Below are 222,416 nucleotides of genomic sequence, written 5' to 3'. Positions count from 1 at the left end.
AGCCCTTCAAGGCCGCATTCGCGCCGGGCGGTGCGATGTACAACTTCGTGTTCAACTTCGCCATCCCGCACCTCGATCAACTGGTGATCAAGACCGCGCCGATCGTGACCGCGCCTACCGCAATGCCGGCGGTGTTCAAGCTCGACCCGATCTCCGCCACCGGCACCGCGATCTTCCTGTCGGCACTGATCTCGATGTGGGTCTTGAAGATCAACTTCAAAACTGGTCTTACCACTTTCAAAGAGACCTTCTGGGAACTGCGCTGGCCGATCCTGTCGATTGGCATGGTGCTGGCCTTCGCCTTCGTCACCAACTACTCGGGCATGTCCTCGACCATGGCGCTGGTCCTGGCCGGCACCGGCGCGGCGTTCCCGTTCTTCTCGCCGTTCCTGGGTTGGCTGGGCGTGTTCCTGACCGGCTCCGACACGTCGTCCAACGCCCTGTTCAGCTCGCTGCAGGCCACCACCGCGCACCAGATCGGCGTCAGCGACACCTTGCTGGTCGCCGCCAACACCAGCGGCGGCGTGACCGGCAAGATGATCTCGCCGCAGTCGATCGCCGTGGCCTGCGCCGCCACCGGCCTGGTCGGCAAGGAGTCGGACCTGTTCCGCTTCACCGTCAAGCACAGCCTGTTCTTCGCTACCATCGTCGGCCTGATCACCCTGGTCCAGGCCTATTGGCTGACCGGTATGCTGGTTCATCACTAAAGTGACAGGGGCCGGGCGCCCTCATGCGCCCGGCAGCTCCCTCAACCCACGCTGCGAGAATCCATGATCATTTCCGCCTCCACCGACTATCGCGCCGCGGCCCAGCGCAAGCTGCCCCCCTTCCTGTTCCACTACGCCGACGGCGGCGCCTACGCCGAGCACACCCTGCGCCACAACGTCTCGGACCTGGCCAGCATCGCCCTGCGCCAGCGGGTCCTGAGAAACATGTCGGAGCTGAGCCTTCAGACCCGGCTGTTCGACGAAACCCTGAGCATGCCCGTGGCCCTGGCCCCGGTCGGCCTCACCGGCATGTACGCGCGCCGTGGCGAAGTGCAAGCGGCGCGCGCGGCGGCGGCGCACGGCATTCCCTTCACCCTGTCCACGGTGTCGGTCTGCCCGATCGAGGAAGTGGCGCCGGCCATCGACCGGCCCATGTGGTTCCAGCTATATGTCCTCAAGGACCGCGGCTTCATGCGCAACGCCCTGGAGCGCGCCAAGGCCGCCGGGGTGAAGACGCTGGTGTTCACCGTCGACATGCCCGTGCCCGGCGCCCGCTACCGCGACGCCCATTCCGGCATGAGTGGCGCCAACGGCCCGATGCGTCGCGTGCTGCAAGCCATGACCCACCCTGAATGGGCCTGGGACGTCGGCGTGATGGGACGCCCGCACGACCTGGGCAACATTTCCACCTATCGCGGCAACCCGACCGGCCTTGCCGACTACATCGGCTGGCTGGGCAACAATTTCGACCCGTCGATTTCCTGGAAGGACCTGGAGTGGATCCGCGAATTCTGGGACGGCCCGATGATCATCAAGGGCATCCTCGACGCCGATGACGCCCGTGACGCCGTGAGGTTCGGCGCCGACGGCATCGTCGTCTCCAACCACGGCGGCCGCCAGCTCGACGGCGTGCTGTCCAGCGCCCGCGCCCTGCCGGCCATTGCCGACGCGGTCAAGGGTGACTTGAAGATCCTCGCCGACTCGGGCATCCGCAGCGGCCTGGACGTGGTGCGCATGATCGCCCTGGGCGCCGACACGGTGCTGATCGGCCGCGCCTTCCTCTGGGCCCTGGCCGTGCATGGCCAGGCTGGGGTGAAGAACCTGCTGGAGCTGTTCGAGAAAGAAATGCGCGTGGCCATGGTACTGACCGGCGCCAAGTCGATCGGCGAGATCAGCCGCGATTCGCTGGTACGCGAGCTGGGCGCCTGAGCCCTTACGAAACAAACGCCTGATAGTCCGGGGCACGTCGCGCGCCAGACGCGCCGGCCCCGCGAGGAGATTGCATGAGCCTGCCTGCTGCGTTCCTGCGTGATGCCGAGCGCCTGATCCCTGCCGAACGCCGTTTCGACGACCCGACTTCGACCCTGGCCTTCGGCACCGACGCCAGTTTCTACCGGCTGATCCCCAAGCTGGTGGTGCGCGTCGAATCCGAGGACGAGGTGGTCGAGCTGATCCGCCTGGCCCAGCGCGAGCGCGTGCCGGTAACCTTCCGTGCCGCTGGCACCAGCCTTTCCGGCCAGGCCATCAGCGATTCGGTGCTGATCGTGCTGGGCGACAACTGGAACGGCCGCGAGATTCGCAACCAGGGCGAACAGATCCGCCTGCAGCCCGGGGTCATCGGTGCCCAGGCCAATGCCTGGCTGGCCCCCTATGGGCGCAAGATCGGGCCAGATCCGGCGTCGATCAATGCCTGCAAGATCGGCGGCATCGTCGCCAACAATGCCAGCGGCATGTGCTGCGGCACCGCGCAGAACACCTACCACACCCTTGCCGGCCTGCGCCTGGTGCTGGCCGACGGCACTCGCCTGGACAGCGAGGATCCGGCCAGCGTCGCCGCCTTCGAACAAAGCCACGCCGCGCTGCTCGACGAACTTGCCCGCCTTGGCCGTGAGACCCGCGCCAACACCGAACTGGCCGACCGTATCCGCCACAAGTACCGGTTGAAGAACACCACCGGCCTCTCGCTCAACGCACTGGTGGACTACGACCAGCCGCTGGACATCCTTCAGCATCTGCTGGTCGGCTCCGAAGGCACCCTGGGCTTCATCAGCGCAGTCACCTACGACACCGTGCCCGACCACCCGCACAAGGCCAGCGCCCTGCTGGTGTTCCCCAGTGTCGAAAGCTGCTGCCGAGCGGTGACCGTGCTCAAGCGCCAGCCCGTGTCGGCGGTCGAGCTGCTCGACCGCCGCAGCCTGCGCTCGGTGCAGGAGATGCCAGGCATGCCGGCCTGGGTGAAGGGCCTGTCAGACAACGCCTGCGCCCTGCTGATCGAGTCCCGCGCCGCCAGCCAGAGCCTGCTGCACGAACAACTGGCGCAGGTGATGGGGTCCATCGCCGAGTTCCCGCTCGAGCAGAAGGTCGAGTTCAGCGAAGATCCGGCGGTGTACAACCTGCTGTGGAAGATTCGCAAGGACACCTTCCCCGCTGTCGGCGCCGTGCGCCAGACCGGCACCACAGTGATCATCGAAGACGTAACCTTCCCGGTCGAACAACTGGCCGAAGGCGTCAACCGCCTGATCCAGCTGTTCGACAAGCATCACTACGACGAGGCGATCATTTTCGGCCACGCGCTGGAAGGCAACCTGCACTTCGTTTTCACCCAGGGCTTCAACAGCGCCGAAGAAGTTGCGCGTTACCAGGCCTTCATGGAGGACGTTGCGCAACTGGTGGCGGTGGAATTCGGCGGTTCGCTCAAGGCCGAGCACGGCACCGGACGCAACATGGCGCCCTTCGTCGAGCTGGAATGGGGCAAGGACGCCTACCAATTGATGTGGGCACTCAAGCGCTTGCTCGACCCCAACGGCATCCTCAACCCGGATGTGGTGCTCAGCAGCGATCCAGACATCCACCTGAAAAACCTCAAGCCACTGCCGGCGGCCGACGAGATCGTCGACAAATGCATCGAGTGCGGCTTCTGCGAGCCGGTGTGCCCGTCCAAAGGGCTGACCCTCAGCCCGCGCCAGCGCATCGTCATGTGGCGCGATATCCAGGCCAGGCGCCGTGCCGGTCTCGACACCCGCGAGCTGCTGCAGACCTATCAATACCAGGGCCTCGACACCTGTGCCGCGACCGGCCTGTGCGCCCAGCGCTGCCCGGTGGGGATCAACACCGGCGAGCTGGTGAAAAAGCTTCGCGGCGAGGCCGCCGGCCATCTGAAGACCGCCGACTGGCTGGCCGAGCACTTCCACTCGGCCCTCAGCGGCGCACGCCTGACCCTCGCCGCAGCCAACGGCGCCCGCAAGCTGCTCGGCGCCCCGCGCCTGGGACGCCTCAGCAGCGGCCTGCGCAAGGTCAGCAACGGTCGCCTGCCGCAGTGGACACCGGCCATGCCGCAACCGCTCAAACCGATCGACTTCGGCCCGGCAAGCCACGATGCACGACCTCGGGTGGTTTACCTCGCGGCCTGCGTGTCGCGCGTCATGGGCCCGGCCTATGGCGATCGCGAGCAGCGCTCGTTGCTGGACAAGACCCGGGCCCTGCTGGAAAAGGCCGGCTACCAGGTGATCTTCCCCGACAACGCCGACAACCTCTGCTGCGGCCAGCCATTCGCTTCCAAGGGCTATGCCGAGCAGGCCGAGCACAAACGCCAGGAACTGATCGCCGCCCTGCTGCATGCGAGCCGCGGCGGCCTCGACCCGATCTACTGCGACACCAGCCCCTGCACCTTGCGCCTGGTACAGGACCTGGGGGAAACCCGACTGGATCTTTACGACCCGGTACGCTTCATCCGCACGCATCTGCTCGACAAGCTGGAGTTCACCCCGCAGGAGGAACCTGTGGCCGTGCATGTCACCTGCAGCACCCAGCACCTGGGCGAAAGCCAGGCGCTGATCGACCTCGCGCGGCGTTGCAGCAAGCAGGTGGTGATTCCCGAGGGCATCCATTGCTGCGGGTTCGCTGGCGACAAGGGCTTCACCACGCCGGAGCTCAATGCCCACTCCCTGCGCAGCCTGAAAGATGCCGTGCAGTACTGCAGCGAAGGGATTTCCACCAGCCGGACCTGCGAGATCGGGCTTTCGAGCCATAGTGGTATCGACTATCACGGGTTGGTCTATCTGGTGGACCGGGTGACGCGCGCACGAGCTATCTGAGGTCAGCCCAATCCCTGTGGGAGCGACGGTTCGCCGCTGCGACTTGTCCCGCGAACACGGGCGTAGCCCGTGCCAGGCAGCGCGGTGTCGTTTTCGCGGGTAAACCCGCTCCTGCAATGGGAGCGGCTACCCAGGCTATTGCCCAACAGCCCGCAACCATTTGTTACAAGTAAATGCTAATCTGCAGCCCCCTCCCTCCGCTGCCGTTGGCCCCTGATGTCTGAGTCCGCACCGTTGCTGTTGCGTCACCACCGTCCTTTCATCGCCTTCTGGCTTGCGCGGGTCTTCACCGCCAGCGGCTTCCAGATGCTCACCGTGGCCATCGGCTGGCACCTCTACCAGCTCACCGGCAACGTCCTGGACCTGGGCCTGGTCGGCCTGGTCGAGTTTGCCCCCCGGGTGCTGTTCATGCTGCACACCGGGCATGTGGCAGACCGCTACGACCGGCGCAAGGTCGCCGCCCTGTGCCAGTGCCTGCAAGGGCTCATTGCCCTGGCCCTGGCGCTGGGCAGTGCCACCGACAGCGTCACCCGCGAACTGATCTTCGTGCTGGCGTTCCTGCTCGGTGCCACCCGCTCCTTCGAGATGCCCGCAACCCAGGCACTGCTGCCCAACGTGGTGCCGCCGAGGCTGTTCCCGCGCGCCGTCGCTGCGTCGGCGTCGGCGACCCAGGCAGCGACCATCGTCGCCCCGGCGGTCGGCGGCCTGCTGTACGCCTTCGGCAGCATCTGGGTGTATGGCCCGACCGTATTGCTGTACGCCATCGCCTGCCTGCTGATGCTCACCCTCGATTCGCGCCAGCAAACACCTCAACGCGGCCGTGCCAGCCTGGAGTCGCTGCTGGCCGGCATCCGCTTCATCCGCAGTCGCCCAGACATCCTCGGCGCCATCTCGCTGGACCTGTTCGCCGTGCTGCTGGGCGGTGCCACGGCGCTGCTGCCGGTGTTCGCCAAGGATATCCTGCTCACCGGCGCCTGGGGCCTGGGCCTGCTGCGCTCGGCCCCGGCGGTGGGCGCCTTGTTGATGTCGCTGTGGCTGGCGCGCTTCCCGGTGGAGCGCAAGGTCGGCCGGACCATGTTCACCGCCGTGGGTGTGTTCGGCGTGGCGACCATCGCCTTCGGCCTGTCGACCTCGTTCTGGTTCTCGCTGGCGGTGCTGGTGGTACTGGGCGCGGCAGACATGATCAGCATGGTCATCCGTAGTGCTTTCGTGCAGCTGGAGACACCGGATGAAATGCGCGGCCGGGTCAGCGCGGTGAACGGGCTGTTCATCGGCGCCTCGAATCAGCTCGGCGAGTTCGAATCCGGGGTCACTGCGCACTGGTTTGGCACAGTTCCGGCGGTGGTGCTGGGTGGCGTGGGCACGCTGGTGGTCACTGGCGTGTGGATGAAGCTGTTCCCGACCCTGGCCAACCGCGACCGCATGCACAATCCGCAATAGTCTTCATGGGGCTGCCTGGCAGCCCTTTCGCGGCACCAGGCCGCGCCGACAGCGGGCGCCACGCCACAAAGACCAACAGCCATAGGCCCCCGCCCCCCATGCTGGTATGATGCGCGGCTTTTTTCCGCCCCCACAAAACCACGGCAACCGGTACGGTCTGTGCTTTGCTGATGGGGTCGAATACATTCACGGCGCCGCGGCGCCATGGGAGCAGGCATGCTGGAAAGGCTGTTTCAACTAAAAGCACACAACACCAACGTGCGCACCGAGATCCTCGCGGGCGTCACCACCTTCCTGGCGATGGCCTACATCCTGTTCGTCAACCCGAGCATCCTCGGCGAAACCGGCATGGACAAGGGCGCGATCTTCGTCGCCACCTGCCTGGCCGCGGCCATCGGCTCGGTCACCATGGGCCTGATCGCCAATTACCCGATCGCCCTCGCTCCGGGCATGGGCCTGAACGCCTTCTTCACCTACACCGTGGTCCTGCACATGGGCCACACCTGGCAGGTGGCACTGGGCGCGGTATTCCTCTCGGCAGTGCTGTTCTTCCTGCTGTCGATCTTCCGTATCCGCGAGTGGATCGTGAACAGCATCCCGCTGCCGCTGCGCTCGGCGATCGCTGCGGGCATCGGCCTGTTCCTGGCGCTGATCGCCCTGCACAACGCTGGCATCGTCGTCGATAACCCGGCCACCCTGGTGGGCCTGGGCGACCTCAAGCAGCCTGCACCGATCCTTGCCACCCTCGGTTTCTTCCTCATCGTCGGCCTCGAGTCGCTGAAAGTGCGCGGCGCTGTGCTGATCGGCATCCTCGCCGTGACCGTGGTGTCGATCCTGGTGGGGGCCAGCCAGTTCGGCGGCATCGTTTCCATGCCGCCGTCGCTGGCCCCGACCTTCCTGCAACTGGACATCAAGGGCGCACTGGACGTCGGGCTGATCAGCGTGATCTTCGCCTTCCTGTTCGTCGACCTGTTCGACAACTCCGGCACCCTGATCGGCGTGGCCAAGCGCGCCGGGCTGATGGGCAAGGACGGCCACATGCCGAAAATGGGCCGTGCGCTGATCGCTGACAGCACCGCAGCCATGGCCGGCTCGCTGCTGGGCACCTCGACCACCACCAGCTATATCGAATCGGCCGCAGGCGTGAGTGCCGGCGGACGCACCGGCCTGACCGCCATCGTGGTGGCCGTGCTGTTCCTGCTGGCCCTGTTCTTCGCGCCCCTGGCCGGTAGCGTGCCGGCCTACGCCACCGCGCCGGCACTGCTGTTCGTTGCCGTGCTGATGGCCTCGGGCCTGGCCGAGATCAACTGGGACGACGTCACCGAGGCCGCGCCGGTGGTGGTCACCGCCCTGGCCATGCCGTTGACCTATTCGATCGCCAACGGCATCGCCTTCGGCTTCATCGCCTGGACCGCCATCAAGCTGATCTCCGGTCGTCACCGCGACCTGAACCCGGCCCTGGTGATCCTGTCCATTCTGTTCGTCATCAAGCTGGGCTGGTTCAACGCATGAGTGCCGTCTTCGACCCTTCGCAATACACGACCCAACTGCAGGCCAAGGTCGAGCGCCTGCGCGAGCTGCTGGCGCCCTTCGATGCACCGCAACCTGCAGTGTTCGAGTCGCCGCGCGAGCACTATCGCCTGCGCGCAGAGTTCCGCCTGTGGCGCGAAGAGGGTCAACGCCACTACGCGATGTTCGCCCCGGGCGAAAAGCACAAGGCAATTCTGATCGACGACTTCCCTATCGCCAGCCAGCGCATCAATGACCTGATGCCCCGCCTGAAGGCCGCCTGGCAGGGCAACGAAGACCTGAGCAATCGTCTGTTCCAGGTCGAGTTCCTGACCACACTGGCTGGCGATGCCATGGTCACCCTGTGCTATCACCGCCCGCTCGACCAGGCCTGGGAAGCCGCCGCGCAGCAACTGGCCGCGCAACTGGGCGTCAGCGTGATCGGTCGCTCCAAGGGCAAGCGCGTGGTGATCGGTCGTGACTATGCCGTGGAGAAACTCGATATCGCCGGCCGCACCTTCAGCTACCGCCAGCCTGAAGGCGCCTTCACCCAGCCCAACGGCGCGGTGAACCAGAAGATGCTCGGCTGGGCCTGCGAGGCGATGGGCGAGCGCAGCGACGACCTGCTGGAGCTGTACTGCGGCAACGGCAACTTCACCCTGCCCCTGGCCACCCGCGCGCGCCAGGTGCTGGCCACCGAGATCAGCAAGACCTCGGTCAACGCCGCCCTGCACAACCTCGACGAAAACGGCATCGACAACGTACGCCTGGTGCGCCTGTCGGCCGAGGAACTGACCGAGGCGCTGAATGAGGTTCGCCCATTCCGTCGTCTGGAAGGCATCGACCTGAAAAGCTACGACTTCGGCACCGTTTTCGTCGACCCACCGCGCGCCGGCATGGACCCGGACACCTGCGAGCTGACCCGACGTTTCGAGCGCATCCTGTACATCTCCTGCAACCCCGAGACGCTGGCGCAGAACATCGCCCAACTGCACGATAGCCACCGTATCGAACGCTGCGCGCTGTTCGACCAGTTCCCCTACACCCATCACATGGAAAGCGGGGTCCTGCTGGTCAGGCGCTGATCCGCGCACTGCGGGGTCGAGCAGACCCCGCCGCACGCACCCAAGGAGCGATGTGCCGATGGACCAATTGAGCGCCATGCAGACCTTCCGCCGAGTCGTCGACCTCGGCAGTTTCAGCGCCGCCGCCCATCAGGCGGGCGTGTCTCACACCGTGCTGTCGCGCCAGGTGAAGAACCTCGAGCGCGAACTCGGCACGCAACTGCTCAACCGCACCACCCGCAGCCTGCAACCCACCGAAGCGGGCATGCTGTTCTACCGCCACTGTGTGTTGATTCTCGAACAGATGCAGGCCATGAACCTGGAGCTGTCCGAGCACCAGCAACAGCCCACTGGCACATTGCGCCTGAGCGTTGCCACCGCCTTCGGAGAGCTCGAATTGGGCCACTGGCTGCCGGATTTCGCGGCACGGTACGAGCACCTGCAGATCGAGCTCAGTTGCACCGATCGCTTCGTCGACCTGATCGAGGAGGAAGTGGATGTCTGCCTGCGGATCACCGACCACCTGCCCGACTCCAGCCTGGTCGCACGCCTGCTGGCGCCCAGCCCGGTCATGCTGGTGGCCGCACCGGGCTACCTCGAACGCCAAGGCATACCCACCACGCCCGACGCACTGAAGGACCATCCGCTACTTGGCTACAGCCGCCTCACCCATCCCCAGCGCCTGCAGCTCAGCGGTCCGCAAGGTGCCCAGCAGGACGTGCTGATGCCCAGGCGGCTGAGCGCCAACTCGCCGATGGCCCTGCGTGCAGCCGCCATCGGTGGCTTGGGTATCGCCAGCTTCGACCGTTTCATCGTGCATGACGCCTTGCGCGACGGGCGCCTGGTGCCGGTGCTGGCCGATTGGCGATTGCCGGGGCGCAGCCTGTATGCCGTCTACCCGCAGAGCCGATATCTGGCACCGAAGGTACGCGCACTGCTCGACTACGTGCAGCACTACTACGGAACGCCGCGCTGGGAAGATTGATTGGTGCAACAAAAGCACAAGTCATGGCTAAATTGTGCCGTATCTGTGCTTAGAACATCTGGTTAACCTTCGCTCACTCACATTGATCGGCGAAGGAGCCTCTCCATGAAAGCACTGCACACCCTGATTGCCGGCCTCGCCCTGGGCACCCTCGCCCTTACCGCGCAGGCCGTCGAAACCAAACTGGTCTCTGTCCCGAACAGCGCCGAACTCAAATGGCAGGACGTGCCGAACACCAAGGGCGCGGTCAGCTACGCCAACGTCGAAGGCGACATCTTTGGCGAGGGCCCGTACTCGGCCTACGTGAAGTTCAAGAAGGGCGTCGACAACGGCCTGCACCAGCACACCGAGACCCTGCCGACCGTAGTACTCGACGGGACCTTCTATGCCGTGATCGATGGCAAGCGCACCGAATTCCCGGCAGGTTCGTACTACAAGCTGCCCGCCGACCTGGTTCACGAGAGCGGCTGCACCGCTGCAGCAGATTGCCTGCTGTTCCAGTACCAGGCTGACAAGTTCGACCTGAAGCCGGTCAAGAAGTAACACCCCGTTGTAACCGCACCGCTCCTGTTTTGGGCGTAGCGCCTGGCGCTACGCCCATTTTTGTTGAGTAGCGCCCTTCAGAAATCGAAGAACACCGTCTCCCCTTCCCCCTGGAGGCGAATGTCGAACCGATAGGCTGTCTTGCCATCCACCTCACAGCGCTTGGCGACCAGTGTCTCGCGCCGCTGCGGCTGCTCGATCAGGTTGAGCACCGGGCACTTGCCGTTGGCCTCGGCCTCGTCATCGAAATACAAGCGGGTATGCAGGTGGATGTTGATCCCCCGGGCGAACAGGCTGATGTTGATGTGCGGTGCCATCGGCACCCCGGCGGCATTGTTCACCACACCTGGCTTGACCGTGTGCAGGGTCCACTCACCCGCATCGAAGGTGGTGGCGGTCCGGCCGAAGCTGTTGAAGGCGTTCTCCAGGTTGAACACGTCCTGGTACTGGCCGTTGGCATCGGCCTGCCACACCTCGAGGAAGGAATCGCGCACTAGATGGCCATTGCCATCGTACACCTGGCCGATCAGCAGGATGTGCTCGCCCGGGGCCTGCGGACGAGCCAGACGGTTCCAGATTTCCTGATCGCGGGTCGGATTACCAGCCGCTTCCAGGGCCAGGCCGATGTGCACATAGGGGCCGGCAGTCTGCGAGGGGGTTTCCGGCAGCAGTTCGATAGGCATGACGGATCTCCTCAGCGATTCTCGAAGTGGGTCTGGCGCTGGCCACGCAGCACGATGTCGAAGCGGTAGGCCAGGCAGTCCATCGGGTTGGCGTGGCTCATGTCGAGCCGAGCAATCAGGCGCTGCACCGCGTCCGGGTTGGCGATCGACTTGACGATCGGACACATCGGAATCAGCGGGTCACCTTCGAAATACAGTTGGGTGATCAGCTTGGTGGCAATCGAAGGGCCGCTGATGGAGAAGTGGATGTGCGCCGGACGCCAATCGTTGGGGCCGTTGCGCCAAGGATAGGGGCCGGGCTTGATGGTGCGGAAGCTGTAGTAGCCGTCACGGTCGGTCAGGCAGCGACCGACGCCACCGAAGTTCGGATCGAGCGGGGCCAGGTAGCGGTCGTTCTTGTGGCGGTAGCGACCACCAGCGTTGGCCTGCCACATCTCCACCAGAGTGTTGGGCACCGGCTTGCCGTACTGGTCGACGACCCGCCCGGCGATGATGATGCGTTCACCAATCGGCAGGCCACCATTGTTGAAGTTCAGCAACAGGTCATGGTCGTGCTCGCCGAAGCGCAGGTGGGAAAAATCCGGGCCGGTGCTTTCGCTGACCGACTGCGCAATGCTCACCAGCGCCTGGCGCGGCGAGCGGGCGATGGATGTCTTGTAATCAGGCGTGAAGGCCTTGGGGTGCCAGTTGCGATCACGGATCACGAAGCGGCTGGTGTCCTGGGCGGGCATGCCGTTTTCCTCTCTTGGAATTGTTCGAACCACCTGTGCGTGGCAGGCGGACGTGCAGTTTCCGGCAGGTCGCGCAGGGCGAAAACTGAAAACATGCGCGCCAGACATAACCATTTGGTTATGCAACTTTTCACCAGACCTCCCGATCTGAAGCGCTGGACTATTCTGGATGGACTGCGGTGCTGGCTGCGCAGAGCCCCACGGCCCTTCAGCCAGGCACGACCCTCACAGCGGAGAACTTCTATGGACTGGCGAAAAGGCCGACGCAGCGACAATGTAGTGGATGCACGCGGCGAAGGCGGTGGCGGTGGGATGCGCTTCGGCGGTGGCAAGGGCCTGGGGCTGGGTGCCGTGCTGCTGATCGTCGGCATCGGCTGGCTCACCGGCCAGGATCCGCTGCAGATCCTCGGCCAGCTCGCCGGCCAGATGGAGCAGCAGCAGGCAGCGCCCAGCGGCGCTGGCGGCAAGGCTCCACCGGCCAATGACCAACAGGCCGAGTTCGTCGCCTCGATCCTCGGCGACACCGAGGATACCTGGAAAGCCCTGTTCGCCCAGGCCGGAAAGCAGTACCGCGATCCCAAGCTGGTGCTGTTCAGCGGCCAGGTCAACTCCGCCTGCGGCTTCGCCTCCTCGGCGGTCGGCCCCTTCTATTGCCCGGCTGACCAGCGGGTGTACCTGGACATGTCGTTCTTCCGTGAAATGGAAACCCGCTTCGCCGCCGCCGGCGACTTCGCCCAGGCCTACGTGATCGCCCACGAGATTGGTCACCACGTGCAGACCCTGCTCGGCGTCTCGGCCAAGGTCGATGCCGCGCGCCGCAGCGGCCAGCGCCTGGAAGGCGACAATGGCCTGCTGGTACGCCAGGAACTGCAGGCCGACTGCCTGGCTGGTGTCTGGGCCTACCAGGCGCAGAAACGCCTCAACTGGCTGGAGCCCGGCGATGTCGAAGAGGCGCTCAACGCCGCCAACGCCATCGGCGACGACCGCCTGCAGCAACAGGGTCAGGGACGCGTGGTGCCCGACTCCTTCACCCATGGCACCTCGGCGCAGCGGTTACGCTGGTTCAAGGCTGGCTTTGCCAGCGGCGACCTGAACCGCTGCGACACCTTCAGCGCACGCAATCTGTAACGCCCCCCTGCAACGGGCGTTGCAGAGCCCCTCCAGAACGCAATACGACCAATGGGTCATTTTTCTGCTGAAAAACGTTTCAGCGACAGCCGATTCGGCCGATAACCCCATGGACCCATCAGCTGGCCCCTATAAGAACAACGCCCGGCGACGTGAGATTTTGCAAGACACATTTTCTGGAGAGCGTGCATGAACAGATGGTTTGCCGACAAGAGCGTGAACCTCAAACTCGGTCTGGGCTTCGGCCTGGTCCTGGTATTGACCAGCCTGCTGGCCCTGGCCAGTTGGACCAGCCTGGGCAGCCTCATCAATCGCAGCAACTGGATGAGCGACATTACCCGCCTCAACACTGACCTGACCAACCTGCGCGTGGCGCGTCTGCAATACATGCTGACCGACGGCGACGACACCGCGGCAGCCAACGTGCTGACCAAGCTGGATATCTTCAACAAACAGCAGCAGCACCTGGTAACCACCTTCAAGAGCCCGGAAAACGTCAAGCTGCTGCGCGAGCTGGGCGGTATCATCGACCAGTACCGCGTATCGCTGGACAAGATGCGTGCCGCCTACAAGACCACCCTTGGCGCCCGCGACAGCATGAACCAGAACGGCACCAAGGCCGTGGAAGCCGTCGCCGCCATCGGCAACGATGTGCTGACCCGCGAGGAAAGCGATGCCAGCCGCCTGCAACAGTACCTGACCGTCAGCAAGGCTCGCCAACAGCTGACCCAGGTACGCCTGGACGTGCGCAACTACATCTCAGATCCGAGCAACGCCAACGAACAGGCCGCCCTGCGCCAGCTCGACCTGGCCCTGACCGAAATCGACGGCCTCAAGCGCCAGTTGCCGAACGACGGCACGCGTATCCAGGCATTCGACGTCGCCGTGCGGACCTATGGTGATTCGGTGCGTCAGTTCCGCGATGCCATCTCGCAGATCGCCCTGGCACGCCAGGAGATGACCACCCAGGGTGGCGATATCGTCAAGATCAGTGACGCCCTGTACAAGATCCAGCTCGAACGCCGTGACATCGAAAGTGCCGAGGCCCGCGCCCTGCAGATCGGCGCGACGCTGCTGGCCCTGCTCATCGGCGTACTCGCCGCCGTGATCATCACCCGCCAGATCACTCGCCCGCTGCGCGAGACCCTCGCCGTGGTGGAGAAGATCGCCGGTGGCGACCTGACCCACAACCTGCAAGTCACTCGCCGCGACGAGCTGGGCGTGCTCCAGCAAGGCATTGCGCGCATGGGTACGACCCTGCGTGACCTCATCAGCGGCATCCGTGACGGTGTTACCCAGATCGCCAGTGCGGCCGAGGAGCTGTCGGCGGTGACCGAGCAGACCAGCGCCGGTGCCAACAGCCAGAAGGTCGAGACCGACCAGGTCGCTACCGCCATGCACGAAATGGCTGCCACCGTGCAGGAAGTCGCGCGCAACGCCGAACAGGCGTCGCTTGCAGCGACCAACGCCGACGGCGAAGCCCGTGCCGGTGACAAAGTGGTGGGCGAGGCGATCAACCAGATCGAGCGCCTGGCCGCCGAGGTCAACCGCTCCACCGAAGCGATGAACCTGCTGCAACAGGAAAGCCAGAAGATCGGCAGTGTCATGGACGTGATCAAGTCAGTGGCCGAGCAGACCAACCTGTTGGCGCTCAACGCCGCCATCGAAGCGGCTCGCGCCGGTGAGGCGGGACGTGGGTTCGCCGTGGTCGCCGACGAAGTGCGTGGCCTGGCGCAGCGCACGCAGAAGTCCACCGAAGAGATCGAAGAGCTGGTCGCCAGCCTGCAGAACGGCACACAGCAGGTGGCCAACGCCATGCTCGGCAGCCGCACCCTGACCGACAGCAGCGTGGAACTGGCACGCAAGGCCGGCGCGTCGCTGGAGAACATCACCAGCACCGTATCGGGCATCCAGTCGATGAACCAGCAGATCGCCGCCGCCGCAGAGCAGCAGAGTGCCGTGGCCGAAGAGATCAGCCGCAGCATACTCAGCGTACGCGATGTGTCCGAACAGACCGCCGCTGCGAGCGACGAGACGGCGGCCTCCAGCGTCGAGCTGGCGCGGCTGGGTGGGCAGTTGCAAACCCTGGTCAGCCATTTCCGCGTTTGAAGAACCTCCCACAGGTTCCCCACTGCCGTTGAGCGCGGTGGGGTGCCTGTGGAAGCGGGCTTGCACGGTATTACTTGACGATCAACCCAACCCCGCGCCCGCGCGGATCGGAAGCGGTCTCGAGCTTCTCGCCGGTGACCCGGATCGCCTGGATATCGCCCATTTCCCAGCCTTGATCCTCAAGCACGTAGCCCATTTTTTTCAGATCCTCTGCCACCTGCCCTTCGAGCGGTGCATAGCTGTCGAAATAGATGGTGTCCTTGGGCAGCAGCTGGTGGTGCACACGCTGGGCGGCCACGGCTTTTTCCAGCGGCATGCCATAGTCGTACAGGTTGTTCATCACCTGGAAGATCGAGGTGAAGATCCGCGAACCACCCGGCGTACCGACCACCAGGGTCAGCTTGCCGTCGCGGGTGACCAGGCTTGGGCTCATGGACGAGAGCATACGCTTGCCCGGCTCGATGGCATTGGCATCACCACCCACCACGCCAAAGGCGTTGGCCGCTCCAGGCTTGGCGCTGAAATCGTCCATCTCGTCGTTGAGCAGGAAGCCCGCACCTTTGACCACCACGCCGCTGCCATAGTCGAGGTTCAGGGTGTAGGTGTTGCTCACCGCGTTACCCTGCTTGTCGACGATGGAGAAGTGCGTGGTCTGGTGCGGCTCCAGGCCCGGCTTGACCTGGTCGGTGGCGGAGATCGCTTTGGGGTTGACCTGCGCCGCGCGCTTGGCCAGGTAGTCCTTGGCCACCAGCTCCTTGACCGGCACCTTGGTGAAGGCCGGGTCGCCCAGGTAGTCGGCGCGGTCGGCGAACACGCGTTTCTCGATCTCGGCCAGCAGGTGGATGTACTTCGCCGAGTTGTGCTCGACACCCTTGAAGTCGGCCGCACGGTCTTCCTTGATGCCCAACAGCTGAGCCAGGGCGACGCCACCAGAGCTTGGCGGTGGCGCGGTGTAGACCACATTGCCGCGCCAGTCGATGGCGATCGGGTCGCGCCACACGGCCTTGTAGTCCTTCAGGTCTTCCTTGGTGATCAGGCCCTTGTCGGCCTGCATCTGCGCCACCAGCAAGTCGGCGGTCTTGCCCTGGTAGAACTCGCTGACGCCCTTGTCGGCGATGCGTTCCAGGGTCTTGGCCAGCTCGGGCTGCTTGAACAGCTCGCCGACCTTCATGCTGCCGAAGTAGTCGTTGAAGTTGGTGGCGGTCTTGAACAGGCCCTGGGCATCGTCGCGATACTGGTACTGCTTCTGCGCGATCTTGAAGCCATTCTGCGCGTAACCGATGGCCGGGGTGAGCAGCTCGCTCCACTTGAGCTTGCCGAACTTCTGGTGCGCCTCCCACAGGCCCATCACCGTGCCAGGCACGCCAGCAGCGCGTACGCCGACCAGGCTGAGGTTCTCGATGACCTCGCCCTTGTCGTCCAGGTACATGTTGCGCGTGGCGGCCTTGGGCGCGACTTCACGGTAGTCGAGGAAGTACGGCTTGCCGTCGACGAACAGGGTCATGAAGCCACCGCCGCCGATGTTGCCGGCTTCAGGGTAGGTGACCGCCAGAGTGAACGCAGTGGCGACCGCGGCATCCACCGCGTTGCCGCCTTTCTTGAGAATGTCGGCGGCTACCTGTGCGCCATATTGATCGGGCGCCGCCACCGCGCCACCTTCGAGTGTCACGGCATAGGCGGAAGAACAGCTCAGGATCGCGGCCCCGAGGGCCAGGGACTGGAACATGACGATACGCATGACACTTCCTTGGTGTTGTTTTTGTCGAGCACTCATTTAAGGCTCAACCGTTGCGACTAAGCAAACGGCACACAGGAAAGGAGGCGTCTTTGGGCAAATCTGTCGCGTTCAGGTAACTCAGCAGGCGTACATCGATAGCTTGCGCTGGATGAAATCGAGGAAGCACTGGATGCGCAGCGCCAGTTGGGTGTTGCGGTAGTAGACCGCGTGGATCGGCTGGCGATAGCCGTTGTTGGCCTCGGCCAGCACCACCTGCAGCCGACCGGCACGAATGTCTTCGTGGGTCATGAAATGTGACAGGCTGACGATGCCTTCACCGGCCAGTGCCAGCTGGCGCAAGGTCTCGCCGCTGGAGGCGAGGATCGCCGGACGGATCGCCCAGCGGTCCCCCTGGGCATGGCGCAACGGCCACTGATTGAGCGTCTCGGGTGCGCTGAACCCCAGCAGGCAGTGCGTGCTGAGTTCTTCGACCTTCTGCGGTGTACCGCGCCGGGCCAGGTAATCCGGGCTGGCGAGCACCTGCACGGGGCTGCACCCCAGCGAGCGCGCGTGCAGGCTGGAATCGGCCAGCTCACCGATGCGAATGGCCACGTCGGTGCTCTGTTCGAGCAGGTCGATGATCAGGTCGTCGGTATTGAGCTCGAGTTCGATGCCGGGGTACTGGCGGCGAAACTCGCCGATCCACGGCAGGATGGCATGCAGCATGAACGGCGCGGCGGCGTTGATCCGCAGACGCCCGGACGGGGTCTGGCGGTTCATCGACAGGCGCTCTTCCATGTCGTCCATCTGTTCGAGGATGACCCGCGAACGCTCGAGGAAGAAACGCCCTTCTTCGGTCAGGTCCATGCGCCGGGTGGTGCGATTGACCAGCGTGGTCCCAAGCTTGCCCTCCAGGCGCGACAGGGTGCGACTGACCGCCGACGGGGTCTGGCCCATCTGCTCGGCGGCGGCGGAGATCGAACCGCAGTCGATGACGGCGACGAATACCTGGAGTTCTTCGGATCGGGTTTTCACGCGGTGGCCTTGGGCTTGGGGTAGTGCTGATTGATAGCTGCTGGGCGGTCACGGCGCAAGTGTGGCCGCCTCGTCACTCAGCCTTGCCGAACACCTTGCTCAGGTGCGCTTCGTACGCCGCCAGCGCTGCCGGTACATCCGGGCGCTTCATCACATCCACCGCCAGGAAGGTCGGCAGGCCGGTCATGCCAAGGAACTGATTCGCCTTGTGGAACGGGAAATACACCGCATCCACACCCTTGCCTTCAAAGAAGTCGGTCGGATCGTCGAAAGCCTGCTGCGGCGCGTTCCAGGTCAACGAGAGCATGTACTGCTTGCCCTGGATCAGCCCGCCACTGCCGTACTTCTGCGAGGCATCGGAACGGGTGCGACCATCGCTGGCATACAGGCTGCCGTGGCCTTCGGTGAAGACCTCATCGACGTACTTCTTCACGGTCCAGGGCGCGCCCATCCACCAACCCGGCATCTGGTAGATGACCACGTCCGCCCAGAGGAATTTCTGCACCTCTTCCTTGACGTCATAGCCACCGTCGATGAAGGTCTGCTGCACGTCGAAACCGGCGCGGTCCAGATAGGCCAGCGCGGCCTCGTGCAGGGTGCGGTTCAGGCGGCCGTCGGAATGAGCGAACTGTTTGCCGCCGTTGAGTAGAAGAATCTTTTTCATGGGGAGCCTCGTAGGTCTGGGTCGGTCCGAGGCAATGACGCCTGCCGACCGAGTCAAAAGTGATGGCGGCAGACTAGGCAGTCGCAGGCGCAGGAAAAAGCCGGCTGGCGGCAAAATACATTTGCCTTAAAGTCACGAATAGACATCAGATTATTGCAATACAATCTGCTCACTTTCCCCCGCACAGGCCATCGCCATGAGTGAGCAGTTCGCTTTCATCCTCAAAGCCAAGACCCGTCCTGATAAGGCCGAAGCCTTCGAAACCCTGTTCCGCGCCTATGTCGAACCGAGCCGCCAGGAGCCCGGCTGCATCGAGTACCACATGCTGCGCGACAAGGAAGACCCGAGCCTGTTCGTGTTCTACGAGGTCTGGGCCGACAAGGCCGCCCTCGACGTGCACTCGGCCCTGCCGCACATGGCCGCGTTCTTCGAGAAGCGCATGGACTACCTGGAGCGCGACTTCGATATCCAGATGATCGAGATGCTCAGCGCTTCCTCCGCTAGCCGTTGATCAGCAGGTGCCCGCCGAGCAGCGCCAGGCCCACGAAGAAGCAGCGCCTGAACTGTGCCGCGCTGATGCGCTGGCGCAGCCAGGTGCCGGCGAACATGCCCAGCAAGGCGGGGGCCAGCATCAGCAATGACGCACCCAGGGCCGGGCCGTCGAGCGCGTCCTGCCCGGCCAGGCCCAGCGCCAGCGCAAGGGTCGAGACCGTGAACGACAGGCCCATCGCCTGGACCAGCGCGTCACGATCCAGGCCCAGCCCCTGCAGGTAGGGCACCCCCGGTATCACGAACACCCCGGTTGCCGCCGTCACCACACCAGTCAGCAGGCCGCACAGCGGCCCCAGCCAGCACTCCCACTGTGGCTGGACGCGCAAGCCCGGCCCCACCAGCCCGTAAAGGGCATATATCAACAGCGCACCACCGAGCGCATGCGCCGCCCAGGGGCCGCTGTCGATGCCAAGCCACAGGCTGCCCAGCAGCGTACCGGCGACGATCATCACCAGCATGCTGCCCAGGCGCTTGAGCAGCCCGCGCAAGTGCCCGCCCGAGGCCAGTTGCCACAGGTTGGTAAGGGTCGAGGGCACGATCAGCAGTGCCGCTGCCTGCGCCGGAGGCATAGCCAGCCCCAGCATGCCCATGGCGATGGTCGGCATCCCCAGGCCGATCACGCCCTTGACCGCACCGGCCATGGCAAAGGTGATGATCACCAGCAGTGACAATGCCGGCCCCATGTTCTGATACAACGCGATAAAGGTATTCATGGCGCTATCCTGGGCTGCCGCGAGCACAGTGAAAATCTGCCATATACTCAGCCAGACTCTTGCCAGGACAGAGGCACATGCATTTCGACCTGATCGACCTCAGCCTTTTCCGTCATACCCTCGAATGCGGCAACATCACCGCCGGTGCCCGTCGCAGCCATCTTTCGCTGCCTGCGGCCAGTGCGCGCATCCGTGCCATGGAAGCCTCGCTGGGCATCCCCTTGCTCGAGCGCAACCTCCGAGGGGTACAGCCAACGCCAGCGGGCCAGGCGTTGTTACAGCATGCGCGGCTGATTGCCCAGCAGGTCGAGCGGCTGCAATACGACCTCGGCCAGTACGCCCAGGGCCAACAGGGGCAGGTGCGCCTGCTGTGCAATACCGCGGCGCTGACCGAGTACCTGCCGGAGTTGCTGGCTGCATACCTGGTGGAGTACCCGGGCGTCAGCGTCGATGTGCAGGAGCAGCCGAGCCTGCGCATCGTGCAGGCGATCACCCAGGGGACTGCGGACCTGGGCATCATTTCCACCGCGGCACCGAGCGAGCACCTGCAGGTGCGGCCGTTTCGCGAAGACCCGCTGGTGCTGATCATGCCCCTGGCGCATCCGCTGGCTGGACACCCGGCGCCCCGTTTCGTCGACAGCCTGGTGCATGGCCATGTGGGGCTGGGTGCGGACAGCGCACTGGCCTTGCACCTCGAAGAACAAGCTCTGCGCCTCGGGCGGCGCATGCAGGTACGGGTGCGGGCCGAAGGTTTTGACGGTGTGATCCGCATGGTGGCCGGGGGCGCTGGGGTCGGCGTGGTGCCGTTGGCCTCGGTGAGACGCTGGGAGGGTGCGCTGCCCTTGCGCTGGGTGGCGCTGGAGGAAGATTGGGCCAATCGTCGGCTGCAGCTGTGTGCACGGGATTTTGCCGGATTGCCGGGGTATGCGGCGGCGCTGGTCGAGCGGCTTGGGCTTGGGGATTGAGTTAGCCTGTGGGAGCGGCGGTTCGTCGCCCCGACTTGTCCCGCGAATAAGATAACGCGCTGCATGGCACCGGCTACGCCCGTGTTCGGGGGACCAGCCCGCTCCCACAGGGATTGGGCTGGTCTTTAGATTTTGAGCAAGACAGTTGCCCCTACAAGAGCTCCGCAACTTCTGAATACTGCGGTATTAATTGTGGGAGCGGGCTTGTCCCGCGATCACCGGCGAAGCCGGTGCCATGCAGCGCGTTGTCTTATTCGCGGGACAAGTCGGAGCGCCGAGCCCTCGCTCCCACAGGGGGAGCGGTTCTCCGTTGCGACTTGCCCGCGAAGAGGCCGGTACTGACTCAGCACACCTCGATCAGAACAACTTCACCGTATAACTCAGGATCAACCGGTTCTCATCGATGTCGGTCCGGTAGTTGGACCGCGCCATGACATTGCGCACCCGCACTCCCAGCCCGGCCAGCGGCCCGCTCTGCACCACATACGCCAGGTCCAGATCGCGCTCCCGGTCACGCCCTTCGAAGCCAAGCCGGGTGTCCACATCCCCGCCCTTCACATAGCGCAGGGTCGAGGTCAGGCCGGGAATGCCCAGGGCCACGAAGTTGTAGTCATGGCGCACCTGCCACGAACGTTCCCCTGGCGCCGAGAACTCGTAGGTCGGCAGCGTGTTGCCCATCGGGTTGGTGTTGGCCCCGACCTGGATGAAGCCATCCTTGCCGCCGATCTGCTGGTAGCCCACATAGAAGGTATGCCCGCCGGTCTTGGCCGAGAACAGGCTGAACAAGGCATGGTTGTCGTAGTCACCGGCAATCTTGCGGCCGTCCTCGCGGGCATCGAAGTACCCGGCATTGACACCCAGCGTCCAGTCGCCCACCGGCTCGGCGTGCTTGAAGCTGTAGAACCGCTGCTGGTAGATATCCTCCAGTTGCGCCTGCCACACCCCGACGCTGGTGCGGTTGTCGTTGAAGGCATAGTCGGCGCCGACGTAGTTGAAGCGGTCGCTGGTGAAGCGCGCCAGCCGCGACGGGTTGATCGGGTCGTTGACCAGCGCGTACATCTTCTGGCTGTTGGACGAGTCGCGCAGGCTGGTGGAGCGGAACTGGCCGGCGTTCAAGGTCAACCCGGCGATCTCGCGGGACTCGAGCATCGCCCCCTGGTACGTCGGCGGCAGCAGGCGCAGGTCGCTGAACAACAGCACTGGCAGGTTGGGCATCAGCTCACCGACCTTGAGCTCGGTCTGCGACACCTTGAACTTGATCGCCGCACCCAGGCGGCTGTATTCGTCCGCCGACTTGCCGCTGGCAAGGCTCGGCAGCAGCCCCGACTTCGAATGCTCCGGGCTGCTGTCGAGCTTGAAACCGAGCAGCCCGGTCACATCGAGGCCGACGCCCACCGTCCCCTGGGTATAGCCGGAGCTGGCATTGAGGATGAAACCCTGCGCCCACTCCTGGGTACGCGACTGGGTGCTGGCGCCCTTGATATCCGCATAGTCGCGGCTGAAGAAGTAATTGCGCGCCTGCAAGGTGGCGCGGGCGCCTTCGATGAAACCGCTGTCTTCGGCAGAAGCATCGAGGCACAGCGCCGCGGCGACACAGCCACCGGCCAGTCGGGTAGCCGATGAAAAACGTTGAGAAATCTGTACGTACATGGGGAGCGACTCCTGGATTCGGGCAACAGCGATCCACCGCGGCAGCCTGAAGGCCGCCGACGTGCGGATGGCGTGATGAAGGGATCAGGCGGGCGCCAGGGCCCGCCAAGCTACCGTTGCGAAAAGCGGTCGACCGCTAGCGGTTGACCAGCTTCGCGGGCAGCGCGATCACCAGGAAGCAGCTCAGGATCAGGCAGCCGGCGAACACCCACAATGCCGCATGGGAGGTGCCGGTGAGATCGGTCACGATGCCCATCAGCGAGTTGCTCACCAGGCCCGCGATATTGGCCAGCGAACAGGCCAGGGCGAAACCGGTGGCCGCGGCAGTGCCCTTGAGGAAGGTCGCCGGCAGGCTGAAGAACACCGGCACCGCGCCGATGATCGCCGCCGATGCGATGGCGAACAGCGCCACGGTCATCACCAGGTTCTGGCTGAACAAGGTGCTGCTGGCCATGGCGATGGCGCCGATGATGAACGGCACGATGATGTGCCAGCGACGCTCGCGATGACGGTCGGAACTGGCGCCGATCATCAGCATCCCGAGCAGCGCCGCCAGGCTCGGAATCGCAGTGAGCAAGCCGATGTGGAAGGTGTCGCTGACGCCTGCATCGCGGATGAAGGTCGGCATCCAGAACCCCATGGCATAGGCACTGAGCAGGATCGAGAAATCGATGCCACCGAGCATCCACACCTTCAGGTTGAAGAAGCCATCGCGGAAGCTGTGCTTGCTGCCCTTGCCTTCGGCATCGTCCGCAGCCAGGTCACTGGCCAGTTGCGCCTTGTCATCGTCCGACAGCCATTTGGCCTGCTGGAAATTGTTCGGCAGGGCCCAGAAGGTCAGGATGCCGAGCAACACGCTGGGGATCGCCTCGAGCAGGAACAGCCACTGCCAGCCATGCAGGCCGTGGACCTGGTCGAAGTGGCCCATGATCCAGCCAGAGATCGGCCCGCCGATCACGCTCGACAGCGGCAAGCCGATCATGAACAGCGCGATGATGCGCCCACGCCGGTAGGTCGGATACCACATGGTCAGGTAGTACAGCACGCCCGGGAGGAAGCCCGCCTCGGCGGCCCCGAGCAGAAAGCGCAGGATGTAGAACTGGGTGGTGGTGGACACGAACATGGTGCAGGCCGACAGCAGGCCCCAGGTGATCATGATCCGTGCGATCCAGAGCTTGGCACCGACGCGCTCCAGGATCAGGTTGCTCGGCACCTCGAAGATGATGTAGCCGACGAAGAACAGCCCGGCACCCAGGCCATAGGCTGCGGTGCTGAACTGCAGGTCTTCGAGCATCTGCAGCTTGGCGAAGCCGACGTTGATGCGGTCCAGATAGGCCGCGAGATAGCAGAAGCACAGGAAAGGAATGAGCCTCCATGTGATCTTGCGGTAGAGCGCTTGTGTGCCATGGTCGGTTGCACTGTGGACCGCGGTTGCATTCGCAATTGGCATTTCTTGTCTCCTGGCGGCGACTTTGTGGTTGTTTTTAGGCCAGCAGTTTTCGACGCTCCAAGAGCGCCGCACACTACAGGCGGCTGTCCAGGGCAGCGTCACAAGACCCCGAGTGCTCCTGCGGGGCGACCGTCCGCACAGCGGACGGCGATGGAACGGGCGTTCCTGCACCGTTCCTCGATTGTTATGGGTACAAAGCGTCCGGCTCAGTCGGCCAGGCGCGTCAGTTGCTCCATGGCCTCCTGGCGGCTGACGACATCGCCGTACTTGCTGTCGATGTCGAACAGGTTCGCTTCGTGCGGATCGTTGTGGCGATCGCCGACGCACTCGCGCACCACGATGGTCCGGAACCCGTGCTGCAGCGCATCCACCGCACTGGCGCGGATACAGCCGCTGGTGGAGCAGCCGGCCAGCACCACGGTGTCGATCCCTTGTGCATGCAACAGCGGTGCAAGGCTGGTGCCGAAGAAGGCGCTCGCATACTGCTTGCTCAGCACCACTTCATCCGCCTGCGGCATCACCGCCTCGCAGAAGGCGGCCAGTGGGTTGCCCTCGACCATGTCCTTCATCACTGGCGCCTTGCGCACCCACACGCCACCATCGGCAAAGTGCGGGGGCTGGTAGCGGATATTGGTGTGGACCACCAGAGTACCGCAGTCCCGCGCCAGCGCCAGCAGGCCGCTGGCCTGCTCGACGGCCGACACCACACCGGGGGCGTAGAGCGGCGCACCGGGGGTGGTGTAACCCTGCATGAAGTCGATCATCAGCAGGGCCGCCTTGCGCCCGAAGCCGATGCGCTGGCCCCACACGCCCTGATAGTTGTCATGGGCGCTCTGTGCGTCGCTCATGTTCGTCTCCCGTTTTCAGTAGGCGCCCGACAGCAGGGCACCGGCCCCCGGAACCACAGGCTCCAGGTCCAGCGCCTTGAGCATGGCGTAGGTGGTGGCGATGGCTGCGGTGACCACCGGCTTGCCGGTCTGTGCCTCGACCTTGGCCACGGCGGGTAGCGACTGCATCTGCACGCAGGCCGACAGCACCACCACATCGACGCCTTCCAGGTTCATGCCGGCGACGATGCCCGGCAGGTTGGCCGGATCATGGCGCGCCACGGCGAGGTTGTCGGGGATCTCCAGCGCACGCCAATCCTGAACCTCGAAGCCCTCTTCACGGATGTAGTTCACCACCAGCTCGGTCAGCGGCTTCATGTAGGGCGCAACGATGGCGATGCGCTTGGCCTTCATGACGTGCAGCGCCTCGACCAAGGCACCTGCACTGGTGATCACCGGCGCCAGCGCGTCGTTGTCGGCGGTGGCTTTCTGCAGGCGCTTCTCCGACTGGCGGTGATAGCCCAGCCCCATGGCCATGATCGCCACCAGGCACGCGTAACCCAGCACATCGACCTTGGCGTCGGACAACTCCACCGCGCAGCGATCGGACTCGGCATCCATCGCCGCCAGTTCTTCCTTCTTCACCTGCTTCATGCGCATGCGGCTGGAGTGGAAGGTGAAGCGCTCGGGACGGATCGCCTGGCGCGCGGTGAGCATCGCCGGGATCTCGGTTTCCATGGTGGTGTTCGAACTCGGCACGATCTGGCCGATGCGGTACAGCTTGGTCATGTCTCGTGCTCCTTCAGACGAGGGAATGGTCGAGGAAATCGCCGAAGGCGGCAAAGAAGCCTTCGAGGTCGTCCCAGGGAATCATGTGGCCGGCGTTGTCGACCTGAACCACCTGGATGTCCGGCTTGAGTTCGCGGATCTCGGCGATGTCCTGTGCCTGGATCACACCGCCACGCCCGGCCACCATCAGCAGCGCCGGCTGGCGCACGGCAGGCAGGTCCTGATGGATATCCACATCATGGAAATCGTTGAAAGCCCGCACGATCGCCGGCTCGTGGCAGGTGTGCAGCCATTCGGCGCGCAGGGCCAGTTGCTCGTCGCTCCAGGTAGCGCAGAAGGCACGCATGTCCTCACCGGTCATGCCGATCGTGGCCTGGCGGATCGAATCGACGTACCACGGCAGCTTGCTGGGATACTCGCGCCGGCCCGGGCCGGACACTGGCGGATCGATCAGCACCAGGCGCTGCAGGCCCGGCGCGCCCTGGGCGGCAGCGCGGATGGCGAAGCGCGCGCCCATCGAATGACCGACCAGGTGATAGCTGCCAAGCCCCAGCGCTGCGGCGAAGGCCGGAATGTCTGCGGCGCAGGCGTCGGTGCCGTAGTCCAGGCCTGGGCCGCTGGAGGACAAGCCACGCCCGCGCACATCCAGCACATAGGTGTCGAAGTGCTGGCCGAGGCGCTCGGCGACGAATCCCCAGGTGATCGCCGGGCTGGTGATCCCCGGCACCAGGATCAGCGCCGGCCCCTTGCCGCCGTAGCGCAGGTAGTGCTGGCGGATGCCGTTGGCGCTGACGTTGCCGCCGGCGACGAAGCTGCTCATGCCGCCTCCCCGCTTTTCAGTTCCTGGCCGTACAGGTCGTAGCCATAGACCCACGCCGGGTCTTCCTGGGTGTAGAGGAAGGTGTTGGCGTTGGACACCGACTGCACCCGCGAGGCGCGCTCCTTGCGGTTGGCCTCGTAGAGGGCGAAGGCGGTGCGGTGGTCGGACAGCCCGGTCTCCTGCAGGCAGCGAGTCAGCATCGCCGCGTCCTCGATGGCCATGCAGGCGCCCTGCGCCATGTGCGGTTTCATCGGATGGCAGGCATCGCCCAGCAGCACCAGGCGGCCACGGCTCCACAGCGGCAACGGGTTGCGGTTGCGCAGCGGCCACTTGGTGATGGACTCGGTAGCGTCGATCAGCTTGTGCACCGTCGAGTGATAGCCCTCGAAGGCGGCGCGCATCTCTTCCTGGCTGCTGTCCACGAACGGGCCCTGGAAGTCCCAGGCCTCGTGCGGTACGCCGGTGACGAAGTAGTACTCGTCGCGTTTGCCGGTGGTGTAGTAGACCATCATGTGACGATCGTCGGTCCACCACTTCACGCAGTCCTCGAACACGTCCGCGTGCTGTTTGAGCTTGTCGCCGCGAATCAACGCACGGTGGGCGACCCAACCGCTGTAGATCGGCGCTTCGACGCCCAGCAGTTCCTCGCGGATCTTCGAGTGGATGCCGTCGGCACCGATGACGATATCGGCCACGGTATGGGTGCCGTCGGCGAAGTCCAGGCGCACCTGGTCACCCTCGTCGACGATCTTTTCCAGGCGCTTGCCGAAATGCACGGTGCCCGGCTTGATCGCTTCGATCTGCAGGGCGTGCAGGTCGCCACGGTGGATGGTGATGTACGAGGCGCCGTACTCGCGGCGAGCGAACTCGCCCAGCGGGATGCGCGACAGGTAGTCGCCGGTCTTGCCGTCGCGGCTGAACCAGAAGTCCGGGTGCGAGCTCATCAGCTCCAGCTTCTGCTCGAGGCCCATGCGACGGAAGATCTTCATCACGTTGGGGCCGATGTGGATGCCCGCACCGAGGCGGGTGAACTCCGGCGCCTGCTCGAACACCTCGACGTCGAACCCGGCCTGCTGCAGCAACGAGGCGGCGGCCGCCCCACCCAGACCCGCACCGACGATTACGATTTTCTGCCTACCCCGCATGGGTATGTCTCCTCTTGTTCTGATGTGTTGCCAGCGGTTCGGCCGCTCGACGATTTAGAGTGTATACGCTCTATTTTTTTAATTGGAAGAGGCAGCGCAAAATATTTTATCGGCCCCGGATCAATGGCGATAACGCGGCAATTGTTACCGCAAACATTGGAATATGTGTGGATAGGTAACGTTTGATCGCGCCGCTTGCGCTTATCGACGGGATGCGCTTTCATCTGAGCAAATATGGCGTACACACTATTGTTTTGCACCGAGATGACGCGCCCGGCACCGCCGTGGTGCAGCCGCTCGACCCTTGAGTCCTGACCAGGAGAACCCCCATGCCGGTGAGCAATGCAGAGCTGACCCAGATGTTCGAACACGTGCTGAAACTGTCCCGGGTAGACGAAACCCAGAGCGTCGCCGTGCTCAAGAGCCACTATTCCGATCCGCGTACGGTCAACGCCGCGATGGAGGCGGCGCAGCGCCTGAAAGCCAAGGTCTATGCGGTGGAGCTGCCGTCGTTCAACCATCCCACCGCCATGGGCAACGACATGACCGCCTACTGCGGCGACACCGCGCTGACCGGCAACATCGCCGCCCAGCGGGCGCTGGAGGCGGCCGACCTGATCGTCGACACCATGATGCTGCTGCACTCCCCCGAGCAGGAGCAGATCCTCAAGACCGGCACGCGCATCCTGCTGGCGGTCGAACCCCCGGAAGTACTGGCGCGCATGCTGCCCACCGAGGACGACAAACGTCGCGTGCTGGCCGCCGAGACCCTGCTCAAGCAAGCGCGCAGCATGCACGTGCGCTCCAAGGCCGGCAGCGACTTCCACGCCCCGCTCGGCCAGTATCCGGCGGTCACCGAATACGGCTACGCCGACGAGCCAGGGCGCTGGGACCACTGGCCCAGTGGCTTCCTGTTCACCTGGCCGAACGAGGACAGCGCCGAAGGCACGCTGGTGCTGGATGTCGGCGATATCATCCTGCCGTTCAAGAACTACTGCCGCGAGCGCATCACCCTGGAAATCGAGAAAGGCTTCATCACCGGTATCCACGGCGGCTTCGAGGCCGAGTACCTGCGCGACTACATGAAGTACTTCAACGACCCCGAGGTGTACGGCATCTCCCACATCGGCTGGGGCCTGCAACCCCGCGCACAGTGGACCGCCATGGGCCTACACGACCGCAACGACGGCATGTGCATGGACGCCCGCGCCTTCTACGGCAACTTCCTGTTCTCCACCGGCCCCAACACCGAGGTCGGCGGCAAGCGCAAGACTCCGTGCCACCTGGATATACCGCTGCGCAACTGCGATATCTACCTGGACGACCAGCCCGTGGTGCTGGCCGGCGAGGTGGTCGCGCCCGAGGAGTCCAAGGCCCGATAGCGGGTATACTGGCCCGGCGCTCCGCTTTCGGGGGCCGGCCAGCCAACCCACACAGCCCAAGCCATCACATGCCGAAGAAAACCACCCCCGTTGCCAACCCGCTCGACACCACGCCGTATGACGTCACCGAACAGATCGGCCACCTGCTGCGCAAGGCGTACCAGCGGCATACGGCGATCTTCCAGCAGCAAGCGTGCGATCCGCAGCTCACCTCGATCCAGTTCGTCACCCTGTGCGCCCTGCGCGACCACGGGCCCAGCTCCCAGGCCGAGCTGATCAAGGCCACCGCCGTGGACCAGGCGACCATCCGTGGCATCGTCGAGCGCCTCAAGGCGCGCGAACTGGTGCAACTGTCGCCAGACCCGGACGACCGGCGCAAGGTCATCGTCGAGCTCACCGAAAGCGGCTCGGCGCTGCTCGATGCGATGATTCCCTGCGCACGGCAGATCAGCGAGCTGAGTATGGGCAGCCTCAATGCCGGGGAGCGGGTGGCGATCCTGTTCCTGCTGCGCAAGATGATCGACAGCGACGAGGCGGCGGGCTGATCGCGCCCTTCAACAAAACCCTCACCGTCGTTACCGGCCCTATCGCGGGGCAAGCCCGCTCCCACAGGTTAATCACTGCCCTCGAGAACGGTGGGGTACCTGTGGGAGCGGGCTTGCCCCGCGATTGCGTCTGACCTGCCCACCACCGTCGCTGACGCCCCCCTGCAACCCGCCTGGCCTGCTTCTTGCCTACTCATTTCATGTAGTGAGCACTTACCGAAAAAGCGCACCGTTTGAGTCCTTTGGTAGCGCCCCAGAGATGAGCGAGCCATGCAAGAAGACATCGCCCTGCGGATAAACGGTCAGACCGTCACGGTCGCCGCTGAACCCGACACCCCCCTGTTGTTGGTGCTGCGCAACGACCTGTGCCTGAACGGCCCGAAATACGGCTGCGGCCTGGGCGAGTGCGGCGCCTGTACGGTGATCATCGACGGGGTGGCCGCGCGCTCCTGCGTGATCCCGCTGGCCGGCGCTGAAAACCGCGAGGTCACCACACTCGAAGGCCTCGGCAACAAGGCCGCGCCGCACCCGGTGCAGCAGGCGTTCATCGACGAGCAGGCAGCCCAGTGCGGCTACTGCATGAACGGCATGATCATGACCGCCAAGGCCCTGCTCGACCGCATCCCCAATCCCACCGACGAACAGATCCGCAACGAACTGTCCGGCAACCTCTGCCGCTGCGGCACCCACGTCGAAATCCTGCGCGCGGTGCGCCGCGCCGCCGGCCGCCAGGCCTGAGATCCGGAGAACCCCATGAACCACTCGCAACAGGTGCCTTCACGCGAGCAATTGCTGGCCAGCAACGGTGTGCTGCTGATCGTCGACGAAATCACCCCGCCCTCGGGGCCGGTTGCCAAGGGTGTGACACCCCAGGTCAAGGACCGCGAACTGGCACTGTTCATCGCCGTGAGCGACGACGGCCTGGTGTATGCCTTCAATGGCCACGTCGACCTGGGCACCGGCATCCGCACCTCGCTGGCACAGATCGTCGCCGAGGAACTGGACCTGCGCATGGACCAGGTGCACATGGTGCTCGGCGACACCGAGCGTGCGCCGAACCAGGGCGCGACCATCGCCAGCGCCACACTGCAGATCTCCGCCGTGCCGCTGCGCAAGGCAGCAGCCACCGCGCGACGCTTCCTGCTGCAGCAGGCTGCCCTTGAGCTGGATTGCACAGCCGATGCGTTGCGAATCGAAGAAGGCGCGGTGATCGCCGAAGACGGCCGTCGCCTACCCTTCGCCGACCTGGTGCGCGGGCACAACCAGCAGTTGCGCATCGCCGAAGACGCGCCGCTCAAGGCCGTCGAGGACTACCGCCTGGTCGGACGCAGTACCGCGCGGGTGGACATCCCCGGCAAGGCCACCGGCGAGCTGACCTACGTGCACGACATGCGCCTGCCCGACATGCTCCATGGCCGGGTGATACGCCCACCTTATGCCGGCCACGATAGCGGCGACTTCGTCGGCAACAGCCTGCTGGCGGTGGATGAAAGCTCCATCGCCCATGTGCCTGGCGTGGTCGCCGTGGTGGTGATCCGCGACTTCGTCGGCGTGGTGGCCGAACGTGAGGAACAGGCGATCCGCGCCGCCCACGACCTCAAGCTGAGCTGGAAACCGTTCACCGGCAAGCTGCCCGATCTCAGCGACGTCGCCCAGGCCATCCGCGACAACCCCAGGGTGCAGCGCACCGTGCTGGACAAGGGCGAGGTCGACGCGGGCATCGCCAACGCCAGCCAGCGTCTGAGCCGCAGCTACCTGTGGCCCTACCAGTTGCATGGCTCGATCGGCCCATCCTGCGCCCTGGCCGACTTCACCGAAGGCCAGATCCGCGTCTGGTCCGGCACCCAGAATCCACACCTGCTGCGCGCCGACCTCGCCTGGTTGCTGGAATGCCCCGAAGCACGCATCGAGATCATCCGCATGGAGGCGGCGGGCTGCTACGGCCGCAACTGCGCCGACGACGTGTGCGCCGATGCGGTGCTGCTGTCGCGCGCGGTCGGACGCCCGGTGCGGGTACAGCTGACCCGCGAGCAGGAGCATGTCTGGGAGCCCAAGGGCACCGCGCAACTGATGGAGATCGACGGCGGCCTGAACGCCGACGGCACGGTCGCCGCCTATGACTTCCAGACCAGCTACCCCTCCAACGGCGCCCCCACCCTCGCCCTGCTGCTGACCGGCGCGGTGGAGCCGGTGCCGGCGCTGTTCGAAATGGGCGACCGCACCTCGATTCCGCCCTACGACTACGAACACATGCGCGTCACCATCAATGACATGACGCCGCTGGTGCGTGCGTCGTGGATGCGCGGCGTGTCGGCGATGCCCAACAGCTTTGCCCACGAGTCATATATCGACGAGCTGGCCTTCGCGGCGGGGGTCGACCCGGTCGAGTACCGCCTGCGCCACCTGTCCGATCCGCGCGCCATCGACCTGGTCAAGGCCACCGCCGAGCGCGCCCAGTGGCAGACGCACACCCAGCCCATGCAGACGCCCGCCGAAGGCGATGTGTTGCGTGGTCGCGGTTTTGCCTATGCGCGCTACATCCACAGCAAGTTCCCGGGTTTCGGCGCGGCCTGGGCGGCCTGGGTCGCCGATGTGGCGGTGGACCGACGTACCGGCGAGGTGGCCGTCACGCGGGTGGTGATCGGCCATGACGCGGGCATGATGGTCAACCCTGAGGGCGTGCGCCACCAGATCCACGGCAACGTGATCCAGTCCACCAGCCGCGTGCTCAAGGAACAGGTGCACTTCGAGGAATCGACGGTGGCCAGCAAGGAATGGGGCGGCTACCCGATCCTCACCTTCCCGGAGCTGCCAGCCATCGACGTGATGATGCTGCCGCGCCAGCACGAACCACCGATGGGCAGCGGCGAATCGGCCTCGGTGCCGAGCGCGGCGGCCATCGCCAACGCGATCTTCGACGCCACCGGCATACGCTTTCGCGAGCTGCCGATCACTGCCGAACGGGTGCGCGCCGCGCTTGGCGGCAACGGCGAGGATTCGTCTGCGCCAGCACAGCCCGCGTCGAAACGCTCGAAGTGGTGGTTCGGCTCGATCGCCGGCGTGTTCGGTGCCGCCCTGGGCATGCTCGCGACCGCCCTGCCCTTTCGCGCGGAAATCGCGCCGGTGACGCCTCCGGCGGCCGGCAGCTGGTCAGCGGCAATGCTCGAACGTGGGCGCCAGGTGGCGGCGGCCGGCGATTGCGCGGTGTGCCACACGGTCAGCGGCGGCAAGGTCAATGCCGGCGGCCTGGCGATGCAAACGCCGTTCGGCACGCTGTACAGCACCAACATCACGCCCGATCCGGAAACCGGCATCGGCCGTTGGTCGTTCGCCGCCTTCGAGCGCGCCATGCGCGAGGGCATCAGCCGCGACGGCCGACATCTGTACCCGGCCTTTCCCTACACCTCGTTTCGCAACATCACCGACGGTGACATGCAGGCGCTGTACGCCTACCTGATGTCGCAGACACCGGTGCGCCAGGAGGCGCCCGCCAACGACATGCGTTTCCCGTTCAACCAGCGCCCGCTGATGGCCGGCTGGAACGCACTGTTCCTCAAGCGCGGCGAGTACCAGCCCGACCCGCAGCGCAGTGCGCAGTGGAACCGCGGCGCCTACCTGGTCGATGGCCTCGGGCACTGCACCGCCTGTCACTCGCCGCGCAACCTGATGGGCGCGGAAAAAGCCGGCAAAAGCTACCTGGCCGGGGGCATGGTCGATGGCTGGGAAGCGCCAGCGCTCAACGGCCTGGGCAAGTCGTCCACGCCCTGGAGCGAGAGCGAGCTGTTCACTTATCTGCGCACCGGTTTCTCCGACAGGCACGGTGTCGCCGCCGGGCCCATGGGGCCGGTGGTCAGCGAGCTGGCAACCTTGCCGGAGAACGACGTGCGGGCCATTGCCCACTACCTGACTTCACTGGACGGCGCGCCGCAGCCAGTCGCGACCCCGGCTGCGCCCCAGGTCGATACGCAGCTGTCCATCAGCAACGGCGAGCGGGTGTTCAAGGGTGCGTGCATGGCCTGCCACAGCGATGGTCTGGGCCCGAAGCTGTTCGGTGTCAGCCCGTCGATGGCGGTCAACAGCAACGTGCACAGCGATGTGCCGGACAACCTGCTGCGCGTGATCCTGCACGGGATTCCGACGCCTGCGACCCGCGACCTGGGCTATATGCCCGGCTTCAGGGATAGCCTCTCGGACCGCCAGGTGGCGGATCTGGCCGCCTACCTGCGCCAGCGTTTCGCCGCAGACAAACCGGCCTGGCAAGGGCTGACGGCGAAGAGCGCGCAAGTGCGTGCCAACCCCGGCAGCCACTGAGGCTAGCGGCGCAGACCGCGCAGGGCGAGATCGCTGATGAAGTCCAGCCAGTCGGCCTTGGCCTGCTTGTCGGCAAGGTCCACGGCGAGGAACGAGCTGAGCGTATGGCGGTTGGAGTTATAGAAATAGCAGAGCGAGGCAATCATCAGGTAGGCGTGGGTGATGTCGATATCGTCGCGGAACAGGCCCTTGGCCTGCCCAGCCTCGATGATCGGCCGCAGCACGCCGACCGCCTCGCCGGACAGCGCCTGCAGGTTCTGCGACTTGCGCGCGTGCTGGCCCTGGTGAAGGTTTTCGGTGGCCAGGATGGTGACGAACTCGGGATGGCGCACGTAGTAATCCCAGATGAACGCCACCAGTTGGCGCAGCGCGAGCTCGGGGTCGGACAGGTCCAGGCGCAGCTTGGCTTCGGCCTGGTTGAAGCTGGCGTAGATATGCTCCAGCACGCTGATGAACAGCTTTTCCTTGTTGCCGAAGTAGTAATAGATCATCCGGTCGTTGGACTTGGCCAGCGTGGAGATCTGCTCGACGCGCCCGCCGGTGAAGCCCTCCTTGCTGAAGACCTTCACCGCGGCCTTGAGGATGTTGTCCTTGGTGCGGTCGGCCTGCTGGGCGCGAACGCCGGTTTTGCGAGTCTGCATGTCGGTCCCTGTGGGGCTGGCCAGATAGCCAACACTGCCACAGACATGGGGTGTGGCGCCAACGATTGGAACGGGGTAACGGAACATGCAGCATCTCGACCGGCAAGTGATCGACAAGGCGCTGGCATGGGCTTGTGCCGGCGACACGGTATGGCTGTGCACGGTGCTCTCCACCTACGGCTCGGCACCCCGTGCACCGGGAGCGATGCTGGTCTGCCGTGGCGGGCTGGAGTATGTCGGATCATTGTCGGGAGGCTGTGTGGAGGAGGAGTTTCTCGACAGCCTCACACAGGGAGCATTCGGCTGTGCCGCACAGGTGGTGCGCTATGGCGACGGACAGGCGCAAAGCCGGCGCTTGCGCCTGCCGTGCGGGGGCGTGCTGGTGGTGCTGGTCGAGCGGCGCGAGGCCAGTGCGGCCTGGCTGGAGCACTTGCAGGCGTTGCGCGGCGCATTGCTTGGCCAGCGCCGGGTGACGCGCAGGGTGGGGCTGATGGATGGCACCTTTGGCCTGGAAAGCGATAGCAGCGTTGCCGTGCGCCTGAGCGAGGATGCCGTACATATCGCCATCGGCCCGGCCCTGCGCCTGCTGCTGGCGGGGCTGTCGCCCGTGGCCGAGGCCTGCGCCGATATCGCCCGTACGCTGGGCTGCGAAGTGATCGCCTGCGATCCGCGCGAGGAGATGGCCCATGTGCATCTGGAGGGTGCTCAACTGCACCGCGTGCTGCCCTCGGAGTTCATTGCCGAAGGTGGCTGCCATGCCGCCACCGCGGTGGTGGCGCTGACCCACGATCCGAAGATCGATGACCTGGCGCTGATGGAGGCCGTGCACACCCCGGCGTTCTACATCGGCGCCATGGGCTCGGTGACCACCTCCGCACGCCGCGCCGAACGCCTGCAGCGCATCGGCGGCTTGTCAGCACAGCAGATCGAACGCCTGCACATGCCGATCGGCCTGGACCTGGGCAGCAAGTCGCCAGCGGAAATCGCCCTGGCGGTGATGGCGGATGTGCTGCGGGTGTATCGCGGCAAGGCGCGGGATGCGTTGTAGCCGCGATGGCCGGTTCAATAGGCGATAGCCAACTCGCGTAGCGCCGCTGAAGCCAGAAAACCGGAGCGCGAGGCATATCGGCTATCGCGCTTCACCTTCTCGTCGATGCGCTGCAACAGGTTCTCTGGCAGCGTCGCATTGAAACGCACCGCCTTGCCCAGGTAGGGCGTTACATCAAAATCCACTACCGCCCAGATACCACCGGCGAAATCCGGATTGACCACGTGCACGTCGATCTCCTGCGCTTGGGGTAAAGGCTCGCCATCAGCGACAAGGCCTTCAAAATGCAGCGCCAGTGCCTCTTGGACATTATCCAGCGCCTGGGCAGCGGTGACGCCGGCGGAAAAACACCCAGGGACATCGGGTACGGTCACGCCGTAGTCGGAATCTTTGTCCTTGTGCAAAACAACTGGAAATTTCATCGACTCACTCCATGGGTCTGCAAGATGTGCAGCGAAGCTGTCTACTCACTTGAGACCTGCCTGTTTCAAAATGCTGTGCACGGTTCCCTTTGGAAGATTGGCCTTGGGATGGGGAACGGTGACCCGTCCTCGCTTCCAGGGATGCCGAAACTGATGATGGCTTCCCTTGACTTGCTCTTCATACCAACCATCTGCCTCGATGACCTGGATTACATCCCGACTGCGCATCCATCCTTCCGGTGGCAGCTGATGTGTATGGTACACATCTATTTAACTTAAACCAGTCTGTAATACACACTACCCACACAACCCCTGACGAGCGATGGCAGGCTCTCTGAGGTGAAGGCTTTATCTGGTTCACATGTAGGACAGATGCACCTTGCCGCCCGCCAATCTCTTTCCCCACAATCCCCTCCACGCCGCACCACGACAGGGAACTCACCGTGCCATCCATCTATCAGCTCAAACCCCGCTTCCAGGCTCTGCTGCGCCCATCGGTTCAGCGTCTCTACGATCGCGGCGTCACTGCCAACCAGGTCACCGTCGCCGCAGCGTTGGTGTCGGTGCTGCTGGGGCTGCTGCTCACCTGGCTGCCCCACGTCACCTGGCTGTTCATCCTCATCCCGGTGTGGATGCTGCTGCGCATGGCGCTCAATGCCGTCGATGGCATGCTGGCCCGCGAGTTCGGCCAGCAATCGACCCTCGGCGCCTACCTCAACGAGCTGTGCGACGTGATCGCCGACGCGGCGCTGTACCTGCCCTTCGCGTTGCTGGTCGGGGTGTCGCCGACACTGGTGGTGCTGGTGGTGTTGCTTGCCGTCATCAGTGAATACGCCGGGGTGATGGGCCCGCTGGCCGGTGCTTCGCGGCGTTACGACGGGCCGATGGGCAAGAGCGACCGGGCCTTTGCATTCGGCGTACTGGGGACCGGCGTGGCCTTCGGCGTGCTGAATCCGACGTGGATCAACGGCCTGCTGCTGGTCATCCTGCTGCTCTCGCTCTATACCCTCTACAACCGGGTACGCCACGGGCTGGCCGAAACCCGCTGACCCCACCGCCGCAGGACAAGGACTTTCACCATGCGCCAAGCGCAATCGCTGCACTTCTCGACCCACGACGGCGTCGAGCTGCACTACCGGCACTGGCCGGCCACCCGCAACGAGCACCAGCCGCGCCGGGCACTGGTGATGTTCCATCGCGGGCACGAGCACGGCGGGCGCATGGCGCACCTGGCCGACGAACTGGACCTGCCCGGTTACGACATCTTCGCCTGGGACGCCCGTGGCCATGGCCTCTCGCCAGGGGCCCGGGGCGATAGCCCGAGCTTCGCCACCAGCGTGCGCGACGTGCAGACCTTCATCGAACATATCCAGGCCCGGCACGGTATCGCCGAGCCCGATATGGCAGTGCTGGCGCAGAGCGTCGGCGCAGTGCTGATCGCCACCTGGGCCCACGACTACGCGCCCAAGGTGCGCTGCCTGGTGCTGGCCTCGCCGGCGTTCAAGGTCAAGCTCTACGTGCCCTTCGCCCGCCCCGGCCTGAAACTGCTCAAGGCCCTGCGCGGCAACTTCTTCGTCAACAGCTATGTCAAGCCGCGCCTGCTCACCCATGACCCGGAACGGGTGATGTCGTACACCGCAGACCCGCTGATCAGCCGACCGATCTCGGTGACCGTGCTGCTGGGCCTGTACGAGGCTGCCGACCGTGTGGTGGCCGATGCCCAGGCCATCCAGGTGCCGACTCAGTTGCTGGTGTCCGGCGCAGACTTCGTAGTGGAACGCGGCCCGCAGGAGCGCTTCTTCGAGCGCCTGGGCAGCCCGCGCAAGGAGATGCACATCCTGCCCGGTTTCTTCCACGACACCCTCGGCGAACGCGACCGCACCCACGCCCTGGCGCGGATCGAGCGCTTCATCGCCCACTGTTTCGACGCACCGCTGCCAGCACCGTCGCTGCTCGATGCAGACAAGGTCGGCGCCAGCTGCGCCGAGGCCGAGTGCCTGGCCGCACCGCTGCCACGCAACTCGCCGCTCGACCTCTACTGGCGCAGCTACCGCGCCAGCCTGCGCCTGGGCAAGGGGCTGTCCGAAGGGGTGAAGCTGGGTTTCGACACTGGCTTCGACTCCGGCAGCACCCTGGACTACGTGTACCGCAACCAGGCGACCGGCAAGGGCAAACTGGGCGAGCTGATCGATCGCAACTACCTCGACGCCATTGGCTGGCGTGGCATCCGCCAACGCAAGGTGCATGTCGAGGAACTGCTGCGCCTGGCCATCGCTCGCCTGCGCGAACAGGCACGACCTGTGCACATCGTCGATATCGCCGCCGGCCACGGCCGCTACATCCTCGAAGCGCTGCAGGAGCAATTGCCGGACTCGATCCTGCTGCGCGACTACAGCGAGCTGAACGTGCAGCAGGGCAGCGCGTTGATCAACGAAAAGGGCCTGGGCGAGATCGCCCGTTTCGTCCAGGGCGATGCCTTCGACCGCCAGAGCCTGGCAAGCCTCGACCCGCGCCCCACCCTGGCGGTGGTGTCCGGGCTCTATGAACTGTTCGCCAGCAACCAACTGGTGGGCGACTCCCTGGCCGGGCTGGCCGATGCCGTGGAAGACGGCGGCTACCTGGTCTACACCGGCCAGCCCTGGCACCCACAGCTGGAGATGATCGCCCGCGCCCTGACCAGCCACCGCGGCGGCGACGCCTGGGTCATGCGCCGGCGCAGCCAGGCCGAGATGGACCAGTTGGTGGAGGCGGCAGGTTTTCGCAAGATCGCCCAGCGCATCGACGAGTGGGGCATCTTCAGCGTCAGCCTGGCCCAGCGGGTTCGCTGATGACACGCGAAGCCGGACTGATCCGGCGCGGCGTGCTGTGGCTGATGCTGCTCGGGCCGTTCTTCTTCCTCAGCTACGGCCTGGCCAACAGCTACACCGCCGGGCGCGACGATGTCGGCAGCCTGGTATTCGGCTGGGAGCAGCATATGCCGCTGTGGCCGTGGACGATCATCCCGTACTGGTCGATCGACCTGCTGTACGGTTTGTCATTCCTGCTGCCGCTCACTCGCCGCGAGATGGACCGCCATGCCCTGGCGCTGCTGACCGCACAGGTGGTCAGCGTGACCTGCTTCCTGCTCTGGCCGCTGCGCTTCACCTTCGAGCGACCGGAACTGGCAGGTGTGTTCGGCTGGCTGTTCGATGTGCTGATGGGCTTCGACAAGCCGTACAACCAGGCCCCGTCGCTGCATATCGCGCTGCTGGTGATCATCTGGACGATGTTCGCCCGGCATACCCACAAGCCGCTCTGGCGCTGGGCTGTGCACGGCTGGATGGCGTTGATCGGGCTGTCGGTGCTGACCACCTGGCAGCACCACTTCATCGACCTGCCCAGCGGCGCGCTGGTGGGGTTGTTGTGCCTGTGGCTATGGCCGCACCAGGGCGCATTGCCGCTGCGCGAGGCGCGCCTGACGCGTGAGCCGAAACGCTGGCGGCTTGGCTTGCGCTATGGCATCGGCGCCCTGTTGTGTGCAGGGCTGGCCTTCAAGCTCGGTGGTGTATGGCTGTGCTTGTTATGGCCGGCACTGGCGTTGCTGGTGGTGGCGCTGAACTATGTGCTGTTCGGTGCTGGCGGATTCCAGAAGGGAGCGGATGGACGACTGTCGAATGCCGCGACCTGGCTGCTGGCGCCCTATCTGGTTGGCGCCTGGGTCAACTCACGGGCCTGGACCTGGCGACATCCGCAGGCAGATGAAATATGCGACGGGGTGTATCTGGGGCGGATTCCCGGATTGGGAGAGGCAGGTGATTTTGCTGCGGTGGTGGATTTGTGTGCGGAGCTACCCTGCCCATGGCCAGCCACAGCGCCTGTTGCTCCTGTAGGAGCGGGCTTGCCCGCGAATGGGCCAGAACAGACAACCTACTTCAGCCTGCCCACCCTGGACCTCATACCCCCGAGCCCCGCCCTGCTGCTCCAGGCTGCCAAAGCCATCGAACGCCTGCGCCCTCAAGGCCCGCTTCTGGTCTGCTGCGCCCTGGGCTATTCACGCAGCGCCAGCGCCGTAGCCGCCTGGCTGATCCACACCGGCCGCTGCGCCGACATCGACGCCGCCGAAGCCCTCATCCGCCAGGCCCGCCCGGGCGTGGTGCTGCATACGGGCCACCGCCAGGCCCTACTGCAACTCGGAGTCCAGCCATGAACCTGTACCTGGTCGCGACCCTGCTCGGCCGTGGCCGGCAACTGGAACGCCTGTCCGATGCACTGACCCTGCTGGCCATCGCCTACGGCCTGGCACCGCTGCTCGGCCTGCATCTGCACCCGCTGGCCAGCGTGCTGTGCATCCTGCTGCTGATCCTCGGCGTTGCCCACAAGTACTGGGCCATTCGCGTGGCCCTGGACGCCGAGCTCTTCGCACGCCTGGCCGCCAGCCCGCAACGTGCCGACGATACCCGCGCCCTGGACCGCGCCCTGTTCGACCTCAACCTCAAGGCCAAGGCCGACGATCCACGCGACTGGCCAACCCGCAGCCAGGCCGCCCTCGCCCTGCTGCGCCGCCAGAGCCTGTGCCTGGGCCTGCAGCTACTGCTGACCTTGGCTACCCTGCTGACACTGCCCTTCACCGGATGACCCTGCACCATGCTCGCCGCCTTGACCGCCTTCGCCATCACCTCCGCCGCGCGCCTGATCACCGGCGCTCGGGCCCTCTGGCTCGGCTGCACGCCACAACCGGTGCAGCGCCTGTACTTCGCCAACCACAGCAGCCACGGCGATTTCGTCCTGCTCTGGGCCTCGCTGCCCGAACCCTTGCGGCGCCGCACGCGGCCCGTGGCCGGCGCCGACTACTGGAACACGCCAGGCCTGCGCAACTTCGTCATCCACAATGTCTTCAATGGCATCCTGATCGACCGTCAGCGCAGCGAAGGCCAGGACAATCCGCTGCAACCGGTACTCGATGCGCTGGCCCAGGGTGACTCGCTGATCTTCTTCCCCGAAGGCACACGCAATCTTGGCGACGATCCACTGCTGCCTTTCAAGAGCGGCCTGTTCCACCTCGCATCCGCCCAGCCTGACATCGAGGTGGTGCCGGTCTGGATCGCCAACCTCAACCGGGTGATGCCCAAGGGCCGCGCCCTGCCGTTGCCGCTGCTGTGCACGCTGAGTTTCGGCGAGCCATTGCAGGTGCTGCCTGACGAAACCAAGCAGGCGTTTCTCGAGCGGGCCCGTCAGGCCCTGCTGAACCTGGCCCCGAAGGAAGCCTGAGATGGATCACAACACCCTGTCCCTGTTCGCCGGCATCGGCGCCCTGCTGCTCCTGGCCAGTGTCATCGGCCGCCTGCTCAAGTGGCGCGCAGGTTCCGCGCCGCACGCGGTGATCGACAACCTCAACGCACGCATCAACGCCTGGTGGGTGATGGTGCTGGTGATTGGCCTGGCCTTCGTGTTCGGCAAGTACGGCGTGATCGTGCTGTTCTATTGCGTGTCGTTCTATGCCCTGCGCGAGTTCATGACCCTCACCCCGACCCGGCGCAGCGACTACCCGGCGCTGGTGGCGGCGTTCTACGTAGCGTTGCCGGTGCAGTACCTGCTGATCGCCATGGACTGGTACGGGATGTTCAGCATATTCATTCCGGTGTACCTGTTCTTGCTGCTGCCGATCCTGGCCAGCTTCGGCGGCGATACCACACGCTTCCTGGAACGCGCCTCGAAGGTGCAGTGGGGCCTGATGATCGCGGTGTACTGCGTGTCGTCGGTGCCCGCGCTGATGACCCTGGACATCCCCGGCTACGAGGGCCGCAACCTGCTGCTGATCGCCTGGCTGATCCTGGTGGTGCAGATCAGCGACGTGCTGCAGTACGTGTGCGGCAAGCTGTTCGGCAAGCGCAAGGTGGCGCCCAACCTGTCGCCGTCCAAAACCGTCGAAGGCCTGGCCGGCGGGGTGGCGTTGGCCACGCTGGTCGGCGCCCTGCTGTGCTGGATCACCCCGTTCAACTTCTGGCAGGCGGCGCTGATGGCATTGACGGTCAACGCCATGGGGTTCTTTGGCGGGCTGGTGATGTCGGCCATCAAGCGCGATCGCGGGGTGAAGGACTGGGGGCACATGATCGAAGGACATGGCGGCATGCTCGACCGCATGGATTCGGTGTGCTTCGCCGCGCCGGTGTTCTTCCACTTCGTGCGCTATTGGTGGGCGTGACCGCCATAGCGCGACCAGGCAGATAGGCGTCGAATCCAGGCAACTGCATGTCACGCCAACGCCCTAAGGTGACGGGTCACTCAGCCCGTCATCAGGAGCCTTGCCATGTCCGACTTCATCACCGTCCTGCGCGAAACCTGTCCGACCCCGGTGGTAGATGCGACCAAGTGGAAACGCATCGGCGGCGACCCGCACACCGTCAACCTCAACGCCTACCTGTCGGCCGATGGCAGCAAGATCATGGGCACCTGGATCTGCACGCCAGGCAAGTTCGAGGTCAACTATGAGAAGTGGGAGTTCTGCCACTTCCTCGAGGGCTACTGCATCATCACCCCCGAAGGCGAAGAACCCAAGCACCTCAAGGGCGGCGATGTGTTCGTCATCGAGCCCGGCATGAAAGGCACCTGGGAAGTGGTCGAGACCGTACGCAAGTACTTCGTCTTCGCCTGACTGCATCTGATGTAGCGGGCGTGCAGCCGGGCCGGCAGGCTCAGCGCAGCGCCCGGTCCACCAGCACCTGAAGGCGGCCACGGGAGCACTGCTCGACCCGCGCCTCGACGCCATATACCTGCGCCAGCAACTGCGGTTCGAGCACCTCGGCCGGGGTGCCGCAGGCCACCACCCGGCCCTTCTCCAGCATCACCAGGCAATCGGCATGGCTGGCCGCCAGGTTGATGTCGTGCAGCACCGCGACCGCCAACAGCCGATGGCGAACCACCCGCTCACGCACTGCATCCATCACCCGCAGTTGGTAGTGCAGGTCCAGGGCGCTGGTTGGCTCGTCGAGCAACAGCACCTGTGGATTGCGCGCCAGCAACTGGGCCAGGGCCACCAGTTGGCGCTGGCCGCCGGACAGGCTGTCCAAGCCTTGCTCGGCCAGGTGCTCGATGCCCAACTGGCGCAGCGCATCGAAGGCCGTCGCCAACAGGTCATCGGCAGCCCCCACGCGCAGCGCAGCGACGATGCTCTCCAGCACCCCGAGCGCCAGCCCCGGCGGCAGTTGCTGTGGCATGTAGGCCAGGCGCCGGGCGCGTTCGGCGAAACTCAGGCGGGTAACGTCCTCATCGCCCAGGTGCACAGCGCCCTGCATCCGCTCCAGCCCGGCCAGGGCCCGCAGCAGGGTGGACTTGCCCGCCCCGTTGGGCCCGACCAGCGCCACCAGGCTGCCCGTCGGCAGCGGCGGCAGGCTCAGGTGCTGGATGATCCGGCGCGCGCCATAGGTGACCGACAGCCCTTCGATACGCAAGCTCACAACCTTCTCCCCCGCCGGAACACCAGCACCACGAACACCGGTACGCCCACCAGGGCGGTGACGATCCCCACCGGCACGATCACCCCTGGCAGGATCAGCTTGCTGGCGATCGACGACAGCGACAGCAGCAATGCCCCGACCAGTGCACTCGCCGGCAGCAGGAAGCGCTGGTCCTCGCCCACCAGCAGGCGGGCGATGTGCGGGCCGACCAGGCCGATAAACCCGATGGTGCCGACAAAGGCCACGGCGGTCGCCGACAGCAGGCTGATGCGCAGCAGCGAGGCGACGCGCAGACGCCGGGTGTCCACGCCGAAGCTGCGGGCGCGATCTTCGCCCATGCGCAGCAGAGTCATGGCCGGGGCGGCGCGCAGCGAGAACGGCAGCACCAGCGCCAGCACCGCAGCAAGAATGCCCAGCTTCTGCCAGTTGGCCCGCGCCAGGCTGCCGAGGGTCCAGAACACCAGTTGCTGCAGCACATCCTCGGTGGCCAGCAACTGCAGCAACGACACCAATGCGTTGCAACTGAACACCAGGGCGATACCGAACAGCACCAGGCTCTCGACCCCGGCACCGCGCAGCCGCGACATGGCCTGCAGCAACAGCACCGACAGGCAGGCGAAGACGAACGCCATCACCGTCACCTGGGCGCTCGGCGCCAGCCAGGCCACCGACAGCGGATAGGCGATGGCCAGCGACGCGCCCAGCGCGGCGGCAGAGGACACCCCCAGGGTGAAAGGGCTGGCCAGCGGGTTGTCGAGGATCGCCTGCATCTCGGCGCCAGCCAGCGCCAACGCGGCCCCGACCAGCACCGCCATCAGCGCGTAGGGCAGGCGCACGTTCCAGATGATCACCCGTTCGGTGGCGCTGAGTGCGTTCGGATCGAACACCCCATGCAGCAGCTGTCCAAGCCCCATGCCAGAGGCGCCGCTGGCCAGGTCGCCGAGCACCGCCAGCGCCAGCAGCACGGCCAGCCCGCCGACCAGCCCGGCACGCCGCCAGAGCAGGCGCCGATACCGCCAGGCCGCCAGCGCGGCGCCGTCCAGAGCCTGGGCGGTCACTTGGCGTCGATCCAGTAGTGGCCGTCCAGGCCGACCTTCAGCAGGTGGTTGATGTCGGCCATGGTCGCTTGCGGATCCAGATCCTTGAAGCGCTCGGGGTGAATCCAGCGGGCCATGACTTCGATGGCGAGGATGTTGAACGGTGAGTTGTAGAAGTCATGCCACAGACCGTGGGCCTGGCCATCGCGGATCGGGCGCAGCGGCGCGAATTCGGGGCGCGCGATGATCCTGGCCAGGCTCTGGCGCGCGGTATCGGCACTCACGCCGGCGCCGAGCAGCACGCCGGGGGCACGGTTGCCGGTGGCGATGTAGACGTCCGGATCAGCCTTGAGCACGTATTCGACGCTGACGTCGCCCAGCGCGCCGGGCACCACGTCAGCAGCGATATTGTGCCCACCGACCGCCTCGACCACACTGCCCAGGCCGCTCTTGCCGGTGGTGTGCCCCGGCGCCTGCCAGACGCCCGCCAGCAGTTCGAGGAAGACCTTCGGCCGCTCGCTGTCCTTGAGCCCCGCCACCTGGTCGGTGACGTGCTTGAGGTGGCTGTCGTAGAGGTCCAGGTATTCCTGCGCCTGCTGCTCACGACCCAGCAAGGTGCCCAGGGCTTCGAGGCTGACGCGGGTGTTCTTGATCGGGTGCACACGGAAGTCGATGAACAGTACCGGGATGCCGGCCTGTTCCAGCAGGTCGGCGACCGGGCTGTGCTGGGTCGGGCCTTCGCCGGCGATACTGAAGATCGCCAGGTCCGGTTTCAGTGCCAGGATCTGCTCGGCGCTGACGCTCTGCTCCGAGGCCTGGCCGATCAGCGGCAGCTTGGCCACCTGGGGATAAAGCTTGGCGTAGACGTCGTAGGTATGCGGGTCGAGCAGGCGCATGTCGTTCTGCCAACCGACCACGCGCTGGAACGGGTTGTCGCGATCCAGCAGGGCCAGGGCGAAGAACAGCCGGCCCTCGCCGAGGACGATGCGCTGGGGCGCGTGATCGACTTCCACCTTGCGCCCGAGCACGTCGGTGACCTGGGCGGCGCTGGCGGTCTGGAGAGTGCCGAGGCCTGCGACCAGCAGCATGAGCAGCGGCAGCAGGCGCCGCGCGGAACGGAGAACGGAGAACATCGGAGGGCTCCTGGCGACAGCGGATGCGTGACAGAGAATCGGTCTCATTCAAGACCGGGCATTCTAGTCAGGGGGCTGCCCTTGCCAGTGTCCGGGAATGTAGTGGGATGTCAGTGAATCGTCATGGGTTACTGTTCATTACATGGGATAGCGGTGAGTTCTTCGCGGGCAAGCCCGCTACCACAGTTCAACCAAGCATCGCCCTGAGCACCCGGCAATCCGCCGCATGCCAGTCCGCCAGCTCCGGCCAGGGGTTGTCGGGCAGGTTTACCAGGACCGTCCTGGCCCCCGCCGCACGTCCGCAATCCAGGTCGAAGCGGTAGTCGCCCACCATCACCAGCTCCGACGGTGCCACGCCCCAGGCCCGGGCGATCTGCAACAGGCCATCCGGGTCGGGCTTGGGCGCCGCCTCGTCACGTCCCAGAATGTGTTCGACCGGGAAGCAGTCGGCCAGACCAATGGCCTCCAGCGTGACATGCGCCAGCTCCCGCGCGTTGCGGGTGAGGATCGCCAGCCGGCAGCCACGCGCCGACAGCTCGCGTACCAGCTCGACTGCACCGGTCGCGGCCTTCGAGGCGATCGCCAGGTCGCGCTCGTGCTCCAGCAGCCAGGCGTGCTTGGCCGTGGCCTCCTCGTGGGGCAACGCGGCGAGGTGGGTGAGGATGTCATCCTCGGGCGGAATCTCCAGCGCCTCGCGGATCGCGGCAAAGTCGTGCACCGCCACGGTGAGGGTGCCGTCCATGTCGAACACCCAGTTGCGCACTTCGTGCAGGCTCATGCCCAGTCCTTGCGATGGCGGATCAGGCCTTCCTGGGTGGACGAGGCCACCAGTTGCCCGGCGCGGTTGAAGATGCTGCCGCGGGTGAAACCGCGGGCGTTGCCGGCCCATGGGCTGTCGGTGGCGTACAGCAGCCAGTCGTCGGCACGCAGGTCGCGGTGGAACCACAGCGCATGGTCGAGGCTGGCGATCTGCATATCCTTCTGCCACACCGATTTGCCGTGGGGCAGCAACGAGGTGGTCAGCAGCCCGAAATCCGAGGCGTAGGCCAACACGTACTTGTGCAGCGCCGGGATGTCCGGAAGGTTGCCGTCGGCGCGGAACCAGGCGTACTTCACCGGGTCGCCCGGCTTGGGGTCGAACGGATCACGCTCGGTCACCGGGCGGATCTCGATGGGCTTGGCGCACAGCACCTTGTCGCGGATACGCTCGGGCAGCTTGTCAGCCATCACGCGGGCCAGTTCGACTTCGCTGGGCAGGTTCTCGGGGCCGACCACATCGGGCATCTGCACCTGGTGCTCGAAACCGCCCTCGTCGTACTGGAACGACGCGCTGCAGGTAAAGATCGGGTTGCCCTTCTGGATCGCCGTGACCCGGCGGGTGCTGAAACTGCCGCCGTCGCGCACCCGATCGACCGAATAGACGACCGGCATGCTGGCATCGCCAGGGCGCAGGAAATAGCCGTGCAGGGAATGGACATGGCGCGCGTCCTCGACCGTCTGGCTGGCCGCCGACAACGACTGGCCCAGCACCTGGCCGCCATACAACTGACGAAAGCCCAGGTCCTGGCTACGGCCACGGAACAGGTTCTCTTCGATGGATTCGAGGCTCAACAGGTCGACCAGGTCGTCCAACACATGGCTCATCGGGGGCTACTCCTGACAGGTGTCACGGCAATTCGGGCATTGGCGCAAATCATACAGAATTTGTCATCGCCTCCGTGCATGGCGCCCCATTCAGGCATGCAGGGTTCGCTCCCAGCGCGGCCGGTCGATGCGATACAGCACGTGCGGACGCAGCGGGTGCCCCTCGGGCAGCCGCGGGTGTTCGAAGCTGCCTGCCTCGTCCTGAACCATGCCGATCGCCTGCATCACCTTCTGCGAGGGCACATTGCTCTGGGTGGTGAACGACACCACTTCTTCCAGCCGCAACTGTGCGAATGCGCAGCGCAGGCAGGTCCAGGCCGCCTCGCTGGCAAAGCCCTGGCCCCAGTGACGACGGGCCAGACGCCAACTGATCTCCACCGCCGGCGCGAAGGGTGCGTCGAAATTGACGTTGAGCAACCCGGTCAAGCCAATGAAGGCGCCACTGTCCATGCGCTCCAATGCCCAGAGACCGTAGCCGTATTCGTTGAAATGGCCACGGATGCGTCCGATCAGCGCGGCGGCCTCCAGGCGCGTCAATGGCGCCGGGAAATAGCGCATCACCTGCGGATCGGCGCACATCTCGGCAAACGCCTGCAAATCGTCGTCCCGCCATTGGCGCAACACCAGGCGGGCGCTTTCGAGCTTGAGGATCGAGGTCATCGGGTGGGCTCCGGATTTTCAGTCCTGCAGTCTACAGATTAGGCGCCGGGGGCGCTTTTCACCTGCACCCCAGGCCCAATGCAATTTTCACAACAGCTTCACTCGGCGCAGACAGGCCACTTCACAGAATGCCACCACCTGCCGCCGCCCTGCGCGCGGCCCCCTCTTGCCGGAGCCCGAGCATGCTGTCGAGCGACATCCTGGAAAACCTGGCCATACCCACACGCCGCAAGCGACACCGACGTTTGCGCATGGCTTGGGCAGTCGGCCTCGCCTTGGTGCTGGTCGCGGCGGGATTGATGCTGTGGTCGTCAACGAGGACGCACATCGTGAACCTTGGCAATGAACGGCAGTTGAACGCCAGCGGCCTGCTGCAGAAGTGGGCCGAAGGCAGCGTGATCGTGATGATTCGCCACGCCGAGCGCTGCGACAGCGCGCCCGGCCCTTGCCTGGACGATCCAACCGGCATCACCGTGTCCGGCAGCCAGGCCGCCCAGCGTGTCGGAGAAGGCTTGCAGCGCCTGGGGCTGAACGGTGCCGACCTGCTCAGCAGCCCGAAGCTGCGCACCCGACAGACCGCGCACTTCATCGTCGGCGACACGGTGACCAGCGAGGACTGGCTCGAAGGCTGCGAGAGCGGCTTCGCAGGCCAGGCCATGGCGCACAAGCGTGCAGGGCACAATCTTGTGCTGGTGACCCACAACGGCTGCGTCGATCACTTCCAGCGCACCCTCAAGGTTGCGCCGGGCGAGCGCGAAAGTGGCTACGCCAGCGCGCTGTTCGTGTCGGTCGATGGCAGCGGCAAGGCCCGTATCCTTGGGCGCATGAACGAGCCGGACTGGCGACGGGTACTGGCGTCGGCACAACGCTGATGAGTGTTTGAGTTGCGTGGCATTCCGGCCCACTGGCAAGATCAACGCTGCCTCCAGCCGCGATCCTGCCCATGCCCCTGCCGCTGATCTACCACGAAGACTACAGCCCCGAGTTCCCGCCGGAACATCGTTTCCCCATGGACAAGTTCCGCCTGCTGCACGATCACCTGATCGACAGCGGGCTGACCACCGACCAGGCCTTGCTGCGCCCCGAACTCTGCCCCAACGACATCCTCGCCCTGGCCCATGACCGCGCCTACATCGAGCGCTACATGAACGGCGAACTCTCACGCGAAGACCAGCGCCGCCTGGGGCTGCCCTGGAGCGAGGCCCTGGCACGGCGCACCGTGCGCGCCGTCGGCGGTTCGCTGCTGACCGCCGAGATGGCCCTGCGTCACGGTATCGCCTGCCACCTGGCCGGCGGCACCCACCATGCCCACTACGACCACCCCGCCGGGTTCTGCATCTTCAACGACCTGGCGGTGATCAGCCGCTACCTGCTCGCAGCCGGACGCGTGCACCGCGTGCTGATCTTCGACTGCGACGTGCACCAGGGCGACGGCACCGCACGCATCCTTCACGACACACCAGAGGCGATCACCGTGTCGTTGCACTGCGAGCAGAATTTCCCCGCACGCAAGGCCCAGAGCGATTGGGACATCCCCCTGCCGCGCGGCATGGACGACGCGGCGTACCTGAAGGTGGTGAACGATGCGCTGAACTACCTGCTGCCGCTCTACCAGCCCGACCTCGTGCTGTACGACGCCGGCGTCGATGTGCACAAGGACGACGCCCTGGGTTATCTGCAACTGACCGATGCAGGCGTCGCCGCCCGTGACGAAGCGGTCCTGCGCCACTGTCTTGGCCGTGATATTCCGGTGGTCGGGGTGATCGGCGGCGGTTACAGCAAGGACCGGGCGGCGCTGGCGCGGCGGCACGGCATCCTTCACCACAGCGCGGCGCGGGTGCTGGGTTACACACAATGACTGTGGAACCGCTTGTGGATAACCTGCGGGAAAGCCCCTGGAGCCCTTTAACTGCCTGACCTGCAAAGATTTGTTCATTTTTTGAACAGTACCTGCACAAGCACCTCTGGGGTAGAATGCCGACTCTTTTCCACAGCCTGCCGCCACCATGACCGATTCCCACACCACCTCCCCTCCCCTCGTCGCCGTGATCGGCGGTGGCCCCGCCGGCCTGATGGCTGCCGAGGCCCTGGCCCAGGCCGGCGTAGCGGTCGAGGTGTTCGATGCGATGCCGTCGGTGGGTCGCAAGTTCCTGCTGGCAGGCGTTGGCGGCATGAACATCACCCACTCCGAGCCCTACCCGGCCTTCATCGGCCGCTATGGCGAACGCCGCGAGGCCATCGACACGCTGCTGCGTGATTTCGATGCCGACGCCCTGCGCCAGTGGATCCACGGCCTGGGCATCGAGACCTTCGTCGGCACCTCGGGGCGGGTCTTCCCCACTGACATGAAAGCGGCACCGCTGCTGCGCGCCTGGCTCAAGCGCCTGCGCGATTCCGGCGTGGTTATCCACACCCGGCACCGCTGGCTCGGCTGGGACACGGAAGGCGCACTGCGGATCGCTTATCCACAGGGCGAACGCCTGGTGCGCGCCACTGCCGTGATCCTGGCCTTGGGTGGCGGTAGTTGGGCGCGCCTGGGCTCGGATGGCAGTTGGGTGCCACTGCTGGCCGAGCGCGCTGTGGATATCTCGCCATTACGCCCGAGCAACTGTGGTTTCGAGGTGCAGGGCTGGAGCGATCTGCTCAGGAACAAGTTCGCCGGCGCGCCGCTGAAGAACATCGCCCTCAGCGTGCCTGGCAGCGCTGCGCGCAAGGGCGAGTTCATCCTCACCGCCCAAGGCGTGGAAGGCAGCCTGGTGTATGCATGGTCGGCGGCGGTGCGCGCCGGCATCGAGCGCGACGGACGCGCTACCTTGCTGCTCGACCTGCTGCCGGATCGCCCTGTGGATAAAATCGCTCAGGCCCTGGCCAAGCCCCGTGGCTCCCGCTCGATGGCCAAGCACCTGCAGGGGCAGCTCGGGATCGACGGGGTGAAGGCCGCGCTGCTGCGCGAGCTGACCGACCAGGCCACCTTCGCCGACCCCATGCGCTTGGCCCAGGCGATCAAGGCGCTGCCGATCGAACTGGTGCGCACGCGGCCGCTGGATGAAGCGATCAGCAGTGCCGGTGGCGTACGTTTCGAGGCGCTGGACGAGGGCTTGATGCTCAAGCAACTGCCCGGCGTCTTCTGTGCCGGCGAGATGCTGGACTGGGAAGCGCCGACCGGGGGCTACCTGCTGACGGCGTGCTTTGCCAGCGGCTTGCGCGCCGGGCGGGCGGCGCTGGAGTGGTTGTCCGAGCGCCAGCCCGCGTCCCTGTAGGAACACCTGTCTTGTTCAAAATCTAAAGGCCAGCCCAATCCCTGTGGAAGCGGGCTTGTCCCGCGATCGGGCGCGAAGCGGCCGTAACTCAGGCGACCGTACTTTTCCTGAGGGACTGCGGTAGCTGGATTTACGGCCGCTTCGCGCCCGATCGCGGGACAAGCCCGCTCCTACAGGAACCCCCGCACTAGGGTTTGCGCTTGCGTGGCCCGCTGTTGAAACTCGGCACCTTGCGCACCGGCTTGACCGTCGGTGCCGAATCTTCTGAGCTGTCCATCCACTTGCCCAGCCCGCGCTTGGCACTGTTCTCTTTGGGTTTCTTGGGCTTTTTCGGTTTCTTCAGCACCTGGCCGCTGGCATCGGTCATCGGCACCCGGTGATCGGGGATGAAGTCCGGCTCTTCATGACGCGGCAACGTCTGGCGGATCAGGACCTCGATCGCCGACAGCAATTGCACCTCGTCGGCGCACACCAGCGAAATCGCCTCGCCCTTGTTACCCGCTCGCCCGGTACGACCGATGCGGTGTACGTAATCCTCGGCAACGATCGGCAGGTCGAGGTTGACCACCAGCGGCAGGTCGTCGATATCGATGCCGCGAGCAGCGACGTCTGTCGCGACCAGCACCTGGACTTCACGCGCCTTGAAGGTATCCAGCGCCCGCTGGCGGGTCGCCTGTGGACGATCGCCATGGATGCCATCGGCATTGACCCCCTCGGCCAGCAGCCGCTCGACCAGTTGATCGACGCCGTTGCGGGTCTTGGCGAACACCAGCACCTGCTTCCAGCGCTGCTTGCGCATCAGGTGGCAGAACAGGTCGGCCTTGCGCTTTTTGTCTACCGGCACCAGCCATTGCTTGACGGTGGTGGCGGCGGCGTTGCGCGGGCTGACTTCGATACTCAGCGGATCGTTCAGGGCCAGGCCGGCGAGCATGCGGATCTGGTCGGAGAACGTCGCCGAGAACAGCAAGGTCTGGCGCTTGCGTGGCAAGGCGGCGTACACCGCCTGCAGTTCTTCGGCAAAGCCCAGGTCGAGCATGCGGTCGGCTTCGTCGAGCACCAAGGTTTGAACCTGGCCGAACTTCACCGCGTTCTGGCGGAACAGGTCGAGCAGGCGGCCCGGCGTCGCCACCAGCAAGTCGACGCCACGGCGCAGACGCATCATCTGCGGGTTGAGGCTGACGCCGCCGTACACCGCGTAGGTGCTCAACGGCAGGTGCTCGGCGTATTCACGGATATTGGCGTGTACCTGCTCGGCCAGCTCGCGGGTGGGCACCAGCACCAACGCGCGGATCGAATTGCTGGCCACCTTCTCACCCTCGAGCGCCAGGCGTTGCAACACCGGCAAGGCAAAACCGGCGGTCTTGCCGGTGCCGGTCTGGGCAGCGGCCATCAGGTCGCGCCCTGCCAGCACGGCGGGGATGGCCTGGGCCTGGATCGGGGTCGGGGTGGAATAGTCCCGCTGCTGCAGGGTGCGCAGCAGGGGTTCGATCAGGCCGAGTTTGGCGAAATTCATGGTGATACCGTCAGGGGGTTCAGCGAAGGCGGCAGTTTACCGCAAGCCCCCTGGAGTTGCGCTGGCTTTGACGCCCACCGCTACCACCGGATGCACCGGCCCCTCAGGCCACCTGCCGGGGCGCACGCCGCCACTGTGGCAGCCCGATCAGCACCACCGCCCCGACGATCACCCCCATGGCCAGGCATTCCTCGGCGCCGATCTGCTCACCGGCAAAGACAATCCCGAGCAATACCGCCACCACCGGGTTGACGTACGCGTAGCTGGTCGCAGCCGCCGGCCGCACGTGCTTGAGCAGGTACATGTACGAGCTGAAGGCCACGATCGAACCGAAGAAGATCAGGTAGGCCAGTGCCCCCCAGCCCGCCGCCGTCGGCATCTGGGTCAGGCGCTCACCGCTCAGGGCGCTGCCGATCAACAACGCAGCGCCGCCCACCAGCATCTCGGCAGCACTGGCCATGGCGCCCTGGGGCAAGGGCAGGTTCTTGCTCCACACCGAGCCGAACGCCCAGGCCGCCGCTGCGAACAGGATCAACACCGCCCCCATGGGACTGGCCTGCAGGTTCGAACCGAGGTTGAGCAGCCCGATACCGGCAAGCCCGAGGAAAATCCCCGCCCATTCCAGACGCGAATTGCGATGACCGAACAACAGCCCGAACAGCAAGGTGAACAACGGCACCGTGGCCACCGCCAGCGCTGCAACGCCCGATGCCACGCCAGCATGCTCGGCCAGGGTCACGCCACCGTTGCCGCAACTGAGCAGCAGAAACCCGATCGCCCCCGCCGCCCGCCATTGCGCCCAGGTCGGAGCCGGCACCCCGCGCCAGCGCAGGAAGCCATACAAAAGGCTGCCGGCAATGACAAAACGCACCCCGGCCATGAGCAAGGGCGGCCAGGATTCGACACCGATGCGAATGGCCAGGTAGGTAGACCCCCAGACCAGATAGAGGGCGATGAAGGCGCCGATCAGCAGCCAGGGAAAACGACGGGAGGCAGGCATGACAAAAGACTCGAAATCCGTTTACGGGTGACTTAGTTTAGAAAGGCACTCCCGTAAACATAAGTTACAAAACACGTTTAATAGACCTATACACTTTGCAATGAACGGTAATTCACCTGTTTTTCCGTTGATTGCATATCCGCACCGAGAAGCCCATGGACAAGTACGATCGCATGCTGCTCGCCGCCCTGCTCGAAGACGGTCGCGCCACCTACGCCCAGCTCGCCCGCCAGGTCAACCTGTCGGCGCCGGCGGTAGCCGAACGAGTCGCCAAACTCGAGGCCAGCGGAGTGATCACCGGTTACGCCGCCAAGGTCGACCTGGAAAAGATCGGCCTGCCCATCCAGTGCATCATCGAACTGCGCCTGGCCAGCCACGGCAACCAGCAGGCCTATGACGCCCTGGCGCGCATCCCCCAGCTCACCGAATGCCATCGGGTCACGGGCGACCCGTGCGTGATCATGCAGGCGGCGGTGGGTTCGATGCATGAGCTCGAAGCGCTGATCAACCAGGTGTCGCAACTGGGGTTCAGCAAGACGTCGATCATTCTGTCCAGCGCGGTGGAACGGCGGGTGCCGCTGGATCACTTGCAGGGCAATGGCAGGAAGGGATGAGTGCGCCGGTTCAGTGACGCAGCAGCAAATTACCCTCGATCGGGACATAGCGCGTGGCTGCGCGAATCAACGACAGCGCGGTAAGCCCTGGCGCGCCGTAGACCACCGTCTCGACGCCATGGCGCAGCATCACCCGCTCGAGCAACTGGTCGAAGTCGCCATCACCGGAGGCCAGTACGACCTGGTCGACCCGGCCGGCGGCCTCATACACATCCAGGGTGATGCCCACGTCCCAGTCACCCTTGGCCGAGCCGTCGCTGCGCTGGATGTAAGGTTTGAGGCGCACCTCGAAGCCGAGGTTGCGCAGGATCTGCTGAAATTGCTGCTGCTTGCTGTCACCCCGGTCGATGGCATAGGCCACGGCCTCGACGATGTCGCCATCGCGGCTGACCTGGGACCAGAGGGCACTGTAGTTGAAGTGACAGCCATGGGCCTGGCGCACGGTGTAGTAGAGGTTCTGCACATCCGCGAACAGCGCGATCTTTTTCACCTGGTGGCCCCGGGATAACGGCGAAAGGGGCGCAGTGCGCCCCTGGGAATCCCGCGATTATGCCAGACGCATCAGACGAAGGTGTCGTCATCGTCCGAGAAGAAGCCACCGCCGCCGCTGTCGTAGTCGCTGTCCACATAGCCGCCCTGATCGTTGCCCCAATCGCCGTTGTCAGCGACCTGGCGCTGGTTGTCCTGGTCATTCCAGCCACCATTGTCGCTGGCTGGGGCCGGCTCTTCGCGGATCACCTCGACCACCTCGTTGGGTTGCGAGTTATGGCTGAACAAACTGCTGATGCCTTGCGCCAGCAACACACCGCCCGCCACCCCCGCAGCCGTTTGCATGGCCCCCCCGAGGAAGCTGCTCGCACCACTGCGCGCCGGGGCCGCAGCAAAACCTTGTGGTTGCGGTTGCGCCTGAGGCTGCGGGGCATAGGCCTGGGGCGCAGGCTCGCGCCAGCCACCGGAACCGGAGGTTGGGGGCGGCGCGACCGGACGCTGAGGCTCCGGGCTACGCGTACTGCTGCCGAAGATGCTCGACAGGAAGCCACCGCTGGCCTTCGGCGCCTCTTGCTGGGCCTGGGCGCGGGCTTGTCTGAGCTCGGCCTCGAGCTGCTTGTTCTGCTCGTCGAGCTTCTTGATCGCCGCTTCCTGCACCAGGATCGCCTGGGCCATGTAGTACGGGGCCGCCGGCTGCTGGCGCAGATGCTCCTCGATCCGCGCCTGGGCCTGGGCATCGCGCGGCTGCTGTGGATCCTCGGCCTGCTTGATGCGGCCGAACAGGCCGTCGATCAGGGTTTGTTCTTCAGTGTTCATGGGCTACCTCTTGGGCCATGCGGAACATCGGACAAGGTCAAAGATGGGGCGTGCCAGGGCCGGATTCAATTACGGGGCCGATGAAACTTTTTTCAGCATCGCTCGCTCCTGGGCTAAAGTGACGCACTGCTTTTTCCTGCGATATAGACCGATGAACCCGCTGACGATACTGCGCGACTCCCTCTACTTCTTCCGCCGCCACTTCACCAGCATCCTGCAGCTGTGCCTGCCGCTGGTGGTGCTGGAAGCCCTGTTCAGCCAATTGCTGTACCGCCAGCTGGGTGACGACGCCTCGCCAGCCTACGGCATGCTGGTCAGCCTGCTGTTCTACCCGTTGTACAGCGCCGCGCTGATCCTCTACCTGGACACCCGCAGCAACGGCCAGCAGATCAGCAAGCGCAACCTGTTCGCGCGCGCCGTGCAGTTGTGGCCGGCGCTGGCCCTGCTGATCCTGATCAGTTCGCTGCTGATCATGGCGGGCCTGGCGCTGTTCATCTTCCCGGGCGTATGGATCATGATCAACCTGGTGTTCGCCGAGTACCTGCTGGTGCTGCGCGGCCTGCCTGTCGTGCAGTCGATGCGCGAGAGCGCACGCATGACCACCGGGCACTTCATGCGCATCCTGATCTGCGTGCTGTCGGTGCTCGCGCCGCTATGGCTGCTCGATGGCCTGCTGCTGATGGCCTTCCCAGAGCCACAGCCGGGCGCGCAACTGGCGCTGGACAGCCTGAGCGGCTTCCTGCAATTGTTCAGCAGCGTGGTGCTGTACCGCCTGTTCATGCTGTTGGAGAGCGAGGCCGGCGCCGCTGCGGGAAACTGAAAGCTGCACGGGATGACGGCAACGCTCTGGAAAGCGTTCGCGGTGCCCTGCCCAACGTATTGCATCGACACTCCTGAACGACGCCCGACAGTCGCGGGCACCCTCAGGAGATGCATGCAATGGGTATGACAACAGATTCCGCAACCGAGCTACAGCGTGACTTCAAAGCCACAATCTACTGGATGAAAGGGGACGTGCTCGTCCCGATCAGGCGGAGCAAAACGACGGATAAATTCAGCTGGGGATTAGTCCCGGGGGACGACTGGCTGCAGGCAGGAGGTGACCAACCTTCTCTGATTCTGGACTTCGAGCTTCACTCCAAGACCGAAGACCGCCTGCACTACATGATCAGCAGGTCGAGCGGATTGATCAGGCTTGGGCGAAGCGTCGGCGGCTATCTCGGGCTCTATAAGGTCAGCGAGGTGACCGACTACTGGAAACTGGAACCGTTGCGGCACGCGCCCAATGGCTGGGTCTGCCGTTTGCGTGATCACGAAGGGCATGGCGTCAAGACCTGGCAGGACGCCCCCCATTTCGATAATTTCAACTACCACTTCCTGAACACCTACGAAGGGAACGACGCCGAGTTCCTCGTGGTTCCCACAACCTGAACCCCAGCGCTCACAACAACCCGAGGGTCAGTGCCTTGAGCGTTGCTGCAGCGCGCGTGGTGCATTCGAGCTTGCGGAAGGTGCTCTCGACATGGGTGCGCACAGTACTGGGACTGATGCCCAGCAACCGCGCGACCTCCTTGTTGCTGTGACCCAGGCTGATCTGACGCAGCACCTCGCTTTCGCGTTCACTCAACAGGCCACCGCCCCCTTTGGCTATCGGCAGCTTGCGCTCCCCGCGTTCGGCAGCGAACACGGCTTCACAACACTGCAGGTCGAAGCGCCCCTGTTGCGCCTCCTGCCTGAGCAACTGCTCGGCCTCCTGCTGGCCAAGCGCCGCTCGCCATGGACGCTCGGCCCGCAGCGCCTGCCAGGCGAGCGCCACGGCCAACAAGCGCTGCTCCGGCGCCAGGGCATCACCCTCCACGCCACGAAAATAACCACTGCCATCGAGACGCTCGTAGGCGTGTGCTGCAAGCTTGCCCGCACGCTGCAATGCCGGTATCTGCGCGCAAGCGCGCTGAGTCCAGTAGGGCACCAGGCGAATCTGCTCGCGGTCGCCCTCAAGCAATGCACCTGGCAGGTTCCAGACCCGGTTCGGCACCGCGGCGCGGCCGATGCCATGCACCAGCGCCGCCTGTCTTAGCACGCCCTGCAGCGCTTCCGGCATGCCCATCAGCGCGGCGGCGTCATGCACCAGCGCAGCCGCACCACGCGAATAGCCCGAAAGCCAGGTCAACTTGAGGTCGATGACATCGGCAACCAAGGTCAAAGGCACGTCGGAGCAGGCTGTATTCAGGACCGTCGCTTGTTCAGCCTCCTGCAAGTCATGCAACCAGTCCGCCGCCTGACACTGCAGCTCCCTCACCAGGCTGCGCGGGTACCGCTGGTCGGCCTGCCCCTCGATCCAGGCCAGCGCCGCCTCAAGACCCCGCGCCCGCGAAAGAATCTCCAGATCACCTGCCAGCACCACCTGATAGACCACCTCAGGCACCTGCGGATGACGCAGGCCGTATGGTCGGCCGCTACCGTCGAAATGCTCGAACACATGCCGCAGCCCCTGCTCCACTGGCGCGCCCAGCCCAAGAGCCGCGGCCACCTCGCCTGCCACCTCGCAGTGCACGCGCGCCAGCGGCCCGGTCTGCAGCATCGCCCGCTGCCCGGCGGCGTCGAGGGTCTGCGCAAGCATGGCTTGGCGGCCACCCACGTCGTCACCGAGCAGGCGGGTGAAATCTTCGGCGTTGGCAGTGCAACCGGACCAGCGCAACCGTGCGACATCAGCGGCCACCTGCAGGTGGTCGCCCTCGCCCATGCAGGCGTGCGCGAGCCTGCGCGCCAGCCGCGCCGTGCGGCGCGACTGATCTATAGGCTGACCCATGCTCAGGTCACCCACCATCGACAGGGCGAGGATGGCATCTTCCAGGGGGATGCAGTCGGGAGCAGGCATGAGCGGTCTACAGTGGAGTGAATTGGAGGCTCGGTCATTCGACCGATACCCGTACAGGCACATCCTGCCGAGAATACAGCCATCACTCACAGGAGACCACGCCATGTTCCAATTCAAAAAGCTTGCCACCGCAATCGCAATGACTGCCTCGATCTTCACCCTGGGCAGCAGCTTCGCCGACACCGCCAAACCGTCGGTGGTCATCGTCCACGGCGCCTTTGCCGACGGCTCGGACTGGGCCAAGGTCGTACCGCTGCTGCAGGCCCATGGCGTCAAGGTCACCGTGGTGCAGAACCCGCTGACCTCGCTGGCCGAGGACGTCGCCGCCACCCGGCGCGTGCTGAACAACCAGCAAGGGGACGTGGTCCTGGTCGGCCACTCCTGGGGCGGCACGGTGATCAGCCAGGCGGGTACCGACGCCAACGTTCGCGGGCTGGTCTATGTGGCAGCATTCGCACCCGATGCCGGCCAGGCCAGCAAGGACCTGGCCCAGGGTTACCCGACCCCACCCGGCATCAGCCAGATCGCGGCCGACAGCAACGGCTACCTGTACCTGACGCCTCAAGGCATGGCTACCGACTTCGCCCAGGACCTGCCCAAGGCCCAGACTGACATCATGACCGCCACCCAAGGCCCGATCCGCGCCTCGGCCTTCGAGGAGCGCACCAGCGCCGCAGCCTGGAGCACCAAGCCGTCCTGGTACGTGGTGGCCGGTCAGGACCGCATGATCGATCCAGGCCTGCAACGCGACTTCGCCAAGAAGCTGGGGGCACAGACCACCGAACTGCAGACCAGCCACGTGCCGCAGCAGTCGCAACCGGCCGAAGTGGCCAAGGTGATCCTGCAGGCCGTGGACAAGGTTGCCAGCAGTCAGTGACCTGCGCGACATGCTTCGCCCTTGCAGGAACGCTTTCACGCTGCTGCCATCGATGAAGCAACTGCAGAGTAGAGGGTGTGTATCCGTTCCGGACACGCCCCCAACTCTGCAGGAGATTAGAGACCAATGATCAATTAAGAAATCAAGGCAGTTCTTGCCGCCCCCACCATCGAAGACTCCAACGCCAGAATCTACCTGTTGCAAAACGAAGAAAAGGTGCCGTTACGCTTCAGTCGCCCCAACGAACACCTTGCTTGGGGTGTGTTCAACGAAGCGAACTGGCTTCAAGCGGGCGGCATGGGTGAATCACCCTTGTTTTCGATGAAGTTCCTTTCCAAAACGCCCGACCGCCTCTGGTTCAAGCTGATGGCCACAGGTTACGGCGACAACCCTGGACACCTGGGCTTCAGCAAAATGGTTATCTGGGACTTTATGACTACAACAGCACAACCTATCCCTGGAAGATCGAGCTACTGGATTGGGCAGACGGCTAAATGCGTTGCCATCTTAGGGTCTGTATGAAAAGCCTTGAGACGAAGGTCAGGCAAGGCGAAAACAGCCGAGGAAGCGGAGTTTACGGGTTGTAAATGAGCATTCCGAGGCTGTTTTCAACGCAGCATCACCGAGTATCAAGGTTTTTCATACAGAGCCTAGAGACCATCGTGGCATTCGCGTAGGCGTCTGTAGCGAACATACGGAAATCGAGGGGCACAAGATGCACTATCTGAGTATTCAAGATACCCAACCTGCCGAGTTCGTGATCCATAAGGTGGATGTGCCAGGTTCAGTTGAAGGCACGTCCTGGCTACACGTGTATTGAAACGCCTCAACGCACCGTCGCCTAACTCAAGTACCCCTTGGTTTGGCGCGGGCAGTGGCTTGCACGACCAACGGGTCATCTGGCCAGAAATGCTTGGGGTACCTGCCCTTCAAATCCTTCTTCACCTCGAGGTAGGTCGAGCGCCAGAAGTTCGCCAGGTCCTGGGTCACCTGGACCGGGCGCCGGGCTGGGGACAGCAGGTGCAGCTTGAGCACCTGCCTGCCGTTGGCAATGCGTGGCGTGTCGGCCTGCCCGAACAACTCCTGAAGTCGAACGGCAAGCACGGGTGGGCGCTCGCTGTAGTCGATACGAATACTGGATCCTGAGGGCACCGCCATCGTCTGGGGTGCCTGGACATCCAGTTGCTGCGGCAGCGGCCAGGGCAGGAGATTGCGCAGGATCGAAGACAGATCGAGCAGGGCGAAATGGCTGAGCCGGGCGACCTTGCCGACATAGGGGCCCAACCATTCGTCCAATGATTGCAGCAACGTCTCATCCCGCAGGTCGGGCCATTGGCCGACGACACCCGCCTCCTCATCCAGTACCCGCAACAGCTCCACACGCGCCTGCCACTGACGAAGGTCAGGCGTCCAGGGCAGAAGCTCCAGACCTTTGCGTCGAACATAGTCAAGCAGCGCCTGCACGCGCGCCTCGTCGCTCAGAGAGGCCAGGGGCGTGCGCGACAGCACGAGCTCGCCAACCTTGGTTTGTCGCTCGGCGCGCAGGGCGCCCTCTCGCTCATCCCAGTCAAGCTCGTCCACCGTGCGGACCTGCTCTTTCAGGACGGTGTCGAACAGCGCCGCGTCCAGGTCGGCGGCCAGATAGATCCGCTCCTCCCGCTGGCCCTGTCGGCTGCCCAGGTCCGCGATGACCAGCCAGGTATGCTTCATCAAGGCGTCCGGCTCGGTGAACATCGCTGCCCGGCCATTGGCCAGGCGATATTCGGCCCCGCCATCACGTCGCTGCTGGGCGACACGGTCGGGATAAGCCAGTGCGAGCAGGCAGCCCACCCAACGTGGATGATGAGGATCGGCGACGGCTTGCGACACAGGGCCACGCAGGTAGGATCGATACTGCCTGGAAAGTTGCCTGGCGCGCTGGGCGCCCCCCTGCTCACCGCGCTGGGCACGTTGCTCACCGCTGAGAATGGCCAGCCGGCTGTGCAGGTCAGCGCCCGCGCCACGCTGTATGTCCCGCTCTCCCAGCAGGGCCGCGATAGTGCACGCGGTTTCGGCCAGCCCCAGCTCGTGACCTCGCAGCAGAAGATGGGCGATTCGAGGATGGCTCGGTAGCTCGGCCATCGCCTGCCCGTGCCGGGTCAATTGCCCGTCCGCCTGGAGCGCGCCAAGGCGGCGCAGCAAGTCGTTGGCCTGTGCGTACGCAGCCGCAGGAGGGGCATCGAGCCACGCCAGCTCATGCGGCTGGACACCCCACTTGGCCAACTGCAGCGCCAGCCCGGTCAGGTCCGCCTGCTGGATTTCGGCGGTGGCGAAGCCTGCCATCTGATCGTGCTGCGCTTCGGACCACAAGCGATAGCAAACGCCGGTCTCCAGCCGTCCGGCACGCCCTGCCCGCTGGGTAGCGCTGGCCCTGGAGATCCGCTGGGTATCCAGACGAGTCATGCCGCTACGTGGATCGAAGCGCGGAACACGCTCAAGCCCGGCATCGATGACCACCCGCACGCCATCGATGGTGACGCTGGTCTCGGCAATGTTGGTGGCCAGCACCACTTTGCGCATGCCCGGTGGCGCAGGGTCGATCGCGGCCCGTTGCTGGTTCAGGTCGAGCTCTCCATGCAACGGGCAAAGCAAGGTATTGCGCCTCAGGGACGGGGAGGCATCGAGGCTGTCCTGAAGCCCTGTCAGGACGCGACGGATTTCAGCCTGGCCCGGCAGGAACACCAGCAGACTTCCCGATTGCTCGGCCAGCGCATCGAGACAGGTGCTGATCACTCGCGGCTCGATGTACTCGCCGGCTTGCTGCGGCTTGCCCCAGATCGTCGTGACCGGGAACATCCGCCCCTCGCTGGTGATGATCGGAGCGTCTTCCAGAAGGCGCGACAGCCTTTCTCCTTCGAGAGTCGCCGACATGAGCAGCACTTTTAGCGCCGTATCGTCCCGGAACAGTTCACGACCATTGAGCGTGAGCGCCAAGGCAAGGTCAGCATCGAGGTTTCTCAGGTGGAATTCATCGAAGATCACCAGCCCCACGCCCTCCAACGCCGGATCGGCCTGCAGGCGGCGGGTGAGAATGCCTTCGGTAACCACTTCGATGCGGGTATCCGGCCCGACCTTGCTATCCAGCCGGATGCGATAGCCGACCGTCTCACCGACCTTTTCCCCCAACTCGCTGGCCATGCGCTCGGCGGCAGCGCGGGCCGCGAGACGACGCGGCTCGAGCATGACGATGCGCTGCCCGGCCAGCCATGGCTCGTCGAGCAGGGCCAGTGGCACGCGGGTGGTCTTGCCCGCGCCAGGCGGCGCCTCGAGCACAGCTTCGTGGCGTTGGCCCAAGGCCTGGCGCAGGGCGGGCAAGACAGCATCGATCGGTAAAGAATTCATGGTGGTCCTCAAACGAACGAGCGAGTATAACGGCGAACCGAGGCCGCTTCGTCATGGTCTGAGCATCAGGTGCAGGCGTTTTTTGCCCGACCTCCTGCAGTCATCTTTTCCGGAGATTCAAATGCGCATCCATTCCCGCGTCATCGGCGGCGCCCTCATCGCCGCCCTGCTGACCCAGCTGACGGCCTGCGGCACCCTTTTCTATCCCGATCGCCGTGGCCAGATCGAAGGCAAGATCGACCCGGTGGTCGCCGCCATGGACGCGATCGGCATCCTCTTCTACGTCATCCCTGGCCTGATCGCCTTCGGCGTCGACTTCGCCACGGGCGCCATCTACTACCCTGGCGGCAAGACCGCCCAGGTCGACCCGGCCAAGCTCAAGCCTGCGGTCGGTACCGATGGCAAGATCGACAACCTCAAGCTGCAGGCTATCCTCGAAAGCGAACTGGGCCAGCGCCTGCCGCTGAACGATCCTCGGCTGATCCAGCATCGTGGCAGCGTTGAGCAACTGGCCGCCTTCGGCCTGGTCCCGGCCGCCTGACCGACACCGGAACGACACGCCACGCATGACTGCCACCGCCGAACATCTACGCCTGCTGCGCCTGGCCACCCGTGCTTCGCTGACGGTGGCTGGCATTCTCGTGCTGGCCAAGGCCGTGGCCTGGTGGCTGAGCGGCTCGGTGAGCCTGCTCGCAGGCCTGACCGATTCGGCGCTCGACGCCGTCGCCTCCTTCCTCAACCTGCTGGCGGTGCATTACGCCTTGCGCCCGGCCGACGACGATCACCGTTTCGGCCACGGCAAGGCCGAGGCCCTGGCCGGTATGGCCCAGGCGCTGTTCATCGCGGTCAGTGCGGTATTGATCGGTTTCCAGGCGGTGGAGCGCCTGCAGACGCCGCAGCCGCTGGGCGACACGGGCGCGGGCATTGCGGTGATGCTGCTGTCGCTGGTGTTGACCGTCGCGCTGCTGGCGTTCCAACGCAAGGTCATCCGCATCACCGGCTCCACTGCCGTGCGTGCCGACTCGCTGCATTATCGCTCCGACCTGCTGCTCAACGGCAGCATCCTGCTCGCCCTGCTGCTGGCCGGCTTTGGCTGGCCACAACTGGATGCCCTGTTCGGCTTGGGGATTGCGCTGTACATCCTCTGGAGCGCCCTGCAGATTGCCCGTGAGAGCACCTCGATCCTGATGGACCAGGAGCTGCCCGCCGACATCGGCGCACGCATGCAGGAACTGGCCCTGGCCATTCCCGGCGTCAAGGGCGTGCACGACCTGCGTACCCGGGTGTCAGGCAGCCATTGGTTCGTCCAGTTGCACCTGGAACTGCCCGGCGCACTGCCGCTGCATGACGCCCATGCCCTGTGCGTGAAGGCGTCGGAAGAGATCCGCCAGCGTTATCCGCGCGCGGATGTCATGGTCCACGCCGACCCTGTCTAGCGGCAGGAGCAGATTTGCTCTGCTCCCCAAGCCGCGCGCCCCCTCAGTTGACGCTGTACCCCCGACCACTCAGACACGCCGCCAGCGAACGGCGGTAGCCGTTGGCCACATTGGCCGGTGGCGCATAGGTGGCCGTGGCCGGATCGAACCCGGACTGGCTGACGGCCCAGCGATGGCACTGGTAGCGATCCTGCTCCTGCTGCTCGGGGCCCTGTCCGTTCGCCGGGTAGGCGACCACGTCATAACCATTGTCCGGTTGGGGCTGGGGTTGCGGTGCATATGCAGGGGCGGACGGATTGACCACCACGTACTCCTGGCTGTCGGGCTGATACTGGTAGTAGGTATCGGCCACCAGGAAGTACAGCAATCCGCTCAACCACACTTCCTGGGCATAGGGAGGCAGGTAGTTGACCCGCACGCCGTAGGGCGGGCGCACCACGATGTAGCCGCCACTGTGCGGGCGATACCAGTAGCCGCCTGAATAGAAATAGTCCTGCCCGCGGTAAGGCACTTTCCAGTAACGGTCCGGGAAACGGTCGGTGGTGTAGCCAGGGCGATATTGCGGCCCCGGTCCCCAGCCGTTGCCATGGCCGTCAGGCCGACCCCGCCAATCACCGCCAGGGCGCTGGCCCGGGCCGCCGGCTTCCCAGTGGCGGTTGTCGCCGTTGCGGCGCGGAATATCCTGATAGTAGCCCTGGCGCGGAGGTTGGGTCTGGCGCACTTCGTCACGGGAGTTGAGCGGCGAACTGCCCTGGCCTGGGCCATTGGACTCCTGCTGGCCACCCCAGCCACGTCCGTCGTCCGGCCCCTGGGCCAGCGCCCCGAGGCTGATGCCCATGCCCAGCAACCCAACACCCGCCCACTGCCAGATGCGTGACCTCATGCTCGTCCTCTCGATAACCACAGCGCTTGATGGCAGCAGTCTAACCTGAGGCGGGGGCAGGCAGATGAAATCCCCCAGGTACACGGGCAATAAAAAAGGGAGGCCGTTGGGCCTCCCTTTGGGAATTGTCGTCCGTGCTCGACGCTTGTGGCGTCGGCTCACCTCACAGTGTCTTCTGGACGCTGTGCAGCCCGGGGGCCAGGTGATCCGGTTGGATGGCTGGCCGCGACCGCCTGCCTAGGGCGCGTCGCCGTGGACTTGAGTCCGGGCAGTGATTCTGTTGATAAAGATAGAGGAATGGGTGCGGCAGAGGATTGCGAAGATTGCTCTGATAAATAGCACTTGCGCAATTTTTCACTCAGGATTGATAATTCGCCGCAATCCGAACAGAAAAGGCATTCTTGATGAGCAAGCTCGACCGCTATGACCTGAGCATTCTTGCCGAATTGCAGCGCGATGCACGTATCTCCAACCAGGAACTGGCCGAACGCATCGGCCTGTCCCCCTCGCCCTGCTCACGGCGGGTCAAGCAGCTCGAAGACGACGGCTATATCTCGCGCCAGGTGGCCCTGCTGGACCGCAAGAAGCTCGGCCTGAGCCTCACCGCCTACGTACTGATCGGCATGGACCGCCACACCCCCGAACGTTTCGAAACCTTCGAAGCCGCCATCCGCAACCTGCCCCAGGTGCTCGAGTGCAGCCTGGTCACCGGTATGGACGCCGACTACCAGCTCAAGGTGGTGGTACCGGACATGGACCACTATCAGAAATTACTACTGGGCAGCCTGACCCGCATCGAAGGCGTCACCAGCGTGCGCTCGAGCTTCGTGCTCAACCAGGTACTGGCCAGTACCGAGATGCCATTGACCCACCTCCGTTGAACCCTGCCAGGCCCGGCGTATGATCGGGCCTTCAAACCGCCTGGAGCTTGAAGATGGATCCTGCCGTATTCGAAGAATGGATGATGATCATCCTGGTCACCGTGCTGATCGGGTTCATGGGCTTCATCGTCTGGGACCTGGCGAAAAAGTCCAAGGCCGGGCGCTTCGGCACGCTGATCCTGTTCTTCGTGCTGGGGCTTGGGGTGCTGGCCTTCATAATCAAGAGCGTGGTGGTGGGGTTTCTCGAAGGGGTGTAGCGCAACCCTACAGCCGTGCCGGCACCTCGCGCCAGCAGCCCTGCTCCAGTCCATCGAGGGTCCAGCTACCGATCCTGACCCGCACCAGACGCAAGGTCGGCAACCCCACTGCCGCCGTCATCCGCCGCACCTGGCGGTTGCGCCCTTCGCGGATCACCAGCTCCAACCACTGCGTGGGAATGCTCTTGCGAAAGCGTACCGGTGGGTTGCGCGGCCACAGTGCAGGCTCATCGAGCAGGCGCGCCTCGGCTGGCAAGGTCTTGCCATCGTTGAGTTCGACGCCCTCACGCAATTGCCGCAACTGCTCCTCGCTCGGATCCCCCTCCACCTGCACCCAATAGGTCTTGGGCAATTTGTGCTTCGGGTCGGCGATGCGCGCCTGCAAACCGCCGTCATTGGTCAGCAGCAACAGGCCCTCGCTGTCGCGGTCCAGACGCCCGGCGGGGTAGATACCCGGGATATCGATGAAGTCCTTGAGTGTGGCGCGCCCCTGGTCGTCGCTGAACTGGGTCAGTACATCGAAGGGTTTGTTGAACAGAATCAGGCGCGGCTCGGCCGGCGGCGCCTTGGGCGGGCGACGCGGACCGACAGGACGCGCCGCCGGGCGACGCGGTTTGGAGCGGGGTGGCAAGGGCATGGATCCTCAGCGGAACGGCGGCTCATCGAAGCTGCGCAGTTTACGCGAGTGCAGCGAGTTGAGCTCGGTGCGCAGCAGATCGAGGGCAGCGATGCCGATCTTCAGGTGCTGGCTGACCGCACGGTTGTAGAAGGCGTTCGCCGAGCCCGGCAGCTTGATCTCGCTGTGCAGCGGCTTGTCGGAAACGCACAGCAGGGTGCCGTAGGGCACTCGCAGGCGATAACCCTGTGCGGCGATGGTGCCGCTCTCCATGTCTACCGCCACGGCGCGCGACAGGTTGATCAGCGGGCGCTCCTGGGCCCAGCGCAGCTCCCAGTTGCGGTCGTCATAGGTGAGCACGGTGCCGGTACGCAGGCGCTTCTTCAGTTGCTCGCCGCGCTCGCCGGTCACCTGCGCCGCCGCTTCCTGCAGCGCCAACTGCACCTCGGCCAGGGCCGGGATCGGGATGTTCGGCGGCACCACGCGATCGAGGATGCCGTCGCGACGCATGTAGGCGTGAGCCAGCACGTAGTCGCCGATGGTCTGCGACTGACGCAGGCCGCCACAGTGGCCGATCATCAGCCAGCAGTGCGGACGCAGCACGGCCAGGTGGTCGGTGATGTTCTTGGCGTTGGACGGGCCGACACCGATGTTGACCAGGGTGATGCCATCGCCGTCGGCGGCGATCAGATGGTAGGCCGGCATCTGGTAGCGGTGCCAGACCACGCCGGCCACCAGAGCCTGGGCCTCGCCGTTATCCATGCCCTTCTCGATCACGACATTGCCCGGCAGCACCATGCGCACGAAACGCGGGTCCTGGCGCAACTGCTCGAGGCCGTGGGCGATGAACTGGTCGACATAACGGTGGTAGTTGGTCAGCAGGATCCACGGCTGCATGTGGCGCCAGTCACTGCCGGTGTAATGCACCAGGCGGCGCAGCGAGAAGTCCACACGGGCGGCGTCGAACAGCGCCAGCGGCAGCGTGTCGGCGCTTTCCCAGTCGTACAGGCCATCGGCAATGTTGTCGGTGGCGGCAGACAGGTCGGTGCTGGGGAACACCCGCGCCAGCTGCGCGGCGGTGATGCCGCTGCCGGCCAGTTCGTCGCCCTGGTCGACCACGTAGGGATACGGGATGTTCTGCTCGCTGACACCTACTTCCACCGTCACGGTGTAGTCGTTCATCAGCGGGCGTAGCTGCTCCAGCAAATAACCGCGGAAGGCGGCCGGCTGGGTAACGGTGACGCTGTAGGTCCCGGCGACCTGCACCTTGGCATAGGCACGCGTGGTAGCGGCGACTTCGCCCTGGCTGAAGTAGGTGAGGCGTAACGCCGGATAGCGGAACTGGGCGCGCTGGCCTTCGTCCGGTTCGGTGCGGTCCTTGAGGTAACGCTTGAGGGCCTGGCTGAGGGCCCCGGTGGCCTGTTCATGCAGGGCCGCCAGACGATCGACGGCCTGTTCGGGGGTATCAACGACTACAAACGCTTGGCTCACGCTGGGCTTCCTGTCTTCGAGGGCATGCAGGGTTTCCATCTTGCCTGCCTTCGGCGCTAAAAACATCCCCGGTGGTCTCTTCGTGGGTAAACCCACTCCCACACGTTCACCGCTGGTTTCAAATACAGCGCAATACCTGTGGGAGCGAGTTTACCCGCGAAGGGGCCAACGCGATCAAAGCGGCGTGGCCCGCGCCACCAGGGCCTGGGCATCGACGCCTCGCGGCAACGCGCCATACACCCGACCGCCAGTGCCCAGGCGACTGCCGATAAACGCATCGCTCACTGCGGCGTTGCCCGCCTCGAGCAGCAGCTTGGCCTGAATCGCCACGGCGATGTCCTCGGTCAACTGGCGTGCCCGGTACTGAATGTCGCTGGTGTCGGCAAAGGCGCCCTTGAGATTGCCGATGTGCGCGGCCAGCCGAGGATCGCCATGGCCATCCCCCAGCTCGACGAACAGGGCGTCGAGCACGCCCGGCTCCTTGGACAGCGCGCGCAGCACGTCAAGGCACTGCACATTGCCCGAGCCCTCCCAGGTGGAGTTGACCGGCGCCTCGCGGTACAGCCGCGGGAGGATGCTGTCCTCTACATAACCCGCGCCGCCCATGCATTCAGCGGCTTCGTTGATCATCGCCGGGGCACGTTTGCAGATCCAGTACTTGCCCACCGCCGTGACCAGCCGCGCGAAATGCGCCTGCTGCGGATCGTCGAGCTGATCCAGCGCCTGGCCCATGCGCAGGCTCAGGGCCAGCGCTGCTTCGCTTTCCAGGGCCAGGTCGGCGAGCACGTTCTGCATCAGGGGCTGCTCGCTGAGCAGCTTGCCGCCGACCTTGCGGTGCGCGCAGTGATGGGTGGCCTGGGTCAGGGCCTGACGCATCAAGGCACTGGAGCCGACCATGCAGTCGAAGCGGGTCATGGCCACCATCTCGATAATGGTCGGCACGCCGCGGCCCTCCTCGCCAATCATCCAGGCCAGGGCACCCCGGAACTCGACCTCGCTGGAGGCGTTCGAGACGTTGCCCAGTTTGTTCTTCAAGCGCTGGATGTAGAACTGGTTGCGCTGGTCGTCCGGTCGATGACGCGGCAGCAGGAAGCAACTCAAGCCTTTTTCGGTCTGCGCCAAGGTCAGGAAGGCATCGCACATCGGCGCCGAACAGAACCACTTGTGTCCCACCAGCTCGTAGGCCTGCCCCGGCCCGGGCGTGCCGACCGGATAAGCACGGGTGGTGTTGGCACGCACGTCGGTGCCGCCCTGCTTCTCGGTCATGGCCATGCCGATGGTCACCCCGGCCTTGTGCCGGTCACCGATGTTGCGTGGGTCGTATTCACGCGCCAGCACCTTGGGCAGCCAGTATTCGGCCAGCTCCGGCTGCAGGCGCAATGCCGGTACGGCGGCAAAGGTCATGGTCAAGGGGCAGCCTGTGCCGGCCTCGGCCTGGCTGTGCAGGTAGGTCATCGAGGCTCGGGCCACATGGGCACCGGCTCGCGGCTCGGACCAGGGCAGCGAGGGCAGGCCATGCTCGACCGCAGTACGCATCAGCTCGTGGTAGGCCGGATGGAAGGTCACCAGGTCGATGCGATGCCCATAGCGGTCGTGGCTGCTGAATTCGGGCTTGTGGGCATTGGCCAGGAACCCTGCTGCCATCAGCGGCCCACCCGCCAATGCACCATAGGCATCGATCCGTGCCTCGGCCCACCCTGCACCGAAACGCTTGGACCACTCCTGCAGCGGTACATCGAGGCGGTACAGGTTGGCACCGTCGAGCGGCGGCGGTTGGTTGGTGACTTCGTGGGTTTCGGCGTACTGGTGCAGGTTCATGGCGGCTCCTGGATCCGAAGTGGCCTGGAAGGTCCAGTGAAGCACTCATTACCCTTGAGTCAAAGTGGCAAAAGCGCCGATTCTGGCGACCCGACCTACAGCGTGCGAGGTCCGGAAGCGATCTGCCCGGCAGGGACCTGCACCTGGGCCACGGCCACCGTCATCACCAGTTCGAAGCGACTGCCCAGGCCACGCGTCGACTCATGGGACAGGCGCGCGCCGATGAGCTCGCCCAACTGACGACAGATCGACAAACCGATCCCCAGGCCGCCATAGCGCCGGGTCATGGAGCCATCGACCTGGAAGAAACGCTGGTACAGGATCGCCTGGTCCAGGTCGTCGAAGCCGATGCCGCTGTCGCTGACCGTCACACTCAACGCCAGGCTGTCGGGCCCGATCAAGCGGCCACGAACCTGGATCATCACACCGCCCTGATGGGTGAATTTCAGCCCGTTGTCCACCAGGCAGGCCAGGCAGCGGGCAAGTTTCTGCGCATCGCACACCAGGCTGTCGGGCAGGTCCGCAGGCACGTCCAGGCTCAGGTACAAGCCCTTGCCCAGTGCCTGCCCGGCATACCCTGCCCGCAGCTCCTGCAACAGTCGCCGAAGGCTGAACGGTGCGCCGTGGGCGCGCAGACGGCCCGCCTGGAGTTCGGTGAGGATCAGGATGTCGTCGACCATCGCCATCATGTCCTGTGCCGAGCCCACGGCCGTGCGGTGGTATTGCGCCTGCTCGGCGCCCATGGGCAGGGTCTGCATCAGTTCCAGCGAACCGATCACGCCGTTCATCGGTGTGCGCAACTCGTGGGTGACGGTGGCGAGGAATTCATCCTTGAGCCGATTGCTGCGCGCCAGTTGCTGATTGAGCTGCTCCAGTTTTCGGCCGCTGTCACGCAGCGCCCGCGACTGCTCTTCGCGCAGGCTGTTGATGCGATCGGCCAGGGCCAGCGACAGCAACGCCACCTCCAGTGCCGCGCCGAGCTGGCTGGCGTACATGGTCAGGAACACATTGGGCAGGTAACCCAGCACCATTAGCGTGTTGACCAACCCGCCGAGCAGAAACGCCGTCCAGGCGATGACGAACCAGCGCGCAACGCGCACGCCGCGCCGCCAGGCCATCACACCGGCAGCGAACACAGTCACCGTGAAGGCCAGCGCCAGCGCCGTAGCCATGCGCAGCGCCACGCCATAGGACAGGCTGACGGCCAGCAGCATCACCAGCACACCCCCGGCCATCAACAGCAACAACAACCGATCAAACCCCGGGCTGAGGCGACGCACCTGCAGGAAGTGGCGGGTGAACTGGCAACCGAACAGGCCGGCCGCACCGATGAACAACGGCGTGGCGGCGTTGGTCCACCAGGGGTTTTCAGGCCAGAAGTAAGCGACCCCGGCACCGTTGACCGAGATCTGATACAGCCCGAACGCACCTATATAAAGGATGTAGTAGAGATAGCTGACATCGCGCACGCTCAGATAGATGAACAGGTTGTAGACCAGCATCACCAGCAGTACGCCGTAGATCATGCCCAGTATGTAGAAGCGCCCCGGCTGCGACTCGATGTAGGCCTCGGCCGACCAGAGGGTCAGCGGCGCCTGCACCGATCCCTGGCTGTGCAGGCGCAGGTAGACCGTGGTGGTCTGCTCGCGGGGCAACGGCAGTTCGAACAGGTAGTTGTTCTGCTGGATCTGCCGACTGGCGTAGGGTAAAGCGTCGCCAGTGCTTTGCGTCAGGCGCCACTTGCCCTCGCCGTCAGGCAGATAGAGCTCCAGATGATCCAGCGGCGGGTACGCCAGTTCCAGCAACCATTGGCGGGGCGCCGCTGCCGGCAGACCGACAGGGCGCAGGTCGAGCTTCAGCCAGAACACCGACGTCGAATAACCGGCATTGAGCACGTCGTGGGTATGCGTACGAAAGCGCGATGCGAACGCTGGCGCGCTGACCTGGTCGATGCTGGTGCTGCCATCCACGTCTTCGTAGACCTGCATCAGCTTGCCCAAGGGGAGTTGCCGGGTAGCATCGTCGAAATCGACCGCTCCGGCGAGCAGGGGCAGGCAGCCCAAGAGCACAATCAGCAAATAGCGCATACAGCCCCAGCATGGTCTGCGCGGTTGTGTCGTGATTGCCTCCCATCCCTTTGAGACGACGAAACCCGGCAGCGCCGTTAATCGAGTTATCCGAGCACTCTAGCATAGCCTTCGGAGCCGTCCAGCAGCCACTGCCAATTTCAAAGAAAGCCCTCTAGAACGGACATTTCAGGCAACGCCAAACGTACAACCTGACCATTTGGTCAGCAAAATTGCCGCACTCGCCGATTCGCGCAAAGGGGTTTGGTGGTAAGCTCGCCGACCATGAATACCTACAGCTCCCGCCCCGTTGTCCTCTGTCTCTCCGGCCACGACCCCAGTGGCGGTGCCGGCCTGCAGGCAGATATCGAAGCCCTGATCGCCCAAGGCTGTCACGCCGCCCCTGCCGTGACCGCCCTGACCGTTCAGGATACCGTCAACGTTTCCGACTTCCGCGTACTCGACCGCGAGTGGGTGCTGGCCCAGGCCAATGCCGTGCTGGCCGACTCCACCGTGGCAGCGGTGAAGCTGGGCATGCTCGGCTCGATCGAGATGGTCGACACCGTCGCCGAACTCCTCGCCGCGCATCCGCACCTGCCGCTGGTCTGCGACCCGGTGCTGCGTGCCGGTGGTGGCGGCCGCCTGGGCAAGGACGAGGTCGGCTACGCCCTGCGCGAGCGTCTGCTGCCGCGGGCTACCATCGCCACGCCCAACCTGCCCGAGGCACGCATCCTTGCCGAACTGCCGAACGGCAGTGCCGACCAATGCGCAGAGAAACTTCTGCCGTTCTGCGAGCATCTTCTGATTACCGGCGGCCATGGCGACGAGGTGGAAATCCACAACCGCCTGTACAGCCGCAGCGGCCAGCAACACACCTGGACCTGCCAGCGCCTGCCCGGCAGCTACCATGGTTCAGGCTGCACGCTGGCCAGCGCCCTGGCCGGCCGGCTGGCGCTGGGCGAGCAGCTCGAAAGCGCCGTGCGCAGTGCCCTGGACTACACCTGGCGCACGCTGCGCGACGCCGAGCAACTGGGCAAGGGCCAGTACGTGCCACGCCGCCTGCCCCTGGACTTCTGCTCCTGATACGAGGCCATCACATGAAGCTACGCGGCCTGTACGCGATCACCGACAGCCAGCTGCTCGCCGGCCGTTTCCTCTCCCATGTCGAGGCAGCGCTCGAAGGCGGTGTCTGCCTGCTGCAGTACCGCGACAAGGGTGACGATGCGGCGCGACGCCTGCGCGAGGCCGAAGCGCTGATGCAACTCTGCGAACGCTACGGCACCCAGTTGATCATCAACGATGACGCCGAGCTGGCCGCGCGCCTGGGCGTCGGCGTGCACCTGGGGCAGACCGACGGCCCACTCACGCCGGCCCGTGCCCTGCTCGGGCGCAAAGCCATCATTGGCTCAACCTGCCATGCCAGCCTCGACCTGGCCGCACAGGCCGCCAGCGAAGGCGCAAGCTACGTGGCCTTCGGCCGCTTCTTCAATTCCCTGACCAAGCCCGGCGCCCCGGCCGCCAACCTCGACCTGATCGAGCAGGCCCGCGCCCAGGTCAAGCTGCCGATCGCGGTGATCGGTGGCATCACCCTCGACAACGCCGCCCCGCTGGTCGCCCATGGCGCCGACCTGCTGGCGGTGATCCACGGCCTGTTCGGTGCCGACAGCGCGCAGGAAGTCACCCGCCGCGCCCGCGCCTTCAACGCCCTGTTCGCTTCCTGATTTCGAGAGAAGATCCCATGTCCCGTTCCGAAACCCTGTTCGCCCAAGCCCAGAAGCACATCCCCGGCGGCGTCAACTCGCCCGTGCGCGCCTTCAAGAGCGTCGGCGGCACACCGCTGTTCTTCAAGCATGCCGAAGGCGCCTATGTGGTAGATGAAGACGACAAGCGCTACGTCGACTATGTCGGCTCCTGGGGGCCGATGATCCTCGGCCACGGCCATCCGGACGTGCTGGACGCGGTGCGCCGCCAACTGGAGCACGGCCTGTCGTACGGCGCACCGACCGCCATGGAAACCGAGATGGCCGACCTGGTCTGCTCGATCGTGCCGTCGATGGAGATGGTGCGCATGGTCAGCTCGGGCACCGAAGCCACCATGAGCGCCATTCGCCTGGCCCGTGGCTACACGGGTCGCGACGCGATCATCAAGTTCGAAGGCTGCTACCACGGCCACTCCGACAGCCTGCTGGTCAAGGCCGGTTCCGGTCTGCTCACCCAGGGCGTACCGAGCTCGGCGGGCGTGCCGGCCGACTTCGCCAAGCACACCCTGACCCTGCCGTTCAACGACATCGCAGCCGTCGAGAAGACCCTCGCCGATGTTGGTCAGACAGTGGCCTGCATCATCGTCGAGCCGGTGGCCGGAAACATGAACTGCGTACCGCCGGCGCCCGGCTTCCTCGAAGGCCTGCGCACACTGTGCGACAAGCATGGTGTGGTGCTGATCTTCGATGAAGTGATGACCGGTTTCCGCGTATCGCTGGGCGGCGCCCAGGGCTACTACGGCATCACCCCGGACCTGTCGACCTTCGGCAAGATCGTTGGCGGCGGCATGCCGGTCGGCTGCTTCGGCGGCAAGCGCGAGATCATGGGCTGCATCGCCCCGCTCGGCCCGGTCTACCAGGCCGGCACCCTGTCGGGCAACCCACTGGCCATGGCCGCCGGCCTGACCACCCTCAAGCTGATCAGCCGCCCGGGCTTCCACGACGAACTGAGCGCCTTCACCAGCCGTATGCTCGACGGCCTGCAGCAGCGCGCCGATGCAGCCGGCGTACCGTTCGTCACCACCCAGGCGGGCGCGATGTTCGGCTTGTACTTCACCGGCGCCGACGACATCGTCACCTTCGACGATGTGATGGCCAGCGACGCGGAGCGCTTCAAGCGTTTCTTCCACCTGATGCTCGAGGGCGGTGTGTACCTGGCACCGAGTGCGTTCGAAGCGGGCTTCACCTCCATCGCCCATGGCGAGAAAGAGCTGCAGATCACCCTGGATGCGGCCGAGCAGGCATTTGCCAAGCTGAAGTGACCAGCTGATGGCCTCATCGCGGGACAAGCCCACCCCCACTGCTACCGTCTGTGCGGGCAGGGTTGTACCCCGATGAGGCTGCTTCAGAGCAAAACGTGAGCCCCATCACAAGTCGCACAAATACCCCTCGATGCAGAATTTCGAGTAAAACTTTGTAAGGTTGGCGCTGCTTATCCCATAATGTGCCACCAGAGACATTGGCCGCAGCTTTGCAGAGGTAAGTCGATCCCCATGAACCGCACCGGCCGCGCCCTCATCTTGGGCTGCCTGTTGCTTCTTCAGCCCTTGCTGGCCCTGGCGGAGGGCGGTAACTCGTTGCTGATTCCAGCGACGGGCCGCTGCACTCTCAACGCCCAGCCGCAAGACCTGGAGAACGCACTGAAAGCCTGCGCGCAAAGTGCGGAATCCGGCGATGCCCAGGCGCAGTACGAACTGGGCGAGTTCTACTACACCGGCAACCAGGCCCCCAAGGACCTGAACAAGGCACTGAACTGGTTCGAAAAAGCCTCGCTGCAGGGCCACGCCCAGGCCCAGTACCGTCTGGGCGGCATGTTCTTCCACGGCGAAGGGGTCAAGGCCAACAACGTCCAGGCCTACATCCTGCTGAAGATCGCTGCGGTCAACGGCGCCGAAGACGCCCTGGACATGGCCGACGAAGTCACCGAGCAGATGCCCCGCGACGAACTCGAGCATGCCACGCAAGTGCTCGGACAGATCTTCCGCAAGTACCTGCTGGAGCTGCAAAGCGCCGAAGGGCGCACGCCGTTCTCGCCGCTGCCCTGATCCGATCACCCAACCGTCAAATTTTGCTGGCAGACTGTCAGTCTTGCCCTTGATCGTTTCAGATCTTTCGCCACTGTCGCTCAAGGGTTATTCTTGAGTTCATATCTTTCGTCGAGCGCCTTGAACCGACCTTGAACGCACCCATACAACCCCATCGCTTCACCCTCGAACCTTTCGAGGCCCACCGTTTCGCCAACTTGTGTGGCCAGTTCGACGAGCACCTGCGCCTGATCGAACAACGCCTGGCCATCGAGATCCGCAACCGCGGCAATCAGTTCGAACTGATCGGCGAACCCAAGACCACCTCCGCTGCCGAACAGCTGCTGCGCCGTCTCTACCGCGAGACCAAGGCCACCGACCTGTCGCCGGAAACGGTCCACCTCTATCTCCAGGAGTCGGCGGTCGAGAACATCGACAACCCCGCCGTCAACGAAGTCAGCGTCTCGCTGCGCACGCGCAAGGGCAACATCCGCCCGCGCGGGGCCAACCAGCAGCGCTACGTCAAGGAAATCCTGGCCAACGACATCAACTTCGGCATCGGCCCGGCCGGCACCGGCAAGACGTACCTGGCCGTGGCCTGTGCCGTCGATGCGCTGGAGCGCGAACAGGTGCGCCGCATCCTGCTGGTGCGCCCGGCGGTCGAAGCTGGCGAGAAGCTCGGCTTCCTGCCCGGTGACCTGGCCCAGAAGATCGACCCCTACCTGCGCCCGCTGTACGACGCACTCTACGAGATGCTCGGTTTCGAGCACGTGGCCAAGCTGATCGAGCGCCAGGTAATCGAGATCGCCCCGCTGGCCTACATGCGCGGCCGCACGCTGAACAACAGCTTCATCATTCTCGATGAAAGCCAGAACACTACCCTCGAGCAGATGAAGATGTTCCTCACCCGCATCGGCTTCGGCTCGACCGCGGTAATCACCGGCGACATCACCCAGGTCGACCTGCCTCGCGGCACCAAGTCGGGCCTGGCCCACGTGATCGAAGTACTCAGGGACGTCCCGGGCATCAGCTTCACCCACTTCCAGCCCAAGGACGTGGTACGCCATCCGCTGGTGCAGCGCATCGTCGAAGCCTACGATCGCTTCGAAGCCCGTCAGGCCAAGCCCGAGGCGCCCGCCAAAGATGCTTGAACTCGATCTGCAACGGGCCACCGACAGTACGGCCCCGGACGACGCGGCATTCCGCCGCTGGTGCGAACTGGCATTGCGCCAGCGCAGCGCCGACTCGGAAATGACCATCCGCCTGGTCGACGAGGCCGAGGGCCGCGAGCTGAACAACACCTACCGGCACAAGGACTACGCGACAAACGTGTTGTCCTTCCCTGCTGACGTGCCCGACGATCTGCTGGATATTCCGCTGCTGGGCGACCTGGTCATCTGCGTGCCGGTGGTCGAGCGCGAAGCCAACGAACAAGGCAAGGCGCTGGAAGCACACTGGGCGCACCTGGTCATTCACGGCTGCCTGCACCTGCTGGGCTACGACCACATCGACGACGATGAGGCCGAGGAAATGGAAGCCCTGGAACGCGAATTGCTGGCCGAACTGGGTCACCCCGACCCGTACGCCGATGACGACACCGATTCAATCAACCCTTGATCACTGCAAAGGAACACGAGTAAACCGCCATGAGCGAAGATCGATCGAGCAACGGGCAGAAGTCCTGGCTGGGTAAACTGACCCAGGCTTTTGCCCATGAGCCGAAAAACCGCCAGGAGCTCCTCGAGCTGCTGCGCGAAGCCCATCAGAACAAGCTGCTCGACAGCGAAGCTTTGACCATCGTCGAAGGTGCCATCCAGGTCGCTGACTTGCAGGTGCGCGACATCATGGTCCCGCGCTCGCAGATGATCAGCATCAAGGCCAGCCAGTCGCCACGCGAATTCCTGCCGGCGGTGATCGACGCCGCGCACTCGCGCTACCCGGTGATCGGTGAAAGCCATGACGATGTGCTCGGGATCCTGCTGGCCAAGGATCTGCTGCCGCTGATCCTCAAGGAGAACGGCGACAGCTTCAACATCAAGGACTTGCTGCGCCCGGCCACCTTCGTGCCGGAGTCCAAGCGCCTGAATGTGCTGTTGCGCGAGTTCCGCGCCAACCACAATCACATGGCCGTCGTCATCGACGAATACGGCGGCGTCGCGGGCCTGGTGACCATCGAGGACGTGCTCGAGCAGATCGTCGGCGACATCGAAGACGAGCACGACGTCGAGGAAGACAGCTATATCAAGCCACTGCCCAGCGGCGACTTCCTGGTAAAAGCGCTGACACCGATCGAGAACTTCAACGAGTTCTTCGACAGCGAGTTCTCCGACGATGAGTTCGACACTGTCGGCGGCCTGGTCATGAGCGCCTTTGGCCACCTGCCCAAGCGCAACGAGACCACCGAAATCGGCGCCTATCGCTTCCGCATTCTCAATGCCGACAGCCGCCGGATACACCTGCTGCGCCTGACCCCGATCACTCGCTAAGGACGAACATGCGCTGGATCACCCGCCCCGGCTGGCCCGGTAACCTGCTGGCCATGGTGGCCGGCGCCTCCACCTCCCTGGCCCTGGCGCCCTTCGACATCTGGCCGATCGCCCTGCTGGCGATCATGCTGTTCTACCTCGGCCTGCGCGAGCTCAGCCCGCGCCAGGCATTGGGTCGCGGCTGGTGCTATGGGTTCGGCCTGTATGGCGCCGGCACCAGCTGGATCTACGTCAGCATCAACACCTACGGCGGGGCTTCGCCCTTGCTGGCGACCCTGCTGCTGGTGGCCTTCTTCGCCGCCATCGCCTGGTTCTTCGCCCTGCCCGCCTGGCTTTGGGCACGCTGGCTGCGGCGTAACGAGGCGCCGCTGGCCGATGCCCTGTGCTTCGCTGCCCTGTGGCTGTTGCAGGAGGCCTTCCGCGGCTGGTTCCTGACCGGTTTCCCCTGGCTCTATGCCGGCTACAGCCAGCTCGACGGTCCGCTGGCGGGGCTTGCGCCGCTGGGGGGTGTCTGGCTGATTTCCTTCGCCCTGGCGCTGTCTGCCGCACTGCTGTGCAACCTGCACCGTTTGCGGGCACGCCCGGCCTTCCTCGCCGTGGGCGCACTGCTGCTGGTCGCCCCCTGGGGCATCGGCCTGAGCCTCAAGGACCACGCCTGGACCCAACCGGCCGGCGAGCCACTGAAAGTGGCCGCGGTGCAGGGCAACGTCGAGCAGGATCTGAAATGGGATCCGGCCCACGTCAACGCGCAACTGGCGCTGTACCGCGACATGAGCCTGAGCTCCAAGCCGGTCGACCTGCTGGTCTGGCCCGAGACCGCGGTACCGGTGCTCAAGGACCAGGCCCAGGGCTACATCGACATGATGGGCAGCTTCGCTTCTGACCGTCATTCGGCGCTGATCACCGGGGTGCCGATCCGCGAAGTGGTGCACCACCAGCGCCGCTACTACAACGGCATCACCGTGACCGGCGAAGGCGACGGCACCTACCTCAAGCAGAAGCTGGTGCCATTTGGCGAATACGTTCCGCTGCAGGACGTGCTGCGCGGGCTGATCGAGTTCTTCAACCTGCCGATGTCGGACTTCGCCCGCGGGCCGGAAGACCAGCCGCTGCTACAGGCCAAGGGCTATCAGATAGCGCCGTACATCTGCTACGAAGTGGTCTACCCGGAATTCGCCGCAGGACTGGCAGCGCAGAGCGATCTGCTGCTGACCATCAGCAACGACACCTGGTTCGGCACCTCGATCGGCCCGTTGCAGCACCTGCAGATGGCACAGATGCGCGCGCTCGAGGCGGGGCGCTGGATGATCCGCGCCACCAACAATGGCGTAACGGCCCTGATCGACCCGTTCGGCAGGATTACCACCCAGATTCCGCAGTTCCAGAAGGCGATTCTGTATGGTGATGTGGTGCCGATGCAGCAGCTCACGCCCTACCTGCAATGGCGCTCGTGGCCATTGGCGATCGTCTGCGCGCTGCTGATGGGCTGGGCGCTGCTGGCGGGGCGGATCGCCAGGGCCCTGTAGAGGGGCTTTTTCGCGGGCAAGCCCGCTCCTGCAGGGTCTTCAGGACTCAGTGCCTGCGGGGGCGGGCTTGCCCTGGAAGAGGCGGGCACAGCGTTCGCCACATCAATAGAACAGTCGATATCCCAGCAGCCCCACCGCCTCGTTGAGCAACTGCCCGCTCTGCCAGATCGCCCGGCTTTCCGGCAGCAAGCCGGCAAACGGTCGCGCATGATCGCCCCCCAGAAACCCCACTGGCGCCGGCACCACCTCGAAGCCCACCTGCTCGAAGCTCCAGCGTGAGCGCTGCATGTGCCAGGCCTGAGTCACCACCACCACGCGGCGCAACCCCAACGGCTGCAGAACATCGGCGCTGAAACGGGCGTTTTCCCAAGTCGTGCGGCTGGCCTCTTCCTTCCAGGCTACCTCCACCCCGAAGTCAGCCTTGAGCCGATCGGCCATCAATTGTGCCTCGCTCGGCGGCATGCCGTAGTGCAGGCCACCCGTGGTCAGCACCGGCAAGCCCGAAGCCTTGGACAACTGTGCCGCATAGCGCATGCGCTCCAGCGCCGTGCCGGTGGGCTGGTCCTGCCCACCCCAGGCCGGATCGCCGCGCTCCCGGCCTGCACCGAGAATCACGATGGCATCGGCACGCGCGGCCAAACCGGCCCACTCATCCAGCCCCAGGGCCGCCTCTGTTTCCAATGCCCGTGCCGACTCCTGCACCACCAGCGGCAGGCTCATCAGCCACAAGCCACCCAGCCCGATGACAAAGCACAACCCAGCCAGGCGCGGGCGGCGCTTGCGCAGCCACCAGGCCGCCAGCAGCAACAGGAACAGCAAGCCCGGTGGCATAAGCCACTGCTTGATGAAAAAACGAATCGGCATGCGCGCACCTCCATGGAAGAGGTGCAGCCTAAGAGGATCGACGCCGGGCAACAAGTGCGCGACCGGCGTCGATCAGAGTGGTTAATCGAAGAAGCGTCACGAAACGACGTGGGCCTGGTGTCCTGAACGGCTATCGGGAAGGTTGCGTTCTGGATCTGTCCATTGCAGCGGGGCGCTGCCGGTCCTTGAGCCAGACGATCTTGCCCTTGCCGGACTCCGGCTGAGGGTAGGCGCCGGCACTGGCGAAACGGCTCTCAGGAAGCGTGTCCAGATAAGCCTTGATCACCTGGAACTCCGCAGGGCTCAGGCCGCGCAGCTCCAATTCTGCTGGCATTTCGTCGCGCAGTCGCACCGAGGTTCTGGCCACTTCAAGTGCCAGGCCCAGTCGGTCGATCAGGCGTTCGTATAGCTCCGGTTTGATTGCGGTTAGCTGCGACTCTCCCATCCGTTCACCTCATTGAAGGTAAGAATATCCCCCCCACAGATGAGCTTAGCGGCACTGAAAAAAGCAGCCGCCTGCCGCGACAAACGGCCCGCACGGCGCCAATCGCATTCTGGGTTTCCCACGACGCGCGACGCTCATGTATGCTAGGCCGTTCACTCTCATCGACACCGGAGTGCCGGACGCAGCGAGGTTGCGCTGCCTGGAAACAAGGTCTCTTTCACTTTCAGCAAAAGTAGCCATGCACGAACAATACCAGCCCCGTGATTTAGAAGCCGCCGCCCAGAAGTTCTGGGACGAGCAACAATCGTTCGCTGTCACCGAACAGCAAGGCAAGGATACGTACTATTGCCTATCGATGTTCCCGTACCCGAGCGGCAAGCTACACATGGGCCACGTGCGCAACTACACCATCGGCGACGTCATTGCCCGCTACCAGCGCATGCTGGGCAAGAATGTCCTGCAGCCGATGGGTTGGGATGCCTTCGGCATGCCGGCGGAAAACGCGGCGATGAAGAACAACGTCGCCCCGGCCAAGTGGACCTACGAGAACATCGAATACATGAAGACCCAGCTCAAGAGCCTGGGTCTGGCCTTCGACTGGTCGCGTGAAGTCACCACCTGCAAGCCGGACTACTACCGGTGGGAGCAGTGGCTGTTCACCCGCCTGTTCGAAAAAGGCGTGATCTACCGCAAGAACGGGACCGTGAACTGGGACCCGGCCGACCAGACCGTGCTGGCCAACGAGCAGGTCATCGACGGCCGCGGCTGGCGTTCGGGCGCGCTGATCGAGAAGCGCGAAATCCCGATGTACTACTTCCGCATCACCGACTACGCCGACGAGCTGCTGGAAAGCCTCGACGAGCTGCCGGGCTGGCCCGAGCAGGTCAAGACCATGCAGCGCAACTGGATCGGCAAGTCGCGCGGCATGGAAGTGCAGTTCCCCTACGACCAGGCGAGCATCGGTCACGAGGGCACGCTGAAGGTCTTCACCACTCGCCCCGACACCCTGATGGGCGCCACCTACGTCGCCGTCGCCGCCGAGCACCCGCTGGCCACCCAGGCCGCCCAGGGCAACCCGGCGCTGCAAGCATTCATCGACGAATGCAAGAGCGGCAGCGTGGCCGAGGCCGACATGGCCACGCAAGAGAAGAAAGGCATGGCCACCTCGCTGCTGGTCGAGCATCCGCTCACCGGCGAGAAACTGCCGGTCTGGGTCGCCAACTACGTGCTGATGCACTACGGCGATGGCGCGGTAATGGCTGTTCCGGCCCATGACGAGCGCGATTTCGAGTTCGCCCACAAGTACAACTTGCCGGTCAAGGCTGTGGTGCGCACCAGCGCGGGCGATGAAGTCGGCAGCGAGTGGCTGGCCGCCTATGGCGAGCACGGCCAACTGATCAACTCCGGCGAGTTCGACGGCCTGGACTTCGCCGGCGCCTTCGACGCCATCGAAGCCGCGCTGATCCGCAAGGACCTCGGCAAGTCGCGCACCCAGTTCCGCCTGCGCGACTGGGGCATCAGCCGCCAGCGCTACTGGGGCTGCCCGATCCCGATCATCCATTGCCCGTCCTGCGGCGACGTGCCGGTGCCGGAAGACCAGCTCCCGGTCGTGCTGCCGGAGAACGTGGTGCCGGACGGCGCCGGTTCGCCACTGGCGCGCATGCCCGAGTTCTATGAGTGCACCTGCCCGAAATGCGGCACTGCGGCCAAGCGCGAAACCGACACCATGGACACCTTCGTCGAATCGTCCTGGTACTTCGCCCGCTACGCCTCGCCCAACTACGAGGGTGGTCTGGTCGATCCGAAAGCGGCCAACCACTGGCTGCCGGTCGATCAGTACATCGGCGGTATCGAGCACGCCATCCTGCACCTGTTGTACGCACGCTTCTTCCACAAGCTGATGCGCGACGAAGGCCTGGTCACCTCGAACGAGCCGTTCAAGAACCTGCTGACCCAAGGCATGGTCGTCGCCGAAACCTACTACCGCATCGCCAGCAACGGCGGTCGTGACTGGTTCAACCCGGCCGATGTCGAGGTCGAGCGTGATGCCAAGGCCAAGATCATCGGCGCACGCCTGAAGACCGACGGCCTGCCGGTGGAAATCGGCGGCACCGAGAAGATGTCGAAGTCGAAGAACAACGGCGTCGACCCACAAGCCATGATCGACGCCTACGGCGCCGACACCTGCCGTCTGTTCATGATGTTCGCCTCGCCGCCCGACATGAGCCTGGAATGGTCCGACTCCGGTGTCGAAGGCGCGAGCCGCTTCCTGCGCCGTGTCTGGCGCCTGGCCCAGGGCCATGTTGCCCAGGGCCTGCCAGGCAAGCTGGACATCGCCGCCCTGGACGACGCGCAGAAGGTCATCCGCCGAGGCATCCACGCTGCAATCAAGCAAGCCAGCACCGATGTGGGTCAGTTCCACAAGTTCAACACCGCCATCGCCCAGGTGATGACCCTGATGAACGTACTGGAAAAAGCTCCGCAAGCCAGCGAACAGGATCGTGCCCTGCTGCAGGAAGGCCTGGAGGCCGTCACCCTGCTGCTGGCACCGATCACCCCGCACCTCTCTCACGCGCTGTGGAAGGAACTGGGCCACACCCAGGCGGTGATCGACGCTGGCTGGCCGGCCGTCGACGAAAGCGCGCTGGTACAAGACACCATCACCCTGGTAGTGCAGGTCAACGGCAAGCTGCGTGGCCAGGTCGAAATGCCTGCCGCCGCCAGCCGCGAGGAAATCGAAGCCGCCGCCCGCAGCAACGACAATGTCCTGCGCTTCATCGATGGCCTGACCATCCGCAAGGTCATCGTGGTACCGGGCAAGCTGGTCAATATCGTCGCCAACTGATGGCAACGCCCGCCCCTTAGACACGGGGCGGGCGGAACAGGCCCACAAGGGAGCAACAACATGATCAAACGCAATCTGCTGGTATTAGGCCTGGCCGTCGTGCTCAGCGCCTGCGGTTTCCAGCTGCGCGGTACCGGCACCAACGAGATCGCCCTCAAGGAACTGGATCTGAGCGCGCGTAATGCCTATGGCGAGACCGTCACCCAACTGCGCCAGACTCTGCAGAACAGTGGCGTCAAGGTTCAGGCCGGCGCGCCCTACAAGCTGGTACTGACCAACGAGCAGGACAGCCAGCGCGCGGCGACCTACTCCGGCGGCAGCCGCTCTGCTGAATACGAGCTGACTACCGTGCTGAACTACGAAGTTCAGGGGCAGAACGATGCGGTACTGCTCACAGACAAGCTGGAAGTACGCAAGATCTATGTCTACGACGGCAACAACATCACCGGCTCCACCCAGGAAGCCACTCAGGTTCGCCAGGAAATGCGTCGTGACCTGGTCCAGAGCATGATGGTCCGCCTGCAGCAGCTGACCCCGGAGCACCTGGCGCACCTTCAGCGCAAGGCTGACGAACGCGCCCGCGCCGAAGCCGAAGCCCTGAAAGAGGCCCAGCGCATCCAGGACAACACGCCCCAGCAATCGCCGCTTGAAGTCCCGGCCCATTGAGCCTGAACGGGGCACCGCTGGTGCCCCGCCCATCCCATGAAGCTTTCTCCCGCCCAACTCAACAAGCACCTGCAAGGCACACTGGCCCCGGTCTATGTGGTCAGCGGCGACGACCCTCTGCTGTGCCAGGAAGCCGCCGACGCCATTCGCGCCGCCGCGCGCCAACAGGGCTTCGATGAACGTCAGGTGTTCAGCGCCGATGCCAACTTCGACTGGGGTAGCCTGCTGCTGGCCGGTGCCAGCCTTTCGCTGTTCGCCCAACGACGCCTGCTGGAGCTGCGCCTGCCGTCGGGCAAACCCGGCGACAAGGGCGCTGCTGCGATCATGGAGTATTGCGCCAATCCCGCCGACGACACGCTGCTGCTGATCAGCCTGCCCAAGCTTGACGGCAGTGCGCAGAAGACTAAATGGGGCAAGGCCCTCATCGAGGGTGAACACTGCCAGTTCATCCAGATCTGGCCGGTGGACGCCCAGCAGTTGCCGCAATGGATCAACCAGCGCCTGTCCCAGGCCGGGCTGTCGGCGCAGCGCGATGCGATCGACCTGATCGCCGCAAGGGTCGAGGGCAACCTGCTGGCGGCCGCCCAGGAGATCGAGAAACTCAAGCTGCTCGCCGAGGGCAACCAGATCACCGTCGAGACCGTCCAGGCCGCGGTCGCCGACAGCGCTCGCTTCGATGTGTTCGGCCTGGTCGATGCCATCCTCAACGGCGAGGCCGGGCATGCCCTGCGCATGCTCGAAGGGCTGCGTGGCGAGGGCGTCGAGCCGCCGGTCATTCTATGGGCGCTGGCGCGCGAGCTGCGCCTGTTGGCGGGTCTGGCCCAGCAGTTCAGCCAGGGCGTGCCGCTGGACAAGGCCTTCAGCCAGTCGCGCCCACCAGTGTGGGATAAACGCCGCCCCCTGGTCAGCAAGGCTCTGCAGCGCCTGTCAGCGCAACGTTGGGCGCAACTGCTGCAGGATGCCCAGCGTATCGACGCACAGATCAAAGGCCAGGCCGAGGGCTCGCCGTGGACCGGGTTGTCGCGGCTGTCGCTGTTGATGGCCGGCCAGCGCCTGACGCTTCCTTCGGAATAATTGGGACTACTGTAGGAGCGGCGGTTCGGCGCTCCCACAGGGGTGTCACAGCTCATACACACAATCAATTGGCCCCTCGCTCGCCCAGGCCATAAAGTCCGCCCCAAGTTCATCCAACCTGGGAACCCCGCCATGAGCAAGAAGCCGAAAAAACACGGCCCCAACAAGGCCAAGTCGATCATCGCCCAACCCCTGTTCCGCTGCCGTCAGGAACGACCGGAAAAGGGCAAGGGCAGCTACCGCCGCGAAGCCTTCCAATCGAGAGATTGGGAGGCTTCTTGCTTTCTGGCCGCCTGAAAAAGGCGCAGGCATGATATGGTCGGCACCTGAACTGCAAAACTGGATCTGTGCATGTCCTTCAGTCTTTCCCAGCGCTGGCGCCCCCGCCAGCTGATCGCGGCCTCCAGCTTCATCCTGCTCGTCGCCTGCGCGGAAAAACCCACCGCCGCCGACGCCCTGCCGCTGGCTCCTGCCCAGCCTGCTCCGAACGTTACCCTGCCCGGCACCGCCACTGACACCAGCAGCGAAATCCAGCCGCTGCAGACCTTCGCCCAATGGCAGGCGGGCTTCCGCCAGCAAGCCCTGCTGGCAGGCATCAGCCCCAATACCTTCGACCGTGCATTCCTTGGCGTCACACCCGACATGGACGTGATCAAGGCCGACCGCAGCCAGCCTGAATTCTCCCGCCCGGTCTGGGAGTATCTCGACGGTGCGTTGTCGCCGCTGCGCGTGCGCAACGGCAAGAAACTGCTGGAACAGCACGCCGAGCTGCTCGGTCGTATCGAGCAACGCTATGGCGTCGACCGCCAGGTGCTGGTTGCCGTATGGGGCATGGAGAGCAATTTCGGGCAGTTCCAGGGCAACAAGTCGGTGATCCGCTCGCTGGCCACCCTGGCCTATGAGGGCCGCCGCCCGACCTTCGCCCAGGACCAGTTGATCGCGGCCCTGCAGATCCTGCAGAACGGCGATATCCAGCCCGAGGCCATGCGCGGCTCCTGGGCCGGTGCAATGGGGCAGACCCAGTTCATCCCTACCACCTACAACACCCACGCGGTGGACTTCGACGGCGATGGTCGCCGCGACATCTGGAACAGCACGGCAGACGCCCTGGCCTCCACCGCGCACTACCTGCAAAGCTCGGGCTGGAAGCGTGGCCAACCTTGGGGCTTCGAGGTTCAGGTGCCGGCAGGCTTCGATTACTGGCTGGCAGACGGCGCTCAACGCAAGTCGGTCAGCGAATGGTTGAGCCTCGGTGTGACACTGCCAACCGGCACCCAACTGCCCAGCGGCAGCAGCCAGCTCTCGGCAGCGCTATTGCTTCCAGCAGGCGCACGCGGACCGGCATTCCTGGTACTGGACAACTTCCGTGCAATCCTGAAGTACAACAATTCCTCGTCCTACGCCCTGGCGGTCAGCCTGCTGGGCGATCGCTTCTCGGGCTGGGGCTTCATTGCCGGATCGTGGCCGAAGGACGACCTGCCGCTGAGCCGCAGCGAGCGCATGGAGCTGCAAAACCTGCTCAACGCCAGCGGGCACGAAGCCGGTAACGCCGATGGCATCATCGGCGCCAACACCCGCAAGGCCATTCGCAATGCCCAGCAAGCTCAGGGCTGGCCGGCCGATGGCTATCCAACACACAAGCTGCTCGATAGCCTGCGGCGCTAGAGAATATCGGGGCTGCTTGTGCAGCCCCTATAGCTTCAGGCTGTGAACAACGCCTGCTCCAGCACAAGCTGCTGTGCATCACTGTCCAGCCGCACCTGCGCACCCAACGGCAGGCACACATTCGGATCGCAGTGCCCACTGCGCCATCCTGCCAGCACCGGCACCTGCAGTGGCCCAAAGATATCCCTGAGCAACGGCTCCAGCGCCGCCACCGTGATCCCCGCGAAGTCTCCCACCAGCACCCCCTTGATTCCCTCCAGATTGCCGGCCAAGCGCAGCTGGGTCAGCAGACGGTCCACTCGGTACAGGGGCTCGTTGACGTCCTCGATGAACAGGATGCTGTCGTAGGTATCGATCTGCGCCACAGTGCCCTGGGTCGCTCCGAGCATCGACAGGTTGCCACCCACCAAACGTCCGCTGGCAACACCACCGACCACGGTCGTAAGGCCGAACGCCGCAGGATGCTCGATGGCATCGCCTCGCCCGACCTGCCCCTGCAACTGCTGGAATAGCGAACTGACGGTCGGCTCGAGCTTGGCACCGAGCAGGTCGGCATTGAGCATCCCGCCATGGAAGGTGAGCAACCCGGCATGGCGCTGGATTGCCGTGTGCAGGGCGGTGATGTCGCTGTAGCCGATCAAGGGTTTGGGGTGACGACGAATCAGCTCGAAATCCAGCCGATCCAGCAGCCGCATGCTGCCATAGCCACCCCGCATGCACAGGATCGCGTCGATCTGAGGGTCAGCGAAGGCGTCGTGCAAGTCACGCAGGCGTTGCTCGTCGCTGCCTGCCAGATAGCCGTCGGCCTGCAGCGCACCCGGATAGACGCGGCAGCGCAAGCCCCGCTGTTCGAACCATTGCCGCGCCTTGTCCACATCCAGCCGTGCAGGCCCCGCCGGCGCGACAATTGCGAAGCAGGCGTTACCGGGTAATGCCTTGGGCAGGCGGAAGGTTGGGGCTTCAAGACAGTTCATCGGGCGACTCCTTGCATACATGGGCTTGCCACTCTATCGGGCGTATTGGAGAGCGCACACAGGGCGCGTTGCCCCAGAAAACAAAAATGCCGATGCCGCCTTTCGGCGCGCATCGGCATGTTCAGCGCAAGCCCGGATCAGAGCTTGATCTTGGCTTCGTGAGCCTGCTGGTCGGCGTGGTACGACGAGCGCACCAGCGGGCCGGAGGCGACGTTCTTGAAGCCCATCTTGTAGCCTTCCTCGGCGAACCAGGCGAAGGTGTCGGGGTGCACGAAACGCTGCACCGGCAAGTGGCTGCGCGACGGCTGCAGGTACTGGCCGAGGGTCAGCATGTCGATGTCATGCTCGCGCATGCGGTGCATCACTTCGATGACTTCCTCGTCGGTCTCGCCCAGGCCGAGCATCAGGCCCGACTTGGTGGGGACGTGCGGCACCAGTTGCTTGAACTTCTGCAGCAGGTCCAGCGACCAGTCGTAGTCCGAACCCGGACGCGCGGCCTTGTACAGACGCGGCACGGTCTCGAGGTTGTGGTTGAACACATCAGGCGGCGTTTGCGCGGTGATTTCCAGCGCCACGTCCATACGCCCGCGGTAGTCCGGCACCAGGGTTTCCAACTGCACGCCCGGGGACAGGGCGCGGATTTCGCGGATGCAATCGGCAAAGTGCTGGGCGCCACCATCACGCAGGTCGTCGCGGTCTACCGAGGTGATCACCACGTACTTCAGGCGCAGGTCGGCAATGGCGACCGCCAGGTTCTTCGGCTCGTCCAGATCCAGAGGCTTCGGACGGCCGTGACCAACGTCGCAGAACGGGCAGCGGCGGGTGCAGATGTCACCCATGATCATGAAGGTCGCGGTGCCACCGGAGAAGCACTCGCCCAGGTTGGGGCAGGATGCCTCTTCGCAGACGCTGTGCAACTTGTGCTTGCGCAGCAGTTGCTTGATGCGATCGACTTCCGGCGAAACCGGGATGCGCACGCGAATCCAGTCGGGCTTCTTCGGCAGTTCTTCGGTGGGGATGATTTTCACCGGGATGCGCGCGACCTTATCGGCGCCACGCAGCTTGACCCCGGCTTCCACTTTCTTGGGGGCGGGGCGCGGGGTGACGTCTTGGGTCGCGATCAGGTTCGGCACGGCTTCTTGCACAGTTGTCATATTCAGTCGATTCCGCCCGTGAGGGTCGTCTGCTCAGCATAGTCGAGGTGCTTGACCAGCTGTCCGCGCAGCCTTGTCCTGACCTCGTCGAGTTCGATCGGACCTGCCAGGTCGCGCAGCTGGGTCATGGCCAGCCCCGCATACCCGCAGGGGTTGATTCGGCGGAATGGCGCGAGGTCCATGTCCACGTTCAGGGCAAGGCCGTGGAACGAACGGCCATTGCGGATTCGAAGGCCAAGTGACGCGATCTTCGCCCCATCGACATAGACGCCAGGGGCGTCGGGCTTGGCCACCGCCTGCACGCCATAGCTGGCGAGCAGTTCGATGAGCGTAGTCTCGATGCGGCTGACCAGTTCGCGCACGCCAATGCTCAGGCGGCGCACGTCCAGCAGCAGGTAGGCGACCAACTGGCCGGGGCCGTGGTAGGTGACCTGGCCGCCGCGGTCGGTCTGCACCACCGGGATATCGCCCGGAATCAGAAGATGCTCGGCCTTGCCGGCCTGGCCCTGGGTGAAGACTGCAGGATGCTCGACCAACCAGACTTCGTCCTGGCTGTCCGGGCTGCGTTGCTCGGTAAAACGACGCATGGCCTCCAGCACCGGTTCATAGGGCTGCAGGCCAAGATCGCGAAAACCGAGACACGCGGGCATCACAGCACCATTTTCACGATGCCGGTGGCACGCAGGGCACTGTTGATGTCGTGCAGCTGATTCTCGCTCTCGGCGACGATGTGCAGTTGCACCGTGGTGTACTTGCCTTCCTTGCTCTGGCGCTCGGCCAGGGTGGAAAGGTCGACCTTGGCGTGCTTGCTCAGGACTTCGATGACCATGTCCTTGAAGCCGACAACAGTATCGCCGATGACCTTGATCGGGTAATCGGCGCAGGGGAATTCGATTTTGTGCGACTTGACGTCAGCTTCGCTCATAGCGCATACGCCCTCGTAAGGCGTGGCAACAACAATGCCCCCGCGTGGTTGCACGGGGGCATGGCCGGTCACGTATCAGTTGAACAAACCGTAGAAGAACAGGCGGATGCTATCCCACATACGGCGGAAGAAACCACCTTCCTCGACGCCATCCAGGGCGATCAGGTCGGCGCTGTGCACCACTTTCTCGTCCAGTTTGACTTCCACTTTGCCGATCACGTCACCTTTTGCGATCGGAGCGGTCAGTTGCGGGTTCATGGTCATCGAAGCCTGGAGGCGTTTCAATTGGCCTTTAGGCATGGTCATGGTCAGGTCGTTGGCCAGACCGGCCTTGACTTGACCGGTGGCGCCCTTCCAGACCGGAGCCTGGGTCAGCTCGGTGCCCTTCTGATAGAAGGTCTGGGTTTCGAAGAAGCGGAAACCGTAGGTCAGCAGCTTCTGCGTCTCGGCGGCACGGGCCTGCTCGCTGTTGGTGCCGAACACCACCGCGATCAGACGCTGGCCGTCGCGAACGGCCGACGCCACCATGCAGTAGCCGGCTTCCTCGGTGTGGCCGGTCTTCAGACCGTCGACGGTCTTGTCGCGCCACAGCAGCAGGTTGCGGTTAGGCTGCTTGATGTTGTTCCAGTAGAACTCTTTCTGCGAGTAGATCGCGTAGTGGGCCGGATCTTCGTTGATGATCGCGCGCGCCAGCAGGGCCATGTCGTGGGCCGAGGAATAGTGCTCAGGGTTCGGCAGGCCGGTCGGGTTCATGAAGTGCGAATTGGACATGCCCAGGTCGCCGGCAGTCTTGTTCATCATGTCGGCGAAGGCGTCTTCACTGCCGGCGATGTGCTCGGACAGGGCGACCGAGGCATCGTTGCCCGACTGGATGATGATGCCGTGCAGCAGGTCGCTGACGGTCACCTGGCTGCCGACCTTGATGAACATGCGCGAACCGCCGGTACGCCAGGCGTTCTCGCTGACGGTCACCGGGTCGTTCTCGCCGATCTGGCCACGACGGATGTCGAGAGTGGCGATGTAGGCGGTCATCAGCTTGGTCAGGCTGGCTGGCGGCAGGCGCTCGTCACCGTTGTTCTCGACCAGCACGTTGCCGCTGGACGCATCCATGAGTACATAGGACTTGGCTGCCAACTGCGGAGGTGCTGGCATCATCTGCTCGGCTGCAAAGGCAGCAGGCACGATCATCAGCAGTACGGGCAGGCAAAGTCGTTTGGCAAGGTTGGTGATGTTCATCCGTCTCTCGTAAATCGCTAATGGTCTGATGTTCCGCGGGGATACCACGGCGTTTCAGTCTGCTTCAGGGCTGGCGGACAACCCCATGCCCCAAGGGGCAAAACCGCCATTGTACATGGCCGAACCTGGCAATTCATGAACAAACCGACAGGTCGGCAAGATACTGCGCAGTCAGTCTGCTGTGACCAGCTTGGCCTGCCCCAGGTTCGCCAGGCGAATGCTGTCCTGCGCCTGCTGGATCTCACCCTGGCTGCTGATCGGCCCCAGACGTACCCGGTGCAGCGTTTGCTGGTTGCGTACGATGGAACTGATGAACACCGGAGCACTGACCATGGTGCTCAACTTGGAACGCAACAGCTCGGCCGCGTCCGGGTTGGCGAAGGCGCCCACCTGAAGGAAGCTGCCGCCGCCGTTGCCCGGTACGTTGTTGCCGGCAACCTGCACCGGCACCACGGGTGCCGCGTGCTGCTGCGGCGGCGGGGTCCACTGCTCGACGCGCCCGGTGCTGGCAGGGATCGGCTGCGCCTGGGCGACCTGCGGTTCCTTGAGCATCGATGGCGGCTGCTGGCCCTTCTGCGCCCACCACTGCTGCGGGTCGATACCCTCGACGCGCACATGGGCGGTGCCGATCTCGGCGTAACCGAGCTTCTTCGCCGCGGCATACGACAAGTCGATGATGCGGTCCGAATAGAACGGCCCGCGATCGTTGACCCGCAGGATCACGCTACGGCCGTTGGCCAGGTTGGTTACCCGCACATAGGCCGGCAGCGGCAGGGTCTTGTGCGCCGCGCTCATGCCGTAAAGGTCGTAAAGCTCGCCGTTGGCGGTGTTCTGCCCGTGGAACTTGGTGCCGTACCACGACGCAGTGCCCTCGGCGCGATAGTTGCGCGAGTCCTGCATCGGGTAATAAGTCTTGCCCAGCACGGTGTACGGGTTGGCCTTGTAGTTGCCGGTGTGCACGGTCGGGGTGGCGTCGGGAATCTTGTTGACGTCCACGTCCCACCAGGGCGCACCGTCCTTGTGGGCACGGTTGATGTCCAGGCCCGGCTGCGAGCGAACGGTGTTGCCGCCCGCCTGCGAGGTCGGACGGCTGGAAGAACAGCTGACCAGCACCAGGCCGATGGCGGCACAGGTGAGCAGCTTGAAGGTATTGGCTTTGAACAATTCGCGCATTACTTGACGCCCCGTGCCTGGACCAGCTGTTGCGAGAGCTGATGCACCGCCATGGCATACATCACGCTGCGGTTGTAACGCGTGATCGCGTAGAAGTTCTTGAGGCCCATCCAGTATTCTGGGCCATTGTCGCCTTCGAGCCGGAACGCCGTGACCGGCAGATCATCGCGCAGCGCATCATGACTCGACCAGCCCAGCGCTCGCAACTCCCCGACTGTCTTCACAGGCTCGATGCCAGTGGTCAGGCCCTCGTCGACACGCGTACCACTGACCTGCGCCCGGCTGACCACCGGCTGCCCGGCGATCCAGCCGTGGCGCTTGAAATAGCTGGCCACGCTACCGATGGCGTCATCCGGGTTGTTCCAGATGTTGATGTGGCCGTCGCCGTCGAAGTCCACGGCGTAATTGCGGAAACTGCTCGGCATGAACTGCGGCAGGCCCATGGCGCCAGCATAGGAGCCCTTGAGCGTGAGCGGGTCGAGTTGCTCCTCGCGCGCCAGCAGGAGGAACTCACGCAGCTCCTTGCGGAAGAATTCGGCTCGCGGCGGGTAGTCGAAGCCCAGCGTCGACAAGGCATCGATGACACGGTAGTTACCGGTATTGCGGCCAAAGAAGGTTTCCACGCCGATGATCGCGACGATGTACTGGGCCGGCACGCCGTATTCCTGCTCGGCGCGGGCCAGCACGGCTTCGTGCTGGCGCCAGAAGTCCACACCGCGGGCAATGCGCGCATCGGTGATGAACATCGGGCGGTATTCCTTCCACGGCTTGACCCGCTCGGCCGGACGCGAGATCGCGTCGAGGATCGCCTGCTTGCGCTGCACCTCGCGGAACACGGCCATCAGTTGCTCGTCGGCAAAGCCGTAGTCGCGGGTCATTTCGCCAACGAATTCGGCCACCTTGGGCGAGCCGTCATAGTCGCCGGCATTGGCCTGCTGGACAGCGCCGAACAGCCCCATCGCGCCGATCCACGGCATACAACGGGCAGCCCAGCCACGCACTGCTTGCATGAAATTCTTCACCTTTTTCAAACCTGCGCGATCCATTTGCGGTGCGTGTGGATCGACATCAAAACGCCAAACGCTGACAGCAGCGTCACCAACGAAGTTCCGCCATAGCTGATAAAGGGCAACGGCACACCCACCACGGGCAGCAGGCCACTCACCATACCGATGTTGACGAACACATAAACAAAGAAGGTCATCGTCAGGCTGCCGGCCAGCAACTTGCCGAACAGGGTCTGCGCCTGCGCGGTGATGACCAGGCCGCGACCGATCAGCAACAGGTAGATGATCAGCAGCAGGCAGATGCCCACCAGGCCGAATTCCTCACCCAGCACAGCGATGATGAAGTCGGTGTGGCTTTCGGGCAGAAAGTCCAGGTGCGACTGGGTGCCCAGCAGCCAGCCCTTGCCGAACACGCCGCCCGAACCGATCGCGGCCTTGGACTGGATGATGTTCCAGCCAGTACCCAGCGGATCGCTCTCGGGGTCGAGGAAGGTCAGGACCCGCTGCTTCTGATAGTCATGCATCACGAAGAACCACATCGCCACGGCCACCGGTACGGCCGCCGTCACCACGCTGATGATCCAGCGCCAGCGCAGGCCGCCCATGAACAGCACAAACGCACCGGAGGCAAGGATCAACAGCGCCGTGCCAAGGTCGGGTTGTCGGACGATAAGGATGAACGGCACACCGATCAACACCAGGCTGATTGCCACGTGTTTCAGATGGGGCGGCAGGGTGCGCTTGGACAGGTACCAGGCGATGGTCGCCGGCATGATGATCTTCATGAATTCCGAGGGCTGGAAACGAATCACCCCGGGAATGTTGATCCAGCGCGTGGCGCCCATGGCGTTGTGGCCCATCACATCCACCACCACCAGCAACAGCACCCCCGCCACGTAGGCCAGCGGCACCCAGCGCGCCATGAAGCGCGGCTCGAGCTGGGCGATGATGAACATGGACACCAGGCCGATGCCGAAGGAACTGGCCTGCTTCATCAGCAGGTCCCAGTTCTTGCCGCTGGCCGAATAGAGGACGAACAGGCTGCCGGCGGCGAGCGTCAGCAGAATGAGCAGCAGAGGACCGTCGACATGGATGCGCTGCAGGAAGCTGGCGCGCCTGCGCATCACGTCCTCGCTGGAGAGCATGCGATCGAAATTGTTCTTCACGGGGCCGTTTCCTGGGCGACAGTGACAGTGGCAGGGCCAAATTCGGGCTTGAGCCGGCCGTTTTCGTCGAGCAACCAGGCGTCCATGACCTGGCGCACCACGGGGGCGGCGACACCAGAGCCGGACTCGCCGTTCTCGACCATTACCGAGACCACGATCTTCGGATCTTCGGCGGGTGCGAAGGCGACGAACAGCGCGTGGTCGCGGTGACGCTCCTGGAGTTTGTTGCGGTCGTACTTCTCGCCCTGCTTGATCGCCACCACCTGTGCGGTACCGCTCTTGCCGGCGATACGATATTGCGAGCCGAGCGCGGCCTTGCGCGCCGTGCCGCGCGCGCCGTGCATCACCTGCTCCATGCCATGGGTGACCCGGGCCCAGTCGTTCTTGTCGCGCAGCACGATGTCTTCCACCGGGTTCTCATCCACCGGCTGCTTGCCCTCGATGGTCTTGGCCAGGTGCGGACGGTTCCACTTGCCCTTGTTGGCGATCAGTGCGGTGGCCTGGGCCAGTTGCAGGGGCGTTGCCTGCATGTAGCCCTGGCCAATGCCCAGAATCAGCGTTTCACCGGGGAACCAGGCCTGGCGGCGGGTGGCGCGCTTCCATTCACGCGAAGGCATCAGCCCGGGCGACTCTTCGAACATGTCCAGCGAGACTTTCTGGCCGATGCCGAACTTGTTCATGTAGGCCGACAGCCGATCAATCCCCATCTTGTGCGCAAGATCGTAGAAATAGGTGTCATTAGAGCGCATGATCGCCACATCCAGATCCACCCAGCCATCGCCGGTGCGGTTCCAGTTGCGGTACTTGTGGTCATAGTTGGGCAGTTGGTAATAGCCCGGGTCGAACACCCGACTGCTGGCATTGACCACACCGCTGTCCAGGCCGGCGATGGCCACTGCCGGCTTGATGGTCGAGCCCGGAGGATACAGGCCGCGCAGCACACGGTTGAACAACGGGCGATCGATCGAATCGCGCAGCTCGGCATAGGCCTTGAAGCTGATGCCGGTGACGAACAGGTTGGGATCGAAGCTCGGCTGGCTGACCATCGCCAGCACCTCGCCGGTGCGCGGATCGAGGGCGACGATCGCCCCACGGCGGCCTGCCAGCGCCTCTTCGGCGGCCTCCTGCAGCTTGATGTCCAGGCTCAGGACAATATCCTTGCCAGGAATCGGATCGGTGCGCTTGAGTACCCGCAAGACACGGCCGCGAGCGTTGGTCTCGACTTCCTCGTAGCCAACCTGGCCATGCAGGTCGTCCTCGTAGAAACGCTCGATGCCGGTCTTGCCGATATGGTGGGTGCCGCTGTAGTTCACCGGATCGAGGGACTTGAGTTCCTTCTCGTTGATCCGCCCGACATAGCCCACCGAATGGGCGAAATGCGCACCTTGTGGGTAATGCCGCACCAGTTGCGCCGCCACCTCCACCCCGGGAAGACGGAACTGGTTCACGGCGACGCGGGCGATCTGCTCCTCGTTCAGTTCGAACAGGATCGGCACCGGCTCGAATGGCCGACGCCCCTGCTTCATGCGGCGCTCGAACAAGGCACGATCATCTTCGCTCAGCTCGAGCACCTCGATGATGGTGTCCAGCACCTCCTGCCACTTGCCCGCGCGTTCGCGGGTCATGGTCAGGCTGAAACTGGGGCGGTTATCGGCGACGATCACACCGTTGCGATCGAAGATCAGCCCACGGGTCGGCGGAATCGGCTGCACATGCACCCGGTTGTTCTCCGACAGCGTCGAGTGGTAGTCGTACTGGATGATCTGCAGGTAATACAGGCGCGCGATCAGCACGGACACGAGCAGCATGATCGCCACCGCGCCGACCACGACGCGGTTGCGCACCAGGCGTGCGTCTTTCTCGTGGTCCTTGAGGCGGATCTGCTGCGGCATCGGACAGGCTTACGAAGTCATTTGTGGTAAGGGTGCCCGGACAACACGGTCCAGGCGCGGTAGATCTGTTCACCGATGAGTATCCGCACCAACGGGTGCGGCAGGGTCAGCGGCGACAGCGACCAGCGCTGTTCGGCACGGGCGCAGACTTCCGGCGCCAGCCCTTCCGGGCCGCCCACCATCAGGTTGACCGTACGCGCATCCAGGCGCCAGCGATCCAGCTCGGTCGCCAGTTGCTCGGTGCTCCACGGCTTGCCATGGACTTCGAGCGTGACGATCCGTTCACCGGGCTGGACCTTGGCCAGCATCGCCTCGCCTTCCTGACGGATCAGGCGGGCAACGTCGGCGTTCTTGCCACGGGTGTTCAGCGGGATTTCAACCAGCTCCAGCGACAGCTCGGCGGGGAGGCGCTTGGCGTACTCGTGCCAGCCTTCCTCGACCCACTTCGGCATACGCGAGCCGACCGCGATCAGACGCAGACGCACGGCGGTTCCTTATTCCCGATCCTTGAGCTTGTCGGTGAAGTAGTCACTGGCGTTTTCCGGGCTGTGGTGCTTGGCATCAGCAGCACGGCTCTGCTCGGCGCCCAGCCACAGACGCTCCAGGTCGTAGAACTGACGGGCAGCGGCGGTCATCATGTGCACGATGACGTCGTTCAGGTCCAGCAGCACCCAGTCGCTGTCGCCCTTGCCTTCTTCGCCCAGCGGCTGCGCGCCCTTGGCCTTGACGGCCTCACGGACCTTTTCCAGCATCGCGTTGATCTGGCGGTTGGAGGTACCGGTGGCAATGATCATGTAGTCGGTGAGGCTGTGCTTGTCGCGCACGTCGATGACCTGGATGTCCTGGGCCTTGACGTCTTCCAGCGCCGCCTTGGTCAGTTCGACCAGTTCTTCGCCATTGATTTTCTGCTTGGTCATATAAAACTCGTTCAACTCGTTGTAATGAGGCGCCCTGCAGCGCCCTCAGTTGGACACACGGTACAGACCGTGCGCCTCGATGTAGGCCAGTACTGCGTCCGGCACCAGGAACCGAACCGACTTGCCGCTGGCCAGCAGCTGCCGGATCTGTGTGGCGGACACCGCAAGCGGCGTCTGCCAGACGAACGAAATGTTCCCCGCCGGGCCGGACATGGCGGTGGGATCGCTCTGCGAGCGCGCAGCCAGAAGGTTGCGCAGCTCGTCGGGGGGTTCGACATCGGCATCCGGGCGCTGCAGCACCAGGATGTGACAATGTTGCAGCAGCTCTTCCCAGCGGTGCCAGCCCGGGAGACCACAGAAGGCATCCCAGCCCAGCACCAGGTAGAGCTGGTCGTGCGTGTTCAGTTCGCTGCGGATCGACTCCAGGGTGTCGATGGTGTACGACGGTTTGTCGCGCGCCAGCTCCCGGGCATCCACGCTCAAGCCCTCGACCCCTTGTACCGCGCTACGCACCATGGCCAGCCGGTCGGTGGCGGCCACCTGCGGGGTGTCGCGGTGCGGCGGTCGGGCGTTGGGCAGCAGGCGCAACTCGTCCAACCCCATGAACTCGGCCACTTCCAGCGCGCTGCGCAGGTGGCCGATGTGCACCGGGTCGAATGTGCCGCCAAGAATGCCGATACGCCGGACTGCCGGGGCCTTGCTCAACTCAGCAGGACCCGCGCAACTGACCGTCGCCGATCACCAAGTACTTCTCACAAGTCAGCCCTTCCAGGCCGACCGGACCGCGGGCGTGCAGCTTGTCGGTGGAAATGCCGATCTCCGCGCCCAGGCCATACTCGAAGCCATCGGCAAAGCAGGTCGGGGTGTTGAGCATGACCGACGCCGAATCGACCTCGGCCATGAAGCGCCGCGCGTTACCCTGGTGCTCGGTGGCGATCGAGTCGGTGTGGTGCGAGCCATAGTGATTGATGTGCTCGATGGCCGGATCCAGGCCATCGACGATGCGGATCGACAGGATCGCATCCAGGTACTCGGTGTGCCAGTCGTCCTCGGTGGCCGGCTTGGCGGCGATGATCGCCCGGGTGCGCTCGCAGCCACGCAGCTCGACACCCTTCTCTTCGAAGCGGCGGGCCATGTCCGGCAGGAACGCCTGGGCCACGCTGGCGTCGACCAGCAGCGTCTCCATGGCGCCACAGATGCCATAGCGGTAGGTCTTGGCGTTGAAGGCGATGCGCGCGGCCTTTTCCAGGTCGGCGTGGGCATCGACATAAACGTGACAGATGCCGTCCAGGTGCTTGATCACCGGCACGCGCGCATCACGGCTGATACGTTCGATCAGGCCACGGCCACCACGCGGGACGATGACATCGACGAACTCCGGCATGCTGATCAGCGCACCGACGGCTTCGCGGTCGGTGGTTTCGACCACCTGTACCACGGCTGGTGGCAGGCCGGCTTCGGCCAGGCCGCGCTGGATGCAGGTGGCGATGGCGCGATTGGAGTGGATGGCTTCCGAGCCGCCCCGCAGGATGGTCGCGTTGCCGGACTTCAGGCACAGGCTGGCAGCGTCGATGGTCACGTTCGGGCGAGACTCGTAGATGATGCCGATCACACCGAGCGGTACGCGCATCTTGCCAACCTGGATGCCCGACGGACGGTAGCTCATGTCGCGGATCGCACCGACCGGGTCCGGCAGCGCAGCCACCTGGCGCAGGCCGGTGATCATGCCATCGATGCGCGCCGGGGTGAGGGCCAGACGGTCCAGCAGTGCTGGCTCCAGGCCATTGGCACGGCCTGCGGCGAGGTCCTGTTCGTTGGCTGCGGTCAGCTCGGCGCGGGCAGCGTCGAGCGCGTCGGCAGCAGCCTGCAGGGCGCGATTCTTCTGCGCAGTGCTGGCGCGGCCGATCACCCGCGAGGCCTCACGGGCGGCGCGACCCAGGCGGGTCATGTAGTCAAGAACGGACTCGGTCATGGGTTCGGTGTCTTGGCGAAGGGGAAATCGGCTGATTATAACTGCCGCGCTCGGGTACGCCCAGCGGCGGGTGGCGGATGGTAGAAGATGGCAGCGGAAATATGTAGGAAAGATGTAACTGAGGGTATCGGAATTGACCCACTTCGGCGTCGACCTTTTCGCGGGCAAGCCCGCTCCTACCGGGAGTGGCGTAGCCTGGGGCGACGCGGACTAAACCCTGGGAAGATCAACCCGGTTACAACCTGGTTCAGCCTCGATTAAGCCTTTCATTGCTATCATCCCCGCCTTCGCCACCACGAACCGCCAACATGCCCGTCCCCTGCCCGGCCCGCGCCCTGCCCGACCGCTTTTTCGACCGCGATGCCCAGACCCTCGCCCGCGAGTTGCTCGGCAAGGTCATCCGCCACCGCCACGGCGATCTGTGGCTGGCCGCCCGCATCATCGAGACCGAAGCCTACTACCTCACCGACAAGGGCAGCCACGCCTCGCTCGGCTATACGGAAAAGCGCAAGGCGCTGTTCCTCGACGGCGGGCACATCTACATGTACTACGCCCGCGGCGGCGACTCGTTGAACTTCAGCGCCCACGGGCCGGGCAATGCGGTGTTGATCAAGTCGGCCTACCCCTGGGTCGACGCCCTCTCCGATGACAACAGCTTGGCGCAGATGCAGTTGAACAACCCGGACGCCAACGGCAACCTGCGCCCGGCAGAGCGCCTGTGCGCCGGCCAGACCCTGCTGTGCCGCGCCCTGGGCCTGAAGGTGCCGGACTGGGACGCCCGCCGTTTCGACCCGCAGGGGCTCTATGTCGAAGATTGCGCAATCAATGTGCCACGCGTGATCCAGACCACCCGCCTGGGCATCCCCCACGGCCGCGACGAGCACCTGCCGTACCGCTTCGTAGACGCCGAATTCGCTCGTTTCTGCACCCGGAACCCGCTACGCCGGGGCCAGGTCGAAGGACGGGATTTCTTCATTCTGGAACAAGGAAACTGACACCATGAGCCAATGGCTCGACAGCCTGACCGGCTGGCTCAGCGCCAACCCGCAGTGGCTTGGCCTGGCCATCTTCCTGATCGCCTGCATCGAGTGCCTGGCCATCGCCGGCATCATCGTGCCCGGCACGGTGCTGCTGTTCGCTGTAGCGGTGCTGGCCGGCAGCGGCACCTTCAGCCTGGGCGAGACGCTGCTGCTGGGCTTTCTCGGCGGCATGCTCGGTGATGCCATGTCGTACGCCATCGGCAAGTACTTCCACCAGAACATCCGGCGCCTGCCGCTGCTGCGCCACCACCCCGAATGGATCGGCAGCGCCGAAACCTACTTCCAGCGCTACGGTATCGCCAGCCTGCTGATAGGCCGCTTCATCGGCCCGCTGCGGCCGATGCTGCCGATGGTTGCTGGCATGTTCGACATGCCATTGCCGCGCTTCATCGCCGTCAGCCTGGTGGCCGGTGCTGGCTGGTCGGTGGCCTACCTGCTGCCTGGCTGGGCCACCGGTGCCGCCATGCGCCTGCCGCTGCCGGAAGGCTTCTGGCTGGATGCGGGGATCGTCGCCGGTGGCTTGGCGGTGCTGGTGGCCCTGAGCTTCAACGCCAGCATCCGCGACCAGCGCCACGGCACCCGCCTGATCGCCGGCCTGAGCCTGGTAGCACTGGCGGGCGTATTTCTCGGCTGGCCCTACTTGCACGAGTTCGACCAGGGCGTGATGACCCTCGTCCAGGAGCATCGCAGCAAGGCGTTCGACAGCGCCGTGGTCATCGTCACCCGCCTGGGCGACTTCAAGACCCAGTTCTTCCTCGGCGGCCTGCTGACCGGGCTCCTGCTCCTGGCGCGGCAATGGCGCCATGCACTGTTCGCCGCGGGCGCACTGATCGGCACCGCGCTGTGCAACGGCTCGCTGAAATGGCTGTTCGCCCGGGCGCGCCCGGAAGTGCTGGCCGATCCACTGACCAGCTACAGCATGCCCAGCGGGCATAGCTCGGCATCCTTTGCGTTCTTCCTGGTACTGGCGGTGCTGGCCGGTCGCGGCCAGCCGCCGCGCATGCGCCTGACCTGGGTGCTGCTGGGGGTGCTGCCAGCGCTGTCGATCGCGCTGTCACGGGTGTACCTGGGTGTGCACTGGCCCACCGACATCCTGGCCGGGGCCTTGCTGGCGTGCTGCGTGTGTGCGGCCAGTCTGACGCTGGTGCAGTATCGCGAGCCACTGAGGGCAATGCCGCAGAAGGTGTGGTGGCTGATCTTGCCGGCGTGTATCGCGCTGCTGGCGTTCTTCGCCATGCACTCGTTGCCCAAGGCATTGCTGCGCTATCAGTATTGAAGTGATGCGCGGGTTGCCGGCCCTGACGCTGGCAACCCGCAACTTCAGGCGAACAACTCGCCCTGAATCCGCTCCAGCAGCGCCTGGATCGCCTCCAGCCGCTGCGCCGGCGAGTCGATCGCCAGCAGATCGATCTTGTCTTCTTCCATGAACGGCAGCAGGTACGCCAGTTGGTTGGCCAGCGACTGGCGCCCGTCCACCTCGCGCGGCATGTCCAGCGCCTCGACCATCGGGTGCTCGCCCAGCGCGACCAGCAGCGCCAGCAGGTCATCATCCTGCTCGCCCAGCGGGCTGTCGCTCAGCTCGGCCAGCCACTGCACCTCGCCGACCATCAACTGATCCTTGAGCACATCGGTCTGCTCCACCCTGAAGCGCCGCACACCTTCGACGCGAATGCCCAGCAGGCCGTTGTCCTGCTGCACGAAGTCGCGGATCAACGCCTCGCAGCCGAACGCAGCGATGCCAGCCGGCGCCTTGCCCACCTGCTCGCCTTCGAGAATGCACACCACCCCGAAACCTTCGCCCTGCTTCATGCAGCGGCCGATCATGTCCAGGTAACGCGCCTCGAAGATCTGCAAGTCCAGCAGGCAGCCGGGGAACAGCACGGTATTGAGGGGGAACAGCGGTAACGTCATCTCGACTCCTCAAGCCACCAGACTGACTGCCAGCGGCAGGAACACCGCCGTGGCCACGCCCATCAGGCTCATCGCCAGTGCGGCAAAAGCGCCGCATTCATCACTTTCCTGCAAGGCCGCCGAGGTGCCCACCGCGTGTGCGGTGACGCCCAGGGCCATACCCCGCGCCTCGGGGCTGAGCACACCACAGCGCGTCAGCAGGGCCGGACCGAAGATGGCGCCGATCACCCCGGTGATCAGCACGAATACCGCCGCCAATGCCGCTACGCCACCGATCTGCTCGGCCACCAGCATGGCGATGGGCGAGGTCACCGACTTGGGCGCCATGGTCATCAGGATCATGTGTTCGGCGCCGAACCACCAGCCCAGCGTCACGCAGGCCAAGGTGGCGAACACTCCCCCGATTACCAGCGTAGTAAAGATCGGCCAGAACAGTTGGCGGATACGCCGCAGGTTGAGATAGAGCGGGACCGCCAGGGCCACAGTGGCCGGTCCGAGGAGAATATTGAGGATTTCGGTGCTGCGCTTGTACTCGCTGTAGTCGATGCCACACGCCAGCAGCACACCGATCAGGACCAGCATCGACACCAACACCGGTTGCAGAAAGATCCAACGGGTGCGCTCGTAGCCGGCAAGTACCAGTTGGTAAACCCCAAGCGTGATACCGATCCCGAACAACGGGTGGTGAATGACGGCTTGCAATGCACCCTGCCAGTCGAGGCTCATGGCTGTTCCTCGTGCTTGCCGTGGCGATGGATCAGCTTCTGCATCAGTACGCCGACGAACACCAGGGTGACCAGGCAGGAGATCACCAGCGCACCGGCAATTGCCCAGAAGTCGGCGGCGATGTCGCGGGCATAGACCATCACGCCTACGGCTGGCGGCACCAGCAGCAACGGCAGGTAACGCAGCAGGCTGCTGGCGGCATCGTTGAGCGGTTTGCCAACTTCGCCGCGGATCATCAGGCAGGCCAGCAGCAACAGCAAGCCGATGATCGGGCCCGGCAACATGGGCAGTACCAGGTGATTGATCGCCGTGCCCAGCAACTGAAACATCACCAGCCAGGTCAATCCACGCAACAGCATAAGCATCTCCTTGGGGCATCGGGCGCCATTATAAGCACGCGTCCTGCCTGTATAAGGCGATATTCGCCGAAAAGGGAAGAACTTGACCGCAACGGTGCGCCGTGGTGATCTTGCACCTTCGTACCAAAAGACAACCTGGAGAGTCGCGATGCCCTATGTACCTGTTGCAGAGCTTTCGCAGTACGTTGGAAAGGAACTGGGACGTTCCGAATGGCTGAAGATCGATCAGCAGCGCATCAACCTGTTCGCCGAGGCCACCGGCGATTTCCAGTTCATCCATGTCGATCCGGAGAAAGCCGCCAAGACCCCCTTCGGCTCCACCATCGCCCACGGCTTCCTCAGCCTGTCGCTGATTCCCAAGCTGATGGAAGACATCCTCGTGCTGCCCGAGGGCCTGAAGATGGTGGTCAACTACGGGCTGGACAGCGTGCGCTTCATCCAGCCGGTGAAAGTCGACAGCCGCGTGCGCCTGAAGGTGGACCTCACCGACGCCACCGAGAAGAAGCCCGGCCAGTGGCTGCTCAAGGCCACCGTGACCCTCGAGATCGAAGGCCAGGAAAAACCGGCCTACATCGCCGAGCCACTGTCGCTCTGCTTCGTCTGAGGCAGCACCGGGGCCGTTCGGCGGCCCCGGCCACGGCTGTCTCACGCTCCGATTCTGCGGCATACTCGGCGCACCTTTGTGCCCGGATTACGCCATGCGCCCGCTGCTGCCCCTGACCCTGATCCTGCTGCTCGCTGCCTGCGGCGAAGGCGAACCGCTGTCGCCGCCGGACGCGCGCCTGCCCGACGGCGGGCGCTACCGGGGCGAAGTGGTCAATGGCCTGCTGCAGGGCGAAGGCCGCATCGACTACCCCAACGGCAGTTGGTATGCGGGCACGTTCAAGGACGGTCAGTGGCACGGCCAGGGCGAGTGGCACGGCAGCAACGGCGAGGTCTATCGCGGCCAATTCGTCGCTGGGCTGTTCGAAGGCCTGGGCGACCTGACCACCCCCGGCAGCCACTACGCCGGCACCTTCAAGCATGGCCGGCGCGACGGCGAAGGCACCCTCAAGCAGCACGACCAGACCTACCGCGGCCAGTTCAAGGACGACCAGTACGACGGCGCCGGTCAGCTCGAGCTGGCTGACGGCAGCCGCTACCAAGGCCTGTTCGCCAAGGGCAAGCCCAATGGCGCCGGAGTGCGCAGCGATGCCAGCGGCAACCAGTTCAGCGGCCATTTCATCGACGGCCAGCTCGAAGGTGCCGGCACCTACGACAGCGTCGAAGGCGAGCAGTACATCGGTGAATTCAAGGAAAACCGCCTCGAAGGCCGCGGCCGCTACGAGAACGCCGACGGCGACGTGTGGATCGGCGACTTCAAGGATGGCGCGCTCAGCGGCCAGGGCGAGCTGCTGGGCAGCGATGGCAGCCGCTACAAGGGCGGCTTCCAGGACTGGCGCTTCTCTGGCCAGGGTCATCTGCACCTGGCCGACGGCAGCCAGTACATTGGCGGTTTCGACAACGATGCCTACCAGGGCAGCGGCCGGCTGATCCAGGCCGATGGCCGTGTCGAGGCCGGCCAGTGGATCAACGGCGTGCGCGTGCGCGACGACAAGGGCACGCTGCTGCCCGACCCGCTGGACCTGGCCCTGCTCAACCAGGGCAAGCTTCTCGACGAGGCCCTGGCCAAGGTGCCACGCTCGGCCCCACCCATCCAGCTGTACAGCCTGGTGCTGGCCGGCGATGGCCAGCAGAGCGTGTTCCTGCGCGAAGCCGACTATGTCAGCAACATGCTCAGAGTGCGCTTCGGCGCCCGTGGCCAGGTGACCCTGGTCAATCACCGCGACCATCTGGCCGATCGGCCAATGGCCACCCGCGAGAATCTCACCCGTGCCGCCCGCACCCTGGCCGAACGCAGCGGCCCGGAAGATATCGTGTTCGTCTACCTGACCAGCCACGGCAGCCATGACCACCAACTGGTGCTCGACCAGCCGCGCCTGCAACTGGCAGACCTGTCTGCCGACGAACTGGCCAACGCCCTCGCCCCGCTGAAAGATCGCGACAAGGTGATTGTCATCTCCGCCTGCTATTCAGGTGGCTACATCGCCCCGCTCAAGGATGATCGCACGCTGATCATGACTGCAGCGCGCCCTGACCGGGTCTCGTTCGGCTGCTCCGAAGAAGCCGACTTCACCTATTTCGGCGATGCCCTGTTCGCCCAGGCACTGAATCAGACCGACGATCTGAAACAAGCGTTTGAACTGGCGCGCAACAGCGTTGCCGAACGGGAACGAAGGGAAGGTTTCGAAGCCTCCGAGCCGCAGACCTGGGCACCACCGCAGGTGCTCGCGCACTGGCAGCGCCTGCGCCGGCAGCAAGCCGAGGAGGCCTTGAAAAACAAGGCCCAGCCAGCCGCGCCGGAGCAGGCAAAAAAGCCTGGAACCCGCTAAGCTGAGCTGTAACAAGGGAGAGACATCATGTACTTGACGCCTCAGCATGTCCTGCTTGCCGGAGCCACGGGTCTTACGGGTGAACACCTGCTCGACCGCCTGCTCAACGAACCCACCATCAGCCGTGTGCTGGCGCCTACCCGCAGGCCGCTGGCCAAGCATCCGCACCTGGAAAACCCAGTGGGTGACCCGGCGATGTTTCTCCCGCAACTGGCCGGGCGCGTCGATATCGCCTTCTGCTGCCTGGGCACCACGCTCAAGCAGGCCGGTTCGGAAACCGCCTTCCGTGCAGTGGACCTGGACATGGTCGTGGCCTTCAGCAAGCGCGCCCGCGAGATGGGCGCACGCCATCTGCTGGTGATCAGCGCGCTCGGTGCAGACCCCAAATCATCGATCTTCTACAACCGGGTCAAGGGCGAGATGGAAGAGGCGCTCAAGGCTCAGGACTGGCCGCAACTGACCATCGTGCGACCATCGCTGCTGCTGGGTGAGCGGCTCGAGCCACGGCTGGCCGAGCAACTGGCCGGGCCTTTCGCAAGGCTGATTCCCGGGAAGTACCGCGGCATCGAGGCCTGCACCCTGGCCCGGGCACTGTGGCGGCTGGCGTTGGAGGAAGAGGACGGAATTCGGGTGGTCGAGTCCGACGAGTTGCGCAAGCTGGGCAAGAAATAGCAATACCTTCAGAGGCCTCTTCGCGGGTAAACCCGCTCCCACCAGGACCGCACAGAATTCAAAGACGGTGCGGTCCCTGTGGGAGCGGGTTTACCCGCGAAAGGGCCGTTACAGGCCGCCGCGGGCGTTGAACCCCACCCCGACCGCCGTCAGCAACGACAGCGGCAACAGTACAGTATCCAGCAACATGCTCCCAGGCAGATCCAACCGTGGATATGCCGGCGCATCCGCGCCGAAATGATCCCGCGGGCAGCACCCACCATTGATCACATACAGGTCCAGGCGAGTGCCGGCATACACCACCGGCGCCCCAGGCTGGTTGGCGTCCAGCGTTCGTACTGTCGCGCAACCACCCAGGCTGCCCAGCAGCAGCAAGCCTGCCAGCGCGCGCTTCAATCATCGACCCCGTAATGATGCTCGCCCCAGCGCGGCAACATGTCCTGGGGTATGTTCAGCAGGTTGAGCACCCGTGCGACAACGAAGTCCACCAGGTCATCGATGGTCTGCGGCTGGTGATAGAAGCCCGGCGCTGCCGGCAGGATCACCGCGCCCATCTGCGAAAGCTTGAGCATGTTCTCCAGGTGAATGGTGGAGAACGGCGCTTCACGCGGCACCAGGATCAGCTGGCGGCGTTCCTTGAGCGTGACGTCCGCTGCCCGTTCGATCAAATTGTTGCAGGCACCGGTGGCGATTGCCGACAGCGTGCCAGTCGAACAGGGCACCACCACCATCGCCGCAGGTGCGCCGGAGCCCGAAGCCACCGGCGACATCCAGTCTTCCTTGCCATACACGCGAATCTGCCCGTCGGCAGCGCCGGTGTATTCGGTCAGAAAGGCCTGCATCGCCTGCGGCTTGGGCGGCAGCACCACGTCGGTTTCGGTGGACATCACCAGCTGCGCAGCCTTGGAGATGAGGAAGTGCACCTCGCGGTCCTCGCGCACCAGGCAATCGAGCAGGCGCAGCCCGTACTGCGCCCCGGAAGCACCGGTCATCGCCAGGGTGATGCGCTCCGGGCCGCTCACTTCAGGGCCTCGGCCAGCTTGCCGTGCAGGCCACCGAAGCCACCATTGCTCATGATCACCACATGGGTGCCCGGACGTGCCTGGCCCTTGATCCGCTCGATGATCGCCTCGAGGCTGTCGGCCACCACGCTCGGCACCGAGCACTGCGCTGCCGTGGCGGCCAGGTCCCAGCCCAGGTTGGCCGGGGCGTACCAGATCACCTGGTCGGCATCGTTGACACTCTCCGGCAGGCCATCACGGTGTGCGCCCAGTTTCATGGAGTTGGAGCGCGGTTCGATCACCGCAATCACCGGCGCCTCGCCCACACGCTTGCGCAGGCCGTCGAGGGTGGTGGCGATGGCGGTCGGGTGGTGGGCGAAATCGTCGTAGATGGTCACACCCTGCACCTCGGCGACCTTCTCCATGCGCCGCTTGACGCTCTTGAACGCGCTGAGGCCGTCGATGCCCATGGCCGGCACCACGCCGACATGGCGCGCCGCCGCGAGCGTGGCCAGGGCATTGGCGACGTTGTGCTGACCGGTCAGGGCCCAGTCCACCACGCCCTGCACCTCACCGTCGAACAGCACTTCGAAGCGCGAACCGTCCGGACTGAGCAGGCGCGCCTGCCACTGGCCACCTTCGCCGGTGGTTTGCACCGGGGTCCAGCAGCCCATGCCGATGACCCGCTCGAGCGCCTGTTCGGTGGTCGGGTGGATGACCAGGCCTTCGCTCGGAATGGTACGGACCAAATGGTGGAACTGCCGCTCGATGGACGCCAGATCCGGGAAGATATCCGCATGATCGAACTCAAGATTATTGAGGATCGCGGTGCGCGGATGGTAATGCACGAACTTCGAACGTTTATCGAAGAAGGCGCTGTCGTATTCGTCGGCCTCGACCACGAAGAACGGCGTGCCGCCCAGGCGCGCCGAGACCGAGAAGTTCTGCGGCACGCCGCCGATCAGGAAGCCCGGGCTCATGCCCGCATGCTCCAGCACCCAGGCCAGCATGCTGCTGGTGGTGGTCTTGCCATGGGTGCCGGCCACTGCCAGCACCCAGCGGCCCTGCAGCACATGGTCGGCCAGCCACTGCGGGCCGGAGACATAGGGCAGGCCCTTGTTCAGCACGTATTCCACGGCAGGGTTGCCACGCGACATGGCGTTGCCGATGACCACAAGGTCAGGAGCCGGCTCCAGCTGGGCCGGATCGTAGCCTTGGGTGAGCTCGATGCCCTGAGCCTCGAGCTGAGTGCTCATCGGCGGATAGACGTTGGCGTCGGAACCGGTGACGCGATGGCCGAGCTCCTTGGCGAGCACCGCCAGCGAACCCATGAAAGTGCCGCAAATACCGAGAATGTGAATGTGCATGGTCGACCTCGCAAAACATCGAGGCAGGGTAGCCCAGGGCGAGGGAAATCGCACCCGCTGTTTCGCTCAACCGGCCCTGGCGATACCGTGTTTACGCAGTTTTCGATACAAGGTATTGCGGCTGATGCCCAGGTGTTCGGCGACACGGGTCATGTGCCAGTGTTTTGCCTCCAGCACGTCCAGCAGCGCCTGGCGTTCTGCACCCTGCAATACATCGACGCCCACCGATCTCTCAGGCGTGACACCGGACCTGTGGGAGCGGGCTTGCCCGCGAAGAGGCCCGACCTGACAAGGCAAGGCGAGGGCGTTGCCCTCGTTCGCGGGCAAGCCCGCTCCCACAGAGCTCGCGCGAGTCCTGACAATAGAGGGAAGGTCCGGGAACCGGATCAGGGAGCCCTCGCACAAGGCGACTAGCGTGCGCAGCATATTGCGCATCTGTCGCACGTTCCCCGGCCAGGCGAAGTCCAGCAGCGCCTGGCGCGCCTCGGGAGCCAACTGCACCACCTGCCCTTGCCCCTCCTGGCGCAACAGGAAGTCCAGCAACGCCCCCCTGTCACTGCGCTCGCGCACCGCCGGCAGCGCCACCTCCATGCCATTGAGCCGGTAGTACAGGTCCTCACGGAAACTGCCCTGCTCCACCCGCTCCAGCAAGTCGCGGTGCGTGGCACTGACGATACGCACATCCACCGCCTGCGGCTCACCGCCAATCGGCACCACCTGGCGCTCTTCCAGCACCCGCAGCAGGCGGGTCTGCAAAGCCAGCGGCATGTCGCCGATCTCGTCCAGCAACAAGGTACCGCCATCGGCTTGCAGCAGCTTGCCACGCATCCCTTCCTTGCGCGCCCCGGTGAAGCTGCCACCGCGATAGCCGAACAGCTCGCTCTCGATCAGGCTCTCGGGGATCGACGCACAGTTCACCGCCACGAACGGCTTGCCACGGCGCTGGCTGGCCTGATGCACGGCCAGGGCGAAGGCCTCTTTACCGCAGCCGGTTTCGCCGCGCAGCAGCAGCGGCACATCGCGTTCGAACACGCGCACGGCACGCTGGAAATCGTGTTGCAAGGCCGGGTCCAGCAAGCAGATGCCAGGCTGCGCAGCGGGAATGCCCCGGGGCAGGCTGGCCGGTACGGTCCATTGCGGCGCCCTCGCCTGCCCGCGCAGGCTGGCAAACACCTGGCGGCCATCGCGGGTGCGCAACGGCCAGACCGTACTGCCGACTGGCGTGGCACGGCTGAATAGCTCGTCATGACTGCAGGCGAAGAACATCTCCAGCGGCTTGCCCAGCACACCGCCACGAATGGTGCTCAACAGGTTCAGAGCACTCTGGTTGGCGGCGCAGATGCGGCCATCGCCATCGAACGCCAGCAACCCTTCGCTGAACTGACCGACCGACTCGGCTTGCACATGAAAGCGCAGCAACCATTGCTGCTCGAAATGACGCAGGAAATAACAGCTCTCGATCATCTTCGCCGAGAGGTTGACCAGCGCCATGGTGTGAAACTGGCTCTGGCGCGACACGTCCGGCCGCGCCGAGGACACATCGAGCACTGCCAGCAGCTCGCCGTGCGGGTCGAACACCGGGCTCGCCGAGCAGGTCAGGCCGGTGTGCCGACCACGAAAATGCTCGTCCTGGTGAATGGTCAGGGCCTGACGTTCGACCAGGCACGTACCGATGCCATTGGTACCCTCGCGGGCCTCGCTCCAGTCCGCGCCCAGCCACAGCCCGGCACGCTCGAAGCTGCGCCGCTCGGTGGGCGAGGTGACACAATTGAGGATCACGCCGCGGGCATCGGTGAGCAACACCGCATGGCCGGCGCCGGACAGCTGCTGGTGCAGGCTGTTCATTTCATGGTCAGCGATCTTCAGCACCTGGCGCAGGCGCTCGCGACTCTCCAGCAGACGACCGTGCTCGAGCACTACCGGTGCCTCGAGCACAGACGGGTCAAGGTGATAGTCGTCCAGGCAGCGCAGCCAGGAGCGTGCAATGGAAGGGTCGCTGCCAGCTTCGCCACGGGCAACGGTATGCACTTGCTGGGCATGGCGGCTGAATGCGTTGCTCTGCATTTGTTGTTGTTCTCCGCAGATAGAGATTTCAGCCAGCATCCTCCGCAGCGACCGCCCGGTCAAGCACGTACCGCAAACGGTACAAAGTGTCACCCTGGCCGTGCCAGCACTGGCACACACGCCCAGCGAAGCCGCCCTGCGCGTGACCCAAGTCATTGATTTGGCTAGGGCCCACCACACTGGCCCGACCTTTGCTCTACGCTTTTCAACTCCCCAACAAACACAATAGCCAGGAGACACACCATGCGTTACGCACATCCCGGTACCGAGGGCGCCAAGGTCTCGTTCAAGAGCCGCTACGGCAACTACATCGGCGGCGAGTTCGTAGCTCCGGTCAAAGGGCAATACTTCGAGAACACCTCGCCGGTGAATGGCAAGCTGATCGCCGAATTCCCCCGCTCCACTGCCGAAGACATCGACAAGGCCCTGGATGCCGCCCACGCCGCCGCCGACGCCTGGGGCCGCACCAGCGTGCAGGACCGCTCCAACGTCCTGCTGAAGATCGCCGACCGCATCGAGCAGAACCTCGAAGTGCTGGCCATCACCGAAACCTGGGACAACGGCAAGCCAATCCGCGAGACCCTCAACGCCGACATCCCGCTGGCGGTCGACCACTTCCGCTATTTCGCCGGCTGCATCCGCGCCCAGGAAGGCGGCGCCGCCGAAATCAACGAAAACACGGTCGCCTACCACATCCACGAACCGCTGGGCGTGGTCGGCCAGATCATCCCTTGGAACTTCCCGCTGCTGATGGCCGCCTGGAAACTCGCACCGGCCCTGGCCGCCGGCAACTGCGTGGTGCTCAAGCCCGCCGAGCAGACCCCACTGGGCATCACCGTACTGCTCGAGCTGATCGGCGACCTGCTGCCCAAGGGCGTGCTCAACGTGGTCCAGGGCTACGGCCGCGAGGCCGGTGAAGCGCTGGCCACCAGCAAGCGCATCGCCAAGATCGCCTTCACAGGCTCCACCCCGGTGGGCTCGCACATCATGAAGTGCGCCGCCGAGAACATCATCCCGTCCACCGTGGAACTGGGCGGCAAGTCGCCGAACGTCTACTTCGAAGACATCATGCAGGCCGAGCCGACCTTCATCGAGAAAGCGGCCGAAGGCATGGTGCTGGCCTTCTTCAACCAGGGCGAGGTGTGCACCTGCCCGTCCCGCGCCCTGGTGCAGGAATCGATCTACCCGCAGTTCATGGAAGTGGTGATGAAGAAGGTGCTGCAGATCAAGCGCGGCGACCCGCTGGACACCGACACCATGGTCGGCGCGCAGGCCTCGCAGCAGCAGTTCGAGAAGATCCAGTCCTACCTCAAGATTGCCCAGGAAGAAGGCGCCGAGCTGCTGACCGGCGGCAAAGTGGAGCAGCTCGAAGGCTCGCTGGCCACCGGCTATTACATCCAGCCGACCCTGCTCAAGGGCAACAACAAGATGCGTGTGTTCCAGGAGGAAATCTTCGGCCCGGTGGTCAGCGTCACCACCTTCAAGGATGAGGCCGAAGCCCTGGCGATCGCCAACGACACCGAGTTCGGCCTGGGTGCCGGCGTCTGGACCCGCGACATCAACCGCGCCTACCGCATGGGCCGCGGCATCAAGGCCGGTCGTGTGTGGACCAACTGCTACCACCTGTATCCGGCGCATGCCGCGTTCGGTGGCTACAAGAAGTCCGGCGTCGGTCGTGAAACCCACAAGATGATGCTCGACCACTACCAGCAGACCAAGAACCTGCTGGTGAGCTACGACATCAACCCGCTGGGCTTCTTCTAAAACAGTGCGTTGGGGCTGCTGCGCAGCCCATCGCGGGGCAAGCCCGCTCCTACAGAAATTGCGCAATCTGTGTGTAGGAGCGGGCTTGCCCCGCGATGGGCCGCAAAGCGGCCCCAACCGCTCTGGCTCGCTTCCTGCAACACAAATCACCAAGGCCCGGAATACCTTCCGGCCACCAAAAAAACAACAGGTGAAACCATGCCAAGCGATCACTCCGCCGGCACGCCGGCAAGTTCCTCCGTAGATTTCGAGAAAGTCGGCTCCGACTATTTCCAGCAACGTGAACTGAAAAAAGGCGCCGCAGGCTGGGTCCTGCTGGTGGGCCTGGGCGTGGCCTATGTGATTTCCGGCGACTACGCCGGCTGGAACTTCGGCCTCGCCCAAGGCGGCTGGGGCGGCATGTTCCTGGCCACGCTGCTGATGGCCACCATGTACCTGTGCATGTGCTTCTCGCTGGCCGAGCTGTCCTCGATGATCCCCACCGCGGGCGGCGGCTACGGCTTCGCGCGCAGCGCGTTCGGGCCCTGGGGCGGCTTTCTCACCGGCACGGCGATCCTCATCGAATATGCCATCGCCCCTGCCGCCATCGCCGTGTTCATCGGCGCCTACTGCCAATCGCTGTTCGGCATCGGCGGCTGGATGATCTACCTGGCGTTCTACATCGTCTTCATCGGCATCCACATCTTCGGCGTCGGCGAGGCGCTGAAGCTGATGTTCATCATCACCGCCATCGCTGCGATTGCACTGGCGGTGTTCCTGATCGGCATGGTGCCCCATTTTGATGCAGCCAACCTGTTCGACATCGCCAAGACCGACGCCGTCGGCGCCAGCAGCTTCCTGCCATTTGGCTATGTCGGCATCTGGGCGGCAATCCCCTATGCGATCTGGTTCTTCCTCGCCGTCGAAGGCGTGCCCCTGGCCGCCGAAGAGACCAAGAACCCCAAGCGCGACCTGCCCCGCGGCCTGATCGGCGCGATGCTGGTGCTGCTGGCCTTCGCCCTGCTGATCCTGGTGGTCGGCCCCGGCGGCGCCGGCTCCGAAGCGCTCAAGGCTTCGGGCAACCCGCTGGTCGAGGCGCTGTCGAAGGCGTACGGCGGCTCGACCTGGATGGGCGGCTTCGTCAACCTGGTGGGTCTGGCCGGGCTGATCGCCAGCTTCTTCTCGATCATCTACGCCTATTCGCGGCAGATTTTCGCACTTTCACGCGCGGGCTACCTGCCGCGCAAGCTCTCGGAAACCAACAAGAGCAAGGCGCCGGTACTGGCCCTGGTGATCCCCGGCATCATCGGTTTTGCCCTGTCGCTGACTGGCCAGGGTGACCTGCTGATCCTGGTCGCGGTGTTCGGTGCCACCCTGTCCTACGTGCTGATGATGGCCGCGCACATCACCCTGCGCATCCGCCGACCGAAGATGGAGCGCCCGTACCGCACGCCCGGCGGCATCTTCACTTCGGGCGTGGCGCTGGTGCTGGCCTGCATCGCCGTGGTCGCCGGCTTCCTGGTCGACCCACGCGTGGTGATTGGCGCTGCCGTGATCTATGCGGTATTAATTGCCTACTTTGCTTTCTACAGTCGCCACCATCTGGTGGCCGGGACGCCGGAAGAGGAATTCGCCGCGATCCAGAAGGCCGAAGAGGCCTTGCACTGATCGCCGACTTACGCCGCAGGCCAGCCCTGCGGCGCCCTGGAGATTCTGTATGGCAAGTTTCGTACACACGGTAGGCAATCTGGTCTACCGCTTCGACAGCCTCAAGGAAGTCATGGCCAAGGCCAGCCCGGCGCGCTCGGGCGACTTCCTGGCCGGTGTTGCCGCCAGCAACGACGGTGAGCGGGTCGCCGCACAAATGGCCCTGGCCAGCATCCCGCTCAGTCACTTTCTCAACGAAGCACTGATCCCCTACGAACAGGACGAGATCACCCGGCTGATCATCGACACCCATGACGCCGCCGCCTTCGCCCCGGTCAGCCACCTCACCGTCGGCGGCCTGCGTGACTGGCTGCTCAGCGAGGCGGCCGACGAAGCCAGTCTGCGCGCCCTGGCCCCCGGCCTGACGCCGGAAATGGCCGCCGCCGTATCCAAGATCATGCGTGTCCAGGACCTGGTGCTGGTGGCGCAGAAGATCCGCGTGGTCACTACCTTTCGCGGCACCATGGGCCTGCGCGGGCGGCTGTCGACCCGCCTGCAGCCCAACCACCCCACCGACGAGCCGGCTGGCATCGCCGCCAGCATCCTCGACGGCCTGCTGTACGGCAACGGCGACGCCATGATCGGCATCAACCCGGCCACCGACAGCATCGCCTCGATCTGCGCCCTGCTGGAAATGCTCGATGCGATCATCCAGCGCTACGACATTCCCACCCAGGCCTGCGTGCTCACCCACGTCACCACCTCGATCGAGGCGATCAACCGAGGCGTGCCGCTGGACTTGGTGTTCCAGTCCATCGCCGGCACCGAGGCCGCCAACGCCGGCTTCGGCATCAACCTCAACGTGCTTCAGGAAGGCTACGAGGCCGGGCTGTCGCTCAAGCGCGGCACCCTCGGGCAGAATCTCATGTACTTCGAGACCGGCCAGGGCAGCGCGCTGTCGGCCAACGCCCACCACGGCGTCGATCAACAGACCTGCGAGACCCGCGCCTACGCCGTGGCTCGGCATTTCAAGCCATTCCTGGTCAATACCGTGGTCGGTTTCATCGGCCCGGAGTACCTGTACAACGGCAAGCAGATCATCCGCGCCGGCCTGGAAGACCACTTCTGCGGCAAGCTGCTCGGCGTGCCGATGGGCTGCGACATCTGCTACACCAACCACGCCGAAGCCGACCAGGACGACATGGACACCCTGCTGACCCTGCTCGGTGTCGCCGGGATCAACTTCATCATGGGCATCCCTGGCTCCGACGACATCATGCTCAACTACCAGACCACCTCGTTCCACGACGCGCTTTACGCGCGCCAGACCCTCGGCCTGAAACCCGGCCCGGAATTCGAAGCCTGGCTGGAACGCACCGGCATCTTCACCCAGGCCGACGGCCGGGTGCGCTTCGGCGACAACCTGCCTCCGGCCTTCCGCCACGCGCTGGCGCAGCTCGCATAGGGATGAGCATGGACCGACATACCCCCACACATGACAATCCCTGGCTGGCCCTGCGCAACCTGACGCCCGCGCGCATTGCCCTGGGCCGTACCGGCACAAGCCTGCCGACCGGCGCGCAACTGGACTTCCAGTTCGCCCACGCCCAGGCTCGCGATGCGGTACACCTGCCCTTCGACCATGCCGGCCTGCGCCAGCAACTGAGCGACCGTGGCCGTGACAGTCTTTTGCTGCACAGCGCCGCTGCCGATCGTCACCAGTACCTGCAGCGTCCCGATCTGGGCCGTCGTCTGAGCGACGACTCGGCGCTGAAACTGCGCGAACACGCCCAGGCCAACCCGGGCGGCGTCGATCTGGCAATCGTGGTGGCCGACGGCCTCTCGGCATTGGCCGTGCATCGCCACACCTTGCCGTTGCTGAGTCGCTTCGAGGAACAGGCCGCCGCCGATGGCTGGAGCAGTGCCCCGGTGATCCTGGTGGAGCAGGGACGGGTCGCGGTGGCCGACGAGGTCGGCGAGCTGCTCGGTGCGCGGATGACCGTGATGCTGATCGGCGAACGCCCCGGCCTGAGCTCGCCCGACAGCCTGGGCCTGTACTTCACCTACGCCCCGAAAGTGGGCCTGACCGACGCCTACCGCAACTGCATCTCCAACGTACGCCTGGAAGGCCTGAGCTACGGCATGGCCGCGCATCGCCTGCTGTACCTGATGCGCGAGGCCTGTCGCCGGCAGCTTTCAGGGGTGAACCTGAAGGATGAAGCCGAGGTCCACAGCATCGACAGCGAAAATCCCTCCAACAAATGCGGAAACTTCCTGCTTGGTGAAGGGTAAAAAACATGTAACCCAAGGCGGATTGCGCTTCTAGGCTGCCTTGGGGCAGCATGCCGGTACGAGGCAGCTTGCATCCCCCCGTTCCCACATGGACTCTGAGGCCTGCTCATGCGCATCATCAAGGCAACCCTGGAACACCTCGACCTGCTCACCCCGCTGTTCGTCACCTATCGCGAGTTCTACGGGCAACTGCCCTACCCCGATACTTCGCGCACCTTCCTCGAGAAGCGCCTGAAACGCGGCGAGTCGGTGATCTACCTGGCCCTGCCGGATGACGACGACCACAAGCTGCTGGGCTTCTGCCAGCTCTACCCGAGCTTCTCGTCGCTGTCGCTCAAGCGCGTGTGGATCCTCAACGACATCTACGTCGCCGAGGATTCCCGGCGCATGCTGGTGGCCGACCATCTGATGCGCGAAGCCAAGAAGATGGCGAAGGTAACCAACGCCGTACGCATGCGCGTGTCCACCAGCAGCAACAACGAGGTGGCGATGAAAACCTACGAGTCCATGGGCTTTCGCAAGGATACCGAGTTCGAGAACTACGTCCTGCCGATCAGCCAGGATTGACCAGCCGGGCTTCTGGCCTGTGGGGACGGCACCTGCCGTCCCGTAACCCGCCGCTACAAACTCCCCGGGCATCTTCCCGACTTCGCCGTATAATGCCCCATTCGTCATGTGTGAAAAGTTACCTATCCACCGGTGAACATGCCCACGCAAAATGACGTCGTCCGTCATCGCGCGCCCGTGGAAGCGGGTCAAGACAACAGGTGCTGTACATGGAATTCAACCCGCTGGACCTTATCCTGCATCTCGATGCCTACCTCGACCTGCTGGTGACCAACTATGGTCCCTGGATCTACGCCATTCTGTTCGCGGTGATCTTCTGCGAGACCGGCCTGGTGGTCATGCCCTTCCTGCCGGGCGATTCGCTGCTGTTCATCGCCGGCGCCGTGGCCGCGGGCGGTGGCATGGACCCGGTACTGCTCGCCGGCCTGCTGATGATCGCGGCGATCCTGGGCGACAGCACCAACTACGTGATCGGACGCACGGCCGGAGAACGGCTGTTCCGCAACCCGAACTCGAAGATTTTCCGCCGCGACTACCTGCAGCGCACCCACGAATTCTACGAACGCCACGGCGGCAAGACCGTCACCCTGGCGCGCTTCCTGCCGATCCTGCGCACCTTCGCGCCATTCGTCGCCGGCATCGCCCACATGCACTACCCGCGCTTCCTCGGCTTCAGCGTCGCCGGCACCCTGCTGTGGGTCGGCGGCCTGGTCACCCTGGGCTACTTCTTCGGCAACGTGCCCTTCATCAAGCAGCACCTGTCGCTGATGGTCGTGGCCATCATCGTCCTGTCGCTGGTGCCGATGATCCTCGGTTTGCTGCGTGGCCGGCTGGGCCGTACCGCCAAGGCCCACTGACCGTCCATGTGGTCGTTCAGCGCCTGGCGGCGCAAGCGCACCCTGGCGCGCTACCAGATCGATCAAGCACTGTGGCAGGCGATCCGTGACCGTCTGCCCCTGCTCGACGGCATCAGCGACGAGGAAGACCGCTGGCTGCGCGAGGCCAGCGTGCTGTTTCTCTACGACAAGCACCTCACCACCCTGCCCGGCGTCGAGCTGGACGACGAGCAGCGTCTGTTCCTCGCGGCCCAGGCTCAGCTACCGCTGCTGCACCTGGGCGATCTGAACTGGTACCAGGGCTTTCACGAAATCATTCTCTACCCCGACGACTTCAAGAGCCCGCAGCGCCACCGCGACGCCAGTGGTGTCGAGCACGTGTGGGACGCCGAACACAGCGGCGAGGCCTGGCAGCAGGGCCCGGTGATCATGGCCTGGGCCGGCGTCGAGGCCAGCGGCGGCTGGGAAGCCTACAACCTGGTGATCCACGAGCTGGCGCACAAGCTCGACATGCTCAACGGCGACGCCAATGGCCTGCCGCCCCTGCACCCAGGCATGGACGTCAGTGCCTGGGCCGAGGCCATGCAACAGGCCTACGACGACCTCAACCGCCAGCTCGACGCCAACCCTGACCTGGAAACGGCCATCGACCCCTACGCAGCGGAAAACCCGGCCGAGTTCTTCGCCGTGACCAGTGAATACTTCTTCAGTGCCCCTGACTTGCTGCATGAAAGTTATCCACAGGTGTACCGGCAATTGTCGCTGTTCTACCGCCAGGACCCGCTGGCCCGCCTGACACGCCTGCAAGCCGAGCACCCGCAGTACCGCGACGCCTCCGTCTGATCTGCCCGCACATCAGGCCGACCGTGGCATGCGTTGGCGGAATGTGCCTATAATCGCCGCCACTTTTTTGGTCAATCACGGGGGCAAAGCCCAATGAGCTACAGCAAGATTCCTGCGGGCAAGGACCTGCCGAACGACATCTACGTCGCCATCGAGATCCCGGCCAACCACGCGCCGATCAAATACGAGATCGACAAGGACAGCGATACCCTGTTCGTCGACCGTTTCATGGCAACCCCGATGTTCTACCCAGCCAACTACGGCTTCATCCCCAACACCCTGGCCGACGACGGTGATCCGCTGGACGTGCTGGTCGTCACCCCGTACCCGGTCGCCCCAGGCTCGGTGATTCGCGCCCGTCCGGTCGGCGTGCTGAACATGACCGACGACGGCGGCGGCGACGCCAAGGTCATCGCCGTACCGCACGACAAGCTGTCGCAGCTGTACGTCGACGTGAAAGAGTACACCGACCTGCCGGCCCTGCTGATCCAGCAGATCGAGCACTTCTTCGCCAACTACAAGGATCTGGAGAAGGGCAAGTGGGTCAAGATCGAAGGTTGGGAAGGCGCTGACGCCGCCCGCGCCGCGATCACCAAGTCGGTTGCCGCCTACAAGGGCTGATGACCGCCTTGCCATGAAAAAGCCCGGCCATGTGTGCTGGGTTTTTTTATGCCTGTCAGATACAGACACCGTTTTCTTGCGGGGTCTTCAAATGCCTCATCCAGAAATAAGAGAAAAATCCCACATTAGCCTGCAAAAGCGGCCGACAAAAACTCCAGATTCCCACCATCAGCATAAACATCCTGTTTATTTCCTCGCCTCGCGCCACAATCTAGACTCGCCGCCATGAACAATTCCGGTGACCGTCTCAAGACCCTTCTGCAGGAATGTGGCCTGACCGCTTCCGACTTCGCCGCCCAGCGCAAGGTCACGCCCCAGCACGTGAACAATTGGTTCAAACGGGGTATTCCCCTGGCGCGCCTGGACGAACTCGCCGACCTGTTCTGCGTCCATCGCCGCTGGCTGCGCAACGGCGAAGGCCCCAAGCACCCGAGCCCGATCCTGCGTCCTGGCCTGCCTCAACCCGAAACCACGCTACCCGGCCATGGCGGCAGGCAGATCTGCGTCGATTTCCACCGCCTGCTCGACGGCCTGCTCATACCGGATCCGGACCGCCACCTGCTGGTGTCGGCCCAGGCCTTGGAGACGCTCGGCATCCTCCCGGAAAATGCCATCTGCCTGGACATGCCGGACGCCAACATGGCCCCGCTGATCCCCATTGGCGCCGCCCTGGCCATCGACCGCAGCCTGACCCGCGTGGTCGACGGGCAGACCTACGCGCTGCTGCACGAGGGCCGGCTGCGGGTGCACAGCCTCAGCGTGGGGCAGAACGGCACGCTGTGCCTGCACAGCCACGACCGACGCAACTACGCCGTCGAGCGCTACACCCCGGCCCAGCGCCACGCCCAGGGCATGCAGGTATTGGGTTGGGTATTCTGGTGGTCGTGGTTCAGCCGTCAGCGGCCCGTATGACACACCCGGTGCCAATTTTCGCTGGGCATCCCTGGCGAGCCCTAGTATGCTACGCGGCACATTTAGCCGAGGGTCGGCACAAGCCGCATCCCAGAGCACCTGACGACGCCCCACACGGCCGTTTGTCATCTTTTTCAGGCCTCGATGGCCAACCTGTTAAGGCGGTTGCGGCTTACCAAAAATTAGCCAAGCCCGTCCCCGAGAGCCGGCCACAAGCCGGCTTTTTATTTGTCCGAAGAAATCCAATAGTACTCATCGGCCTTCCCCTCACAAATACTCCATAACCATCAGCAACTGTGTCTGATACCCCCCAACCGCTGGAGTCTGATCCCCCATCTTGATCGCCTTGGCTCCCAAACTAAGCTGCAGATTTCCACCGGAAACGGTGAACGCCAACACTTCGTTGAGCCGCAAAGCAGATGTCGGCGAGGCCGAAGTCAGGTCACGCAGCCGCAGACGCAAACCCAGTCCATTGAGAGTGGTCTTGAGCGTGGCGTCGTCGTATGCCGCATCAGCCGGCACCAGGCGCAGATTCACCCGAGTATCGTCGGCGCAGCGAAACGCCAGCGGCACGTCGGTCCAAGGAGATGAGCCAGCCGTCAGTTCGTTGCGGCTTATCGCTGGCAACGAAACGCTCTGGCTCTGCGGGAACAGTGTGGTGCACAAAGGCCGTACCAACGCGCCGGTAACTTGCAGCTCACTCGCTGCGTCGGCGCGGACCAGGCTTGCCTGGCACATCAACACAGGCAGGCACAGTGCAATGATCCCCCTCATCCCAGCCCCCGTCGATTTACAGATAAACAATATTCACGACCGCCGAGGCCGAAAAGGCTCCCTCAGTCAGCGCGCCCTGCGCAACCAGCCTGGCCGACATACCAAGATCGACTGCCCCCGATACATTGCTCACCGTCCGCGCCACCCCGCGCACATTGATGGCGGTGTTGTTGTCCTTGCGCAGCAGCTGGTAGCCGAGGTTCGCTCGACCGGCAGATGCGATGGTGTCGGTCAGCGCGCTCGAAGCCGTAATTGCGATCGTGAACGATGAGTTAGCTGGACAGGTGAGCGCCAGGGGCAGATCGATTGCCGGCGCTGCGGCCACTTTGTCGTATTCGATACTGCCAAAATTGGCGGTGAGGGTTCTGGCGCTGGTCAAGGTGCACGGCGGTCGCGTGAGAGTGCCACTCACGTTGATGGTCACCGACTCGGTAGCGGCGTTAGCTGATGCGCTCATTACAAGGGCAGCCGCAGCACAAAAAAATGGAATTTTCATGGTTCAGCTCCGGAAGATCAGGGGTACGTTAGCGTTAGGGTGTACTGGCTGGAAAAATTGCCTGTTGGCGGAGCGCCCGCATTATTCAACCTCGGCTGAAAGCGCAAACTCAGGTTGTTAGTGCCCGCTGCCAGCGCGATGCTTCGCGCGCTGCCAAGTGCGACCGGGCTGTTCGTGTCAGCCCAGGTGCTGGCCATGGACAAGCCGGACAAGGTGGTCGCGGAAAGTCCTTGTGCCGCGTTCACGACAGCTTGCGTGGGTGTGAGGGTTGCACGAATGGTCGATGCTGACTGGCAGTTGACAGCGATGTTCGCTACCTGACTGGCGCTTGCAGTTTCAGCGTTCGACAGCGTACCGAAGTACACGTTGGAAGGTGCGGTGGAGTTCAACCTGCAGGCCGGGTTTGCCACGGTGTATTGCACCAACCCGGAATAAACCCACTCCGACCAATTCTCGTAGCCGCCAATGGAAGTGATTGCGTAGTTGAACAGCAGAAAGTAGGGCCCAGGCCTGTCCACCGCCCTCGTGTAGATAGTGGTCGAAATCGTGAATCGCGTGCCGACAGGCAGCGCGGTGCAGCCGTTAGGCATGCAAGTCGTACCGGTAGTTCCAAGCCCCCCCCGACTGACTTGCTGACCGTTGGCCATGACCACAAATGTGCCAAGGGGTGCACCGTTCGAATATTGCGCGGTGTAAGTGATGTTGGCACCGACGGGGAAGCGCCGAGTGATGTTGCAATCAAGGCTCACGGGAATCGTGAATATATCGCCCGGAGCCAAGGTGCCTCTGTCCATTTGCAAAGGCGTGCTGGCGCAGGTCAAGTTGTTGCCGACGAACGCTTGCGCAGCGGGGTGGAACAGCACCGCCATGATCATGATGAGTGCTGTCCAGCACGTCTGGGCCATGTTCGGGCGAGGGGTTGAGGTAAGAAGCTTCATATCAAGAATCCTTAGGAGCTCATCGGTGAACGCGCGCAGGTGATCGCTATCTGCTCGATGCCTTCGCCCTTGAGCGCGAAGTGTTCGAGATCCAAAGGCGCTTGACACCAAGGTTTGCCGTCCACCTCGACGATCAATTGCGATACATCCGGCACCCCCGTGAGGTATACCCGGCCGCTGTCGGCAATCATGGCGCTACTGAGCAAATGGCCGGCCTGGTCACTGAGAGTGGCCTGGGCCGCAAACGGCGCTTCCTCACCGTCTGGTGTCACCAGCCTGACCAACAGACGTCGACCGTTACGGGTTTCGAAAGCCGCCTTGATGAAGGCGCCGCGTGTAGGCGAGACTTCTTGGACCAGATCACTGATGTCAGTGGTGTCAGACAAGGTGTCGGTGTTGAGCGACACTTTGTTAGCCCGATAAGGCTGAGCTGACGGCACGATGGTATAGCCGGACTGATTGGTGCGGATGCCGCTGCGCGACTTAACGCCAACGCCAGCGGCGCCCGGCGTAGAGACGATGATGTTGGTCTCGCCCAATGGCTGGGTGAACATGACAGTATCGCTGGTGGCGACCAGGCCACCTTCGACGCCATAGTCGAATTGCGTGCTTTGCCGATCAGAGCTGTAGGCACCGTGCCAAACGGCATTGGCGGCGTTGTAGCGCGCGGCCAGCGAATGTCCCGTCAAGCGGTCACCCTGGGTATCGCGCTGCTCCAGGCCCAGGTTGTAGGTCAATGCGTTGTCGGCAAGCAGCGAGTCGCTCAAATTGAGGTTGCGGTTGGCGTTGCCAGCATTGTCGCGGCTGGCTCCCGCACTTACCCTGCGACTCGACCCTGGACCGCCGAGCGGCAGGCTGACCCCTATCGATACACTGTTCTGGGTTTGCCCTGCCCCGCGCGCTTGGGCCAGGCTCAGGGTATAGGCTGCACTGCCGACGCTGAAGTTATAGCCCAATTGAAGCGAGGTGGTACTGCGTGTCTGGTTCCAGAACTGGGTCTTGCTAAGGTTGGCAAACATTCCGCCATACGCGCCGAACTGCTGCGAAATATTGGCGGTGAACGCACTTTTCATATGCCCGGAAAAGTACTCGGAAGCTAACAACGCGCTGTCGAGCAAGTGTTCGTCATCAATCACTGCGGTCGCAGGCGATTTGGCACGCAAGTTGACCGCCTCGTTGAAACTGTAATAGCCCGCTGTGGAATAACGGTAGCCAACCAGACTGAAATTGGTGTCGGTCGCCTCTACGGACTTCGAGTAGCGAAAGCGATACGACTGGCCAGAACTGCTGCGCGCATCGATACCACGCGTCGCTGCCTGAGTCACGTCAAGAGAAATTGCGCCAAAGCCTGCGATGTCCTGCGCGATGCCGAACAGCGCGGAACGATAATCAGCGCTCAAGATGCTGCCGGCCAGCAGCGTCGTGCCGCTGGCCACGCCGCGGCGGTAGCTAAGCTGGGCGAAGGTCGGTTTTGGCAGGCCGGACGTCGAGTTGGCGGAACGATACTGGCCCACGGTGAATTCATAGCTCTGCTGCCCTTCGCGCAGCATGTAAGGCACCGACGAGAACGATTGAACGTAGACCTGACGATCGCCATTGGGCCCCTCCACGGTCACTTCGATGTCACCATTATTGGGTGTGGAATACAGGTTTTTCAGCGCAAACGGGCCAGACGGCACCCACTGCTCGCTAATGACATAACCACGTTGACGCAGCGTCACCAACGAGCGACCGTTGGCGATCCCGCGGATCACGGGGGCGAAGTTACGCGCATCATCCGGCAGCATGTCCAAGTCCGTCGCGACACTGACGCCGCGATAGGAAATCGCATCGAACAAGTCACTGCTGGTCGCACCCTCGCCAACGGTCGCAATGGCCATACTGTCGCCGAGCGCATGCTGGACATAGGTATCCACCGACTTCCACTGGCCTGCCGTGCCAGTACTTTTCTGGTACGTAGAGAAATTACGCAGACGCCATGCACCGGCATTGATCCCACTGCGCAGGCTGCCGAATTCTGCTTGCCGGCGGCTGTTGTCGTTGCGGTTATCGCTGCCGGTGAACGTGTAGTTGGCGAACGCCACAGACTCACCGTCCGACCAACGCCGACGCCGCAACTCGAAGGGCACTTCGCCAATGAACGCTTGAGGGACTTGCAACTGCAACTGCTGTTTGCCGAAGTTGTAGTCATACGTCACGCCAGCCAAGCTGCCGGAAAACGCTATACACCCATGTTCGTAACTTTCGGCGCTCGCAAGACGGTCAGTATCGACGCCCAACTCCTGCAACGCAGCCAGGGTAAAGCAAGGGTACAACGCGGTGATGCTCGCCGGCTGGTCTGCCGGCGTGCGGATGAACTGAACATCCCGCACATCCAGCGCCTTGCCGTTCAAGCTGAGCGACACCTGGTAGATTCCGGGCAATTGGCCTTGACTGAGCGCACCAACTTGCGCAACCACAGCCTCACCGCCGCGTCCTCCGCCGATTTCCAGAAAGCTGGGATCGAAATCAATGGCAGCCAGCGCACTGGATGGACCAGCGCAAACGAAAACCAAGGATAGACAGGCAGCCGGGGTGTGACGCAGCCGCTGACTCATGCGCCCCGTTGCCATGGCGTATCCCTCATGCAAGCAAATGAATTAATTGACCAGGGTCTTTACCGGTGCTTCGACTGCGCTGCCGTACTCATTGATGTAAGTAAGGTTAATCGTGTCGCCTGCGCGTACAGGGAGGTCAACGATCCTACTTTCGCCTGGCTTGATGAGTTCGAGCAGCCCTTTACGCTCGATGCCATTGACCACCAGCTTGCTGACGACCACGTGGTAGCCAGACGGGTTTTGAATATGCAGACGGCCCTGTCCAGCTGAAGCTTTTAGCCCTGCCACAGCGTCAACTAAATTGCCTTGCAACCCCTCAGGGCGATAAAACAGTTTGATACTGGTTTTAACGGCAATCTGCAGCACGTTCTGATGGGCCGGATCGGTGGACTTTGCGGGAATAGCTTTTACATTGACCGTAAACAAACTTTCTTTATCGCTGGCGAAGACACTTTTATCGATGGCCATAATCCGCAGCATGTTCTGACTACCGGGATCGAGACGGAACAATGGAGGCGTAATCAGAAAGGCATCGCTGCTGCTCTCACTGCCACCGTACTCACTGACCCAGGACTGGATCAGATAAGGAATATTGTCTTCAGCAGAGTTGGTTACTGACAGGCTCGCTTCCTTTTGCTTGGCCTGATAGACGACCCGCGTGGCGCCTACATTGACACCCGCATGCGCCAGCACGCTGCTAAGGCTAAGTACCAGGGCGAACAACCCTGCGAGTTTCGATTTCATCTGATGTCACACCCTTGGCCCAGGATCCACGCTGCACGTGGACCCTGGTGATTCAGCGTAATTAGCGATAAGTGATGTCGAAGCTGGCAATGGCATTGACGCGACCGGTGCCAATACCACGCGCAGTGACGGCACCGTCGGTGTCTACCGTGTCGGCTACCAGGCGCACGTAAGAGGCAGTGAAGTCGAAGGTGTTGCTGGCTGGGCGCAGGCTGTAGGCAGCGCTTTCAGTGTTGAGCGGCAGCTTGGCACCGGTGCGGGCATCGGCGATCTGAATACCCACGCCTGCAACCTGATTGCTGCCGACCATGCCCAATACCGTCGCATCGCTGGCGGCTTGCTGACCGCTGAACTTCACGGTTGCGTTACGCAGGGTCGGCCCGCTGCAGTTCTCCAGCGAAATGCTGAAAGGTGTACCGCCATTGGCAGCCAGGGCACCGACGGTATTAGGGAAGTCTGCGATACGCACTTGACCCATATCGACAGACTGAGTAGCACTTTGAGTATTGATTGTGCACGCGTTGTCATTGACCACGCCTGTGAACTCGATTTGACCATCGGCCGCTTGCGCAGCGGTGAGCATGAAAGAAGTTACCAGGGCAGCGCAGGACAATGCGGAGTATTTGATTGAACGAACAGACATGACAGGCCTCGCTTTATAAGTGATAGGTCCCTGGCAACGCATACTGTCAGCAGGGGATTGAACTATCGCTTAGCTCACCCGTGATCAACATAAGACGAATCTCAAAAGCCAATCTGCCCAGCACAGGCCAACTAATAGAGGCAGAGGCGCCATTCAGCAAATAGGTTTCCACGGAAAAATAGTTGGCCTTCAGGCATTAGGAAACCCCAAGCGAAGTTTCTGACCAACCGGAAATGGGCGGCATGGGCATGCAGAAAAGCCCGATGTTCAGGTGCTGATTTTATTGGATGACCAATGCAACGCTTTGGTTATCTGCCCCTGGTGCACAGCCCCCCCACACCACGAAATGATTGCCAGCGTACCTGCGACGAGCCGCAATCTGCCAGATCGCGGGTCGCCCTTCATGCGCCGGCCGTTTCTCCACGCCGGTATGACCCGCTTCGGCACAGATAAAACTTTCCTAGCCATGCAACAGGTGGCGGGCGCCGCTACATCGGCCACATTCGCCGCGGCACCATGCCCGGGCAGTTGATCAGAGTGCTATTTCAGCCCCGCTAAGGGGGTCTGTACTGACTTGATGGAAAAATCCTCGCGGCAGGGAATCGTGCATGCCGGACCATTCGTCGGGTGAAAGGATTCAGCTCTCACCCTATTTGGCCGCCAGCCGATAAGCCGATTAGTCACTCAAAATTGGAATGCAAACATGAAAGGATTTTTCGTTGCTGCGGTGCTCTGCTCTTTGCCCCTATTGAGCCAGGCCGAAGATAGGACGCCGCTGCATGGCACTGTGCGCTTCACTGGAGCGGTGGTGACTGGACTCTGCAATGTCACCACGTACAGCCAAGGCAGGGTGTGGGAATCATGTGCGCAGGATGCGACGTTTTCGACCTTGACGGTTCAAGCCGCTGCGAGCACACCGCCCCAGCACATCAGCATCCAGCCATTGCCGCAGCCCTCAACCAAGATGGATCAGGAGTATGTACTGATCAACGCCACGGGCAGCGCGGTCAAACAAGGCCGCTATGTGATTACCCAGAAAGTGCTTTGAAGCATGCCTAAGCATCCCCCCATGCTCAGCAGCCGCTGACCAAGGCTTGCCGACTAGAGATTGAGATCCGTCCTATTCAGGACACGGCAGCCGCGCACTAGGCTGGCGCCGATGAGACCTGACCACCTGATCCCGACGCTCCACTCCTCGCTCTCGACGCCGCAGGCGGCGCGCAAGCTCCTGTGCCTGTTCGCCTTCAGCCTTGTAGCGGGAGTGTTCATCGGTGCTTACAGCTACCTTCGTGTAACGCTGAATCAGGAGATATCGTCCCGCCGCAGCTACATGAACGAAGCGATCTTTGATGCTCAGGGTTTCTTCGTCAGCCGCCAGACGCTGCTCAAAGGGTTGGGGTTGTCTACGGTCAGGCAACCCACGCTTGCCGCCGCCGAAACCAACAATGTGCCGGAAGAGGAGATTCATATCATCCTCGGCCAGGACCATGAAATCTGGAGCCTATGGCTGACCCGGCGCATGCTCGATTACTTGCGGACCAACGAGGTCAACCTGATCTATGTGCCGCAAACGCCAGGCGCAGAGGTGCAACGCCTGTTCACCGCCGCCACCCATGCTGAGAGCATGCCCTCGCGGGTGCTTGAGCGCGTGCGATCGGCCAACGATATCCAGGCGTCTCAAGATGAACTCTGGCTGACCGATCCCGGCCGACTGGATTCACCGCTGTATATCTTCATCAGAATGGACGAACGCAAGGCCACCTCAGGCTGGCTGGGGCTCGAGGTCGATGGCCCAAACCTGATCAAAGCCCTGCAGCACGAGCAGGCTGGTGACTTCAAGTTGCTGGATGCCAATGGTCAACTGATTCTGAGCAACGCCCCGCTCCCGCCTGCAAGCACGCGACGGGCTGATAACGTCCCGACGTCCACCAGCTTCGGCTGGGAGGGCGGGTTCTGGTTGCCGGAAAGGCTGACTATCCGCAAACATCTGGACTATTCCAACTGGCAAATCATCTACAGCATACAACTGAAATCCTTGCTTCCCAGCTTGGCAATACCGCTTGCGGCGGCGCTTCTTATTTGCCTTCTGGCCACGGTGTTCATGCTCTGGTGCGTCAAGCGGATCAACCAGCGGTTGATCGTGCCGGCCGCCGCGCGTATTGACGCCCTGATAGAAAGCGAGGCGTTCTGCAGCGCAGTGATTCACGTCGCCCCTGTGGCCTTGTGCGTGCTGCGCCGCAGCGATGGCGCGGTGGTGCTGGAAAATCAACTATCGACACAGTGGCTGGGGATGGGCGATGAGCGAACGCGGCTATGCCATCAATGGATTGACCGCGCTTTTGGCTCCGAAACAGAGCGAAGCAGCACCGACGAACTACAGATGGCGGACGGTCGACATCTGTTCCTGAGCTATGCTCCAACGCGCTATCAGCGCGAAGATGTACTGATCTGTGCATTCAGTGACATCACCGAACGCAAAACCACCGAAATGGCCTTGCAGCAGGCTCGCACCCTGGCCGACGCAGCCAATGAAGCCAAGACGCTGTTCCTGGCAACGATGAGCCACGAAATCCGCACCCCGTTGTATGGCGTGCTGGCAACGCTCGAACTGCTTTCCCGGACTCAGCTGGACACACAGCAGCGCGGCTACCTCACCGCGATCGAAGGCTCCTCGGCATCCTTGCTGCAATTGATCTGCGATGTGTTGGATGTGTCGAAGATCGAAGCCGGCCAGTTGGCACTGGAGCTCACGACTTTTGCGCCGCTGGAGCTGACTCAGGACGTAATCCAGAACTATACCGGAGCGGCCCAGAGCAAAGGCCTGCAGCTGTTCGCCTGTATTGATCCGCGACTGCCCGAGCACGTGCTGGGGGACGTCACCCGGATTCGTCAGATTCTCGGCAACCTGCTGAGCAACGCAGTCAAATTCACCGAGACCGGACGCATTGTGGTGCGCCTGCTGCTGATGTCCCGCGAGGGCGAACGGGCCATGTTGCAGTGGCAGGTCGTCGATACCGGCAAGGGCATTCCTACGCAGGATCAACAACAGCTGTTCGAGCCGTTCTTTCAAAGCAGCCCGACCGCCAATGTGGTCGCTGGCACCGGCCTGGGCCTGTCCATCTGCAAGCGCCTGGTGCACTTGATGAATGGCTCGCTCAGGGTGTTCAGCGAACCGGGCCTGGGCAGCAGCTTCACGTTCACCCTGCCGCTCGAGCAGGTCTCAGCGCACACGCAGTACGCCTGGGCTCAGCCACTGGTCAGTGAGCGCATCTATGTCCACTCGCAGGTGCAGGAACTGGCTGAGCACACTGCGGGCTGGCTGCGACGCTGGGGGGCACGGGCACAGCTGACAGGCCAGGATACGAGCCAACTGGATACTGGCGCGACGCTGGTCGAGCTGTGTCCAGGTCAGGCCAGTACCACCCTCAAAGATGACTGGAATGGTAATCGGGTCGTGGTGGCGCAGGATGCACACGGCATTGTCCAGGTCGACGAGCGCACCTGGCGCGTGGGGCTGAACAACCTTCAGGCACTCAATCGTGCCGTCGGCCAAGCGTTGGGCATAGAACTGCAAGACGAGCCGATGAAGCCTGTCACGGTTCAGAAAGGCCGGCTGAATCTGCACCTGCTGGTGGCAGAAGACAACATGATCAATCAGCTCATTCTGCGCGACCAACTCGAGGAACTAGGCTGCACCGTGGTGCTGGCGCGCGACGGTGTCGAGGCCCTGGCGCTGTGGCAAGACGCCGACTTCGACATCGTCCTGACCGATGTCAACATGCCGCGCATGAACGGCTATCAACTCACCGGAGAGCTGCGCGCAAGGGGCTGCAGCGTACCGATCATCGGTGCTACTGCCAACGCCATGCTGGATGAGGCAGAGCGTTGCCTGGGGGCAGGCATGGCACACCTGCTTGTCAAACCCTTCACGCTGCACGCCTTGTACCAGTGCTTGCAGCCTTACCAGAGAAGCGTGTCGTGAACGTGTATCGCGTGCTAATAGTCGAGGACCATCCGTTTCAACACCAGTACCTGACGACTGTCTTCCAGGCGGCAGGCGGCTTTGAGGTGGAACTGGCCTGGGATGGCGCCACTGCACTGCAGCGCCTGGCAAGTAGCCGATATGACTTGCTGCTGACTGACCTGATGATGCCGCATATGGACGGTGTGCAACTGATACAGCAACTGGCGCAACTGCATCGTCCCCCTGCCCTGGCATTGATGACCGCAGCATCGCGACGCATGCTGGTTGGCTCCGGCCAGGTCGCCAAGAATCTTGGGCTGCGCGTCGCCGGCCTGATCTCCAAACCGGTCCGAGAGGCTGAAGTTGTCGGTTTGCGCGAACGACTCGATGACCTCACCGAGCAGGCCCGAGCATTCAGCAGCAGACCGCGAGGCTGCCGTTCGCGCAGCACCTTGGCCAAGGCACTCGAGAACGGTGAAATCCAAGCGTGGTTCCAGCCGAAGATGTCGCTGCATGACGGAAGCATCGTCGGTGCTGAGGCGCTCGCGCGCTGGGTACATCCTGCCGAAGGTTTGCTTATGCCCGGCGCTTTTCTCGATGAGATCGAAAACGCCGAACTGGAAATCGAGCTGCTCACCTGCATGCTGGGTCAAACCCTTGGCGCCCAGGCACAGTGGGAGCGCATGGGCCATCCGCTGCCTGTATCGATCAATCTGCCGACCCACCTGCTCGATCATGCCGACCTGGTCGACCGCTTGCTGGCCCAGGTACGGATCAACCAGGCCGACCCCCGCCAGATCACCTTCGAGCTCACCGAGACCTCTACCACCCAACTGTCCAGCAGCTACTACGCCGGTGCATGTCGCTTGCGGCTGATGGGGTTCGGCCTCGCTCAGGACGACTTCGGCAGGGGGTACAGCTCGTACTTCAATCTGGTGTCGACACCGTTCACGGAGCTCAAGATCGACCGCTCGCTGGTATCAGGCTGCGGCGAAAACGACGGCTTGGCGTCAGCCTTGCTCAGCATCACCGAACTGGGACGCAAGCTTGGCCTCATCACGGTCGCCGAGGGTGCAGAAACCCAAGCCGAATTGGCAGTGCTTCGCCGAATCAAGTGTGACCACGTGCAGGGTTTTATCATCTCTCCAGCAGTCGCGCGAGATGACTTGGCCAATTTATTAAGGGAAGATGGCCCACGGCCAGCACTAATTTGAAACCTCATGGTCAAACGATTCAGCTCAGGGAAGTGCTGACTGTTCAAGGACGATAGACGCTATTTGCGCACCTTTAGCGTCGGTCTATTTTCTTCCTTTAGCCGAGCCCTACCCCCATGAAACACGCGAGCCTACACCTGGACGCCCTGGCGCTGAGTTCCCAACGCCTGAACAAAGCTCTGTTGCTGATGACAGGCTTGCTGATACTTCTGTCCAGCACCTGCTACTGGGCGGTGTCGCGGCTGCTGGAGGCCGAACAACAGCGCGTCGAATTTCATTTCGCTCGGGTCGTGGAAATCATCCACGAGCACGAGTCGTTTATGCGAAATGTAGCTACCGGCTACCGTTACAGCAGCTCGCCGCCCCTGCACTCGGTACAGTCCGTTTCAGTGATCCAGACTCAGCCTATTGGTGATCAGGTGTTGCTCAAGGCCAAAGGTTTCGACCTTTCGTTGCCGTTCTCCCTGGCCCATGGCCCAGGCTATAGCAAAGAAGACGAAGGCCGAGCGCTGGCCTTGGGCGTGCAGATGACCGACTACTTTGGCGGGTTCTGGGCCAGTTCATTCTATTCTTCACCACAACTGTTCATTCTCAGCCCGGCCGGCGAAGCCAGCCTGGCAATTCCCGCCGCAGATGCACCTCGCCAGCATCTGCCGCTGCTGCAAGAGCAATACAGCTCTGTCATCAACCGTCTGCAGCAGATCCTGCCCTCACAGACCCTGCTGAACGATCATCGTGTGCGCTGGATGCGCGCGCCCTCGCAGCTGTACCAGAAGCACCGCAGCATTGTCGCGATGATCGGCCTGGACGCTGCCAGTGCCCTGCTTCCTGCCGGCAAAGCGAATGGCCTGCTGGTCCTAGCCGCCGCCGTCGATACCGCCCAGGTCGATGAGTTCGAGCGGGTGCTGCAATTGCCGGTGTACAACCAGTTCACCCTGATCTCGCCTGAGGACGACGTAGTGCTCGGCGCTCTGGAGCCAGGCACCACTGCTCCTTTGGGGCTGAGCTTCAATCAGCAGGGGCTGCGTTTCAAGTTGATATCGAACTCCGGGGAGCGCTGGACCGGCCTTTATGCAATCAGCTATCAGGACTTTCTGCGCTATGCCAAATGGCCGTTGACGGGGCTGATGCTGACGTTTATTGCGGCGATTCTGGTCGGCCTGTGGATCAACCGCTGGTACCAGACCCGTATCGTCATACCAGCTCAAAAGGCGCAAGAACGCCTGTTCGAGAACGAGTCATTCAACCGCCTGATGCTGCACAACGCACCCGTTGGTTTGTGTGTTCTGCGTCGCAGTGACCGCAAGCTGCTGCTGGAAAACCAGCGCGCTGCGCAGTTGGCTGCCACCCCAGCCGTCCTCCAATTGCTGGAAAGCCATGATGGCGATCAGGCGCCCGGGGAGACCTGCCTGCTGGTCGACGGTCGCTATGTTCAGGTCGTGGTCGTGGCCGCCCGCTACGAGGGCCAGGACGTGTTCCTGTGTGGCTGCAATGACATCACACGGCATGTAGACGAGACCTTGATGCTGAACCAGGCACACCGCCGCGCCACTGCCGCCAACGAAGCCAAGACCGTGTTCCTGGCGACCATGAGTCACGAAATCCGCACGCCGCTTTATGGCGTGCTGGGCAATCTGGAACTGCTCTCGCTGACTGATATGACCGAGCGTCAACGCCACTACCTGGAAGTCATCCAGGGCTCGTCAACGGTGCTGTTCCAACTGATCAGCAACGTACTGGACGTATCCAAGATCGAATCGGGCCAGATGCCGGTTGAGGAGGCGCCGTTTGACCCCGCTCAACTGGTGGAGGATGCAGTGGTTGCCTTCAGCGCAACCGCACGCAACAAAGGCCTGGATATCGAAGCGGAGATAGATCCGCAGATCCCCAAGCAGATCCTGGGTGATGCCGGGCGGCTGCGGCAGATACTGCACAACCTGTTGGGCAACGCCATCAAGTTTACCGACTCGGGCCGTGTTCGCCTGCGTCTGACTGTGCAATCGCGCAACGCCGACTGCGTCTCGCTGCAATGGCAGGTCACCGATACCGGCGTCGGCATCAGGGAGCAAGCGATTGAGCAACTGTTCAAACCGTTCTATCAGGTCGCGCCCGGCCAGGATGGCAATGGTGCAGGGTTGGGTCTGTCGATCTGCAAAAAGTTGAGCGAACTCATGGGCGGGAGCATGCGGGTTGTGAGCGAGCCCGGGCTGGGCAGCAGCTTCTCTCTGCTGATCACCCTGCCTATCGTTCACACTGCGCCACCGCCACCGCCGACCTCACTGCTGCCTACATGCCTGGATGAGCCCTGCCTGAACGTGCGCGTACTGGTTGCAGAGGACAATCCGGTCAGCCAAGCGGTGCTGCGCGAGCAGCTCGAAGCGCTGGGTGCCCACCCGACGGTTGCCAACGACGGTCAACACGCACTGAAACTGTGGCATACCCAGACATTCGACCTGGTCATCACCGACATCAACATGCCACGTCTCAACGGTTATGAGCTGGCGCAAGCCCTGCGCGTGCAGGGCGTGGATATACCGATCATCGGCGTTACCGCCAACGCCCTACGTGAAGAAGGCGAGCATTGCCTGGCCATGGGCATGAGCGCCTGGGTGGTCAAACCGCTGAGCCTGGGCATGCTCCGCCAAGCCCTGATGTCGCACTGCCGTAAAGCCAATAGCCAGCAGTTGCAGCCTTTGGCGCCGTCGGCAAAGGACGATCAGGAAGGCTGGATCGAGCTGTCGCCTGCCATGCGTGAGCTGATGGCTCAGACGCTGGTGGCGGACATTTCTCAGATCGAGCAAGGGCTTCAGGCGTCAGATGCACTTGTCGTGCGTCAACGCCTGCACAGCATGAGTGGAGCTCTGGCCAGTGTGCACGCACAGGCACTCCACCACCTCTGCCAGCAACTGGAAGAAGCGTTGCATGCGGGTCCGCTCGACGCGCCGCTGATCGTACAGATCAGAGCCCTCTGCGCCCGCCTCGCGGCATTGGCGCAATCTTTGGCCGAGCAAACTCAATGATGCCTACCATCTACTGCAAGAGATTCCACCAATGTCTCAATTGAAGATCGTCATCGCCGATGACCATCCCATAGTGCTACTCGGCGTGCGCGAAATCATCCAGCGCGATGGGCGCTACACCGTAGTAGGCGAGGCGGTCAGCTCCAGTGAGTTGATCGAGCAGCTGCGCAAGCACAACCCGCAGCTGCTTATCACCGACTTCAACATGCCCGGCGATGCCACCTATGGCGATGGCCTGAAGTTGATCGAGTACGTGCTGCGCAATTTCCCACAGACGCAGGTCCTGGTGCTGACGATGATTTCCAACAGCCTGATCCTGTCACGCCTGCAGGAACTGGGGGTTGTCGGCGTGATCCAGAAAAACCACCTGCATCAAGAGATCGAGAAGGCGTTGACCGCTCTGAGTTCGCAGCGTCGCTACACCAGCCCTAAACCCGAGGCGCGCTCGGTGCTGGTCCGCCCCGGCCAGGTAGAGGATCGCTTTCAAAGTCTCTCGCCTCGTGAAATGGAGGTGCTGCGCCTGTTCGTGACTGGCTTGTCGGTGAGTGACATTGCGCGGCAACTGTGCCGCAGCAACAAGACGGTGAGTGCACAAAAAGTGTCGGCCATGCGCAAGCTGGAGATCGACAGTGATCAAGAGCTGATGGCCTACTGCATAGAAACTCGTCAGTTTTCCTGACAACGCCCAGTAAGCGGGCTTCGTACCTGACGGCCGACACATGACACCTAGAACAGCGCAGGCAATGGTCTTTGCGGTACGCCGCAATAACGCAATAGCGCTGAGCGAGAACCTTCAGAGATAATCGATGATCGGCTGCACATGGGGCTGATAGCGTCCAAATGCAGGAGATTGATCACTTACCATGACAACCCGCACTGCCCGAGTTAGCCGCACGCCTGATTCTGCGACAGTGAAGCTCGAGGCGTCATACAGTCGCATATCCAGGACCGCAGGGCCTTGATCGAGATCGTGCAAGCGCAGCCCCAACCCTTAAAAGGATAGCGCTCAAGGTCACGCTGTCGCCTGCCGGGACACGGTCAATGAAACGCAGATTGACTTGCGTATTCTCGACATATCGAACTCCAACTTCAGCCCACAGCGGCGTTGCGGCCTTGAGCACGCTCAAACTGACTGGCGGTAGCGCAGCCGATTAAGTGATCGGGAACAGGGCCGCGCACAGGGAAACAGCCGAATCAGGATCAATAGCAAGATCGTGGGGGCGGGCTTGCCCGCGAGAAGAACACCGCGGTCCAAGCCACTCGGCTAGCAATCAACCAGCACCTGGGCAATCCGCTCCAGCCCCCAGTCCAGCTCATCGCGGCTGATGCACAGCGGCGGTGCGATGCGCAGCACGGTCTCGTGGGTTTCCTTGGCCAGCACGCCCAGCGCCATCAGCGCCTCGCAGTATGGCCGCGCCGGGCGGTCCAGCTCGATCCCGACCCACAGCCCACGGCCACGAATATCACGCACGAACGGCACCGCCATCTCACGCAGGCGCTGTTGCAGGTAGGCGCCGAGCTCGGCACTGTTCTGCGCCAGTTGCTCGTCTTGCAGCACGCGCAGCGCCTCCAGGCCCACCGCTGCCGCCAGCGGGTTGCCGCCAAAGGTCGAACCATGGCTGCCGGCATCGAACAGGTCCATCAGCGCATGGTCGGCGATGAACGCCGAGACCGGCAGGATCCCGCCGCCCAGCGCCTTGCCGACGATCAGGCCATCCGGGCGAATGCCCTCGTGCTCGAAAGCGAAGGTCTTGCCGGTCCGCCCAAGGCCGGACTGGATCTCGTCAAGAATCAGCAGGGTGTGGGTGGCGTCGCACAGCTCGCGCAACTGACGCAGGAAGCCCTGTGGCGGCACGCGAATGCCGGCCTCGCCCTGGATCGGCTCGATCAGCACGGCGCAGGTATTCGGGCCGATGGCGGCACGGAAGCTGTCGATATCGCCGAAGGTCGCAGTGTCAAAACCGTCGCTGAACGGGCCGAAGCCATCCTTGTACTGCGGCTCGGTGGAGAACCCGACGATGGTAGTGGTGCGACCATGGAAGTTGTCGGTGGCGGTGACGATACGCGCCTTGTCACGGGCGATGCCCTTGACCCGATAACCCCAGCGACGCGCGGCCTTGATCGCGGTCTCCCCGACCCACCTCTCCTGACTGCTGGCCTGGAAACTTTCCACGAGTCCGGCAACCCGCCTGTGGACATGTTCCGCATCCTGCCCGGCATCCCCGCCGAACACGCCTACGACGAAGTGATGAACCTGATCGCCTGCATCCGCCACCTGCTGCACGAAGGGTTGATGGAGCAGGACGCCCGGCTGCTGACCGCCGCCGACTACCTGAGCGCCTTTGCCAAAGCACTGATGACGGATGTCGAGCGCGGCAGGCTGCACTGAACTGTCTTGCTCAAAACCCAAAGACCGGCCTAATCCCTGTGGGAGCGGGCTTGTCCCGCGATCGGGCGCGCAGCGGCCGTAAAACCAGGCCCCGAGGTTTTTCAGGAAAAGATGGTCGCTTGGATTGCGGCCGCTTCGCGCCCGATCGCGGGACAAGCCCGCTCCCACAGGGGATTGGGCAGGCCTCAGATTTTTTGAGCAAGACAGTTGCTCCTACAAGGATTAAGGGCAAGGCGGGCATCGACTTAAGCAGGGCTTGCCAACAAACGGTCGGTTTGCGGTATGCTCCGCCGGTCTTCAGGGCGGGGTGAAAGTCCCCACCGGCGGTAAATCGAAAGATGAGCCCGCGAGCGCCCCGGCCATGCCGGGGGTCAGCAGATCTGGTGAGACTCCAGAGCCGACGGTCATAGTCCGGATGAAAGAAGGCGCAAGCGCGGGGCCATCGGGCGCCCTTGCGCGCGCATTTTGTTCGCCCCGAGACGTTCATCGATCATTCACGAGGAGCGTTTCATGTCCACCTTGCACCACTCGAAATTCCCCAACGTCACCGCCGCCATCGCCGCCTTCCAGGCCGGGCGCCCCGTACTGCTGCTCGACGACGACGATCGCGAGGACGAAGCCGATATCGTCGCCGCTGCCGAAAACCTGTCGCTGCAGACCATGGCCATGATGATTCGCGATTGCAGCGGCATCGTCTGCCTGTGCCTGGATGAAGCCACGGTCGATGCCCTGCAGCTCGCACCCATGGTGCAGAACAACCAGGCCCGCCACGGCACCGGCTTCACCGTCACCATCGAGGCGGCCGAGGGCGTGAGCACCGGCGTGTCGGCCCAGGACCGGATCACCACCATCGAAGCCGCACTGCGCTCGACCGCCGAGCAGCGTCATATCGTCAGCCCTGGCCATGTGTTCCCGTTGCGTGCGCGTGATGGTGGCGTGCTGACCCGCCGCGGCCATACTGAAGGCTCGGTGGACCTGGCGCGCCTGGCCGGGTTGCGGCCAGCGGCGGTGCTGTGCGAGCTGATGAACCCCGACGGCAGCATGGCCCGGGGCGAACAGGTGGCGGTGTATGCGCGCCAGTACAACCTGCCGGTGGTGACCATCGAGGAGCTGGCACGCTATCGCCAAGCGATGCTCGAACTTGAGGCGCAGCCCGCCTGACCTGCAGCGCGGCCCCTTGCAGGAGCCGCGCTGTATCTTTAAGGGCGGCGCTCAGCGCAGCCCCAACTGCCCCTTGAGGTAGGCGTATAACATTGCCGCACTCTTGCGATAGCCATCGGCGGTCAGGTGCACCAGGTCAGGCCGCCCCAGGCCGCTGGCCTGCCAGGCGGCGATCGAGCACGGCCCGCCCATCTCTGCCTGCCAATCCCAGAACAGCGCCTTGTACTTCTGCGCCGCCTGGCGCTGGATGCGGATCACGCTCGCCAGCGGCTGCGGCTGGCGCGCCGCGCAACTGGCGGCCTTGCGCTGCTTGATCGAATCGGGCGGCCCGACCAGCAGGATGGCCGCCTTGGGCATTTCCTGGCGCAAGCGGGCCAGGGTGGCGTCCAGCTGCGACTGGTACAGCGCCAGGTCGAGCTTGTCATCGAAGGCTTCGTTGGTGCCGTAGGCGAGGATCACCAGGTCAGGCCGCAACGCCTTGAGCGTGCCCTGCCAACCCGCTTGCCACTTGTCCACCACCTCCAGCCGTGCACCGTTGATACCCAACGATGAATAGGTGACCCCGGCGTTCTTCTGCCCCTGGATATACCAGCCGCCCAGCGCCACGCCCTGGGCGCCTTCCACGCTCAGTTGCAACGGCAGCCCAAGATTGATGAAGGCCGGGCTGAAGCGCCACTCACCATTGGTAGCCGGCAACATGCGGCGCTGGCTGCCATTGGCCACCAGCGTGCTGTTGCGCGTTGCCTGGTACAGCGCCGAGATCCGGTAGCGTTGTTCGTCGGGGTCGCGGGCCTGGATCTTCACGCCAGGGCGATCGACCACCGGCAGCGACAGGTAGCCACCCAACGGAAACTGGCTGCTCTGCTGGTTGCGCGCAGAAACCAGCTCCCACTGGCGCCGTTCGCTGGTGACGATGACCCGGTCGTTGCGAATTCCCGGCACCGGCGAAGCCGGCACCAGGCCAATGCCACCGTCGCCATAGCGGGCCTGCAGCAGCTTGCGCAGCTCACCGCTGAACAGGTCGGCAGCGGTGTGCGAATCACCCAGCTGAACGATGGAAATGGGCGCACGGCCGGCGTTGCGGAACTTGCCGGCGAGGAGCGCGAGGTTGCCGTCGTCGCGCCCCTTGGCGACAACGGCGGGCTTGGCCGCAGGCTGGGGTGGCGCGCTGGCGCCGGTGCTGCACGCGGGCAAGGCGCTGATCAGCAGCGCCACGCCCAGCAGGTGATGCCATAGGCGCATCTCAATGTCCTGTTGCAGTCAGGACCGGGAAGCTGATCAGTGACAGTACCTGCGCGGCGATCATCTTCTGGCCCGTGATGGTGAAATGAATGCCGTCGTCGACCCGGACCTTGACCCGCTTGCCCTCCGGCGTCTGCACCGTATACGAGAACTGCTCGTCGGGATAGCCGAGAATCGGGTTGGCCGAGACGTAGTGCTGGCCGAATTGCGCGGTGCGCTCCTGATAAAGGCCGCTGAGGTAGTTCATGGCCGTCGACAGCCGTGACTTCTCCATGTTCGGCGGGCCGACCCAGATCACCTGGACATTGTGCTCGCGGGCCTGCTCGAGGATCGCGTCGATGCGCTCACGGTAGGCCACTTCCCACTCCGGCGACTTGAAGCGCAAGAACGGCTTGCCCTTGCCCTGGGGCATGTCCCACGGGTCGTTAGGGCCGAGGAAGACCACCATCAGGCGGATCTTCGGCGCGCTGGCGAGGGTGTCGGCCACGGTCTTCGGCCAGTTGAAGAAGCCCGGGTAGGCAAGCCCGGTGCTCTGCCGACTGAGGTTGATGGTATGGATCTGGTAGCGCTTGCGCAGGCTGTTGGCCAGGTGCGGGGCGACGCCCTGCATCAGCGAATCGCCCACCAGGAACACTTCATCGCCCGCCGCCAGGGACGCCAGGGTGCCCGGTGCGACCATCTGCGCCACCGGCGGCTTCACGACCACGGGAGCCGCCGCTGGCACCTGCACCGGCGCGACAGGGTGCGCGGCAGTTGCGGCGACATGCACAGGCTTGGCAACAGGGGCCTGCAGATCGACACTCACCACCGGCATCGGCGCCGGCAGTTCGACCACAGGCGGCGCCTGCGCCACCGTGGCTTGCCCGCTCAGGCTGTCGAGGAAGCTGTCACGGCCCTGCTCCAGCGCAGCGGTCAGGCCCGCACCCAGGCGCCAGGCTGGCAATTGCCCCAGCACCGGCAGTTCGCAACTGTCGTGATACTTCTGCTGGCAATACAGGCTGATCGAGTCCTGGTTCAGCCAGAACAGCAGCCCTGTGGCGACCACCAGGGCATACAGCGTGCGCGCCGCGCCCATCTGCACCTGGAACAGCTGGCGGATATCAGAAGCTTGCATAGATGAACCCCGGCACACCCGATTGCGACGCGAAGATCACCAGCGACACGAAGACCGCCAGTGGCAGTGGGTACAGTTGCCAGGGCAGGCGCTGGCTGGCAGAAAAGCCCTGGCGCAGGGTCGCCAGCCACTGTGGATACGTGGCGACGTACAGCACACAGGCCAGCAGCGCTACACCGGTGGCCGAGTCGAGCCCGGCCAGGCTGACCTGGGCGATATCGCCCAGCATCTCCCAGGCGCCATCCAGGGTTGGGCTGCGGAAGAAGATCCAGGCGAAGGCCACGTAGTGGAACGTCAGCAAGCGGGCCAGCAGCCCGCTGCCCGGCAGGCGCGCAAAGCCCGGCCACAACTGCTCGAACAGCTTGTACAGCGCCAGCCCCACTCCATGCAGCGCGCCCCAGAGAATGAAATTCAGGCTCGCGCCGTGCCACAGCCCGGAGATCAGCATGGCCAGCAGCATGTTCAGGTTGCCGCGCCACACCCCTTTGCGATTGCCGCCCAGGGGGATGTAGATGTAGTCACGAATGAAGCGCGACAGGCTGATGTGCCAGCGCCCCCAGAACTCCTTGAGATTGCGCGCGGCATAAGGCGCGTTGAAGTTGTCCGGCAGGCGAAAACCCAGCAGCAGGGCGATGCCGGTGACCAGGTTGGTATAGCCGCTGAAGTTGAAATAGATCAGGAAGCTGTAGCCATAGACGCTGAGCAGCACCTGCTCTGGGGTGAAGCTGCCCGGGGTTTCGAACACCGGATCGACCCACTGGCTGCCCAGCCAGCCGCTGAGCAGGAACAGCTTGACCACCGCCAGCGCAATCAAGCCAAGCGCCCGTTGCGGCTCCAGTACTTCGCGCATGGCCTGCGGGCGGATCTGTGGCAGCAGGTGCGCCGCACGATTGACCGGACCTGCGATCAGGCTGGGGAAGAAGGCCAGGTACAGGGCCAGGTCCAGTGGCGGCGCCGAGGCCATCTCACCGCGGTTGATCGACACCAGGTAGCTGACCGAATGGAAGGCATAGAACGACAGGCCGATCGGCACCAGTAGCTCGAGCACCGGCAGCGACACATCGAGCCCGGCAGCCGCGAATGCGCCCTGCACACTGGCGGCGAAGAACTCCTGGTACTTGAACAGGTAGAAACACCCCAACACCAGCGCCAGCAGCAGCACGCCATTGAACCAGCGCCCGGGCTGGCGCGCAGCCAGCAACCCCAGCAGGTACACCAGCACACTGTAGCCAAGCAGGATGTACAACGATTGCAGGCTGAAACTCGCCACCAGCCCGTAGCTGGCCGCAAGCAGCAACAGGTTCTGCAGGCGCAGGCTCCAGCAAAGGCTCCAGTAGACAATGAAGAAGAGCGTGAAACAGAGGCCGAATTCGATCGAAAGGAAGCTCACAACGTAGTCCGTTACGTGACGTCGAGAAGGGGGGATTGCCGGAGGCCATCAAGATGCCCAGGCCAGAGCGGGCGGGATTATGGCAGAGCCCCAGCGGGGTCACAATCCGACCACGTCTCAAATTGCAATAAGAAAACTCTCGCACAAATGCAACAAAATACTACCAAGGAATACCTTTCCGGGAGGCACCGCAATTTGCTCCCCCCGCCCCGCTCTGCTAGTGTCGCGCCGTTAAAAACGCCACCGAGACAGTCGCCATGGCCCGCAAGAAAACCTCCATCGATTTCGAACAATCCCTCGCCGACCTGCAAGCCCTGGTCGAGCGCCTGGAGACCGGCGAACTGTCGCTGGAAGAGTCGCTGGCAGCGTTCGAGCAGGGCATTGCCCTGACCCGCGACTGCCAGGGCGCACTGGCCCAGGCCGAACAGAAAGTGCAGATCCTCCTGGAGCGAGACGGCGAACTGGCCGCCCAGCCCTTCGATGCGGAACCGGACGCATGATCAGCACCTATCAGGCCCAGTGCCAGGCACGCGTCGACGCGGCCCTCGAACCGCTGTTCGTGGCGCCGTCCAAGGAGCTCGAACGGCTCTACGCGGCGATGCGCTACAGCGTGATGAACGGCGGCAAGCGCGTGCGCCCGCTGCTCGCCTACGCGGCCTGCGAAGCCTTCGGCGTTGCGCCCGAGCAGGCCAACGGCGCGGCCTGCGCAGTGGAGTTGATCCATGCCTACTCACTGGTGCATGACGACCTGCCGGCCATGGACGACGACGACCTGCGCCGCGGCCAGCCGACCACCCACAAGGCGTTCGACGAAGCCTGCGCCATTCTCGCTGGCGACGGCCTGCAGAGCCTGGCCTTCAGCGCCCTGCTCGATACCCGCCTGAGCCCGCAGACCGATGCCATTCGCCTGGCCATGGTCCAGGCCCTGGCCAAGGCCGCTGGCCCCGCCGGCATGGTCGGCGGCCAGGCCATCGACCTCGGTTCGGTCGGCCTGAAGCTCGACCAGAACGCACTGGAATACATGCACCGACACAAGACCGGCGCGTTGATCGAGGCCAGCGTGCGCCTCGGCGCCCTGGCCAGCGGCCGTGCCGAGCCCACCCAGTTGGATGCCTTGCAGACTTATGCACAGGCCATCGGTCTGGCCTTCCAGGTGCAGGACGACATCCTCGACGTCGAAAGCGATACCGCCACCCTGGGCAAGCGCCAGGGCGCCGACATCGCCCGCGACAAACCGACCTACCCGGCGCTGCTCGGCCTGGAGGCCGCCAAGGGCTATGCGATCGAACTGCGCGACCAGGCGCTGGTCGCACTTGAAGGGTTCGGTGAAAGCGCCGAGCCGCTGCGGGCGCTGGCGCGCTATATCGTCGAGCGCCGTCACTAAGGGGCTGCGGCTGGGCTTTTCGCGGGCGAGCCCGCTCCTACAACAGCAGCCGCCACCCGCGCGTGAATGGGCAGCTTTTCCCACAATGGGGTAAACTGCCGCGTCTTCAAACCTATAACGACTCGCCTGATGCCCACGACGTTTCAAGAGATCCCCCGCGAACGCCCGGTCACGCCTCTGCTGGACCGCGCCGACACGCCAGCCGGCCTGCGCCGGCTGGCCGAAGCCGACCTGGAGAGCCTGGCCGACGAACTGCGCCAGGAGCTGCTCTATACCGTGGGTCAGACCGGCGGGCACTTCGGCGCAGGCCTGGGCGTCATCGAGCTGACGATTGCCCTGCACTACGTCTTCGACACCCCGAACGATCGCCTGGTGTGGGACGTAGGCCACCAGGCCTACCCGCACAAGATCCTCACCGGCCGGCGCAACCGCATGCTCAGCCTGCGCCAGAAAGACGGCATCGCCGCCTTCCCGCGCCGTAGCGAAAGCGAATACGACACCTTCGGCGTCGGCCACTCCAGCACCTCGATCAGCGCCGCCCTGGGCATGGCCATCGCCGCCCGTCTGCAGAACGACCCGCGCAAGTCGATCGCGGTGATCGGCGACGGCGCGCTGACCGCCGGCATGGCCTTCGAAGCGTTGAACCACGCCCAGGAAGTCGATGCCGACATGCTGGTGATCCTCAACGACAACGACATGTCGATTTCGCGCAACGTCGGCGGGCTGTCCAACTACCTGGCCAAGATCCTCTCCAGCCGCACCTACGCGAGCATGCGCGAAGGCAGCAAGAAAGTGCTGTCGCGCCTGCCCGGCGCCTGGGAGATCGCCCGCCGCACCGAAGAATATGCCAAGGGCATGCTGGTGCCCGGCACGCTGTTCGAGGAACTGGGCTGGAACTACATCGGCCCGATCGATGGGCATGACCTGCCGACGCTGATCGCCACCCTGCGCAACATGCGCGACCTCAAGGGCCCGCAGTTCCTGCACGTGGTCACCAAGAAAGGCAAGGGTTTCGCCCCCGCCGAAGTCGACCCGATCGGCTACCACGCCATCACCAAGCTCGAGCCCGCCGACAAGCCCGCCGCGCCGAAAAAGCCCAGCGGGCCGAAGTATTCCGCAGTGTTCGGCCAATGGCTGTGCGACATGGCCGCCGCCGACAACCGCCTGGTGGGCATCACCCCGGCGATGAAGGAAGGTTCGGACCTGGTCGCCTTCAGCGAGCGCTTCCCGGAGCGCTATTTCGACGTGGCGATCGCCGAGCAGCACGCCGTCACCTTCGCAGCCGGCATGGCCTGCGAAGGCGCCAAGCCGGTAGTGGCGATCTACTCGACCTTCCTGCAGCGCGCCTATGACCAACTGATCCACGACGTGGCGGTACAGGACCTCGACGTACTGTTCGCCATCGACCGCGCCGGCCTGGTCGGCGAGGACGGCCCGACCCACGCGGGTAGCTTCGACCTCTCGTACCTGCGCTGCATCCCGGGCATGTTGGTGATGACCCCGAGCGACGAGAACGAGCTGCGCAAGATGCTCAGCACCGGGCACCTGTACAAAGGCCCGGCCGCCGTGCGCTACCCGCGTGGCACCGGCCCCAACGCGCCGATCGACGGCGACCTGGAGCCGCTGGAAATCGGCAAGGGCGTGATCCGCCGCCAGGGTTCGAAAGTCGCGCTGCTGGTGTTCGGCGTGCAACTGACCGAAGCGCTGCAGGTGGCCGAGCAGATCGACGCCACGGTGGTCGACATGCGCTTCGTCAAGCCGCTCGACGAGGCGCTTGTACTGGAGATGGCCGGCAACCATGAGCTGCTGGTGACCATCGAGGAAAACGCCATCATGGGCGGCGCCGGCGCTGCGGTTAGCGAGTTCCTGGCGCGTGAGGCGGTGGTCAAGCCACTGCTGCACCTGGGCTTGCCGGATATCTATGTCGAGCATGCCAAGCCTGCGCAGATGCTGGCCGAGTGCGGGCTGGATGCTGCTGGCATCGAGGCCTCGGTGAAAGCCCGCATGGCCAAGCTCGGCCTGTAAGGCCCTTTCGCGGGCAAGCCCGCTCCCACAGGGATTGCACAGTATTCGAGTACTGTAGAAACCCTGTGGGAGCGGGCTCGCCCGCGAATGCTATTGTACTGCCCATGAAAATCCTGACCTTTGCACCGCTGCTCTGCCTCCCCCTGCCCTTGCTGGCCGCCGAACGCGACAACGCCCTGAAGCTCCCCGACGTGCTGATCAGCGCCAACCGCGAAGTCGAATCGCGCACCGCCACCAGCGCCGCCAACACGGTCTTCACCCGCGCCGACATCGACCGTCTGCAACCCTCCAGCGTCACCGACCTGCTGACCCGCGTGCCCGGCGTGCAAGTCGCCGCCACCGGCGGCCGCGGCAGCCTGCCCGGGATTTTCATCCGCGGCACCAAGGCCGCGCAGAGCCTGGTGCTGGTCGATGGCGTGCGCATCGCCAACGCAACCTCCGGCGACAGCGGCCTGCAGTTTCTCGACGTCGATCAGATAGAGCGCGTCGAAGTGCTGCGCGGCTCGCGCTCTGCGGTCTACGGCAGCGACGCCATCGGCGGGGTGATCCAGATCTTCACCCGACGCGCCAGCGGCCCCGGCCTGCAACCGCGGCTGCGCCTGGCGGCCGGCAGCAACCAGACCTTCCAGCGCAGCCTGGGGCTGTCCGGTGGTGATGGCCAGACACGCGTCAACCTTGGCGCCAGCCTCGACGAAACCGCAGGCATCGATTCGACCGGGCCGTCCTTCGCCAGCGATGGCGATCACGACGCCTACCGCAACAAGTCTTTCAACCTGAGCCTGAGCCATACCTTCGGTGAGCGCTTCGAGGCCGGGGTGAACCTGCTCGACAGCCGGGGGCGCAGCGAATACGACAACCCCTTCGGCCGATTCGACCCAGTCAGCTTCGAAAGCTTCGGCCAGAAACCCTACACCGACTTCACCGTCAGCAGCCTGGACACCTATATCGATGCCCAGCTCAGCGACCTCTGGCACTCGCGCGTGGAGATCGGCCACAGCGAGAATCGCGACCGCAAGCGCGACAAGCTCAGCGACGATGGCAGCGTGTTCAACACCTATCGCGACCAGATCACTTGGCAGAACGACCTCGCCCTCGATGCACGGAACAACCTCTCGCTGGGCGCCGACTGGTACCAGGACCGGGTGCACGGCAGCACCGACTTCGCCGAGGACAGCCGTTACAACCGTGCAGCCTTCATCCAGCATCGCTATAGCGGCGAAAGCTTCTCCACCGAACTGGGCATGCGGCGCGACCAGAACCAGCAGTTCGGCGGCCAGACCACCTGGAGCGCCAGCCTGACCCTGCCGTTGAACACCGACAACGACCTGCTGCTGTCATACAGCGAAGGGTTTCGCGCGCCCACCTTCAACGACCTGTACTACCCGCAGTACAGCAACCCTGACCTCGACCCCGAGCGCTCCAGGAGCTATGAGCTGCAATGGCGCAGCCAGTTGAGTGCCAGCAGCCGCCTGAAAACCTCGCTGTACCGCACCGACCTGCGCGATGCGATCATCTTCGGCGAGGGCTCGATCCCACGGAACGTTGCCTCGGCGCGGATCAACGGCATGGAGATGGCGCTTAGCCAGGATTGGGGCCCCTGGCGCAGCCAGCTCGGCCTGGCACTGATCGATCCACGCGACCGTGACACCGGCCATACCCTGGCTCGCCGCGCCCGCCGGACCTTGAGCCTGGACCTGGACCGACAGTTCGAACGCTTCAGTGCGGGGGCGAGCTGGCAAGCGATCAGCAGCAGCTACGACGACGAGGCCAACCGCAACAGGCTCGGCGGTTATGCGCTGCTGGGCCTGCGCGGCAGCTGGGCGGCAAGCGATGCGCTGAAGTTCGAGGTCAAGGTGGATAACCTGCTGGACAAAGGCTACAGCCGCGCTCTACAACTATGACGGCAATGACTATGGCTACCGCGAAGAAGGCCGCACCTGGCTGCTGAGCCTTACCTGGACACCGGCGCTCTAGACGCCAGCAGCGCACAAAGGCGCGCCGTCGCTTCGATCATCTGCCCGCTGGGGCGCTCCAGGCCCTTGTCGGGCACCACCAGCAAGTGCCCGCCGGCAACGGCGCTGAGCTGTGGCCAGGCCTTCCAACTCACCAACTGCGTAGCGTCGCCGGCCAGGATCACATCAGGGTCACGCGCCAGCACCGACTCGACGCTCACCTGCGGCGCAGGCTGCTCGAGGTCGGCAAAGACGTTGCGCGCACCGCAGACCGCCAGTGCGTCACTCACCACCTGACGGCCACCCAAGGTGTACAGCGGCGAGTCCCAGACCTGGTAGAACACCTTGAGCGGCTGCTCGCGGCGATAACGCTCGCGCAGGTCGGCCAGGCGCTCGCGCAACCTGTCAGCGTAGCGCTGCCCCTGCTCGGCACGCCCCAGGCGCACGGCGATGGCCTGGATCTGCTCGATCAGTTGCTCCAGATCGTGGGGCTCGCTGCTGAACGTGGCAATCCCCAGCTGACGCAACTGGTCGCGCTGGGCCGGGGGCACGCTGCCGGGCCAGAGCAGCAGCAGGTCGGGCTTGAGCGCCAGCAGGTGCTCCATGTCCAGTTGCCCGTAGCGCCCGACCGATGGCAGATTTTTCAGACGCTGCGGCCGCTCGCCGCTGTCGAGCACGCCCACCAGCAGATCGTCCGCCTCAAGCTCCAGAACGATCTCGGTCATCGACGGCCCGAGGCTGACTACACGCGGCCCAGCCTCGGCAAATGCACCGATCGACAGCAGCACGGCAACGAAAAAGGCGCGCATCAGCCCAGTTGGCGCGGGATGCGATAGAGGTAGAGCAGCATCACGGTAGACAACGCCAACAACACCTGAGGCACCGCCTCCAGCCCCACCAGCACCGAGAGTGCGGCGATCCAGGCCGGGAAGCAGGCGTAGGTCATGGCCAGGCGACGAACCCGCGCCAGTTCGATCCAGGCAGCGGTTTCTTCGGGGGTGTCGAGTACCTTGGAGGTGCCGATCAGCGCCCGTTTGTAGGCACCGAAGCGCGGCAGGCTGAGAAACAGGGTCGCGGCGCCGGCGATGAACAGCGGCATTGCCAGCACCGGGATCAGTGCCTGACCACCGCCAAAGGCCCAGGCCATGACCGGCAGCGGCACCAGGCCGACCGCCAGGTATTGCCACCAGGCCAGCGCCAGACGCCGCTTCACCTGGCCACGGGTCACGCCTGGGGCGCCTCGCCCTGGTGACGGTTGCCCATCATGTGACCGAGCTTGTCGGCCTTGGTGGCCAGGTACAGGCGGTTGTGCGGGTTGTGGCCGGTGTGCAGCGGCACGCGCTCGGCAACCACAATGCTCATGTCGGTCAGGGCTTTGACCTTGCGTGGGTTGTTGGTCATCAGGCGCAGCGATTTGACGCCGAGGTGCTCGAGCATCGGCAAGCACATGGCGTAGTCACGCTGGTCGGCAGCAAAGCCCAGGCGCTCGTTGGCCTCGACGGTATCGGCACCGCCATCCTGCAGTTCATAGGCGCGAATCTTGTTCAACAAGCCGATGCCTCGACCTTCCTGACGCAGGTACAGCAGCACGCCACGGCCTTCACGGGCGATGGCCTGCAGCGCGGCTTCCAGTTGCGAACCGCAGTCGCAACGCTGGCTGAACAGCGCGTCGCCGGTCAGGCATTCGGAGTGCAGACGCCCGAGCACCGGTTCACCGTCGGCGATATCACCCAGGCTGAGCACCACATGCTCGCGGCCGCTGGCTTCGTCGAGAAAGCCATGCATGGTGAATGTCGCAAAAGGCGTTGGGAGTTTGGAGGCGGCAACAAAGACGACGGGCACGTTGTGCTCCTGATAAGTAGGAAATTTCAATGGGCCAGATTGTATCAGCAGCCCAGCGGGCATGCGCAGGCTGAATCTCGCCGCTTAAGATCGAAAAGTTCGATGCATAGGCCTGCCAGACGCGCGCTCGATCAGTGCGGCTGGCTGTCGGACGCGAACGGGTACGGCTGCTTCCAGTGCTCGAAGATGGCCTTGAGTTCGCCGCTATGCACCAGCTTCGCCATGCGCTGGTCGAACAGGTCGCGCAAGGCCTTGCCTTGATCGCTGCGGGTAAAGGCCAGGTACAGCGGTAGTTCAGCGATGTGGGTGCGGCGGAAGTCCTGCGGCTTGCTGGCCTGATGCAGCACGTAGTCCACTTCCGTTTCGGCATCGATGTAGAAATCCACCCGGTCATGCTCGAGCATCGGCAGGATGCCTTCGCGACGCTGGATCTCGCGGAATTCATGCACATTCGGCAGATATCTGTCGTAGCCATAGCCACGTACCCAGGCTAGGCGATACTGGCCGACGCTGTTCAGTGCCGGGACTGGCTTGCTGGCCAGGCCGAGGGCATAGATATGATCCAGGTCGAAGTGCCAGCGCGGGTAGAGGTTGTCTTCGTTCTCTTCCTTGTACGAACCCACCCAGGCGTCGGCCTCGCCGCGCTTGACCAGCCCGACTGCACGGCTGTAAGGCGCGCTCGTTACCTCGACCTTCACCCCGGCCGGCTCGAACACCTTGCGCAGCACGTCCCAGGCAACGCCAGTGCCGTCGGCGTTGGTGTAGTCGATCCATTCCTCGCTGACCAGTCGCACCTGCTTCGGCAACTCAACGGCCCCGGCACTCCAGGGCAGGAAAACCAGCATCAGCGCCAGCAGCACAGTCCGTATGGCCATCGACCCGCTCCCTGTATCAGGCTACCGCCCAAACCAGCACTTGCATGCCTAGCCAGGCAAAAACGCCAGCCAGGATATCGTCGAGCATGATGCCGACACCGCCGTGCACATGGCGGTCGATCCAGCGGATCGGCCAGGGCTTGAGGATGTCGAAGAAGCGGAACATCAGGAACCCTGCGAGCAGCCACTGCCAACCCTCGGGCACCAGCCACAAGGTGATCCACATGCCGACCATCTCGTCCCAGACGATGCCTTCATGATCGTGCACGCGCAAGTCGTTCGCCACCTTGCCGCACAGCCAGAAGCCGAACAGCATGGTGATCCCCAGCAGCAGCCAGTAGCCCCAGTCCGGCAGCATCTGCCACAGCGGAATGAACGGCAGCGCCACCAGCGAGCCCCAGGTGCCCGGCGCCTTGGGCAGGGTGCCGGAGCCGAAGCCGAACGCGATGAAGTGCCACGGATTGCGCCAGACCGAAGGCGGAACGAACTCCGCAGGCACCTGATTGGGGTGGTCGGTCACGGTGTCTCCCTGAAATGTTGATAGCCCCGTTGCGTCGGGGTGATGTCACGACCCTGGCGATCACGCAGGGTGACGCCCTGCCCGTCCAGGACGCGGCCGATGACATGGACATGGATGAACCCCGGTAGCTGCAATGCCTGGTGTTGCGCGGCCGGGATGGTGAAGGCCAGCACATAGTCGTCGCCGCCGGTGAGCGCCGCGTGCACGGCAGCGTCACGCCCGAGGAAGGCCTCCAGTTCGGTAGATACCGGAACCTGGTGCTGGTTCACTTCGAGGGCGACGCCCGAGGCCCGGGCGATATGACCGCAGTCGGCAAGCAGGCCGTCGGAAACGTCCAGCGCCGCCGTAGCCTGGCCACGCAGCAGCTCGCCCAAGGTGAGCTGCGGCATCGGCGACCAGTACTGCGCAAGCAGCGCCTGGGCCTGTTCGGCCGGGGCCTGGCGCTCGCCCAGCACCAGCGGCAAGGCCCCCGCCGCGCTACCCAGGTTGCCGCCGACACACAGCAGATCACCCGGCCTGGCACCATCGCGGCGCAAGGCCTGCCCGGCCGGAACCCGGCCAAACACGGTCACGGTGATGCTCAGGGGGCCGCGCGTGGTGTCGCCGCCGATCAGGCTCATGCGACAGCGGTGGGCCATGCGCCCCAGGCCTTCGGCGTAGTCTTGCAGCCAATCCGCGCTGACCTCGGGCAAGGTCAGGGCCAGGGTGAAGCCGATGGCGGTCGCGCCCATGGCCGCCAGGTCGCTCGCGGCCACGGCCAACGAGCGCTGGCCGAGCAGCGAGGGGTCGCAGACCGCCGGAAAATGCACACCTGCGACCAGCGTATCGGTGGAGACCGCCAGCTGCTCGCCAGCCGGCAGCTCCAGCAGGGCGCAATCGTCGCCGATCCCCAGGGCCACGCCCTCGCCGCCCTGCGCACAGGGCGCGGCAGCGAAGAAGCGGCGGATCAGCTCGAACTCACCCATGGCTCGTCAGCGCCGGGATCAGCGCTTGTTGGCCTTGACTTCGGCTTCGCGCAGGTTGGGCGCGAGCTTGTCGAGCACACCGTTGACGAACTTGTGGCCGTCGGTGGCACCGAAGACCTTGGCCAGTTCCACACCTTCGTTGATCACCACGCGGTACGGTACGTCGACGCGCTTGATGAACTCCCAGGTGGACAGACGCAGCACGGCCAGCTCGACCGGGTCGAGCTCATCCAGTGCCAGGTCCAGGCAAGGCTTGAGTGCGCTGTCGATTTCGCCCTTGATTGCCGGAACCCCGTGGAGGATTTCGCGGAAGTAGGCACCATCGACATCGGAGAAATCGTTATCGACCCGGAACTGAGCCTCGATCTCGTTCAGCGAATGCTGCGCCATGTGCCACTGGTAGAGCGCTTGCGTGGCGAGCTTGCGGGCTTCGCGACGCTTGGCGCTCTTGGAGGGCTTGCCGGCATCCGCAGGTTTTGGATCGCGCGGGTTGAAACGATCGCTGTCGTCGCTAATCACTTGGCCTCCAACTGCGCCAGCAGGCTGACCATTTCCAGGGCGGACAGGGCAGCTTCGGCACCTTTGTTACCGGCTTTGGTGCCGGAACGCTCGATGGCTTGCTCGATGGAATCAACGGTCAGCACACCGAAGGCGACCGGAACGCCGAACTCCATGGACACCTGGGCCAGGCCCTTGGTGCACTCGCCCGCCACGTATTCGAAGTGCGGGGTACCACCACGGATCACCGCACCCAGGGCGATGATCGCGCTGTAGTCACCTTGCTGGGCGACTTTCTGTGCCACCAGCGGGATCTCGAAAGCGCCCGGGGCACGGATGATGGTGATGTCGCTTTCGCTGACGCCATGGCGTACCAGGGCATCGACGGCACCGCTCACCAGGCTTTCGACGACGAAGCTGTTGAAGCGGCCAACCACCAAAGCATAGCGACCTTTGGGGGCGATGAAGGTACCTTCGATGGTCTTCAGGGTCATTCCGGTATTCTCATATTAAAGAGCGAGGCCGCACCGGGCGGCCTTCGGGAGGGTTCGGACACGAGCGCCAGGACAACGCTGGCGCACCTGTGTCACTCGGAGGGCACGTATTCTACAACTTCCAGATCGAATCCGGATATCGCGTTGAACTTCATCGGCGAGCTCATCAGGCGCATCTTGCGTACACCAAGGTCACGCAGGATCTGCGAACCGGCACCGACGGTGCTGTAGGTGCTCGGCACTTTGGCCTGCACGTCGCCTGCGCTTTCACGGATATGCGCCAGCAGCACGTCGCCGTCCAGCGGGTGGCCCAGCAGCAGCACCACGCCGCTGCCGGCCTCGGCCACGGTGGTCATGGCCGCGCGCAGGCTCCAGCGCCCTGGCTGCTTGACCATCAGCAGGTCGCGCAGCGGGTCCATGTTGTGCACACGCACCAGGGTCGGCTCTTCGGCGCAGATCTTGCCCAGCGTCAGCGCCATGTGCACGTCGCCTTCCACCGAGTCACGGTAGGTGACCAGATTGAACTGGCCCAGCTCGCTTTCGATCGGCTGTTCGGAGACGCGCTGCACGGTGCGCTCATGGATCATGCGGTAGTGGATGAGGTCGGCGATGGTGCCGATCTTGAGATTGTGCTGGGCGGCGAACACTTCCAGCTCGGCGCGACGCGACATGGTGCCGTCGTCGTTCATCACTTCGCAGATGACGCCACTGGGCTCGAAACCGGCCATGCGCGCCAGGTCGCAGGCTGCTTCGGTGTGCCCGGCGCGGGCCAGGGTGCCGCCTGGCTGGGCCATCAGCGGGAAGATGTGGCCCGGGCTGACGATGTCCTCGGCCTTGGCGTCCTTCGCGGCGGCAGCCTGCACGGTGCGGGCGCGGTCGGCGGCGGAGATGCCGGTGGTGACACCCTCGGCGGCCTCGATCGACACGGTGAACTTGGTGCCGAAGCCGGAGCCGTTGCGCGGCGCCATCAGCGGCAGCTTGAGCGTCTCGCAGCGCTCACGGGTCATAGGCATGCAGATCAGTCCACGGGCGTGCTTGGCCATGAAGTTGATGTGCTCGGGCAGGCAGCACTCGGCTGCCATGATGATGTCGCCTTCGTTTTCGCGGTCTTCGTCATCCATGAGGATGACCATTTTGCCCTGGCGGATGTCTTCGACCAGTTCTTCGATGCTGTTGAGCGCCACGCGGCACCCCCTTCTCAATCAGGATTTCAAGAAGCCGTTGGCGGCCAGGAAGCTTTCGGTGATGCCACTGCCTTTGCTCGGCTCAGCGGCCTTGTCGCCCAGCAGCAGACGCTCCAGGTAACGGGCCAGCAGGTCGACCTCAAGGTTCACCCGACGACCTGCACGGTAATCGGCCATGATGGTTTCGGACAGGGTGTGCGGGACGATGGTCAGCTCGAACTCGGCGCCATCGACCTCATTGACCGTCAGGCTGGTGCCATCGACGGTGATCGAGCCCTTGTGGGCGATGTACTTGGCCAGCTCTTTCGGGGCGCGTACGCGGAACTGGATGGCGCGGGCGTTATCGCTGCGCGAGACGATTTCGCCGACACCGTCGACGTGACCGCTGACCAGGTGGCCGCCCAGGCGGGTGGTCGGGGTCAGGGCCTTTTCCAGGTTGACCCGGCTGCCGCTCTTGAGCTCGACCATGGCGGTGCGCTTGAGGGTCTCGACGCTGACGTCCGCCCAGAAGCCATCGCCTGGCAGCTCCACGGCGGTCAGGCACACGCCGTTGACCGCGATACTGTCGCCGAGCTTGACGTCGCCCAGGTCGAGCTTGCCGGTCTCGACGTAGACGCGCACGTCACCACCCTTGGGGGTCATGCTGCGGATGGTGCCGATGGATTCGATGATGCCGGTGAACATGATGTTCTCCTCAGGTACGGGCTGCGCGAAGCAAGCCCGGCATTATACGCCGGGCGCGGGCAAGGGGATGGCTGTGACTCGCCAGTCATCGCCCACGGCGCGCATTTCGATGATTTTCAGCCGCGGCGCCTCGCTCATGTGCTCCAGCGGCCAGTCCAGCAGCGGGCGGGCCTGGGAGCCGAGGAAGGTGCCGGCGACGAACAACTGGTACTCGTCGATCAGGCCGTGGCGAGCGAAGGCGCCGACCAGCCCGGCGCCCGCTTCGAGCAGGACCTCGCTGGCACCGCGCTCGGCCAGCAGGCGCAGCAGCGCCGGCAAGTCGACCTGGCCATCGCTGCCGGGCAGCACCAGCAACTCATGGCCGGCGGCGGCGTAGCGCGGGTCGTGCGCGGCGGCGGTGACCACCAGCGCCGGACCGGCCTGGAAGAACGGGGCGTCCAGCGGCAGGCGCAGACGGCCATCGACCAGCACCCGCAGCGGCGGGCGCGACACGGCCAGTGCGGTCATTTCCTCGTCCAGGCCAAGCTCGGCGGCGCGCACGGTCATCCGCGCGTTGTCGGCCAGCACGCTCTGGGCACTGGTCAGCACCACGCTGGAGCGGGCGCGCAGACGCTGTACCGCAGCACGCGCCGCGGGGCCGGTAATCCACTGGCTCTCGCCATTGGCCATGGCGGTACGCCCGTCCAGGCTCATCGCAAGCTTGGCCCGAACGAATGGCAGGCCATGCTCCATGCGCTTGAGAAAGCCCGGGTTGAGTGCGCGAGCTTCGGCCTCGAGCACACCACTGGCAACCTCGATACCGGCTTCGGCCAGCCGCCCCAGGCCGCGCCCGGCCACTTGCGGGTTCGGGTCCTGCATCGCCGCCACCACCCGCGCCACACCTGCCTTGACCAGCGCTTCGGCACACGGTGGCGTGCGGCCATGGTGGCTGCACGGCTCGAGGGTGACGTAGGCGCAGGCGCCGCGCGCGCGCTCACCCGCTTGGCGCAGGGCATGCACTTCGGCATGCGGCTCGCCGGCACGCACGTGCCATCCCTCACCGACCACTTCGCCGTCGCGAACGATCACGCAACCCACGCGCGGGTTGGGGTGGGTGGTGTACAGGCCCTTGCGGGCCAGCTCCAGGGCACGGGCCATGTAATGGGCGTCAAGCAACGCGGTCTGGCTGGACATGCTTACTCTTTGGCTGGCTCACGGGCCAGGCGGTCGATTTCTTCACGGAATTCGTCGAGGTCCTGGAAGCGCCGGTACACCGAAGCGAAGCGGATGTAGGCGACTTCGTCGAGCTTGCGCAGCTCGGACATCACCAGCTCACCGACCACCAGCGACTTCACTTCGCGCTCGCCGGTCGCGCGCAGACGGCTCTTGATGTGCGCCAGCGCCGCTTCCAGGCGCTCGACGCTGACGGGGCGCTTTTCCAGCGCCCGCTGCATGCCGGCGCGCAGCTTGTCTTCGTCGAAGGGCTGGCGTGTGCCGTCCTGCTTGATCAGCCGGGGCAGGACCAGTTCGGCGGTCTCGAAGGTGGTGAAGCGCTCGCCGCAGGCGACGCACTCACGGCGACGACGGACCTGTTCGCCTTCGGCGACCAGTCGCGAATCAATGACCTTGGTGTCGTTGGCACCGCAAAAGGGACAGTGCATGGTGGCAGGCAACAAAAAAAGGGAGGGCCATGGTAGCGCATCCCACTGGCAAGACAAGCCAAAGGGGTTACCATCCAGAGAAATCTGCCTGTGAAGGATTACCCCATGCACCATCGAGCCCTCCTCGTCCTGTGCCTGGCCGGCCTGCTCGCCGCCTGCGGCAGCGACCGGCCGAAGACCGAACAGCCTGCGGCGTCCCCCGCGCCCAAGACGGTCAAGAAGAGCGACGAACCGGGCCCGCTGCCGGCCTACCAGCGCGAACTCAGCGGCACCCTGATGGAAATCCCCGCTGGCGCCGAAGTCGAGCTGGCACTGCTGGTGATCGACGAACGCGGCCGTCCCCAGCGCCTGCTGGCCAGCAGCGACCTGACCGGCACCGGCCAGGCCCTGCCCTATCACCTGCGTTTCAACCCCGAGGCCTTCCCGGCCGGTGCCCGGGTCGAGCTGCGCGGTCGCGCCAGCCGCTCCGGCCAACTGATCATGCACCTGCCGCCGCAGCGCATCGTCCAGGCCGAAACCCAGGCCACCGGCCCACTGCGTTTCGAGAAGGCGCCATAAGGTGACACCGCTACACCTGCAACAGGCCCTCACCGGCCTGATTGGCGAGGCGCGCCTGGTCATCAGCGAACTGCCGGGCTGCGACCTCAAGCTGTGGCTGATCGACGCCGAGAACATGGACCGGGCATTCAGCCCCGACGAAACCCGGCGCATCCTCGACGAGCCACCCTACTGGAGCTTCTGCTGGGCCAGCGGCCTGGCCATGGCCCGCTACCTGGCCGTGCATCCCGAATGGGTACGTGACAAGCGTGTGCTGGACTTCGGCGCAGGTTCGGGCATCGCCGGCATCGCTGCAGCCCGCGCCGGTGCGCGGGAAGTGGTCGCCTGCGACCTCGACCCACTGGCCCTGGACGCATGCCGCGCCAACGCCGCGCTCAATGGCGTGACGCTGGGCTACAGCGAGGATTTTTTCGCCGAAGCCGACCGCTTCGACCTGATCCTCGTCGCCGACGTACTGTACGACCGCGCCAACCTGCCCTTGCTCGATGCCTTTCTCGGTCGGGGTCGCCAGGCACTGGTCGCCGATTCGCGGGTGCGTGACTTCAGCCACCCGCTCTATCGCCAGCTCGGCGTGCTCGACGCCCTGACCCTGCCAGACCTGGCCGAGCCGCACGAATTCCGCCGGGTCAGCCTGTACCACGCCAGCCGCGAGCCTTTATAGTGGTGCCATTCCGAATTTGCGAAAGCTGCGAGAGTTGCGATGAGCCAAGCTTCCTCTAACACCGCCACGCCCTACATCTTCGACGCCACCGATGCGAATTTTCAGCAGCTGGTGATCGATAACTCCTTCCACAAGCCCGTGCTGGTGGACTTCTGGGCCGAATGGTGCGCGCCCTGCAAGGCGCTGATGCCGCTGTTGGCGAAGATCGCCGAGGGCTACCAGGGCGAGCTGCTGCTGGCCAAGATCAACTGCGATGTCGAGCAGCAGGTGGTGGCCCAGTTCGGTATCCGCAGCCTGCCGACCGTGGTGCTGTTCAAGGATGGCCAGCCGGTCGACGGCTTTGCCGGTGCCCAGCCGGAGTCGGCCATCCGCGCCATGCTCGAACCTCATGTGCAGATGCCTGCCGCGCCGACCGCCTCGCCACTGGAGCAGGCCAAGGCACTGTTCGCCGAAAGCCGTTTCAGCGAAGCCGAAGCACTGCTGCAGGCCCTGCTCGGTGAAGACAACAGCAACGCCGAAGCGCTGATCTACTACGGCCGCTGCCTGGCCGAGCGCGGCGACCTGGACGCCGCGCAGCAGGTGCTGGACGCGGTCAAGAGCGATGAACACAAGGCCGCGCTGGCCGGTGCCAAGGCGCAGCTGACCTTCCTGCGCCAGGCCGCCAGCCTGCCGGAGGCCGCCGAGCTCAAGAGCCGCCTGGCGCAGAACCCGCAGGATGACGATGCGGCCTATCAGTTGTGCATCCAGCAACTGGCGCGCCAGCAGTACGAAGCCGCGCTGGACGGGCTGCTCAAGCTGTTCCAGCGCAATCGCGCCTACGAGAACGGCCTGCCGCAGAAGGCCATGCTGCAGGTGTTCGACCTGCTCGGCGGCGACCATCCGCTGGTGGGTGTGTACCGCCGCCGATTGTCTTCGGCGATGTTCTGAGCCCCAAGGCGCAGCCACCTCCTGCAGGAGGTGGCATCCAGCCACGCACCGCCCTCGGCAACTAGCCTACCCAGCGATATACCGGCGCATCCGCCCCGCTTTCCACCTTCACTTCACTGCTGTGGCGCAACCGCACCAGCAGCCGCTTGCCTGCCGCAACACTGCCGGCCAACCCTTCCAGCCGCTCGAGCAACTCAGGCCCACTGAGCGCCCCGGCCTGACGCAGCACCTCGCGCGCCGCCGACCACTGGCTATCGTCCTGCCGCGCTGGCGCAGTCACAGGCGTACTCGCCACCTCTGCCACTGCAGGCGCCTCTTCGAGCCTGCGCCCAAGCTGAGCCCACTCCGCCGGGTCCAGTTCGATGGTCAGATCTACCGGCCAGTCGCCGATCTGTCCTCGGATTCTCACGCTGCCTTCCTTCAATCGCGGATCGATGACGTGCATGCTCCCACGACATGAAACCTGCGCCAAGCGTGTGGCATCGACCAGAAAAGTTGTTATAACATTACCAAATCTTTCCCGTCCGCTTCCGGAGTCGTCCATGCGCCGCCTGCTCCTCGCCTTGCCCTTCGCCCTGCTGCCACTGGCCGTTGCCCAGGCCCATGAAGATCACGATCACGACCACGATCATGCCCACGGCACCTTGCCTGCCCACGAGCACGGCGTCGCACGCCTGAACGTCGGCCTGGATGGCAATACCCTGGAGCTGGCGCTGGAGAGCCCGGCAATGAACCTGGTCGGCTTCGAGCATATGCCCGGCAGCGATGCCGACAAGGCCAAGGTCGAGGCCGTGCGCAAGCAGCTCGAACAGCCGCTCAAGCTGTTCGGCCTGGCCAGCGCGGCCGGTTGCAAGGAAGACCAGCAGGAGCTGGAAAGCCCGCTGTTCGGTGACGAGCCATCGGCCAAGGACGACGACGGTGACGACGATCACGACCATGACCACGCGCATGAACACCAGCACAGCGAGATCCACGCGCACTACCAGCTGACCTGCGCAGCTCCGGCCAAGCTGACCCAGATCGACCTGTCGCCGCTGTACAAGGCGTACCCGCAAACCCAGAAGATCAATGTGCAGTTGGTCGGCCCGAACGGCCAGAAGGGCTTCGAAAGCACCCCGGCCAAGGCCGTGGTTGCGTTCTGAATGAGCCAGCCGCTGATCGAACTGCATGACCTGGTCTTCGCCTGGCCAGGTCAGCAGCCGTTGCTGAACATCCCCCAGTTCCGCCTGGAGGCCGGTGAGGCACTGTTCCTCAAAGGCCCCAGCGGCAGCGGCAAGACCACCCTGCTCGGCCTGCTGGGCGGGGTCAACCTGCCCGACCAGGGCGAAGTGCGGCTGCTCGGGCAGAACCTGGCCGAGCTGGGCCAGGGCGCTCGTGACCGTTTCCGCGTCGACCATACCGGGTACATCTTCCAGCAGTTCAACCTGCTGCCGTTTCTCTCGGTGCAGGAAAACGTCGAATTGCCCTGCCGATTTTCGCGCAGCCGCGCCGAACGCGCGGCGCAGCGCCATGGCAGCATCCACCAGGCGGCGGCGCAATTGCTTGCCCACCTGGGCCTGAGCGACCCCGACCTGCTCGCCCGACGCGCCGACACCCTGTCGATCGGCCAGCAGCAACGCGTCGCCGCTGCGCGCGCGCTGATCGGCCAGCCGGAACTGGTGATCGCCGACGAGCCGACCTCAGCGCTCGACGCCGACACCCGCGAGGTGTTCATCCGCCTGCTGTTCGACGAATGCCGCGCTGCAGGTTCCAGCCTGCTGTTCGTCAGCCATGACCAGAGCCTGGCGCCCCTGTTCGACCGCGACCTGTCGCTGGCCGAGCTCAACCGCGCCGCCAAGCCTCGGGAGGCCTGATGTACCTGCTCCGTCTAGCCCTGGCCAGCCTGGCCAACCGCCGTTTCACCGCGTTTCTCACCGCCTTCGCCATCGCCCTGTCGGTGTGCCTGCTGCTGGCCGTGGAGCGCGTGCGTACCGAAGCCCGCGCCAGCTTCGCCAACACCATCAGTGGCACCGACCTGATCGTCGGGGCGCGCTCGGGGTCGGTCAACCTGCTGCTGTACTCGGTGTTCCGTATCGGCAACGCCACCAACAACATCCGCTGGGACAGCTTCGAGCACTACGCCAAGGACCCGCGGGTCAAGTGGGCGATCCCGATCTCCCTGGGCGACTCGCACCGTGGCTACCGGGTGATGGGCACCAACAGCGATTACTTCACCCACTACCAGTACGGGCGCCAGCAGCACCTGCAGCTGAGCCAGGGCCGCCAGTTCGCCAACGACCCATTCGAAGTGGTACTGGGCGCCGAAGTGGCCGAAGCCCTGCACTACAAGCTCGGCGACACCCTGGTGCTGGCCCACGGCATCGCCACCATCAGCCTGGTCAAGCACGACGACAAACCCTTCACCGTGGTCGGCATCCTGCAGCGCACCGGCACGCCCGTGGACCGCACCCTGCACATCAGCCTGGCGGGGATGGAGGCCATCCATGTCGACTGGCAGAACGGCGTACCGGCTCGCGGCGCCGCACGCATCAGCGCCGACCAGGCGCGCACCATGGACCTGCGCCCCACGGCCATCACGGCCTTCATGCTGGGCCTGAACAGCAAGATCGCCACCTTCAGCGTGCAGCGCGAAATCAACGATTTTCGCAGTGAGCCGCTGCTGGCGATCCTGCCGGGCGTGGCATTGCAGGAGCTGTGGGGCATGATGGGCATCGCCGAGCAGGCGTTGTTCGTGGTGTCGCTGTTCGTGGTGCTGACCGGCTTGATCGGCATGCTCACGGCGATTCTCACCAGCCTCAACGAACGGCGACGCGAGATGGCCATCCTGCGTTCGGTGGGTGCGCGCCCCTGGCATATCGCCGGGCTGCTGGTGCTCGAAGCGCTGGCGTTGTCGGTCAGTGGTATCGTCGCCGGGCTGGGGTTGCTCTATGGAGGGATCGCCTTGGCCCAGGACGCGGTACAGTCCAACTACGGGCTGTTCCTGCCGCTGGCCTGGCCAAGCCCGCACGAATGGACCCTGCTGGCGATCATCCTCGGCGCGGCACTGCTGATGGGCAGTGTTCCGGCCTGGCGTGCCTACCGGCAGTCGCTGGCCGATGGCCTGTCGATCCACCTCTGAGAGTTTGTCATGTCGATCCCTGTGGGAGCGGGCTTGTCCGCGAAGAAAGCACTACAGATCCTCCTGCTGTTGCTGCTGGTGCTGATCATTCCGGCCTGGGCGGACGAGCCGCGCGAGCTGGACTGGCCGGCACTGATCCCCGAGGGCGCGCCCGTCATCCCCCCACAGCTCACCCCGCTGCATGACCTCTCGCAGATGGGCAACTCGCTGGGCGACGCGCTCGCTGCCGAGTCTGCTCCGGCAGCCCGCCAGCAGGCGCCCGACGCCCCGGTGGTGAAAGCGCTGGATGGCCAGCAGATCAAACTGCCCGGCTACATCGTGCCGCTGGAAGTGAGCGAAGAAGGCCGCACCACCGAGTTTCTCCTGGTGCCCTACTACGGCGCCTGCATCCACGTGCCGCCACCGCCGTCCAACCAGATCGTGCACATCTTCAGCGAGATGGGCGTGCGCGTCGAAGACCTGTACCAGCCCTACTGGATCGAGGGACGCATGCAGGTCAAGAACACCAGTAGCGAGCTGGCCGACGCCGGATACCAGATGGAAGCCGAGAAAATCTACGCATATGAGCTGAAATGAGAACTGTGTCGCCCGTGTGAAGCCCGCTTCGTTGAGCTGAGTCAAACAATGTGTTTGGACGGCTCCTTACCATTGGACTACTCGATTACTCACGTCCTCTGGGAGCTTCCATGAACAAGACATTGCTCGGTGCCTCGCTCGTCGCGCTGGCGCTCGCAGCCCCCGTTGCCCACGCCCACCAGGCGGGCGACTTCATCCTCCGTGCTGGCGCCATCACCACCGCGCCGAACGAAAGCAGCAGCGATCTCAAGCTCGACGGCGCCAAGGTCTCCGGCACCAAGGCCACCCTCGACAGCGACACCCAACTGGGCCTGGCCTTCGCCTACATGCTCACCGACCACATCGGTATCGAGCTGCTGGCCGCCACGCCGTTCAAGCACACCGTGGGCGTCAAGGGCCTGGGTGGTGGGCTCGACGGCAAGCTGGCCGACATCAAGCAACTGCCACCGACCCTGTCGCTGCAGTACTACCCGATGGAAGCCTCGTCGAAGTTCCAGCCCTACGCCGGTATCGGCATCAACTACACGCTGTTCTTCGATGAAGACCTCAGCAGCGCCCGCAAACAGCAGGGCTTCAGCAACATGAAGCTGCAGGACTCCATCGGCCTGGCTGGCCAGCTGGGCATGGACTACATGCTGACCGACAACCTGTTGGTCAACGCCGCAGTCTGGTACGTCGACATCGACACCAAAGCCACCATCGACGGCCCAAGCGCCTTGGGCGTGGGCAAGACCAAGGTCAGTGTCGATGTCGATCCATGGGTCTACATGGTAGGTATCGGCTACAAGTTCTGACACGCCGCTCCTGCACACCTGCAGGAGCAACTGTCCTGTTCAGAATCTAAAGGCCAGCCCAATCTCCCTGTGGGAGCGGCGGTTCGGCGCCCCGACTTGCCCGCGAACACGGGCGTAGCCCGTGCCAGACTGCGCGGTGTCTTTTTCGCGGGCAAGCCCGCTCCTACACGAGCGCAGCAATCCTCAGCGATGCAGCCGCCACCAATACCCCCACGCCAACGCGCTGATCCCAGCCCCCAGCCCACACACCGCGCCCCACCCCCACGCCCCGTAGACCCAGCTCGCTGCCACCGCCCCTGCCCCGCTGCCAACCGAATAGCAGCACATGTACGCGCCAACCAGGCGACTGGCCATCTGTGCACGCCCGGCCAGCAGCAGGCTCTGGTTGGTCACATGCACCGCCTGCACGGCCAGGTCCAGCATCACCACACCGGCCACCAGGGCCAGCAACGACTGCTCGACGAATAGGCTCGGCAGCCACGACAATGTCAGCAGCCCCAGCGCCAGCCCCGTGGTGCGCTGCCCCAGACCACGATCGGCCAGGCGCCCGGCACGCGAGGCGGCAAGGGCGCCGGCGACACCGGCCAGGCCGAACAGGCCGATCTGGGTGTGGGTTAGTTGCAGCGCACTCAACGGCAGCACCATGCTGCTCCACAGCACGCTGAACGCCGCGAAGATCAGCAGCGCGAACACACCCCGCTGGCGCAGCAGCCGATCATCGCGCAGCAACACCACCATCGAACACAACAACGTCCGGTACCGTTGGCGCTGCCCCGGCGGCCGTGCAGCGGGCATACGCCAGCCGAGCAGCGCCACCATCAGCAGCACCAGCCCGGCAGCTGCGAAATAGACGCCTCGCCAGCCGGCCAGGTCAGCCACGACACCCGCCACCAGCCGCGCCAGCAAAATGCCCAGCACAATGCCGCTGGTGACCGCGCCCACCGCCTGCCCCTGCTGCGCCGGTGTCGCCAGGGTGGCTGCCTGGGCGACCATCAACTGCACCACCACGGCCATCAACCCGACCATCCCCATGGCCGCCAACAGCGCCGCCCAATGCTGGGCCAGGCCGACCGCAACCAGCGCCAGTGCCGACAGCAGCAACTGCGCGAGGATCAAGCGCTTGCGGTCGAGCAGATCACCCAGCGGCACGATCAGCAGCAATCCCAGCGTATAACCTGCCTGGATTGCGCCGACCACCCACCCGACCTGACCACTCGGCACGCCCAGGCTCTGGGCCATGGACTCCAGCAGCGGCTGGGCGCAGTACACCGTAGCCACCGCCAGTGCGCAGGCTGCGGCCAGCAGAAGGGTCAGGCCGCGCGTGAGTTGAAACGACGACGCTTCGTGGGCAGATGACATGCAGACTCCTGGAAATCTGGTTTTAAAATAAAACCACAGGCTGGATTTCTAGCAAATCTGGTTTTAGTCTGCAACCACAGTGACAGATCCGGAATTAGCGATGCTCGACGAAAACAACAGCCGATGCCCCGTAGCCCGAGCCCTCGAAGTGCTCGGCGACCGCTGGGCACTGATGATCCTGCGCGACGCGTTCGATGGGTTGCGCCGCTTCAGCGCGTTCCAGAAGAACCTGGGGCTGGCGAAGAACATCCTCGCCACGCGACTGAAGCTGCTGGTGGAAACAGGGCTCATGGAACTGCAGCCGGCGTCGGATGGCAGTGCGTACAAGGAATATGTGCTGACAGAGAAAGGCCGCTCGGTGTTTCCGATCGTGGTGGGCCTGCGTCAGTGGGGGGAGCGCTTTCAGTTCGAGGCGGGCGAGGCGCGCTCCGTGCTGCTGGACAATGCCAAGGGCGAACCTGTGGCGAAGCTGGAAGTGCGGGCGCGGGATGGGCGGTTGCTGAGGCCAAAGGATTGTCGGCGGGCTTGAAGGTGTTCTGGCCTGTCAGGGCCTGTTCGCGGGTACTCCACTGTCCTGGAGATCAGTGAAGTACCTGCAAGGCCAGCGTGTTTGTCAGTCTTTGCCCAACAAACGCGCCAGCCCCTCGGCGATCGGGGTCGCCTGGGGAAAATCAAAACGCGCCAACAGCCGGTGGTTGTCCGCCCGCGAGTGGCGGATATCCCCCGCGCGCGCCGGGCCATGGCTGATCGTCGGCAAGCTGCCAACCACCTGCTGCAATGCCGCAAGCAAGTGATTCAGCGAAGTCGCCTGGTTCAAGCCGATGTTCACAGCGCCCTCTTCCACCTGCGGCTGCTCCAGCGCCTGCACCATCACCTGCACCAGGTCGCCGACATAGAGGAAGTCGCGGGTCTGCTCGCCATCGCCGAACACGGTGATCGGCAAGCCCTTGGTCGCACGCTCGCAGAAGATGCTGATCACCCCCGAGTACGGCGAAGAGGGATCCTGGCGCGGTCCGAAGATATTGAAGAAGCGGAACACCACCGGCTCCAGCCCATGTTGGCGGCGGTAGAAGTCCAGGTACTGCTCGCCAGCCAGCTTGTCCACGGCGTAAGGCGTCAGTGGCGCCTTGGGCGTGTCCTCGGTGATCGACTGGCCTTCGCCATTGCTGCCGTAGACCGCCGCGCTCGAGGCGAACAGCACCCGGCGCACACCGTTGATGCGCATCGCCTCGCAGACGTTGAGGGTGCCGATGAAGTTGCTCTGGTGGGTCTTGACCGGGTCGTCCACCGACGCCTGCACCGACGCAACCGCAGCGAGGTGGACCACCGCCGCGCAGCCGGCGGCTGCACGGGTAACCAGTGCAGTGTCGGCAACATCACCTTCGATCAGTTGCAGGCGCGGATGGTCGATCTGCAGGTTGCTGCGCTTGCCGGTGGACAGATCATCGAGAATGCGCACCGCATAGCCTTTGTCGAGCAGCGCATCGCACAGGTGGGAGCCGATGAAACCAGCTCCGCCGGTAATGAGGATGGGGGCATCAGCCATGACGATAGAAACGGTCCAGTAAGGGCGGCAAGCCGGCGCGCCAGGCACGGGGCTTGATGCCGAAGGTGTGAAGGATCTTCTTGCAGGCCAGCACCGCATGCTGCGGCTCCTCGCTGGCATCCGGACGCGCGGCGTGGGCCTGTGCGGTGGGGGCCTGCACGGCCAGCTTGTGCCACTGCGCCGCCTCGGAAAGGATAGCTTGTCCCAGCGCCAAGGGTGTTGTCGCCTCGTTGCCGGCGTAATGGTAGGTGCCCCACAGCGGCGCGTCGCAGTCCAGCTGCTTGATCACCGAGAGGATCACCCTGGCAGCGTCGTCCACCGGCGTCGGGTTGCCGCGGCGGTCATCGGCCAGCAGCAGCTCCTGCGGTTGCTCGGCGCGAGTCAGGAAACGCCCGAGTGCGCCGTCAAGGCTTTCGTCCAGCACCCAGCCGAAACGCAGCAGCACATGTTGCGGGCAGGCCGCACGCACGCTCTGCTCGATACGCCACAGCGCCTGGCCACGCAGGCCCAGCGGCACCGGCTCGTCCTTCTCGCTGTAGGAAGTGGCGCGCGAACCGTCGAACACGCGGTAGCTGGAGGGCTGGACCAGAGTGATCTCGTGGTGCTGGCACAGTTCGGCCAGACGCTCCACGGCACGCTCCTGAAGGGCCAGGCGCTGTTCGCTGACCGACTCGGCCTGGAACCAGTCGAAGTAATAGGCCAGGTTGACCAGGGTGTCGGGGCGGTGATCGTCGAGCAACTGGGTGAGGCTGGCCGGATCCCAGCCCTCGTCCGGCGGGCGCGGAGCCAGGAACGCGATGTCTTCCTCGGCCCCAAGACGAATCAGCGCTTGCCCGAGGGCATTGCCACCACCCAACAGCATCAGGCGCATACGCATAGAGTCAGCAGGTCCGCTCAGATCGATTAAGGGAAAGGGGTCATTTTGCGGTTTCCGCCTGGGGAAGTCCAACCCTTGGGGTTCGCTTGTCTTTGTGTGGGAAATTTCCAATAGGCATCGAAGATTTCTCTGTCGCTCACATAAAACCGGTCTTGCACCACGGCAGACGAAAACCCTGAACTAATAGCAGAAGCCGGGGCATGGCAGCCCCGTGTGCGCACCCGACAATCAGGAGAATCACCATGGCGTGCCTGCTTCGTTCTTCACAACGCTTCACAGCCGTGAAATTTTCTCGCCCCTCTTTTGCGCCTTCGGAAACTACCCGATACTGCGCGGCAGTTGGCCACTACAGACTGTATTCACCGCAGTCAGGCCAACGCACTCCAGCTGTCGGCCGGCACGGAACGCCAACACAACAATAACAAGGAAGGTTTCCCATGCAGGATTCCGAAGTCGCGTACCTGGAATTTACCCAGGACCAAGCCGATGCGCTGTTCGTCGCCAGTCAATCCCTCGCCCGACTTGGCGGCCCGGAAGTCTTCGGGGCGGCTGGCAAGGCACGGCAATCTGCCGAAACGCTGGCAGAATCGCTCGCCCCCCAGCAACAGGCAACACTGCGGCGCTTCGCCGACGGCACGCTGTCGGCACTGATGTACCGCGGCATGACCAGCCCGGACGACGACCCCATTCCCGAATACCTGCCTGAACTGCAGGGCCTGGAGCACGACCCCCGCTGCCTCTACCTGGCCTCGCGCAACCAGATCCTGCTGGAACTGGTGCGTTACCGGGCGTTCGCCTTCGATATCGACAACGAAGGCAAGCAGGTGCGTCTGGTCGGCAACTTCAAGGGCGGCGGCAGCCAGCCGCACCCGGAGGAAATCCGCGACACCCGCGTGGAACTCAGCTCCCACGCCGGTCTGCGCCTGGGCCCACACACCGAAGCTCCGTACAACTGCTCGGTGATCGCTCGCGATGACCATTCGCCTGCGCCCTCTGCACTGATCCTCACCGCGCGCTGGAACCCGGCGAACGAGCCTACCCACGTCATCCCCATGCGCGAGGTCATCGAAGGCCTGGGCAGCCTGCATGCGCTGGCGCTGACCTCGGCATCGTTCGACTTCACCCGCAGCGACTGCTTCGTCGCCGGCAGCGGCGAACCGGAGCAGGCCACCGCGATGCTGCAGTTCGACGCCAATGGCGGCTTCGCCCTGCGCTACAACTCGTACCGGTTCTCGCTCAACGACCAGGCCAGCGACCTCGCCGCCCAGGCCTTCGACGCCTTCCAGCAACGGGTCGCCGAGACACGGCCACGGCCCTTCGTGCTGCAACCGGACACTGCTTTGGTGATCAACAACAACCGCGCCCTGCATGGTCGCGACATCGTCCAGGACAACCGTCGCCTGCTGGTGCGGCTGTTCGGCTACTCCCCCTTCGCCCAACCTCGGGTGATCACTCCGGATCCGCTGCTGGTGCGCGGCTGAATAAAAGGAACGTGCGGTAATGATGGAAATCGATGTCTCCCTGCTGCTGACCCTGGCGTCGGTGGCGCTGATGGCCGGCTTCTTCGACGCCATCGCGGGTGGCGGCGGGCTGATCACCCTGCCGGTACTGTTCGTCGCCGGCATCGACCCGTTGGCGGCCATCGCCACCAACAAGTTCCAGGCGGCCTCGGCGACGGTGTCGGCCACCGTCGCCTTCGCCCGCAAGGGCATGATCGACTGGCAACGCGGCCTGCCCATGGCCGCCATGGCCTTCACCGGAGGCGCCCTCGGGGCGCTGTCGGTGAGCCTGGTGCCCAAGACGTTCCTGCAGGCCTGCGTGCCGGTGCTGCTGATCCTGGTGGCGGCCTACTTCGCCTTCAGCCCCAAGCCCGACGAGCACGAGCGCAAGGCGAAGATCTCCAACGCGGTGTTCTGCCTGACCGCCGCACCGCTGATCGGCTTCTATGACGGCGTGTTCGGTCCCGGGGTGGGTTCGTTCTTCATGCTCGCCTGCGTGATCCTGCTCGGCCAGCACCTGCTGCGCGCGGTGTGCAACAGCAAGCTGCTCAACGCCGCGTGCAACCTGGGCGCCCTCTCGGTATTCTCGCTGAGCGGGGCGATCATCTGGCCCCTGGCCCTGGCGATGGCCTGTGCCGCGTTCATCGGTGCGCAACTGGGCGCACGCTGCGCGGTGCATTTCGGGCCCAGGCTGATCAAGCCGTTGCTGGTCTGCGTGTGCTGCATCATGGCCCTCAAGCTGCTGCTTGGCGCAGGCAACCCGCTCGGCGAATGGCTGCAACATCAGTTCCTCTAAGGAGCGCCATGGACTTTGCGAACACCTCCGAGCAACGCAGCACCTGGCAGTACGACGAACCCGCGCCGGGCACCGAAGGCTTCATCGACGAAGCCTTCGACGGTTATCAGCAACAGGCACGCCTGCTGCTGCCCGACAGCGAGCGGGCACCGCCGCTGTTCGTGGTCGGCGGTGCACGCTCGGACTTCACCCGCCTCAACCCGCTGCTCTATCGCCTGCAACGCCAGGGCATCGGCTCGCTGACCGGCAACCTGTCCGGCCACAGCAAGGCGAGCGAGCCCGGCGCCAGCGCACCGACACTGGCGATCAACCTGCAGGAGGCCCGGCGCTTCCACCGGCATATCGCCGAGCGCTGCCGCACCCTGGTCGGCCACAGCCTGGGCGGCGCGATTGCCCTCAAGCTTGCGGCGCAACTGCCAGACATCGACAAGCTGGTGCTGATCTGCCCGGCGGTCTATCCCGATGACGCCCATGACGCGCCGTTCGGGCCGGCCTTCAGCGCGGCGATCCGCAAGCCCTACGCCTTTCTCGACTGTGACAGCTACGCCTTCCTGCGCCAGTTCCAGGGGCGGGTACTGCTGGTGATCGGCGAGTACGACGGCCTCAACTCCCAGACCCACGGCCAGGGCCCCGGCACGTCGGCCGGCACCCGCCTGCTGCGCGGTGTGCAGCGCTACAGCCCGATCCCGGAGGAAGTCACCCATGCGCTGCTGCGCTCGGTGCCGGCGCCCCATGTGGAGTGCCTGTTGCTGACCGACTGCGACCACGGCATCGCCGCGCACCTGCGCGATGCACCGGAAATTGCCGATCAGGTGGCCGATGCGGTGGCGGCGTTCATTCTCGACCAGGGGTGACAGGTTGGGCACCGTGGCTTGCTTTTCGCGGGCAAGTAGAGCCGATGCCCTATTCGATCTCGAACAAGCCATTGCTGATCGCCCCGGCGCCGAGCCGGTCGCGAATGTCGTCGTCGATGCGCGGATCATCCGGGCGATAGAGCTTCACCTGGCGATAGGCATTGATTCGGTTGATCTCCTCACCAAGAAACTCCCACACCACGCGAGTGCAGGCAGGGTTGCGCCGGTCACCGCTGGAAACCCCGGTCTTGAGACCGTTGAGGCGGGTGATGCGGCTCTTGAAGCTGGGGATGAGCACGGTCTGGCTCATCTCGTTGAGAGTCAGCGACTCGTAGTCGATCAGGAACATCCGGTCCTGCAACTGGAACGCCGCACCCAGGTAGCGGCAACGCACTTCCGCATGCTGGCTGGCACTGCTGCGCTCCTGGCGTTCCTGGCGCTCGAACAGGAAGCTGCCGCGCTCCTCCCACAGGTGCACCAGCGACACCAGGATCGAGCCCGGTACCGACATGCAGTTGGAGTATTCGAAGTAGTAGCCGCAATAGCGCGACAGATTGCCGGCCTGGGCATGCAAGGGCTTGAACAGCTCGCTGATCGGGTCGTCCTGCGGGCCTGACGACACCGACGGGTTGCGCGCACCGATCAGCCGGGCGAACTGCTCAGGCGGCAGATTCAGCTCGTAATCCTCGACCCCGAAGAAATCGCCGATGCGCTTGAGGTTGTAGGTCGTCGGCTGGCTCTGCCCGCTCAGGTACTTGTTGAATTGCGCGCGATTGATCGACAGCTGTCGGCAAACCTCTGAAATAGAGCGGTAGTGACTGCAGGCGAGTTTGAGATTGGCGGCTAGAAAATCGGCCATGAACGGCGTTCCAGGTGATGCGAGTGGTGCAAGTCTAGCATCAAGTCGCACCAAAACAGAGCAACCCGCGAAATTGTAACCACAGGTGTCATGACCAACCATGCGCGCCAACGATAGCGCGCGTCCTTGCCGCCGCTGGTCACTCCACACGAAGAATAAGAATCGAGGTCATTTTCCAATGCTCGAAGCACTTAACGATTTCCTTTCAGGAAAACTGCTCATCGTCCTGATCGTCGGGCTCGGTAGCTACTTCACCATTCGTTCCCGGTTCGTCCAGTTCCGCCACTTCGGCCACATGTTCGGCGTGTTCAAGGAGTCCCTGCGCGGCCAGGCTGGCCAACTGAGCTCGTTCCAGGCCCTGATGCTGAGCCTCGCCGGCCGCGTCGGTGCAGGTAACATTGCCGGTGTCGGCATCGCCGTGACCCTGGGCGGCCCAGGCGCGGTGTTCTGGATGTGGGTCACCGCACTGGTGGGCATGTCCAGCAGCTTCTTCGAATGTACCCTGGCCCAGGTGTACAAGCGCGCCGACGGTGACGGTCTGTACCGCGGCGGCCCGGCCTACTACATCCAGCACGGCCTGAAGCTCAAGAGCATGGCGATCGTGTTCTCGATCCTGCTGCTGGTCACCTACGGCTTCGCCTTCATCGGCCTGCAGTCGTACACCGTGACCCATTCGCTGCAGAACGCCTTTGCCTTCGACCCACGCCAAACCGGTATCGTCCTGGCAGTGCTGCTGGCCATCACCTTCATCGGCGGCATCAAGCGCATCGCCGCAGTCTCGGACCTGCTGGTCCCGATCAAGACCCTGGCCTACATCGGCGTGACCCTGTACGTGATCGGCACCCAGATCGAACACGTGCCAGCCATGCTGGAAACCATCTTCAAGAGCGCCTTCGGCCTCGACCCGGCCTTTGGCGGCCTGCTCGGCAGCGCCATCGTCATGGGCGTGAAGCGCGGCGTGTTCGCCAACGAAGCGGGCCTGGGCAGTGCCCCGAACGTCGCTGCAGTGGCTGCGGTGAAGCACCCGGGCGCCCAAGGCGTGGTCCAGGCCTTCAGCGTGTTCCTCGACACCTTCGTGATCTGCACCTGCACCGCGCTGCTGATCCTGCTGTCGGGCTTCTACACTCCGGGCTTCGAGGGCGACGGTATCGTCCTGACCCAGAACTCGCTGGCCGCCGTGGTGGGTGACTGGGGCCGCATCTTCGTCAGCGTCGCGCTGTCGCTGTTCGTCTTCACCTGCATCCTCTACAACTACTACCTGGGCGAGAACAGCCTTCAGTTCCTGAGCCGCAACCGTGTCGTGCTGATGGTCTTCCGTGGCCTGGTGCTGGCGCTGGTGGTCTGGGGTTCGATGCAGGACCTGTCGACCGTGTTCGCCTTCGCCGACATCACCATGACCTGCCTGGCCTTCGTCAACCTGGTCGCCCTGGCCCTGCTGTTCAAGGTCGGCCTGCGCGTGATGCGCGACTACGACGTACAGCGCAAGGCTGGCATCAAGCAGCCAGTGTTCGACTCCAGCAAATTTGCCGACCTGGACCTGGACCGTGCCGCCTGGCCAGCCAATCCTCAGGCTGAAACAGCCACTGACAAAGCGGCTGGCGAACTTCAGCACCAGCGCTGATACCCTGCCCTGTCCGGCCGCCCCGCTCGTGGGCGGCCGGCTTTCCTTCGCTCCTCGCTTCGGAATCCTTCCATGGGTGCAGTCAAGAATCTCCTCGTTCTCTACACAGGTGGCACCATCGGCATGCTGCAGACCCCCGCGGGCCTGGCGCCGGCGGGTGGCTTCGATGCACGCATGCGTGACCACCTGGCACAGCGCAAGGACGCGCCGATACTGCAATGGACCTTGCGCGAGCTCAACCCGCTGATCGACAGCGCCAACATGCAGCAGGCCAACTGGCTGGCGATGCGTGATGCCATCGTCGAGGCGGTCGAGCATGACGGCCATGACGGCGTGCTGGTGCTGCATGGCACCGACACCCTGGCCTACAGCGCCGCGACCTTGTCGTTCCTGCTGCTCGGCCTGCAGGTGCCGGTCCTGCTCACCGGCTCCATGCTGCCGGCCGGTGCGCCGGACAGCGACGCCTGGGACAACCTGGTCGGTGCTTTGCGTCACTTCGAGCAGGGCCTGGGCAACGGCGTGCAGTTGTATTTCCACGGCCACCTGCTGCACGGTTGCCGCGCCTCGAAACTGCGCAGCGAAGCCTTCGATGCGTTCACCGTGATGGAGCGCCATCGCGAAGGCGAGCGCGCTGCACAGATCCCGGCCAGCCTGGACTACCGCCAGGTGCGCCAACCAGTGAAGCTGGCGGTGCTGCCGGTGTTCCCGGGGTTGTGTGCAGATTACCTGCGCGGGTTCTGCGAGGCCGGTGTGCATGGCTTGCTGCTGGAGTGCTATGGCAGCGGCACCGGGCCGTCCGACGACCAGGCGCTGCTCGATGCACTGCATGACGCGCGTCAGCGCGGGGTGATGATCGTCGCGATCAGCCAGTGTCCCGAAGGCGCAGTGGTGTTCGACACCTATGCCGCCGGCAGCAAGCTGCGCGATACCGGGCTGGTCAGTGGCGGCGGGATGACTCGCGAAGCGGCGCTGGGCAAGATGTTCGCGCTGTTGGGGGCTGGGTTGGATGTGGAGGCCGCAGAGCGGTGGTTTGCATTGGACCTGTGTGGGGAGCGGGCTTAGGTTTCAGCCTGTCATGGCCTCTTCGCGGGCAAGCCCGCTCCCACAGGGATTTCCACAGTTCTTGAGAATTGTGCTGTACCTGTGGGAGCGGGCTTGCCCGCGAATGGGCCTGGCGAAAATGGCGGAAGGCAGCGGGAGTCGAACCTGCCCGGGAACGGCTGCCGTCCCCAACCGGGTTTGAAGCCCGGCCGCGCCACCGGGCGCGATTGCCTTCCTTGAACTCAGGGCCTGGCCTGCTGCCGGGCCAGCGCGCTGTCGGCGCGGATGTGACGTTGCTCGGCAACCCTGCGGGTCAGGCCGAGCCGGTCGAAGTACTCGAGAATCTGCACACTGCGCTTGCGACCGATGCCCAACATATCGCGAAACGCCGCCACCTGCACTACCGGCGTGTCCTGTGTCTGCCGCAACATCATCTCGGCCATGCGCAGGATCGTCTCCTGCGGGTAGAACAGGTCGCGCACCACCTGGTGCAGCAATCCCAGCCGCGCCAACTTGCGCATCAGCAGGCGCACTTGGGCTTCCTCCACCTGCTCGGCTGCAGCCAAGGTCCTGACCCAGGGCGGATCGAACGCGCCTTCCAGCAAACGCGGTTGCAGACGCTCCCAGAGCGCAGTATCGGCGTCGCTCAACTGCACCTTGTGATCCGGCAGGTGCAACCACGGGCCGCTGCTGGCGACTGCGCCCTCACCGAGCAACTCGTCCAGCAGGCTGACAAAAGCGGCACGCTCCAGCGGCAAGGCGCAGAAGCGGCGCAGGCGGTCGCGGTCAGGGCCAAGCTGGTCGGGCTCCTGCTCGTGGAACCGCGCCAGTTGCACGAGCACTTCACGCCTGAGCGCCTGCCATTGCTGACGATCGAACAGCAACGGCCCCTGGCGGGTGGCAATCACCTGGACGTCATCGGGCAACCGCCAACTGTCACGCAGACGGTTGAACTGGCGCTCCCATCGCTGCGGGTCGAGCCCCGCGGGCGCTGCCGCCAGCAAGGCTGGCAGCGCCTGTTCCAGGTCGCGGGCATCGCGCAGCACCTGCAGTTGGCGCAAGCGCGACTCGCTGCGGCGCTGTCTGCTGGGGGCGAAAGGATCAAGCACTTGGCCACCGCCGAGGGTGCGCTGGGCGCGTTGGTCGCGCAGCACCAGGCGGTCGCCATGCACAGCCTGCAACGGTGCGTTGAGCAGCAACTGAGCGAACATGCGTTGGCCTGCCGCCAACGCCTCGCCCTCCAGCAGCGCCACCCGCGCCGTCACGTCCTGGGTGCCGAGGTGCACATGCACCGCGCTGAAATGCTCGAAGGTGCGCGTCTCGCCCGGCAACAATGACAACTCGATATCGATACGCGAACTGGGCGCATGCAGCCACTCGGGCACCAGCCAGTCGCCACGGTGCACCTGCTCCACGGTCAGGCGCTCGGCACTGATGTTCAGCGCCACCCGCTGCCCGGCCTCGGCCACCAGCGCAGCCTGATTCTGCGCATGCAGGCCACGTACCCGTACTGGCTTGCCCGCCTTGCCCAGCAACAGCGTGTCACCCGCACGCACCTGGCCGGCCAGTGCCGTGCCGGTGACCACCACCCCCGCGCCCGAAACCGCGAAAGCGCGGTCGATCGACAGGCGAAAACCGCCCTGCGTAGCACGCCGCTGCACCTGCGCGCGGGCCTCGACCAAGGCCTGGCGCAGCGCCTCGACGCCTTCCCCGGTCACGCTGGACAGCGCAAACTGCCGAGCGCCCGCATAGGGCCCGGGCGCCAGCAGCGCATCGACCTCCCGCTGGACCTCAAGACGCCGCGACGCCTCGACCCGGTCGCATTTGCTGATCGCCACCAGCGCCTGGGGAATGCCCAGCAGCTCGATGATCGCCAGGTGCTCGCGGGTCTGCGGCATGACGCCGTCGTCAGCGGCCACCACCAGCAGCACCAGGTCGATACCCTGGGCGCCAGCGAGCATGTTGTGGATAAAACGCTCGTGACCGGGCACGTCGATGAAGCCGGTCAACGGCTCGCCTTCGGCCAGCGCCGCATAGCGATAGCCGAGGTCGATGGTCATGCCCCGGGCGCGCTCTTCCTGGCGCTGGTCGCCGGCCTGGCCGGTCAGGGCCTGGAGCAGCGCGGTCTTGCCGTGATCGATATGCCCGGCGGTGCCGACGATCACTGCACCGGCCCCAGTTGCAGCGCCGGCAACTGCGCCAGCCACTGGGTTTCGTCATCCAGCTGACGCAGGTCGAGCCACAAGGCATCGTCATCGATGCGCCCTAGCACCGGCACCGGCAATTCGCGCAGGGCGCGCTCCAGCACCCTCAGGCTGCGCCCACGCAGCTTCTTCGAGACCTGTGGCCGCAAGCACAGCGCCGCGCTGGGCAGCCGTGCCACCGGCTGGCTGCCGCTGCCGATCATGCCCAATGCGGGCTCGACCGTGACCGTCCACTGCCCGCCCAGTCGCGCAGCCAGTTCGGGCGCCAGGCGCTGCGCCTGGGCGACGATCTCGTCCTGGGGCCGGGTCAGCAGGCGCAGGCTGGGCAAGCGTTCGGCCAGGCGATCGGGGTCGCGGTACAACGCCAGCACCGCCTCGAGCGCCGCCAGGGTGATCTTGTCCACACGCAGCGCGCGCTTGAGCGGGTTCTTCTTGATCCTGGCGATCAGCTCTTTGCGCCCGACGATGATGCCCGCCTGCGGACCACCCAGCAGCTTGTCGCCACTGAAGGTGACGATATCGGCGCCGTCGGCCAGCGCCTGGCGCACCGTCGGCTCGGCGGGCAGTCCCCAGCGGGTGAGGTCGAGCAGGCTGCCGCTGCCCAGGTCTTCGAGCAGCGGCAGCTCATGCTGGTGAGCGATGCGCGCAAGCTCCGCGGTCGGCACCTGAGTGGTGAAGCCCTGGATGCTGTAGTTGCTGCAATGCACACGCATCAACAGGCCGGTGCGCGGATTGATCGCCGCCTCGTAGTCGCGGGGATGGGTGCGGTTGGTGGTGCCGATCTCGTGCAGGCGCACGCCAGCACGGGCCATGATGTCGGGGATGCGGAAGGCGCCGCCGATCTCGATCAACTCGCCACGGGAGATGATCCCTTCCTTGCGCGCGCCCAGGCTGTTGAGCGCCAGCAGCACGGCAGCGGCGTTGTTATTGACCACGGTGACCGCCTCGGCGCCGGTCAGCTCGCGGATCAGGCCCTCGATCAGGTCATCGCGGTCGCCACGCTTGCCGGTGGCCAGGTCGAATTCGAGGTTGAGCGGATAACGCGCGGCGGTCTGCATCGCCTGTACGGCCTCTTCCGGCAACAGGGCGCGACCGAGGTTGGTGTGCAGCACCGTACCGGTGAGGTTGTAGACCCTTCGCACCTGGCTGCGCTGCTGAATCGCCAGGCGCTCGCCGGAGCGGCCAAGCAGGACTTCGGCAGCCAGTTCGACGGCGCTCAACTGGCCAAGGCGAGCGGAGTCGCGCAGGTCGTCGAGCAATTGACGCAGACTGGCCAGGGTCGCGTCGCGGCCATGGCGATCGATCAAGGGTTGGCAGGCGGGGTGGCGCAGCAGAGTGTCGATGGAGGGCAGGCGTGGGGCTTGATTGGCGAGGCTTGACGACATGCGGTACTACCTTGGTTGATCCGGTGTCTGTGATGGCCCTTTCGCGGGCAAGTCGCAGCGGCGAACCGCCGCTCCTACAAGCGGAAAGGGCGACTCGGTCTGACAGTGTAGACCCTCACCCGCCCCCCGGCGCCAACATCAGGTTCGGCGCCAGCCGATGAAAGCCTTCCTCGTCCAGGCGGATATCCAGCGCCAGGCTGGCCAGGTCATCGGCCAGTGCCTCGCCCATCGCGTCATTTTCCAGGTAGCAGTGCTTGAGGTAGGTGTTGCATCCTGGGCAGCACTCCGCCCGCAGCGGCGCCTTGCCCGGTGCATGGCGGTCATCTTCCAGGCTGGAGTAGCGCAAGTCCTTGCTCGACTCGCAATACACGCACTTGACCCGCACCACATGCCACTCGCAGGCGCACAGCGAACAGGCCAGGTAACGCAGCCCGTTGTGCTTGCCCCGGTTGCGTACCAGGCCCGCCATCGCCGGCGCGCCGCAGCAGGGGCACTGCGCGAGGCTGCCGCCGGGCTTGAGTTCATCGCTGGGCAAGGCCCGGCGCCAACTGGCCCAGGCAGCCTGCAGTGCGGCGCCGATGAAAGGCACCAGTGCGGCGGGCACGGCATCGTACTGCCCGCTCAGCAAAGCGATGCCCCAGCCTTTGCGCTGGGCCTCGTCGCTGTTGCGCAGGGCCTCCAACGCATCAGCCAAGGCGCCTTGCCCCGGTGCCTCGAAGCGATCGAGCAACGCCTGCAACCAGACCAGCCACGGCCCTTCTCGCACCAGGCTGTCGGCGGCCAGCGGCGGCAGGCCGTGGCTGATGCACAGTCGCTGACGCGCCTCGGCCACCGGCACCCCGCCCGGTGGGTTGTCGAGCAGGTGCTGCTGCACCCGGCACAGGCGCGCGACCCACCTCAGGTAGTCGCCAAGGGCATGGCCCTGGGCAAGCTGCTCCAGTCGCGCCGCGCGCAGTTCGAACAGGTTGTCGGCGGGCTGGTGAAGAAACGGCGGCATTACCGCCGATGCTTCAATCTGCCCGGGTTCGAGAATCGTGCTCAAGCGCTCATCCTTCTTTCCGTCCGGAGTTGTGTGGCGTCTTGTCGCCGGTCACTTCCCGGTACCACAGCTCATGATGTTTGCGTGCCCAGGCACGGCTGACCCAGCCATGCAGCATGGCGCCGACCGAGCCCTTGATCCAGATCCCGGCATAGATGTGCACGATGATGCTCAGCACCAGCACGAACGCCGCCAGGGCATGGAGCAAGGTGGCCAGGCGGATCGCGCCGATGTCGAAGTACTGGCTGAACCAGGCGCGCCAGATCACCACGCCACTGACCAGCAGGATCAGCATGCACACGAGCAAGGTCCAGAACAGCAGCTTCTGCCCGGCGTTGTACTTGCCGATCGGCGGCACGCCCTCTTCCTCGTTGCGCATCACCCGATCTACACGGCGCAGCCACAGGCGGTCGTTGGCGGTGATGAAGTTGGCCCGCCAGAAGCGGATCACCAGCCCCAGGAAGAACACGAACATCGCCACCCCGAGGAAGGGGTGCAGGATGCGCGTCCAGGGGCCGCCACCGAACAGGTTGCTGAGCCAGAACAGTGCCGGATGGAACAGCGCCAGGCCCGACAGCCCGGCCATGAAGAACAGGATCGCGACGATCCAGTGGTTGGTCCGCTCGTTGGCGTTGTAGCGCAGGATAGGCTTGTTGTCGTTCATGGCCGCTGCTCCCCTTGCCCGCCGGGCTTGCCCGGGTCATAGACGTGCACTGCCGGATCCACCTGGTGCACGCTGGTATCGGTCGGAGCGGGATGCTCGTCCTCCTCGACCCGCTGCGGCCCGACCCGCACATAGTGGAAGAACCCGGCCAGGACCGCCGCGCCCATGGCCAGCAGCGCCAGCGGTTTGCTGATGCCTTTCCACAACCCTACCAGTGGGCTGATCACCGGCTGGTCCGGCAGGCCTGCATACAGCCTGGGTGTATCGGCGTGGTGCAGCACGTACATCACGTGGGTGCCACCGACACCGTCCGGGTCGTACAGGCCGGCGTTCTCGTAGCCGCGCGACTTGAGGTCGACGATGCGCTCGTCGGCATGCACCTTCATCTCGTCCTTGCTGCCGAAGACGATCGCCCCGGTCGGGCAGGTCTTCACGCAGGCCGGCTCCAGGCCCACGGCCACGCGGTCGGAACACAGGCTGCACTTGTAGGCCTTGTGGTCTTTCTGCGAGATCCGCGGGATGTTGAACGGGCAGCCGGTGATGCAATAACCGCAACCGATGCAGTGGTCCTGGTTGAAGTCGACGATGCCGTTGGCGTGCTTGATGATCGCGCCGGGGCTCGGGCAGGCCTTGAGGCAGCCAGGGTCGGCGCAATGCATGCAGCCATCCTTGCGGATCAGCCACTCCAGGTTCCCGTCGTCGCGCTCGTGCTCGGTGAAGCGCATCAGGGTCCAGGTGTCGGCGGTGAGGTCCTGCGGGTTGTCGTAGGTGCCATGGTTGTGGCCGACCTCGTCACGCAGCTCGTTCCACTCCGAGCACGCCACCTGGCAGGCCTTGCAGCCGATGCACTTGGTGGTGTCGATCAGCTTGGCGACCTGCTCCTGCTGGCGTACCGAAGGCGGTACGGTCGTGGTGGCCGAGCGGGCGATGATATCTTGCTGGGCCATCAGATCTTCTCCACGTTGACGAGGAACGACTTGGACTCCGGCGTCTGGGTGTTGCCATCACCGAGGAACGGCACCAGGGTGTTGGTCAGGTAGCCATGCCGGGTCGAACCGGTAAAACCCCAGTGCAGCGGGATGCCGATCTGGTGCACGGTCTGGTTGTTGACCTGCAGCGGACGGATCCGCTTTGTCACCACCGCCACCGCCTCGATATGCCCGCGCTTGCTCGACACCCGTACCCGATCCCCCGCCTTGATGCCCTTCTCGCCGGCCAGCACTTCGCCGATCTCGACGAACTGCTCGGGTTGGATGATCGCGTTCAGGCGGCAGTGCTTGCTCCAGAAGTGGAAGTGCTCGGTCAGCCGGTAGGTGGTCGCTGCGTAGGGGAACTCCTCGTGCTTGCCGAGGGTGTCCCACACCGAATCGAAGATCCGGCCTGCCGGGTTGCTGGTGGCCTTCTTGTTGTTCGGGTGCAGCGGGTTGATCCCGATCGGCGTCTCGAACGGCTCGTAGTGCTCGGGGAACGGCCCTTCGGCCATCTTGTCGATGGCGAAGAAGCGCGCCACGCCCTCGGGGTTCATGATGAACGGGTTCATCCCCGCTTCAGGCGGTGAATCGACCTTGAAGTCCGGCACGTCGGTGCCGCCCCAGGCCTTGCCGTTCCACCACACCAGGCGCTTCTTGTGCGGATCCCAGGGCTTGCCCTGCGGGTCACTGGAGGCACGGTTGTAGAGGATGCGGCGGTTGGCCGGCCAGGCCCAGGCCCAGTTCTGCACCTGATGCATGCCGTAGGGGTCGCTGTTGTCGCGCCGGGCCATCTGGTTGCCCTGCTCGGTCCAGCAGCCGGCGAAGATCCAGCAGCCGGATGCTGTGCTGCCGTCATCTTTCAACTGACCGAAGCCCGACAACTGCTGGCCGCCCTTGATGGCCAGCCCACTGGCGTCGGTCATGTCGCTCACCGCCCAGCCGTTCATCTCCTTGGCGAGCTCTTCGGGGGAAGGCTCGTCGGGGATCTTGTACGGCCAGCTGATGTTGAGCATCGGGTCGGGGTAAGCGCCGCCTTCCGACTTGTAGCGCTCACGCAGACGCAGGAACAGCTCGCTCATGATCTGCACGTCGGTACGCGTCTCGCCGGGGCCGTCAGCGCCCTTCCAGTGCCACTGCAGCCAGCGGCTGCTGTTGACCAGCGAGCCGTCCTCCTCGGCAAAGCAGGTGGTGGGCAGGCGAATCACCTCGGTCTGGATATTGGCCGTGTCGACATCGTTGTAAGGCCCGGCGTTGCGCCAGAATTCGGATGTCTCGGTGGCCAGCGGGTCCATGACCACCAGCCACTTGAGCTTGCCCAGCGCCGCGGTGACGCGGTTCTTGTCCGGCAGCGCGGCGATCGGGTTGAAACCCTGGCACATGTAGCCGTTGACCTTGCCCTGGCTCATCATCTCGAACATGCGCAGCACGTCGTAGGCCGCCACATCGAGCTTGGGCAGCCAGTCGTAGCCCCAGTTGTTCTCGGCGGTGGCGTTGGCGCCATACCAGGCCTTCATCAGGCTGACATGGAACTTGCCATAGTTCTGCCAATACGAGAGCTGGCCCGGACGCAGCGGCTTGGAGGCGCGCTTGTCGATGAACGCGGCGTAGTCCTGCTCGGCGTCGCCGGCCAGCGTCAGGTAGCCTGGCAGCGAGTTCGACAGCAGCCCCAGGTCGGTCAGGCCCTGGATGTTGGAATGCCCGCGCAGGGCGTTGACCCCACCGCCGGGCATGCCGACGTTGCCCAGCAGCAGCTGGACCATCGCCGCACTGCGGATGATCTGCGCACCGATCGAATGCTGGGTCCAGCCCAGGGCGTAGAGGATCGTCATGGTCTTGCCCGGCACGGCGCAGGTGGCGATCTCTTTCCAGACCTTCATCATCTGGTCCTGGGGCATGCCGCAGGTCATGCTGGCGATTTCCGGCGTGTAGCGGCTGTAGTGCTGCTTCATCAACTGGAACACGCAGCGCGGGTGCTGCAGCGTCGGGTCGACCTTGGCGAAACCGTCCTCGCCCAGCTCGTAGCCCCAGCCGGACTTGTCGGCATAGATCCGCTTGGCCGCGTCATAGCCACTGAACAGGCCATCCTCGAAGCCATAGTTCTCTTTGACGATGAACGACACGTCGGTGTAGTTGCGCACGTATTCGTGCTGGATCTGGTCGGTCGTCAGCAGGTAGTTGATCAGCCCGCCCATGAAGGCGATGTCGCTGCCGGTGCGAATCGGCGCGTAGTAGTCCGCCACCGAGGCGGTCCGGGTGAAACGCGGATCGACCACGATCAGGCGCGCCTTGTTGTGCGCCTTGGCCTCGGTCACCCATTTGAACCCGCAGGGGTGAGCCTCGGCTGCGTTGCCGCCCATGACCAGCACCAGGTTTGCGTTGGCGATGTCAGACCAGTGATTGGTCATCGCGCCACGGCCGTACGTCGGGGCAAGACTTGCCACCGTCGGGCCGTGTCAGACACGCGCCTGGTTGTCGAACCCCAGCATGCCGAGTGAACGGATGACTTTATGAGTCAGGTAGCCTGCTTCGCTGGACGCTGCCGACGCCGCGAGGAAGCCCGTGGTCAGCCAGCGGTTGACCGTCTGGCCCTGGGCGTTCCTCTCGATGAAGTTGGCATCGCGGTCCTGCTTCATCAGCGTGGCGACGCGGTCGAGCGCCTCGTCCCAGCTGACCCGCACCCACTCCTGGCTGCCCGGCTTGCGCATCTCGGGGTATTGCAGGCGGCTGGGGCTGTGGATGAAGTCGAGCAGCCCGGCGCCTTTGGGGCACAGGGTGCCGCGGTTGACCGGATGATCAGCGTCGCCTTCGATGTGGATGATGTTCTGTTTGACGTTCTTGCCCGCATCGCCCTGGCTGTACAGGATCAGGCCGCAGCCGACCGAGCAGTAGGGACAGGTGTTGCGGGTTTCCTTGGTGTGCGCCAGCTTGAAGTGGCGCACCTGCTCGGCGAACGCGGCTGTCGGGGCCATGCCCAACGCCGCGAGACTCGAGCCTCCAAGGCCGACGGCGGCGACCTTGAAGAACTGCCGACGGTTCAGGTCCATCGTGCACTCCTGATCAGGTTTGGACGCACGGGACGTTGCCGGCGTCTCTCGGATATCACGGGCGGCGGTTTGTTGGCCGCCAACATGTAAGACTAGCCAAGAAACGAGAAGGTGCGATGACACATGTCAAATTTGCCGCAGGTTTTGGCCGCTGGCGCTACGAGCGGCACTCCGCACGCTCGCGCTTTGCGGTCACGGCAAGGTCCCCTCGTAGCCCCGCTGTCCGTCCAGCGCTTTCGGAAATGGGCTACACCAAAGCCACTGAAAAGCCGCTAACTTGCCGGGTTTTCCGAAAAACGGATCACTCGCAATGGGTATCAAAAATCTGCTTCTCGCCATGCTCATCGCCAGCTCAGGCGCTGCTCTCCCAAGCTTCGCGGCGGCCTCGGAGGCGACACCTGGCCAAGACGCGCCCCTGCCTCTCACTTCACAACAGGCACGAGAAATAACGGCGGCCGCTGAACGTGCAGCCATCGCCCGAGGCTACGCGATCGTGATCAGCATCATCGACAACCACGGTAACCTGAAGCACTTCCACCGCATGGACGGCACCAGCAGCGGCAGCATCCAGGTGGCACAACTCAAAGCGGCGACATCTGCCCGCTTTCCCTTGTCGACACGCGCGTTGAGCGAGCGCAGCAGCGCACACCCGGCCAACCCCTACGCATCCTTGCCGGGTTTCACCTTGCTGGAGGGCGGGCTGCCGATCCTGGACAGGAACGGCAAGCATATCGGCGGTATCGGCATCAGCGGTGCAACCCCAGAACTGGATGCGTACTTTGCCCAGGCTGCGCTCGACGGGCTGTAGCGATAAAGCGCCGGTGTAGTGCAGCGCAGGAAGATGCCCGCGCCACCTGCGCGGGCATCGGCGATGCATCAGCGGCTGAGCTGTTTGAGCCGCCGGGTCCAGCTGTAATCGGTAGGTTGCAGGTTATCGTCGCCCTCCGTGACGCCATCACGGTCGACGGCGTAGGAGAAAATCCCTGCCTTGTTACCTTGGGTCGGAACCCACTCCGCGTACTGGCGCGCCCTGCTGCCGTCGAAATCAGCAGCGGTATCGCCCCAGCGGGTTCCACGCTCCTCGTAGAACGAGAAGCCGACCATGAATTTCTCCGGTGCGAGGAAGCCGCAGAACAGCCTGTCGAAGTGTGCTTGCACTCGCTCCGGGCTCTGTCCGTAAGCCTGGAAAAGCAGGTAGTCCAGCGACGGCGCCAAGGCGCTCAGCAGCTCCATGTCACCCAATTCACTGGTGTCGTAGATGAACAGTTTGCCGCTCTGCTTCAAGCGCTCGGCCAGCAGCAGCGAGACGGCCTGCGCCTTGGCACGCTGGGTGGGCGTCAGTTTTTTTTCAAGGTCGATGTCCAGTCCGTCCAGTCCGGGGACGCAGAGGAAACGTTGCTGCAGATGGTTCGCGAGGTCCTGGTAACCTTGCGGTGAATCCGCAAAGTCCGGGTTGATCAGTTCATCGATGAACAACGTGCGCACGACCTTGATCTGCTTGGCGTGCAGGGCGGGAATCAAGTCGCTCTCCAGCTTTTCCCAGAACAGCGGCGACTCTTCGCCATTGGGAAACACGAAGGCGATATCCACCTCCTCGGGTAGATCCGCCATGGAACAGCAGTTGCCCTCCACCCCATTTACAGTGTCGCGCCAGGATCGGAAGTAGCAGCCCATCAAAGGTTGGTGATTTTGCGTCATGACCAGCTCCGTTCAGTACGGGTAAAGAGCCGCCATTCAAACGACCCCGCACGCGCCTGACAAAACTGAAGGGTTTCCACATTCATCCATGCCCCTTTACAGGAGCACCCCGCGACAAAAGATGGATCACGTATGAATGAGTGCCTCCAGGCACCTGGCAACCTCAACGCATTGCGCTGGTCTGCGCGTTACCTGAAGCCCTCGCGCAAATCGCCCTCGCGCGCGAGGAAGCGCCCTTCCCTTCTGCCGTTGGCCTGGCCGTCGCGGTAACTCAACACACCGTTGACCCACACCCCGTCGATCCCTTCCGCCGCGCGCTGCGGGATCGCCACGTCGGCCGGGTAGCCGGGGGACAGGGTCATGCGGTACTCCTCGAAAGGGTCACGTCGAATGTTTTGTGAAAGTCATAAAACATTTCCGTTAAGCCTTTTCAAATGACGTGAAACTAATTTTCGTCACGAGGTAAGGGTTGTCGCACAGAGGCATGGCGGGTCGTTATTTTTGAAATTAGCCCTGGCGGATTTTCATCCTCGACGCGTTGCGCGCGGCCATGGCAGGTTCAAACCGGGCCAGTCATCTGGCCCGGAGGCCATTCAGCCTCGGGGAATCAGCGCCCCCGGTTGTTGAATCACCCGGCTCGCCAGGCGGTGCCCCGCTTCTGCCGCTTGTTCCGGGCTGGCGCCACGCAGCCGACTGGCCAGATACCCCGCGCTGAACGAATCCCCGGCCGCCGTGGTGTCCACGACGCGCTCGACGCGCTGCGCCGGGACCTCGAACGAGGCACCGTCACAGCGAATCAGGCACGGCTCAGCGCCGCGCTTGAGGACCACTTCAGGCGTGCCGATTTGCGCATAGGCCGCGAACACCGCTGCGCAATCGGCAAACCCGAACAGGGCCTGCTCATCGTCCACCGTCAACAGTGCCAAATCGACATAGGGCAGCACGTCGCGGTACGCCGCCCGGGCCTGCTCCACCGTGCTCCACAAGCGCGGCCGGTAGTTGTTGTCGAAGACCACCCGCGCGCCCCGCTGTCGCGCCGCGATCAGCGTTTCAATGAGTTTGGTGCGCCCTGCCTCACCCAGCACCGCCAGGGTGATGCCGCTGAAATACAGCACGTCGTAAGCCACCAGCTCCGCCAGAATCGGGGCCGCCGCTGGCGTGGTGAAACAATCGCGCACGGCGGCTTCGTTGCGCCAATAGAGAAAACGACGCTCTCCCGATGCATCGGTCTGAATGCAGTACAAACCGGGCAAGCGACCCGGTAAGCGCTGGACCATGCCCAGGCCGATGCCTTCGTCGGACCAGCGCTGGCACATGGCATCGCTGAAACTGTCATCGCCCAGCGCGGTGACGTAATCCACGCTGGCGCCATCCCCCATTTCACGTGACAGATAGACGGCCGTGTTCAGGGTATCGCCGCCAAAGCCCTGTTGCAGACTGCCGTCAGCGCGCTGCTGCAACTCGATCATGCACTCGCCGATCAACGCGATACGCGCGATACCGGGGCCGAGCCTGCTGATGCTGTTCATGGTTGTGGATTCTCGATGGTTCTGCTGTTTCACAGGTGACGGAAGGGCTGCGGCCTCAGACCTCAGAAGCAGGTTTCCAGACTTTCGATGACGTTCAACTGCTCATCCACCAGGCACCCTGTGCGCCACTTGTCGAAGGTCAGGCACGGGTGGGAGGTGCCGAACGAGATGATGTCGCCGACCCGCAATTGCACCCCGGGCGCTACCGTCATGAATGCGTGCTGATCCATCACGGCGGTTACCGTGCAGGCACTGACATCGTCGCCAACCGCCGGCACCACACCGGCCCGGTAGCGCAGCAATGGCATCGGCAGCCCGGCGTCATACGCCACGTCGCGCTTGCCCAAGGCGATCACCGCGAAACCCGGCTCCGGCAAGGACTGCACATGGGCCCAGACCTCCAGCGCCGGACGCAGGCCCTCGTGCAGGTCGCTGCGGCGATCGAGCACACAGCATTGCGCTTGCTTGTAGATACCATGGTCATGCGCCACGTAGCTGCCGGGGCGCAGCACACTGAGGAAGCGCCCCGTGGCGTTCTGCGCTTCGAAGGACTCGGCGATCAGGTCATACCAGGCCGACCCCGACGCCGTGATGATCGGCTGGTCGAGGGCGAACGCCGCGCTGTCCTGCAGTTGCACAGCCAACTGCACCAGCGACGCGGCGAACGCACGAATGCCGCTGACCGCGTGGTCGCCGTGAATCACCCCTTCGTAGCCTTCGATGCCGGTCAAGGCCAGGCCCGGCTGGGCCTTGATCGCCTCGGCCAGCGCCAGCACTTCGGCTTCGCTACGGCAACCGCAACGGCCACCGACCACGCCATACTCGATCATGACGTTCAAGCGCAGGCCGCGTGCGGCGAAGAATGCCCCAAGGTCGGCGACGTTGTCCGGGTGATCGACCATGCAGTGGAAGTCGAATGCAGGGTCGGCCAGCAACTCGGCGATCAGCGCCATGTTCGGCGCCCCCACCAATTGATTGGCCATCAGCACCCGGCGCACACCATGAGCGTAGGCGGCGCGGGTCTGTACCGCGGTGGCCAGGGTGATGCCCCAGGCACCGGCGTCCAGTTGGCGACGGAACAACGCTGGCGTCATGCTGGTTTTGCCATGCGGCGCCAGCTCTGCGCCGCTGTCGCTGACGAACGACTGCATCCAACGGATATTGTGCTCCAGCGCTTCGCGGTGCAGCACCAGCGCCGGCAGGCTTACGTCGCGCACCAGGCTGGCGCCGGGTTGGCCTGCACCCTTTTCCACGGCGGCGATGTTCAAGGCAGAAGACATGCTCTCACTCCTCACGCGCAGCCGCTAACGGCCACGGTCATTCATTGATGCGACGGGCCAGGCTGTTGGCGCTTTCGATCAACACCCGGCGATAGTCGTTGTAGTTGTTCTTGGCATCAGCCCGCGGGGCGACGATGCACAGGGTCGCGATGGCCACGCCGTCACTGTCTTTGACCGGTGCGGCAAAGCAATGGGTAAAGGTGTCCGCAACACTGTCGAAGGAAAAGAAGCCGTCGATGCCAGCCTGGCGGATCTCCTTGAGGAATTGCTCGAGCGGCAGGCGCTCGCCATCGGGCAGGATGAAGTCGTCGTGGTCGATCAGGTCGACGATCGCCTGGTCGCTCAGGTGCGCCAGCAACAGCCGCCCGGAGGCGGTCCAGGGGATGGGGGCGTCTTCACCGATGTCCGAGGAAATGCGGAAGTGCCGCTCCCCTTCGCGCATCAGCGCAACGGTGTACTTGCGCCCGTTGAGCAGGCACATCTGTGCGGTTTCACGGGTTTGGCTGACGATTTCCTGCAGCGCGTGATCGGCCTCGCGCGTCAGGTCGAAATGCCGCAGGTGGGCCTGCCCGAGAAAATACAGCTGACGACCGAGGTAGACATGGCCGTCCTTGCCCACTTGCTCCAGGATCCGGCGCTCGAGCAACGAGGCGACCAGTTCGTAGACCGTGGACTTCGGGCTGCCGATACCATTGGCGATGTCATTCGGCCGCAGGGGCTGGCCGACTTCCTTGAGGTAATCGAGGATATCGAACGCCCGGTCCAAGCCACGAGCCCGGCGTTTGATAGTGTCTTCGGTCATTTCAGTGTTCCCATGCTAGTTCGTAGGCGCTGGCGCAGGCTGCGCGTGCTTGCGATCGGCAAAAGATTGCAGCCTTCGACGGCGCCTACAAGCGCCGCCGCGCGTCAGCCCTTTTTCTTGTAGGCGATGCAATCGATCTCGACCTTGCAGTCGACCATCATGCTTGCCTGCACACAGGCCCGGGCCGGTGCATGCTCGGGCTTGAAGTACTCGGAAAAGACTTTGTTGAAGCTCCAGAAGTCCCGCGGATCTTCCAGCCATACGCCGGCGCGCACCACATCTTCGAGGCCATAGCCGGCTTCTTCGAGGATGGCGATCAAGTTGCGCATGGTCTGGTGGGTCTGCTCGACGATGCCGCCGACGATGATTTCGCCATCCACCGCAGGCACCTGGCCTGACACGTGCAGCCAGCCATCGGCCTCGACCGCGCGGGCGAAAGGACGGGGCTGGCCGCCACCGGCGGTGCTACCCGTGCCATAACGAGTAATGCTCATGGGTGTTTCTCCTGGTTGCAAATTGACTGTTAAAAGCGGGTGCTTTTGAGAAATTCCGCCAAGCGCGGAGACTGCGGGCGCTCGAAAAGATCTTTGGGAGGCCCCTGCTCTTCGATACGCCCCTGGTTCATGAAAACGATGGTGTCCGAGACTTCAAAGGCAAAGCGCATCTCGTGGGTCACCAGCAACATGGTCATGCCGTCCTCGGCCAGCCCTTTGATGACGCTCAACACTTCGCCCACCAGCTCCGGGTCGAGGGCCGAGGTGACTTCGTCGAACAGCATCAGGCTCGGCTTCATCGCAATCGCCCGGGCGATCGCCACGCGCTGTTGCTGCCCGCCAGAGAGCTGGCCGGGAAAATGATCGCGGCGCGCCAGCAGGCCTACGCGCTCCAGCCATTTTTCCGCCAGCACCACGGCCTCGTCCTTGTGCAGCTTTTTCACCTTGAGCAGCCCCAGGGTGACGTTCTGCAAAGCGGTCAGGTGCGGAAACAGGTTGAACTGCTGGAACGCCATGCCGGTCATGGCCCGATGCCGGGCGATGACGTTTTCCGAGTGGCGCACGCGCTTGCCGTTGACCTCGTGGTATCCGATGGACTCACCCTCGAGCAGGATCCGCCCGCCCTGGAACTCTTCGAGCATGTTCACGCAGCGCAACAGCGTGGTCTTGCCCGAGCCGCTGGAGCCGATCAGCGTGACCACGTTGCCGCGCTGCATCGTCAGGTCGACGCCCTTGAGCACTTCGAGCTGACCGTACTGTTTGTGCAGGCCGCGAATCTCGAGCAGGGCCTGGCTGGTGTTCTGGGTAGAAGCTGCAACGTGAGTCATGGCAAGGCCACCCGCTTTTCAATATGCCGGCCGAGTAATTCGATGGCGTAGTTGATGATGAAAAAGAGAAAACCGGCGAACAGGTAGAACTCCAGGGTCATGAAGGTCCGGGCGATGATCTGCTGGGTACTCAGCAGCAACTCGGCCACACCGATCACCGAGAGCAAGGTCGAGGCCTTGACGATTTCGGTCGATGAGTTGACCCAGGTCGGCAACATCTGCCGCATGGCCTGAGGCAACAACACGTAGCCCAGCGCCTGATAGAACGTCAGACCGATGGCCTTGCTCGCTTCCATCTGCCCACGTGGCAGCGCTTGCAACGCACCGCGCACGATCTCGGCGACGTGAGAGCCGCAGAACAGCGTCAGCCCCAGCACCCCGGCCTGGAACGCGTTGATCTGCCAACCCAGCGCCGGCGCCATGTAGAAACAGGCCAGCACCAGCACGAACACCGGCGTACCGCGAATCAGGTCGACGTAGAAACGAAACGGTGCGCGCGCCCAGAACCTGCCGTAGGTCAGCACCAGCCCGGCAACGACACCGATCAGGGTGCCGAGCAAAATCGCCAGGATGGAACACTGCACACTGGTCAGAAAGCCTGACCACAGGGCTTCGCGGGCGCTCCACAATTCATGCAACCAGCTTGGGGACTCGTACATGAGGGCCCTCCTATCGACGAATCGCCAGACGCTGCTCGAGGTAACGCAGCAGCAGGGCGATGAGGTAGCAGGCCGCGACATAGAGCGCTGTGGTCACCAGCCAGGTTTCAATCACCCGGTAGCTCTCGACATTGATCTTGCGCGCGTAATAGGTCAGCTCAGGCACGGCGATCGCCGCCGCCAGCGAGGTGTCCTTGAACAGCGAAATGAAGTTGTTCGACAAGGCAGGCAGCACGTTGCGCAACATCACTGGCACCGTGATGTACGCCTTGATCTGCCACTCGCCGAGGCCAATGGCCAGCCCCGCCTCGCGCAGGCCCTTGGGAATGCTCAGCAGACCGCCACGAAACACTTCGGTCAGGTACGCCCCGGCATACAGCGACAGGGTGATGATGAACGAGGGAATCTTGTCCAGGCGGATCCCCAACCCTGGGAGCGCAAAGTAGATCAACAGGATCAGCACGAGAATCGGCGTGTTGCGGATCACCGTCACGTACACCGATGCCAACACCCGCAATGCGCGGTGCTTCGAGAGCAAGGCAAACGCCATCAACAGGCCGATCACGCAGCCGATGGCGATCGACACCAGCGCCAGCTCGAGCCCCAGACCGAGCCCCGCCAGCAAGGTGTCGAAATCGCGCCACACGGCAGCAAAGTTCAACTGATAGTTCATGGTCAGCAGTACCTGGAGCGGGGTGCGACAGAGGCGCCCCGCTCTTGCGGAGTCATTTGAATTCGACGGGGAAACCAATGGCCGGGCTAGGCAGCTCGACACCAAACCACTGCTTGAACGACGCTGCGTAGGTCGGGAATTCGACACCGGTCATGGCTTCGTGCAGGACGGTATTGACGAAATTCAGCCAGTCCTGGTCGCCGCGCTTGACTGCACAGGCGTAGGTCTGCGGGCTCCAGGCATAGGCCGGGCTGCGATAGCGACCGGGGTTCTGCACCATCAGGTACTTGACCGACGACTGGTCGGTGGCAGCGGTGTCGGCCCGACCGGAGTTCACGGCCTGGTACATCAGGTCAACGCTGTCGTATTGGTCGACCTTGGCCTTGGGCAGCGCCTGGTGCACCAGCTCCTCGGCGTAGACGTTCTGCAGCACGGCCACGGTGACGCTGTCACCCGCCGCCTTCAGATCTTCGATCTCCTTGTACTTGCTGTTGGCCGGCAGCAGCAGGCCGACGCCTTCGCGGTAGTACGGCAGGGTGAATGCCACTTGCTGCGCGCGGCTGGCGGTGACGGTGATGAACTGGCAGCTCATGTCGACCTTGTCGGTCAACAGATTGGGAATCCGGGCGTCAGACGACTGCACCACGAACTCGACCTTCTCCGGGTCATTGAACAGCCCCTTGGCGACCATCCGCCCGATGTCGATATCGAAACCCTGCAACTTGCCATCCGCGCCCTGGAAGTGCCATGGCGCGTTGGTGCTGCCTGTGCCCACGATGAGGTGGCCACGCTTCAACACGCTGTCGAGCTTGCTGTCCGCCGCCTGGGCAATGCCCGCGAGCGAAGCTGAAGCCGCAAAGAGAAAAGCACACGCTGTAAACAAGGAAAGTCGACGCTGCATGACGGGCACTCCCAGATATTGTTTATTCCGCTATACCGGAACGTTGTTTGCAACAACGGAATAGACGGCAGAAAGTGTGCCACAGCCGAGAAGGGAAATCCCACAGCCATTCGAATATGAGTTGAATCAACAGGATGCGTGCTGGCGCGAGAGCAGCATCAAGACGAGCACAGCGAGGGCAGTGCTACCAATGACCACATTGGGTGCGTAACGCCCCACATGAGGGCGGCAGAAGAGTGGGCAAAGGAAACCAGGCGCATGCCGCGCGAAAAATTAAAAACCCCCGCAAGGCGGGGGTTTCAGGTGACAGCTTTACACGTAAAGGCTGAGGTACGACTCAGAACGGGAAAGGACTCCTGAGAGGAACCACGTAAAATTTTTCGCCTTATACCTCTGGGCCGACTGTGATTTTACTATACAAAAGACGCATAAAATGTAAATAACACACAGTCAAGTCGCGAAAGATTTTACATCCCTTCCACAGGCTCACCTCGCCGGTAGGCTGCTCAAAATCACCCATTAACGAAGGGCCAGCCTGAGCTAGGACTGGCAGCAGGACGGCCCCCGCCTCAAGAACCTTGGCTAGTTCCCGTAGCGTGGGAGGTTGTCACGAATCGCAGAACCAGTGTTGCTCATGAGTGTTTGAGTGGCTAGGCACCCGGCAAGTTTATTGAGTTTCCCCACGCCACCTATTCCGTATAATGTCAAGCCAGTCACTTTACGAAAACATTAGCAAGGGGGGGCTTTCACAGCAACCGATTTAAGTTGGAAGCCCTGCGTGGCGGGGTTTGGCATTCATATATTAGCCAAACCTTTACCTATATAACCCAGCGATTCCTGGCATAGTCATAAACTGAGAGACGCTACCTTTTTTCGTATCATTCTCAGAGTTTATCCTTTGAGTGCTTGTGACCAACACACACCATTTCCTTGCTCTTGTAACTCCTACAAAATGGAGGTTTAAGTCTTGATCCCAATCTGGAAACACTTCTTCGTTGAAGTCTCCAGTGAATTTGCGAGTCGGAAACACCCAGTCATAAAGGTCCAAATGTACGACGAGGTCGAACTCTAGTCCTTTCGATTTATGTAGCGTCATCACCTGAATTTCGCCGGGTCGTGCGCTTCCATAGTGCAAAATCGCTTCTGGCGACGATATGGTTTTTTCAAGAGCGTCAAGTTCAACCTGGTTGTCGGTAGGGAAACGGAACGAGTGCGCGATCTTTAGAAAGGCAGCTGGAAGGTCGGGTGGCTGCAAGTCTCGCAAGTCGTGTATCGACTTTCTTAGGGCCCGCAGTTTAGCAGGGGTGGTCCTGATGAGCGGGAAATCCTCTAGAATTTGCTCCACTAACTTGCGCTTGTCAAAATAGAAGTAGAGTAGTGCGGAGAAGAAGCGTCCCAGCGGACTCACAATTTGCGATAATTGATCATCCTTGTAAAATCTAGCAGGAAGTGTGAGATGTCTTTGCAGTCGTTCAATTGAACTATTCCACCTCACCAAAACTGCCACTTCGCTCAAATTCTCAATTTTAAGAATTCGCGCAGCTTTTTTTATCCACTCATTAAGTTCGCTCGCTACATCCTCTTGCGTTCCATTAAAGCGCCTGTGATATACCTGAAGGTCGGTAGCATCTACGGGAAGTAGCTGGCACTGAGGAGCGAACAAACGGTTGGCATAGTTGATAATTGAGGGGTGGCTGCGATGGTTAATGTTGATGACGTGGTGTTCGAAGTTTGACACGTCTGCCGTGAGTGCTAAAAGATAAGTGGGGTCACTGCCTCGAAACGCGAATATAGACTGTTGCGTGTCGCCTACAGCTATAGCCTTCAAACCCAATGAGCGTAGAGCGCAGAAAAGCGCGTGCTGAGGCTCCGAAGTATCTTGATATTCATCTATGTAAACTGAGCGATACCTTGCCTTGATGTAGCGCCTGCATGCTTCAGATTTTTCTATAATTTTGCAGGCTATGATTGTGAGTGCCTCTAGAAGAATAAACCCTTCTCGATAATGTTTTTTGAACTCTGACTCATAGAGATCATAGTCGCTCGACTGGAGATTTATATTGGGCCTCGATAGCTCAGGAAGATTTTTTTATAGCTCTCTTCTAGCTGGCTATATTGTACACAGGATATATCTTTAGTGGAAAAGCCATAGAGCCTAGCTATGAATGGGAATACAATCTCCGCGAGACAGAAATTGTCGATGGTCCCAAAAAAGCTTGATCTAATATTGGCTCCATTACGCTTGCACTTATCACCAAGCTCCTTGCTGGACTTGATAGTAAAGGAAATCCCAATGACTCCTTGATGTGGCTTGAGGCTGTCAAACTCACGGCGGATTTTTTCCACCATTACTGTTGTCTTTCCACTGCCAGGGCATGCTGTGATAACCATGCTGCCAAGACTGTCAATAGCTTTTTCTTGAGCATCACTGTAGATAATTTTTGTAGGCATACCTAGGCCTCAGCTAACAATTTAGCATGGAGTAGCGGCTTTGCTAGATGGCCGCCTACGATGAGAGGAAGGCTATCTGAAATTTGCGCCAGTAACTCCCTCATGCGGATGGCTTTCTTTCCTTGCAAATATTTGATAGCACTTGGTGCGTCTAACGTCCGTTTCTTTAGTTTTTTACAAGCATAGGTAACCACCTGAGTCTCCAACTCCTCCGTCAGATCATGCTCAAGATCAACGCGGGAAAGATAGGCGCCTTTTGGGTTCGTCTCCTTCGAAATCTTATCCCAAGTACCATCGGCCAGCAGAGATTGCGTAGTCGTGCCGACTGGATAATGCGGAACTGCTGTTAACGCTGCTGCGGCACGACAACGATTAATCCCCGCCACGTGACGCTGTAGCACTTTCTTTACTGTGATATCAGAGACGTCATTGTCCGTTCTCATTACCCATGGAATTTCCATGGCGTCCAGGATTTTTACATAGACACTAAACTGAATACCGTCTACCGACAAAATAGAAATATTGTAAAAGTCCAAGTCTATCGATAGTTTTTTTGCAAGCTCACTATAAAATAAAATTTCAGAAGGACCCTCTACAAGCAAAACACATTTTGCAAAGAAGGCTTCAGCGGGCAGAATGCTCATTCTGTACCCTAAGTGATCCCATGCTTTGCTGATGCAGTTGCTACAACCATTGCTCGCTGCCTTAGCCCTTCCCCCCGTCACTTTTAAGTGGACTATCGAAGAAGGAGTATAGCGAGCCGTGATCTGAGGTGAGTGGCTAGTAATGAATGTTTGACCAGGGAGGTCATTAATTAAGTAATCAGCAAGCTTTCTTTGTTGGTGAGGATGCAAGTGCGCTTCAGGCTCCTCGACACAGTAAAAAACTACTTCACTGTCTGGGTCGTGTTCGCGCTGGCTTTTGGCCTTCCACAAAGCCATCAAAATTTGATTGTTTCGACCATCGCCTCCAAGCATAACGGATGCACCAGACGTAGAGGCTCCAAGGCGAAGGCTATCAATAAATTGCTGTACTTGAATTGCGCCTGAGTCGAGCTTTACTTCGTACTCACTAAAGTCATGAGCAAGCTTCTGTAGCTCCTCATTTACAGAATCGGTCGCACCTTTTACATAATGTAGGTTACGAATTCTACCGTTGATTGCCTCTAGCGCCTTTCCAATTCTAGCCATCTGCCGATGATCCGATTTGGACTCAGCATCGCTACGATTTTCCAAGGACAGCTTTAGGAGTTGTCTTTTTTCGCTGTTGATGTACTTCTCAAGGTCTCTTCGAGATTTTACGTACCTGAGGTTTATGTGCTTCAAGTAATACCTTGACGGGATTTCTACAAGCGAAGGTTTGGTAGCGCCGATTTTAACCTGATATGTCAGGCTACGCCTGTCGGCTGTGTACTGAAGAACAAAACACGAATCATCTGTAATATTTCCTTTCAGACTTGCGAGCACAGCGTCCTCTGAGACCTCAGAGAAATAGATCGTAATAGATAAATTGTCAGAAATTTTTCCAACACCTGAAATGTGAAAATCAGACTCCATCGGCTCAATTTCTGCATCAGAAAGGCTTTTGTCTAGCAGCAACCTCAAAGCATAAACTAAATTAGTCTTGCCAACATTGTTCGCGCCAATTATTAATGTGTTACGTTCAAGGTTGACAGTGGCATCCGCGAAGTTTCGAAAACCTTTTAAAACCACTTTGGAGATTAGCATTTTCGTCCTTGGTGTTAGCGTTGCGTAAGGTTCGGAGCTTCAGCCGGAACGGCTATAGTGTCAATAGGGCATCAGTGACGGACCCTGCTTGCAGTAAGCCGTGTCTAAAGGGCTAGAACGGTGGCCCGAAGCTTACTTGTAGTTTTTTGTTACACATGACGCCGCCCCCCTGCTTAAAGAGCAAGACGTCGGCATGGCAACCTTCCAAGAGGGCGATTTAAGTATCGCTTCTTGGGATCCGTTGTCACGGGACAGGCCCGCTTTCTATAATCGCTCTATAGTCGTCTATAAAACGCTATAAACAGCATGGTTGCAGGGCGTGAGCGGGTTTGGTCTCCCTCAGCTGAGCGAGAAGGGCCGGAAATCAGCTAGGTTTGTCCACTGCCAACGGCCAGCCTGATCCGCAAACCGGCCTTTAGCCGAATGGACCCAAGGTCGGTTTCAGTCTGCTGCTCCGCTTAACCAACAGACGAACTTGAACACTCTCCGGGTGCCTTCCCCCCACGCCCTACCACTCGCCATTATGATCCTGCTGGTCCATCTCTCCGAGCATGGAGTGAGTGCCATTCAGCATCAGAAATATGCTGTCCATTACCTCGCTGAGATGACGGACATTGACGTGGGCCAGGTCAGGGAGAGAGACCTCCCCCTTCATGTTCGTCGGATAGCGAAACGCAAACGACCGAGGATCTGCCTCATGGAGCTGGCTGATAAATTCTTCCATCGCCGTGTACTCGGCGTCATCCTCATCGGTGATCAGTACCTCCAAGTGCTGACGTAGTTCTTTCCAGAGCGGCATCAATTCATGGCGGTGATCATCTTTTGCGGGGGCCTCTGCAAGGCGACGGGCCAGTGGCAGAAGTAGTTTTAGCTGGAGTTCCAGGGCCTGGCGGTAGAGGAAAACCAATGGATAGATGACGGTGTCGAGAGACGTCCTCCGCTCAGCCAGAGCATACAAGAGCGCATCCGCAGCGTCTTTGTAGCCCAGGGCGTAAGTATCGAGCGGGAAGTGAGTCCAACCTAGCATGGCATTGTTTTGCCAATCATCACCTTGGATGAACAGCTGCTGGCCGGCAAAATTCGAAGGTGTCTTGTATTCACATAGACCACTGAAATCCGGCTTGCCCGCGTCTCGGCTCATCACTGACCTCCATGTTGTTGGCAATTAGCCAGCAGTATAGCTATGCCCCTACAAACAGGGGAACGACAGCCAGTCGCATGCTGGTAAACGGTGCCATTTCCAGCGAACGCTGCCGATTCAGCGAAGAGAGCGGCCTGCCCGCCTGACCATCCCACCCGCCCTGGATCCTCCCGCTCGGCGAGCGGGTCTTAGCGGGGGTACCCACCGTCAGTGATGAATCCGTTAGGTCAATGGTTATGCGGCTTTAGCTGCATTGCCGCCAAGCGGAGCCGCAGCTTGCAAATGCTATCGTGCGTCCGGCAAATTATGTTCGCTGCTCCGAGCGTGATGGCTGCACACGTCAGCGCGGCAAGTTAAATGGCCTGTACAAATCTAGATTTGTATTGCGCTCTGCATTGAGGAAGGTTAATGGGATACCACGACGCACAACAAGTCTGCTTGAACGGACATCAAATTACCGATTCGTACCATCAGTCGCCGGAGTTTCGAAAAAAGCATTGCTCCACGTGCGGTGCAGCGACAATCTATCAGTGCCAATCTTGCGGAGACGAAATTCGCGGCGACTATCATGTCGAAGGTGTCTTTGCCGTTGGTTTTTCCACGCCAGTACCGACGAATTGTGAGGGCTGCGGTCATGCCTTCCCCTGGGCACAGAAAAAGCAACTGCTCGCCGCCGCTACCTCGAGCCCTTCGAAAGACGGCTTCACGCTGCTTGAGCACATTTGCAGCCGCTTTCATCTGGTCGCAAAGCAACTTCGCACCAGGCACGCCGACCGCGAATCGCTCATCGTCAACGACGAGTATGACGTTCAAGATCTGCTGCACGCGCTGCTGAAGGTTCATTTCGACGATATTCGGCCCGAAGAATGGACCCCTAGCTATGCCGGGGCCAGTTCGAGAGTAGATTTCCTACTCAAGGAAGAACAGATCATTGTTGAAGTGAAAAAAACGAGGGAAACCCTCAAAGCTAAGCATGTCGGTGAGCAGCTGATCGTCGACATTCAGCGCTATCGATCACATCCCGACTGCAAAAAACTGATCTGCTTCGTCTATGATCCTGATGGTTGGGTAGCAAACCCTCGCGGGCTGGAAAGTGACTTATCACGCAAAGATGAGGAACTGGAAGTCAAGGTTCTCATTGTTCCAAAAGGACACTGATAACAGCCGGATTGGTCATATAGCCACCAAAGCAAGTCGGAGAATCACCATCTTGGTTCTCCTTGTGGCCAATCCACTCACTGCTTATGCATGCCAACCGATCGGGTTGTGCACTGAAAGCGCAAATTCTCCTTCATTGCTAGCGACCGCCCCTACCACTTGGGCCATCGCATCAAGGGAAACTTGATCCATTATTGCCCCCTTAGCAGAGGCATTTAAAATAAATCACCACTACAAAAAGGAAGTAGTCATGGCTTTTGACCCCCAAACAAGGATTACTGCAATCCTAAGATGCGGAGGAGTATGTCCAAATCCTTCTTGCAATATTTATTTGCTAGGTCCAACCCAGGGGGACACCTCGCATGCAAGCATTGTTGAGGGCGCACACATAATATCAGCCAGTGTTAACGGCCCTCGCCACGCCATAATCGATAATTATGACTCATTAGAAAACTGCATACCTCTTTGCAACAGCTGTCATTACGAAGTTGATCATAGTCAAAATGCAAACCACTACACAGCCGTGATGCTTAGGAAGTGGCGAGACGATGCCGAGCACATTGCCCATCAAAGAAAAGGTACCCCAGTACGGCCCCCCTATTACGACCCCGAAAAAGCGCGAGCAATTAGGAAAGAATTCAGCGCCAAACTTAGCGAAATAATAAACTCTATGTGGAACGATAATTTCGTCAAAACGGACTTAATTACGAGCAAAGGAATTCAAGGTATATCATACGGCACTAGGGGTTTTAATCCTGGCGGCTGGAACCATGATTCACCCACGCGTTCACCTGAGGATCGCATTGCTTTCCTGCAAGACGATCTTGTCAAAGCTATGCGGAATGTCATGGAAGTTTATCGAAAACGGCAGTGGGGCTCATACACCTGGATTGGGATATATGGTGTCGAGAGCTTCAAGGAGAATCCTTATGTAAGTGCCTTAGGAGAACAAGCAGATACATCGTATCGTGCCGAGTTCGCAAGTGCCCTAGAAGGCTTCAAACACTTAGCCTATCAATTCATAAATATTCAATAGACTTTGCACAACTTGCAAGACTCGCACTACCGGTCCATTACGATATACTAATGGACCGTGGCTACCGCCTCGAAGGCCCCAGCGGCCGGCCTCTTCCTGCTCTTAGGAGCAGGTCTAAAAAGCGAGAACATGCAGAAGGGCGACCCTCATCATTTCTTCGTTTCAACACCTTCGGCCTAGAGTCCCGCACGGTTAATTCTTTTATCTACTTAGATGGTTTCGCCCAATGATTCCGGGGTTTTTAGATTAACGAACTACCCGAGCGGGACACTAGCGCGTAAAGGGACATCAGAGCGCTCGCGATCTATGAGTGGCAACGGTCGGTTCAGCTGCGATTCATGCAAACCTGCAATCGAGGCGTTGTATTGCCAAGTAAGAAACTTTTCCAGCAACTGGGAATTTTCAGCCCTCAACGCCTGAGTCTCCGATTCGAGACGTGCAATCCGATCCCCCGCGATTTTTAAACATGATGGCTTAGGAGTTCGAACGACCTCCTCAGTCGCTCTCTTCTTAGCCTGAGTAAAAGCGCGTTTAATCTCATGATGGGAGGACAGCGACTGGCGAGTAGGACGCTTCCCAACCAGACCAGTCACTTTGTCGCAAAGCAACTCCCAATTTAATACCCCCTTGTAGTGGTCTACTAACCCCGGACACCCATTTAGGCGAGAATGCTCGCCACAGAGAGGTGTCCGATGACCAAGCAACGCCGTACCTTTACCCCTGAGTTCAAGCGCGAAGCTGCATGCCTGGTGCTCGATCAAGGCTACAGCCATGCCGAAGCGGCCCGCTCGCTCGGCTTGGTCGAATCAGCACTGCGCCGATGGGTTAATCAGCTTCAGCAGGAGCGCAGCGGCGTTACGCCGGCCAGCAAAGCACTGACGCCAGAGCAGCAAAAAATTCAAGAGTTGGAAGCCCGGATCGCGCGCCTTGAACGTGAGAAATCGATACTAAAAAAGGCTACCGCGCTCTTGATGTCGGAAGATCTCGAGCGTACGCGCTGATCCGCCAGCTCAGCGACCATGAGCCCGTTGATTGTTTGTGCGAAGTGTTCGAAGTCACTCGCTCAAGTTACTACGCACATCGTCACAGAAGGCGAACTCCGGACGTTGAACGACTGCGGTTGCGCAGTCGAGTGAGTGAGTTGTTCACCCGATATCGAAGTGCGCCGGGCAGCCGTACCATCATGGCAATGATGCAAGAAGAGGGTGAGCAAATCGGGCGGTTCAAGGTACGCCGTCTGATGCGTGAGCTGGCGTTGATCAGCAAGCAGCCAGGATCACATGCGTACAAAAAGGCCACAGTGGAGCGGCCAGATATTCCGAACACCTTGAACCGAGCGTTTGATGTGGAAGCGCCAAATCAGGTCTGGTGTGGAGACATCACTTACGTCTGGGCACAGGGAAAATGGCACTACCTGGCAGTTGTCCTGGACCTCTATGCACGCAGAGTGGTTGGCTGGGCCTTATCAGAAAAACCGGATGCAGACCTGGTGGTCAAAGCGCTGGACGTCGCTTACGAACAACGTGGAAAGCCTCAAGGATTACTGTTCCACTCCGACCAGGGATCGCAATATGGCAGCCGTCAGTTCCGCCAGAGACTGTGGCGCTACCGCATTCGCCAGAGCATGAGCCGCCGAGGCAACTGCTGGCATAATGCACCGGTGGAGCGTGTATTTCGCAGTTTGAAATCAGAGTGGATACCGACCACGGGCTACCTGACCGGGCAACAAGCTCAACGAGACATCGGCCAGTACCTGATGAGCCACTACAACTGGATCCGACCTCATCAGTTCAACGATGGACTGGCTCCGGCGAAAGCTGAAGAAAAACTCAAAACCGTGTCCGGGATGAGTTGACCACTACACATCCTCTCGCCATCGATAACTACGCAGGACCTCTCCCCTTCCCTGAAGGTGAAGTTTTTGACTTTCGCCACCCTAGCCGGTGTGACTGATAAATTCTTTACAACCATGACCAACTATCCTCCCGGCCAAGTATGACCGTCTAATTTTTACTTATTTTGGGCATAGAAAAAGCCCCAGGGGCTTAGCACCTGGGGCTTTGGGAGAAAAACTTTACAGTTTAGGTCTCAGCTATATCCTAGAACGGAATATCGTCATCGAAGCTGTCGAAATCAGCGGCAGGCTGCGGAGCTGGCTGCTGCGGCGCTGGACGCTGTTGCGCCTGCTGCGGACGCGGCGCCTGCTGGCGTGGTGCCTGGTTGTACTGTTGCTGCTGGCCACCACCCTGGTTGTAGTTGCCGCCACCCTGGTTGTACTGATCACCGCCCTGCCCCTGCGGACGACCGCCGAGCAGCTGCATGGTGCCCTGCATGTCGACGATGATCTCGGTCGTGTAGCGCTTGATGCCGTCCTTTTCCCACTCGCGGGTCTGCAGCTTGCCCTCGATGTAGCACTGCGAACCCTTGCGCAGGTACTCGCCAGCGATCTCGGCAACCTTGCCGAACAGCGAGACACGGTGCCATTCGGTGCGCTCGACCTTTTGCCCCGACTGCTTGTCGGTCCACTGCTCGCTGGTGGCCAGGCTCAGGTTGGTCACGGCGTTACCGTTGGGCAGGTAGCGGACTTCGGGATCCTGGCCGCAAGTACCAACCAGAATGACTTTGTTAACCCCACGGGCCATAACGTTCTCCTAGGCTTCGCACGCCGTCGGGGCTGGGTTCACCAGACGCTCGAGGGTCGCACGGTCCAAAATTTTCGTATCCAGTTTGATATAGATGGCGGCTTCTTCTGCCACCACCACGGCGTCGGTCACACCCGGCACAGCCATCAGGCGCTCGGTCAATCCGGCTTCCCGAACCGCCTCCGGTGTCAGCGGCATGCGCAGGCTGGTGACGTACGGCGGTTCGTTCATGCCCAGGGCAGATACCAGCCAGATACCACACAGTACAGCACATCCCAGGAACACCATGCCCAGGCCACCGTGCTGGTACAACCAGCCACCGATGATTCCTCCCAGCGCGGCACCCAGGAACTGGCTCGTGGAGTAGACCCCCATGGCCGTTCCCTTGCCGCCGGCGGGCGACACCTTGCTGACCAGCGAAGGCAAGGATGCCTCCAGCAGGTTGAAGGCGGTAAAGAATATCACGGTGCCGGTCACCAGTCCGCGCAAGTTGTCAGCCCATTGCCAGAAGAACACCTCGATCAGCAGCAGCACAATGACCGCACCAACCAACACGCGTTTCATCTTGCGCTTCTTTTCGCCGTAGATGATGAACGGCACCATTGCAAAAAATGAGATGAGCAACGCGGTCAGGTATACCCACCAGTGCTCTTCCTTGGGCAGGCCGCCACGCTCGACGAACGCCAGCGGCAATGCCACGAAGCTCGCCATGAGGATCGCATGGAGGATGAAAATGCTCAGGTCCAGGCGCAGAAGGTCCGGATTACGCAGGGTCGGGCCGAGCGCCTGGCGTGCGACACCAGACTCGCGGTGCTGCAGCGCACTGTGCGCACTGGGCACGACGAAGGCGATCAGGGCGATGCCGACCACGGCAAGTCCTGCAGTGGCGAGGAACAATCCCGACAACCCGAAGGCGCTTGTCAGCAGCGGCCCTATCACCATCGCCACCGCGAACGACAGGCCGATGCTCATGCCGATCATGGCCATGGCCTTGGTGCGATGCTGCTCACGGGTGAGGTCGGAGAGCAAGGCCATGACCGCTGCGGAAATCGCCCCCGCGCCCTGCAGGATGCGTCCGGCGATCACGCCCCAGATCGAATCGGCCTGGGCCGCCAGCAAGCTGCCAAGGGCGAAGATCACCAAGCCCAGGTAGATCACCGGACGGCGACCGATGCGGTCGGAAATCACCCCGAACGGAATCTGCAGCACGGCTTGCGTCAGACCGTAGGCGCCAATGGCCAGGCCGATCAGCGCGGGCGTGGCACCGGCGAGGTCCATGCCATAGGTGGCCAGCACGGGCAGGACCATGAACATGCCCAGCATACGAAAGGCAAAGACCAGGGCAAGGCCGCCTGCGGCGCGGGTTTCGCTGCCACTCATGCGCTCGTTGTGGGTGTCGTGCATGGATAAACCTCGTGTGAACCGGCGGCGATTCTATCAGTCCGACGGCTAGACGGCATCTACGCGACGCTTTGCCGCGTAGTGGCAGCGCGCCGTATACTTCCTTGTTTATGCCCGCCAAGCGAGGCCGTAGTGGACAAGATCCTGATCCGTGGGGCACGTACCCACAACCTGAAGAACATCGACCTGACCCTGCCCCGGGACAAACTGATCGTGATCACCGGTCTGTCCGGTTCCGGCAAGTCGTCCCTGGCCTTCGACACACTCTACGCCGAAGGCCAACGCCGCTATGTGGAGTCGCTGTCGGCCTATGCCCGGCAATTTTTGTCGATGATGGAAAAGCCCGATGTCGACACCATCGAAGGCCTGTCACCGGCGATCTCCATCGAGCAGAAGTCGACCTCGCACAACCCGCGTTCGACCGTTGGCACCATCACCGAAATCTACGATTACCTGCGCCTGCTCTATGCCCGCGTCGGTACGCCACGCTGCCCGGACCACGACATTCCGCTGGAAGCGCAAACGATCAGCCAGATGGTCGACCTGGTGCTCGAGCAACCCGAAGGCAGCAAGCTGATGCTGCTGGCACCCGTGGTGCGCGAGCGCAAGGGAGAGCACCTGGCGGTGTTCGATGAGCTGCGCGCCCAGGGCTTCGTTCGTGCGCGGGTCAACGGCAAGTTGTACGAACTCGACGAGTTGCCCAAGCTCGACAAGCAGAAGAAACACAGCATCGATGTGGTGGTCGACCGCTTCAAGGTGCGCAACGACCTGCAGCAGCGCCTGGCCGAGTCCTTCGAGACCGCCCTCAAGCTGGCCGACGGTATCGCCCTGGTGGCGCAGATGGATGACGAAAGCGCCGAGGACATGATCTTCTCCGCGCGCTTCGCCTGCCCAGTCTGCGGCCATGCGATCAGCGAGCTCGAACCCAAGCTGTTCTCCTTCAACAACCCGGCTGGCGCCTGCCCGACCTGCGACGGCCTGGGCGTGAAGCAGTACTTCGACACCAAGCGCCTGGTCAACAACGAGCTGACCCTGGCCGAAGGCGCGATCCGTGGCTGGGACCGACGCAACGTCTACTACTTCCAGATGCTCGGCTCGCTGGCGGCGCATTACGGCTTCAGCCTCGACGAGCCGTTCGGCCAGCTCTCGGCCGATCACCAGAAGGTGATCCTGCAGGGCAGCGGCAAGCAAAGCGTCGACTTCAAGTACCTCAACGACCGCGGCGACATCGTCAAGCGCTCGCACCCCTTCGAAGGCATCGTGCCGAACCTGGAGCGGCGCTACCGCGAGACGGAGTCGGCGACTGTGCGCGAGGAGCTGGCCAAGTTCCTTGGCACCCAACCGTGCCCGGACTGCCGCGGCACCCGTCTGCGCCGCGAAGCACGCCATGTATGGGTGGGCGAAAAAACCCTGCCGGCCGTGACCAACCTGCCGATCGGCGATGCCAGCGAGTACTTTGCCACCCTGACGCTGAGCGGTCGGCGCGGAGAGATTGCAGCGAAGATTCTCAAGGAAATCTGCGAGCGCCTGCAGTTCCTGGTCAACGTCGGCCTGGACTACCTCACCCTCGACCGCAGCGCCGAAACCCTTTCGGGCGGCGAGGCCCAGCGGATCCGTCTGGCCAGCCAGATTGGCGCCGGCCTGGTGGGGGTGATGTACATCCTCGACGAGCCGTCGATCGGCCTGCACCAACGTGACAACGACCGCTTGCTGGCCACCCTCAACCACCTGCGCGACCTGGGCAACACGGTGATCGTGGTAGAGCACGACGAGGATGCCATTCGCCTGGCCGACTATGTCGTCGACATCGGCCCGGGCGCCGGGGTGCATGGTGGACAGATCGTCGCCGAAGGCTCGCCGCAGGAAGTCATGGCGCACCCCGACTCGGTGACCGGCATGTACCTGTCAGGCCGCAAGAAGATCGCCGTGCCGGCCAAACGCACGCCTCGCAACAAGAAGCTGTCGCTCAAGCTCAAGGGCGCGCGCGGCAACAACCTGCAGAACGTCGACCTTGAAGTGCCGATCGGCCTGCTGACCTGCGTCACCGGTGTGTCCGGCTCGGGCAAATCGACACTGATCAACAACACCCTGTTCCCCTTGGCCGCCACCGCGCTCAATGGTGCCAGCAGCCTGGAAGCAGCAGCGCACACCAGCATGGACGGCCTGCAACACCTGGACAAGGTAGTCGACATCGACCAGAGCCCGATCGGCCGCACACCGCGCTCGAACCCGGCCACCTATACCGGGATCTTCACTCCGATCCGCGAACTGTTCGCTGGCGTGCCCGAGTCGCGCTCGCGAGGTTATGGCCCGGGGCGCTTCTCGTTCAACGTCAAGGGCGGGCGCTGCGAAGCGTGCCAGGGCGATGGCCTGATCAAGGTGGAAATGCACTTCCTGCCGGATATCTACGTGCCGTGTGATGTGTGCAAGAGCAAGCGCTACAACCGCGAAACCCTGGAGATCAAGTACAAGGGCAAGAACATCCACGAGGTCCTGGAAATGACCATCGAGGACGCCCGCGAGTTCTTCGACGCGGTACCGGCGTTGGCGCGCAAGCTGCAGACGCTGATGGACGTGGGCCTTTCGTACATCAAGTTGGGGCAATCGGCGACGACGCTTTCGGGCGGCGAGGCGCAGCGGGTGAAGCTGTCGCGCGAGCTGTCCAAGCGCGATACCGGCAAGACCCTCTACATCCTGGATGAGCCAACCACCGGCCTGCACTTCGCCGACATCCAGCAACTGCTGGACGTGCTGCATCGCCTGCGCGACCACGGCAACACGGTGGTGGTGATCGAGCACAACCTGGACGTGATCAAGACCGCCGACTGGCTGGTGGACCTGGGGCCGGAAGGTGGCTCGAAGGGAGGCCAGATCATTGCCAGCGGCACGCCCGAGGAACTGGCCAAGATGAAGCAGTCGTATACCGGGCATTACCTCAAGCCCTTGCTGGAACGCGATCGGGCCTGACGAAAAAAGCCCCTGACATGCAAATGCCAGGGGCTTTTCTCTATATGCGTGCCCTCTGCAGGGACGTTACATCTGCGATTGCAGGTAGTTCTGCAGCCCGATGGATTTGATCAGGCCCTGCTGCTTCTCCAGCCAGTAGGTGTGATCTTCCTCGGTGTCGGCCAGTTGCGCGCGCAGGATATCGCGGCTGATGTAGTCCTTGTGCAGCTCGCACAACTCGATGCCTTTGCACAATGCGGCGCGGACCTTGTACTCAAGGCGCAGGTCGGCAGCGATCATGTCCGGCACGGTGGTGCCCACGTCGAGGTCATCCGGGCGCATGCGCGGGGTGCCTTCGAGCATGAGAATGCGACGAATCAGGGCATCGGCGTGCTGCGCCTCTTCTTCCATCTCGTGGTTGATACGTTCGTAGAGCTTGGCCAGGCCCCAGTCTTCGTACATGCGCGAGTGGATGAAGTATTGGTCACGTGCCGCCAGTTCGCCCGTCAGCAACGTGTTGAGGTAATCGATTACGTCCGGGTGACCTTGCATCGCCCTGATTCTCCCTGAGTGAAAGCTTGATAGGGAGATAGTGTGAACCATGATTTCTTCAAGGTCACTGAAAAATGCGCAATTTGTGTGAAAAAAGCGGGCAAACCGTAGTGATTTTCATTGAAAAACCGCCCAAATGAGGGCGGTTCTCCTTATCACTTCGACTTAGGCGAGCTTGATGCCCAAGGCCTTGGCAATCCCCTCGCCGTAAGCGGGATCTGCCTTGAAGAAGTGCTGCAACTGACGCTGCACCACATCGTCGCTGACGCCTTTCAGGGTGCCGGCAATGTTGTCGATCAACAGCGCTTGCTGCTCGGCGTTCATCAGGCGGAACAGCGCACCAGCGTGGCTGTAGTAGTCATTGTCTTCGCGGTGGTCGTAACGATCCGCCGCCCCCTTGAGGGCCAGCGCAGGCTCGGCGTGACGGGGCGACTGCTTGGGCGCATCGGCGTAGCTGTTCGGCTCGTAGTTCGGAGCGCTGCCGTAGCTGCCCATGCTCATCGCACCATCGCGTTGGTAGCTGTGCACCGGGCTACGTGGCGCGTTCACCGGCAAATGCTGGTGGTTGGTGCCAATGCGGTAGCGGTGAGCATCGGCGTAGGCAAATACGCGCCCCTGCAGCATGCGGTCTGGAGACAGGCCAACACCTGGCACCATATTGCTCGGCCCGAACGCGGCCTGCTCGACTTCGGCGAAGTAGTTGAGTGGGTTGCGATTGAGTTCCAGCACACCCACCTCGATCAGCGGGTAGTCCTTCTGCGACCAGGTCTTGGTGACGTCGAAGGGGTTTTCGGCGCGGGTGGCTGCCTCTTCTTCACTCATCACCTGGATGCAGACGGTCCAGCGTGGGTAGTCGCCACGATCGATCGCTTCGAACAGGTCACGTTGTGCGTAATCCGGATCGGTACCGGCGATACGTGCCGCATCGGCCGGGGCCAGGTTCTTGATGCCTTGCTGGGTCTTGAAGTGCCACTTGACCCAGGTACGCTGGCCATCCGCACTCAGCAGACTGTAGGTATGGCTGCCGAAACCGTGCATGTGGCGGTAGCCGTCCGGAATACCACGGTCAGAGAACAGGATGGTGACCTGGTGCAGCGCCTCGGGCGAATGCGACCAGAAGTCCCACATCATCTGGGCGTTCTTCAGGTTGGTCTGCGGGTGACGCTTCTGGGTATGGATAAAGTCCGGGAATTTCAGCGGATCGCGAATGAAGAACACGGGGGTATTGTTGCCGACGATGTCCCAGTTACCTTCCTCGGTGTAAAACTTGACGGCAAAACCGCGCGGGTCACGCTCGGTGTCGGCCGAACCACGCTCGCCGCCGACCGTGGAGAAGCGCAGGAAGGTTTCGGTCTGCTTGCCAATGCTCTCGAACAGGCGGGCGCTGGTGTATTGGGTGATGTCTCGAGTAACGGTGAAGGTGCCGTAAGCGCCCGAGCCCTTGGCGTGCACGCGGCGCTCAGGGATGTTCTCGCGGTTGAAGTGGGCCAGCTTCTCGATCAGATGGAAGTCGTCGAGCAGCAACGGGCCGCGCGGGCCTGCCGAACGGGAATTCTGGTTATCGGCTACAGGTGCACCGCTGGCGGTAGTAAGAATCTTGCTCATGGGCTCTCCTTATCGGTCTCGAAACGCCGGCTAATCGGCTTGAGAGCAAGTATGGATGGGCAACATGACAAGATCTAATTTATAGATATGCTTATATCGATAGTTTTTTACAATTCATGTAAACACAAAAAACCGGGCACTAGGCCCGGTTTCTTGTAGCAGACGGAACGTCTTACTCGGCAGCTTCTACAGCACCACCGACCGGACGATCAACCAGCTCGACGTACGCCATAGGCGCGTTGTCGCCAGCGCGGAAACCGCACTTCAGGATGCGCAGGTAGCCGCCCTGACGGGTGGCGTAACGCTTGCCCAGGTCGTTGAACAGCTTGCCAACAGCGGATTTCGAACGGGTACGGTCGAAAGCCAGACGACGGTTGGCGACGCTATCTTCCTTGGCCAGGGTGATCAGCGGCTCGGCAACGCGGCGCAGTTCCTTGGCTTTCGGCAGGGTGGTTTTGATCAGCTCGTGCTCGATCAACGACACTGCCATGTTCTGGAACATAGCCTTGCGGTGAGAGCTGGTACGGCTCAGGTGACGTCCACTTTTACGATGACGCATGATTCATTCCTTACCAAACACTACGTTCGGTGATTACGACGATCAGGCAGTCGCCTTGTCGTCTTTCTTAAGACTTGCAGGCGGCCAGTTGTCGAGGCGCATGCCGAGAGACAGACCACGGGAGGCCAGGACGTCCTTGATTTCAGTCAGGGACTTCTTGCCCAGGTTAGGAGTCTTCAACAGCTCTACTTCGGTACGCTGAATCAGGTCGCCGATGTAGTAGATGTTCTCCGCCTTGAGGCAGTTGGCCGAACGTACAGTCAGTTCCAGGTCGTCAACCGGGCGCAGCAGGATCGGATCGATCTCGTCTTCCTGCTCGACCACGACCGGCTCGCTGTCACCTTTGAGGTCGACGAACGCGGCCAGCTGCTGTTGCAGGATGGTCGCGGCACGACGAATGGCCTCTTCAGGGTCCAGGGTGCCGTTGGTTTCCAGATCGATGACCAGCTTGTCCAGGTTGGTACGCTGTTCAACACGGGCGTTCTCGACCACGTAGGCGATACGACGCACCGGGCTGAACGAAGCGTCCAGCTGAAGACGGCCAATGCTGCGGCTTTCATCTTCGTCAGTCTGACGGGAATCGGCCGGCTCGTAACCGCGACCACGAGCTACGGTGAGCTTCATGTTCAGGGCGCCGTTGGACGCCAGGTTCGCGATTACGTGATCGGGATTGACGATCTCGACATCGTGATCCAGCTGAATATCGGCAGCGGTAACCACCCCCGAACCCTTTTTCGACAAGGTCAGCGTAACTTCGTCACGACCGTGCAGCTTGATCGCCAGGCCTTTGAGGTTCAACAGGATTTCAATGACGTCTTCCTGTACACCTTCGATCGCGGAGTACTCATGGAGTACGCCATCGATCTCGGCCTCGACTACTGCACAGCCAGGCATGGAGGACAACAGGATGCGACGCAGCGCGTTGCCCAGGGTATGGCCGAAACCACGCTCGAGAGGCTCGAGCGTGATCTTGGCGCGGGTTGGACTGACTACCTGCACGTCGATGTGACGGGGAGTCAGGAACTCATTTACCGAAATCTGCATGGATGCACCTATTTTCTAGCCCTTACTTGGAGTAGAGCTCGACAATCAGGTTTTCGTTGATGTCGGCGGACAGATCACTGCGAGCAGGAACGTTCTTGAAAACGCCCGACTTTTTAGCGGAATCAACGTCTACCCACTCAACGCGGCCACGCTGGGCGCACAGTTCAAGGGCTTGAACAATGCGCAGCTGGTTCAGCGACTTCTCACGAACCGCGACCACGTCACCCGGACGAACTTGGTAGGATGGAATGTTTACGGTCTTGCCGTTGACGCTGATCGCTTTGTGCGAAACCAGCTGACGGGATTCGGAACGAGTCGAACCGAAGCCCATACGGTAAACGACGTTGTCCAGGCGGCATTCCAGCAGTTGCAGCAGGTTCTCACCAGTAGCGCCTTTTTTCGAGGCTGCGACTTGGTAGTAACCGCGGAACTGGCGCTCCAGGACACCGTAGATACGGCGGACTTTTTGTTTCTCGCGCAGCTGGGTACCGTAGTCGGACTGACGGCCACGGCGCTGGCCGTGGATACCTGGGGCTGCTTCGATGTTGCACTTCGATTCCAGAGCGCGAACGCCGCTCTTCAGGAACAGGTCAGTGCCTTCACGGCGAGACAGTTTGCATTTTGGACCAATGTAACGTGCCATTTATCTGTCTCCTGATTACACGCGACGCTTCTTCGGCGGACGGCACCCGTTATGCGGGATTGGCGTCACGTCGGTGATGCTGGCGATCTTGTAGCCGCAGCTGTTCAGTGCACGAACGGCGGACTCACGACCTGGGCCTGGACCCTTGACGTTGACGTCGAGGTTCTTCAGACCGTATTCCAGCGCAGCTTGACCAGCACGCTCAGCAGCGATCTGGGCTGCGAACGGGGTGGATTTGCGCGAACCACGGAAACCCGAACCACCGGAGGTCGCCCAGGACAAAGCATTGCCCTGACGGTCGGTGATGGTCACGATGGTGTTGTTGAAAGACGCATGGATGTGGGCGATGCCATCAACCACTGTCTTTTTGACTTTTTTACGAGGACGAGCAGCAGGTTTTGCCATGTCTATATTCCTGGGCGATTACTTGCGGATCGGCTTACGCGGGCCCTTACGGGTGCGTGCGTTGGTCTTGGTGCGCTGACCGCGAACCGGCAGACCTTTACGATGACGCAGGCCGCGGTAGCAACCCAGGTCCATCAAGCGCTTGATCTTCATGTTGATGTCACGACGCAGGTCACCTTCGGTGGTGAACTTCGCAACTTCGCCACGCAGGGTTTCGATTTGCTCGTCGCTCAGATCCTTGATCTTAGCGGCTGGATTTACACCAGCGTCTGCACAGATTTTCTGTGCAGTTGTGCGACCGACACCATAGATGTAGGTCAGCGAGATAACAGTATGCTTGTTATCTGGAATGTTGACGCCTGCAATACGGGCCATTCAGTGGGACTCCAATTGACAGCTACCTACGCCCCGGAAGCCAAGAAATAGGGCGCGAGATAATATCGCTGTAGAAACGAATAATCAACCCAGCAGCACACTAGCTGCTGGGTTTGAAGCGCAGATCACACTCAGCCTTGGCGCTGCTTGTGACGCGGTTCCGCGCTGCAGATCACGCGCACGATACCTTCGCGACGAATGATCTTGCAGTTGCGGCACAGCTTTTTCACCGATGCACGAACTTTCATTACCGACTCCTCGAACCTTAGGGGTCTATCAGCGCAGCAGGCCGCTGCCACCGTAGCCTTTCAGGTTGGCTTTCTTCATCAGGGATTCGTACTGGTGCGAAACGAGGTGCGATTGTACTTGGGACATGAAGTCCATCACAACCACTACCACAATCAGCAACGAGGTCCCGCCAAGGTAGAACGGCACGTTTGCTGCCACCACCAGGAACTGGGGCAGAAGGCAGACGGCCATCATGTAAAGAGCACCGAACATGGTCAGACGAGTCAGAACGCCATCAATGTAGCGCGCCGACTGCTCACCAGGACGGATACCCGGAATAAAGGCACCGGACTTCTTCAGGTTTTCCGCTACGTCTTTCGGGTTGAACATCAACGCTGTGTAGAAGAAGCAGAAGAAGATGATCCCTGCACTAAACAGCAGAATGTTCAACGGCTGACCAGGAGCGATCGACTGCGAGATGTCCTGCAGCCAGCCCATACCTTCGGACTGACCGAACCAGGCACCCAGCGAAGCCGGGAACAGCAAGATGCTGCTCGCGAAAATGGCAGGAATGACGCCCGCCATGTTCACTTTCAGCGGCAAGTGGCTGGTCTGCGCAGCGAAGACCTTGCGGCCCTGCTGACGCTTGGCGTAGTGAACGGCGATACGACGCTGACCACGCTCAATGAACACCACGAAACCGATAATCGCTACTGCAAGCAAACCGATAGCGACCAGGGCGAAGATGTTGATATCGCCTGTGCGCGCAGACTCGAAAGACTGCCCGATTGCTCTCGGAAGACCGGCAACGATACCTGCGAAGATCAACATCGAGATACCGTTGCCCACACCGCGCTCGGTGATCTGCTCGCCGAGCCACATCATGAACATTGCGCCAGCCACGAAAGTGGAGACGGCAACGACATGGAAGCCCAGGCCTGCAGAAAACGCCACGCCCTGGTTGGCCAGGCCAATGGACATGCCAATGGCTTGAACCAGCGCCAGGATAACGGTGCCGTAGCGGGTGTACTGGCTGATCTTGCGACGGCCAGCTTCACCTTCCTTCTTCAACTGCTCCAGTTGAGGGCTGACTGCGGTCATGAGCTGCATGATGATCGATGCCGAGATGTACGGCATGATCCCCAGTGCAAAGATGCTCATGCGCTCCAGCGCACCACCGGAAAACATGTTGAACAAGCTAAGAATGGTCCCCTCATTCTGTCGAAACAGATCCGCCAGACGGTCTGGATTGATGCCAGGCACCGGGATATGTGCGCCGATCCGATAGACGATGATCGCCATGAACAGAAAGCGCAGACGAGCCCAGAGTTCCGACATCCCGCCCTTACCGAGCGAAGAGAGAGCACCTTGCTTAGCCATTTATTCCTCGAACTTGCCGCCAGCTGCTTCGATAGCCGCACGCGCACCTTTGGTGACGGCGATGCCCTTGATAGTGACTGCGCGAGTGACTTCGCCGGACAGCATGATTTTCACACGCTGTACATGCTGGCCAATCACGTTGGCGTCTTTCAGGGACTGTACGGAGATCACGTCGCCTTCCACCTTGGCCAGCTCGGACAGACGCACTTCAGCGCGGTCCATGGCTTTCAGGGAAACGAAGCCGAACTTCGGCAGACGACGGTGCAGCGGCTGTTGACCGCCTTCGAAGCCCGGAGCGATGGTGCCACCGGAACGGGAGGTCTGACCTTTGTGACCGCGGCCACCAGTCTTGCCCAAACCGCTACCGATACCACGACCCGGACGATGCTTCTCGCGACGGGAACCCGGCGCTGGACTCAGATCATTGAGTTTCATCGATTAACCCTCGACGCGCAGCATGTAGTAAGCCTTGTTGATCATCCCGCGATTCTCGGGAGTATCCTGGACTTCTACAGTGTGACCGATGCGACGCAGACCCAGGCCTTTAACGCACAGGATGTGGTTAGGCAGACGGCCGGCGGTGCTCTTGATCAGCGTTACTTTTACGGTTGCCATGATCAGAAGATCTCCTCAACACTCTTGCCGCGCTTGGCAGCAATGGACTCAGGAGATTGCATGGCTTTCAGACCCTTGAAGGTGGCGTAAACCACGTTCACTGGGTTGGTCGAACCGTAGCACTTGGCCAGAACGTTCTGGACACCAGCAACTTCCAGGACAGCACGCATTGCGCCGCCGGCGATGATACCGGTACCTTCCGAAGCAGGCTGCATGTAAACCTTCGAGGCGCCGTGGGCAGCCTTGGTGGCGTACTGCAGGGTGGTGCCCTTCAGGTCAACCTGGATCATGTTGCGACGGGCAGCTTCCATGGCTTTCTGGATCGCGGCAGGTACTTCGCGCGATTTGCCACGGCCGAAGCCGACGCGACCTTTGCCATCACCTACCACGGTCAGCGCGGTGAAGGTGAAGATACGGCCGCCTTTAACGGTTTTAGCAACGCGGTTAACTTGAACCAGCTTCTCGATGTAGCCTTCGTCGCGCTTTTGATCGTTATTTGCCATAACTTAGAACTCCAGTCCGCCTTCACGAGCAGCATCGGCCAGCGCCTTGACGCGACCATGGTACTTGAAGCCGGAACGGTCAAAGGCAACTTGAGATACACCGGCGGCTTTCGCACGCTCAGCTACCAGCTTGCCAACCTTAGTGGCCGCGTCGATGTTGCCGGTGGCGCCATCACGCAGTTCTTTGTCCAAGGTCGAGGCGCTTGCCAGAACCTTGCTGCCGTCGGCCGAAATGACCTGGGCATAGATGTGCTGCGAGGAGCGGAACACGCACAGACGCACGGCTTCGAGCTCGTGCATTTTCAGGCGTGCTTTGCGAGCGCGACGCAGTCGAATAACTTTTTTGTCGGTCATTTGCTAGGCCCTACTTCTTCTTGGCTTCTTTACGACGGACTACTTCGTCCGCGTAACGCACACCCTTGCCTTTGTAAGGCTCTGGCGGACGGAAATCGCGGATTTCAGCGGCCACCTGACCCACCAGCTGCTTGTCGATACCCTTGATCAGGATGTCGGTCTGGCTTGGGGTTTCAGCGGTGATACCGGCTGGCAGTTCGTAGTCCACTGGATGCGAGAAGCCCAGAGCCAGGTTCAGGATGGTGCCCTTGGCCTGTGCCTTGTAACCAACACCGACCAGCTGGAGCTTGCGCTCGAAGCCTTGGCTTACGCCCTGGACCATGTTGTTCACCAGAGCACGGGTGGTACCGGCCATGGCGCGAGCTTGCTGGTCACCGTTGCGAGCGACGAAGCGCAGCTCGCCAGACTCTTCGGTAACTTCAACAGACGAGTGAACGTTCAGTTCGAGAGTGCCCTTGGCACCCTTCACCGAAAGCTGCTGGCCGGCGAATTTGACTTCGACACCGGATGGCAGCTTAACGGGGTTCTTAGCGACGCGAGACATGCCTATCTCCCCTTAGAACACTGTGCACAGAACTTCGCCACCGACACCGGCAGCGCGCGCAGCGCGATCAGTCATCACACCTTTGTTGGTGGAGACGATAGACACGCCCAGACCGCCACGTACTTTCGGCAGGTCAGAGACGGACTTGTACTGGCGCAGGCCTGGACGGCTGGAGCGCTTCAGTTCCTCGATGACCGGACGGCCTTCGAAGTACTTCAGTTCGATCGACAGGGAAGGCTTGACTTCGCCACTGACCTGGTAGCCAGCGATGTAACCTTCGTCCTTCAGAACTTTGGCAACCGCGACCTTCAGAGTGGAGGAAGGCATGCTTACGACGGACTTTTCAGCCATCTGGGCATTACGGATGCGAGTTAGCATGTCCGCTAACGGGTCCTGCATACTCATGGGCTAGATGCTCCTGATACAAGAATTATTAGCCTTGCGGCTATCACAACCACCTGACCGCCCCGGGCAAAAAACCCAGGCTCAGGTGAGCCGGTCATTCTAGACACAAGACAGAAACGAAACAAGCCCCACGAGGGGGCTTGTTTGTTGGCGATGTCACCGGCGGTCGGAAGATTGCTCCCCCTACGCCGGGATCACACCTGCAGCTATTACCAGGAGGCCTTGACCAGACCTGGTACGTCACCGCGCATTGCAGCTTGACGCAGCATGTTACGGCCCAGGCCGAACTTACGGTAAACACCGTGAGGACGACCGGTCAGGCGGCAACGGTTGCGCAGGCGCGAGGCGCTGGCATCACGAGGCTGCTTCTGCAGAGCGACAACGGCAGCGAAACGCTCTTCTGGAGAGGCGTTCAGGTTGACGATGGTCGCTTTCAGCTCGGCACGCTTTTTGGCGTACTTGGCTACCGTGAGCTGACGCTTCAGCTCGCGGTTTTTCATGCTCTTCTTGGCCATTTTCCTACTCCAATCAGTTGCGGAACGGGAACTTGAATGCACGCAGCAGAGCGCGGCCTTCGTCGTCCGAACGAGCAGTGGTGGTCAGGGTGATGTCCAAACCGCGCAGAGCATCGATCTTGTCGTAGTCGATTTCCGGGAAGATGATCTGCTCTTTCACGCCCATGCTGTAGTTGCCACGGCCATCGAAGGACTTGGCATTCAGGCCGCGGAAGTCGCGAACCCGAGGCAGGGAGATCGCCAGCAGGCGGTCCAGGAATTCGTACATCTTGTCGCTACGCAGGGTCACCTTGACGCCGATCGGCCAGCCTTCACGGACTTTGAAGCCCGCGATGGATTTACGAGCGAAAGTCACGACCGGCTTTTGACCGGTGATCTTTTCCAGGTCGGCAACTGCGTGCTCGATGACTTTCTTGTCGCCGATCGCTTCGCCCAGACCCATGTTCAGGGTGATCTTGGTAACGCGCGGAACTTCCATCACGTTCGACAGCTTAAGTTCTTCCTTAAGCTTGGGAGCGATTTCGTTCCGGTACATCTCTTTCAGTCGTGCCATGGTCTTCTACCTAGCAGTGTTCAAGCATCAACCGCTTTTTGGGTCGACTTGAAGACACGAATTTTCTTACCGTCTTCTACTTTGAAACCAACGCGGTCAGCCTTGTTGGTTTCGCCATTGAAGATGGCAACGTTGGAAGCGTGCAGAGGCGCTTCTTTCTCGACGATACCGCCCTGAACGCCTGCCATCGGGTTCGGCTTGGTATGACGCTTGACCAGGTTGACACCACCGATGACCAGACGGTCATCAGCGAGAACCTTCAGCACCTTACCGCGCTTACCCTTGTCTTTGCCGGCGATCACGATGATCTCGTCGTCACGACGAATCTTTTGCATGTCGGATCTCCTTACAGCACTTCAGGGGCGAGCGAGACGATCTTCATGAACTTCTCGTTACGAAGTTCACGGGTCACTGGCCCGAAGATGCGGGTACCGATCGGCTCTTGCTTGTTGTTCAGCAGAACAGCAGCGTTGCCGTCGAAACGAATGATGGAACCGTCAGCGCGACGTACACCGTGACGGGTACGGACGACAACAGCGGTCATCACCTGGCCTTTCTTGACCTTACCGCGAGGAATCGCTTCCTTGACGGTAACTTTGATGATGTCACCGATGCCAGCGTAACGGCGGTGCGAACCGCCGAGCACCTTGATGCACATGACGCGACGAGCGCCGCTGTTATCGGCCACATCGAGCATGGATTGAGTCTGAATCATAAAATTTCTCCGACCCCTAGCCCTTAGACTTCAACAGCGCGTTCGAGGACTTCAACCAGTGCCCAGGACTTGGTCTTGGCCAGCGGACGAGTTTCGGTGATCGAAACCTTGTCGCCGATCTTGCACTGATTGGTTTCGTCGTGCGCGTGCAGCTTAGTCGAACGCTTAACGTATTTACCGTAGATCGGGTGCTTTACGCGACGCTCGATCAGAACGGTGATGGTCTTGTCCATTTTGTCGCTGACGACACGGCCAGTCAGCGTACGGACGGTTTTTTCAGCTTCAGCCATGATCACTTACCTGCCTGCTGGTTGAGCACAGTTTTCACGCGAGCGATGTCACGCTTAACTTGCGAGAGCAGGTGCGACTGCCCCAACTGGCCAGTTGCTTTCTGCATACGCAGATTGAACTGGTCGCGCAGCAAGCCGAGCAGTTGCTCATTCAGTTGCTGTGCCGATTTTTCACGAAGTTCATTCGCTTTCATCACATCACCGTCCGCTTAACAAAGGAGGTGGCGAGAGGCAGCTTTGCAGCAGCCAGGGCGAAAGCTTCGCGCGCCAGCTCTTCAGAAACACCCTCGATCTCGTACAGGACTTTGCCTGGCTGGATCTGGGCAACCCAGTACTCCACGGAACCCTTACCTTTACCCATACGAACCTCGAGAGGCTTCTTGGTAACCGGCTTGTCCGGGAATACACGGATCCAGATCTTGCCGCCACGTTTTACGTGACGGGTCAGGGCACGACGTGCCGACTCGATCTGGCGAGCGGTGAGGCGACCGCGAGCGACAGCTTTCAGAGCGAACTCGCCGAAGCTGACCTTGCTACCGCGCAGTGCCAGACCACGGTTGTGGCCGGTCATCTGCTTGCGGAATTTTGTACGCTTTGGTTGCAACATTTGGCGTACCCCTTACTTAGCAGCTTTTTTACGAGGCGCTGGTGCTTGCGGCTTCAGCTCTTCCTGGCGACCACCAATCACTTCGCCTTTGAAGATCCAAACCTTGACACCGATCACACCGTAGGTGGTGTGAGCTTCGTAGGTGTTGTAGTCGATATCGGCACGCAGGGTGTGCAGAGGCACACGACCTTCGCGATACCACTCGGTACGGGCGATCTCGGCACCGCCAAGACGACCGCTCACCTGGATCTTGATGCCCTTGGCACCAATACGCATGGCGTTCTGTACGGCGCGCTTCATGGCGCGACGGAACATAACGCGGCGCTCCAGCTGCTGGGCAACGCTTTGCGCAACCAGCATGGCGTCGAGTTCCGGCTTGCGGATCTCTTCGATGTTGATGTGCACAGGCACACCCATCTGCTTGGTCAGGTCCTGACGCAGCTTCTCGACATCCTCACCCTTCTTGCCGATAACGATACCGGGACGAGCGGTGTGGATGGTGATGCGTGCAGTTTGAGCCGGACGATGAATATCGATACGGCTTACGGACGCGCTTTTTAGTTTGTCTTGGAGGTACTCACGCGTTTTCAGATCCTTCAACAGGTAATCTGCGTAAGTAGCACCGTCTGCGTACCAGACGGAGGTGTGCTCCTTGACGATTCCCAGGCGAATGCCAGTGGGATGTACTTTCTGACCCATCTGATCGACTCCGTTACTTGTCCGCAACCTTGACAGTGATATGGCAAGACCGCTTGACGATGCGATCAGCGCGGCCTTTGGCACGCGGCATGATGCGCTTCAGCGAACGCCCTTCGTTGACGAAAACGGTGCTGACCTTCAGGTCATCCACGTCTGCGCCTTCGTTGTGTTCGGCGTTGGCAACGGCCGACTCGAGGACTTTCTTCATGATTTCAGCGGCTTTTTTGCTGCTGAAGGCCAACAGGTTGAGCGCTTCGCCCACCTTCTTCCCGCGGATCTGGTCGGCGACCAAGCGGGCTTTCTGGGCGGAGATTCGAGCGCCCGACAACTTAGCGGCTACTTCCATTTCCTTACCCCTTAACGCTTGGCTTTCTTGTCAGCCACGTGCCCGCGATAGGTGCGGGTACCGGCGAACTCGCCCAGTTTGTGGCCGACCATGTCTTCGTTCACGAGAACTGGGACGTGTTGGCGACCGTTGTGTACCGCGATGGTCAGACCGACCATTTGTGGCAGGATCATCGAACGGCGCGACCAGGTTTTCACTGGCTTGCGATCATTCTTCTCCACCGCCACTTCGACCTTCTTCAGCAGGTGAAGATCGATAAAAGGACCTTTTTTCAGAGAACGTGGCACTGTCGTATCCCTCTAGTTACTTGCGACGACGGACGATCATGTTGTCGGTACGCTTATTACCACGGGTCTTCGCACCCTTGGTTGGGAAGCCCCATGGCGATACCGGATGACGACCACCGGAGGTACGACCTTCACCACCACCATGTGGGTGGTCAACCGGGTTCATGGCAACACCACGAACGGTCGGGCGAACGCCGCGCCAGCGTTTAGCACCTGCTTTACCCAGCGAACGCAGGCTGTGCTCGGAGTTCGAGACTTCGCCCAGGGTCGCACGGCACTCAGCCAGTACTTTACGCATCTCACCAGAGCGCAGACGCAGAGTCACGTATGCACCTTCACGCGCGATCAGCTGAGCCGAAGCACCAGCGGAACGAGCAATTTGCGCACCTTTACCCGGCTTCAGTTCGATGCCGTGAACGGTGCTACCTACTGGGATGTTGCGCAGTTGCAGGGAGTTACCGGCCTTGATTGGGGCCAGGGCACCTGCGATCAGCTGGTCGCCAGCACTCACGCCTTTAGGGGCGATGATGTAGCGACGCTCACCGTCTGCGTAGCACAGCAGGGCGATGTGAGCAGTACGGTTCGGGTCGTATTCGACGCGCTCGACAGTGGCTGGAATGCCATCTTTGTCGTTGCGACGGAAGTCGACCAGACGGTAATGCTGCTTGTGACCACCACCAACGTGACGAGTGGTAATGCGGCCATTGTTGTTACGACCACCAGACTTCGATTTCTTCTCGAGCAGCGGTGCGTGAGGAGCGCCTTTGTGCAGCTCCTTGTTGACCACCTTGACCACGAAACGGCGGCCAGGGGAAGTCGGTTTGCATTTAACGATTGCCATGATGCACCCCTTCCTTACTCAGCACTGCTGCTGAAATCGAGATCTTGGCCTGGCTGAAGGGAGACGATCGCCTTCTTCCAGTCATTACGCTTGCCCAGACCACGTGCGGTACGCTTGGTTTTACCCAGAACGTTGACAGTCGACACGTTTTCAACTTTTACGTTGAACAGGCCTTCGACAGCTTTCTTGATTTCCAGCTTGGTTGCATCGGTAGCAACCTTGAATACGAACTGGCCTTTCTTCTCAGCCAGAACGGTAGCCTTCTCGGAAACGTGCGGGCCAAGGAGGACTTTGAATACGCGTTCCTGGTTCATCCCAGCAGCTCCTCGAATTTCTTCACGGCCGAGACAGTGATCAACACTTTCTCGTAGGCGATCAGGCTGACCGGGTCGGAACCTTGAACGTCACGTACGTCGACGTGCGGCAGGTTACGAGCAGCCAGGTACAGATTCTGATCAACTGCGTCCGAAACGATCAGTACGTCGTTCAGGCCCATGCCGTTCAGCTTGTTCAGCAGGTCTTTGGTTTTCGGCGCTTCAACAGCGAAGTCCTGAACCACAACCAGACGATCGCTACGCACCAGCTCGGCGAGGATGGAGCGCAGGGCTGCGCGATACATCTTCTTGTTGAGCTTCTGCGAGTGATCCTGAGGGCGAGCTGCGAAGGTTACACCACCGCCACGCCAGATCGGACCACGAGTGGTACCGGCACGAGCACGGCCAGTACCCTTCTGACGCCATGGGCGCTTACCGCCACCGGCTACGTCAGAGCGGGTCTTCTGCTGCTTGGTGCCCTGACGGCCGCCGGCCATGTAGGCCACGACTGCTTGGTGTACCAGCGTCTCGTTGAATTCGCCACCGAAAGTCAGTTCGGAAACTTCGATCGCCTGAGCGTCATTTACATTGAGTTGCATGTCAGTTTCCCCTTAACCGCGAGCCTTGACAGCCGGACGCACAACCACGTCGCCGCCAGTAGCGCCTGGAACGGCACCCTTGATCAGCAGCAGGTTGCGTTCAGCGTCTACGCGTACTACTTCCAGGGACTGTACAGTCACGCGCTCAGCGCCCATGTGACCGGACATCTTCTTGCCCTTGAATACACGACCAGGAGTCTGGCACTGGCCGATGGAGCCAGGGACACGGTGCGATACGGAGTTACCGTGGGTGTTATCCTGACCACGGAAGTTCCAACGCTTGATGGTACCGGCGAAGCCTTTACCTTTGGACTGACCGGTTACGTCTACCAGCTGGCCTGCAGTGAAGAGTTCAGCTTTGATCAGATCGCCAGCCTGGAAATCGCCTTCTTCAAGACGGAACTCCCAAACACCGCGACCAGCGGCAACGTTAGCCTTGGCGAAGTGACCTGCCTGAGCGGCAGTCACACGCGAAGCACGACGCTCGCCGACAGTGACTTGCACTGCACGGTAGCCATCGGTTTCTTCAGTTTTGAACTGGGTGACGCGATTCGGCTCGATCTCAATGACCGTGACCGGAATGGAGACACCTTCTTCGGTGAAAATGCGGGTCATACCGCACTTGCGACCGACTACACCAATAGTCATGTTGTAAACCTCATGAGTGTACGGGGCTTTCACCCGCTATGGCCGCCCATTTCAGAGCGTTACACGACTCAGACCGAAGTCTTAGCCGAGGCTGATCTGCACTTCCACACCTGCCGCGAGATCAAGCTTCATCAGCGCATCAACGGTTTTATCCGTTGGCTGGACGATGTCCAGAACGCGCTTATGAGTGCGAATCTCGTACTGGTCACGCGCGTCTTTGTTGACGTGCGGGGAGACCAGAACGGTGAAACGCTCTTTGCGGGTAGGCAGTGGAATTGGACCACGCACTTGTGCACCAGTACGTTTCGCGGTTTCCACGATTTCCTGGGTGGATTGGTCGATCAGGCGATGGTCGAAAGCCTTCAACCTGATACGGATTTGCTGATTTTGCATTGGATTTCAGACTCCAGGCTGTTCCCAACGGACGCACTACGCCCGCTAAAAGGAGGCGTGATTCTATAGACGCCCCTATTTAGTGTCAACCCAATAAAAAAAACCCCCGCTAAGCGGGGGTTTTTTCAATCGGTCGAGTGATTACTCGATGATTTTGGCTACGACGCCGGCGCCGACGGTACGACCGCCTTCACGGATGGCGAAGCGCAGACCGTCTTCCATTGCGATGGTCTT

The 222,416-nt window shown here is 63.1% G+C and carries 225 protein-coding genes, 1 tRNA gene, 5 pseudogenes and 1 riboswitch (1 of these 232 running past the window's edge); of the genes and pseudogenes, 94 read left to right on the top strand and 137 right to left on the bottom strand.

Annotated features, from left to right (window positions below; all coding sequences use genetic code 11):
* The 8 genes from AC2CGW_RS19280 to AC2CGW_RS19245 form a co-directional block, all read left to right on the top strand.
* On the top strand, positions 1-707 hold the end of the coding sequence (locus tag AC2CGW_RS19280; protein ID WP_484574455.1) for a lactate permease LctP family transporter. 964 nt of this gene lie to the left of the window's left edge; the window shows 707 of its 1,671 coding nt (coding positions 965-1,671); its start codon lies off the left edge, out of view; its stop codon occupies positions 705-707.
* A gap of 63 nt (positions 708-770) precedes the next feature.
* The gene (gene lldD / locus AC2CGW_RS19275) at positions 771-1,916 is read left to right on the top strand and encodes an FMN-dependent L-lactate dehydrogenase LldD (RefSeq protein WP_112897265.1); all 1,146 of its coding nucleotides are present in this window, start codon (positions 771-773) and stop codon (positions 1,914-1,916) included.
* Between the two features lie 74 nt (positions 1,917-1,990).
* The gene (locus AC2CGW_RS19270; protein ID WP_288375637.1) at positions 1,991-4,801 is read left to right on the top strand and encodes an FAD-binding and (Fe-S)-binding domain-containing protein; all 2,811 of its coding nucleotides are present in this window, start codon (positions 1,991-1,993) and stop codon (positions 4,799-4,801) included.
* A gap of 216 nt (positions 4,802-5,017) precedes the next feature.
* Positions 5,018-6,241, top strand: a complete 1,224-nt coding sequence (locus tag AC2CGW_RS19265) for an MFS transporter (RefSeq protein WP_484574454.1) — start codon at positions 5,018-5,020, stop codon at positions 6,239-6,241.
* A 216-nt stretch (positions 6,242-6,457) separates the two neighbouring features.
* The gene (locus AC2CGW_RS19260) at positions 6,458-7,753 is read left to right on the top strand and encodes an NCS2 family permease (protein ID WP_054892635.1); all 1,296 of its coding nucleotides are present in this window, start codon (positions 6,458-6,460) and stop codon (positions 7,751-7,753) included.
* Entirely contained in the window at positions 7,750-8,835 is a 1,086-nt protein-coding gene (gene trmA / locus AC2CGW_RS19255; protein ID WP_186669377.1) for a tRNA (uridine(54)-C5)-methyltransferase TrmA, read from the top strand. Before AC2CGW_RS19260 ends, trmA begins: the two co-directional genes overlap by 4 nt.
* Before the next feature lie 58 nt (positions 8,836-8,893).
* Positions 8,894-9,799, top strand: coding sequence for a LysR family transcriptional regulator (locus AC2CGW_RS19250; RefSeq protein WP_484574453.1), 906 nt, complete (start codon positions 8,894-8,896; stop codon positions 9,797-9,799).
* Positions 9,800-9,904: 105 nt separating this feature from the next.
* Positions 9,905-10,342: a cupin domain-containing protein gene (locus AC2CGW_RS19245; protein ID WP_186669374.1), complete on the top strand. Its 438-nt coding sequence runs from the start codon at positions 9,905-9,907 to the stop codon at positions 10,340-10,342.
* 77 nt (positions 10,343-10,419) lie between these two features.
* Here the strand turns inward: AC2CGW_RS19245 and pcaG are convergent, their stop codons facing one another.
* Together pcaG and pcaH are read right to left on the bottom strand one after the other, a co-directional pair.
* On the bottom strand, positions 10,420-11,025 hold the full coding sequence (gene pcaG, locus AC2CGW_RS19240; protein ID WP_186669372.1) for a protocatechuate 3,4-dioxygenase subunit alpha: 606 nt from the start codon (positions 11,023-11,025) through the stop codon (positions 10,420-10,422).
* An 11-nt stretch (positions 11,026-11,036) separates the two neighbouring features.
* Positions 11,037-11,756 carry a protocatechuate 3,4-dioxygenase subunit beta gene (pcaH, locus tag AC2CGW_RS19235; protein ID WP_186669370.1) on the bottom strand — a complete coding sequence of 240 codons (720 nt, stop codon included), beginning with the start codon at positions 11,754-11,756 and terminating at the stop codon, positions 11,037-11,039.
* A 243-nt stretch (positions 11,757-11,999) separates the two neighbouring features.
* Here pcaH and ypfJ point away from each other — a divergent pair, with 243 nt between their 5' ends.
* From ypfJ to AC2CGW_RS19220, 3 genes and pseudogenes are all read left to right on the top strand, one after another.
* A complete protein-coding gene (ypfJ, locus tag AC2CGW_RS19230) occupies positions 12,000-12,884 on the top strand; it encodes a KPN_02809 family neutral zinc metallopeptidase (RefSeq protein WP_484574452.1) in 885 nt (294 codons plus the stop codon).
* 189 nt (positions 12,885-13,073) lie between these two features.
* Positions 13,074-14,090, top strand: a pseudogene (locus AC2CGW_RS19225) (methyl-accepting chemotaxis protein); the annotation flags it as partial.
* A gap of 39 nt (positions 14,091-14,129) precedes the next feature.
* Entirely contained in the window at positions 14,130-14,993 is an 864-nt protein-coding gene (locus AC2CGW_RS19220) for a methyl-accepting chemotaxis protein (protein ID WP_484574465.1), read from the top strand.
* Positions 14,994-15,063: 70 nt separating this feature from the next.
* On the opposite strand, the gene ggt is transcribed toward AC2CGW_RS19220, so the two are convergent.
* From ggt to mdaB, 3 genes are all read right to left on the bottom strand, one after another.
* Positions 15,064-16,731, bottom strand: a complete 1,668-nt coding sequence (gene ggt, locus AC2CGW_RS19215; RefSeq protein ID WP_484574451.1) for a gamma-glutamyltransferase — start codon at positions 16,729-16,731, stop codon at positions 15,064-15,066.
* Between the two features lie 117 nt (positions 16,732-16,848).
* Positions 16,849-17,745, bottom strand: a complete 897-nt coding sequence (locus AC2CGW_RS19210) for a LysR substrate-binding domain-containing protein (RefSeq protein WP_186711357.1) — start codon at positions 17,743-17,745, stop codon at positions 16,849-16,851.
* Between the two features lie 73 nt (positions 17,746-17,818).
* Complete coding sequence (gene mdaB / locus AC2CGW_RS19205; protein ID WP_186669353.1) at positions 17,819-18,409, bottom strand: NADPH:quinone oxidoreductase MdaB; 591 nt, start codon at positions 18,407-18,409, stop codon at positions 17,819-17,821.
* 196 nt (positions 18,410-18,605) lie between these two features.
* Between mdaB and AC2CGW_RS19200 the strand changes: the two genes are divergently transcribed.
* Entirely contained in the window at positions 18,606-18,920 is a 315-nt protein-coding gene (locus AC2CGW_RS19200) for a putative quinol monooxygenase (protein WP_288375621.1), read from the top strand.
* Here AC2CGW_RS19200 and AC2CGW_RS19195 read toward each other — a convergent pair.
* On the bottom strand, positions 18,910-19,674 hold the full coding sequence (locus tag AC2CGW_RS19195; RefSeq protein WP_186669349.1) for a sulfite exporter TauE/SafE family protein: 765 nt from the start codon (positions 19,672-19,674) through the stop codon (positions 18,910-18,912). The genes AC2CGW_RS19200 and AC2CGW_RS19195 overlap by 11 nt on opposite strands.
* 77 nt (positions 19,675-19,751) lie before the next feature.
* Here AC2CGW_RS19195 and AC2CGW_RS19190 point away from each other — a divergent pair, with 77 nt between their 5' ends.
* Positions 19,752-20,639 carry a LysR family transcriptional regulator gene (locus AC2CGW_RS19190; RefSeq protein ID WP_484574450.1) on the top strand — a complete coding sequence of 296 codons (888 nt, stop codon included), beginning with the start codon at positions 19,752-19,754 and terminating at the stop codon, positions 20,637-20,639.
* 357 nt (positions 20,640-20,996) lie between these two features.
* Here AC2CGW_RS19190 and AC2CGW_RS19185 read toward each other — a convergent pair whose 3' ends face one another.
* The 6 genes from AC2CGW_RS19185 to nicC all read right to left on the bottom strand — a co-directional run bounded on the left by AC2CGW_RS19185 (position 20,997) and on the right by nicC (position 27,320).
* On the bottom strand, positions 20,997-22,289 hold the full coding sequence (locus tag AC2CGW_RS19185) for an OprD family porin (RefSeq protein ID WP_484574449.1): 1,293 nt from the start codon (positions 22,287-22,289) through the stop codon (positions 20,997-20,999).
* 136 nt (positions 22,290-22,425) lie between these two features.
* On the bottom strand, positions 22,426-23,739 hold the full coding sequence (locus AC2CGW_RS19180) for an MFS transporter (RefSeq protein ID WP_186669345.1): 1,314 nt from the start codon (positions 23,737-23,739) through the stop codon (positions 22,426-22,428).
* Between the two features lie 206 nt (positions 23,740-23,945).
* Complete coding sequence (locus AC2CGW_RS19175) at positions 23,946-24,587, bottom strand: N-carbamoylsarcosine amidohydrolase (protein WP_186669343.1); 642 nt, start codon at positions 24,585-24,587, stop codon at positions 23,946-23,948.
* A 15-nt stretch (positions 24,588-24,602) separates the two neighbouring features.
* Complete coding sequence (locus AC2CGW_RS19170; protein WP_054892653.1) at positions 24,603-25,355, bottom strand: maleate cis-trans isomerase family protein; 753 nt, start codon at positions 25,353-25,355, stop codon at positions 24,603-24,605.
* A 13-nt stretch (positions 25,356-25,368) separates the two neighbouring features.
* Entirely contained in the window at positions 25,369-26,175 is an 807-nt protein-coding gene (gene nicD, locus AC2CGW_RS19165) for an N-formylmaleamate deformylase (protein WP_484574448.1), read from the bottom strand.
* Entirely contained in the window at positions 26,172-27,320 is a 1,149-nt protein-coding gene (gene nicC / locus AC2CGW_RS19160; protein ID WP_484574447.1) for a 6-hydroxynicotinate 3-monooxygenase, read from the bottom strand. Before nicC ends, nicD begins: the two co-directional genes overlap by 4 nt.
* A 329-nt stretch (positions 27,321-27,649) precedes the next feature.
* Between nicC and AC2CGW_RS19155 the strand changes: the two genes are divergently transcribed.
* The 4 genes from AC2CGW_RS19155 to AC2CGW_RS19140 all read left to right on the top strand — a co-directional run bounded on the left by AC2CGW_RS19155 (position 27,650) and on the right by AC2CGW_RS19140 (position 33,558).
* Complete coding sequence (locus AC2CGW_RS19155) at positions 27,650-28,702, top strand: 2,5-dihydroxypyridine 5,6-dioxygenase (protein ID WP_186669337.1); 1,053 nt, start codon at positions 27,650-27,652, stop codon at positions 28,700-28,702.
* Positions 28,703-28,770: 68 nt separating this feature from the next.
* A complete protein-coding gene (locus tag AC2CGW_RS19150) occupies positions 28,771-29,247 on the top strand; it encodes a MarR family winged helix-turn-helix transcriptional regulator (RefSeq protein WP_484574446.1) in 477 nt (158 codons plus the stop codon).
* A gap of 270 nt (positions 29,248-29,517) precedes the next feature.
* The gene (locus AC2CGW_RS19145) at positions 29,518-29,985 is read left to right on the top strand and encodes a (2Fe-2S)-binding protein (RefSeq protein WP_186669335.1); all 468 of its coding nucleotides are present in this window, start codon (positions 29,518-29,520) and stop codon (positions 29,983-29,985) included.
* A gap of 15 nt (positions 29,986-30,000) precedes the next feature.
* Positions 30,001-33,558 carry a molybdopterin cofactor-binding domain-containing protein gene (locus AC2CGW_RS19140; protein WP_484574445.1) on the top strand — a complete coding sequence of 1,186 codons (3,558 nt, stop codon included), beginning with the start codon at positions 30,001-30,003 and terminating at the stop codon, positions 33,556-33,558.
* 2 nt (positions 33,559-33,560) lie between these two features.
* Here AC2CGW_RS19140 and AC2CGW_RS19135 read toward each other — a convergent pair whose 3' ends face one another.
* Positions 33,561-34,199: a TetR/AcrR family transcriptional regulator gene (locus AC2CGW_RS19135; RefSeq protein WP_186669333.1), complete on the bottom strand. Its 639-nt coding sequence runs from the start codon at positions 34,197-34,199 to the stop codon at positions 33,561-33,563.
* 85 nt (positions 34,200-34,284) lie between these two features.
* Between AC2CGW_RS19135 and AC2CGW_RS19130 the strand changes: the two genes are divergently transcribed.
* Complete coding sequence (locus AC2CGW_RS19130) at positions 34,285-35,247, top strand: XdhC family protein (RefSeq protein ID WP_186669332.1); 963 nt, start codon at positions 34,285-34,287, stop codon at positions 35,245-35,247.
* 14 nt (positions 35,248-35,261) lie between these two features.
* On the opposite strand, the gene AC2CGW_RS19125 is transcribed toward AC2CGW_RS19130, so the two are convergent.
* Both AC2CGW_RS19125 and AC2CGW_RS19120 read right to left on the bottom strand, forming a co-directional pair.
* A complete protein-coding gene (locus AC2CGW_RS19125; RefSeq protein ID WP_186669330.1) occupies positions 35,262-35,669 on the bottom strand; it encodes a type II toxin-antitoxin system HicB family antitoxin in 408 nt (135 codons plus the stop codon).
* A gap of 45 nt (positions 35,670-35,714) precedes the next feature.
* A complete protein-coding gene (locus tag AC2CGW_RS19120) occupies positions 35,715-35,897 on the bottom strand; it encodes a type II toxin-antitoxin system HicA family toxin (protein ID WP_288375605.1) in 183 nt (60 codons plus the stop codon).
* A 215-nt stretch (positions 35,898-36,112) separates the two neighbouring features.
* Here AC2CGW_RS19120 and AC2CGW_RS19115 point away from each other — a divergent pair, with 215 nt between their 5' ends.
* The 7 genes from AC2CGW_RS19115 to AC2CGW_RS19085 all read left to right on the top strand — a co-directional run bounded on the left by AC2CGW_RS19115 (position 36,113) and on the right by AC2CGW_RS19085 (position 42,300).
* The gene (locus AC2CGW_RS19115) at positions 36,113-36,718 is read left to right on the top strand and encodes a CDP-alcohol phosphatidyltransferase family protein (protein WP_186711322.1); all 606 of its coding nucleotides are present in this window, start codon (positions 36,113-36,115) and stop codon (positions 36,716-36,718) included.
* A 30-nt stretch (positions 36,719-36,748) separates the two neighbouring features.
* On the top strand, positions 36,749-38,497 hold the full coding sequence (locus AC2CGW_RS19110; RefSeq protein ID WP_484574444.1) for a bifunctional alpha/beta hydrolase/class I SAM-dependent methyltransferase: 1,749 nt from the start codon (positions 36,749-36,751) through the stop codon (positions 38,495-38,497).
* Positions 38,497-39,855, top strand: coding sequence for a phosphatase PAP2/dual specificity phosphatase family protein (locus AC2CGW_RS19105; protein ID WP_484574443.1), 1,359 nt, complete (start codon positions 38,497-38,499; stop codon positions 39,853-39,855). The genes AC2CGW_RS19110 and AC2CGW_RS19105 overlap by 1 nt, the downstream gene beginning before the upstream one ends.
* Positions 39,852-40,283: a hypothetical protein gene (locus AC2CGW_RS19100; RefSeq protein ID WP_288375602.1), complete on the top strand. Its 432-nt coding sequence runs from the start codon at positions 39,852-39,854 to the stop codon at positions 40,281-40,283. Before AC2CGW_RS19105 ends, AC2CGW_RS19100 begins: the two co-directional genes overlap by 4 nt.
* 9 nt (positions 40,284-40,292) lie before the next feature.
* Positions 40,293-40,916, top strand: coding sequence for a lysophospholipid acyltransferase family protein (locus tag AC2CGW_RS19095; RefSeq protein ID WP_484574442.1), 624 nt, complete (start codon positions 40,293-40,295; stop codon positions 40,914-40,916).
* 1 nt (position 40,917) lies between these two features.
* The gene (locus AC2CGW_RS19090) at positions 40,918-41,850 is read left to right on the top strand and encodes a phosphatidate cytidylyltransferase (protein WP_054892666.1); all 933 of its coding nucleotides are present in this window, start codon (positions 40,918-40,920) and stop codon (positions 41,848-41,850) included.
* 105 nt (positions 41,851-41,955) lie between these two features.
* Positions 41,956-42,300, top strand: a complete 345-nt coding sequence (locus tag AC2CGW_RS19085) for a cupin domain-containing protein (protein WP_063542660.1) — start codon at positions 41,956-41,958, stop codon at positions 42,298-42,300.
* A gap of 40 nt (positions 42,301-42,340) precedes the next feature.
* Here AC2CGW_RS19085 and AC2CGW_RS19080 read toward each other — a convergent pair whose 3' ends face one another.
* The 6 genes from AC2CGW_RS19080 to AC2CGW_RS19055 form a co-directional block, all read right to left on the bottom strand.
* Positions 42,341-43,102, bottom strand: coding sequence for an ABC transporter ATP-binding protein (locus AC2CGW_RS19080; RefSeq protein ID WP_186669320.1), 762 nt, complete (start codon positions 43,100-43,102; stop codon positions 42,341-42,343).
* Positions 43,099-44,160 (bottom strand): FecCD family ABC transporter permease, encoded by a 1,062-nt coding sequence (locus tag AC2CGW_RS19075; protein ID WP_186669318.1) that lies wholly within the window; start codon positions 44,158-44,160, stop codon positions 43,099-43,101. The genes AC2CGW_RS19080 and AC2CGW_RS19075 overlap by 4 nt, the downstream gene beginning before the upstream one ends.
* A complete protein-coding gene (locus AC2CGW_RS19070) occupies positions 44,157-45,272 on the bottom strand; it encodes an ABC transporter substrate-binding protein (protein ID WP_484574441.1) in 1,116 nt (371 codons plus the stop codon). Before AC2CGW_RS19070 ends, AC2CGW_RS19075 begins: the two co-directional genes overlap by 4 nt.
* Before the next feature lie 187 nt (positions 45,273-45,459).
* Positions 45,460-46,050, bottom strand: a complete 591-nt coding sequence (locus AC2CGW_RS19065; RefSeq protein WP_484574440.1) for an HAD family hydrolase — start codon at positions 46,048-46,050, stop codon at positions 45,460-45,462.
* A complete protein-coding gene (gene tesB / locus AC2CGW_RS19060) occupies positions 46,047-46,916 on the bottom strand; it encodes an acyl-CoA thioesterase II (RefSeq protein WP_186669311.1) in 870 nt (289 codons plus the stop codon). Before tesB ends, AC2CGW_RS19065 begins: the two co-directional genes overlap by 4 nt.
* 90 nt (positions 46,917-47,006) lie before the next feature.
* Positions 47,007-47,576 carry a GNAT family N-acetyltransferase gene (locus AC2CGW_RS19055; protein ID WP_484574439.1) on the bottom strand — a complete coding sequence of 190 codons (570 nt, stop codon included), beginning with the start codon at positions 47,574-47,576 and terminating at the stop codon, positions 47,007-47,009.
* 182 nt (positions 47,577-47,758) lie between these two features.
* On the opposite strand from AC2CGW_RS19055, the gene pmrG reads away from it, so the two are divergent.
* The 3 genes from pmrG to AC2CGW_RS19040 all read left to right on the top strand — a co-directional run bounded on the left by pmrG (position 47,759) and on the right by AC2CGW_RS19040 (position 50,836).
* On the top strand, positions 47,759-48,448 hold the full coding sequence (pmrG, locus tag AC2CGW_RS19050) for a lipopolysaccharide core heptose(II)-phosphate phosphatase PmrG (protein WP_186711330.1): 690 nt from the start codon (positions 47,759-47,761) through the stop codon (positions 48,446-48,448).
* A gap of 71 nt (positions 48,449-48,519) precedes the next feature.
* A complete protein-coding gene (locus AC2CGW_RS19045; RefSeq protein ID WP_186669306.1) occupies positions 48,520-49,434 on the top strand; it encodes a histone deacetylase family protein in 915 nt (304 codons plus the stop codon).
* 148 nt (positions 49,435-49,582) lie between these two features.
* On the top strand, positions 49,583-50,836 hold the full coding sequence (locus AC2CGW_RS19040) for a TIGR03862 family flavoprotein (RefSeq protein WP_484574438.1): 1,254 nt from the start codon (positions 49,583-49,585) through the stop codon (positions 50,834-50,836).
* A gap of 187 nt (positions 50,837-51,023) precedes the next feature.
* Here AC2CGW_RS19040 and rhlE1 read toward each other — a convergent pair whose 3' ends face one another.
* A complete protein-coding gene (rhlE1, locus tag AC2CGW_RS19035) occupies positions 51,024-52,349 on the bottom strand; it encodes an RNA helicase RhlE1 (RefSeq protein WP_186669302.1) in 1,326 nt (441 codons plus the stop codon).
* A gap of 103 nt (positions 52,350-52,452) precedes the next feature.
* Positions 52,453-53,349, bottom strand: coding sequence for a drug/metabolite exporter YedA (yedA, locus tag AC2CGW_RS19030; RefSeq protein ID WP_186710550.1), 897 nt, complete (start codon positions 53,347-53,349; stop codon positions 52,453-52,455).
* A 155-nt stretch (positions 53,350-53,504) separates the two neighbouring features.
* Here yedA and AC2CGW_RS19025 point away from each other — a divergent pair, with 155 nt between their 5' ends.
* Complete coding sequence (locus tag AC2CGW_RS19025) at positions 53,505-53,963, top strand: Lrp/AsnC family transcriptional regulator (RefSeq protein WP_054892846.1); 459 nt, start codon at positions 53,505-53,507, stop codon at positions 53,961-53,963.
* Positions 53,964-53,973: 10 nt separating this feature from the next.
* On the opposite strand, the gene AC2CGW_RS19020 is transcribed toward AC2CGW_RS19025, so the two are convergent.
* Positions 53,974-54,453, bottom strand: a complete 480-nt coding sequence (locus tag AC2CGW_RS19020; RefSeq protein ID WP_186669296.1) for an NYN domain-containing protein — start codon at positions 54,451-54,453, stop codon at positions 53,974-53,976.
* A 71-nt stretch (positions 54,454-54,524) separates the two neighbouring features.
* Complete coding sequence (locus AC2CGW_RS19015) at positions 54,525-55,268, bottom strand: DUF2076 domain-containing protein (RefSeq protein ID WP_186669294.1); 744 nt, start codon at positions 55,266-55,268, stop codon at positions 54,525-54,527.
* Between the two features lie 151 nt (positions 55,269-55,419).
* Here AC2CGW_RS19015 and AC2CGW_RS19010 point away from each other — a divergent pair, with 151 nt between their 5' ends.
* Both AC2CGW_RS19010 and AC2CGW_RS19005 read left to right on the top strand, forming a co-directional pair.
* The gene (locus AC2CGW_RS19010; RefSeq protein WP_186669293.1) at positions 55,420-56,088 is read left to right on the top strand and encodes a YciC family protein; all 669 of its coding nucleotides are present in this window, start codon (positions 55,420-55,422) and stop codon (positions 56,086-56,088) included.
* A gap of 119 nt (positions 56,089-56,207) precedes the next feature.
* Positions 56,208-56,699 (top strand): hypothetical protein, encoded by a 492-nt coding sequence (locus tag AC2CGW_RS19005; protein ID WP_186669292.1) that lies wholly within the window; start codon positions 56,208-56,210, stop codon positions 56,697-56,699.
* Positions 56,700-56,709: 10 nt separating this feature from the next.
* Here the strand turns inward: AC2CGW_RS19005 and AC2CGW_RS19000 are convergent, their stop codons facing one another.
* Positions 56,710-58,146 (bottom strand): HD domain-containing phosphohydrolase, encoded by a 1,437-nt coding sequence (locus tag AC2CGW_RS19000; protein WP_288375588.1) that lies wholly within the window; start codon positions 58,144-58,146, stop codon positions 56,710-56,712.
* 103 nt (positions 58,147-58,249) lie between these two features.
* Between AC2CGW_RS19000 and AC2CGW_RS18995 the strand changes: the two genes are divergently transcribed.
* On the top strand, positions 58,250-59,023 hold the full coding sequence (locus AC2CGW_RS18995) for an alpha/beta hydrolase (RefSeq protein ID WP_186669290.1): 774 nt from the start codon (positions 58,250-58,252) through the stop codon (positions 59,021-59,023).
* Between the two features lie 198 nt (positions 59,024-59,221).
* Positions 59,222-59,545 (top strand): hypothetical protein, encoded by a 324-nt coding sequence (locus tag AC2CGW_RS18990; protein WP_484574437.1) that lies wholly within the window; start codon positions 59,222-59,224, stop codon positions 59,543-59,545.
* A gap of 324 nt (positions 59,546-59,869) precedes the next feature.
* Here the strand turns inward: AC2CGW_RS18990 and hrpB are convergent, their stop codons facing one another.
* Positions 59,870-62,404 (bottom strand): ATP-dependent helicase HrpB, encoded by a 2,535-nt coding sequence (hrpB, locus tag AC2CGW_RS18985; RefSeq protein ID WP_484574436.1) that lies wholly within the window; start codon positions 62,402-62,404, stop codon positions 59,870-59,872.
* A 121-nt stretch (positions 62,405-62,525) separates the two neighbouring features.
* On the opposite strand from hrpB, the gene AC2CGW_RS18980 reads away from it, so the two are divergent.
* Positions 62,526-62,945 (top strand): polyribonucleotide nucleotidyltransferase, encoded by a 420-nt coding sequence (locus AC2CGW_RS18980; protein ID WP_186669286.1) that lies wholly within the window; start codon positions 62,526-62,528, stop codon positions 62,943-62,945.
* Between the two features lie 25 nt (positions 62,946-62,970).
* Complete coding sequence (locus AC2CGW_RS18975) at positions 62,971-63,840, top strand: cation diffusion facilitator family transporter (RefSeq protein ID WP_484574435.1); 870 nt, start codon at positions 62,971-62,973, stop codon at positions 63,838-63,840.
* Positions 63,841-63,883: 43 nt separating this feature from the next.
* On the opposite strand, the gene AC2CGW_RS18970 is transcribed toward AC2CGW_RS18975, so the two are convergent.
* Positions 63,884-64,723, bottom strand: a complete 840-nt coding sequence (locus tag AC2CGW_RS18970) for a DUF6515 family protein (RefSeq protein ID WP_186669282.1) — start codon at positions 64,721-64,723, stop codon at positions 63,884-63,886.
* A 404-nt stretch (positions 64,724-65,127) separates the two neighbouring features.
* On the opposite strand from AC2CGW_RS18970, the gene AC2CGW_RS18965 reads away from it, so the two are divergent.
* Entirely contained in the window at positions 65,128-65,604 is a 477-nt protein-coding gene (locus AC2CGW_RS18965; protein WP_016712159.1) for an Lrp/AsnC family transcriptional regulator, read from the top strand.
* 53 nt (positions 65,605-65,657) lie between these two features.
* Positions 65,658-65,861 (top strand): DUF2788 domain-containing protein, encoded by a 204-nt coding sequence (locus tag AC2CGW_RS18960; protein ID WP_013974331.1) that lies wholly within the window; start codon positions 65,658-65,660, stop codon positions 65,859-65,861.
* Positions 65,862-65,868: 7 nt separating this feature from the next.
* On the opposite strand, the gene AC2CGW_RS18955 is transcribed toward AC2CGW_RS18960, so the two are convergent.
* The 4 genes from AC2CGW_RS18955 to AC2CGW_RS18940 all read right to left on the bottom strand — a co-directional run bounded on the left by AC2CGW_RS18955 (position 65,869) and on the right by AC2CGW_RS18940 (position 71,873).
* Positions 65,869-66,498 carry a pseudouridine synthase gene (locus AC2CGW_RS18955; RefSeq protein WP_238343329.1) on the bottom strand — a complete coding sequence of 210 codons (630 nt, stop codon included), beginning with the start codon at positions 66,496-66,498 and terminating at the stop codon, positions 65,869-65,871.
* Positions 66,499-66,504: 6 nt separating this feature from the next.
* Positions 66,505-68,007, bottom strand: coding sequence for an AMP nucleosidase (gene amn / locus AC2CGW_RS18950; protein WP_186669281.1), 1,503 nt, complete (start codon positions 68,005-68,007; stop codon positions 66,505-66,507).
* A 135-nt stretch (positions 68,008-68,142) separates the two neighbouring features.
* Complete coding sequence (locus AC2CGW_RS18945; RefSeq protein WP_186669280.1) at positions 68,143-69,786, bottom strand: acyl-CoA dehydrogenase family protein; 1,644 nt, start codon at positions 69,784-69,786, stop codon at positions 68,143-68,145.
* Between the two features lie 95 nt (positions 69,787-69,881).
* Positions 69,882-71,873, bottom strand: a complete 1,992-nt coding sequence (locus tag AC2CGW_RS18940; protein ID WP_484574434.1) for a sensor histidine kinase — start codon at positions 71,871-71,873, stop codon at positions 69,882-69,884.
* Positions 71,874-72,137: 264 nt separating this feature from the next.
* Here AC2CGW_RS18940 and AC2CGW_RS18935 point away from each other — a divergent pair, with 264 nt between their 5' ends.
* The 8 genes from AC2CGW_RS18935 (at position 72,138) to lnt (ending at position 79,648) form a co-directional block, all read left to right on the top strand.
* Positions 72,138-72,935, top strand: coding sequence for a hydroxymethylpyrimidine/phosphomethylpyrimidine kinase (locus AC2CGW_RS18935; protein WP_484574433.1), 798 nt, complete (start codon positions 72,138-72,140; stop codon positions 72,933-72,935).
* Positions 72,936-72,949: 14 nt separating this feature from the next.
* Positions 72,950-73,573 carry a thiamine phosphate synthase gene (thiE, locus tag AC2CGW_RS18930; protein WP_186669277.1) on the top strand — a complete coding sequence of 208 codons (624 nt, stop codon included), beginning with the start codon at positions 72,950-72,952 and terminating at the stop codon, positions 73,571-73,573.
* Positions 73,574-73,590: 17 nt separating this feature from the next.
* A complete protein-coding gene (hemL, locus tag AC2CGW_RS18925; RefSeq protein ID WP_411383719.1) occupies positions 73,591-74,874 on the top strand; it encodes a glutamate-1-semialdehyde 2,1-aminomutase in 1,284 nt (427 codons plus the stop codon).
* Positions 74,875-75,105: 231 nt separating this feature from the next.
* Positions 75,106-75,657: a tetratricopeptide repeat protein gene (locus tag AC2CGW_RS18920; RefSeq protein ID WP_186710536.1), complete on the top strand. Its 552-nt coding sequence runs from the start codon at positions 75,106-75,108 to the stop codon at positions 75,655-75,657.
* A 131-nt stretch (positions 75,658-75,788) separates the two neighbouring features.
* Positions 75,789-76,787, top strand: coding sequence for a PhoH family protein (locus AC2CGW_RS18915; RefSeq protein ID WP_063542619.1), 999 nt, complete (start codon positions 75,789-75,791; stop codon positions 76,785-76,787).
* Complete coding sequence (gene ybeY, locus AC2CGW_RS18910; protein ID WP_484574432.1) at positions 76,780-77,253, top strand: rRNA maturation RNase YbeY; 474 nt, start codon at positions 76,780-76,782, stop codon at positions 77,251-77,253. The genes AC2CGW_RS18915 and ybeY overlap by 8 nt, the downstream gene beginning before the upstream one ends.
* Positions 77,254-77,282: 29 nt before the next feature.
* Positions 77,283-78,122 (top strand): CorC family transporter, encoded by an 840-nt coding sequence (locus tag AC2CGW_RS18905; protein ID WP_186669271.1) that lies wholly within the window; start codon positions 77,283-77,285, stop codon positions 78,120-78,122.
* Between the two features lie 8 nt (positions 78,123-78,130).
* Positions 78,131-79,648, top strand: a complete 1,518-nt coding sequence (gene lnt / locus AC2CGW_RS18900) for an apolipoprotein N-acyltransferase (protein ID WP_186669269.1) — start codon at positions 78,131-78,133, stop codon at positions 79,646-79,648.
* A gap of 102 nt (positions 79,649-79,750) precedes the next feature.
* On the opposite strand, the gene AC2CGW_RS18895 is transcribed toward lnt, so the two are convergent.
* Entirely contained in the window at positions 79,751-80,512 is a 762-nt protein-coding gene (locus AC2CGW_RS18895; protein WP_186669268.1) for a YdcF family protein, read from the bottom strand.
* 130 nt (positions 80,513-80,642) lie between these two features.
* Positions 80,643-80,957: a hypothetical protein gene (locus AC2CGW_RS18890; protein WP_054892821.1), complete on the bottom strand. Its 315-nt coding sequence runs from the start codon at positions 80,955-80,957 to the stop codon at positions 80,643-80,645.
* A 238-nt stretch (positions 80,958-81,195) separates the two neighbouring features.
* Here AC2CGW_RS18890 and leuS point away from each other — a divergent pair, with 238 nt between their 5' ends.
* The 5 genes from leuS to AC2CGW_RS18865 all read left to right on the top strand — a co-directional run bounded on the left by leuS (position 81,196) and on the right by AC2CGW_RS18865 (position 87,207).
* Positions 81,196-83,802, top strand: coding sequence for a leucine--tRNA ligase (gene leuS / locus AC2CGW_RS18885; RefSeq protein WP_484574431.1), 2,607 nt, complete (start codon positions 81,196-81,198; stop codon positions 83,800-83,802).
* Positions 83,803-83,862: 60 nt separating this feature from the next.
* Positions 83,863-84,468: an LPS-assembly lipoprotein LptE gene (locus tag AC2CGW_RS18880; protein ID WP_484574430.1), complete on the top strand. Its 606-nt coding sequence runs from the start codon at positions 83,863-83,865 to the stop codon at positions 84,466-84,468.
* Between the two features lie 36 nt (positions 84,469-84,504).
* Positions 84,505-85,542, top strand: coding sequence for a DNA polymerase III subunit delta (gene holA / locus AC2CGW_RS18875; protein WP_484574429.1), 1,038 nt, complete (start codon positions 84,505-84,507; stop codon positions 85,540-85,542).
* 132 nt (positions 85,543-85,674) lie between these two features.
* Positions 85,675-85,839, top strand: coding sequence for an alternative ribosome rescue factor ArfA (arfA, locus tag AC2CGW_RS18870; protein WP_039580593.1), 165 nt, complete (start codon positions 85,675-85,677; stop codon positions 85,837-85,839).
* A gap of 54 nt (positions 85,840-85,893) precedes the next feature.
* Entirely contained in the window at positions 85,894-87,207 is a 1,314-nt protein-coding gene (locus AC2CGW_RS18865; protein ID WP_186669264.1) for a lytic murein transglycosylase, read from the top strand.
* 35 nt (positions 87,208-87,242) lie between these two features.
* On the opposite strand, the gene AC2CGW_RS18860 is transcribed toward AC2CGW_RS18865, so the two are convergent.
* The 13 genes from AC2CGW_RS18860 to AC2CGW_RS18800 all read right to left on the bottom strand — a co-directional run bounded on the left by AC2CGW_RS18860 (position 87,243) and on the right by AC2CGW_RS18800 (position 99,623).
* Positions 87,243-88,181, bottom strand: a complete 939-nt coding sequence (locus AC2CGW_RS18860; RefSeq protein ID WP_484574428.1) for a S66 peptidase family protein — start codon at positions 88,179-88,181, stop codon at positions 87,243-87,245.
* A 137-nt stretch (positions 88,182-88,318) separates the two neighbouring features.
* Positions 88,319-89,335 carry a lipoyl synthase gene (gene lipA, locus AC2CGW_RS18855; protein ID WP_238343328.1) on the bottom strand — a complete coding sequence of 339 codons (1,017 nt, stop codon included), beginning with the start codon at positions 89,333-89,335 and terminating at the stop codon, positions 88,319-88,321.
* Between the two features lie 2 nt (positions 89,336-89,337).
* Complete coding sequence (gene lipB, locus AC2CGW_RS18850) at positions 89,338-89,985, bottom strand: lipoyl(octanoyl) transferase LipB (protein WP_186669262.1); 648 nt, start codon at positions 89,983-89,985, stop codon at positions 89,338-89,340.
* Complete coding sequence (locus AC2CGW_RS18845) at positions 89,985-90,260, bottom strand: DUF493 domain-containing protein (protein WP_054892813.1); 276 nt, start codon at positions 90,258-90,260, stop codon at positions 89,985-89,987. Before AC2CGW_RS18845 ends, lipB begins: the two co-directional genes overlap by 1 nt.
* A 75-nt stretch (positions 90,261-90,335) precedes the next feature.
* Complete coding sequence (locus AC2CGW_RS18840) at positions 90,336-91,496, bottom strand: D-alanyl-D-alanine carboxypeptidase family protein (protein WP_186669260.1); 1,161 nt, start codon at positions 91,494-91,496, stop codon at positions 90,336-90,338.
* Between the two features lie 171 nt (positions 91,497-91,667).
* Positions 91,668-92,669, bottom strand: coding sequence for a septal ring lytic transglycosylase RlpA family protein (locus AC2CGW_RS18835; RefSeq protein WP_186669259.1), 1,002 nt, complete (start codon positions 92,667-92,669; stop codon positions 91,668-91,670).
* The gene (gene mltB / locus AC2CGW_RS18830) at positions 92,669-93,679 is read right to left on the bottom strand and encodes a lytic murein transglycosylase B (protein WP_186669258.1); all 1,011 of its coding nucleotides are present in this window, start codon (positions 93,677-93,679) and stop codon (positions 92,669-92,671) included. Before mltB ends, AC2CGW_RS18835 begins: the two co-directional genes overlap by 1 nt.
* A gap of 17 nt (positions 93,680-93,696) precedes the next feature.
* On the bottom strand, positions 93,697-94,800 hold the full coding sequence (gene rodA, locus AC2CGW_RS18825) for a rod shape-determining protein RodA (protein WP_054892858.1): 1,104 nt from the start codon (positions 94,798-94,800) through the stop codon (positions 93,697-93,699).
* A 38-nt stretch (positions 94,801-94,838) separates the two neighbouring features.
* The gene (mrdA, locus tag AC2CGW_RS18820; protein WP_186669257.1) at positions 94,839-96,734 is read right to left on the bottom strand and encodes a penicillin-binding protein 2; all 1,896 of its coding nucleotides are present in this window, start codon (positions 96,732-96,734) and stop codon (positions 94,839-94,841) included.
* 17 nt (positions 96,735-96,751) lie between these two features.
* Positions 96,752-97,219, bottom strand: coding sequence for a 23S rRNA (pseudouridine(1915)-N(3))-methyltransferase RlmH (rlmH, locus tag AC2CGW_RS18815; RefSeq protein WP_054892809.1), 468 nt, complete (start codon positions 97,217-97,219; stop codon positions 96,752-96,754).
* 9 nt (positions 97,220-97,228) lie between these two features.
* Positions 97,229-97,651: a ribosome silencing factor gene (rsfS, locus tag AC2CGW_RS18810; protein ID WP_054892808.1), complete on the bottom strand. Its 423-nt coding sequence runs from the start codon at positions 97,649-97,651 to the stop codon at positions 97,229-97,231.
* A 45-nt stretch (positions 97,652-97,696) separates the two neighbouring features.
* Positions 97,697-98,356 carry a nicotinate-nucleotide adenylyltransferase gene (gene nadD / locus AC2CGW_RS18805; protein ID WP_186669256.1) on the bottom strand — a complete coding sequence of 220 codons (660 nt, stop codon included), beginning with the start codon at positions 98,354-98,356 and terminating at the stop codon, positions 97,697-97,699.
* Between the two features lies 1 nt (position 98,357).
* Entirely contained in the window at positions 98,358-99,623 is a 1,266-nt protein-coding gene (locus AC2CGW_RS18800; RefSeq protein WP_484574427.1) for a glutamate-5-semialdehyde dehydrogenase, read from the bottom strand.
* Between the two features lie 308 nt (positions 99,624-99,931).
* On the opposite strand from AC2CGW_RS18800, the gene AC2CGW_RS18795 reads away from it, so the two are divergent.
* Both AC2CGW_RS18795 and AC2CGW_RS18790 read left to right on the top strand, forming a co-directional pair.
* Positions 99,932-100,618 (top strand): DNA-3-methyladenine glycosylase, encoded by a 687-nt coding sequence (locus AC2CGW_RS18795; RefSeq protein WP_186669253.1) that lies wholly within the window; start codon positions 99,932-99,934, stop codon positions 100,616-100,618.
* Between the two features lie 4 nt (positions 100,619-100,622).
* Positions 100,623-101,939 (top strand): bifunctional DedA family/phosphatase PAP2 family protein, encoded by a 1,317-nt coding sequence (locus AC2CGW_RS18790; protein ID WP_484574426.1) that lies wholly within the window; start codon positions 100,623-100,625, stop codon positions 101,937-101,939.
* 44 nt (positions 101,940-101,983) lie between these two features.
* On the opposite strand, the gene AC2CGW_RS18785 is transcribed toward AC2CGW_RS18790, so the two are convergent.
* Genes AC2CGW_RS18785 through AC2CGW_RS18775 form a run of 3 tightly spaced genes read right to left on the bottom strand, consistent with a single transcriptional unit; the run spans position 101,984 to position 103,659 of the window.
* On the bottom strand, positions 101,984-102,574 hold the full coding sequence (locus AC2CGW_RS18785) for an LON peptidase substrate-binding domain-containing protein (protein WP_186710341.1): 591 nt from the start codon (positions 102,572-102,574) through the stop codon (positions 101,984-101,986).
* Between the two features lie 9 nt (positions 102,575-102,583).
* Complete coding sequence (locus tag AC2CGW_RS18780) at positions 102,584-103,300, bottom strand: LrgB family protein (RefSeq protein WP_063542592.1); 717 nt, start codon at positions 103,298-103,300, stop codon at positions 102,584-102,586.
* Positions 103,297-103,659, bottom strand: coding sequence for a CidA/LrgA family protein (locus tag AC2CGW_RS18775; protein WP_288377803.1), 363 nt, complete (start codon positions 103,657-103,659; stop codon positions 103,297-103,299). Before AC2CGW_RS18775 ends, AC2CGW_RS18780 begins: the two co-directional genes overlap by 4 nt.
* A 148-nt stretch (positions 103,660-103,807) precedes the next feature.
* Here AC2CGW_RS18775 and AC2CGW_RS18770 point away from each other — a divergent pair, with 148 nt between their 5' ends.
* From AC2CGW_RS18770 to AC2CGW_RS18760, 3 genes are all read left to right on the top strand, one after another.
* Positions 103,808-104,263: a MaoC family dehydratase gene (locus AC2CGW_RS18770; protein ID WP_054892800.1), complete on the top strand. Its 456-nt coding sequence runs from the start codon at positions 103,808-103,810 to the stop codon at positions 104,261-104,263.
* A gap of 94 nt (positions 104,264-104,357) precedes the next feature.
* The gene (locus AC2CGW_RS18765) at positions 104,358-106,091 is read left to right on the top strand and encodes a C13 family peptidase (RefSeq protein WP_484574425.1); all 1,734 of its coding nucleotides are present in this window, start codon (positions 104,358-104,360) and stop codon (positions 106,089-106,091) included.
* A 27-nt stretch (positions 106,092-106,118) separates the two neighbouring features.
* Complete coding sequence (locus AC2CGW_RS18760) at positions 106,119-106,763, top strand: oxidoreductase (RefSeq protein ID WP_186669240.1); 645 nt, start codon at positions 106,119-106,121, stop codon at positions 106,761-106,763.
* A 108-nt stretch (positions 106,764-106,871) separates the two neighbouring features.
* On the opposite strand, the gene AC2CGW_RS18755 is transcribed toward AC2CGW_RS18760, so the two are convergent.
* From AC2CGW_RS18755 to AC2CGW_RS18740, 4 genes are all read right to left on the bottom strand, one after another.
* Positions 106,872-107,159 carry a YceK/YidQ family lipoprotein gene (locus tag AC2CGW_RS18755; protein ID WP_186669238.1) on the bottom strand — a complete coding sequence of 96 codons (288 nt, stop codon included), beginning with the start codon at positions 107,157-107,159 and terminating at the stop codon, positions 106,872-106,874.
* Positions 107,156-107,785: a flavin prenyltransferase UbiX gene (ubiX, locus tag AC2CGW_RS18750; RefSeq protein WP_054892796.1), complete on the bottom strand. Its 630-nt coding sequence runs from the start codon at positions 107,783-107,785 to the stop codon at positions 107,156-107,158. The genes AC2CGW_RS18755 and ubiX overlap by 4 nt, the downstream gene beginning before the upstream one ends.
* Complete coding sequence (gene mpl, locus AC2CGW_RS18745; protein WP_186710329.1) at positions 107,782-109,131, bottom strand: UDP-N-acetylmuramate:L-alanyl-gamma-D-glutamyl-meso-diaminopimelate ligase; 1,350 nt, start codon at positions 109,129-109,131, stop codon at positions 107,782-107,784. The genes ubiX and mpl overlap by 4 nt, the downstream gene beginning before the upstream one ends.
* A 66-nt stretch (positions 109,132-109,197) precedes the next feature.
* The gene (locus tag AC2CGW_RS18740) at positions 109,198-111,195 is read right to left on the bottom strand and encodes a sigma-54-dependent Fis family transcriptional regulator (protein WP_186669234.1); all 1,998 of its coding nucleotides are present in this window, start codon (positions 111,193-111,195) and stop codon (positions 109,198-109,200) included.
* Positions 111,196-111,438: 243 nt separating this feature from the next.
* Between AC2CGW_RS18740 and exaC the strand changes: the two genes are divergently transcribed.
* The 9 genes from exaC (at position 111,439) to AC2CGW_RS18695 (ending at position 120,656) form a co-directional block, all read left to right on the top strand.
* Positions 111,439-112,959: an acetaldehyde dehydrogenase ExaC gene (exaC, locus tag AC2CGW_RS18735; RefSeq protein ID WP_065861505.1), complete on the top strand. Its 1,521-nt coding sequence runs from the start codon at positions 111,439-111,441 to the stop codon at positions 112,957-112,959.
* Positions 112,960-113,157: 198 nt separating this feature from the next.
* Positions 113,158-114,606, top strand: coding sequence for an ethanolamine permease (eat, locus tag AC2CGW_RS18730; RefSeq protein ID WP_186669232.1), 1,449 nt, complete (start codon positions 113,158-113,160; stop codon positions 114,604-114,606).
* Between the two features lie 49 nt (positions 114,607-114,655).
* Positions 114,656-116,050 (top strand): ethanolamine ammonia-lyase subunit EutB, encoded by a 1,395-nt coding sequence (locus tag AC2CGW_RS18725; RefSeq protein WP_186669230.1) that lies wholly within the window; start codon positions 114,656-114,658, stop codon positions 116,048-116,050.
* Positions 116,051-116,058: 8 nt separating this feature from the next.
* Entirely contained in the window at positions 116,059-116,877 is an 819-nt protein-coding gene (gene eutC / locus AC2CGW_RS18720; RefSeq protein ID WP_484574424.1) for an ethanolamine ammonia-lyase subunit EutC, read from the top strand.
* A gap of 108 nt (positions 116,878-116,985) precedes the next feature.
* On the top strand, positions 116,986-117,444 hold the full coding sequence (locus tag AC2CGW_RS18715) for a GNAT family N-acetyltransferase (RefSeq protein WP_484574423.1): 459 nt from the start codon (positions 116,986-116,988) through the stop codon (positions 117,442-117,444).
* 209 nt (positions 117,445-117,653) lie between these two features.
* Entirely contained in the window at positions 117,654-118,301 is a 648-nt protein-coding gene (locus AC2CGW_RS18710) for a DedA family protein (RefSeq protein WP_186669223.1), read from the top strand.
* Positions 118,302-118,307: 6 nt separating this feature from the next.
* Entirely contained in the window at positions 118,308-119,123 is an 816-nt protein-coding gene (locus AC2CGW_RS18705; RefSeq protein ID WP_484574422.1) for a M90 family metallopeptidase, read from the top strand.
* A gap of 93 nt (positions 119,124-119,216) precedes the next feature.
* Positions 119,217-119,744 carry an inorganic diphosphatase gene (gene ppa, locus AC2CGW_RS18700; RefSeq protein ID WP_003255365.1) on the top strand — a complete coding sequence of 176 codons (528 nt, stop codon included), beginning with the start codon at positions 119,217-119,219 and terminating at the stop codon, positions 119,742-119,744.
* Between the two features lie 225 nt (positions 119,745-119,969).
* On the top strand, positions 119,970-120,656 hold the full coding sequence (locus AC2CGW_RS18695; protein WP_186669218.1) for a LexA family transcriptional regulator: 687 nt from the start codon (positions 119,970-119,972) through the stop codon (positions 120,654-120,656).
* A gap of 267 nt (positions 120,657-120,923) precedes the next feature.
* Here the strand turns inward: AC2CGW_RS18695 and AC2CGW_RS18690 are convergent, their stop codons facing one another.
* The 7 genes and pseudogenes from AC2CGW_RS18690 to AC2CGW_RS18660 all read right to left on the bottom strand — a co-directional run.
* Positions 120,924-121,430, bottom strand: coding sequence for a fimbrial protein (locus AC2CGW_RS18690; protein ID WP_186669216.1), 507 nt, complete (start codon positions 121,428-121,430; stop codon positions 120,924-120,926).
* Positions 121,431-121,446: 16 nt separating this feature from the next.
* Complete coding sequence (locus AC2CGW_RS18685; RefSeq protein WP_186669214.1) at positions 121,447-121,926, bottom strand: fimbrial protein; 480 nt, start codon at positions 121,924-121,926, stop codon at positions 121,447-121,449.
* A 17-nt stretch (positions 121,927-121,943) separates the two neighbouring features.
* A complete protein-coding gene (locus AC2CGW_RS18680; protein ID WP_186710324.1) occupies positions 121,944-122,864 on the bottom strand; it encodes a fimbrial protein in 921 nt (306 codons plus the stop codon).
* 11 nt (positions 122,865-122,875) lie between these two features.
* On the bottom strand, positions 122,876-125,461 hold the full coding sequence (locus tag AC2CGW_RS18675; protein WP_238343327.1) for a fimbria/pilus outer membrane usher protein: 2,586 nt from the start codon (positions 125,459-125,461) through the stop codon (positions 122,876-122,878).
* 42 nt (positions 125,462-125,503) lie between these two features.
* Entirely contained in the window at positions 125,504-126,205 is a 702-nt protein-coding gene (locus AC2CGW_RS18670; RefSeq protein ID WP_186669211.1) for a fimbrial biogenesis chaperone, read from the bottom strand.
* Between the two features lie 61 nt (positions 126,206-126,266).
* Positions 126,267-126,848: a fimbrial protein gene (locus tag AC2CGW_RS18665; protein ID WP_186669210.1), complete on the bottom strand. Its 582-nt coding sequence runs from the start codon at positions 126,846-126,848 to the stop codon at positions 126,267-126,269.
* 364 nt (positions 126,849-127,212) lie between these two features.
* Positions 127,213-127,364 (bottom strand): annotated as a pseudogene (locus AC2CGW_RS18660) (IS5/IS1182 family transposase); the annotation flags it as partial.
* 187 nt (positions 127,365-127,551) lie between these two features.
* Here AC2CGW_RS18660 and AC2CGW_RS18655 point away from each other — a divergent pair.
* The 5 genes from AC2CGW_RS18655 to AC2CGW_RS18635 all read left to right on the top strand — a co-directional run bounded on the left by AC2CGW_RS18655 (position 127,552) and on the right by AC2CGW_RS18635 (position 135,725).
* The gene (locus AC2CGW_RS18655; RefSeq protein WP_186669209.1) at positions 127,552-127,896 is read left to right on the top strand and encodes a hypothetical protein; all 345 of its coding nucleotides are present in this window, start codon (positions 127,552-127,554) and stop codon (positions 127,894-127,896) included.
* Positions 127,897-128,007: 111 nt separating this feature from the next.
* On the top strand, positions 128,008-130,830 hold the full coding sequence (locus AC2CGW_RS18650; RefSeq protein ID WP_186720310.1) for an ATP-binding protein: 2,823 nt from the start codon (positions 128,008-128,010) through the stop codon (positions 130,828-130,830).
* Entirely contained in the window at positions 130,827-132,026 is a 1,200-nt protein-coding gene (gene pvrR, locus AC2CGW_RS18645) for a response regulator cyclic di-GMP phosphodiesterase PvrR (RefSeq protein WP_186669205.1), read from the top strand. Before AC2CGW_RS18650 ends, pvrR begins: the two co-directional genes overlap by 4 nt.
* A 116-nt stretch (positions 132,027-132,142) precedes the next feature.
* On the top strand, positions 132,143-135,046 hold the full coding sequence (locus tag AC2CGW_RS18640) for a hybrid sensor histidine kinase/response regulator (RefSeq protein ID WP_484574421.1): 2,904 nt from the start codon (positions 132,143-132,145) through the stop codon (positions 135,044-135,046).
* 31 nt (positions 135,047-135,077) lie between these two features.
* Complete coding sequence (locus tag AC2CGW_RS18635; RefSeq protein WP_186669201.1) at positions 135,078-135,725, top strand: response regulator; 648 nt, start codon at positions 135,078-135,080, stop codon at positions 135,723-135,725.
* Positions 135,726-136,310: 585 nt separating this feature from the next.
* On the opposite strand, the gene AC2CGW_RS18630 is transcribed toward AC2CGW_RS18635, so the two are convergent.
* Positions 136,311-137,279 carry an aspartate aminotransferase family protein gene (locus AC2CGW_RS18630; protein WP_346655463.1) on the bottom strand — a complete coding sequence of 323 codons (969 nt, stop codon included), beginning with the start codon at positions 137,277-137,279 and terminating at the stop codon, positions 136,311-136,313.
* Here AC2CGW_RS18630 and AC2CGW_RS18625 point away from each other — a divergent pair.
* Together AC2CGW_RS18625 and ribB are read left to right on the top strand one after the other, a co-directional pair.
* Entirely contained in the window at positions 137,244-137,435 is a 192-nt protein-coding gene (locus AC2CGW_RS18625; protein ID WP_346655462.1) for a DUF3077 domain-containing protein, read from the top strand. The two genes, AC2CGW_RS18630 and AC2CGW_RS18625, sit on opposite strands and share 36 nt — an antisense overlap.
* Positions 137,436-137,724: 289 nt before the next feature.
* Positions 137,725-137,866: riboswitch (FMN riboswitch) on the top strand.
* 79 nt (positions 137,867-137,945) lie between these two features.
* Complete coding sequence (gene ribB, locus AC2CGW_RS18620) at positions 137,946-138,596, top strand: 3,4-dihydroxy-2-butanone-4-phosphate synthase (protein ID WP_186669198.1); 651 nt, start codon at positions 137,946-137,948, stop codon at positions 138,594-138,596.
* A 51-nt stretch (positions 138,597-138,647) separates the two neighbouring features.
* Here ribB and AC2CGW_RS18615 read toward each other — a convergent pair whose 3' ends face one another.
* The 3 genes from AC2CGW_RS18615 to AC2CGW_RS18605 are packed head-to-tail and all read right to left on the bottom strand — an operon-like array spanning position 138,648 to position 142,342.
* On the bottom strand, positions 138,648-139,838 hold the full coding sequence (locus AC2CGW_RS18615; RefSeq protein WP_186720305.1) for an SGNH/GDSL hydrolase family protein: 1,191 nt from the start codon (positions 139,836-139,838) through the stop codon (positions 138,648-138,650).
* A 1-nt stretch (position 139,839) separates the two neighbouring features.
* Entirely contained in the window at positions 139,840-140,952 is a 1,113-nt protein-coding gene (locus tag AC2CGW_RS18610) for an SGNH/GDSL hydrolase family protein (protein WP_238343325.1), read from the bottom strand.
* A complete protein-coding gene (locus tag AC2CGW_RS18605; protein WP_484574420.1) occupies positions 140,939-142,342 on the bottom strand; it encodes an MBOAT family O-acyltransferase in 1,404 nt (467 codons plus the stop codon). The genes AC2CGW_RS18610 and AC2CGW_RS18605 overlap by 14 nt, the downstream gene beginning before the upstream one ends.
* A gap of 257 nt (positions 142,343-142,599) precedes the next feature.
* Here AC2CGW_RS18605 and AC2CGW_RS18600 point away from each other — a divergent pair, with 257 nt between their 5' ends.
* The 4 genes and pseudogenes from AC2CGW_RS18600 to AC2CGW_RS18585 all read left to right on the top strand — a co-directional run bounded on the left by AC2CGW_RS18600 (position 142,600) and on the right by AC2CGW_RS18585 (position 147,725).
* Entirely contained in the window at positions 142,600-142,842 is a 243-nt protein-coding gene (locus AC2CGW_RS18600; RefSeq protein ID WP_186669195.1) for an exodeoxyribonuclease VII small subunit, read from the top strand.
* Positions 142,839-143,726 carry a (2E,6E)-farnesyl diphosphate synthase gene (gene ispA / locus AC2CGW_RS18595; RefSeq protein WP_186669194.1) on the top strand — a complete coding sequence of 296 codons (888 nt, stop codon included), beginning with the start codon at positions 142,839-142,841 and terminating at the stop codon, positions 143,724-143,726. The genes AC2CGW_RS18600 and ispA overlap by 4 nt, the downstream gene beginning before the upstream one ends.
* A 129-nt stretch (positions 143,727-143,855) precedes the next feature.
* Positions 143,856-145,751, top strand: coding sequence for a 1-deoxy-D-xylulose-5-phosphate synthase (dxs, locus tag AC2CGW_RS18590; protein ID WP_484574419.1), 1,896 nt, complete (start codon positions 143,856-143,858; stop codon positions 145,749-145,751).
* A 104-nt stretch (positions 145,752-145,855) separates the two neighbouring features.
* Positions 145,856-147,725, top strand: a pseudogene (locus tag AC2CGW_RS18585) (TonB-dependent receptor domain-containing protein).
* On the opposite strand, the gene AC2CGW_RS18580 reads toward AC2CGW_RS18585, so the two are convergent.
* The 12 genes from AC2CGW_RS18580 to nrdR form a co-directional block, all read right to left on the bottom strand.
* The gene (locus tag AC2CGW_RS18580; protein WP_484574418.1) at positions 147,703-148,512 is read right to left on the bottom strand and encodes a cobalamin-binding protein; all 810 of its coding nucleotides are present in this window, start codon (positions 148,510-148,512) and stop codon (positions 147,703-147,705) included. The pseudogene AC2CGW_RS18585 and the gene AC2CGW_RS18580 sit on opposite strands and share 23 nt — an antisense overlap.
* Positions 148,512-148,931, bottom strand: coding sequence for an MFS transporter (locus tag AC2CGW_RS18575; RefSeq protein WP_484574417.1), 420 nt, complete (start codon positions 148,929-148,931; stop codon positions 148,512-148,514). Before AC2CGW_RS18575 ends, AC2CGW_RS18580 begins: the two co-directional genes overlap by 1 nt.
* A complete protein-coding gene (ribA, locus tag AC2CGW_RS18570) occupies positions 148,928-149,545 on the bottom strand; it encodes a GTP cyclohydrolase II (protein WP_186669186.1) in 618 nt (205 codons plus the stop codon). Before ribA ends, AC2CGW_RS18575 begins: the two co-directional genes overlap by 4 nt.
* Before the next feature lie 131 nt (positions 149,546-149,676).
* Positions 149,677-150,420, bottom strand: coding sequence for a substrate-binding periplasmic protein (locus tag AC2CGW_RS18565; RefSeq protein ID WP_484574416.1), 744 nt, complete (start codon positions 150,418-150,420; stop codon positions 149,677-149,679).
* 16 nt (positions 150,421-150,436) lie between these two features.
* Positions 150,437-150,940: a phosphatidylglycerophosphatase A family protein gene (locus AC2CGW_RS18560; protein ID WP_054893602.1), complete on the bottom strand. Its 504-nt coding sequence runs from the start codon at positions 150,938-150,940 to the stop codon at positions 150,437-150,439.
* Positions 150,937-151,905 (bottom strand): thiamine-phosphate kinase, encoded by a 969-nt coding sequence (gene thiL / locus AC2CGW_RS18555; RefSeq protein ID WP_186720299.1) that lies wholly within the window; start codon positions 151,903-151,905, stop codon positions 150,937-150,939. The genes AC2CGW_RS18560 and thiL overlap by 4 nt, the downstream gene beginning before the upstream one ends.
* Before the next feature lie 18 nt (positions 151,906-151,923).
* Positions 151,924-152,424, bottom strand: a complete 501-nt coding sequence (nusB, locus tag AC2CGW_RS18550; protein ID WP_186669181.1) for a transcription antitermination factor NusB — start codon at positions 152,422-152,424, stop codon at positions 151,924-151,926.
* Positions 152,421-152,897, bottom strand: a complete 477-nt coding sequence (gene ribH, locus AC2CGW_RS18545) for a 6,7-dimethyl-8-ribityllumazine synthase (RefSeq protein ID WP_186669179.1) — start codon at positions 152,895-152,897, stop codon at positions 152,421-152,423. The genes nusB and ribH overlap by 4 nt, the downstream gene beginning before the upstream one ends.
* A gap of 92 nt (positions 152,898-152,989) precedes the next feature.
* Positions 152,990-154,081: a bifunctional 3,4-dihydroxy-2-butanone-4-phosphate synthase/GTP cyclohydrolase II gene (ribBA, locus tag AC2CGW_RS18540; protein ID WP_186669178.1), complete on the bottom strand. Its 1,092-nt coding sequence runs from the start codon at positions 154,079-154,081 to the stop codon at positions 152,990-152,992.
* 18 nt (positions 154,082-154,099) lie between these two features.
* On the bottom strand, positions 154,100-154,765 hold the full coding sequence (locus AC2CGW_RS18535) for a riboflavin synthase (protein WP_054893597.1): 666 nt from the start codon (positions 154,763-154,765) through the stop codon (positions 154,100-154,102).
* Positions 154,766-154,807: 42 nt separating this feature from the next.
* Positions 154,808-155,938, bottom strand: a complete 1,131-nt coding sequence (gene ribD, locus AC2CGW_RS18530; protein WP_186669176.1) for a bifunctional diaminohydroxyphosphoribosylaminopyrimidine deaminase/5-amino-6-(5-phosphoribosylamino)uracil reductase RibD — start codon at positions 155,936-155,938, stop codon at positions 154,808-154,810.
* Between the two features lie 2 nt (positions 155,939-155,940).
* Positions 155,941-156,405, bottom strand: a complete 465-nt coding sequence (gene nrdR / locus AC2CGW_RS18525; protein WP_186669174.1) for a transcriptional regulator NrdR — start codon at positions 156,403-156,405, stop codon at positions 155,941-155,943.
* Positions 156,406-156,510: 105 nt separating this feature from the next.
* Here nrdR and AC2CGW_RS18520 point away from each other — a divergent pair, with 105 nt between their 5' ends.
* From AC2CGW_RS18520 to trxA, 3 genes are read left to right on the top strand one after another with little or no spacing between them, the layout of a single operon-like run.
* On the top strand, positions 156,511-156,963 hold the full coding sequence (locus tag AC2CGW_RS18520) for a YbaY family lipoprotein (RefSeq protein WP_186669173.1): 453 nt from the start codon (positions 156,511-156,513) through the stop codon (positions 156,961-156,963).
* A gap of 1 nt (position 156,964) precedes the next feature.
* Positions 156,965-157,624: a class I SAM-dependent methyltransferase gene (locus AC2CGW_RS18515; RefSeq protein ID WP_484574415.1), complete on the top strand. Its 660-nt coding sequence runs from the start codon at positions 156,965-156,967 to the stop codon at positions 157,622-157,624.
* A gap of 39 nt (positions 157,625-157,663) precedes the next feature.
* The gene (trxA, locus tag AC2CGW_RS18510) at positions 157,664-158,551 is read left to right on the top strand and encodes a thioredoxin (RefSeq protein ID WP_186711046.1); all 888 of its coding nucleotides are present in this window, start codon (positions 157,664-157,666) and stop codon (positions 158,549-158,551) included.
* Positions 158,552-158,612: 61 nt separating this feature from the next.
* On the opposite strand, the gene AC2CGW_RS18505 is transcribed toward trxA, so the two are convergent.
* Positions 158,613-158,960 carry a hypothetical protein gene (locus AC2CGW_RS18505; protein ID WP_186669170.1) on the bottom strand — a complete coding sequence of 116 codons (348 nt, stop codon included), beginning with the start codon at positions 158,958-158,960 and terminating at the stop codon, positions 158,613-158,615.
* A 133-nt stretch (positions 158,961-159,093) separates the two neighbouring features.
* On the opposite strand from AC2CGW_RS18505, the gene AC2CGW_RS18500 reads away from it, so the two are divergent.
* From AC2CGW_RS18500 to AC2CGW_RS18480, 5 genes are all read left to right on the top strand, one after another.
* Positions 159,094-159,693: a DUF2796 domain-containing protein gene (locus tag AC2CGW_RS18500; RefSeq protein ID WP_125930890.1), complete on the top strand. Its 600-nt coding sequence runs from the start codon at positions 159,094-159,096 to the stop codon at positions 159,691-159,693.
* Complete coding sequence (locus AC2CGW_RS18495) at positions 159,694-160,404, top strand: ATP-binding cassette domain-containing protein (RefSeq protein WP_288377816.1); 711 nt, start codon at positions 159,694-159,696, stop codon at positions 160,402-160,404.
* On the top strand, positions 160,404-161,669 hold the full coding sequence (locus AC2CGW_RS18490; protein WP_186669169.1) for an ABC transporter permease: 1,266 nt from the start codon (positions 160,404-160,406) through the stop codon (positions 161,667-161,669). The genes AC2CGW_RS18495 and AC2CGW_RS18490 overlap by 1 nt, the downstream gene beginning before the upstream one ends.
* 9 nt (positions 161,670-161,678) lie before the next feature.
* Positions 161,679-162,245 carry a DUF3299 domain-containing protein gene (locus AC2CGW_RS18485; RefSeq protein ID WP_186720293.1) on the top strand — a complete coding sequence of 189 codons (567 nt, stop codon included), beginning with the start codon at positions 161,679-161,681 and terminating at the stop codon, positions 162,243-162,245.
* 110 nt (positions 162,246-162,355) lie between these two features.
* Positions 162,356-163,039, top strand: a complete 684-nt coding sequence (locus tag AC2CGW_RS18480; RefSeq protein ID WP_186669167.1) for an OmpW/AlkL family protein — start codon at positions 162,356-162,358, stop codon at positions 163,037-163,039.
* Between the two features lie 183 nt (positions 163,040-163,222).
* On the opposite strand, the gene AC2CGW_RS18475 is transcribed toward AC2CGW_RS18480, so the two are convergent.
* Positions 163,223-164,398 (bottom strand): MFS transporter, encoded by a 1,176-nt coding sequence (locus tag AC2CGW_RS18475; protein ID WP_484574414.1) that lies wholly within the window; start codon positions 164,396-164,398, stop codon positions 163,223-163,225.
* Positions 164,399-164,498: 100 nt separating this feature from the next.
* On the opposite strand from AC2CGW_RS18475, the gene AC2CGW_RS18470 reads away from it, so the two are divergent.
* Positions 164,499-164,927 (top strand): winged helix-turn-helix transcriptional regulator, encoded by a 429-nt coding sequence (locus tag AC2CGW_RS18470; protein WP_484574413.1) that lies wholly within the window; start codon positions 164,499-164,501, stop codon positions 164,925-164,927.
* A gap of 84 nt (positions 164,928-165,011) precedes the next feature.
* On the opposite strand, the gene AC2CGW_RS18465 is transcribed toward AC2CGW_RS18470, so the two are convergent.
* The gene (locus AC2CGW_RS18465) at positions 165,012-165,944 is read right to left on the bottom strand and encodes an NAD-dependent epimerase/dehydratase family protein (RefSeq protein ID WP_484574412.1); all 933 of its coding nucleotides are present in this window, start codon (positions 165,942-165,944) and stop codon (positions 165,012-165,014) included.
* Positions 165,937-166,821: a sugar nucleotide-binding protein gene (locus tag AC2CGW_RS18460; protein WP_186670295.1), complete on the bottom strand. Its 885-nt coding sequence runs from the start codon at positions 166,819-166,821 to the stop codon at positions 165,937-165,939. Before AC2CGW_RS18460 ends, AC2CGW_RS18465 begins: the two co-directional genes overlap by 8 nt.
* 437 nt (positions 166,822-167,258) lie before the next feature.
* Between AC2CGW_RS18460 and AC2CGW_RS18455 the strand changes: the two genes are divergently transcribed.
* The 3 genes from AC2CGW_RS18455 to AC2CGW_RS18445 are packed head-to-tail and all read left to right on the top strand — an operon-like array spanning position 167,259 to position 169,970.
* Positions 167,259-168,302 carry a Fe(II)-2OG oxygenase family protein gene (locus tag AC2CGW_RS18455; RefSeq protein ID WP_484574411.1) on the top strand — a complete coding sequence of 348 codons (1,044 nt, stop codon included), beginning with the start codon at positions 167,259-167,261 and terminating at the stop codon, positions 168,300-168,302.
* A 19-nt stretch (positions 168,303-168,321) separates the two neighbouring features.
* A complete protein-coding gene (locus AC2CGW_RS18450; protein WP_186670293.1) occupies positions 168,322-169,116 on the top strand; it encodes a TSUP family transporter in 795 nt (264 codons plus the stop codon).
* Positions 169,117-169,124: 8 nt separating this feature from the next.
* Positions 169,125-169,970: an alpha/beta hydrolase gene (locus tag AC2CGW_RS18445; RefSeq protein ID WP_186670292.1), complete on the top strand. Its 846-nt coding sequence runs from the start codon at positions 169,125-169,127 to the stop codon at positions 169,968-169,970.
* A gap of 49 nt (positions 169,971-170,019) precedes the next feature.
* Here AC2CGW_RS18445 and AC2CGW_RS18440 read toward each other — a convergent pair whose 3' ends face one another.
* Positions 170,020-170,829, bottom strand: coding sequence for a helix-turn-helix domain-containing protein (locus AC2CGW_RS18440; protein WP_186709506.1), 810 nt, complete (start codon positions 170,827-170,829; stop codon positions 170,020-170,022).
* 178 nt (positions 170,830-171,007) lie between these two features.
* Here AC2CGW_RS18440 and AC2CGW_RS18435 point away from each other — a divergent pair, with 178 nt between their 5' ends.
* Together AC2CGW_RS18435 and AC2CGW_RS18430 are read left to right on the top strand one after the other, a co-directional pair.
* Entirely contained in the window at positions 171,008-172,450 is a 1,443-nt protein-coding gene (locus AC2CGW_RS18435) for an alanine/glycine:cation symporter family protein (protein WP_186670288.1), read from the top strand.
* Between the two features lie 72 nt (positions 172,451-172,522).
* Positions 172,523-173,512: an asparaginase gene (locus AC2CGW_RS18430; protein WP_484574410.1), complete on the top strand. Its 990-nt coding sequence runs from the start codon at positions 172,523-172,525 to the stop codon at positions 173,510-173,512.
* A 119-nt stretch (positions 173,513-173,631) separates the two neighbouring features.
* On the opposite strand, the gene AC2CGW_RS18425 is transcribed toward AC2CGW_RS18430, so the two are convergent.
* The 7 genes from AC2CGW_RS18425 to fdnG form a co-directional block, all read right to left on the bottom strand.
* Positions 173,632-173,727: transfer RNA gene (locus AC2CGW_RS18425), tRNA-Sec, on the bottom strand.
* A gap of 6 nt (positions 173,728-173,733) precedes the next feature.
* A complete protein-coding gene (gene selB, locus AC2CGW_RS18420) occupies positions 173,734-175,656 on the bottom strand; it encodes a selenocysteine-specific translation elongation factor (RefSeq protein WP_484574464.1) in 1,923 nt (640 codons plus the stop codon).
* The gene (selA, locus tag AC2CGW_RS18415; RefSeq protein ID WP_186670284.1) at positions 175,653-177,080 is read right to left on the bottom strand and encodes an L-seryl-tRNA(Sec) selenium transferase; all 1,428 of its coding nucleotides are present in this window, start codon (positions 177,078-177,080) and stop codon (positions 175,653-175,655) included. The genes selB and selA overlap by 4 nt, the downstream gene beginning before the upstream one ends.
* A gap of 115 nt (positions 177,081-177,195) precedes the next feature.
* Positions 177,196-178,122, bottom strand: a complete 927-nt coding sequence (fdhE, locus tag AC2CGW_RS18410; protein WP_186720287.1) for a formate dehydrogenase accessory protein FdhE — start codon at positions 178,120-178,122, stop codon at positions 177,196-177,198.
* A gap of 4 nt (positions 178,123-178,126) precedes the next feature.
* A complete protein-coding gene (locus AC2CGW_RS18405) occupies positions 178,127-178,783 on the bottom strand; it encodes a formate dehydrogenase subunit gamma (RefSeq protein WP_288377819.1) in 657 nt (218 codons plus the stop codon).
* The gene (fdxH, locus tag AC2CGW_RS18400; RefSeq protein ID WP_054893573.1) at positions 178,780-179,730 is read right to left on the bottom strand and encodes a formate dehydrogenase subunit beta; all 951 of its coding nucleotides are present in this window, start codon (positions 179,728-179,730) and stop codon (positions 178,780-178,782) included. The genes AC2CGW_RS18405 and fdxH overlap by 4 nt, the downstream gene beginning before the upstream one ends.
* Positions 179,730-182,798 carry a formate dehydrogenase-N subunit alpha gene (gene fdnG, locus AC2CGW_RS18395; protein ID WP_484574409.1) on the bottom strand — a complete coding sequence of 1,023 codons (3,069 nt, stop codon included), beginning with the start codon at positions 182,796-182,798 and terminating at the stop codon, positions 179,730-179,732. Before fdnG ends, fdxH begins: the two co-directional genes overlap by 1 nt.
* A 310-nt stretch (positions 182,799-183,108) precedes the next feature.
* Here fdnG and AC2CGW_RS18390 point away from each other — a divergent pair, with 310 nt between their 5' ends.
* Positions 183,109-183,606 carry a GlcG/HbpS family heme-binding protein gene (locus AC2CGW_RS18390; protein WP_238348333.1) on the top strand — a complete coding sequence of 166 codons (498 nt, stop codon included), beginning with the start codon at positions 183,109-183,111 and terminating at the stop codon, positions 183,604-183,606.
* 68 nt (positions 183,607-183,674) lie between these two features.
* Here AC2CGW_RS18390 and AC2CGW_RS18385 read toward each other — a convergent pair whose 3' ends face one another.
* From AC2CGW_RS18385 to AC2CGW_RS18315, 15 genes and pseudogenes are all read right to left on the bottom strand, one after another.
* Complete coding sequence (locus tag AC2CGW_RS18385; RefSeq protein WP_288377821.1) at positions 183,675-184,496, bottom strand: EndoS/ChiA family endoglycosidase; 822 nt, start codon at positions 184,494-184,496, stop codon at positions 183,675-183,677.
* 188 nt (positions 184,497-184,684) lie between these two features.
* A pseudogene (locus AC2CGW_RS18380) lies at positions 184,685-184,834 on the bottom strand (D-aminoacylase); the annotation flags it as partial.
* 255 nt (positions 184,835-185,089) lie between these two features.
* Positions 185,090-186,025, bottom strand: coding sequence for a 2-dehydro-3-deoxygluconokinase (gene kdgK / locus AC2CGW_RS18375; protein WP_186670276.1), 936 nt, complete (start codon positions 186,023-186,025; stop codon positions 185,090-185,092).
* Positions 186,026-186,087: 62 nt separating this feature from the next.
* Positions 186,088-187,305 carry an amino acid deaminase gene (locus AC2CGW_RS18370; protein WP_186709496.1) on the bottom strand — a complete coding sequence of 406 codons (1,218 nt, stop codon included), beginning with the start codon at positions 187,303-187,305 and terminating at the stop codon, positions 186,088-186,090.
* Between the two features lie 37 nt (positions 187,306-187,342).
* The gene (locus AC2CGW_RS18365) at positions 187,343-188,107 is read right to left on the bottom strand and encodes an IclR family transcriptional regulator (protein ID WP_186670272.1); all 765 of its coding nucleotides are present in this window, start codon (positions 188,105-188,107) and stop codon (positions 187,343-187,345) included.
* Between the two features lie 104 nt (positions 188,108-188,211).
* The gene (locus AC2CGW_RS18360) at positions 188,212-188,601 is read right to left on the bottom strand and encodes a RidA family protein (protein WP_186709494.1); all 390 of its coding nucleotides are present in this window, start codon (positions 188,599-188,601) and stop codon (positions 188,212-188,214) included.
* A gap of 29 nt (positions 188,602-188,630) precedes the next feature.
* Positions 188,631-189,428: an amino acid ABC transporter ATP-binding protein gene (locus AC2CGW_RS18355; RefSeq protein WP_186670268.1), complete on the bottom strand. Its 798-nt coding sequence runs from the start codon at positions 189,426-189,428 to the stop codon at positions 188,631-188,633.
* On the bottom strand, positions 189,425-190,087 hold the full coding sequence (locus tag AC2CGW_RS18350) for an amino acid ABC transporter permease (protein WP_186670266.1): 663 nt from the start codon (positions 190,085-190,087) through the stop codon (positions 189,425-189,427). The genes AC2CGW_RS18355 and AC2CGW_RS18350 overlap by 4 nt, the downstream gene beginning before the upstream one ends.
* Before the next feature lie 10 nt (positions 190,088-190,097).
* Positions 190,098-190,760, bottom strand: a complete 663-nt coding sequence (locus AC2CGW_RS18345; RefSeq protein WP_288377824.1) for an amino acid ABC transporter permease — start codon at positions 190,758-190,760, stop codon at positions 190,098-190,100.
* Between the two features lie 52 nt (positions 190,761-190,812).
* Positions 190,813-191,661 carry a transporter substrate-binding protein gene (locus tag AC2CGW_RS18340; protein ID WP_186670262.1) on the bottom strand — a complete coding sequence of 283 codons (849 nt, stop codon included), beginning with the start codon at positions 191,659-191,661 and terminating at the stop codon, positions 190,813-190,815.
* A gap of 814 nt (positions 191,662-192,475) precedes the next feature.
* Positions 192,476-193,399 (bottom strand): 3'-5' exonuclease, encoded by a 924-nt coding sequence (locus AC2CGW_RS18335; RefSeq protein WP_484574408.1) that lies wholly within the window; start codon positions 193,397-193,399, stop codon positions 192,476-192,478.
* 60 nt (positions 193,400-193,459) lie between these two features.
* Positions 193,460-193,651: pseudogene (locus AC2CGW_RS18330) on the bottom strand (UvrD-helicase domain-containing protein); the annotation flags it as partial.
* Positions 193,652-193,716: 65 nt separating this feature from the next.
* The gene (locus AC2CGW_RS18325; protein ID WP_484574407.1) at positions 193,717-194,112 is read right to left on the bottom strand and encodes a UvrD-helicase domain-containing protein; all 396 of its coding nucleotides are present in this window, start codon (positions 194,110-194,112) and stop codon (positions 193,717-193,719) included.
* Positions 194,113-194,114: 2 nt separating this feature from the next.
* Entirely contained in the window at positions 194,115-195,839 is a 1,725-nt protein-coding gene (locus tag AC2CGW_RS18320) for an ATP-dependent nuclease (protein WP_484574406.1), read from the bottom strand.
* A 508-nt stretch (positions 195,840-196,347) separates the two neighbouring features.
* Complete coding sequence (locus tag AC2CGW_RS18315) at positions 196,348-196,980, bottom strand: hypothetical protein (RefSeq protein WP_484574405.1); 633 nt, start codon at positions 196,978-196,980, stop codon at positions 196,348-196,350.
* Positions 196,981-197,388: 408 nt separating this feature from the next.
* On the opposite strand from AC2CGW_RS18315, the gene AC2CGW_RS18310 reads away from it, so the two are divergent.
* The 3 genes from AC2CGW_RS18310 (at position 197,389) to AC2CGW_RS18300 (ending at position 201,029) form a co-directional block, all read left to right on the top strand.
* Positions 197,389-198,138 (top strand): DUF2321 domain-containing protein, encoded by a 750-nt coding sequence (locus AC2CGW_RS18310; RefSeq protein ID WP_484574404.1) that lies wholly within the window; start codon positions 197,389-197,391, stop codon positions 198,136-198,138.
* A 250-nt stretch (positions 198,139-198,388) separates the two neighbouring features.
* Complete coding sequence (locus AC2CGW_RS18305) at positions 198,389-199,174, top strand: hypothetical protein (RefSeq protein WP_484574403.1); 786 nt, start codon at positions 198,389-198,391, stop codon at positions 199,172-199,174.
* A gap of 692 nt (positions 199,175-199,866) precedes the next feature.
* Positions 199,867-201,029 (top strand): IS3 family transposase gene (locus tag AC2CGW_RS18300; protein WP_484574402.1). Its coding sequence is split into 2 segments (ribosomal slippage): positions 199,867-200,122 and positions 200,122-201,029, totalling 1,164 coding nucleotides; the frame shifts between segments, so codons are not numbered across the junction.
* 244 nt (positions 201,030-201,273) lie between these two features.
* Here AC2CGW_RS18300 and AC2CGW_RS18295 read toward each other — a convergent pair.
* Entirely contained in the window at positions 201,274-201,816 is a 543-nt protein-coding gene (locus AC2CGW_RS18295; RefSeq protein ID WP_186670260.1) for a single-stranded DNA-binding protein, read from the bottom strand.
* A gap of 9 nt (positions 201,817-201,825) precedes the next feature.
* The gene (locus AC2CGW_RS18290; protein WP_186709491.1) at positions 201,826-203,220 is read right to left on the bottom strand and encodes an MFS transporter; all 1,395 of its coding nucleotides are present in this window, start codon (positions 203,218-203,220) and stop codon (positions 201,826-201,828) included.
* A gap of 129 nt (positions 203,221-203,349) precedes the next feature.
* Between AC2CGW_RS18290 and uvrA the strand changes: the two genes are divergently transcribed.
* Complete coding sequence (gene uvrA / locus AC2CGW_RS18285) at positions 203,350-206,184, top strand: excinuclease ABC subunit UvrA (protein WP_186670256.1); 2,835 nt, start codon at positions 203,350-203,352, stop codon at positions 206,182-206,184.
* Positions 206,185-206,250: 66 nt separating this feature from the next.
* On the opposite strand, the gene bfr is transcribed toward uvrA, so the two are convergent.
* The 31 genes from bfr to AC2CGW_RS18130 all read right to left on the bottom strand — a co-directional run.
* Entirely contained in the window at positions 206,251-206,715 is a 465-nt protein-coding gene (gene bfr / locus AC2CGW_RS18280; RefSeq protein WP_063542481.1) for a bacterioferritin, read from the bottom strand.
* A 165-nt stretch (positions 206,716-206,880) separates the two neighbouring features.
* Positions 206,881-208,320: a catalase gene (locus tag AC2CGW_RS18275; protein ID WP_484574401.1), complete on the bottom strand. Its 1,440-nt coding sequence runs from the start codon at positions 208,318-208,320 to the stop codon at positions 206,881-206,883.
* Positions 208,321-208,492: 172 nt separating this feature from the next.
* A complete protein-coding gene (gene rplQ / locus AC2CGW_RS18270) occupies positions 208,493-208,879 on the bottom strand; it encodes a 50S ribosomal protein L17 (protein WP_003255451.1) in 387 nt (128 codons plus the stop codon).
* Between the two features lie 42 nt (positions 208,880-208,921).
* Complete coding sequence (locus tag AC2CGW_RS18265) at positions 208,922-209,923, bottom strand: DNA-directed RNA polymerase subunit alpha (RefSeq protein ID WP_003255452.1); 1,002 nt, start codon at positions 209,921-209,923, stop codon at positions 208,922-208,924.
* A gap of 22 nt (positions 209,924-209,945) precedes the next feature.
* A complete protein-coding gene (gene rpsD, locus AC2CGW_RS18260; RefSeq protein WP_054893564.1) occupies positions 209,946-210,566 on the bottom strand; it encodes a 30S ribosomal protein S4 in 621 nt (206 codons plus the stop codon).
* Positions 210,567-210,581: 15 nt separating this feature from the next.
* The gene (gene rpsK, locus AC2CGW_RS18255; protein WP_003255454.1) at positions 210,582-210,971 is read right to left on the bottom strand and encodes a 30S ribosomal protein S11; all 390 of its coding nucleotides are present in this window, start codon (positions 210,969-210,971) and stop codon (positions 210,582-210,584) included.
* An 18-nt stretch (positions 210,972-210,989) separates the two neighbouring features.
* Positions 210,990-211,346 carry a 30S ribosomal protein S13 gene (gene rpsM, locus AC2CGW_RS18250; protein WP_003255457.1) on the bottom strand — a complete coding sequence of 119 codons (357 nt, stop codon included), beginning with the start codon at positions 211,344-211,346 and terminating at the stop codon, positions 210,990-210,992.
* Positions 211,347-211,477: 131 nt separating this feature from the next.
* The gene (gene rpmJ, locus AC2CGW_RS18245; protein ID WP_011531897.1) at positions 211,478-211,594 is read right to left on the bottom strand and encodes a 50S ribosomal protein L36; all 117 of its coding nucleotides are present in this window, start codon (positions 211,592-211,594) and stop codon (positions 211,478-211,480) included.
* A gap of 28 nt (positions 211,595-211,622) precedes the next feature.
* Positions 211,623-212,954: a preprotein translocase subunit SecY gene (secY, locus tag AC2CGW_RS18240; RefSeq protein WP_003255459.1), complete on the bottom strand. Its 1,332-nt coding sequence runs from the start codon at positions 212,952-212,954 to the stop codon at positions 211,623-211,625.
* A complete protein-coding gene (gene rplO / locus AC2CGW_RS18235; RefSeq protein ID WP_054893563.1) occupies positions 212,955-213,389 on the bottom strand; it encodes a 50S ribosomal protein L15 in 435 nt (144 codons plus the stop codon).
* Between the two features lie 3 nt (positions 213,390-213,392).
* Positions 213,393-213,569, bottom strand: a complete 177-nt coding sequence (rpmD, locus tag AC2CGW_RS18230; protein WP_029614570.1) for a 50S ribosomal protein L30 — start codon at positions 213,567-213,569, stop codon at positions 213,393-213,395.
* A 2-nt stretch (positions 213,570-213,571) separates the two neighbouring features.
* Complete coding sequence (rpsE, locus tag AC2CGW_RS18225) at positions 213,572-214,072, bottom strand: 30S ribosomal protein S5 (protein ID WP_003255465.1); 501 nt, start codon at positions 214,070-214,072, stop codon at positions 213,572-213,574.
* A 3-nt stretch (positions 214,073-214,075) separates the two neighbouring features.
* Positions 214,076-214,426, bottom strand: a complete 351-nt coding sequence (gene rplR, locus AC2CGW_RS18220; RefSeq protein ID WP_023629183.1) for a 50S ribosomal protein L18 — start codon at positions 214,424-214,426, stop codon at positions 214,076-214,078.
* Positions 214,427-214,436: 10 nt separating this feature from the next.
* On the bottom strand, positions 214,437-214,970 hold the full coding sequence (gene rplF, locus AC2CGW_RS18215; protein ID WP_027594874.1) for a 50S ribosomal protein L6: 534 nt from the start codon (positions 214,968-214,970) through the stop codon (positions 214,437-214,439).
* 12 nt (positions 214,971-214,982) lie between these two features.
* Positions 214,983-215,375 carry a 30S ribosomal protein S8 gene (rpsH, locus tag AC2CGW_RS18210; RefSeq protein WP_186670252.1) on the bottom strand — a complete coding sequence of 131 codons (393 nt, stop codon included), beginning with the start codon at positions 215,373-215,375 and terminating at the stop codon, positions 214,983-214,985.
* Positions 215,376-215,584: 209 nt separating this feature from the next.
* Positions 215,585-215,890, bottom strand: coding sequence for a 30S ribosomal protein S14 (rpsN, locus tag AC2CGW_RS18205; protein WP_013970638.1), 306 nt, complete (start codon positions 215,888-215,890; stop codon positions 215,585-215,587).
* Between the two features lie 13 nt (positions 215,891-215,903).
* A complete protein-coding gene (rplE, locus tag AC2CGW_RS18200; protein WP_186670250.1) occupies positions 215,904-216,443 on the bottom strand; it encodes a 50S ribosomal protein L5 in 540 nt (179 codons plus the stop codon).
* 20 nt (positions 216,444-216,463) lie between these two features.
* On the bottom strand, positions 216,464-216,778 hold the full coding sequence (gene rplX / locus AC2CGW_RS18195) for a 50S ribosomal protein L24 (RefSeq protein WP_003255476.1): 315 nt from the start codon (positions 216,776-216,778) through the stop codon (positions 216,464-216,466).
* A gap of 11 nt (positions 216,779-216,789) precedes the next feature.
* Positions 216,790-217,158 (bottom strand): 50S ribosomal protein L14, encoded by a 369-nt coding sequence (gene rplN, locus AC2CGW_RS18190; RefSeq protein WP_011063774.1) that lies wholly within the window; start codon positions 217,156-217,158, stop codon positions 216,790-216,792.
* 23 nt (positions 217,159-217,181) lie between these two features.
* Complete coding sequence (rpsQ, locus tag AC2CGW_RS18185; protein WP_023534981.1) at positions 217,182-217,448, bottom strand: 30S ribosomal protein S17; 267 nt, start codon at positions 217,446-217,448, stop codon at positions 217,182-217,184.
* A 2-nt stretch (positions 217,449-217,450) separates the two neighbouring features.
* Positions 217,451-217,642: a 50S ribosomal protein L29 gene (gene rpmC, locus AC2CGW_RS18180; RefSeq protein WP_002555481.1), complete on the bottom strand. Its 192-nt coding sequence runs from the start codon at positions 217,640-217,642 to the stop codon at positions 217,451-217,453.
* Positions 217,642-218,055: a 50S ribosomal protein L16 gene (gene rplP, locus AC2CGW_RS18175; RefSeq protein ID WP_009397508.1), complete on the bottom strand. Its 414-nt coding sequence runs from the start codon at positions 218,053-218,055 to the stop codon at positions 217,642-217,644. Before rplP ends, rpmC begins: the two co-directional genes overlap by 1 nt.
* Positions 218,056-218,067: 12 nt before the next feature.
* Positions 218,068-218,754, bottom strand: a complete 687-nt coding sequence (gene rpsC, locus AC2CGW_RS18170) for a 30S ribosomal protein S3 (protein ID WP_003255481.1) — start codon at positions 218,752-218,754, stop codon at positions 218,068-218,070.
* A 13-nt stretch (positions 218,755-218,767) separates the two neighbouring features.
* Positions 218,768-219,100, bottom strand: a complete 333-nt coding sequence (rplV, locus tag AC2CGW_RS18165; RefSeq protein WP_003103908.1) for a 50S ribosomal protein L22 — start codon at positions 219,098-219,100, stop codon at positions 218,768-218,770.
* 11 nt (positions 219,101-219,111) lie between these two features.
* Positions 219,112-219,387 carry a 30S ribosomal protein S19 gene (rpsS, locus tag AC2CGW_RS18160; protein WP_003255482.1) on the bottom strand — a complete coding sequence of 92 codons (276 nt, stop codon included), beginning with the start codon at positions 219,385-219,387 and terminating at the stop codon, positions 219,112-219,114.
* A 16-nt stretch (positions 219,388-219,403) separates the two neighbouring features.
* Positions 219,404-220,228 carry a 50S ribosomal protein L2 gene (gene rplB / locus AC2CGW_RS18155; protein WP_186670248.1) on the bottom strand — a complete coding sequence of 275 codons (825 nt, stop codon included), beginning with the start codon at positions 220,226-220,228 and terminating at the stop codon, positions 219,404-219,406.
* Between the two features lie 14 nt (positions 220,229-220,242).
* Positions 220,243-220,542 (bottom strand): 50S ribosomal protein L23, encoded by a 300-nt coding sequence (rplW, locus tag AC2CGW_RS18150; protein ID WP_003255484.1) that lies wholly within the window; start codon positions 220,540-220,542, stop codon positions 220,243-220,245.
* Positions 220,539-221,141 carry a 50S ribosomal protein L4 gene (rplD, locus tag AC2CGW_RS18145; protein ID WP_008089819.1) on the bottom strand — a complete coding sequence of 201 codons (603 nt, stop codon included), beginning with the start codon at positions 221,139-221,141 and terminating at the stop codon, positions 220,539-220,541. The genes rplW and rplD overlap by 4 nt, the downstream gene beginning before the upstream one ends.
* Before the next feature lie 12 nt (positions 221,142-221,153).
* Positions 221,154-221,789 carry a 50S ribosomal protein L3 gene (gene rplC / locus AC2CGW_RS18140; protein WP_054893562.1) on the bottom strand — a complete coding sequence of 212 codons (636 nt, stop codon included), beginning with the start codon at positions 221,787-221,789 and terminating at the stop codon, positions 221,154-221,156.
* An 81-nt stretch (positions 221,790-221,870) separates the two neighbouring features.
* Positions 221,871-222,182, bottom strand: coding sequence for a 30S ribosomal protein S10 (gene rpsJ, locus AC2CGW_RS18135; protein ID WP_003186070.1), 312 nt, complete (start codon positions 222,180-222,182; stop codon positions 221,871-221,873).
* 141 nt (positions 222,183-222,323) lie between these two features.
* On the bottom strand, positions 222,324-222,416 hold a 93-nt coding region (locus tag AC2CGW_RS18130; protein WP_449118062.1), incomplete at its 5' end, for an EF-Tu C-terminal domain-related protein.

It is taken from the genome of Pseudomonas sp. SYWMCR5 (assembly GCF_057197165.1).
Note: the sequence above shows the minus strand (reverse complement) of the source record. Positions and strands in the feature narration are given on the sequence as shown.

What these genes read in the sequence shown, in the direction of transcription:
- lldD (WP_112897265.1), top strand. Translation starts at nt 771, where the DNA reads ATGATCATTTCCGCCTCCACCGACTATCGCGCCGCGGCCCAGCGCAAG.
- AC2CGW_RS19270 (WP_288375637.1), top strand. Translation starts at nt 1,991, where the DNA reads ATGAGCCTGCCTGCTGCGTTCCTGCGTGATGCCGAGCGCCTGATCCCT.
- AC2CGW_RS19265 (WP_484574454.1), top strand. Translation starts at nt 5,018, where the DNA reads ATGTCTGAGTCCGCACCGTTGCTGTTGCGTCACCACCGTCCTTTCATC.
- AC2CGW_RS19260 (WP_054892635.1), top strand. Translation starts at nt 6,458, where the DNA reads ATGCTGGAAAGGCTGTTTCAACTAAAAGCACACAACACCAACGTGCGC.
- trmA (WP_186669377.1), top strand. Translation starts at nt 7,750, where the DNA reads ATGAGTGCCGTCTTCGACCCTTCGCAATACACGACCCAACTGCAGGCC.
- AC2CGW_RS19250 (WP_484574453.1), top strand. Translation starts at nt 8,894, where the DNA reads ATGGACCAATTGAGCGCCATGCAGACCTTCCGCCGAGTCGTCGACCTC.
- AC2CGW_RS19245 (WP_186669374.1), top strand. Translation starts at nt 9,905, where the DNA reads ATGAAAGCACTGCACACCCTGATTGCCGGCCTCGCCCTGGGCACCCTC.
- pcaG (WP_186669372.1), bottom strand. Translation starts at nt 11,025, where the DNA reads ATGCCTATCGAACTGCTGCCGGAAACCCCCTCGCAGACTGCCGGCCCC.
- pcaH (WP_186669370.1), bottom strand. Translation starts at nt 11,756, where the DNA reads ATGCCCGCCCAGGACACCAGCCGCTTCGTGATCCGTGATCGCAACTGG.
- ypfJ (WP_484574452.1), top strand. Translation starts at nt 12,000, where the DNA reads ATGGACTGGCGAAAAGGCCGACGCAGCGACAATGTAGTGGATGCACGC.
- AC2CGW_RS19220 (WP_484574465.1), top strand. Translation starts at nt 14,130, where the DNA reads ATGGGTACGACCCTGCGTGACCTCATCAGCGGCATCCGTGACGGTGTT.
- ggt (WP_484574451.1), bottom strand. Translation starts at nt 16,731, where the DNA reads ATGCGTATCGTCATGTTCCAGTCCCTGGCCCTCGGGGCCGCGATCCTG.
- mdaB (WP_186669353.1), bottom strand. Translation starts at nt 18,409, where the DNA reads ATGAAAAAGATTCTTCTACTCAACGGCGGCAAACAGTTCGCTCATTCC.
- AC2CGW_RS19200 (WP_288375621.1), top strand. Translation starts at nt 18,606, where the DNA reads ATGAGTGAGCAGTTCGCTTTCATCCTCAAAGCCAAGACCCGTCCTGAT.
- AC2CGW_RS19195 (WP_186669349.1), bottom strand. Translation starts at nt 19,674, where the DNA reads ATGAATACCTTTATCGCGTTGTATCAGAACATGGGGCCGGCATTGTCA.
- AC2CGW_RS19190 (WP_484574450.1), top strand. Translation starts at nt 19,752, where the DNA reads ATGCATTTCGACCTGATCGACCTCAGCCTTTTCCGTCATACCCTCGAA.
- AC2CGW_RS19185 (WP_484574449.1), bottom strand. Translation starts at nt 22,289, where the DNA reads ATGTACGTACAGATTTCTCAACGTTTTTCATCGGCTACCCGACTGGCC.
- AC2CGW_RS19180 (WP_186669345.1), bottom strand. Translation starts at nt 23,739, where the DNA reads ATGCCAATTGCGAATGCAACCGCGGTCCACAGTGCAACCGACCATGGC.
- AC2CGW_RS19175 (WP_186669343.1), bottom strand. Translation starts at nt 24,587, where the DNA reads ATGAGCGACGCACAGAGCGCCCATGACAACTATCAGGGCGTGTGGGGC.
- AC2CGW_RS19170 (WP_054892653.1), bottom strand. Translation starts at nt 25,355, where the DNA reads ATGACCAAGCTGTACCGCATCGGCCAGATCGTGCCGAGTTCGAACACC.
- nicD (WP_484574448.1), bottom strand. Translation starts at nt 26,175, where the DNA reads ATGAGCAGCTTCGTCGCCGGCGGCAACGTCAGCGCCAACGGCATCCGC.
- nicC (WP_484574447.1), bottom strand. Translation starts at nt 27,320, where the DNA reads ATGCGGGGTAGGCAGAAAATCGTAATCGTCGGTGCGGGTCTGGGTGGG.
- AC2CGW_RS19155 (WP_186669337.1), top strand. Translation starts at nt 27,650, where the DNA reads ATGCCGGTGAGCAATGCAGAGCTGACCCAGATGTTCGAACACGTGCTG.
- AC2CGW_RS19150 (WP_484574446.1), top strand. Translation starts at nt 28,771, where the DNA reads ATGCCGAAGAAAACCACCCCCGTTGCCAACCCGCTCGACACCACGCCG.
- AC2CGW_RS19145 (WP_186669335.1), top strand. Translation starts at nt 29,518, where the DNA reads ATGCAAGAAGACATCGCCCTGCGGATAAACGGTCAGACCGTCACGGTC.
- AC2CGW_RS19140 (WP_484574445.1), top strand. Translation starts at nt 30,001, where the DNA reads ATGAACCACTCGCAACAGGTGCCTTCACGCGAGCAATTGCTGGCCAGC.
- AC2CGW_RS19135 (WP_186669333.1), bottom strand. Translation starts at nt 34,199, where the DNA reads ATGCAGACTCGCAAAACCGGCGTTCGCGCCCAGCAGGCCGACCGCACC.
- AC2CGW_RS19130 (WP_186669332.1), top strand. Translation starts at nt 34,285, where the DNA reads ATGCAGCATCTCGACCGGCAAGTGATCGACAAGGCGCTGGCATGGGCT.
- AC2CGW_RS19125 (WP_186669330.1), bottom strand. Translation starts at nt 35,669, where the DNA reads ATGAAATTTCCAGTTGTTTTGCACAAGGACAAAGATTCCGACTACGGC.
- AC2CGW_RS19120 (WP_288375605.1), bottom strand. Translation starts at nt 35,897, where the DNA reads ATGCGCAGTCGGGATGTAATCCAGGTCATCGAGGCAGATGGTTGGTAT.
- AC2CGW_RS19110 (WP_484574444.1), top strand. Translation starts at nt 36,749, where the DNA reads ATGCGCCAAGCGCAATCGCTGCACTTCTCGACCCACGACGGCGTCGAG.
- AC2CGW_RS19105 (WP_484574443.1), top strand. Translation starts at nt 38,497, where the DNA reads ATGACACGCGAAGCCGGACTGATCCGGCGCGGCGTGCTGTGGCTGATG.
- AC2CGW_RS19100 (WP_288375602.1), top strand. Translation starts at nt 39,852, where the DNA reads ATGAACCTGTACCTGGTCGCGACCCTGCTCGGCCGTGGCCGGCAACTG.
- AC2CGW_RS19095 (WP_484574442.1), top strand. Translation starts at nt 40,293, where the DNA reads ATGCTCGCCGCCTTGACCGCCTTCGCCATCACCTCCGCCGCGCGCCTG.
- AC2CGW_RS19090 (WP_054892666.1), top strand. Translation starts at nt 40,918, where the DNA reads ATGGATCACAACACCCTGTCCCTGTTCGCCGGCATCGGCGCCCTGCTG.
- AC2CGW_RS19085 (WP_063542660.1), top strand. Translation starts at nt 41,956, where the DNA reads ATGTCCGACTTCATCACCGTCCTGCGCGAAACCTGTCCGACCCCGGTG.
- AC2CGW_RS19070 (WP_484574441.1), bottom strand. Translation starts at nt 45,272, where the DNA reads ATGTTCTCCGTTCTCCGTTCCGCGCGGCGCCTGCTGCCGCTGCTCATG.
- AC2CGW_RS19065 (WP_484574440.1), bottom strand. Translation starts at nt 46,050, where the DNA reads ATGAGCCTGCACGAAGTGCGCAACTGGGTGTTCGACATGGACGGCACC.
- tesB (WP_186669311.1), bottom strand. Translation starts at nt 46,916, where the DNA reads ATGAGCCATGTGTTGGACGACCTGGTCGACCTGTTGAGCCTCGAATCC.
- AC2CGW_RS19055 (WP_484574439.1), bottom strand. Translation starts at nt 47,576, where the DNA reads ATGACCTCGATCCTCAAGCTCGAAAGCGCCCGCCTGGTGTTGCGCCAA.
- pmrG (WP_186711330.1), top strand. Translation starts at nt 47,759, where the DNA reads ATGCTGTCGAGCGACATCCTGGAAAACCTGGCCATACCCACACGCCGC.
- AC2CGW_RS19045 (WP_186669306.1), top strand. Translation starts at nt 48,520, where the DNA reads ATGCCCCTGCCGCTGATCTACCACGAAGACTACAGCCCCGAGTTCCCG.
- AC2CGW_RS19040 (WP_484574438.1), top strand. Translation starts at nt 49,583, where the DNA reads ATGACCGATTCCCACACCACCTCCCCTCCCCTCGTCGCCGTGATCGGC.
- rhlE1 (WP_186669302.1), bottom strand. Translation starts at nt 52,349, where the DNA reads ATGAATTTCGCCAAACTCGGCCTGATCGAACCCCTGCTGCGCACCCTG.
- yedA (WP_186710550.1), bottom strand. Translation starts at nt 53,349, where the DNA reads ATGCCTGCCTCCCGTCGTTTTCCCTGGCTGCTGATCGGCGCCTTCATC.
- AC2CGW_RS19025 (WP_054892846.1), top strand. Translation starts at nt 53,505, where the DNA reads ATGGACAAGTACGATCGCATGCTGCTCGCCGCCCTGCTCGAAGACGGT.
- AC2CGW_RS19015 (WP_186669294.1), bottom strand. Translation starts at nt 55,268, where the DNA reads ATGAACACTGAAGAACAAACCCTGATCGACGGCCTGTTCGGCCGCATC.
- AC2CGW_RS19010 (WP_186669293.1), top strand. Translation starts at nt 55,420, where the DNA reads ATGAACCCGCTGACGATACTGCGCGACTCCCTCTACTTCTTCCGCCGC.
- AC2CGW_RS19005 (WP_186669292.1), top strand. Translation starts at nt 56,208, where the DNA reads ATGGGTATGACAACAGATTCCGCAACCGAGCTACAGCGTGACTTCAAA.
- AC2CGW_RS19000 (WP_288375588.1), bottom strand. Translation starts at nt 58,146, where the DNA reads ATGCCTGCTCCCGACTGCATCCCCCTGGAAGATGCCATCCTCGCCCTG.
- AC2CGW_RS18995 (WP_186669290.1), top strand. Translation starts at nt 58,250, where the DNA reads ATGTTCCAATTCAAAAAGCTTGCCACCGCAATCGCAATGACTGCCTCG.
- hrpB (WP_484574436.1), bottom strand. Translation starts at nt 62,404, where the DNA reads ATGAATTCTTTACCGATCGATGCTGTCTTGCCCGCCCTGCGCCAGGCC.
- AC2CGW_RS18980 (WP_186669286.1), top strand. Translation starts at nt 62,526, where the DNA reads ATGCGCATCCATTCCCGCGTCATCGGCGGCGCCCTCATCGCCGCCCTG.
- AC2CGW_RS18975 (WP_484574435.1), top strand. Translation starts at nt 62,971, where the DNA reads ATGACTGCCACCGCCGAACATCTACGCCTGCTGCGCCTGGCCACCCGT.
- AC2CGW_RS18970 (WP_186669282.1), bottom strand. Translation starts at nt 64,723, where the DNA reads ATGAGGTCACGCATCTGGCAGTGGGCGGGTGTTGGGTTGCTGGGCATG.
- AC2CGW_RS18965 (WP_016712159.1), top strand. Translation starts at nt 65,128, where the DNA reads ATGAGCAAGCTCGACCGCTATGACCTGAGCATTCTTGCCGAATTGCAG.
- AC2CGW_RS18960 (WP_013974331.1), top strand. Translation starts at nt 65,658, where the DNA reads ATGGATCCTGCCGTATTCGAAGAATGGATGATGATCATCCTGGTCACC.
- AC2CGW_RS18955 (WP_238343329.1), bottom strand. Translation starts at nt 66,498, where the DNA reads ATGCCCTTGCCACCCCGCTCCAAACCGCGTCGCCCGGCGGCGCGTCCT.
- amn (WP_186669281.1), bottom strand. Translation starts at nt 68,007, where the DNA reads ATGGAAACCCTGCATGCCCTCGAAGACAGGAAGCCCAGCGTGAGCCAA.
- AC2CGW_RS18945 (WP_186669280.1), bottom strand. Translation starts at nt 69,786, where the DNA reads ATGAACCTGCACCAGTACGCCGAAACCCACGAAGTCACCAACCAACCG.
- AC2CGW_RS18940 (WP_484574434.1), bottom strand. Translation starts at nt 71,873, where the DNA reads ATGCGCTATTTGCTGATTGTGCTCTTGGGCTGCCTGCCCCTGCTCGCC.
- AC2CGW_RS18935 (WP_484574433.1), top strand. Translation starts at nt 72,138, where the DNA reads ATGAATACCTACAGCTCCCGCCCCGTTGTCCTCTGTCTCTCCGGCCAC.
- thiE (WP_186669277.1), top strand. Translation starts at nt 72,950, where the DNA reads ATGAAGCTACGCGGCCTGTACGCGATCACCGACAGCCAGCTGCTCGCC.
- hemL (WP_411383719.1), top strand. Translation starts at nt 73,591, where the DNA reads ATGTCCCGTTCCGAAACCCTGTTCGCCCAAGCCCAGAAGCACATCCCC.
- AC2CGW_RS18920 (WP_186710536.1), top strand. Translation starts at nt 75,106, where the DNA reads ATGAACCGCACCGGCCGCGCCCTCATCTTGGGCTGCCTGTTGCTTCTT.
- ybeY (WP_484574432.1), top strand. Translation starts at nt 76,780, where the DNA reads ATGCTTGAACTCGATCTGCAACGGGCCACCGACAGTACGGCCCCGGAC.
- AC2CGW_RS18905 (WP_186669271.1), top strand. Translation starts at nt 77,283, where the DNA reads ATGAGCGAAGATCGATCGAGCAACGGGCAGAAGTCCTGGCTGGGTAAA.
- lnt (WP_186669269.1), top strand. Translation starts at nt 78,131, where the DNA reads ATGCGCTGGATCACCCGCCCCGGCTGGCCCGGTAACCTGCTGGCCATG.
- AC2CGW_RS18895 (WP_186669268.1), bottom strand. Translation starts at nt 80,512, where the DNA reads ATGCCGATTCGTTTTTTCATCAAGCAGTGGCTTATGCCACCGGGCTTG.
- AC2CGW_RS18890 (WP_054892821.1), bottom strand. Translation starts at nt 80,957, where the DNA reads ATGGGAGAGTCGCAGCTAACCGCAATCAAACCGGAGCTATACGAACGC.
- leuS (WP_484574431.1), top strand. Translation starts at nt 81,196, where the DNA reads ATGCACGAACAATACCAGCCCCGTGATTTAGAAGCCGCCGCCCAGAAG.
- AC2CGW_RS18880 (WP_484574430.1), top strand. Translation starts at nt 83,863, where the DNA reads ATGATCAAACGCAATCTGCTGGTATTAGGCCTGGCCGTCGTGCTCAGC.
- holA (WP_484574429.1), top strand. Translation starts at nt 84,505, where the DNA reads ATGAAGCTTTCTCCCGCCCAACTCAACAAGCACCTGCAAGGCACACTG.
- arfA (WP_039580593.1), top strand. Translation starts at nt 85,675, where the DNA reads ATGAGCAAGAAGCCGAAAAAACACGGCCCCAACAAGGCCAAGTCGATC.
- AC2CGW_RS18865 (WP_186669264.1), top strand. Translation starts at nt 85,894, where the DNA reads ATGTCCTTCAGTCTTTCCCAGCGCTGGCGCCCCCGCCAGCTGATCGCG.
- AC2CGW_RS18860 (WP_484574428.1), bottom strand. Translation starts at nt 88,181, where the DNA reads ATGAACTGTCTTGAAGCCCCAACCTTCCGCCTGCCCAAGGCATTACCC.
- lipA (WP_238343328.1), bottom strand. Translation starts at nt 89,335, where the DNA reads ATGACAACTGTGCAAGAAGCCGTGCCGAACCTGATCGCGACCCAAGAC.
- lipB (WP_186669262.1), bottom strand. Translation starts at nt 89,985, where the DNA reads ATGCCCGCGTGTCTCGGTTTTCGCGATCTTGGCCTGCAGCCCTATGAA.
- AC2CGW_RS18845 (WP_054892813.1), bottom strand. Translation starts at nt 90,260, where the DNA reads ATGAGCGAAGCTGACGTCAAGTCGCACAAAATCGAATTCCCCTGCGCC.
- AC2CGW_RS18840 (WP_186669260.1), bottom strand. Translation starts at nt 91,496, where the DNA reads ATGAACATCACCAACCTTGCCAAACGACTTTGCCTGCCCGTACTGCTG.
- AC2CGW_RS18835 (WP_186669259.1), bottom strand. Translation starts at nt 92,669, where the DNA reads ATGCGCGAATTGTTCAAAGCCAATACCTTCAAGCTGCTCACCTGTGCC.
- mltB (WP_186669258.1), bottom strand. Translation starts at nt 93,679, where the DNA reads ATGCAAGCAGTGCGTGGCTGGGCTGCCCGTTGTATGCCGTGGATCGGC.
- rodA (WP_054892858.1), bottom strand. Translation starts at nt 94,800, where the DNA reads ATGCGCAGGCGCGCCAGCTTCCTGCAGCGCATCCATGTCGACGGTCCT.
- mrdA (WP_186669257.1), bottom strand. Translation starts at nt 96,734, where the DNA reads ATGCCGCAGCAGATCCGCCTCAAGGACCACGAGAAAGACGCACGCCTG.
- rsfS (WP_054892808.1), bottom strand. Translation starts at nt 97,651, where the DNA reads ATGACCAAGCAGAAAATCAATGGCGAAGAACTGGTCGAACTGACCAAG.
- AC2CGW_RS18800 (WP_484574427.1), bottom strand. Translation starts at nt 99,623, where the DNA reads ATGACCGAGTCCGTTCTTGACTACATGACCCGCCTGGGTCGCGCCGCC.
- AC2CGW_RS18795 (WP_186669253.1), top strand. Translation starts at nt 99,932, where the DNA reads ATGCCCGTCCCCTGCCCGGCCCGCGCCCTGCCCGACCGCTTTTTCGAC.
- AC2CGW_RS18790 (WP_484574426.1), top strand. Translation starts at nt 100,623, where the DNA reads ATGAGCCAATGGCTCGACAGCCTGACCGGCTGGCTCAGCGCCAACCCG.
- AC2CGW_RS18785 (WP_186710341.1), bottom strand. Translation starts at nt 102,574, where the DNA reads ATGACGTTACCGCTGTTCCCCCTCAATACCGTGCTGTTCCCCGGCTGC.
- AC2CGW_RS18780 (WP_063542592.1), bottom strand. Translation starts at nt 103,300, where the DNA reads ATGAGCCTCGACTGGCAGGGTGCATTGCAAGCCGTCATTCACCACCCG.
- AC2CGW_RS18775 (WP_288377803.1), bottom strand. Translation starts at nt 103,659, where the DNA reads ATGCTGTTGCGTGGATTGACCTGGCTGGTGATGTTTCAGTTGCTGGGC.
- AC2CGW_RS18770 (WP_054892800.1), top strand. Translation starts at nt 103,808, where the DNA reads ATGCCCTATGTACCTGTTGCAGAGCTTTCGCAGTACGTTGGAAAGGAA.
- AC2CGW_RS18765 (WP_484574425.1), top strand. Translation starts at nt 104,358, where the DNA reads ATGCGCCCGCTGCTGCCCCTGACCCTGATCCTGCTGCTCGCTGCCTGC.
- AC2CGW_RS18760 (WP_186669240.1), top strand. Translation starts at nt 106,119, where the DNA reads ATGTACTTGACGCCTCAGCATGTCCTGCTTGCCGGAGCCACGGGTCTT.
- mpl (WP_186710329.1), bottom strand. Translation starts at nt 109,131, where the DNA reads ATGCACATTCACATTCTCGGTATTTGCGGCACTTTCATGGGTTCGCTG.
- AC2CGW_RS18740 (WP_186669234.1), bottom strand. Translation starts at nt 111,195, where the DNA reads ATGCAGAGCAACGCATTCAGCCGCCATGCCCAGCAAGTGCATACCGTT.
- exaC (WP_065861505.1), top strand. Translation starts at nt 111,439, where the DNA reads ATGCGTTACGCACATCCCGGTACCGAGGGCGCCAAGGTCTCGTTCAAG.
- eat (WP_186669232.1), top strand. Translation starts at nt 113,158, where the DNA reads ATGCCAAGCGATCACTCCGCCGGCACGCCGGCAAGTTCCTCCGTAGAT.
- AC2CGW_RS18725 (WP_186669230.1), top strand. Translation starts at nt 114,656, where the DNA reads ATGGCAAGTTTCGTACACACGGTAGGCAATCTGGTCTACCGCTTCGAC.
- eutC (WP_484574424.1), top strand. Translation starts at nt 116,059, where the DNA reads ATGGACCGACATACCCCCACACATGACAATCCCTGGCTGGCCCTGCGC.
- AC2CGW_RS18715 (WP_484574423.1), top strand. Translation starts at nt 116,986, where the DNA reads ATGCGCATCATCAAGGCAACCCTGGAACACCTCGACCTGCTCACCCCG.
- AC2CGW_RS18710 (WP_186669223.1), top strand. Translation starts at nt 117,654, where the DNA reads ATGGAATTCAACCCGCTGGACCTTATCCTGCATCTCGATGCCTACCTC.
- AC2CGW_RS18705 (WP_484574422.1), top strand. Translation starts at nt 118,308, where the DNA reads ATGTGGTCGTTCAGCGCCTGGCGGCGCAAGCGCACCCTGGCGCGCTAC.
- ppa (WP_003255365.1), top strand. Translation starts at nt 119,217, where the DNA reads ATGAGCTACAGCAAGATTCCTGCGGGCAAGGACCTGCCGAACGACATC.
- AC2CGW_RS18695 (WP_186669218.1), top strand. Translation starts at nt 119,970, where the DNA reads ATGAACAATTCCGGTGACCGTCTCAAGACCCTTCTGCAGGAATGTGGC.
- AC2CGW_RS18690 (WP_186669216.1), bottom strand. Translation starts at nt 121,430, where the DNA reads ATGAGGGGGATCATTGCACTGTGCCTGCCTGTGTTGATGTGCCAGGCA.
- AC2CGW_RS18685 (WP_186669214.1), bottom strand. Translation starts at nt 121,926, where the DNA reads ATGAAAATTCCATTTTTTTGTGCTGCGGCTGCCCTTGTAATGAGCGCA.
- AC2CGW_RS18680 (WP_186710324.1), bottom strand. Translation starts at nt 122,864, where the DNA reads ATGAAGCTTCTTACCTCAACCCCTCGCCCGAACATGGCCCAGACGTGC.
- AC2CGW_RS18675 (WP_238343327.1), bottom strand. Translation starts at nt 125,461, where the DNA reads ATGAGTCAGCGGCTGCGTCACACCCCGGCTGCCTGTCTATCCTTGGTT.
- AC2CGW_RS18670 (WP_186669211.1), bottom strand. Translation starts at nt 126,205, where the DNA reads ATGAAATCGAAACTCGCAGGGTTGTTCGCCCTGGTACTTAGCCTTAGC.
- AC2CGW_RS18665 (WP_186669210.1), bottom strand. Translation starts at nt 126,848, where the DNA reads ATGTCTGTTCGTTCAATCAAATACTCCGCATTGTCCTGCGCTGCCCTG.
- AC2CGW_RS18655 (WP_186669209.1), top strand. Translation starts at nt 127,552, where the DNA reads ATGAAAGGATTTTTCGTTGCTGCGGTGCTCTGCTCTTTGCCCCTATTG.
- AC2CGW_RS18650 (WP_186720310.1), top strand. Translation starts at nt 128,008, where the DNA reads ATGAGACCTGACCACCTGATCCCGACGCTCCACTCCTCGCTCTCGACG.
- AC2CGW_RS18640 (WP_484574421.1), top strand. Translation starts at nt 132,143, where the DNA reads ATGAAACACGCGAGCCTACACCTGGACGCCCTGGCGCTGAGTTCCCAA.
- AC2CGW_RS18635 (WP_186669201.1), top strand. Translation starts at nt 135,078, where the DNA reads ATGTCTCAATTGAAGATCGTCATCGCCGATGACCATCCCATAGTGCTA.
- AC2CGW_RS18625 (WP_346655462.1), top strand. Translation starts at nt 137,244, where the DNA reads ATGTTCCGCATCCTGCCCGGCATCCCCGCCGAACACGCCTACGACGAA.
- ribB (WP_186669198.1), top strand. Translation starts at nt 137,946, where the DNA reads ATGTCCACCTTGCACCACTCGAAATTCCCCAACGTCACCGCCGCCATC.
- AC2CGW_RS18615 (WP_186720305.1), bottom strand. Translation starts at nt 139,838, where the DNA reads ATGCGCCTATGGCATCACCTGCTGGGCGTGGCGCTGCTGATCAGCGCC.
- AC2CGW_RS18610 (WP_238343325.1), bottom strand. Translation starts at nt 140,952, where the DNA reads ATGCAAGCTTCTGATATCCGCCAGCTGTTCCAGGTGCAGATGGGCGCG.
- AC2CGW_RS18600 (WP_186669195.1), top strand. Translation starts at nt 142,600, where the DNA reads ATGGCCCGCAAGAAAACCTCCATCGATTTCGAACAATCCCTCGCCGAC.
- ispA (WP_186669194.1), top strand. Translation starts at nt 142,839, where the DNA reads ATGATCAGCACCTATCAGGCCCAGTGCCAGGCACGCGTCGACGCGGCC.
- dxs (WP_484574419.1), top strand. Translation starts at nt 143,856, where the DNA reads ATGCCCACGACGTTTCAAGAGATCCCCCGCGAACGCCCGGTCACGCCT.
- AC2CGW_RS18580 (WP_484574418.1), bottom strand. Translation starts at nt 148,512, where the DNA reads ATGCGCGCCTTTTTCGTTGCCGTGCTGCTGTCGATCGGTGCATTTGCC.
- AC2CGW_RS18565 (WP_484574416.1), bottom strand. Translation starts at nt 150,420, where the DNA reads ATGGCCATACGGACTGTGCTGCTGGCGCTGATGCTGGTTTTCCTGCCC.
- thiL (WP_186720299.1), bottom strand. Translation starts at nt 151,905, where the DNA reads ATGGGTGAGTTCGAGCTGATCCGCCGCTTCTTCGCTGCCGCGCCCTGT.
- ribH (WP_186669179.1), bottom strand. Translation starts at nt 152,897, where the DNA reads ATGACCCTGAAGACCATCGAAGGTACCTTCATCGCCCCCAAAGGTCGC.
- AC2CGW_RS18535 (WP_054893597.1), bottom strand. Translation starts at nt 154,765, where the DNA reads ATGTTCACCGGCATCATCGAATCCATCGGCACCATCCGCAGCATGACC.
- ribD (WP_186669176.1), bottom strand. Translation starts at nt 155,938, where the DNA reads ATGTCCAGCCAGACCGCGTTGCTTGACGCCCATTACATGGCCCGTGCC.
- nrdR (WP_186669174.1), bottom strand. Translation starts at nt 156,405, where the DNA reads ATGCACTGTCCCTTTTGCGGTGCCAACGACACCAAGGTCATTGATTCG.
- AC2CGW_RS18520 (WP_186669173.1), top strand. Translation starts at nt 156,511, where the DNA reads ATGCACCATCGAGCCCTCCTCGTCCTGTGCCTGGCCGGCCTGCTCGCC.
- trxA (WP_186711046.1), top strand. Translation starts at nt 157,664, where the DNA reads ATGAGCCAAGCTTCCTCTAACACCGCCACGCCCTACATCTTCGACGCC.
- AC2CGW_RS18500 (WP_125930890.1), top strand. Translation starts at nt 159,094, where the DNA reads ATGCGCCGCCTGCTCCTCGCCTTGCCCTTCGCCCTGCTGCCACTGGCC.
- AC2CGW_RS18495 (WP_288377816.1), top strand. Translation starts at nt 159,694, where the DNA reads ATGAGCCAGCCGCTGATCGAACTGCATGACCTGGTCTTCGCCTGGCCA.
- AC2CGW_RS18490 (WP_186669169.1), top strand. Translation starts at nt 160,404, where the DNA reads ATGTACCTGCTCCGTCTAGCCCTGGCCAGCCTGGCCAACCGCCGTTTC.
- AC2CGW_RS18485 (WP_186720293.1), top strand. Translation starts at nt 161,679, where the DNA reads ATGTCGATCCCTGTGGGAGCGGGCTTGTCCGCGAAGAAAGCACTACAG.
- AC2CGW_RS18480 (WP_186669167.1), top strand. Translation starts at nt 162,356, where the DNA reads ATGAACAAGACATTGCTCGGTGCCTCGCTCGTCGCGCTGGCGCTCGCA.
- AC2CGW_RS18475 (WP_484574414.1), bottom strand. Translation starts at nt 164,398, where the DNA reads ATGTCATCTGCCCACGAAGCGTCGTCGTTTCAACTCACGCGCGGCCTG.
- AC2CGW_RS18470 (WP_484574413.1), top strand. Translation starts at nt 164,499, where the DNA reads ATGCTCGACGAAAACAACAGCCGATGCCCCGTAGCCCGAGCCCTCGAA.
- AC2CGW_RS18465 (WP_484574412.1), bottom strand. Translation starts at nt 165,944, where the DNA reads ATGGCTGATGCCCCCATCCTCATTACCGGCGGAGCTGGTTTCATCGGC.
- AC2CGW_RS18460 (WP_186670295.1), bottom strand. Translation starts at nt 166,821, where the DNA reads ATGCGTATGCGCCTGATGCTGTTGGGTGGTGGCAATGCCCTCGGGCAA.
- AC2CGW_RS18455 (WP_484574411.1), top strand. Translation starts at nt 167,259, where the DNA reads ATGCAGGATTCCGAAGTCGCGTACCTGGAATTTACCCAGGACCAAGCC.
- AC2CGW_RS18450 (WP_186670293.1), top strand. Translation starts at nt 168,322, where the DNA reads ATGATGGAAATCGATGTCTCCCTGCTGCTGACCCTGGCGTCGGTGGCG.
- AC2CGW_RS18445 (WP_186670292.1), top strand. Translation starts at nt 169,125, where the DNA reads ATGGACTTTGCGAACACCTCCGAGCAACGCAGCACCTGGCAGTACGAC.
- AC2CGW_RS18440 (WP_186709506.1), bottom strand. Translation starts at nt 170,829, where the DNA reads ATGGCCGATTTTCTAGCCGCCAATCTCAAACTCGCCTGCAGTCACTAC.
- AC2CGW_RS18435 (WP_186670288.1), top strand. Translation starts at nt 171,008, where the DNA reads ATGCTCGAAGCACTTAACGATTTCCTTTCAGGAAAACTGCTCATCGTC.
- AC2CGW_RS18430 (WP_484574410.1), top strand. Translation starts at nt 172,523, where the DNA reads ATGGGTGCAGTCAAGAATCTCCTCGTTCTCTACACAGGTGGCACCATC.
- selA (WP_186670284.1), bottom strand. Translation starts at nt 177,080, where the DNA reads ATGTCGTCAAGCCTCGCCAATCAAGCCCCACGCCTGCCCTCCATCGAC.
- AC2CGW_RS18405 (WP_288377819.1), bottom strand. Translation starts at nt 178,783, where the DNA reads ATGAACGACAACAAGCCTATCCTGCGCTACAACGCCAACGAGCGGACC.
- fdxH (WP_054893573.1), bottom strand. Translation starts at nt 179,730, where the DNA reads ATGGCCCAGCAAGATATCATCGCCCGCTCGGCCACCACGACCGTACCG.
- AC2CGW_RS18390 (WP_238348333.1), top strand. Translation starts at nt 183,109, where the DNA reads ATGGGTATCAAAAATCTGCTTCTCGCCATGCTCATCGCCAGCTCAGGC.
- AC2CGW_RS18385 (WP_288377821.1), bottom strand. Translation starts at nt 184,496, where the DNA reads ATGACGCAAAATCACCAACCTTTGATGGGCTGCTACTTCCGATCCTGG.
- kdgK (WP_186670276.1), bottom strand. Translation starts at nt 186,025, where the DNA reads ATGAACAGCATCAGCAGGCTCGGCCCCGGTATCGCGCGTATCGCGTTG.
- AC2CGW_RS18370 (WP_186709496.1), bottom strand. Translation starts at nt 187,305, where the DNA reads ATGTCTTCTGCCTTGAACATCGCCGCCGTGGAAAAGGGTGCAGGCCAA.
- AC2CGW_RS18365 (WP_186670272.1), bottom strand. Translation starts at nt 188,107, where the DNA reads ATGACCGAAGACACTATCAAACGCCGGGCTCGTGGCTTGGACCGGGCG.
- AC2CGW_RS18360 (WP_186709494.1), bottom strand. Translation starts at nt 188,601, where the DNA reads ATGAGCATTACTCGTTATGGCACGGGTAGCACCGCCGGTGGCGGCCAG.
- AC2CGW_RS18355 (WP_186670268.1), bottom strand. Translation starts at nt 189,428, where the DNA reads ATGACTCACGTTGCAGCTTCTACCCAGAACACCAGCCAGGCCCTGCTC.
- AC2CGW_RS18350 (WP_186670266.1), bottom strand. Translation starts at nt 190,087, where the DNA reads ATGTACGAGTCCCCAAGCTGGTTGCATGAATTGTGGAGCGCCCGCGAA.
- AC2CGW_RS18345 (WP_288377824.1), bottom strand. Translation starts at nt 190,760, where the DNA reads ATGAACTATCAGTTGAACTTTGCTGCCGTGTGGCGCGATTTCGACACC.
- AC2CGW_RS18340 (WP_186670262.1), bottom strand. Translation starts at nt 191,661, where the DNA reads ATGCAGCGTCGACTTTCCTTGTTTACAGCGTGTGCTTTTCTCTTTGCG.
- AC2CGW_RS18325 (WP_484574407.1), bottom strand. Translation starts at nt 194,112, where the DNA reads ATGCCTACAAAAATTATCTACAGTGATGCTCAAGAAAAAGCTATTGAC.
- AC2CGW_RS18320 (WP_484574406.1), bottom strand. Translation starts at nt 195,839, where the DNA reads ATGCTAATCTCCAAAGTGGTTTTAAAAGGTTTTCGAAACTTCGCGGAT.
- AC2CGW_RS18315 (WP_484574405.1), bottom strand. Translation starts at nt 196,980, where the DNA reads ATGAGCCGAGACGCGGGCAAGCCGGATTTCAGTGGTCTATGTGAATAC.
- AC2CGW_RS18310 (WP_484574404.1), top strand. Translation starts at nt 197,389, where the DNA reads ATGGGATACCACGACGCACAACAAGTCTGCTTGAACGGACATCAAATT.
- AC2CGW_RS18305 (WP_484574403.1), top strand. Translation starts at nt 198,389, where the DNA reads ATGGCTTTTGACCCCCAAACAAGGATTACTGCAATCCTAAGATGCGGA.
- AC2CGW_RS18295 (WP_186670260.1), bottom strand. Translation starts at nt 201,816, where the DNA reads ATGGCCCGTGGGGTTAACAAAGTCATTCTGGTTGGTACTTGCGGCCAG.
- AC2CGW_RS18290 (WP_186709491.1), bottom strand. Translation starts at nt 203,220, where the DNA reads ATGCACGACACCCACAACGAGCGCATGAGTGGCAGCGAAACCCGCGCC.
- bfr (WP_063542481.1), bottom strand. Translation starts at nt 206,715, where the DNA reads ATGCAAGGTCACCCGGACGTAATCGATTACCTCAACACGTTGCTGACG.
- AC2CGW_RS18275 (WP_484574401.1), bottom strand. Translation starts at nt 208,320, where the DNA reads ATGAGCAAGATTCTTACTACCGCCAGCGGTGCACCTGTAGCCGATAAC.
- rplQ (WP_003255451.1), bottom strand. Translation starts at nt 208,879, where the DNA reads ATGCGTCATCGTAAAAGTGGACGTCACCTGAGCCGTACCAGCTCTCAC.
- AC2CGW_RS18265 (WP_003255452.1), bottom strand. Translation starts at nt 209,923, where the DNA reads ATGCAGATTTCGGTAAATGAGTTCCTGACTCCCCGTCACATCGACGTG.
- rpsD (WP_054893564.1), bottom strand. Translation starts at nt 210,566, where the DNA reads ATGGCACGTTACATTGGTCCAAAATGCAAACTGTCTCGCCGTGAAGGC.
- rpsK (WP_003255454.1), bottom strand. Translation starts at nt 210,971, where the DNA reads ATGGCAAAACCTGCTGCTCGTCCTCGTAAAAAAGTCAAAAAGACAGTG.
- rpsM (WP_003255457.1), bottom strand. Translation starts at nt 211,346, where the DNA reads ATGGCCCGTATTGCAGGCGTCAACATTCCAGATAACAAGCATACTGTT.
- rpmJ (WP_011531897.1), bottom strand. Translation starts at nt 211,594, where the DNA reads ATGAAAGTTCGTGCATCGGTGAAAAAGCTGTGCCGCAACTGCAAGATC.
- secY (WP_003255459.1), bottom strand. Translation starts at nt 212,954, where the DNA reads ATGGCTAAGCAAGGTGCTCTCTCTTCGCTCGGTAAGGGCGGGATGTCG.
- rplO (WP_054893563.1), bottom strand. Translation starts at nt 213,389, where the DNA reads ATGAAACTCAATGATCTGAGTCCAGCGCCGGGTTCCCGTCGCGAGAAG.
- rpmD (WP_029614570.1), bottom strand. Translation starts at nt 213,569, where the DNA reads ATGGCAACCGTAAAAGTAACGCTGATCAAGAGCACCGCCGGCCGTCTG.
- rpsE (WP_003255465.1), bottom strand. Translation starts at nt 214,072, where the DNA reads ATGGCAAATAACGATCAAAAGCGCGACGAAGGCTACATCGAGAAGCTG.
- rplR (WP_023629183.1), bottom strand. Translation starts at nt 214,426, where the DNA reads ATGACCGACAAAAAAGTTATTCGACTGCGTCGCGCTCGCAAAGCACGC.
- rplF (WP_027594874.1), bottom strand. Translation starts at nt 214,970, where the DNA reads ATGTCTCGCGTCGCTAAGAACCCCGTTAAGCTGCCATCCGGTGTCGAA.
- rpsH (WP_186670252.1), bottom strand. Translation starts at nt 215,375, where the DNA reads ATGAGTATGCAGGACCCGTTAGCGGACATGCTAACTCGCATCCGTAAT.
- rpsN (WP_013970638.1), bottom strand. Translation starts at nt 215,890, where the DNA reads ATGGCCAAGAAGAGCATGAAAAACCGCGAGCTGAAGCGTCAGCTCACG.
- rplE (WP_186670250.1), bottom strand. Translation starts at nt 216,443, where the DNA reads ATGGCACGACTGAAAGAGATGTACCGGAACGAAATCGCTCCCAAGCTT.
- rplX (WP_003255476.1), bottom strand. Translation starts at nt 216,778, where the DNA reads ATGCAAAAGATTCGTCGTGACGACGAGATCATCGTGATCGCCGGCAAA.
- rplN (WP_011063774.1), bottom strand. Translation starts at nt 217,158, where the DNA reads ATGATTCAGACTCAATCCATGCTCGATGTGGCCGATAACAGCGGCGCT.
- rpsQ (WP_023534981.1), bottom strand. Translation starts at nt 217,448, where the DNA reads ATGGCTGAAGCTGAAAAAACCGTCCGTACGCTGACTGGCCGTGTCGTC.
- rpmC (WP_002555481.1), bottom strand. Translation starts at nt 217,642, where the DNA reads ATGAAAGCGAATGAACTTCGTGAAAAATCGGCACAGCAACTGAATGAG.
- rplP (WP_009397508.1), bottom strand. Translation starts at nt 218,055, where the DNA reads ATGTTGCAACCAAAGCGTACAAAATTCCGCAAGCAGATGACCGGCCAC.
- rpsC (WP_003255481.1), bottom strand. Translation starts at nt 218,754, where the DNA reads ATGGGTCAGAAAGTACATCCCACTGGCATTCGCCTGGGAATCGTCAAG.
- rplV (WP_003103908.1), bottom strand. Translation starts at nt 219,100, where the DNA reads ATGGAAGTAGCCGCTAAGTTGTCGGGCGCTCGAATCTCCGCCCAGAAA.
- rplB (WP_186670248.1), bottom strand. Translation starts at nt 220,228, where the DNA reads ATGGCAATCGTTAAATGCAAACCGACTTCCCCTGGCCGCCGTTTCGTG.
- rplW (WP_003255484.1), bottom strand. Translation starts at nt 220,542, where the DNA reads ATGAACCAGGAACGCGTATTCAAAGTCCTCCTTGGCCCGCACGTTTCC.
- rplD (WP_008089819.1), bottom strand. Translation starts at nt 221,141, where the DNA reads ATGCAACTCAATGTAAATGACGCTCAGGCGATCGAAGTTTCCGAACTG.
- rplC (WP_054893562.1), bottom strand. Translation starts at nt 221,789, where the DNA reads ATGACTATTGGTGTAGTCGGTCGCAAGTGCGGTATGACCCGCATTTTC.
- rpsJ (WP_003186070.1), bottom strand. Translation starts at nt 222,182, where the DNA reads ATGCAAAATCAGCAAATCCGTATCAGGTTGAAGGCTTTCGACCATCGC.